209 protein-coding genes, 4 tRNA genes and 1 other RNA gene (1 of these 214 cut by a window edge) are annotated in these 230,686 nt (G+C 39.3%); 141 read left to right on the forward strand and 73 right to left on the reverse strand.

Annotation, left to right across the window (positions count from 1 at the left end; genetic code table 11):
* The first annotated feature begins 715 nt into the window (after positions 1-715).
* The 8 genes from ACYVHJ_RS18020 (at position 716) to ACYVHJ_RS18055 (ending at position 9,575) form a co-directional block, all read left to right on the forward strand.
* Positions 716-1,528, forward strand: a complete 813-nt coding sequence (locus ACYVHJ_RS18020; protein WP_460517581.1) for an alpha/beta hydrolase — start codon at positions 716-718, stop codon at positions 1,526-1,528.
* 40 nt (positions 1,529-1,568) lie between these two features.
* The gene (locus tag ACYVHJ_RS18025; RefSeq protein ID WP_460517584.1) at positions 1,569-3,461 is read left to right on the forward strand and encodes a heparinase II/III domain-containing protein; all 1,893 of its coding nucleotides are present in this window, start codon (positions 1,569-1,571) and stop codon (positions 3,459-3,461) included.
* 630 nt (positions 3,462-4,091) lie between these two features.
* A complete protein-coding gene (locus ACYVHJ_RS18030) occupies positions 4,092-5,048 on the forward strand; it encodes a hypothetical protein (RefSeq protein WP_460517587.1) in 957 nt (318 codons plus the stop codon).
* Positions 5,049-5,357: 309 nt separating this feature from the next.
* Positions 5,358-6,053, forward strand: coding sequence for a DUF4386 domain-containing protein (locus ACYVHJ_RS18035; RefSeq protein WP_460517590.1), 696 nt, complete (start codon positions 5,358-5,360; stop codon positions 6,051-6,053).
* The gene (locus tag ACYVHJ_RS18040) at positions 6,050-7,480 is read left to right on the forward strand and encodes an amidohydrolase family protein (protein WP_460517593.1); all 1,431 of its coding nucleotides are present in this window, start codon (positions 6,050-6,052) and stop codon (positions 7,478-7,480) included. The genes ACYVHJ_RS18035 and ACYVHJ_RS18040 overlap by 4 nt, the downstream gene beginning before the upstream one ends.
* 239 nt (positions 7,481-7,719) lie before the next feature.
* A complete protein-coding gene (locus tag ACYVHJ_RS18045) occupies positions 7,720-8,058 on the forward strand; it encodes a serine hydrolase domain-containing protein (RefSeq protein WP_460518118.1) in 339 nt (112 codons plus the stop codon).
* Positions 8,019-8,588: a serine hydrolase domain-containing protein gene (locus ACYVHJ_RS18050; RefSeq protein ID WP_460517596.1), complete on the forward strand. Its 570-nt coding sequence runs from the start codon at positions 8,019-8,021 to the stop codon at positions 8,586-8,588. The genes ACYVHJ_RS18045 and ACYVHJ_RS18050 overlap by 40 nt, the downstream gene beginning before the upstream one ends.
* 552 nt (positions 8,589-9,140) lie before the next feature.
* Entirely contained in the window at positions 9,141-9,575 is a 435-nt protein-coding gene (locus tag ACYVHJ_RS18055) for a universal stress protein (RefSeq protein WP_460517599.1), read from the forward strand.
* 74 nt (positions 9,576-9,649) lie between these two features.
* Here ACYVHJ_RS18055 and lpdA read toward each other — a convergent pair whose 3' ends face one another.
* From lpdA to ACYVHJ_RS18090, 7 genes are all read right to left on the reverse strand, one after another.
* On the reverse strand, positions 9,650-11,047 hold the full coding sequence (gene lpdA, locus ACYVHJ_RS18060; protein WP_460517602.1) for a dihydrolipoyl dehydrogenase family protein: 1,398 nt from the start codon (positions 11,045-11,047) through the stop codon (positions 9,650-9,652).
* A gap of 63 nt (positions 11,048-11,110) precedes the next feature.
* Entirely contained in the window at positions 11,111-12,676 is a 1,566-nt protein-coding gene (odhB, locus tag ACYVHJ_RS18065) for a 2-oxoglutarate dehydrogenase complex dihydrolipoyllysine-residue succinyltransferase (protein WP_339902709.1), read from the reverse strand.
* An 87-nt stretch (positions 12,677-12,763) separates the two neighbouring features.
* On the reverse strand, positions 12,764-15,556 hold the full coding sequence (locus tag ACYVHJ_RS18070; RefSeq protein WP_460517605.1) for a 2-oxoglutarate dehydrogenase family protein: 2,793 nt from the start codon (positions 15,554-15,556) through the stop codon (positions 12,764-12,766).
* A 322-nt stretch (positions 15,557-15,878) separates the two neighbouring features.
* The gene (locus tag ACYVHJ_RS18075) at positions 15,879-16,697 is read right to left on the reverse strand and encodes a Rossmann-fold NAD(P)-binding domain-containing protein (protein ID WP_460517608.1); all 819 of its coding nucleotides are present in this window, start codon (positions 16,695-16,697) and stop codon (positions 15,879-15,881) included.
* Between the two features lie 309 nt (positions 16,698-17,006).
* Entirely contained in the window at positions 17,007-17,630 is a 624-nt protein-coding gene (locus ACYVHJ_RS18080; protein WP_460517612.1) for a sterol desaturase family protein, read from the reverse strand.
* A gap of 148 nt (positions 17,631-17,778) precedes the next feature.
* On the reverse strand, positions 17,779-18,921 hold the full coding sequence (gene bshA, locus ACYVHJ_RS18085) for an N-acetyl-alpha-D-glucosaminyl L-malate synthase BshA (RefSeq protein WP_460517615.1): 1,143 nt from the start codon (positions 18,919-18,921) through the stop codon (positions 17,779-17,781).
* A gap of 63 nt (positions 18,922-18,984) precedes the next feature.
* Entirely contained in the window at positions 18,985-21,954 is a 2,970-nt protein-coding gene (locus ACYVHJ_RS18090) for a glycoside hydrolase family 3 N-terminal domain-containing protein (RefSeq protein ID WP_460517618.1), read from the reverse strand.
* A 247-nt stretch (positions 21,955-22,201) separates the two neighbouring features.
* On the opposite strand from ACYVHJ_RS18090, the gene ACYVHJ_RS18095 reads away from it, so the two are divergent.
* From ACYVHJ_RS18095 to ACYVHJ_RS18110, 4 genes are read left to right on the forward strand one after another with little or no spacing between them, the layout of a single operon-like run.
* Positions 22,202-22,618, forward strand: coding sequence for a hypothetical protein (locus ACYVHJ_RS18095; RefSeq protein WP_339905468.1), 417 nt, complete (start codon positions 22,202-22,204; stop codon positions 22,616-22,618).
* Positions 22,611-24,464 carry a DNA mismatch repair endonuclease MutL gene (mutL, locus tag ACYVHJ_RS18100; RefSeq protein WP_460517623.1) on the forward strand — a complete coding sequence of 618 codons (1,854 nt, stop codon included), beginning with the start codon at positions 22,611-22,613 and terminating at the stop codon, positions 24,462-24,464. The genes ACYVHJ_RS18095 and mutL overlap by 8 nt, the downstream gene beginning before the upstream one ends.
* A gap of 16 nt (positions 24,465-24,480) precedes the next feature.
* On the forward strand, positions 24,481-25,272 hold the full coding sequence (locus ACYVHJ_RS18105) for a rhomboid family intramembrane serine protease (RefSeq protein ID WP_460517626.1): 792 nt from the start codon (positions 24,481-24,483) through the stop codon (positions 25,270-25,272).
* A gap of 10 nt (positions 25,273-25,282) precedes the next feature.
* Positions 25,283-26,209, forward strand: a complete 927-nt coding sequence (locus ACYVHJ_RS18110) for a rhomboid family intramembrane serine protease (protein WP_460517629.1) — start codon at positions 25,283-25,285, stop codon at positions 26,207-26,209.
* A gap of 16 nt (positions 26,210-26,225) precedes the next feature.
* On the opposite strand, the gene ACYVHJ_RS18115 is transcribed toward ACYVHJ_RS18110, so the two are convergent.
* The 3 genes from ACYVHJ_RS18115 to ACYVHJ_RS18125 all read right to left on the reverse strand — a co-directional run bounded on the left by ACYVHJ_RS18115 (position 26,226) and on the right by ACYVHJ_RS18125 (position 29,623).
* On the reverse strand, positions 26,226-26,840 hold the full coding sequence (locus tag ACYVHJ_RS18115; protein WP_460517632.1) for a TetR/AcrR family transcriptional regulator: 615 nt from the start codon (positions 26,838-26,840) through the stop codon (positions 26,226-26,228).
* 152 nt (positions 26,841-26,992) lie between these two features.
* Entirely contained in the window at positions 26,993-28,042 is a 1,050-nt protein-coding gene (rlmN, locus tag ACYVHJ_RS18120; RefSeq protein ID WP_460517635.1) for a 23S rRNA (adenine(2503)-C(2))-methyltransferase RlmN, read from the reverse strand.
* Between the two features lie 138 nt (positions 28,043-28,180).
* Complete coding sequence (locus ACYVHJ_RS18125; protein WP_460517638.1) at positions 28,181-29,623, reverse strand: sulfatase; 1,443 nt, start codon at positions 29,621-29,623, stop codon at positions 28,181-28,183.
* A gap of 238 nt (positions 29,624-29,861) precedes the next feature.
* Here ACYVHJ_RS18125 and clpB point away from each other — a divergent pair, with 238 nt between their 5' ends.
* From clpB to ACYVHJ_RS18140, 3 genes are all read left to right on the forward strand, one after another.
* Entirely contained in the window at positions 29,862-32,477 is a 2,616-nt protein-coding gene (clpB, locus tag ACYVHJ_RS18130; RefSeq protein WP_339904572.1) for an ATP-dependent chaperone ClpB, read from the forward strand.
* A 326-nt stretch (positions 32,478-32,803) separates the two neighbouring features.
* Positions 32,804-33,025, forward strand: coding sequence for a hypothetical protein (locus ACYVHJ_RS18135; protein ID WP_460517642.1), 222 nt, complete (start codon positions 32,804-32,806; stop codon positions 33,023-33,025).
* A gap of 100 nt (positions 33,026-33,125) precedes the next feature.
* Positions 33,126-34,709 carry a ThuA domain-containing protein gene (locus ACYVHJ_RS18140; RefSeq protein WP_460517645.1) on the forward strand — a complete coding sequence of 528 codons (1,584 nt, stop codon included), beginning with the start codon at positions 33,126-33,128 and terminating at the stop codon, positions 34,707-34,709.
* Between the two features lie 247 nt (positions 34,710-34,956).
* On the opposite strand, the gene ACYVHJ_RS18145 is transcribed toward ACYVHJ_RS18140, so the two are convergent.
* The 6 genes from ACYVHJ_RS18145 to ACYVHJ_RS18170 form a co-directional block, all read right to left on the reverse strand.
* On the reverse strand, positions 34,957-36,411 hold the full coding sequence (locus tag ACYVHJ_RS18145; protein ID WP_460517648.1) for a sulfatase-like hydrolase/transferase: 1,455 nt from the start codon (positions 36,409-36,411) through the stop codon (positions 34,957-34,959).
* Between the two features lie 65 nt (positions 36,412-36,476).
* Positions 36,477-36,950, reverse strand: coding sequence for a nuclear transport factor 2 family protein (locus tag ACYVHJ_RS18150; RefSeq protein ID WP_460517651.1), 474 nt, complete (start codon positions 36,948-36,950; stop codon positions 36,477-36,479).
* 166 nt (positions 36,951-37,116) lie between these two features.
* A complete protein-coding gene (locus ACYVHJ_RS18155) occupies positions 37,117-39,699 on the reverse strand; it encodes a cation-translocating P-type ATPase (protein WP_460517655.1) in 2,583 nt (860 codons plus the stop codon).
* A gap of 406 nt (positions 39,700-40,105) precedes the next feature.
* Complete coding sequence (locus ACYVHJ_RS18160; RefSeq protein WP_460517658.1) at positions 40,106-40,756, reverse strand: DOMON domain-containing protein; 651 nt, start codon at positions 40,754-40,756, stop codon at positions 40,106-40,108.
* Positions 40,757-40,829: 73 nt separating this feature from the next.
* Complete coding sequence (locus ACYVHJ_RS18165; RefSeq protein WP_460517661.1) at positions 40,830-41,318, reverse strand: copper resistance protein NlpE N-terminal domain-containing protein; 489 nt, start codon at positions 41,316-41,318, stop codon at positions 40,830-40,832.
* A gap of 4 nt (positions 41,319-41,322) precedes the next feature.
* The gene (locus ACYVHJ_RS18170) at positions 41,323-42,276 is read right to left on the reverse strand and encodes a Rossmann-fold NAD(P)-binding domain-containing protein (protein ID WP_460517664.1); all 954 of its coding nucleotides are present in this window, start codon (positions 42,274-42,276) and stop codon (positions 41,323-41,325) included.
* 141 nt (positions 42,277-42,417) lie between these two features.
* Here ACYVHJ_RS18170 and kbl point away from each other — a divergent pair, with 141 nt between their 5' ends.
* Positions 42,418-43,614 carry a PLP-dependent aspartate aminotransferase family protein gene (gene kbl / locus ACYVHJ_RS18175; protein ID WP_460517667.1) on the forward strand — a complete coding sequence of 399 codons (1,197 nt, stop codon included), beginning with the start codon at positions 42,418-42,420 and terminating at the stop codon, positions 43,612-43,614.
* Positions 43,615-43,621: 7 nt separating this feature from the next.
* On the opposite strand, the gene cdaA is transcribed toward kbl, so the two are convergent.
* Together cdaA and folP are read right to left on the reverse strand one after the other, a co-directional pair.
* Entirely contained in the window at positions 43,622-44,488 is an 867-nt protein-coding gene (gene cdaA, locus ACYVHJ_RS18180; protein ID WP_460517670.1) for a diadenylate cyclase, read from the reverse strand.
* Positions 44,485-45,369 carry a dihydropteroate synthase gene (gene folP / locus ACYVHJ_RS18185; protein ID WP_339902653.1) on the reverse strand — a complete coding sequence of 295 codons (885 nt, stop codon included), beginning with the start codon at positions 45,367-45,369 and terminating at the stop codon, positions 44,485-44,487. The genes cdaA and folP overlap by 4 nt, the downstream gene beginning before the upstream one ends.
* A gap of 14 nt (positions 45,370-45,383) precedes the next feature.
* On the opposite strand from folP, the gene ACYVHJ_RS18190 reads away from it, so the two are divergent.
* From ACYVHJ_RS18190 to ACYVHJ_RS18200, 3 genes are read left to right on the forward strand one after another with little or no spacing between them, the layout of a single operon-like run.
* A complete protein-coding gene (locus tag ACYVHJ_RS18190) occupies positions 45,384-45,932 on the forward strand; it encodes a DUF1599 domain-containing protein (protein ID WP_339902654.1) in 549 nt (182 codons plus the stop codon).
* Positions 45,922-47,028, forward strand: coding sequence for a DoxX family protein (locus tag ACYVHJ_RS18195; RefSeq protein WP_460517674.1), 1,107 nt, complete (start codon positions 45,922-45,924; stop codon positions 47,026-47,028). Before ACYVHJ_RS18190 ends, ACYVHJ_RS18195 begins: the two co-directional genes overlap by 11 nt.
* Positions 47,028-47,561, forward strand: coding sequence for a shikimate kinase (locus ACYVHJ_RS18200; protein ID WP_460517677.1), 534 nt, complete (start codon positions 47,028-47,030; stop codon positions 47,559-47,561). Before ACYVHJ_RS18195 ends, ACYVHJ_RS18200 begins: the two co-directional genes overlap by 1 nt.
* On the opposite strand, the gene ACYVHJ_RS18205 is transcribed toward ACYVHJ_RS18200, so the two are convergent.
* Together ACYVHJ_RS18205 and ACYVHJ_RS18210 are read right to left on the reverse strand one after the other, a co-directional pair.
* Complete coding sequence (locus ACYVHJ_RS18205; protein WP_460517680.1) at positions 47,544-49,013, reverse strand: OmpP1/FadL family transporter; 1,470 nt, start codon at positions 49,011-49,013, stop codon at positions 47,544-47,546. The two genes, ACYVHJ_RS18200 and ACYVHJ_RS18205, sit on opposite strands and share 18 nt — an antisense overlap.
* A 273-nt stretch (positions 49,014-49,286) precedes the next feature.
* Positions 49,287-50,639, reverse strand: a complete 1,353-nt coding sequence (locus ACYVHJ_RS18210) for a hypothetical protein (RefSeq protein ID WP_460517683.1) — start codon at positions 50,637-50,639, stop codon at positions 49,287-49,289.
* A gap of 132 nt (positions 50,640-50,771) precedes the next feature.
* Between ACYVHJ_RS18210 and proS the strand changes: the two genes are divergently transcribed.
* From proS to floA, 3 genes are all read left to right on the forward strand, one after another.
* Complete coding sequence (gene proS, locus ACYVHJ_RS18215; RefSeq protein ID WP_339906042.1) at positions 50,772-52,253, forward strand: proline--tRNA ligase; 1,482 nt, start codon at positions 50,772-50,774, stop codon at positions 52,251-52,253.
* Positions 52,254-52,651: 398 nt separating this feature from the next.
* On the forward strand, positions 52,652-53,113 hold the full coding sequence (locus tag ACYVHJ_RS18220) for an NfeD family protein (RefSeq protein ID WP_339906242.1): 462 nt from the start codon (positions 52,652-52,654) through the stop codon (positions 53,111-53,113).
* A 3-nt stretch (positions 53,114-53,116) separates the two neighbouring features.
* Positions 53,117-54,130 (forward strand): flotillin-like FloA family protein, encoded by a 1,014-nt coding sequence (gene floA, locus ACYVHJ_RS18225; protein WP_460517686.1) that lies wholly within the window; start codon positions 53,117-53,119, stop codon positions 54,128-54,130.
* 12 nt (positions 54,131-54,142) lie between these two features.
* Here floA and ACYVHJ_RS18230 read toward each other — a convergent pair whose 3' ends face one another.
* Together ACYVHJ_RS18230 and hemA are read right to left on the reverse strand one after the other, a co-directional pair.
* Positions 54,143-55,729, reverse strand: coding sequence for a WG repeat-containing protein (locus tag ACYVHJ_RS18230; protein WP_460517689.1), 1,587 nt, complete (start codon positions 55,727-55,729; stop codon positions 54,143-54,145).
* A gap of 114 nt (positions 55,730-55,843) precedes the next feature.
* Positions 55,844-57,127 carry a glutamyl-tRNA reductase gene (gene hemA, locus ACYVHJ_RS18235; RefSeq protein WP_339904520.1) on the reverse strand — a complete coding sequence of 428 codons (1,284 nt, stop codon included), beginning with the start codon at positions 57,125-57,127 and terminating at the stop codon, positions 55,844-55,846.
* Between the two features lie 183 nt (positions 57,128-57,310).
* Between hemA and ACYVHJ_RS18240 the strand changes: the two genes are divergently transcribed.
* From ACYVHJ_RS18240 to ACYVHJ_RS18250, 3 genes are all read left to right on the forward strand, one after another.
* Positions 57,311-58,021, forward strand: coding sequence for a ComEA family DNA-binding protein (locus ACYVHJ_RS18240; RefSeq protein WP_460517692.1), 711 nt, complete (start codon positions 57,311-57,313; stop codon positions 58,019-58,021).
* A gap of 54 nt (positions 58,022-58,075) precedes the next feature.
* Positions 58,076-58,564, forward strand: coding sequence for a type I restriction enzyme HsdR N-terminal domain-containing protein (locus ACYVHJ_RS18245; protein ID WP_339904516.1), 489 nt, complete (start codon positions 58,076-58,078; stop codon positions 58,562-58,564).
* Between the two features lie 89 nt (positions 58,565-58,653).
* Positions 58,654-59,364, forward strand: coding sequence for a Crp/Fnr family transcriptional regulator (locus ACYVHJ_RS18250; RefSeq protein WP_460517696.1), 711 nt, complete (start codon positions 58,654-58,656; stop codon positions 59,362-59,364).
* A 48-nt stretch (positions 59,365-59,412) separates the two neighbouring features.
* Here ACYVHJ_RS18250 and ACYVHJ_RS18255 read toward each other — a convergent pair whose 3' ends face one another.
* The 4 genes from ACYVHJ_RS18255 to ACYVHJ_RS18270 form a co-directional block, all read right to left on the reverse strand.
* Positions 59,413-60,102 carry a 3-keto-disaccharide hydrolase gene (locus ACYVHJ_RS18255; RefSeq protein WP_339904512.1) on the reverse strand — a complete coding sequence of 230 codons (690 nt, stop codon included), beginning with the start codon at positions 60,100-60,102 and terminating at the stop codon, positions 59,413-59,415.
* Positions 60,103-60,194: 92 nt separating this feature from the next.
* Entirely contained in the window at positions 60,195-60,911 is a 717-nt protein-coding gene (locus tag ACYVHJ_RS18260; RefSeq protein ID WP_460517700.1) for a gluconate 2-dehydrogenase subunit 3 family protein, read from the reverse strand.
* Positions 60,912-60,915: 4 nt separating this feature from the next.
* The gene (locus ACYVHJ_RS18265; protein ID WP_460517703.1) at positions 60,916-62,655 is read right to left on the reverse strand and encodes a GMC family oxidoreductase; all 1,740 of its coding nucleotides are present in this window, start codon (positions 62,653-62,655) and stop codon (positions 60,916-60,918) included.
* Between the two features lie 105 nt (positions 62,656-62,760).
* Positions 62,761-63,450: an arylesterase gene (locus tag ACYVHJ_RS18270; RefSeq protein WP_339905634.1), complete on the reverse strand. Its 690-nt coding sequence runs from the start codon at positions 63,448-63,450 to the stop codon at positions 62,761-62,763.
* 92 nt (positions 63,451-63,542) lie between these two features.
* Here ACYVHJ_RS18270 and ACYVHJ_RS18275 point away from each other — a divergent pair, with 92 nt between their 5' ends.
* The 4 genes from ACYVHJ_RS18275 (at position 63,543) to ACYVHJ_RS18290 (ending at position 68,209) form a co-directional block, all read left to right on the forward strand.
* Complete coding sequence (locus ACYVHJ_RS18275; RefSeq protein ID WP_339905636.1) at positions 63,543-64,220, forward strand: ABC transporter ATP-binding protein; 678 nt, start codon at positions 63,543-63,545, stop codon at positions 64,218-64,220.
* On the forward strand, positions 64,213-66,732 hold the full coding sequence (locus ACYVHJ_RS18280; RefSeq protein WP_460517706.1) for an ABC transporter permease: 2,520 nt from the start codon (positions 64,213-64,215) through the stop codon (positions 66,730-66,732). The genes ACYVHJ_RS18275 and ACYVHJ_RS18280 overlap by 8 nt, the downstream gene beginning before the upstream one ends.
* A gap of 84 nt (positions 66,733-66,816) precedes the next feature.
* Positions 66,817-67,266 carry a MarR family winged helix-turn-helix transcriptional regulator gene (locus tag ACYVHJ_RS18285; protein ID WP_460517709.1) on the forward strand — a complete coding sequence of 150 codons (450 nt, stop codon included), beginning with the start codon at positions 66,817-66,819 and terminating at the stop codon, positions 67,264-67,266.
* 232 nt (positions 67,267-67,498) lie between these two features.
* Complete coding sequence (locus ACYVHJ_RS18290; protein ID WP_460517712.1) at positions 67,499-68,209, forward strand: SIMPL domain-containing protein; 711 nt, start codon at positions 67,499-67,501, stop codon at positions 68,207-68,209.
* Positions 68,210-68,212: 3 nt separating this feature from the next.
* Here the strand turns inward: ACYVHJ_RS18290 and ACYVHJ_RS18295 are convergent, their stop codons facing one another.
* A complete protein-coding gene (locus tag ACYVHJ_RS18295; RefSeq protein ID WP_460517715.1) occupies positions 68,213-68,584 on the reverse strand; it encodes a DUF7009 family protein in 372 nt (123 codons plus the stop codon).
* A 397-nt stretch (positions 68,585-68,981) separates the two neighbouring features.
* On the opposite strand from ACYVHJ_RS18295, the gene ACYVHJ_RS18300 reads away from it, so the two are divergent.
* Complete coding sequence (locus ACYVHJ_RS18300; RefSeq protein ID WP_460517718.1) at positions 68,982-69,665, forward strand: DUF2461 domain-containing protein; 684 nt, start codon at positions 68,982-68,984, stop codon at positions 69,663-69,665.
* Here ACYVHJ_RS18300 and ACYVHJ_RS18305 read toward each other — a convergent pair.
* The 3 genes from ACYVHJ_RS18305 to ald all read right to left on the reverse strand — a co-directional run bounded on the left by ACYVHJ_RS18305 (position 69,662) and on the right by ald (position 73,083).
* Positions 69,662-70,477 (reverse strand): Cof-type HAD-IIB family hydrolase, encoded by an 816-nt coding sequence (locus ACYVHJ_RS18305; RefSeq protein ID WP_339905733.1) that lies wholly within the window; start codon positions 70,475-70,477, stop codon positions 69,662-69,664. The two genes, ACYVHJ_RS18300 and ACYVHJ_RS18305, sit on opposite strands and share 4 nt — an antisense overlap.
* Positions 70,478-70,507: 30 nt before the next feature.
* Positions 70,508-71,845 carry an oxygen-independent coproporphyrinogen III oxidase gene (gene hemN, locus ACYVHJ_RS18310; protein ID WP_460517722.1) on the reverse strand — a complete coding sequence of 446 codons (1,338 nt, stop codon included), beginning with the start codon at positions 71,843-71,845 and terminating at the stop codon, positions 70,508-70,510.
* 116 nt (positions 71,846-71,961) lie between these two features.
* Positions 71,962-73,083: an alanine dehydrogenase gene (ald, locus tag ACYVHJ_RS18315; RefSeq protein ID WP_339905444.1), complete on the reverse strand. Its 1,122-nt coding sequence runs from the start codon at positions 73,081-73,083 to the stop codon at positions 71,962-71,964.
* A gap of 348 nt (positions 73,084-73,431) precedes the next feature.
* On the opposite strand from ald, the gene ACYVHJ_RS18320 reads away from it, so the two are divergent.
* Positions 73,432-75,852, forward strand: a complete 2,421-nt coding sequence (locus tag ACYVHJ_RS18320; protein WP_460517727.1) for an alpha-ketoacid dehydrogenase subunit alpha/beta — start codon at positions 73,432-73,434, stop codon at positions 75,850-75,852.
* A gap of 118 nt (positions 75,853-75,970) precedes the next feature.
* On the opposite strand, the gene ACYVHJ_RS18325 is transcribed toward ACYVHJ_RS18320, so the two are convergent.
* Positions 75,971-76,642, reverse strand: coding sequence for a hypothetical protein (locus ACYVHJ_RS18325; RefSeq protein WP_460517730.1), 672 nt, complete (start codon positions 76,640-76,642; stop codon positions 75,971-75,973).
* 77 nt (positions 76,643-76,719) lie between these two features.
* On the opposite strand from ACYVHJ_RS18325, the gene ACYVHJ_RS18330 reads away from it, so the two are divergent.
* Complete coding sequence (locus ACYVHJ_RS18330; RefSeq protein ID WP_460517733.1) at positions 76,720-77,715, forward strand: acyl transferase; 996 nt, start codon at positions 76,720-76,722, stop codon at positions 77,713-77,715.
* A 184-nt stretch (positions 77,716-77,899) separates the two neighbouring features.
* Here ACYVHJ_RS18330 and ACYVHJ_RS18335 read toward each other — a convergent pair whose 3' ends face one another.
* Together ACYVHJ_RS18335 and rnpB are read right to left on the reverse strand one after the other, a co-directional pair.
* Complete coding sequence (locus tag ACYVHJ_RS18335) at positions 77,900-79,057, reverse strand: sigma-54-dependent transcriptional regulator (protein ID WP_460517736.1); 1,158 nt, start codon at positions 79,055-79,057, stop codon at positions 77,900-77,902.
* Positions 79,058-79,087: 30 nt separating this feature from the next.
* An RNA gene (gene rnpB / locus ACYVHJ_RS18340) (RNase P RNA component class A) lies at positions 79,088-79,488 on the reverse strand.
* A 378-nt stretch (positions 79,489-79,866) separates the two neighbouring features.
* On the opposite strand from rnpB, the gene ACYVHJ_RS18345 reads away from it, so the two are divergent.
* A complete protein-coding gene (locus tag ACYVHJ_RS18345) occupies positions 79,867-80,436 on the forward strand; it encodes a DUF3109 family protein (protein ID WP_460517739.1) in 570 nt (189 codons plus the stop codon).
* Positions 80,437-80,614: 178 nt separating this feature from the next.
* Here ACYVHJ_RS18345 and murA read toward each other — a convergent pair whose 3' ends face one another.
* The 4 genes from murA to ACYVHJ_RS18365 form a co-directional block, all read right to left on the reverse strand.
* Positions 80,615-81,922 (reverse strand): UDP-N-acetylglucosamine 1-carboxyvinyltransferase, encoded by a 1,308-nt coding sequence (gene murA, locus ACYVHJ_RS18350; protein ID WP_460517742.1) that lies wholly within the window; start codon positions 81,920-81,922, stop codon positions 80,615-80,617.
* A complete protein-coding gene (locus ACYVHJ_RS18355) occupies positions 81,922-82,599 on the reverse strand; it encodes a DUF4290 domain-containing protein (protein ID WP_339901770.1) in 678 nt (225 codons plus the stop codon). The genes murA and ACYVHJ_RS18355 overlap by 1 nt, the downstream gene beginning before the upstream one ends.
* A 95-nt stretch (positions 82,600-82,694) precedes the next feature.
* Positions 82,695-84,941 (reverse strand): ATP-dependent helicase, encoded by a 2,247-nt coding sequence (locus tag ACYVHJ_RS18360; RefSeq protein ID WP_460517746.1) that lies wholly within the window; start codon positions 84,939-84,941, stop codon positions 82,695-82,697.
* 233 nt (positions 84,942-85,174) lie between these two features.
* Positions 85,175-86,020, reverse strand: coding sequence for a lysophospholipid acyltransferase family protein (locus ACYVHJ_RS18365; protein ID WP_339901772.1), 846 nt, complete (start codon positions 86,018-86,020; stop codon positions 85,175-85,177).
* Between the two features lie 114 nt (positions 86,021-86,134).
* Here ACYVHJ_RS18365 and ACYVHJ_RS18370 point away from each other — a divergent pair, with 114 nt between their 5' ends.
* The 4 genes from ACYVHJ_RS18370 to nadD are packed head-to-tail and all read left to right on the forward strand — an operon-like array spanning position 86,135 to position 88,171.
* Positions 86,135-86,725 (forward strand): sigma-70 family RNA polymerase sigma factor, encoded by a 591-nt coding sequence (locus ACYVHJ_RS18370; RefSeq protein WP_339901773.1) that lies wholly within the window; start codon positions 86,135-86,137, stop codon positions 86,723-86,725.
* A 23-nt stretch (positions 86,726-86,748) separates the two neighbouring features.
* Positions 86,749-87,021, forward strand: coding sequence for an anti-sigma factor (locus tag ACYVHJ_RS18375; RefSeq protein WP_014020596.1), 273 nt, complete (start codon positions 86,749-86,751; stop codon positions 87,019-87,021).
* 5 nt (positions 87,022-87,026) lie between these two features.
* A complete protein-coding gene (gene gmk / locus ACYVHJ_RS18380; protein WP_339901109.1) occupies positions 87,027-87,599 on the forward strand; it encodes a guanylate kinase in 573 nt (190 codons plus the stop codon).
* 5 nt (positions 87,600-87,604) lie between these two features.
* A complete protein-coding gene (gene nadD / locus ACYVHJ_RS18385; protein WP_339901110.1) occupies positions 87,605-88,171 on the forward strand; it encodes a nicotinate (nicotinamide) nucleotide adenylyltransferase in 567 nt (188 codons plus the stop codon).
* Between the two features lie 221 nt (positions 88,172-88,392).
* On the opposite strand, the gene ACYVHJ_RS18390 is transcribed toward nadD, so the two are convergent.
* The 7 genes from ACYVHJ_RS18390 to pyrH form a co-directional block, all read right to left on the reverse strand.
* Entirely contained in the window at positions 88,393-89,748 is a 1,356-nt protein-coding gene (locus ACYVHJ_RS18390; protein ID WP_339901112.1) for a vanadium-dependent haloperoxidase, read from the reverse strand.
* Positions 89,749-89,782: 34 nt separating this feature from the next.
* A complete protein-coding gene (locus ACYVHJ_RS18395) occupies positions 89,783-91,078 on the reverse strand; it encodes a vanadium-dependent haloperoxidase (protein ID WP_460517753.1) in 1,296 nt (431 codons plus the stop codon).
* 8 nt (positions 91,079-91,086) lie between these two features.
* Positions 91,087-94,416 (reverse strand): VCBS repeat-containing protein, encoded by a 3,330-nt coding sequence (locus ACYVHJ_RS18400; RefSeq protein WP_460517756.1) that lies wholly within the window; start codon positions 94,414-94,416, stop codon positions 91,087-91,089.
* A gap of 244 nt (positions 94,417-94,660) precedes the next feature.
* Positions 94,661-96,520, reverse strand: a complete 1,860-nt coding sequence (locus tag ACYVHJ_RS18405) for a RagB/SusD family nutrient uptake outer membrane protein (RefSeq protein WP_460518121.1) — start codon at positions 96,518-96,520, stop codon at positions 94,661-94,663.
* A gap of 20 nt (positions 96,521-96,540) precedes the next feature.
* On the reverse strand, positions 96,541-99,717 hold the full coding sequence (locus tag ACYVHJ_RS18410) for a SusC/RagA family TonB-linked outer membrane protein (RefSeq protein WP_460517759.1): 3,177 nt from the start codon (positions 99,715-99,717) through the stop codon (positions 96,541-96,543).
* 860 nt (positions 99,718-100,577) lie between these two features.
* Positions 100,578-101,138: a ribosome recycling factor gene (frr, locus tag ACYVHJ_RS18415; RefSeq protein ID WP_339901119.1), complete on the reverse strand. Its 561-nt coding sequence runs from the start codon at positions 101,136-101,138 to the stop codon at positions 100,578-100,580.
* An 8-nt stretch (positions 101,139-101,146) separates the two neighbouring features.
* Positions 101,147-101,857: a UMP kinase gene (gene pyrH / locus ACYVHJ_RS18420; protein ID WP_014020605.1), complete on the reverse strand. Its 711-nt coding sequence runs from the start codon at positions 101,855-101,857 to the stop codon at positions 101,147-101,149.
* Positions 101,858-102,499: 642 nt separating this feature from the next.
* Here pyrH and ACYVHJ_RS18425 point away from each other — a divergent pair.
* From ACYVHJ_RS18425 to ACYVHJ_RS18695, 55 genes are all read left to right on the forward strand, one after another.
* Positions 102,500-105,109: a M1 family aminopeptidase gene (locus tag ACYVHJ_RS18425; protein WP_460517763.1), complete on the forward strand. Its 2,610-nt coding sequence runs from the start codon at positions 102,500-102,502 to the stop codon at positions 105,107-105,109.
* A 158-nt stretch (positions 105,110-105,267) separates the two neighbouring features.
* Positions 105,268-105,350 (forward strand) — tRNA-Tyr (locus ACYVHJ_RS18430).
* Between the two features lie 150 nt (positions 105,351-105,500).
* Positions 105,501-105,573 (forward strand) — tRNA-Gly (locus ACYVHJ_RS18435).
* Positions 105,574-105,606: 33 nt separating this feature from the next.
* Positions 105,607-105,678 (forward strand) — tRNA-Thr (locus tag ACYVHJ_RS18440).
* A gap of 59 nt (positions 105,679-105,737) precedes the next feature.
* Positions 105,738-106,925, forward strand: a complete 1,188-nt coding sequence (gene tuf / locus ACYVHJ_RS18445) for an elongation factor Tu (RefSeq protein WP_303613621.1) — start codon at positions 105,738-105,740, stop codon at positions 106,923-106,925.
* A gap of 116 nt (positions 106,926-107,041) precedes the next feature.
* Positions 107,042-107,112 (forward strand) — tRNA-Trp (locus ACYVHJ_RS18450).
* A gap of 124 nt (positions 107,113-107,236) precedes the next feature.
* Positions 107,237-107,425 (forward strand): preprotein translocase subunit SecE, encoded by a 189-nt coding sequence (gene secE / locus ACYVHJ_RS18455; protein WP_014020608.1) that lies wholly within the window; start codon positions 107,237-107,239, stop codon positions 107,423-107,425.
* A gap of 17 nt (positions 107,426-107,442) precedes the next feature.
* Positions 107,443-108,000: a transcription termination/antitermination protein NusG gene (nusG, locus tag ACYVHJ_RS18460; protein WP_014020609.1), complete on the forward strand. Its 558-nt coding sequence runs from the start codon at positions 107,443-107,445 to the stop codon at positions 107,998-108,000.
* 3 nt (positions 108,001-108,003) lie between these two features.
* Complete coding sequence (gene rplK / locus ACYVHJ_RS18465; protein WP_014020610.1) at positions 108,004-108,447, forward strand: 50S ribosomal protein L11; 444 nt, start codon at positions 108,004-108,006, stop codon at positions 108,445-108,447.
* Between the two features lie 10 nt (positions 108,448-108,457).
* On the forward strand, positions 108,458-109,156 hold the full coding sequence (gene rplA, locus ACYVHJ_RS18470; protein ID WP_460517768.1) for a 50S ribosomal protein L1: 699 nt from the start codon (positions 108,458-108,460) through the stop codon (positions 109,154-109,156).
* Between the two features lie 3 nt (positions 109,157-109,159).
* The gene (gene rplJ / locus ACYVHJ_RS18475; RefSeq protein WP_460517771.1) at positions 109,160-109,702 is read left to right on the forward strand and encodes a 50S ribosomal protein L10; all 543 of its coding nucleotides are present in this window, start codon (positions 109,160-109,162) and stop codon (positions 109,700-109,702) included.
* Positions 109,703-109,751: 49 nt separating this feature from the next.
* A complete protein-coding gene (gene rplL / locus ACYVHJ_RS18480) occupies positions 109,752-110,132 on the forward strand; it encodes a 50S ribosomal protein L7/L12 (RefSeq protein WP_014020613.1) in 381 nt (126 codons plus the stop codon).
* Positions 110,133-110,289: 157 nt separating this feature from the next.
* Positions 110,290-114,165 (forward strand): DNA-directed RNA polymerase subunit beta, encoded by a 3,876-nt coding sequence (gene rpoB / locus ACYVHJ_RS18485; RefSeq protein ID WP_460517774.1) that lies wholly within the window; start codon positions 110,290-110,292, stop codon positions 114,163-114,165.
* Between the two features lie 47 nt (positions 114,166-114,212).
* Positions 114,213-118,523 carry a DNA-directed RNA polymerase subunit beta' gene (rpoC, locus tag ACYVHJ_RS18490; RefSeq protein WP_460517777.1) on the forward strand — a complete coding sequence of 1,437 codons (4,311 nt, stop codon included), beginning with the start codon at positions 114,213-114,215 and terminating at the stop codon, positions 118,521-118,523.
* 71 nt (positions 118,524-118,594) lie between these two features.
* On the forward strand, positions 118,595-118,924 hold the full coding sequence (locus tag ACYVHJ_RS18495) for a DUF3467 domain-containing protein (RefSeq protein ID WP_460517780.1): 330 nt from the start codon (positions 118,595-118,597) through the stop codon (positions 118,922-118,924).
* A 151-nt stretch (positions 118,925-119,075) separates the two neighbouring features.
* Complete coding sequence (gene rpsL, locus ACYVHJ_RS18500; protein ID WP_014020617.1) at positions 119,076-119,459, forward strand: 30S ribosomal protein S12; 384 nt, start codon at positions 119,076-119,078, stop codon at positions 119,457-119,459.
* Between the two features lie 22 nt (positions 119,460-119,481).
* Positions 119,482-119,949, forward strand: coding sequence for a 30S ribosomal protein S7 (gene rpsG, locus ACYVHJ_RS18505; protein WP_014020618.1), 468 nt, complete (start codon positions 119,482-119,484; stop codon positions 119,947-119,949).
* 6 nt (positions 119,950-119,955) lie between these two features.
* Positions 119,956-122,103 (forward strand): elongation factor G, encoded by a 2,148-nt coding sequence (gene fusA, locus ACYVHJ_RS18510; RefSeq protein ID WP_460517785.1) that lies wholly within the window; start codon positions 119,956-119,958, stop codon positions 122,101-122,103.
* A gap of 11 nt (positions 122,104-122,114) precedes the next feature.
* Positions 122,115-122,420 carry a 30S ribosomal protein S10 gene (gene rpsJ / locus ACYVHJ_RS18515; RefSeq protein ID WP_014020620.1) on the forward strand — a complete coding sequence of 102 codons (306 nt, stop codon included), beginning with the start codon at positions 122,115-122,117 and terminating at the stop codon, positions 122,418-122,420.
* Positions 122,421-122,666: 246 nt separating this feature from the next.
* On the forward strand, positions 122,667-123,299 hold the full coding sequence (gene rplC, locus ACYVHJ_RS18520; RefSeq protein ID WP_041934668.1) for a 50S ribosomal protein L3: 633 nt from the start codon (positions 122,667-122,669) through the stop codon (positions 123,297-123,299).
* 4 nt (positions 123,300-123,303) lie between these two features.
* On the forward strand, positions 123,304-123,933 hold the full coding sequence (gene rplD, locus ACYVHJ_RS18525; protein WP_339901537.1) for a 50S ribosomal protein L4: 630 nt from the start codon (positions 123,304-123,306) through the stop codon (positions 123,931-123,933).
* A gap of 4 nt (positions 123,934-123,937) precedes the next feature.
* Positions 123,938-124,225 (forward strand): 50S ribosomal protein L23, encoded by a 288-nt coding sequence (rplW, locus tag ACYVHJ_RS18530; RefSeq protein WP_339901539.1) that lies wholly within the window; start codon positions 123,938-123,940, stop codon positions 124,223-124,225.
* Positions 124,226-124,238: 13 nt separating this feature from the next.
* Positions 124,239-125,063: a large ribosomal subunit protein uL2 gene (gene rplB, locus ACYVHJ_RS18535; RefSeq protein WP_460517791.1), complete on the forward strand. Its 825-nt coding sequence runs from the start codon at positions 124,239-124,241 to the stop codon at positions 125,061-125,063.
* 2 nt (positions 125,064-125,065) lie between these two features.
* On the forward strand, positions 125,066-125,344 hold the full coding sequence (rpsS, locus tag ACYVHJ_RS18540; protein WP_460517794.1) for a 30S ribosomal protein S19: 279 nt from the start codon (positions 125,066-125,068) through the stop codon (positions 125,342-125,344).
* A gap of 2 nt (positions 125,345-125,346) precedes the next feature.
* Complete coding sequence (rplV, locus tag ACYVHJ_RS18545; protein ID WP_014020626.1) at positions 125,347-125,736, forward strand: 50S ribosomal protein L22; 390 nt, start codon at positions 125,347-125,349, stop codon at positions 125,734-125,736.
* A 3-nt stretch (positions 125,737-125,739) separates the two neighbouring features.
* Complete coding sequence (gene rpsC / locus ACYVHJ_RS18550) at positions 125,740-126,477, forward strand: 30S ribosomal protein S3 (RefSeq protein WP_014020627.1); 738 nt, start codon at positions 125,740-125,742, stop codon at positions 126,475-126,477.
* A gap of 20 nt (positions 126,478-126,497) precedes the next feature.
* Complete coding sequence (gene rplP / locus ACYVHJ_RS18555) at positions 126,498-126,920, forward strand: 50S ribosomal protein L16 (protein WP_014020628.1); 423 nt, start codon at positions 126,498-126,500, stop codon at positions 126,918-126,920.
* A 4-nt stretch (positions 126,921-126,924) separates the two neighbouring features.
* The gene (rpmC, locus tag ACYVHJ_RS18560; protein WP_339903623.1) at positions 126,925-127,119 is read left to right on the forward strand and encodes a 50S ribosomal protein L29; all 195 of its coding nucleotides are present in this window, start codon (positions 126,925-126,927) and stop codon (positions 127,117-127,119) included.
* 8 nt (positions 127,120-127,127) lie between these two features.
* Positions 127,128-127,391 carry a 30S ribosomal protein S17 gene (gene rpsQ, locus ACYVHJ_RS18565; protein ID WP_303613613.1) on the forward strand — a complete coding sequence of 88 codons (264 nt, stop codon included), beginning with the start codon at positions 127,128-127,130 and terminating at the stop codon, positions 127,389-127,391.
* A gap of 3 nt (positions 127,392-127,394) precedes the next feature.
* Positions 127,395-127,763, forward strand: a complete 369-nt coding sequence (rplN, locus tag ACYVHJ_RS18570) for a 50S ribosomal protein L14 (RefSeq protein WP_014020631.1) — start codon at positions 127,395-127,397, stop codon at positions 127,761-127,763.
* 2 nt (positions 127,764-127,765) lie between these two features.
* Positions 127,766-128,110 carry a 50S ribosomal protein L24 gene (gene rplX, locus ACYVHJ_RS18575; protein ID WP_014020632.1) on the forward strand — a complete coding sequence of 115 codons (345 nt, stop codon included), beginning with the start codon at positions 127,766-127,768 and terminating at the stop codon, positions 128,108-128,110.
* Positions 128,103-128,663 carry a 50S ribosomal protein L5 gene (rplE, locus tag ACYVHJ_RS18580; protein ID WP_303613612.1) on the forward strand — a complete coding sequence of 187 codons (561 nt, stop codon included), beginning with the start codon at positions 128,103-128,105 and terminating at the stop codon, positions 128,661-128,663. The genes rplX and rplE overlap by 8 nt, the downstream gene beginning before the upstream one ends.
* 2 nt (positions 128,664-128,665) lie before the next feature.
* On the forward strand, positions 128,666-128,935 hold the full coding sequence (rpsN, locus tag ACYVHJ_RS18585; protein WP_303613611.1) for a 30S ribosomal protein S14: 270 nt from the start codon (positions 128,666-128,668) through the stop codon (positions 128,933-128,935).
* 83 nt (positions 128,936-129,018) lie between these two features.
* Positions 129,019-129,414, forward strand: a complete 396-nt coding sequence (gene rpsH, locus ACYVHJ_RS18590) for a 30S ribosomal protein S8 (protein ID WP_303613610.1) — start codon at positions 129,019-129,021, stop codon at positions 129,412-129,414.
* Positions 129,415-129,423: 9 nt separating this feature from the next.
* On the forward strand, positions 129,424-129,981 hold the full coding sequence (gene rplF / locus ACYVHJ_RS18595) for a 50S ribosomal protein L6 (RefSeq protein ID WP_339903622.1): 558 nt from the start codon (positions 129,424-129,426) through the stop codon (positions 129,979-129,981).
* A 7-nt stretch (positions 129,982-129,988) separates the two neighbouring features.
* A complete protein-coding gene (gene rplR / locus ACYVHJ_RS18600; protein ID WP_014020637.1) occupies positions 129,989-130,339 on the forward strand; it encodes a 50S ribosomal protein L18 in 351 nt (116 codons plus the stop codon).
* Positions 130,340-130,344: 5 nt separating this feature from the next.
* On the forward strand, positions 130,345-130,863 hold the full coding sequence (gene rpsE, locus ACYVHJ_RS18605; protein ID WP_014020638.1) for a 30S ribosomal protein S5: 519 nt from the start codon (positions 130,345-130,347) through the stop codon (positions 130,861-130,863).
* Between the two features lie 4 nt (positions 130,864-130,867).
* Complete coding sequence (gene rpmD, locus ACYVHJ_RS18610; protein WP_014020639.1) at positions 130,868-131,047, forward strand: 50S ribosomal protein L30; 180 nt, start codon at positions 130,868-130,870, stop codon at positions 131,045-131,047.
* Between the two features lie 55 nt (positions 131,048-131,102).
* Positions 131,103-131,549, forward strand: a complete 447-nt coding sequence (gene rplO / locus ACYVHJ_RS18615) for a 50S ribosomal protein L15 (RefSeq protein WP_339903620.1) — start codon at positions 131,103-131,105, stop codon at positions 131,547-131,549.
* A gap of 3 nt (positions 131,550-131,552) precedes the next feature.
* Positions 131,553-132,869, forward strand: coding sequence for a preprotein translocase subunit SecY (gene secY, locus ACYVHJ_RS18620; RefSeq protein ID WP_339903619.1), 1,317 nt, complete (start codon positions 131,553-131,555; stop codon positions 132,867-132,869).
* A 2-nt stretch (positions 132,870-132,871) separates the two neighbouring features.
* On the forward strand, positions 132,872-133,645 hold the full coding sequence (gene map / locus ACYVHJ_RS18625; protein ID WP_460517809.1) for a type I methionyl aminopeptidase: 774 nt from the start codon (positions 132,872-132,874) through the stop codon (positions 133,643-133,645).
* A gap of 2 nt (positions 133,646-133,647) precedes the next feature.
* Positions 133,648-133,866 carry a translation initiation factor IF-1 gene (infA, locus tag ACYVHJ_RS18630; RefSeq protein ID WP_014020643.1) on the forward strand — a complete coding sequence of 73 codons (219 nt, stop codon included), beginning with the start codon at positions 133,648-133,650 and terminating at the stop codon, positions 133,864-133,866.
* Between the two features lie 49 nt (positions 133,867-133,915).
* Complete coding sequence (gene ykgO, locus ACYVHJ_RS18635; protein WP_009053196.1) at positions 133,916-134,032, forward strand: type B 50S ribosomal protein L36; 117 nt, start codon at positions 133,916-133,918, stop codon at positions 134,030-134,032.
* A gap of 5 nt (positions 134,033-134,037) precedes the next feature.
* On the forward strand, positions 134,038-134,415 hold the full coding sequence (gene rpsM, locus ACYVHJ_RS18640; protein WP_014020644.1) for a 30S ribosomal protein S13: 378 nt from the start codon (positions 134,038-134,040) through the stop codon (positions 134,413-134,415).
* A 15-nt stretch (positions 134,416-134,430) separates the two neighbouring features.
* Positions 134,431-134,829, forward strand: coding sequence for a 30S ribosomal protein S11 (rpsK, locus tag ACYVHJ_RS18645; protein ID WP_014020645.1), 399 nt, complete (start codon positions 134,431-134,433; stop codon positions 134,827-134,829).
* A gap of 17 nt (positions 134,830-134,846) precedes the next feature.
* Positions 134,847-135,452, forward strand: coding sequence for a 30S ribosomal protein S4 (rpsD, locus tag ACYVHJ_RS18650; protein ID WP_339901322.1), 606 nt, complete (start codon positions 134,847-134,849; stop codon positions 135,450-135,452).
* 32 nt (positions 135,453-135,484) lie between these two features.
* Positions 135,485-136,474 carry a DNA-directed RNA polymerase subunit alpha gene (locus ACYVHJ_RS18655; protein WP_303613604.1) on the forward strand — a complete coding sequence of 330 codons (990 nt, stop codon included), beginning with the start codon at positions 135,485-135,487 and terminating at the stop codon, positions 136,472-136,474.
* Positions 136,475-136,480: 6 nt separating this feature from the next.
* Positions 136,481-137,041, forward strand: coding sequence for a 50S ribosomal protein L17 (gene rplQ, locus ACYVHJ_RS18660; RefSeq protein ID WP_339901318.1), 561 nt, complete (start codon positions 136,481-136,483; stop codon positions 137,039-137,041).
* A 133-nt stretch (positions 137,042-137,174) separates the two neighbouring features.
* Positions 137,175-138,266, forward strand: a complete 1,092-nt coding sequence (gene carA / locus ACYVHJ_RS18665) for a carbamoyl-phosphate synthase small subunit (RefSeq protein ID WP_460517818.1) — start codon at positions 137,175-137,177, stop codon at positions 138,264-138,266.
* A gap of 21 nt (positions 138,267-138,287) precedes the next feature.
* On the forward strand, positions 138,288-139,565 hold the full coding sequence (gene eno, locus ACYVHJ_RS18670) for a phosphopyruvate hydratase (protein ID WP_460517821.1): 1,278 nt from the start codon (positions 138,288-138,290) through the stop codon (positions 139,563-139,565).
* A gap of 254 nt (positions 139,566-139,819) precedes the next feature.
* Positions 139,820-140,107, forward strand: coding sequence for an FtsB family cell division protein (locus ACYVHJ_RS18675; protein WP_339901313.1), 288 nt, complete (start codon positions 139,820-139,822; stop codon positions 140,105-140,107).
* Positions 140,088-140,657: a hypothetical protein gene (locus ACYVHJ_RS18680; RefSeq protein ID WP_460517825.1), complete on the forward strand. Its 570-nt coding sequence runs from the start codon at positions 140,088-140,090 to the stop codon at positions 140,655-140,657. The genes ACYVHJ_RS18675 and ACYVHJ_RS18680 overlap by 20 nt, the downstream gene beginning before the upstream one ends.
* A 14-nt stretch (positions 140,658-140,671) precedes the next feature.
* Positions 140,672-141,508 (forward strand): serine O-acetyltransferase, encoded by an 837-nt coding sequence (locus ACYVHJ_RS18685; RefSeq protein ID WP_339901311.1) that lies wholly within the window; start codon positions 140,672-140,674, stop codon positions 141,506-141,508.
* An 11-nt stretch (positions 141,509-141,519) separates the two neighbouring features.
* Positions 141,520-142,398 (forward strand): cysteine synthase CysM, encoded by an 879-nt coding sequence (gene cysM / locus ACYVHJ_RS18690; RefSeq protein ID WP_339901310.1) that lies wholly within the window; start codon positions 141,520-141,522, stop codon positions 142,396-142,398.
* 195 nt (positions 142,399-142,593) lie between these two features.
* Positions 142,594-143,811, forward strand: coding sequence for a hypothetical protein (locus ACYVHJ_RS18695; RefSeq protein ID WP_460517829.1), 1,218 nt, complete (start codon positions 142,594-142,596; stop codon positions 143,809-143,811).
* A 66-nt stretch (positions 143,812-143,877) separates the two neighbouring features.
* Here ACYVHJ_RS18695 and ACYVHJ_RS18700 read toward each other — a convergent pair whose 3' ends face one another.
* Positions 143,878-145,212: a purple acid phosphatase family protein gene (locus ACYVHJ_RS18700; protein ID WP_460517832.1), complete on the reverse strand. Its 1,335-nt coding sequence runs from the start codon at positions 145,210-145,212 to the stop codon at positions 143,878-143,880.
* Between the two features lie 301 nt (positions 145,213-145,513).
* On the opposite strand from ACYVHJ_RS18700, the gene ACYVHJ_RS18705 reads away from it, so the two are divergent.
* Entirely contained in the window at positions 145,514-146,545 is a 1,032-nt protein-coding gene (locus ACYVHJ_RS18705; protein WP_460517835.1) for a sugar phosphate isomerase/epimerase family protein, read from the forward strand.
* Positions 146,546-146,661: 116 nt separating this feature from the next.
* Positions 146,662-147,036 (forward strand): VOC family protein, encoded by a 375-nt coding sequence (locus tag ACYVHJ_RS18710; protein WP_460517838.1) that lies wholly within the window; start codon positions 146,662-146,664, stop codon positions 147,034-147,036.
* A gap of 33 nt (positions 147,037-147,069) precedes the next feature.
* On the opposite strand, the gene ACYVHJ_RS18715 is transcribed toward ACYVHJ_RS18710, so the two are convergent.
* A complete protein-coding gene (locus ACYVHJ_RS18715; protein WP_460517841.1) occupies positions 147,070-148,029 on the reverse strand; it encodes a helix-turn-helix transcriptional regulator in 960 nt (319 codons plus the stop codon).
* Positions 148,030-148,182: 153 nt separating this feature from the next.
* Here ACYVHJ_RS18715 and ACYVHJ_RS18720 point away from each other — a divergent pair, with 153 nt between their 5' ends.
* Positions 148,183-148,665 (forward strand): DinB family protein, encoded by a 483-nt coding sequence (locus ACYVHJ_RS18720; protein ID WP_460517844.1) that lies wholly within the window; start codon positions 148,183-148,185, stop codon positions 148,663-148,665.
* A 109-nt stretch (positions 148,666-148,774) separates the two neighbouring features.
* Here ACYVHJ_RS18720 and lysS read toward each other — a convergent pair whose 3' ends face one another.
* Together lysS and ACYVHJ_RS18730 are read right to left on the reverse strand one after the other, a co-directional pair.
* The gene (gene lysS, locus ACYVHJ_RS18725; RefSeq protein WP_460517847.1) at positions 148,775-150,496 is read right to left on the reverse strand and encodes a lysine--tRNA ligase; all 1,722 of its coding nucleotides are present in this window, start codon (positions 150,494-150,496) and stop codon (positions 148,775-148,777) included.
* Between the two features lie 13 nt (positions 150,497-150,509).
* Positions 150,510-151,700, reverse strand: coding sequence for a proline dehydrogenase family protein (locus ACYVHJ_RS18730; protein WP_460517850.1), 1,191 nt, complete (start codon positions 151,698-151,700; stop codon positions 150,510-150,512).
* Positions 151,701-151,917: 217 nt separating this feature from the next.
* Here ACYVHJ_RS18730 and ACYVHJ_RS18735 point away from each other — a divergent pair, with 217 nt between their 5' ends.
* The 9 genes from ACYVHJ_RS18735 to ACYVHJ_RS18775 all read left to right on the forward strand — a co-directional run bounded on the left by ACYVHJ_RS18735 (position 151,918) and on the right by ACYVHJ_RS18775 (position 162,605).
* The gene (locus ACYVHJ_RS18735) at positions 151,918-152,982 is read left to right on the forward strand and encodes a nucleoside hydrolase (RefSeq protein WP_460517853.1); all 1,065 of its coding nucleotides are present in this window, start codon (positions 151,918-151,920) and stop codon (positions 152,980-152,982) included.
* A complete protein-coding gene (locus tag ACYVHJ_RS18740; protein ID WP_460517856.1) occupies positions 152,979-154,322 on the forward strand; it encodes a glucosidase family protein in 1,344 nt (447 codons plus the stop codon). The genes ACYVHJ_RS18735 and ACYVHJ_RS18740 overlap by 4 nt, the downstream gene beginning before the upstream one ends.
* A gap of 417 nt (positions 154,323-154,739) precedes the next feature.
* Complete coding sequence (locus tag ACYVHJ_RS18745) at positions 154,740-155,846, forward strand: chorismate mutase (protein WP_339901295.1); 1,107 nt, start codon at positions 154,740-154,742, stop codon at positions 155,844-155,846.
* A gap of 234 nt (positions 155,847-156,080) precedes the next feature.
* Entirely contained in the window at positions 156,081-157,118 is a 1,038-nt protein-coding gene (aroB, locus tag ACYVHJ_RS18750) for a 3-dehydroquinate synthase (RefSeq protein WP_339903943.1), read from the forward strand.
* A gap of 59 nt (positions 157,119-157,177) precedes the next feature.
* Complete coding sequence (locus ACYVHJ_RS18755) at positions 157,178-158,407, forward strand: 3-phosphoshikimate 1-carboxyvinyltransferase (protein WP_460517861.1); 1,230 nt, start codon at positions 157,178-157,180, stop codon at positions 158,405-158,407.
* A 105-nt stretch (positions 158,408-158,512) separates the two neighbouring features.
* A complete protein-coding gene (locus tag ACYVHJ_RS18760; RefSeq protein ID WP_460517864.1) occupies positions 158,513-159,328 on the forward strand; it encodes a prephenate dehydratase in 816 nt (271 codons plus the stop codon).
* The gene (locus ACYVHJ_RS18765) at positions 159,328-160,488 is read left to right on the forward strand and encodes a pyridoxal phosphate-dependent aminotransferase (RefSeq protein ID WP_460517866.1); all 1,161 of its coding nucleotides are present in this window, start codon (positions 159,328-159,330) and stop codon (positions 160,486-160,488) included. The genes ACYVHJ_RS18760 and ACYVHJ_RS18765 overlap by 1 nt, the downstream gene beginning before the upstream one ends.
* Positions 160,485-161,333, forward strand: coding sequence for a Rossmann-fold NAD(P)-binding domain-containing protein (locus ACYVHJ_RS18770; protein WP_460517869.1), 849 nt, complete (start codon positions 160,485-160,487; stop codon positions 161,331-161,333). Before ACYVHJ_RS18765 ends, ACYVHJ_RS18770 begins: the two co-directional genes overlap by 4 nt.
* Positions 161,334-161,390: 57 nt before the next feature.
* Entirely contained in the window at positions 161,391-162,605 is a 1,215-nt protein-coding gene (locus tag ACYVHJ_RS18775; RefSeq protein WP_460517872.1) for an arginine deiminase, read from the forward strand.
* Positions 162,606-162,631: 26 nt separating this feature from the next.
* Here ACYVHJ_RS18775 and ACYVHJ_RS18780 read toward each other — a convergent pair whose 3' ends face one another.
* On the reverse strand, positions 162,632-165,364 hold the full coding sequence (locus tag ACYVHJ_RS18780; RefSeq protein ID WP_460518124.1) for an LPS-assembly protein LptD: 2,733 nt from the start codon (positions 165,362-165,364) through the stop codon (positions 162,632-162,634).
* Between the two features lie 99 nt (positions 165,365-165,463).
* On the opposite strand from ACYVHJ_RS18780, the gene ACYVHJ_RS18785 reads away from it, so the two are divergent.
* Both ACYVHJ_RS18785 and ACYVHJ_RS18790 read left to right on the forward strand, forming a co-directional pair.
* Positions 165,464-166,264 (forward strand): N-acetylmuramoyl-L-alanine amidase family protein, encoded by an 801-nt coding sequence (locus ACYVHJ_RS18785; protein ID WP_460517875.1) that lies wholly within the window; start codon positions 165,464-165,466, stop codon positions 166,262-166,264.
* Between the two features lie 124 nt (positions 166,265-166,388).
* Positions 166,389-167,225, forward strand: a complete 837-nt coding sequence (locus ACYVHJ_RS18790; protein WP_339901716.1) for a transglutaminase-like domain-containing protein — start codon at positions 166,389-166,391, stop codon at positions 167,223-167,225.
* A gap of 5 nt (positions 167,226-167,230) precedes the next feature.
* On the opposite strand, the gene ACYVHJ_RS18795 is transcribed toward ACYVHJ_RS18790, so the two are convergent.
* Together ACYVHJ_RS18795 and ACYVHJ_RS18800 are read right to left on the reverse strand one after the other, a co-directional pair.
* Positions 167,231-167,806, reverse strand: coding sequence for a thioredoxin-like domain-containing protein (locus ACYVHJ_RS18795; protein WP_460517879.1), 576 nt, complete (start codon positions 167,804-167,806; stop codon positions 167,231-167,233).
* A 32-nt stretch (positions 167,807-167,838) separates the two neighbouring features.
* Positions 167,839-168,468 carry a 4'-phosphopantetheinyl transferase family protein gene (locus ACYVHJ_RS18800; RefSeq protein ID WP_460517882.1) on the reverse strand — a complete coding sequence of 210 codons (630 nt, stop codon included), beginning with the start codon at positions 168,466-168,468 and terminating at the stop codon, positions 167,839-167,841.
* Positions 168,469-168,511: 43 nt separating this feature from the next.
* Between ACYVHJ_RS18800 and ACYVHJ_RS18805 the strand changes: the two genes are divergently transcribed.
* Genes ACYVHJ_RS18805 through ACYVHJ_RS18820 form a run of 4 tightly spaced genes read left to right on the forward strand, consistent with a single transcriptional unit; the run spans position 168,512 to position 171,142 of the window.
* Positions 168,512-169,426: a WD40 repeat domain-containing protein gene (locus tag ACYVHJ_RS18805; protein WP_460517885.1), complete on the forward strand. Its 915-nt coding sequence runs from the start codon at positions 168,512-168,514 to the stop codon at positions 169,424-169,426.
* 33 nt (positions 169,427-169,459) lie between these two features.
* The gene (locus tag ACYVHJ_RS18810; RefSeq protein ID WP_460517888.1) at positions 169,460-170,302 is read left to right on the forward strand and encodes a DivIVA domain-containing protein; all 843 of its coding nucleotides are present in this window, start codon (positions 169,460-169,462) and stop codon (positions 170,300-170,302) included.
* Positions 170,302-170,667, forward strand: a complete 366-nt coding sequence (gene folB, locus ACYVHJ_RS18815) for a dihydroneopterin aldolase (protein WP_339901711.1) — start codon at positions 170,302-170,304, stop codon at positions 170,665-170,667. The genes ACYVHJ_RS18810 and folB overlap by 1 nt, the downstream gene beginning before the upstream one ends.
* Positions 170,668-170,680: 13 nt before the next feature.
* Positions 170,681-171,142 (forward strand): DUF4268 domain-containing protein, encoded by a 462-nt coding sequence (locus ACYVHJ_RS18820; protein ID WP_460517892.1) that lies wholly within the window; start codon positions 170,681-170,683, stop codon positions 171,140-171,142.
* A gap of 23 nt (positions 171,143-171,165) precedes the next feature.
* Here the strand turns inward: ACYVHJ_RS18820 and ACYVHJ_RS18825 are convergent, their stop codons facing one another.
* Positions 171,166-171,483, reverse strand: a complete 318-nt coding sequence (locus ACYVHJ_RS18825) for a HesB/IscA family protein (RefSeq protein ID WP_339901709.1) — start codon at positions 171,481-171,483, stop codon at positions 171,166-171,168.
* 112 nt (positions 171,484-171,595) lie between these two features.
* Between ACYVHJ_RS18825 and ACYVHJ_RS18830 the strand changes: the two genes are divergently transcribed.
* From ACYVHJ_RS18830 to ACYVHJ_RS18855, 6 genes are all read left to right on the forward strand, one after another.
* Positions 171,596-172,117, forward strand: a complete 522-nt coding sequence (locus tag ACYVHJ_RS18830; protein WP_339901708.1) for a DUF7935 family protein — start codon at positions 171,596-171,598, stop codon at positions 172,115-172,117.
* Between the two features lie 27 nt (positions 172,118-172,144).
* Positions 172,145-172,561 carry a YkvA family protein gene (locus tag ACYVHJ_RS18835; RefSeq protein WP_460517896.1) on the forward strand — a complete coding sequence of 139 codons (417 nt, stop codon included), beginning with the start codon at positions 172,145-172,147 and terminating at the stop codon, positions 172,559-172,561.
* Entirely contained in the window at positions 172,558-173,280 is a 723-nt protein-coding gene (locus ACYVHJ_RS18840; RefSeq protein WP_339901706.1) for a Rossmann-fold NAD(P)-binding domain-containing protein, read from the forward strand. The genes ACYVHJ_RS18835 and ACYVHJ_RS18840 overlap by 4 nt, the downstream gene beginning before the upstream one ends.
* Positions 173,277-173,729: a D-aminoacyl-tRNA deacylase gene (gene dtd / locus ACYVHJ_RS18845; RefSeq protein ID WP_339901705.1), complete on the forward strand. Its 453-nt coding sequence runs from the start codon at positions 173,277-173,279 to the stop codon at positions 173,727-173,729. The genes ACYVHJ_RS18840 and dtd overlap by 4 nt, the downstream gene beginning before the upstream one ends.
* 87 nt (positions 173,730-173,816) lie before the next feature.
* Positions 173,817-175,322, forward strand: coding sequence for an ATP-binding cassette domain-containing protein (locus ACYVHJ_RS18850; RefSeq protein WP_460517901.1), 1,506 nt, complete (start codon positions 173,817-173,819; stop codon positions 175,320-175,322).
* 5 nt (positions 175,323-175,327) lie between these two features.
* Positions 175,328-175,654 (forward strand): nucleotide pyrophosphohydrolase, encoded by a 327-nt coding sequence (locus tag ACYVHJ_RS18855; protein ID WP_460517904.1) that lies wholly within the window; start codon positions 175,328-175,330, stop codon positions 175,652-175,654.
* Between the two features lie 33 nt (positions 175,655-175,687).
* Here the strand turns inward: ACYVHJ_RS18855 and ACYVHJ_RS18860 are convergent, their stop codons facing one another.
* A complete protein-coding gene (locus tag ACYVHJ_RS18860) occupies positions 175,688-176,482 on the reverse strand; it encodes an MOSC domain-containing protein (RefSeq protein ID WP_460517907.1) in 795 nt (264 codons plus the stop codon).
* 195 nt (positions 176,483-176,677) lie between these two features.
* On the opposite strand from ACYVHJ_RS18860, the gene dnaK reads away from it, so the two are divergent.
* From dnaK to ACYVHJ_RS18875, 3 genes are all read left to right on the forward strand, one after another.
* Positions 176,678-178,600, forward strand: a complete 1,923-nt coding sequence (dnaK, locus tag ACYVHJ_RS18865) for an Hsp70 family protein (RefSeq protein WP_460517910.1) — start codon at positions 176,678-176,680, stop codon at positions 178,598-178,600.
* 270 nt (positions 178,601-178,870) lie between these two features.
* Positions 178,871-179,245 (forward strand): co-chaperone GroES, encoded by a 375-nt coding sequence (locus ACYVHJ_RS18870; RefSeq protein WP_339901700.1) that lies wholly within the window; start codon positions 178,871-178,873, stop codon positions 179,243-179,245.
* Positions 179,246-179,595: 350 nt separating this feature from the next.
* Positions 179,596-182,199 (forward strand): PAS domain S-box protein, encoded by a 2,604-nt coding sequence (locus ACYVHJ_RS18875; RefSeq protein WP_460517914.1) that lies wholly within the window; start codon positions 179,596-179,598, stop codon positions 182,197-182,199.
* Between the two features lie 81 nt (positions 182,200-182,280).
* Here the strand turns inward: ACYVHJ_RS18875 and ACYVHJ_RS18880 are convergent, their stop codons facing one another.
* The 5 genes from ACYVHJ_RS18880 to rocD all read right to left on the reverse strand — a co-directional run bounded on the left by ACYVHJ_RS18880 (position 182,281) and on the right by rocD (position 188,334).
* Complete coding sequence (locus ACYVHJ_RS18880) at positions 182,281-183,450, reverse strand: porin (protein ID WP_339905194.1); 1,170 nt, start codon at positions 183,448-183,450, stop codon at positions 182,281-182,283.
* Positions 183,451-183,552: 102 nt separating this feature from the next.
* Positions 183,553-184,851 (reverse strand): ammonium transporter, encoded by a 1,299-nt coding sequence (locus tag ACYVHJ_RS18885; protein WP_460517917.1) that lies wholly within the window; start codon positions 184,849-184,851, stop codon positions 183,553-183,555.
* Between the two features lie 498 nt (positions 184,852-185,349).
* A complete protein-coding gene (gene hemB, locus ACYVHJ_RS18890; protein ID WP_460517920.1) occupies positions 185,350-186,318 on the reverse strand; it encodes a porphobilinogen synthase in 969 nt (322 codons plus the stop codon).
* A gap of 73 nt (positions 186,319-186,391) precedes the next feature.
* On the reverse strand, positions 186,392-187,048 hold the full coding sequence (locus tag ACYVHJ_RS18895) for an HAD family hydrolase (RefSeq protein WP_460517923.1): 657 nt from the start codon (positions 187,046-187,048) through the stop codon (positions 186,392-186,394).
* A 2-nt stretch (positions 187,049-187,050) separates the two neighbouring features.
* Positions 187,051-188,334: an ornithine--oxo-acid transaminase gene (gene rocD / locus ACYVHJ_RS18900; protein ID WP_339906108.1), complete on the reverse strand. Its 1,284-nt coding sequence runs from the start codon at positions 188,332-188,334 to the stop codon at positions 187,051-187,053.
* 220 nt (positions 188,335-188,554) lie between these two features.
* Between rocD and rpmB the strand changes: the two genes are divergently transcribed.
* The 8 genes from rpmB (at position 188,555) to ACYVHJ_RS18940 (ending at position 197,833) form a co-directional block, all read left to right on the forward strand.
* Entirely contained in the window at positions 188,555-188,797 is a 243-nt protein-coding gene (rpmB, locus tag ACYVHJ_RS18905; RefSeq protein WP_339906106.1) for a 50S ribosomal protein L28, read from the forward strand.
* A 34-nt stretch (positions 188,798-188,831) separates the two neighbouring features.
* Positions 188,832-189,014 carry a 50S ribosomal protein L33 gene (gene rpmG, locus ACYVHJ_RS18910; RefSeq protein ID WP_014020702.1) on the forward strand — a complete coding sequence of 61 codons (183 nt, stop codon included), beginning with the start codon at positions 188,832-188,834 and terminating at the stop codon, positions 189,012-189,014.
* Between the two features lie 31 nt (positions 189,015-189,045).
* Positions 189,046-189,198 (forward strand): DUF4295 domain-containing protein, encoded by a 153-nt coding sequence (locus ACYVHJ_RS18915; RefSeq protein WP_339902119.1) that lies wholly within the window; start codon positions 189,046-189,048, stop codon positions 189,196-189,198.
* A 91-nt stretch (positions 189,199-189,289) separates the two neighbouring features.
* Positions 189,290-190,246: a signal recognition particle-docking protein FtsY gene (ftsY, locus tag ACYVHJ_RS18920; RefSeq protein WP_339902118.1), complete on the forward strand. Its 957-nt coding sequence runs from the start codon at positions 189,290-189,292 to the stop codon at positions 190,244-190,246.
* A gap of 259 nt (positions 190,247-190,505) precedes the next feature.
* Positions 190,506-194,006: a sulfatase-like hydrolase/transferase gene (locus tag ACYVHJ_RS18925; protein ID WP_460517930.1), complete on the forward strand. Its 3,501-nt coding sequence runs from the start codon at positions 190,506-190,508 to the stop codon at positions 194,004-194,006.
* A 158-nt stretch (positions 194,007-194,164) separates the two neighbouring features.
* Positions 194,165-195,055 carry a cation diffusion facilitator family transporter gene (locus tag ACYVHJ_RS18930; RefSeq protein ID WP_460517933.1) on the forward strand — a complete coding sequence of 297 codons (891 nt, stop codon included), beginning with the start codon at positions 194,165-194,167 and terminating at the stop codon, positions 195,053-195,055.
* Between the two features lie 419 nt (positions 195,056-195,474).
* Positions 195,475-196,362, forward strand: a complete 888-nt coding sequence (locus ACYVHJ_RS18935) for a dienelactone hydrolase family protein (protein WP_460517936.1) — start codon at positions 195,475-195,477, stop codon at positions 196,360-196,362.
* Between the two features lie 121 nt (positions 196,363-196,483).
* Complete coding sequence (locus ACYVHJ_RS18940; protein WP_460517939.1) at positions 196,484-197,833, forward strand: M28 family metallopeptidase; 1,350 nt, start codon at positions 196,484-196,486, stop codon at positions 197,831-197,833.
* Between the two features lie 34 nt (positions 197,834-197,867).
* On the opposite strand, the gene ACYVHJ_RS18945 is transcribed toward ACYVHJ_RS18940, so the two are convergent.
* Both ACYVHJ_RS18945 and ACYVHJ_RS18950 read right to left on the reverse strand, forming a co-directional pair.
* Positions 197,868-199,424: a S1 family peptidase gene (locus ACYVHJ_RS18945; protein WP_460517942.1), complete on the reverse strand. Its 1,557-nt coding sequence runs from the start codon at positions 199,422-199,424 to the stop codon at positions 197,868-197,870.
* A complete protein-coding gene (locus tag ACYVHJ_RS18950; protein ID WP_460517945.1) occupies positions 199,417-200,286 on the reverse strand; it encodes a hypothetical protein in 870 nt (289 codons plus the stop codon). Before ACYVHJ_RS18950 ends, ACYVHJ_RS18945 begins: the two co-directional genes overlap by 8 nt.
* A 333-nt stretch (positions 200,287-200,619) precedes the next feature.
* Between ACYVHJ_RS18950 and ACYVHJ_RS18955 the strand changes: the two genes are divergently transcribed.
* From ACYVHJ_RS18955 to ACYVHJ_RS18985, 7 genes are all read left to right on the forward strand, one after another.
* Positions 200,620-200,901, forward strand: a complete 282-nt coding sequence (locus tag ACYVHJ_RS18955) for a YciI-like protein (protein ID WP_339902111.1) — start codon at positions 200,620-200,622, stop codon at positions 200,899-200,901.
* 206 nt (positions 200,902-201,107) lie between these two features.
* Positions 201,108-202,016 (forward strand): hypothetical protein, encoded by a 909-nt coding sequence (locus ACYVHJ_RS18960; protein WP_460517948.1) that lies wholly within the window; start codon positions 201,108-201,110, stop codon positions 202,014-202,016.
* A gap of 390 nt (positions 202,017-202,406) precedes the next feature.
* The gene (locus ACYVHJ_RS18965) at positions 202,407-203,375 is read left to right on the forward strand and encodes a ThuA domain-containing protein (RefSeq protein ID WP_460517951.1); all 969 of its coding nucleotides are present in this window, start codon (positions 202,407-202,409) and stop codon (positions 203,373-203,375) included.
* A 178-nt stretch (positions 203,376-203,553) separates the two neighbouring features.
* Entirely contained in the window at positions 203,554-205,068 is a 1,515-nt protein-coding gene (locus tag ACYVHJ_RS18970; protein WP_460517954.1) for a sulfatase-like hydrolase/transferase, read from the forward strand.
* Entirely contained in the window at positions 205,058-206,764 is a 1,707-nt protein-coding gene (locus ACYVHJ_RS18975) for a sulfatase family protein (protein WP_460517957.1), read from the forward strand. The genes ACYVHJ_RS18970 and ACYVHJ_RS18975 overlap by 11 nt, the downstream gene beginning before the upstream one ends.
* A gap of 65 nt (positions 206,765-206,829) precedes the next feature.
* Positions 206,830-207,843, forward strand: coding sequence for a zinc-binding alcohol dehydrogenase family protein (locus ACYVHJ_RS18980; protein ID WP_460517960.1), 1,014 nt, complete (start codon positions 206,830-206,832; stop codon positions 207,841-207,843).
* Between the two features lie 67 nt (positions 207,844-207,910).
* Positions 207,911-208,900: a bile acid:sodium symporter family protein gene (locus ACYVHJ_RS18985; RefSeq protein WP_460517964.1), complete on the forward strand. Its 990-nt coding sequence runs from the start codon at positions 207,911-207,913 to the stop codon at positions 208,898-208,900.
* Positions 208,901-209,039: 139 nt separating this feature from the next.
* On the opposite strand, the gene ACYVHJ_RS18990 is transcribed toward ACYVHJ_RS18985, so the two are convergent.
* The 9 genes from ACYVHJ_RS18990 to ACYVHJ_RS19030 form a co-directional block, all read right to left on the reverse strand.
* The gene (locus ACYVHJ_RS18990; RefSeq protein ID WP_339902069.1) at positions 209,040-209,840 is read right to left on the reverse strand and encodes a queuosine precursor transporter; all 801 of its coding nucleotides are present in this window, start codon (positions 209,838-209,840) and stop codon (positions 209,040-209,042) included.
* A 2-nt stretch (positions 209,841-209,842) separates the two neighbouring features.
* Complete coding sequence (locus ACYVHJ_RS18995) at positions 209,843-210,757, reverse strand: ribonuclease Z (protein ID WP_460517967.1); 915 nt, start codon at positions 210,755-210,757, stop codon at positions 209,843-209,845.
* A 12-nt stretch (positions 210,758-210,769) separates the two neighbouring features.
* Positions 210,770-211,150 (reverse strand): STAS domain-containing protein, encoded by a 381-nt coding sequence (locus ACYVHJ_RS19000; RefSeq protein ID WP_339902067.1) that lies wholly within the window; start codon positions 211,148-211,150, stop codon positions 210,770-210,772.
* A gap of 123 nt (positions 211,151-211,273) precedes the next feature.
* On the reverse strand, positions 211,274-212,209 hold the full coding sequence (locus ACYVHJ_RS19005; protein ID WP_460517972.1) for a phosphoribosylaminoimidazolesuccinocarboxamide synthase: 936 nt from the start codon (positions 212,207-212,209) through the stop codon (positions 211,274-211,276).
* Between the two features lie 133 nt (positions 212,210-212,342).
* Positions 212,343-213,143 carry a toxin-antitoxin system YwqK family antitoxin gene (locus ACYVHJ_RS19010; protein ID WP_460517975.1) on the reverse strand — a complete coding sequence of 267 codons (801 nt, stop codon included), beginning with the start codon at positions 213,141-213,143 and terminating at the stop codon, positions 212,343-212,345.
* Positions 213,144-213,165: 22 nt separating this feature from the next.
* Positions 213,166-214,365, reverse strand: a complete 1,200-nt coding sequence (locus tag ACYVHJ_RS19015; RefSeq protein WP_460517978.1) for an acetyl-CoA C-acyltransferase — start codon at positions 214,363-214,365, stop codon at positions 213,166-213,168.
* Positions 214,366-214,380: 15 nt separating this feature from the next.
* Complete coding sequence (locus ACYVHJ_RS19020; protein ID WP_339902063.1) at positions 214,381-215,019, reverse strand: hypothetical protein; 639 nt, start codon at positions 215,017-215,019, stop codon at positions 214,381-214,383.
* Positions 215,003-215,656 carry a hypothetical protein gene (locus ACYVHJ_RS19025; RefSeq protein WP_460517981.1) on the reverse strand — a complete coding sequence of 218 codons (654 nt, stop codon included), beginning with the start codon at positions 215,654-215,656 and terminating at the stop codon, positions 215,003-215,005. The genes ACYVHJ_RS19020 and ACYVHJ_RS19025 overlap by 17 nt, the downstream gene beginning before the upstream one ends.
* 23 nt (positions 215,657-215,679) lie before the next feature.
* A complete protein-coding gene (locus tag ACYVHJ_RS19030) occupies positions 215,680-216,645 on the reverse strand; it encodes a vWA domain-containing protein (RefSeq protein WP_339902061.1) in 966 nt (321 codons plus the stop codon).
* Positions 216,646-217,086: 441 nt separating this feature from the next.
* Between ACYVHJ_RS19030 and ACYVHJ_RS19035 the strand changes: the two genes are divergently transcribed.
* Both ACYVHJ_RS19035 and ACYVHJ_RS19040 read left to right on the forward strand, forming a co-directional pair.
* A complete protein-coding gene (locus ACYVHJ_RS19035; RefSeq protein ID WP_460517984.1) occupies positions 217,087-219,501 on the forward strand; it encodes a TonB-dependent receptor in 2,415 nt (804 codons plus the stop codon).
* Between the two features lie 4 nt (positions 219,502-219,505).
* Positions 219,506-220,336 (forward strand): DUF4249 domain-containing protein, encoded by an 831-nt coding sequence (locus ACYVHJ_RS19040; protein ID WP_460517987.1) that lies wholly within the window; start codon positions 219,506-219,508, stop codon positions 220,334-220,336.
* Between the two features lie 71 nt (positions 220,337-220,407).
* Here the strand turns inward: ACYVHJ_RS19040 and ACYVHJ_RS19045 are convergent, their stop codons facing one another.
* The gene (locus tag ACYVHJ_RS19045) at positions 220,408-221,244 is read right to left on the reverse strand and encodes a Rossmann-fold NAD(P)-binding domain-containing protein (protein ID WP_460517990.1); all 837 of its coding nucleotides are present in this window, start codon (positions 221,242-221,244) and stop codon (positions 220,408-220,410) included.
* A 284-nt stretch (positions 221,245-221,528) separates the two neighbouring features.
* Here ACYVHJ_RS19045 and ACYVHJ_RS19050 point away from each other — a divergent pair, with 284 nt between their 5' ends.
* Genes ACYVHJ_RS19050 through fucP form a run of 4 tightly spaced genes read left to right on the forward strand, consistent with a single transcriptional unit; the run spans position 221,529 to position 225,700 of the window.
* Complete coding sequence (locus ACYVHJ_RS19050; protein WP_460517993.1) at positions 221,529-222,350, forward strand: 1-acyl-sn-glycerol-3-phosphate acyltransferase; 822 nt, start codon at positions 221,529-221,531, stop codon at positions 222,348-222,350.
* Between the two features lie 5 nt (positions 222,351-222,355).
* The gene (locus ACYVHJ_RS19055; RefSeq protein ID WP_460517996.1) at positions 222,356-223,315 is read left to right on the forward strand and encodes a GNAT family N-acetyltransferase; all 960 of its coding nucleotides are present in this window, start codon (positions 222,356-222,358) and stop codon (positions 223,313-223,315) included.
* A gap of 27 nt (positions 223,316-223,342) precedes the next feature.
* Positions 223,343-224,377, forward strand: coding sequence for an aldo/keto reductase (locus ACYVHJ_RS19060; protein WP_339902766.1), 1,035 nt, complete (start codon positions 223,343-223,345; stop codon positions 224,375-224,377).
* A 24-nt stretch (positions 224,378-224,401) separates the two neighbouring features.
* Complete coding sequence (fucP, locus tag ACYVHJ_RS19065) at positions 224,402-225,700, forward strand: sugar MFS transporter (protein WP_460518000.1); 1,299 nt, start codon at positions 224,402-224,404, stop codon at positions 225,698-225,700.
* Between the two features lie 205 nt (positions 225,701-225,905).
* On the opposite strand, the gene uxaC is transcribed toward fucP, so the two are convergent.
* On the reverse strand, positions 225,906-227,333 hold the full coding sequence (gene uxaC / locus ACYVHJ_RS19070; protein ID WP_460518003.1) for a glucuronate isomerase: 1,428 nt from the start codon (positions 227,331-227,333) through the stop codon (positions 225,906-225,908).
* A gap of 240 nt (positions 227,334-227,573) precedes the next feature.
* Here uxaC and ACYVHJ_RS19075 point away from each other — a divergent pair, with 240 nt between their 5' ends.
* The gene (locus ACYVHJ_RS19075) at positions 227,574-228,470 is read left to right on the forward strand and encodes a sugar phosphate isomerase/epimerase family protein (protein ID WP_460518006.1); all 897 of its coding nucleotides are present in this window, start codon (positions 227,574-227,576) and stop codon (positions 228,468-228,470) included.
* 125 nt (positions 228,471-228,595) lie between these two features.
* Here ACYVHJ_RS19075 and ACYVHJ_RS19080 read toward each other — a convergent pair whose 3' ends face one another.
* Both ACYVHJ_RS19080 and ACYVHJ_RS19085 read right to left on the reverse strand, forming a co-directional pair.
* Positions 228,596-229,981: a 3-keto-disaccharide hydrolase gene (locus ACYVHJ_RS19080; protein WP_339902762.1), complete on the reverse strand. Its 1,386-nt coding sequence runs from the start codon at positions 229,979-229,981 to the stop codon at positions 228,596-228,598.
* Positions 229,982-230,362: 381 nt separating this feature from the next.
* Positions 230,363-230,686 carry the final stretch of a universal stress protein gene (locus tag ACYVHJ_RS19085; RefSeq protein ID WP_460518010.1) on the reverse strand. 504 nt of this gene lie beyond the right edge of the window, so 324 of the gene's 828 nt are visible here — the last part of the coding sequence; its start codon lies off the right edge, out of view — the gene reads right to left on this strand; it ends in the stop codon at positions 230,363-230,365.

Genomic DNA, 230,686 nt, shown 5'->3' on the forward strand with positions numbered 1-230,686 from the left:
CATATGGTTAACTTTGCTTAATTAGGCTGCATTTAACTGACAATTAAACGTTCATTTCTTTTCCATTGATGAAAAGAAACGAACCAAAGAAAAATCTAGCCAAAAGAAATCTTCTAAAACAAGGCCCAACGCCGCCTCGTAGTTTTGGCATGACCACCGCGCCCCAATATTAACAATTCCGTTAAAAATTACTATCTCGTCACTACCTATTTGTGGGTCTCTGTTGGGGAAGGGTGCGGCAGTTCAATATTTATTGAGATTCCTTCAAATTCCTCTACGAAAAGCCTCGGTAAAGTCTACCGATGACATGTTTATTTAAGAAATTGATGTTCAGTAATTTGAAAACACACATCGTCATTTCAATTTTTGCATTTCGAAAATGTTAGGTCTCGGAATGACGATTTTCTCAAGATTATGGGGCGAATTCAGGTTGTTGGGTCAATTGAGTCTTGTGGGCAACGCTTGCTTTATGGTGCTCAAATAAAAGGTCCAAAACTTGATCAAAGCTAAGCTATGAATAGCCGATCTGATCTTTGTTAAGCATTGCTCTTCAATTTTTGAAAACCTTACTTCAAGTTTTTAGCTACCCTTAGGTTGAATGGCCTAGATTTATTTTGAGCGACAGATCCTTTGTTTTTTTATTGTTACTTTTAAAAGTAGTTTTAGATGGTAAACCAAAAGGAATTACCCTATTGATAGCTTTTAAATGAAAACCATGAAATTAAAATTAATCCTACTTTTATTCTGCTTCCAAAGTATAATCGTTAAAGCCTCACAGATAGATACTGTGATGGTAAACAGTGCATCCATGAATAAATCAATTGCTAACATTGTCATTGTTCCGGACAATTATTCTAGCCAAAAGGAAAGTTTTCCTGTCTTGTATTTGCTTCATGGGGCAGGAGGAGATCATACGAACTGGCTGTCCAAAGTGCCGGCCATACAAGAATATGCGGACCAGTACGATATGATCATTGTCTGTCCTGATGGTGAGGTTACCAGTTGGTATTTTGACAGTCCCATTGATAAAAACATGAGGTATGAAACCTACCTTTCTGAGGAATTAATAACTAGCATAGACAAAACCTACAATACCATTGCAGAAAAATCAGGCAGAGCCATTACCGGCCTCAGCATGGGTGGTCATGGTGCCTTTTACCTTGCTTTTAGACACCAAGATACTTGGGGAGCAGCCGGAAGTATGAGTGGAGGTGTGGACATACGTCCCTTTCCAAAAAACTGGGATTTAAGCAAGCGATTAGGAGATTATGCAACGAATAAGGAAAACTGGGAGAATAATACAGTGATCAATCTGGTCCACCTTCTAAAGGGAGGAGAGCTAAAGCTTATTTTCGACTGTGGAGTAGATGATTTCTTTTTCGATGCCAATAAGCGATTGCATAAGAAATTGTTGGAAAGGAATATTCCCCATGACTATACCGAACGCCCGGGAGGGCACAGTTGGGATTATTGGGCCAACTCCATCAAATACCAGCTACTGTTTTTCAACGATTACTTTGCCCAATGAAATGCTGACAATAAACCCAATAACCAATCTTTTTTTGAAAATGTATGATTACAAAAAACATTGCTACATAGCATGGGCTTGGCTTCTAATGCTTGCAGGCTTAAGTTTAAATGCCCAGCAGTTACCTTCAAAATTGGATAACCCTATCTCCAAGACTTATCTCAGAAATAATTTAAGAAAGGCCTCGCCAAGGTTAGTGCTAAACAAGGAGATAGAGGAAAATTTAAAGCAAAAACTTAAATCCGACCCTGTAGTACAGAATGTTTATAAAAGTTTGAAAAATGGTGCAGCAGCTGTTTTTGAGAAACCGATAATTAATCTGGATATTCCTCTAGAGGAGCGGTCACAGAACAACCAGCTTGATATTTCCAGAGACCTTTTACATAGAATAGGCATGCTGGCAATGGTTTATCGGATAGAGAAAGAGGCTAAGGTCTTAAACAGGATCAATGAAGAGCTTATCGCAGCTTGCAATTTCCCTACCTGGAACCCCAAACATTTTCTTGATGTAGGAGAGATGTCCCTTGGCATTGCCTTAGCTGTTGATTGGGTAGGGGAGTATTTGCCGGCTTCTACAGTGAAATTGGCAAAAAATGCCTTGATTGAAAAAGGTATCAAACCTAGCTGGCCGGAAAATGGCAAAGCGCCTAAATGGGCCTATGGAAACAACAATTGGAATCAGGTGTGCAATGGAGGATTGGTTGCAGCTGCAATAGTAATAGCTGAGGACGAGCCTGAGTTGGCCTCCAAAACCATCTACAGAGCCATTGATGGCATGCAGAATGCCTTGGACCAATATGGTCCGGATGGAGTGTACCCTGAAGGAGCTACCTATTGGCGGTATGGTACCTCCTTTACTGTAGTCACCGCAGCCATGTTTGAGAGTGCCTTTGGAAGTGATTTTGGAATATTGGAATATCCCGGATTTAAAGAGAGTGCCCTATTTAGGGTGCTGTCGGATAGTCCCATAGGTTTGTTTTATAATTTTGGAGACTGTGGAGAAAGTAGTGGGAGTAATGGTGATGCCACCCTGGCATGGTTTGCTTCTAAAACAGGGAATAAAACCTTTTTTGAAAAGGAAAAATTTTTGAAGCCCTATGATAAAGAGAAAAATTTCTCCCGCTTGTTAGCGCCTGCCTTGGTATGGATAGCCCAGTACGAAGAGAAAAGTGAGACGACCGTGCCTGCTGCATGGGCAGGCAATGGACCAAATCCTGTAGTGTTTTTTACCGGAGGAGAAGATGATCCCAATAAATTTTATTTTGGAGGTAAAGGAGGTCGTGGCAATATTAGCCACGGAAATATGGATGCCGGTTCATTTGTTTTTGAATTGGATGGGGTACGTTGGAGCATGGACTTGGGGAAAAACAAGCATTATGGAGTTATAGAAAGAACAGGTTTTAACCTTTGGGAGAGGTGTCAGGATTGTGAGCGATGGAAACTAATCAATAAAAATAATTTTGGACACAGCACCCTTACTGTAAATGACCAACTTCATATAGTGGATGGAAAAGCAAGTATTGTGGATTTCAAAGACGGAGCTTTTCCGGAAGCCATCCTTGATATGTCTCCGGTTTTTGAAGGTCAACTGAAAAGTGTGACACGAAGGTTTAAAAAAAGTGGTCCCAGGTCTCTGTTGATTGAAGATGATATTGTATTGTCAGAAAATACGGATAGGCTAACATGGCAGTTTATTACGCAGGCCGATGTGGAAATTGTTGATGGAGGGGCGATCTTGACTCAAGATGGCAAGCGATTAAAAGTTCAAAATCTTTCCCATCCGGAGTACAGTCTATCCGTAATTTCACTGAGCCCTCCTCCATTTTACTTGGATCTCAAAAAAGACAATCTAAAACGGCTTGAGCTTCGAATCCCGGCCTGGAAAGTACAAGGACAGACTGCAAAAATAGCTGTACTGCTTTCAGGGGAATAGTTTAAAATTAATATTGATGGATCCCAATTCTATAATTACATATTTTTAAAGGGAGAATTTGGTTAGCTGAATTGCGGTTTTGGTAGCTCTTATTGTAAGAGTTGGATGGCGCCATTTAAAATAATTTGTAAGGAAAAAAAACCTTGGTTTGCGAGGGATGTTTTTGTTTTTATCGACTAAATAAACTGAAAGAAACCAAAAATAAAATGGCAACAATTAAATACTTCTTACTTGCAATATCGTCTGTAAGCTTATTTGTTCTGCTGGTATAAAAGTTTATTTTAGGATAGCCATTAAAAAAGTTTAATAAATTGAATTCTATAATCGAATTGTTTTGCTCTCATTTTCTATTAATAGCACAAAAAAATAAAAGGTCATTGGTTTAAAATCGAAGGGATGGGATAGATTAAATTTAACTTTGAAATTGGATTGAAAAATTGATACAGTTGATATATTTGGTATAGAACAATTTAACAAAATTTTAATGCAAGAGGTTTAGTTGTGTCGCATTTTTTTCTTTATTTTTATATATTGACCAATACCACAGTCAAATTGTTTTTTAAATGAGTAATTAAAAATGAGATGATGCACTTTTTCTTCCAAAGAAACTGGATTCTAAATTGTAATTTATTGTTACCAATTATTATTTTCCTTGCTTCGTTTGGCGCCTTAAAAGCGCAAAAATATCCTGCTGTAGAAGGCTTTGATAGCACGAAAATGCCAAGTTACTTTAAAGATGTTGTGGGGAATGAAAAACCTAATATTTTAATTTTCACGAATGATTCCTATTGTTCACCATGCAGGGCATTTGTAAAGAAAATTTCAGAAAGTCAGGTAGCAAGAAACCATTTTGAAACTATTTACATTTCGACATGGTGGAAACCCACTATTGATTTAAAATTTGATCCTATATTTTTAGCTTATAATAAATACTTCAAGTCACATGATGCTTCACTTTTTGTTGACAAAGAATCGAGACTGCTTAAATATTATCACGGAAATTCAGTTGGAACAACAACAATTCCTTTAATACTTATTTTGACACCTTCTGGTGTTGAAACCTATCGAAACATTGGGCTTTACCATGGTGATTTTGATGAGTTACTTTTAAAAGAATTGGATAGAATCAATAAGGTGGAAAAGTTCAATACCTTACTAAACCCTCTCATTGATGACACTCTTGGCGATAACAAAAAATCGATTGTTTTTATTGATAAAGAAGCAAACTCATTGATTGATCCTTACTTACACTTTTTTGGAAACAAGGGGATTTTGAAAGATTTCTCAGTAACAAGGTTTCCTACCGGTTACAAACAGTCGGTAAAAGTTAAGGATACGGTATTTAAATTCAATGATGACAAGAATGCCCATGAATTGACCAAAGCCCTATTGAAGGAAAATACCAGTGTCGCTTCCATGGTGTTTTTAAACGAAAAAAACGAAATAATCACGGTATTTCAAGAGGGTTTAAATACTGACTATTTCGAAAAAATATTGAATTATATTGGAAAGGATTATTACCTAGAGTTACAATGGGCTGATTTTATAGTGAAATACCCAACCCTTCCGAATAAATATAGCAATTAATTATCTAGCGTATCTATCGTTTAAGATCAATACCTTCTAAATTTTTATTTGAATCTAACTTTAAATAAAAGACTAATTTCGATTTTAATTTTTGATGGATTACCTATTGATTTAAGCCCCCCCGAATTTTCATGGTGAGGAGAGGATGAAGTTTTTTACGATTTTTCTGGACAAAATGGGAAGAATAAGTTCTGAATTATAAATCAGAATATACCATAAGTTTTTCAGGACTTTTAAAACATGGTTTGAACTTATTATTGTATGAGTAAATAAAACATTTAGTTATTCATTCATTAAAAAGAGATTGTTATGTATTGGAGTAAAAGGACTTATGGCTTGATTGCAGGAGCATCGATCTTGGCCATGGCTATAATTGCCATGTTTAGTTATGGTTATGTTTTTGAAAAGTTAATTGTGAAAGGGGATCCAATTGAAACTTTCAGCAATCTAAAATCTTCCTATACTATTTTTGTAGCAGCAATTATTGGTTGGGCTGCTATACTTTTATTAGATGTCTTGGTGGCTTGGGCCCTACATCATTTTTTTAAGGAATTAAACCCCAGACTTTCTCTTTTAACCGCGGTGTTGAGAATTGTTTACTCTGTGGGATTGGCATATGCCATACTTCAATTGGTACCTATTGTCTCGCTTTTAGGCAGTTCTACTGAAAGATATGGGTTAGTACTGATGAAAATAAAGTCCTTTGAATTAATATGGTTAAAATCTTTAATTATATTTGGTTTTCACCTCATTGGTTTGGGGTTTGTTGTGGCTAATATTAATAATAATTTTAATAAATTTGGTTATTTGATAGTCTTTGCCGGATTATGTTATGTATTGCTCAACCTGGTGAAGGTAACATTCCCATCCCTAGCTGAGGAGATCATAATGGTAGAGTTGATATTGAGTTTACCTATGGCAATGGCTGAGATTGGCTTAGGGTTTTGGCTACTTTTAAAAGGAGCCAAAGCTTCTTATCAGAAAGGAAAAGAGCTATTGATATGAATTTTATTAAAAGGTTTCTCCAAGTTCTAGGGGTAGCGGTGATGCTTCTGCTTGCCATTTTGATTTTCTCCTTATTGCAGGAAAGGCACAATCTTGCTTTTCTTAGCATTGAACAAAATGACTCCTTTCAGCAAAACAGCTATTTAATAAAGAATGTGAATATAATCCCTATGTCGGAAGATACACTGCTTAGGAATCAAATGATTTTAATTAAGGAAGGGGTTATTGCAGAGATTTCACAAAATATTCCTGCAGGAGATTGGACCATTATTGAAGGCAAAGGAGCTTATATGTTACCGGGATTAATCGATATGCATGTGCATGTTTGGGATGAATATGAATTGGGCTTGTACTTGGCCAATGGGGTTACGGCAGTCAGAAACCTTTGGGGCCAGCCCATGCATCTAAGGATGAAAGAAGCCATTCATGAAGAAAAGATAATAGGCCCTTTATTTTTTACCTCCAGTCCTAAATTGACAGGACCTGTTTTTATTGGGGACGACAACCTCCAAATGAGAAGTCCCCAACAGGCAGCTGATAAGGTTAAGGAGTACAAGTTGAGAGGGTATGATTTTATTAAAACCTACAATGGATTGACGAGGGATATTTATGATGCCATAGTCAAAGAAGGTAGGGTACAAGGGCTTGACATAGTGGCCCATCCCAGTTCGGAATTGCCCTATGAATATCATTTGGAAACTGAGGCTGTTACGGTAGAGCATGCCGAAGATATTGTCCAACAGCCATTGGCTTATCGGCTTGATACCAATAAGCTAAATGAGGTGGTAGCCATGTTTGAAGATCATCCTGAGGTCTCATTTTGTCCTACTCTGGTGGTTTTTCACAATATATATCGCATGTTGATGGACGATTCGATTTTAAGTTCCAAGCAGCTGATTTTTATGAACCCCCTGATAAGAAAGGTAGACAGTAAAGCACAATTTGATCGTTGGAGCCAAACCAAATCTACAGAAGCTACTGTTGTCAATAGAATAAAGGCACAACATGATTTTCACTTATTGGCGATTAATAAACTTCATAAGGCCGGGGTAAATATTGTGGCCGGGACGGATGCCGGCATAGGTATTACCCCTGCCGGTTTTTCTATTCATGAGGAACTTGATTTTTACAAACAAGCCGGAATGTCAAACTTTGAAGTCCTAAAAACAGCCACAATCAATGCATCAAAAACCCATGATTTTTTAAGTGAAATGGGAGCTGTTGAAGTGGGGAAGATCGCTAATTTGGTATTGGTAGATAATAACCCTCTGGAAGAGCTGAATGAATTAAGAAAGCCAAGCAGTGTTTTTATCCAAGGAAGGCACCTATCCCAAGAAGTCCTTGAAAGCTTTGAAAACAAAGCCTTAGAGCGGAACAACTTGATAGTTTCAGGTCTCAAATATTTAGAATATTTATTGGTTGAATAATTTCATCTATTGCCGTGATTTTTCGATGAGCTTTATTCAAACCAATCTAAACTTATCTTTAACCTAATGTCATGAAAAATAAAAGAACTCAATTAATCGTCAGAATTGGATTAGCTCTAGGCACCGTAATTTCCTTATAGTTTGTTCCTTGAGTTTTATTTCTTGCTTGGTTAACGCCTATATCGGATACTATTCAGGAAGAGTTAAACAATGCGCTTTCCCATGATTTTGAAGGAATCATTGTTTATGTCGATAAAGCCGGTCAAGCACCGGGATTTTATGCCGCAGGTTGGCATGACAGAGACAAAAAAATTCCTGCTGATCCAAAGGCATTGTTCAAAATTGCTAGCATCGGCAAATTGTATGAAGCAGTCACCATTGCTAAGCTGGTAAATGACAATCGCCTCTCACTGGATGAATCGTTGGGTAATTATTTACCCGAGCTAGTAGGAAGAATTGAAAATGCGGAAAAAATCACCTTACGCATGCTGGTGCAGCACAGGAGTGGCATACCTATACCAACAGTCCAAATTTTTGGATGGATCCGCCAACAAATGGTCAGGAGACTTTGGATTTGATCCTTGACCAAGCTGCGAATTTTGAGCCGGGTGAAGATTATGAATACTCAAATACCAATTATTTACTCCTCTCCCAAATTAAGGAACGGGTTCTCGGAATCAGTAATTTTCAGTGCATTCGTGAAGAGATTCTTAACCCTTTGGGTCTTAACAATACCTTTGCCTCGATTCAGGACGTGAATATAGAAAAATTAATGAGTGGCTATTATAAAGGTGTACCGGAAGATATAAAAGAAGTGAATTACGGTTCCATGGTGGCTACCGCTGAGGATGTGGCCGTGTTTTTACGAGCCTTGAATGATGGATCCCTTTTTGAACCCGGAGGTCAGGAGGTTTATTCTTCTATTTATAAGTATGAGCATACTGGGCTGATTCCCGGCTACCAAAGCATAGCCAAATATCATCCCAATATAGATGCGGTTGTGGTGCAATTTATAAATACTACTGATTTTGAGGGCTATCATTGGAGTCTGTCTGAGATTGTTTACAACCGGATCATAAAAATCATTACCCATAATGAAGAAGATTAATAGGAGCATTTACTTTTAAGAATGGATGGTTTTGAATCAATGATTTTTTCATCAATTCTTTTGAAAGGTGTATGAATTAACTGAAGCTTGGAACTTTTGACCTTAACCAATTAACTGTTACCTTTCAACCTCTTGTCATTGGTGGATGGTTTTAGGTAGGGGGCAACGCAAAAGGCTGTTATTAATGCGAATGAGTCATTTTATAAATTGGAAGTGACCTCCATTCATACCGCACCATGGCAAGGCCAGAGTATAATTAAAGAGGTCGTTAGATACTCCCTAAAAGGTTTCATCGAGGCTAGGTACAGCTTCTTATAATTTTTGTAGGGACTTTTTATTACCGATCTAATTTGATTTGGACTTATGGTTAATGGCAAGTCAATTTCACAAGTACCTGATTTATTTGTGCTTTTCGTAAATTTTGCTTAATATTTTAAGGATTGAGATTGGCAATGCGCTCTGAATACTGAGATAACAATCGTTTCAGCACCACTGTATTTTGCGGTTTTTGCCTAACTAACTGGTATTTTATAAGCATTAAAATCATTTAAAATGAAAAATATTTTAGTCACAGTAGATTTTGACAAAGGGGAAGCATTATTAATTGAAAAGGCATTTCAAATGGCAAATGCTTTTGGTTCCAAATTGTGGTTAATGCATATAGCGGCCCCTGATCCGGATTTTGTTGGGTATGATGTAGGTCCGGAATACATAAGAGACAGCAGGGCCTCGGAGCTAAGAAAGGAACATCGGCAGATTCAAGCCTACAGTGAGACACTCAAGAAAAGAGGTGTCGCGTCGGAAGGCTTATTGGTTCAGGGAGCTACCATTGAAATGATAATAAAAGAATCGAAAAAACTGAACGTTGATTTGATCATGGCTGGTCATCATGAACATGGATTTTTTTATAAGGCCTTTGTGGGGAGTGTGTCTGCTGAGATTATTAAAAAATCAAAAATACCTGTCCTTATCGTTCCATTAGACTAGCTTAGGGCCAATCTCCAATAAAAAAAGCCCCTTGAAATCAATCAAAGGGCTTTAAAATACGTGGATCCGTGCAATTATAAATGCAAGGCTCTATTGTCTGTGGCTCCCAAACATGCTTCTTTAAAAGCTTCTGTATAGGTAGGGTGTGCATGTGACATTCTTGCGATATCTTCAGCAGAAGCCCGGTATTCCATGGCCACCACTGCCTCAGCAATCATGTCTGCTGCGCGAGGCCCAATCATATGAACACCAAGGATTTCATCCGTTTCAGCATCAGCTAAAACCTTTACCAGGCCATCAATATCCCCGCTGGCTCTTGCTCTTCCTGAGGCCATAAATGGGAATTTTCCCGTTTTTACTTTAATTCCTTTTTCCTTGAGTTGTTCTTCTGTATAGCCTACGCTAGCTACTTCAGGCCAGGTATAAACTACTCCGGGGATTAATAAATAGTTGACATGCGGTTTTTGACCAGCTAAGGTTTCGGCTACAAATACGCCTTCTTCTTCAGCTTTATGTGCCAACATTGCTCCTTTCACTACATCTCCAATGGCGTAGATATTGTCCGCAGAAGTTTTAAGGTTTTCATCCACTTCTATCTGGCCTTTGTCATTGACTTTTACACCGGCTGCAGCCGCATTTAACCCGTCAGTATATGGCTTTCTACCAATGGAAACCAATACATAATCGCCTTTAATGCTGATGGTTTCATTTTTGCTGTTTTCAGCAGAAACGGTAACTTCTTTCCCTTTTCTTTCTACTGCAGTTACTTTGTGTTTCAAATAGAACTCAAACCCCAGTTTCTTAAGGGACTTCTGAAGCTCTTTGCCCATGGTCTTATCCATGGTTGGAATAATTCCATTCATGTACTCCACTACAGAAACTTTCGCTCCCAATCTTGCATATACAGAACCCAGCTCAAGACCGATGACCCCACCACCGATAATTACCAGGTGTTTGGGAATTTCTTTCAACTCCAGGGCTTCAGTAGAAGTGATGACTCTATCTTTGTCTAGCTTGATAAACGGTAAGTTTGCCGGTTTAGAACCAGTGGCAATAATGGTCTTTTTGGTGGTTAATTCCTCCGTTTTTCCGTCCTCTTTGGTGACGATTATTGTGGTTTTGTCCTTGAAAGAACCAATTCCCTGATGAACATCAATTTTATTTTTTTTCATCAGGTATTGGATGCCTTCCACGTTTTGTTTTACAACGTCTCGCTTTCTGCTAACCATTTGCTTGAAATTGACTTTCAAAGAACTCAGGTTTATCCCGTGGTTTTCAAAAGTATGGGCAGCATTGTGGTAATGTTCAGAAGAATCCAAGAGTGCCTTGGAAGGTATACAACCAACATTTAGGCAAGTGCCACCAAGCGTAGCATATTTTTCAATAATAGCGGTTTTCATTCCCAGTTGAGCTGCTCTAATAGCTGCAACATAGCCACCTGGTCCGGATCCGATTACAATTAGATCATACATTGTTTGTCATATTTTAGAACCTTTCCTGTTTCAAGTTGTAGGAAGGAATTATTTCAAATAAGTTTAAATTCCCAGCATTAACCTTGCTGGATCTTCAAGAAGTTCTTTCATGCGAACGAGGAAGCTTACAGATTCTCTTCCATCAATGATCCTATGATCATAAGACAATGCCAAATACATCATGGGAAGAATTTTAACTTCACCGTTTACAGCCATTGGCCTTTGTACAATATTGTGCATGCCCAGGATTGCTGCCTGTGGAGCATTGATAATAGGTGTAGACATCATGGAACCAAAGATCCCTCCATTGGTAAGGGTAAAGGTACCTCCTGTCATTTCATCAATGGTTAACTTGCCATCACGGGCTTTTACTGCAAGGCGCACCACCTCTTTCTCAATGCCTGAGAAGGAAAGGTTTTCTGCATTCCTTATAACAGGCACTACCAACCCTTTGGGAGAAGAAACCGCTATGGAAATGTCACAATAGTCATGGAAAATGATTTCATTTCCGTCGATCTGAGCATTTACTGCTGGCCATTCTTGCAATGCTATACAAGCCGCCTTCGTAAAGAAGGACATGAATCCAAGGTTGACTTCATATCGCTCCTTAAACTTGTCTTTGTATTGTTTTCTAAGGTCCATGATTGGCTTCATATTGACTTCATTGAAGGTAGTCAACATGGCTGTTTCATTTTTCACAGCCACCAATCTGCGGGAAATGGTTCTCCTTAGAGATGTCATTTTCTCTCGGCGTTCAGAACGATCACCCTTCGCAGGGCTGTCTTTTACGTTTTCGGCGCTAGTTTTAGCAGCTGGTTTAGCCGGTGCAGTCGTCGTCGGCTTGGTTTTTTCTGCTTTCTCAGCATCCTCTTTTGTGATTCTACCGTCTTTTCCTGTCCCTTTTACTGTAGCCGGGTCGATGCCTTTTTCTGACAATATTTTACTTGCAGCAGGAGAAGCATGGCCTGTGGCGTAAGTTTCGTTGGAAGAAGTAGTTGATTTGCTTCCTTCGGCTGAAGCAGCGCTTCCGGTTGCTTCAGCAGCTTCTGGAGCCCCACCTTCCATTACTTCGATTTTGCAAATCAAACCACCGATTTCGAGAGTGTCTCCTTCGCCTGCGACATGTCTGAGGATTCCGGCTGCCTCGGCAGGTAACTCAAAAGTTGCTTTGTCGGAATCAACTTCAGCAATTATTTCATCCAATTCTACATAGTCTCCATCATCTTTTATCCAAGAAGCCAAAGTTACTTCAGTGATGGATTCTCCCACAGTAGGGACATGCATTTCTTTTGTTTCCCCGGTACTTTTGGCTTCAGCAGTACTTCCTGCTTCTGCTTCGGGAGCCTTTTCAGTTTCTTTTGCTGCTGCAGGCTGTGGACTGTCATCCTCTTTCCCATCGGGATCTATTTCACAAATTACTGCGCCAATTTCCAGGGTATCGCCTTCTTCTGCCTTGGTGTGAAGCACTCCTGAAGATTCTGCTGTAAGTTCAAAAGTAGCCTTGTCGGATTCCAGTTCGCAAATGACTTCATCCATTTCAACAAATTCACCATCATTTTTAAACCATTGGCCAATGGTTACTTCGGTGATGGACTCTCCTACTGCTGGGACTTTGATTACTATACTCATCGGTTATTTGATTTTTTCCCGGTTGTTTAAATGCTTCCAGGTCAGAATTTCAATATTTTATGTGTAAATGATAAAAGATATGGGAAATTAAGAATTTATTTTTAAAGCTTTTTCCAAAATTTGCTTTTGTTCTTCCAGATGTACTTTATGGTAACCTGTAGCAGGCGAAGCACTAGGTTTTCTTGCAATAACATTCATCACCAAATCTTTGTAAAGATTCCTGACAATGAAAGCCCAGTAACCCATGTTCTCAGGCTCTTCTTGAACCCATATTGTTTCTACACCTTTCTTGTAGGTTTGTATGGCTTTAAGGATTTGGTTTTTAGGAAGCGGATGAAGCTGCTCAACACGAATGATGGCCACATCTTCTACCTTTTCTTTCTCCCTCATCTCTATCAATTCATAGTAGACCTTCCCTGAACAAAGCACTACTCGGTTGGCTTTTTTAGGGCTGATGGTTTCATCCAACAGCACTTCTCTGAAGTTACCACTGGTAAATTCTTCCAAAGGTGAGAATACTTTAGGGTGTCGAAGCAATGATTTGGGTGACATGACGATACAAGGCTTCCTAAAATTCCAAGCCAGTTGCCTGCGCAAAAGGTGGAAGAAATTGGAAGGTTCTGTGATATTTGCCACAATTACATTGTATTCAGCTGCCAGTTGTAAGAACCTCTCTGGTCTGGCATTGGAGTGTTCCGGGCCTTGGCCTTCATAACCATGCGGTAAAAGCATTACCAAACCATTCATCTTTTGCCATTTCGATTCCCCGGAGGTAATGAACTGGTCAATCATGGTTTGGGCACCATTGGCAAAATCACCAAATTGAGCTTCCCAAATATTAAGCGCATTAGGATTGGCCATGGAATAACCATATTCAAAGCCCAGTACTGCATATTCTGACAAAAGGGAATTGTAAATATAAAATTGACCTTTGCTGTCTTTTAACTCTTTCAAGGAGTTATAAGGTTTGTTTGTACTCGCATCATGCACAACCGCATGCCGGTGTGAGAAAGTACCTCTCTCACAATCCTGCCCGGTCATTCTTACCGTTTTGCCATCCAGCAATAAAGAACCATAAGCCAATAGTTCAGCAGCTGCCCAGTTGAGTGATTTGTTCTGGAAGAACATCTCTTTCCTTTGTCTGAGTTGTGCTTCTATTTGTTTGATAGGCTTGAAACCTTTAGGCAGAACAGTTAGTGCCTCCGCCACTTTTTCTATGGCTTCCTCACTGATGGATGTATTGGGTGATTTTTCAAAATCTTCAGGTTTTGACCAATCCAAAGCTTTCCATGCTTTTTCAAATGGAGAGATGGTGTATGGTAGGGGTTTAACCTTAACCATGGCTAGCCTGTCTTGCAAAAGCTGACGAAACTCTTTATCCATTTGTTTGGCAAGTTTGGCATCCACTTGCCCTCTTTCTAATAAGGCTTTGTTGTAGATCTCCCTCGGGTTGGGGTGTTTCGAGATCACATTATAAAGTTCAGGCTGGGTAAACTTAGGTTCGTCAGACTCGTTGTGGCCATGCCTCCTATAACAGACCATGTCTATGAAAATATCCCTATTGAATTTTTGACGGAATTCAACAGCAATTTTTGCGGCAAAAACTACAGCTTCAGGATCATCTCCGTTTACGTGAATGACAGGGGCATCTATTATTTTTGCGACATCCGTGCTATAAATAGAACTTCTGGCATCATCAAAATCTGTGGTAAAACCTACCTGATTATTGATTACAAAATGGATGGTTCCTCCGGTATTGTATCCTTTAAGGTTGGCCATCTGGGTTACTTCATACACGATTCCCTGACCGGCAACAGCGGCGTCTCCATGGATTAGAACAGGAATGGCTTTGTCTTCATCGCCTTTGTAATGATCATCTATTTTAGCCCTTACAAACCCTTCTACCACAGGATTAACAGCCTCCAAATGGGAAGGGTTAGGTGCTAGTTTTAAGATCATTAATTTCCCATTGGTGGTTGGTACTTCTGAAGAAAAGCCCATATGGTATTTTACATCCCCATCACCCATGGTGAGGTCAGGTTTTGCTGTACCTTCAAATTCGGAGAAAATCTGCTCATAGGTTTTGCCCATGACATTAGCCAAGACATTTAACCTTCCCCTATGGGCCATACCGATCATCATTTCTTCTACACCTAAATCGGAGGCTTTATTGATCAAGGCATCTAAAAATGGGATGGTGCTTTCTCCACCTTCCAATGAAAACCTTTTTTGTCCCAGATACTTGGTGTGTAAAAAGTTTTCAAATACTACTGCTTCATTTAATTTAAAAAGAATTCTTTTTTTCTCTTCTAGCGGAGGGTTGAATTCTAAAGACTCCTTTTCTATAATTAGTCTGAACCAATCCAACATCTCCGGGTCTCGGATATACATGTATTCAAAACCCATTGACCCCTCGTATATGATTTTCAGAGACTCAATTATTTTTGAGAGTTTAGCATTTCCTATACCAATCTCACTACCTGCCTGAAAAACGGTGTCTAAATCAGCTTTCTCTAAACCAAAATCTTCAAGGTCCAATAAGGCTTTGCGATCCCTTCTTTCTCTAACCGGATTGGTCTTGGACCTGAGATGGCCACGTGATCTGTAAGCATGAATCAATGCCCTTACCTTAATCTCCTTTGGCAATCGCTCCATATCCATGATGGTGCCTTTGGTTGCCAAATTACCGTTTGCCGGAGTTTGGGCCACAGCTGAGGCTCCTCCGTTTTCTTCTTCGCCAAATTTATTAATGGCAAAATCGAATCCATCAAAAAAAGCTTTCCAGCTGCTATCTATAGCTTCCGGGTCTTTTTTATAATCCTCATACAACTCATCTATATAAGCTACATGGGCATTGGAAATATAAGAGTATTTATCCATGGGGTTATTTTTCTATTGGGGGGCAAAATTAGGTGATTAAGTTATTTAATAAAAACCGCATATGCGGATAAGCGAATGAAACTGATTATCAGTGCTTATAATATTTGGTAGCCATATAATGAATGGAATTATTTTGCTTAATAAAATATTATTTTTATCCATAAAGATTTATGAAAGTTGCTTCGGGTTAATTGGCTCTTATTTTCAGGATATTGGGCAAATACAACCAAATTTTTTATTTTTTTATTCCTAAAATTAATTTTATCGGTCATAATTCGCTTTAAAAGACCATTGAAAGCTCACTAAAGGCTTATTTTATCTGTCAATTCGTTGTGTAGGTGAAATCAAGCGGGTTGTCATAGACAAATTGAAATTTTGTTTGGCACCATTTATCTGCTGCAATTTCTTTCCATTCTTGCTTTTCCGGATTTTCGTAATTGACAGGTGGAGCAAAGCCCATGTCTAAAGCATTTTTTTCAATAACCGCCTTTTTTGCCGGATGATTAGGACAAACAATATTATAGGTTTCATTCCATAAACCCTTTTCTATAATCCAAAGCACCGCCCTCACGGCATCCTTTTTGTGAATATAGTTGACAGGAGGATGTCCCGGAACATCCTTTTTACCACTAAAATATTTCCCCGGAATTCTGTCATCACCCAATAACCCTCCAAATCGAATAACTGTCAAGTCATAGGTATTGTTTTTCCGTAATAAATTTTCTGCAGTCAACAGGGCAGGATTTCCTGTGTTGGTAAGATTAAGTGGGTCTGCTTCGGTTGCCACTTTGTTGTTGTTGGGATAAACAGAAGTGGCACTGACGTATATAACCCTTTTTATGCCATGTTTCTGAGTTAATCCCTTGATTATCTCAATTTGTCTTGGGTGATAAGAGCTTGGTTTACTCCGAGTGGAAGGAGGGATGTTTATAAATAGAATGTCTGTATCAAAAATACTTTTAGGAACAGTACCCTCCAATTCCGGGTTTAATAGCAGTTGCTCGCATTCAAATCCTTGCTTTCTTAAGGATTGTTCTTTTTCCGGATTGGTGGTTGTTCCCTTTACGGTAATGCCCTTTTCTTTTAGGGCTTTAGCCAAGGGGATTCCAAGCCAACCCATTCCAATTATACTAACAGTCATTTGATCTTTTTTCTATGGTCTACAAAAACGTATGCTTATTAAACCTTGGGTTATCAATAAGGATAACACAACCTTATCATTATTTGAAAGCTATTCATGGCTCCTTTACTTTAACCATTAAAGCACCAGAGAGTTGCCCATTGTTCCAAATAGCTTGATTTTATTTTGATCCAAACACTCCCTGAGGAAGTTCAGGGCCTGGTTTACGGATATCTGGGTTTAATATGCAAAAACCACCAATAATATGGTGGTTTTTATGTTTTGATAGGGAATCAAATAATCCGCATGTAAAATTAATTTATTTTTGACTTAATTTTTTGGTGCTGTTCCAAAAACATAATCCCAAATAGGTGTGCTTACACCAAAGGCAACATCGGGATCTTTATAATGATGAATGGCGTGGTTTACCCACAATACTTTTAAGAAATTTTTGGGAGGCTGAAAGGCGTGAACAATATAATGAACCCCTAAATAGGATGCATAACCCACCAAGAAACCGGGGAGAAAGTACCAAGATAAATCGCCCATTAAAAAATGAAATAGAAAGTGTAAAATCACTGCATACAAACCGGAAATAAATGGCGGCATGGCCAATCTGTCTTTGTCTTTGGGGTAATCATGGTGAACGCCATGCACATTGTATTGCAATTTGTCCTTAAATTTGGTATCTGGAATCATATGGTAAAAGTATCTATGGAGAAGGTATTCTACCAATGTGAAGACAAAATAACCACCTAAAAACAAACCAAGGGCTTCAATAAAAGGAATATTCGTTGAGGAAATCCCAACATAGAAAGAGTAAATACCTACACCTAAAAACAAAGCAATAGGGATACTGATATGGGTCCTACTCAAACGTTCCAAAACTGGGTTGGCGAACATTTTAGCTGTTCCGCTATTATCGGGCCGGTCCAATCTTCCAATTTTTTTCATTACTTGATTGTGGTTTTATCCAAAGATCTTTTTCAATTATGATGCCTAATTTAAAGAAAAGAAAGGCTACATGTAATAATTTATTCTTTTAACATTACTCCTACGCCAAGTAGTTTCATTTTATCATCAAAATTATCACTGATTTTTATCAGTTTTTTAATGATGAATAAGTTTTATCTATTGTCTTTTGGTAGAATTCTTCATATAAGGGAAGGATGGCGGTAACGTCAAATGATTTTGCACGCGCCAAAGCATTATTTTTAAAATTTGCTAAATTTTCATCAGCCAAAATGAATTTAGCCTTTTCTGTCATGGTGTCAATGTCTCCCACCTCACATAAAAACCCTGTGACTCCATCAATATTTAACTCGGGTATTCCACCTACATTACTGGTCAAAATAGGGACTTGACAGGCCATGGCTTCCAGGGCTGCCAATCCAAAACTTTCTTTCTCTGATGGCATGATAAATAAGTCTGCCACAGAAAGCACTTCCTCAACAGCCTCTAATTTACCTAAAAATCTAACATCTTCACATGTTCCCAACTCTCGGCATAGCCTTTCCATTTTGTCTCTTTCGGGGCCATCCCCAACGAGTAATAGTTTTGAAGGAATTGATTTTCTTACTTCGTAAAACACCCTTATAACATCTTGTACACGTTTTACCTTTCGGAAATTAGAGGTGTGTACCATCAGTTTTTCATCATTGGGGCAGATGGCTTTTTTGAAGTGTTCCTTTTTTTGCCGCTTGAATCGGTTTAAGTCTATAAAATTCGGAATGACCTCAATATGTGTATTTACATCAAAATGAAGCAATGTGCTTTTTTTCAAGTCGTCAGAAACGGCTGTTACTCCATCGGATTCATTGATGCTAAAGGTTACCACCGGCTCATAACTGGGGTCTTTGCCGACCAAAGTGATGTCCGTACCGTGAAGGGTGGTGACTACAGGGATGATAACGCCTTGTTTTTTCAGTATCTGTTTGGCCATATAGGCTGCCGAAGCATGAGGTATGGCATAGTGAACATGTAGCAAGTCCAATTCTTCGTATTTGACAACATTTACCATTTTGCTGGCAAGCGCTAGCTCATAGGGTGCATGATCAAAAAGAGGATAACTTTTGATGTCTACTTCATGGTAGTAAAGGTTTTCACTGAAAAAATCAAGTCGAGTGGGCTGTTTATAAGTGATAAAATGAATTTGATGACCTTTAGCAGCAAGGGCCTTGCCCAATTCGGTAGCAACTACTCCACTGCCACCAAAGGTGGGGTAACAAACGATCCCAATTTTCATTTTAATTTTATTTGATGTGGGTTAAATATTTCAACCTTAAACACGGTATCTATCCTTTTTTGTTCATTTATTGGCTAAAAGAAATCTATTTTCTATTGCCTCATAGATGATATCTTGAATATCAGAACGAACATTGTCCCTCAAAAGTTTGTTGTTTCCGGCATTGGGGTAGACCCTGTTGGAAAGGAAAATATAAATTAACTGGTGTTCCGGATCAGCCCATGCAGCGGTTCCAGTGAAGCCTGTATGTCCAAATGTTCCGGGAGAGGCAAGATTGCCTGTTGGCCCTTTGTCTTTTTTTGGGTCCGGCTTGTCCCAGCCCAAACCTCTTCTGCTCCGAAATGATTGCTTGTTGGTGAATTTCTCTATTGTTGCCTGATCCAGTAATTCCTCGGTTCCATATTTTCCATTTTGAAGCATCATTTGCATCATTTTAGCCAAATCATTGGCATTACCAAAGAGGCCTGCATGACCTGCAACGCCTCCATACAATGCCGCACCCGGGTCATGTACATATCCTTGGACCAAGGTCTTTCTAAAGAGGTTGTCCTGCTCCGTTGGGGCAATTTGGTCGGGACTCACTTTTTTTAATGGCAGGTATCCAAACCGATTCATCCCTAAAGGAGCATAAAACTGCTGCTCCAAAAAATCCTCCATCGGTTGATTGACCATTTTTTCGATCAATCGGTGCAAAAGATACATTCCAACATCTGAATAACGATAACTGTATTTGGTACTTTTGGTGCCACTGTATCTTAAGTTAGATGCAACAGTCCATTTCCATACACTGTCTGGAAGGGCTTTGTTTCCATATATTCCATGGGCGATTTCAATGGGGTAGTTGTCGGATTTTTGGGGACTATAGTATTCCTCTTTCCATTGATTGCCTTCCAGTGTTTTGGTGAAATGGGGGATATAGGGTATCAGCCCTGCTTCATGAGTTAATATATTGCGGATAGTAATGCCTCCCTTATTGCTTCCTTCCAGTTCTGGTAAGTGTTTTTCTAATGGGTCATCCAGATTTATTAATCCCCTACTATTTAAAAACATGACAGCTTGGGTGGTGGCCATTACCTTGGTAAGCGAAGCAAGGTCATACAGCGTCTTCTCATCTACCGCTTGTTTTTTGCCATAATCAAAATAGCCGTAATTTTTTTCAAAGACTACTTGTCCATTTTTTGCTATTAGGATGGAGCCGCCTGGAGTAGCTTTACCTGAAATGGCCCGCTCCATGATGGTGTCAATTCTCATTAATTCCCTGCTGTTCATGCCTTGGGCTTCGGGAGTAGAATAAGCGAGCCTGTGCAGGCTGTTTGTTTCTATGCCATGACCTTTAGGCCAGACACCCTTTAGACTGATGGGAAGTCTGCCTGACCCTTCTCTACCACCAAAAATTACTTGAGGGGCAATGCTTTCAGTGAAATCATTTTCTTCATAGGCAAAGATCAGGTTTTTTTGGTCCTTGAAATTTTTAGAGGAATAGGCATTTCCAAATACCACTGTTATTACTTTATGCGTTTCCTGCAATCGATTGATAAAAGCTATTTCATCAGCTTTTAACCCGAAATTTCGTCGGGAATTATTGCTCATACCCATGACGCCCACCACTATGGTGCTGAACTCTTCCAGGTTTTTTTCCATGGCAGCAAAATTGTTCTGATTGCTATTCGGGCGTAATGTAAAATGTTTGAATTGGGTATATTTGCTTAGGAATTTTTTAAAGGTTTCCCCCTTTCTGCCTATGGTGAGGGAGGCCATGTTTTCCAAATCCAAATGCTTAACAGGGATTACTTGATCTTCATTGCTGACCACTGTAAGGGAGGAAGCATACAATTGTTCAATAAGGGCCTTGGTTCCAAAATTCGAAAGTCGCTCTACTAGTTTATGGGTATTTACCTCCTGCTTTTTGTTGAGTCCGGCCCAGTATTTGGCGTTGAGTATCTTTTTAATTCTTTGGTCTATTTCCTCCTGGCTTATCCTACCGTCTTTTACGGCTTGCAAAATCAAGGCCTTGGATTTAGGAACATCCTCTGCATAAAGCAAGACGTCATTTCCGGCAAGTAAAGCCATTAGTTCCACCTCTCCCGGCTTGTAAAGACTACTTACCCCTTTCATATTGAGGGCATCTGTAAAAATGAGCCCTTTAAACTTCATTTCTTCTTTGAGTAAATTGGTTACTACCTTGGGGGATAAGGTGGTGGGTAGTTTTGGTTCACTGCCTAAACTTGGAATATGAAGGTGAGCCACCATAATGCTCATCAGGCCTTGATCGATCATTTCTCTGTAAGGATGCAAGTCTATATCTACTATTCTGGCCTTGCTGTTATTGATCACAGGTGTGGTGTAGTGGGAGTCTGAATTGGTGTCGCCATGACCGGGGAAGTGTTTGGCATTGGCAAGTATACCGTTGTCTTGCATGCCTCGCATATAGGCAAGGGATTTATTGCTTACCAATTGTTTATCCTCTCCAAAGGAGCGATAGCCTATCACAGGATTTAGAGGGTTGGAATTTACATCCACCACAGGAGCAAAATTAATATGCATGCCAATTTCCTTAAACTGCCGGGCAATTTCTTTCCCCATTTGATAAACCAAGGCGTCATTTTTAGCCGCACCAAGGGTCATCTGCTTAGGGAAATTCAGGACGCTATCCAGTCGCATACCTATTCCCCATTCGGCATCCATCGCTATGAACAATGGGGTCTTGGCTATGGATTGGTAATGGTTGGTCAGGTTTGCCTGGCGGACAGGCCCTCCTTGAAAAAAGATGATCCCACCTAGATTTTCTTCTTTAATTAATTTGGAAATACTGTTTACATGAGCTGCTCCTTTGTTGGAATAGGCCGCAACCATGAAAAGTTGTCCCAACCGCTCTTCAAAACTAAGGCTGTTAAAAACACTGTCTACCCAGTGTTGCTGCGCACCAGTATTTTCACTTATCAATGGATCCCTAGGTTCAGTACCATCGTGTCCGGACACCAAACCTATCAATAGGAGGCAGCAGAAAAACATTACGTAAACTTTTTGCCACATGGGGGTGTTAAAATTTTATTGGTAATAATTTAAGAATAACTTTGCGTTAACACACAACGTTTAATTCAAACTTACATAAATATCCTACTTCTACCTATGTAAAAGTGATGAACAGGTGATATTTTGTTTAAAACAATAGTTAGATAAGGAAGGTTTCAGTTGTTTTTTTGACTTTTGTTGAAACCAATTGGAAGCCCACTTAATATGTGTTACGCCCTTAGGCAGTTGACAATTAAAATTTAATACTATGAATTTCCCATCCATATTCAGAATAAATCGGCCAAGTAGGTTTAATATCAGTCCTAGACATTACGATCCGGTAAAGGAAGAAATTAAAAACAGGACGGAAATGATCAAGAAGGATTTGGAAATAGAAGGGGTGCTAAATCCGGAGGAGCAACAAATACTGGAAAGAAAAGTTTCAGGAGGATCTTCTAGAATCAGGGGAGCCTTTACCGGTGGAAGCCCGATTAAAAAACAACCTTCCAATATCATGGACAATACAGGATTGATCCGGATGATCATCATAGTATTGTTAGTGGGAGGCTTTGGCGGATACATCTATTTAGGTCCGGTAATTCTGTATTACCTGCTTTATTTTACAGCCGGTGGAGCTTTATTGTTTGGCCTTTTTAAGCTAAAAGGGAGAAAGAAAGATGAGTGATATGATTCAGTTGTTGCCGGATGCCATTGCTAACCAGATCGCTGCTGGAGAAGTGGTGCAAAGACCGGCATCAGCCTTGAAAGAGCTTTTGGAAAATGCCATTGATGCGCAAGCCCAATCCATTCAGGTGGTGATAAAAGATGCAGGAAAATCTTTGATTCAGGTGATCGATGATGGACTTGGCATGTCCCTTACCGATGCCCGTATGTGTTTTGAAAGGCATGCTACTTCTAAAATCAAAAAATCTGACGACCTTTTCAATATACGGACACATGGTTTTAGGGGAGAAGCGATGGCCTCTATTGCTGCCGTAGCACAAGTGGAACTAAAGACCAAACGCGATGGCGATGAGTTGGGGACGCTTATTCAGGTGGAAAGCTCAACCGTTAAAAAACAAGAACCCATCGTTTTCCAAAGAGGAACTTCCGTTTCAGTTAAAAATTTGTTTTGCAATGTTCCGGCCCGGAGGAATTTTCTCAAATCCAATGCCGTAGAGACCAAGCATTTGGTGGAAGAATTTCAGCGGGTAGCATTGGCATACCCCAAGATTTCCTTTTCATTTTACCAAAATGATATGGAGCTCTTTAAATTGGCCGGAGGGAAATTGAGTAAAAGAATAGTAGGGATTTTTGGCAAACAATATCGTGACAAGTTGATCGTTTGTCAGGAAGAATCCCCTCACATTAATATCCAAGGGTATATTGGCAAACCTGAACAAGCCAAAAAATCTCGGGGAGAGCAGTATTTCTTTGTAAACAATCGCTTTATCAAAAGCAATTACCTGGGGCATGCAGTCAGTACCGCTTTCGAATCTTTAATAGGTCAGGATCAACATCCTTTCTATGTTTTGTTTTTAGACATTGATCCAAAACACATAGACATTAATGTACATCCCACAAAGACTGAGATCAAATTTGATGACGAGAGAACCATTTATGGAGTGGTAAGGGCTGCTGTCAAGCAAGCTTTAGGTGCGCACCATGTAGTGCCCACCATCGATTTTAGCTTGGATGTAAACTTTACGGACTCCTGGAGCAAGGATACAGCAAAAAGAAAAGAGGTAGGCCTGGAAAATAATTACAGGACTTATAGAGGGCCAGGAATGGCCAATAAAGATCCCAAAGGCTGGGAGCAGCTGTTTCATAAGGACCATGAGGAACGGGCCATAAATTTCGACCCAGAAAGGGGCAACACCGGGCAGCAAGAACTTAAAACTTTTCCTAGTAAAGTTAATAGCAAGGATGAGTCGCCTGTAACTGAAATAAATAAACCGGCCTTGGGTAGTGGAAATACCTTTCAGGTGGAACAGACTTATATTGTTACGCAAACTTCTTCCGGTTTATTGATCTTTGATCAGCAGGCCACACATCAGCGAATTCTATACGAACGGTATGCCGGTCAATTGGAACAGTCCAAGGGAGCCTCCCAACAATGTCTCTTTCCGCAGAATATTAGGCTTAGCCCGGCAGATTTTGCCTTGGTAATGGATTTGAAAGAGGAACTTAGCGACTTGGGTTTCCAGTTGTCAGAATTTGGTCAACATGCCATTTTGATCAATGGGGTGCCTGCTGATATTCATATTACAAGCGAAAAGGTATTGTTTGAAGAACTATTGGAGCAATTCAAGCATTTTAAGAATGAACTCTCATTAAATAAAAAAGAAAATCTTGCCAGATCTTTGGCAAAAAAGACCTCAATTAAAAGAGGTGATAAGCTTCAAAGTCAAGAGATGGAAAATCTCGCAGGGCAATTGTTTGCCTGTCAAAACCCAAATTATAGCCCTGAGGGGAGCAAAACCTTCATTAAGTTGGATTTAAATAAAATTGATCGCTTTTTTTATTCCTGAATTAAAATAAGAATTTATGTTTAGAGCCCTTACACCCATTGTGAAAAACCTATTGTTAATTACGGTGGGTATGCATGTAATAGCTTCTTTTTTTCTTCCGCAACTGAGTGGGCTTTTTGCCTTGTATTATATAGAGAGCAAAAACTTCATGCCTTTCCAGTTTGTGACCTATATGTTTATGCATGCAGATTTCTGGCATTTGTTCAGCAATATGTTTGGCCTATTTATTTTTGGACCCTTACTGGAGCAATTTCTGGGTCCCAAAAAACTGTTAATTTTATGGATGGTATGTGGCGTAGGGTCAGGAGTGCTGTATTCGGGATATGTGGCTTATAATATGGGACAATTGAATGATAAAATTGAAGCCTTTAGCGAGGATCCGGATCCCGAGGAGTTCAATCGATTTGTCTCAGCCTATAGCCATTATTTCAATCCTGTAATTTATGATTTTATCGATGATTATAGTCGGGATGCTGATAATCCGGAGTTTGTGGATAGAGCAAAAAGAAGTATGTTGGGAGTAAGAAATGTACAGGCCAATATCCCTATGGTGGGTGCTTCAGGGGCATTATTCGGTATTCTGATCGCATTTGGAATGCTCTTCCCCAATACCCAGTTGTTTTTGCTTTTTCCACCAATGCCGATAAGGGCAAAATACCTTGTATTGTTCTATGGACTATACACAGTTTATAATATATTTGTATCAAATCCCACTGACAATGTAGCCCATTTTGCCCACCTATCAGGATTATTGATAGGAGCTATTTTGGTTACTTTTTGGAAAAAGGATAGGCAAAGTTTTTATTAAAAGAGAAAAAATGTACGGAGGGTTTTGGTACCATATAAGACATGCATTTGACCATAAAAACAATGGTCTATACAAGATTATTGCCATAAATTTATTGGCTTTCTTGGTATTGATGGTGCTCAGGGTTTTTCTAACTATAGGGGGGGGCGAAACTACCTATCGCTCAATCATATCTTTTTTTATGATGCCGGCAGCGATTCCTCAATTTCTTATGCAGCCCTGGACCATCATAAGCTATATGTTTTTGCATGAAGGCTTTTTGCATATAATTTTTAATATGCTATTTCTTTATTGGTTTGGATTGTTGGTTCAGGAGTATTTAGGAAGTAGAAAGCTAGTCAATTTGTATATTCTAGGTGGAATAGCCGGAGGTTTACTTTATATGATTCTTTACAATATTGCGCCTTATTTTAGTGACCGAGTGGATGGAGCCTTAATGCTTGGAGCAAGTGCTGGGGTTTATGCTATTGTTGTGGCTGCGGCTACCTTACGTCCTGATACTGAATTTCATTTGCTCTTAATAGGGCCTGTTAAAATCAAGTACATAGCGATTTTCTATGTGTTAATAGCCTTTGCAAATTCAGCAGGTGCTAATGCAGGAGGAGAATTGGCACATTTAGGAGGAGCAGCCTTGGGATTTGTATATATACTGCAATTGAACAAGGGAATAGATATTGGAAAACCTGTTCAGACGGTGGGAACGTTTTTCGAGAAGTTATTTTCGCAAAAGCCCAAAGTTAAGGTGACCTATAGGCGCGATACAGACTCCACTAAGAAAAAAGCCGGCAGAGGTAGCTCTGCCTCTGCTGCCCCGTCTAGTAGAAGTACGCAAGAGGAAATTGATAGGATTTTAGATAAAATTGCTGACAAAGGCTATGACAACCTCACCAAGGAGGAGAAACGAAAGCTTTTCGATTTTAGTAATAAAGACAGCTAAGTTCCATTTTCTTTAACTAATTATAGCCCAAGGTGTTTTTAAATGCATCCAAACCTTTGTCGGTCAGATAAGGAAGAACAGTGGAGAATATTAATTTACTGTAATAGGAAAATTGAATATCATTGGCTCCAAAAACTGCTAAATTATGGCTCAGCCAATAATCCGATAACATCATTATTTGAACGGAAAGATTTTCAAAATTACCCGGAAATTTCTCCTTGTAGAAATAGCCTTCCTTTTCCAGGGTGCTAAATAAATGAATAAACTGAGCTTTCCTTAAAGCAGTTAACTCCAAATACTTGTCTTTAATGGTTTCGTTGCTTTGGATAAGGTTGGTTAAATTCACCATGAGATAGCGGTACCTGAACTGTAATTTGAAAATTCTGACAATAACCCTAAAAAGCTTTTCTAAGGAAAAAGAGGGCTGGTCTATTTCTTCAGCCAAAGCATTGGCACCTTCACAAAGCTGGGAGAAGGCTTCGGATAAAAGGTCATCTACACCGGCAAAATATTGGAAAAATACATCGGATGAAATATCGGCCTTTTCTAATAAATATTCCAATTGCAACGGTCTACAGTCATGCTCGTTTATTATAGGTAGCGTTTTTTTAATAATTTCATCAGGCTTCATCTCTATAAATCAAATTAAGGAAGTTGATTTTTTTCTATTAATTACAACTGTTTTTCTCGGCAATAATTATGCCTTTTTTATTGATTTTCAGTAAACTAAAGTAGAAAAAGAATAGATATAATCAAAAGCCTTATTGATGAGAGTTCTTTGCTTTACAATTCATTTTTGTTGGCTAGCTGACCGCAGGCTGCGTCAATATCTTGTCCCCTAGATTTTCTGACGTTTGCGATAATGCCGGACCCTTCCAAAATGGAAAGGTATAAGTCAATTTTATCTTGGGAAGCTTGTCTGAATTCTCCTTCATCAATGGGGTTATATTGAATAATATTTACCTTGGAAGGGATGTGTTTACAGAATTTAGCCAATGCTCGGGCATGTTTTTCGTCATCGTTGATGCCATCCCAAATGACATATTCATACGTAACCTTCCTTTTGGTTTTGCTATACCAGTATTTTAATGCCTGAGCCAAATCTTCCACAGTGTTGGTTTCATTGATAGGCATTAGCCTTGTCCTGGTTTCGTTGATGGCAGAATGTAATGAAAGAGCCAAATTGAACTTGACTTCGTCATCTGCCAGTTTGCGAATCATTTTTCCAATACCGACAGTGGATAAAGTTATTCGCCTGGGTGAGATGCCTAAGCCTTCCGGCGAACATATTTTATCAATAGCAGAAAGCACGTTCTGGTAATTGAGCAAAGGCTCACCCATCCCCATGAACACAATATTGGTAAGTGGGCGATCAAAATACAAACTGGCTTCTTCCTGAATGGCTACTACCTGATCATATATTTCATCCGGATTAAGGTTGCGCATTCTTTTCAATCGAGCGGTAGCGCAAAAATTACAATCCAAACTACAACCTACCTGAGAAGATACGCAGGCAGTAATTCTTTTAGATGTAGGAATGAGTACGGATTCAACAATATTGTTATCATATAACTTGACCGCATTCTTAATGGTACCATCAGTGCTCCGCTGAAACTGGTCTACCAGAATATGGTTAATTGTGAAATTTTCTTTCAATATTTCCCTGGTGGATTTGGAAATATTGCTCATTTCATCAAAGTTTTTCAAAGACTTGTTCCACAGCCACTCATAAACTTGTTTCGCCCTGAATTTTTTTTCTCCTACAGAAAGAAAATAGGCTTCAAGTTCTTCAAGTGTTAGTTTTCTAATGTCTTGTTTTTTTTCTGCCTGCATGATATTAATTTACTTGGAATCTGTCATTAACAGCCCTTTAATCAATAAAGGTTCAATTGATACGATTTTGTTTGCCTGAGTGACTCAAAAAAAGAGCCAAGATATGAGCGGCGATTTTGGTTTCATCTTCAATGGTCCTTATTTAAAAGTAGGGAATTTAGCACCTGTTTTATTCAACTCCTCCATTAATCTTCCTTCAAGTTCAATAGTTTTTTCAGGAAATTCACTGCTGATGTCTTGCGTCTCTCCCGGATCCGTTTCCAAGTTAAATAATTGGTTGTTGTCACTTTCATAATCATGAATTAACTTCCAATTTCCTTGCCTGATTGCAGACCCGGGTTTCCATGCACTTCCGTGATATTGAGGGTAATGCCAGAAGAGCAGCTCCCTTTCAGGTGCTTCCCCTCTCAATAGGTAAGGGGAAAGATCCTTTCCATCCTTTTCCTCAAATTCTGCCCCTGCCATACTGAGTAAAGTAGGGAAAATATCCATGCTAATGACAGGGAGGTCTGTAGCCGTTCCCGGATTTTTGATACCCGGGCCTTTTATAAGCATTGGAACCCTAATCCCACCTTCATAGCACCAGCCTTTACCGGCTCTTAATGGGCCGTTTGCTGTGGGGGCCCCTTTACCATATAAGGTGGACAGCCCCCCATTGTCACTGGTCAATATTACCCAGGTGTTGTCATCCAAACCTTGCGCCTTAAGTTCCTTTAGTATTCTGCCCACATTTTCGTCCATAGCCGCTACCATAGATGCATAAGCGGCATTGTCTTGAATTAACTTTGTTTGCCCGTCTCCTTCTTGTCTGTATTTGGGCTGCTCTTCGGGTACAGTCCTGTTTTCTTTTTTGTCTAGGAAATAGTCATGCCTTTTGGGAGCAGCTTGGATAGGGGTGTGAACGCTATAAAAGGAAAGGTACAACAAGAATGGTTCTTTATTTTTTTCACGAATCAGCTGTAAACTTTCGTTGGTCAATCTATCGGTAAGGTATTCCCCTTCCGGTCCATCAGTAAGTTTAGGGTTACCATAGGGAGAATAATAGCCATTGCTTTTACCCTTTTTTAGCTGTGGAGCTCCCACGCGCCATCCTCCGATGTTCACATCAAAACCCTGGTTTTCGGGCCAATACTTCTCCTCTTCTCCCAGATGCCATTTTCCAATAAAAAAGGTTTGATACCCATTGTCCTTAAACTTTTCAGCAAGCGTTGTTTCTTCCAAAGCGAGTTCGTTATTAATCGAAGGGGTAATGATGGGCCGGCTTTCTTCGAATTTATCATAGCCTGGAATCCAATCAGTAATACCTAGCCTATTGGGGTGCATGCCTGTCATTAAAGCAGCGCGGGTGGGGCTGCATACCGGATGCGCAGCATAGGCTTGAGTAAAACGCAAGCCTTCCTTTGCCATTTGATCCAGGTTAGGAGTTTCATAAAAACCCTCAGGATAATTGGCTTTTACATCGGCCCAACCCAAGTCATCTACAAGGATAAAGACAAAATTAGGCTTTTGCTTAACTTCTTCTTCTACTTGGCAAGCACTAATTAGTAAGGCCAAAAGGAGAAAATAGTAGGTGTTTTTCATGTAGCTACAAACTGTTTGTTTACAAAGGTAGATAATACAATGAAATTTTAAGGGGGAGAAATTAAATATAAGTGCAATAGCGGAATTTAAGGTAGTACTAACTGCCAAAAGGTCTGGTTTTTATGGGGTCTATGTTCGAAATCGGACATAATTGCAGGCTATTTGCTTAATTCCGGTTTGGTTTCATATTTGTGTAAGGTATGGAAAGCAATTAGTATTAAAATAAACCGGAGCAATAATGGATTTCAAGCAATTTACTATTAAATCACAAGAAGTGATTCAGAAAGCCTTGGAGCTATGTACTGCTGAGCAACAGCAGCTTATAGAGCCTGCTCATATGCTGAAGGGTATTGTTCAAGTTGATGCCAATGTTACGGATTTTATATTCCAGAAATTAGGGGTCAATTCAGGATTGATCTTACAGAAGTTAGATGAAATCATCAGTCAATATCCAAAAGTAAGTGGGCAACAACCCTATTTATCCAATGCGACGAATGAGGTGATAACAAAAGCAAAAAGTTACCTCAAGACTTTTGGGGATGAATTTGTAGCAGTGGAGCATTTGTTACTAGGAATTTTGGCCGGTTCTGAGAAAGTAGCGCAGCTATTAAAAGGGCAAGGCTTAAGTGAAAAAAAATTAATAGAAGTTATCAAAGAACTTAGAAAAGGAAATAAAGTGACCGATCAAAATGCAGAATCTAAATACAGGTCTTTAGAAAAATATTCTAAAAATTTAAATGACCTGGCCAAAAAAGGAAAGATTGATCCTGTCATCGGTAGAGATGAAGAAATCAGGAGGGTCTTGCAAATCTTGGCAAGAAGGACCAAAAATAACCCGATACTATTGGGCGAGCCCGGGGTAGGTAAAACTGCTATCGTAGAAGGTTTGGCCCAAAGGATTGTAAGTGGAGATGTGCCTGAAAATCTTAAGAGTAAAACCCTTATATCATTGGATATGGGGCTCCTGGTGGCAGGGGCTAAATACAAAGGGGAATTTGAGGAGCGCCTAAAAGCAGTCATCAAAGAAGTGACCGACTCTGACGGTGAAATAATCTTATTTATAGATGAGATTCATACCTTAATTGGTGCCGGAGGTGGAGGTGAAGGTGCAATGGATGCAGCCAATTTATTAAAACCGGCCTTGGCAAGGGGAGAGCTGCATGCCATTGGTGCGACTACCTTGAAAGAATACCAGAAGTACATTGAAAAGGATAAAGCACTCGAACGACGATTCCAGCAAGTGGTGGTGGATGAGCCGGATGCAGCAGATGCCATTTCTATTTTACGGGGTATTAAAGACAAGTATGAATTGCACCATGGGGTGAGGATCAAAGATGATGCGGTTATTGGCGCGGTAGAGCTTTCTCAACGCTATATATCAGACCGCTATTTGCCGGATAAAGCCATCGATTTGATGGATGAAGCAGCGGCCAAATTAAGGATGGAGATTGATTCCCTTCCTCAGGAATTGGATGAGCTAAATAGGCGCATCATGCAATTGGAAATAGAAAGGGAGGCCATTAGGCGAGAAAAAAATAAGGACAAAGAAAGTGTACTTAGCAAAGAATTGGCAGACCTTACAGAAAAGAGGCAAGAACTAAAAGCCAAATGGGAAGGTGAGAAGGCCGTTATTCAAGGCATTCAAAGAGAGAAGGAGAATATTGACAAATTCAAAATTGAAGCAGAACAGGCGGAGAGAAGCGGTGACTTCGGCAAGGTTGCTGAAATTCGTTACGGCAAAATTGTTGATAGCGAGCAAAAGCTGGAATCATTCAAAGCACAACTGAAGGAGATGCAAGAAAATTCCACCTTGCTAAAAGAGGAGGTGGATAGTGAAGACATTGCAGCGGTGGTCAGCAAGTGGACGGGCATACCATTGTCTAAAATGATCCAAAGTGAAAGGGAGAAATTACTTCACTTGGAAGACGAATTGGGCAAAAGGATTGCAGGTCAGAAGGACGCCATCACCGCGCTTTCGGATGCAGTGAGAAGAAGCAGGGCAGGTCTGCAAGATCCAAAACGCCCTATTGGTTCGTTTATATTCTTAGGTACTACAGGAGTTGGTAAAACAGAATTGGCCAAAGCACTGGCGGAATATTTATTCAGTGATGAGAATGCCATGGTTAGAATCGACATGTCGGAGTATCAGGAAAGGCATGCTGTTAGCAGGCTGGTTGGAGCGCCTCCGGGATATGTAGGCTATGATGAAGGTGGTCAACTTACAGAAGCTGTGAGAAGAAAGCCTTATTCCGTGGTATTGTTGGATGAAATTGAAAAGGCACACCCGGATGTGTTCAATATCCTCCTTCAAGTATTAGATGATGGTAGGCTTACCGACAATAAAGGAAGGATAGCCAATTTCAAAAATACCATTATTATCATGACCACTAATATTGGGTCTCATTTAATTCAAGAGCGTTTTGAGAGTTTGAATGAGAGCAATAAAGAAGAAGTACTGGAAAGCACAAAAGAAGAGGTTTTCAATTTATTGAAAAAATCAGTGCGACCTGAGTTCTTGAATAGAATTGATGAAACCATCATGTTCGAGCCGCTCAACAGGAAGATCCTTCGGAAAATTGTGGATATCCAATGGAGAGAAATTCAGCAACGCTTGGCAGAATCCGGTATAGAAATTGACGCTACCCAAGAGGTGTTGGATTATTTAGGAGAAGTTGGGTTTGATCCTCAGTATGGAGCCAGACCACTAAAAAGAACCATGCAACGCTTGGTGTTAAATGAGTTGTCCAAACAAATTTTGAGTGGATACATCAAGAATGATAGCGCTGTATTGGTGGATTTAGATGCAGAAAAACAAGTCTATTTCAAGAATGTAGACCATGTTGAGATAAGTTAAAATTCGGTTTATTGGGTTTATTAGTTGGACAGCCAACCTGTTTTCAGGTTGGCTGTTTTTTTGCGTCAGTCCCAAGCTGTAAATCCCAGTGATTGACCTACATCCTAGGTAGTCAAATTGGGAAAGTAAATGTACCGAATCAATATAAAATGGCTGCTAACTTTTGAGATGCATTGAGCTTAAGGTGAAACAAGAGATATTATGCTCTGTGCTTTTAAGTAAAATTTTACGGGTTGAGCAATGTGTCTATTTAAAATATTGTAAATTTAATTTTTTACTGGTTTATTACTTGTAAATTACCCATTTAGCCAATAGTCATTTTATATATGAATAGTGAAAAAGTTTTGATTTTACTTCAGTTGTTTTTAAGCGGAGCAGAATACTTTTTCAGCCGGTTAAGTTTTTTAAAACTTCAGAATCTTTGGGGGCAGGCAAGGTCAAGCTCTTATGCGGTATATCTTAAACGGTATGTGGTGATACCGGTCATAGGTGAAGGTAAATCAAGAGGCTATACCGGGGATGCGTACATCAGGTTTAAAATATCATAATTCTACTAACTTCTACAAAGAATGTCCTTCAAGCATATTATAGTTGGCTACCAAATACCAAGAGTCAATTCCAATAAAAAGTGAAAAATCAAATAACGCTATGAATAAATTAATTCTATTGCAGCTTTTATTTTTATTATTTCTCAACTGTTTTATTTTACAGGTCAAGGGGATGAATTCCGGCTTCAAAGAACAGCCGAAAAAAATTGTGTTGATAGCAGGTCCGAAAAGCCATGGCCCTCATGCTCACGAATACATTAAATCAGTGAGGCTTATAAAAACCATGTTGGACAAGTCCAATGTGAGAGGGTTAACCTCGGAAATCCACCTAAATGGCTGGCCGGAAGCAACTTCAACTTTAGATGATGCCGACCTGATACTTTTTATCACCGATGGGAGGGATGGCCACTTGTTTTCAGATGTGCCATTTATGACAAGCGATCGGATGAAGGTTATGCAAAAACAAATGGATAGGGGCTGTGGTATATCCTTGATTCATTTTTCAACTTTTGCATCAGATCATTTTGGTAAAAAAATATTGGAATGGGGAGGAGGCTATTTTGATTGGCAAGATGATTTGGGAGAAAGAAACTGGTACTCTGCCATCAAAACTATGGAAAGTAAACTTGTTTTTCAAAATCCCAAACACCCTATAGTGTCCGGGCTAGAACCTTTTGTATTGAAAGATGAGTTTTATTACAATATCAGGTTTCAGGAAGGTGATGACCGTGTTCAATCAATTGCTGGAGTGCCTGGGTTGGAAGGTAGAAAAGGAAGTGGTAATACTGTAGCTTGGGCCCTCGAAAGGAAAGACGGTGGGAGAGGATTTAGTACAACAATGGGTCATTTTTTCTCAAATTGGAAAAATGATAATTTCAGAAAAATGTTGCTCAATGGTATTGTTTGGGCATCAGGGGCAGAAGTACCCCAAGAGGGAGTGGAGGCTGAATTTTTCAATGATCAAGAAGTAACCCTGCACCTCTTCCATAAGACCCGAAAAGCATTGGTGCTCACAGGGAATCACCACCCTGCCCATCCATGGCAACAAACTTCATTACAAGTCAAGTCAATCATTGAAGAAAATACAGCGTTTTTTGTGGATATTTCCACGAATATTGAAGATCTCTCTCAATATGATCTTGAAGATTATGATGCATTAATCCTGAACTATGCCAATTGGGAAGACCCAAATATATTATCAGATGGATCAAAAAAAACCTTTGTTAACTACTTGAAAGAGGGTGGGGGCTTAATTGTGTTGCATTTTGCCAATGGTGCTTTTCACTTCTCTCTCCCCAATGCCGGAGCTTCTGACTGGCCCGAATACAGGAATATCGTCAGTAGAGTATGGGATCACCACTCAGACAGCGGCCATGAAAAATATGGTGAATTTATGGTTAAGGTGTCAAACCCCAAGCATCCGATCACCTCAGGGGTTGAGGATTTTTTAACTTTTGACGAATTGTATTTTAACCAGAAAGGAGAACGGTCCATTGAACCTTTATTAACGGCCAAATCCAATATTACAGGAAAGAAAGAACCATTGGCATGGGTATACAACTATGGCAAAGGGAAGGTTTTTCAAACCCTGTTGGGGCATGATGCCAAGTCTTTTAGCGCTAAGCAGTTTCAAATGGTACTTTCCAATGCAATCAATTGGGTGGCAAAGGAAAATGAGGATTAAACCCGAAATATGCAATAGACATTCTATTACGTGCTGAAATCGCTTTAAAATCAGCCACTTCGTTGCTGTTTTCAATTTCACCATAGCGGTGCTATGCTAAAATCTCCAAACAGTCTGATTTTCTTGCGATTGCAACACTCCCTGAGAAAGTTCAGGACAGGCATTACGAATCCTATTACATAATCCGAGTTAAAGGATAGGAAGATATTTAATGGTTTAATTGTGGGCCGTTTGTTCCAGCTTTGTTCTATTTTTTCCATTTTTGACTTTCCTCAGTCACGGCAACATCCCAGGCTTGAGCGGGATTCGCTTGATACATCGGGTCATTGTCTATTAGGGGAAATGATTCCAATACTTTATAAAGCTGCTGGAAGTTGTTTTTTCTTTCTTCAGAATTTAAGCTGTCTATGAGGTTAACCTTCTCTTCAGGGTCTAGCTGCAAATCATAAAAGGATTCAGCCTCCCTTTTTGAGTTGATATAGAGTTTATATTTTTTGTTTCGCAAAACCCTGTCTCGGAAAATGTATTGGTTTTCAACGCCATTCTTGGTAAGTGCAGCATGATTTCCTCCACCCATTCCCAATATCCATTCTCGGCCGGATGCTTCCTCCCCCTCTAATAAAGCATTTTTAAAGGACTGACCATCGATTTTAAAAGTTTTGCTGTTTCCTGACGATTGCTTTTGCAGGTCTACACCTGCCAGATCCAGAAATGTGGGATAAAAATCAGAAAAGTCAATGAGCGCATCAGACACTTGGTTTGGTTTTATTTTGCTTGGCCAGCTGGCAATAAAAGGGGCATTGATGCCGGATTCAATTGTTTTTGCTTTTCCGCCTTTTACCATCCGGCCATTTATTTTTCCTGTTATAGCTCCTGTAGTACCATTGTCTGTGGTCCAAATGACTAGGGTATTTTCCCTGATGCCTGCATCATCCAGGGCCTGAATTATTTCTCCCGTAATTTTGTCTGTGTATTTCACCATGGCTTTATGCTTCCCTAAATTGTCCGTCGCAGAATCCAATGGTGTATTTACAAATGGGGTGTGGGTGAGGACCATGGGATAATAAATAAACATGGGCTTGTTTTTATTATTGGCAATAAAATCAATAATGAAATTTTTAAATACATCCGGCCCAAATTCTCCCTTGTAAGAATTACTCCCTTGTTTGGTAAAAATATAGGGATCTTGATACCGATTGATACTGGCTTCAATTCCTGTTTCATAACCGGTCCACATGCAATATTCGTCGAAGCCGTTTTTGGTCAAAGCATCCGGTTCCACCCTGAAATCATCGATTTGCCATTTGCCTGCGATACAAGTGGTGTACCCGGATTTTTGCATTTCTCGGCCTATAGAAGGGTTCATTTCCTCATCGAAATGCGCACCATCTCCCCATCGCGGAACATCCCAATGATTCACCCAGCCATGTCTGAAAGGATATTGACCGGTAAGTAAGGTAACCCTGGTGGGGGTGCATTGAGGCATGGAATAGACATTATGGAAGGTCATGCCACTAGCTGCGAGTGCATCAATATTGGGTGTAGAAATATTTTCAGCTCCATAATGACTGACCCATTCTTTACCCAAATCGTCCACCATAATAAAAATGATATTGGGTTGAGAGGGGGTAACAGTAGTAGTGCGGTTGTTGTTACAACCCATCAGGGAAAGAAGTAGTCCAAATAGAATTAGATTTTTCATAGGGGCGTATTTCCGGGCCTATTGGCCTATTAATGAAGATGCCAGGTGGGTAAATATCAATAAGCTTAGCCCTTTTTACCTGCGATAAAATAATCCAGTTTTTTATTGGTGGATTTTTGAATTTTATTTTTCATAAATGGTGTCCATCCAATCAAGTAACCTATAGTGCCCATGGCTTGTTTGCTCCATTCCCACAGGTTAAAAGTGTCAATATGTTCGACGATTTTTTCCTCCTTAAACTTAAATTCTGCACTGACATTATTGATTACTTTTCGATTGTTTTTACCAAACTGATATTCGGCTATCCAGTTTACTTTTCCTTTTTTATCAGAGACTCGCGCAATGGTATAACTGATTGTAAGGTCTTCCTTTTTTGAGGATAGTAACATCTCCCACATCTTACATGCTCGGTCTCCCTTCAAAGTGCCGAAGACAGGGTCTTTGAACACGATGTCCTTATGGTAACATTCCCCCATTGCTTTACTGTCTCCTTTTATAAAAGAAGTGTAAAATTTATTCATTAGTGCTTTGTTGTCCATGCTTGTTTGTTACCCTAAAATAGATTGGTGGAAACTGAATTTTTGAATATTTGCTAAGGAATATGGATATACTTCTGAATCGAATTTATCAATTTGTTTTTTTATCTCTTTACCAAACAGTAACAATCTTTCGAGAAAAAATAGAAAAAGAGTTTTAGGTTGATCGCTAATTGTCCATTGCGCTATTCTTTCTCCTTCTTTTAGTCCATTTTTCCAATTCTACAAACCAAAAAACGATACTTGAAAGCACCAGACAAATGGCTAATTCAGAGAATGTAAGTGCCTGAGTGTTGAAAATATTTTGTAAGAAAGGCAAATAAACTACTGCCAGCTGTAACCCAATTGTAATCAAAACGGCCATGATTAAGTGCATATTGCCAAAAATGCCTATGGTGAAGAGGGACTTAATATCACTCCGAATTGCCAAGGCATGTCCCATTTGTGAAATGCTAAGTACAGTAAAAACCATGGTTGCCCATTTTGAATTTTCATTGTGAATGGCCCAAGCTTGAACACCTAGACATACAGCCCCCACTAGCAGCCCAACCCAAAGAACATGGATCCCTATTCCTCCTGAAAAGATGCTTTCATCCGTCTTTCTGGGAGGTCTTTTTAGAATGTCATCTTCTGCCGGTTCGGAGGCAAAAGCCAATGCAGGAAGTCCATCAGAGACTAAATTAACCCATAAAATCTGAATGGGGATCAATGGGATGGGTAAACCAAAAAGAGGAGCTAAGAATATCGTCCAGATCTCTCCGCTATTGCCTGTCAGGATGTACTTTACAAACTTCCGGATGTTGTCAAAAATACGACGACCTTCACGGACGGCATGGATGATGGTGGCAAAATTATCATCCAAGAGAATCATGTCTGCAGCTTCTTTTGAGACATCTGTGCCGGTGATACCCATGGCGATACCTATGTCTGCACGTTTTAGGGCAGGGGCATCATTTACCCCGTCCCCGGTTACAGCCACGAAATGATCTCTGCTTTGCAAGGCTTTTACGATTTTTAGTTTTTGTTCAGGAGATACCCGGGCAAAAACTTTGATGGATTCAAGGTTGTCTTCAAATTCTTGTTCTGAAAGCGCTGAAAGCTCGCTGCCGGTGATAATTTTGTCGGATGGGTCCTGTAAAATGCCAGTAGTTTTGGCTATGGCCTTGGCCGTGACCGGATGATCACCTGTAAGCATAACAAGCCTAATTCCTGCAGCCTGACAGTTGGCGATGGCTTCAATGGCTTCTGCTCGAGGTGGGTCAATCATGGCTGCCAAGCCAATAAATTGCAAATTGCTTTCAAATTTATCTACTGATTTTTCTTCCGGTAATTTCTCTATTACCTTGACAGCATAGGCCAAAACCCGTTTGCCCTGCTCCGCAAAATTTTTGGTAACAGTATTGATTTCATTTCTGTTTTCAGCTTTGCATATCTCTAGAAGTTTCTCTACAGCTCCTTTAGTAACCACGATCCATTTTCCATTTATAGGGTAAACGGTAGTCATTTTTTTTCTTACGGAATCGAATGGAAATTCATGAGCCCGTTCAAATTCATTTTGCCAGGATGGGTTGTAGCCCTTGTTGTTTCGGGTATACTCCACCAAGGCTATTTCTGTGGGATCTCCCTTGAGTTGGTTTTGCTCTGCGGTGATCACATCGTGATTAAGCTCCATCGCTAACAACATTGTTTGGTCAGCCTCCAGGTTTTCGATGCCCTTGATCTCCGGGGAAATCCAACAATCGGATACCCTCATTTTATTTTGAGTAATGGTCCCTGTTTTGTCCGTACAGATATAACTAACCGAACCCAAGGTTTCTGCTGCAGGCAGCTTTCTGATCAAGGCATTTTTTTGTACCATGCGCTTTGCTCCTAAAGCCAAAGCAATGGTAATAACTGCCGGTAAAGCTTCAGGAATGGCTGCTACGGCTACTGAAATAGCAGTGAGTAACATTTGCACAGGCTCCTCTCCACGTAACCAACCGGCAATAAATAGGGCAACGCAGATACCAATAACGGCGAAAGATAACTTTTTGGCAAAATTGGCCAACCGCTTTTGCAAGGGTGTCCGGACTTTCTCTTCTTGTAAGAGTTGAGCAATTCTGCCTATCTCGGTATTCATTCCGGTGGCCACCACCACACCTTCTCCTCTGCCGGTGGTAATGACGGTGCTTTTATAGGCCATATTTACCCTGTCCCCTAAAGAGGGGTTTTCTAGGGTGATTTTTTTCGGGGATTTGTTGACAGCATGAGATTCTCCTGTGAGAGAAGCCTCCTCCACCTTCAAAGCATTTGATGCTGTGAGTCTTAGGTCTGCTGGTACGAGCATCCCTGCCTCAAGGATTATAATGTCCCCTGGAATTACTTCTGTTGCGGCCACCTGAGTAATGTGTCCTGCTCTTCGGATAGTGGCATGCAAGGAGGACATTTTATTCAATGCCTCCATGGCTTTTTCTGCTCGATATTCCTGCACAAAGCCGATAAGGGCATTCAGTAAAACGATGATTAAGATTACAATGGTGTCCTTGCTGTCTCCTACAAAATAGGAAATGGCTGCGGCCAAAAATAAAATAAAGATCATTACATCTTTAAATTGATGCAATATCACGCCAAAAACAGAAATCTTCTTTTTTTGAACCAGTTCGTTTTTTCCATATTTTAACTGCCTCTTTTCTACTTCTGTACGATCCAAACCATCCTTGGAAGTATTCAATTTTTTGTAGACTTCTGAAGTTGACAAATTGTGATAATTCATCTTCGAGTTTTTCATTAAGAGATCAGGTAGTAGTGCTGGTTTATAACGGGTTTATTTACGCAGGAATAAAATTAGAAGTTGTCAGTCGCCCAATAGGGCCGTTGCCATGATTAGCATGCTAAACGCCCTTATGTTTGGAATGATCTTCCCTTTAGCTTTCAATATAATTTAAAAAAACAACCGTTGCAAAGGTATGGTGAGCTGAATGCCTCTTCGATGCCAACCATTATTTATTAATTGTAAATCAAGGGGTAAAGATTGTTTTTGGTCAATCCTTAAACTGATTTTGCTCATTGAAAATTCTTTTTGATAAAAAGTTTTTATGGAGCTAAGATTAATAAAAACCTTAGATAGAGAAGTGAAGGTCAAAGGTCAAAAAATAGCACAATAGTAGGTGTTTACCGGTTTATTTCACAAAACTTGCTTTTCCAAAAGCGGAAGGAATATGAAAGTCAGGGCTGGATTTACGGGGTTTTATCCATGAATACCAGCTGACTTCTTTGGTTTTACTGCTTTTAAAATCTGCTCGGAAAACGCCAAGGTAAAAAGACTTGCTAATTTCTAAGCTCTCTAGTTCACGTAAAGAAATTCTGCCTTCCACCACATAACCTTTATCTGTCGTTGTTGTGGTCACTTCAATGCTATCAAAATCCCATTGATCATTGAATTTACGATAATGCTCTGCTGAATAATCGAGGATATTACCCTGGGGATCCATCTCTACGCAGTAATACTTGGTCAAGCTGCTATCGCTTGCAAAAAACAGTTCTACCCGATCACCACCGGCAACAGACAATTCCTTTTCAAAAGGTAATGTGACCAACGAATGGTCTTCCACCTGAAAAATAAAGTTAAAATAGTCTTGGGAAACAAATGCCTTAAACTTTGTCTGATCAGGGCTATCATTTTCCCAGGGGGCAATCAGATTATTTAAGTATATGGCTTGCATCCATTCTTCTTCCTCAGAAATGGCGTCCATATTGATCTCCTTCGCAGAAAATGGGATGGATAGACTTGTATGCGCAGATTTGGCACAGGAGGCCAAAATTAATGCCATTGAAAACGAAATAATAAACCGACAGAACATATGGATGAAATTTTAATCTGAATGTATTGGATTAATTAAAGGCCTATTTGGATTTTGGATCGACCATTTCTAATGAGTAATTGAGCTTGGATCGAATGGGCTTTTCTTCCTGATCGAGTAAGGTTAGTTTACCGTTTTTTTCTTGCTGAAAGCTTTTAAAAGGCAAGTTATTGTCATCCAAAAGTCTAATTGCCATGGCACCCGGGTTGTCCTCCAGACCATAGATTACCTCATATAGACCTGTGGTTTTGTAGTTTCTGTCACCATCTTTGGTCTCTAGGTAGGTTTCTGATAGTTCAAAAGATCGTTCTATTTTTTCCGGACTGTTTTCAAGTTTCAAATCCGTCTTAATGCCGGAGCAATCTGCACAGGGGAGTACTCCTGAGTAATTCATCCAGGTGGACCCGGTGCTTTCAAGTACAATTTCTTTGGTATTGTTATCGGTTGGTTCTCCGTCATATTTTTTCTCTTCGGAAGGGCTGTCGCAGGCAAAGGCAAATAGGGCGAGAATAAAAATAACTTGGTTTTTCATGAGGCTATATTTTGTCTATCCAGTAAGGTAAATTTTTAATGATGTCTTTAGTCATTTTAGGTAGGTCATATTCCTGTTGCCAGTTCCAATCATTTCTGGCATATTGATCGTCAATGGTTTGTGGCCAATTGGAAGCTATTTCTTGCCGGTAATCCGGCTGATATTTTATTTTAAAGTCCGGGAAATACATTTTCAATTCCTGGTATATTTCTTCCGGAGTAAAGCTCATCGCTGTCAGATTATAGCTAGACCGAACTGTGATGTGATCACTGGGGGCTTGCATCAGATCTATGGCGGCCTTTATGGCATCCGGCATATACATCATTGGTAATCGCGTGTCTTTTTCTAAAAAAGACCGAAAAACTTGTCCGGACAAGGCTTTATGAAAGATGTCTACGGCATAATCCGTGGTGCCTCCTCCGGGTTTTGCTTTGTACCCGATAAGCCCTGGAAACCTTAGGCTTCGCACATCCACATTGTGGTGGCTGTAATAATAATCGCACCACCTTTCACCAGCCATTTTTGAAATTCCATAAACGGTATTGGCTGTTTGGACGGCATCTTGAGCTGTATTTATTTTGGGGCTTTCTTTACCAAATACGGCAATAGATGAAGGCCAAAAAACCCTATCTAATTTTAGCTCTTTGGCCAAGTCCAATAATATCAATAAGCTGTCAATGTTCAATTTCCAGGCCAAAAGTGGTTTTTGTTCGGCGGTAGCGGATAAAATAGCGGCAAGGTGATAGACCTGAGTTATTTTTTCATTGATGATGGCATTTCTTAGACTGTTTTTGTCCATAACATCCAGCACCATGAATTGGCAAAATGAAAATTTTGCGGATGAATTTTGATTAATATCGGAAGCAATGATGGCCTCAGACCCATGGATTTCACAAAGTTTCTGTGTCAATTCAGTTCCCAGTTGGCCTGCAGCCCCTGTTACCAGTATTTTATTCATAGGGTTTATTTTGATTTGCTATGTCTCAATTGCCAATTTCAGAATTTTATTACAATAATGACACATTATTAGCTAAAAATCGTAAGTTTAAGTATAATTTAAACCCACTACCTAATTGCCTCATTAAACCCATTTTGGCGTATGTTTGACACTTTAAGAGATAAACTTCAAAAAGACCTGAATAACCTAAAAAATGAAGGGTTATACAAAAGTGAAAGGATCATTAAGTCTCCACAAGGGGCAAAGATTACCTTAGAAGACGGGAGTGAAGTATTGAATTTTTGTGCCAATAATTACCTTGGACTTTCTAGTCATCCCAAGGTGATCGAAGCAGCCAAGGCTGCCATTGATAGTCATGGTTATGGAATGTCTTCTGTCCGATTCATTTGTGGCACGCAGGATATCCATAAAATGTTGGAAGATAAGATCTCAAAATTTTTAGGCACAGAAGATACCATTCTGTATGCTGCTGCTTTTGATGCGAATGGGGGAGTGTTTGAACCAATTTTGGGAGCTGAAGATGCGATTATTTCAGATGCTTTAAATCATGCATCCATTATAGATGGGGTGAGATTGTGTAAAGCCATGCGCTTTAGGTACAAACACAACGATATGGAGGATCTGGAAGAGCAACTCAAATCGGCTGATCTTAAAGGAGCCAAGCATAAAATAATCGTAACAGATGGCGCTTTTTCAATGGATGGGACAATCGCTCAGCTGGATGAAATTGTTGAACTTGCAGAGAAATACAAAGCCTTGGTAATGTCTGATGAGTGTCATTCAACTGGTTTTATTGGGCAATCTGGTAGAGGGGTACATGAACTTAAGGGAGTAATGGGCAAGGTAGACATCATTACAGGAACCTTGGGTAAGGCTTTGGGCGGAGCCTCGGGAGGTTTTACCTCAGGTAGAAAAGAAATAATTGCAACCCTACGTCAAAAATCCAGACCTTATTTATTTTCCAATACCTTGGCACCTGCCATTACTGGTGCTTCTATAGCTATTTTTGATTTATTATCAGAAACCACCGCTTTAAGGGATAAGCTGGAAGAAAATACGATGTATTTTAGGGAGGGAATTCAAAAGGTTGGGTTTGCTATCAAAGAAGGGACACATCCGATTGTCCCCATTATGCTATACGATGCGCCAATGGCTCAGAAAATGGCCAGTGAATTGCTGGATAAGGGTATTTATGTCATTGGTTTTTATTATCCTGTAGTGCCAAAGGGACAAGCAAGAATCAGGGTGCAGTTGTCAGCCGCTCATGAGATAGCGGATCTTGACCGGGCTATTGAAGCATTTAGTGAGGTAGGGAAATCTCTGGGAGTTATTGAATAAAAAAAGTTTAAAGTTCAGAGATGCGTTTCAATTCAGCCATTTTTTCCGATTTTGTCAAGGGTTCAAACTTATCGTCAATTTCCTCTCCGGTTAAGTAATTGTTGATCATTTCCCTAACTTCCTGGAAAGAGAGGTTGTGCAAGATTTTTCCGTTTTTTGCCAATGAGACTTGTCCGGTTTCTTCGGAGACGATAAGGATCAATGAATCTGTGGCTTCGGACATACCTATAGCTGCCCTATGGCGAAGTCCAAATTGTGCAGGTACTTCTCTTTCTGTAACCGGGAGAATACACCTCGCCGCTTTTACCCTACCGTTAAAAATTATTACACCACCATCGTGAAGGGGGCTGTATTTGTTGAAAATAGAGACCAATAAGCGCTTTGAAACTACTGCATCAATTAAATCGCCGCTTTCTGCATAAAATTTCATTTCAGAATTTTTTGAAAGCACAATTAAGGCTCCGGTACTACTTCCAGATAAAGTTTTGGAAGCTTCAATAATTGGAGTAACATTGAATGCCTGGCTTTCTCTTTTCCGCCAGAATAATAATTCTTGCCATAAATTTTCATTAGAAAATATGGAAGATTTACCCACAATGAGGAGAAATTTCCTGATTTCCTGCTGGAACAAAATGATTGCGGCCAATACACCGACTCCCATAAATTGGCCTAAAATAATGGTAAGTAGCTCCATTTGAGCGGCACTTACAACCAAATAAATCAGATAAATGGAAAGAAAGCCTAAAAAAATCTTAATGGCCACACTTCCCCTCATCAATTTATAAACCTGATAAATCAGTATACTTACCAGTGTGATGTCTATAAGATTGACCAGAGAAATGTCTAGAAAACCTATTTTAAATAGTAAATTCAAGTATAGATTTGTTTATATATTTTTAAAGTTTCGTTTGCTTCTTTTACATCATGTACCCTTAAAATTTTGGCTCCGTTCATGAGGGCAGCCATATGTACGGCTGTAGTCCCATTTAACGCCTCTTCAGGGCTGGTTTTCAATAATTTATATATCATCGATTTTCTCGATGCTCCGATCAATAGTGGTAGCTTCAATGATTTAAAATAAGAAAAATTTTGAACAAGCCTGTAGTTTTGTTCCAATGTCTTAGAAAAACCAAGTCCAATATCAAGTATTACATCTTTTATGCCAGCTTTATGGCACTTTTCAATTTTTTTTGAAAAAAAATACCCAATATCTCTTTCTATGTCAGCATATTTGGAAAAGTTTTGCATCGTTTGAGGATCTCCTTTCATATGCATGCAAATGTAAGGAACTCCTAAACCACCTACTGTATCAAACATCTCCGAATCTAATCCACCTCCAGAGATGTCATTCACCATGTCAGCCCCTGCATTGACAGCTTCCTTGGCTACTTTGGCTCTAAAAGTATCAATAGAAATCAAAATGCCCGGAAACCTACCTTTTATATTTCTAATAACGTGAATTACTCTATTAAGTTCCTCTTTCTCTGAAACAGCAGCTGCCCCGGGTCTGGAACTATAGCCTCCGATGTCTAAAATAGCTGCGCCTTCCTCAATCATTCTGGCTGCCTTTTTTAAAACTTCCTGCGATTGCCCTGTCGTTCTGCTTTTGCCATAAAAAGAATCAGGAGTACTGTTGATAATCCCCATAATCCACGGCTTGTCCAAAGTATAAAGCTTTCCTTTGATTTGAAGTGTTATTTTTGGGGGAAATAAAGTATCTTCGAATTTATATATTGAATGTGAATTTTCTAACATAAAACACCGGTGCTTTGGAAACGCAAACCGCAAGCGAATATAATGAAGTTATTGGCCTTTGTAAAGAACTTTTTAAGAAGAAAACTCAGGATTATGGTACGGCATGGAGGATTTTGAGACTACCTTCCCTGACAGATCAAATTTTTATTAAAGCACAACGGATAAGATCCATTCAGGAGAAGGGTACACAGAAGGTAATGGACCCAATAAAGGATGAATTTATTGGGATTATTAACTATTGTCTCATAGCGCTTTTGCAAAATGATTTGCTTACTGATCCAAGGATGGAATTGTCCTTTGATGAACTAGAGCCAATTTATGATAAATGGGTAAAGGAAACCAAAGATCTTTTGGCCAATAAAAACCACGATTACGGAGAAGCTTGGAGAAGTATGCGGGTTTCGTCAATTACAGATATCATCTTAATGAAGCTGTACAGGGTAAAACAGATTGAGGACAATCAGGGACAAACAATTGTTTCTGAAGGAGTAGTGGCCAATTATCAAGACATGCTAAATTATGCTGTTTTCTGTATGATAAAATTAAATCAAAATGATAATTAAAACATTAGTCTTAATCTCTAGAATAATTGTTGGTGGGCTTTTTATTTTTTCAGGTCTTATCAAAGTAAATGATCCCGTGGGGACTTCCATTAAGATGGAGGAATATTTTGATGTATTCGCCACGGATATAGCTCCAATTTTTGAACACCTGAAAGCAATTTCTTTACCAATATCCGTTTTTTTGGTTGTGGTGGAAGTGGCTTTAGGCGTAATGCTTTTGGTTGGATGGAGATTAAAACGTGCCATTTTTCTTTTACTGGTAATGATTCTTTTCTTTACTTTTCTCACTTTTTATTCTGCTTATTTCAATAAAGTAACAGATTGTGGCTGCTTTGGTGATGCGATCAAACTTACTCCTTGGGAATCCTTTTATAAGGACATTGTATTGCTAGTGATGATTGTGTTTATGCTGGTCTTTAGAAAGCATTTGCCCATGGAATACAATGTATTTGGAAAATGGCTTACTATAGGTGCTTTTGTGCTGTCTTTGGTATTGGCTATTTATGCCATAAGAAATCTTCCCTTTATTGATTTCAGGGCCTTTAAAGAAGGCGTAAATATCTCCAAAGCCATGCAACCTTCAGCAGCTTTGGAATATTCTTACTTAATGGAAAAAGATGGGGAGCAGCTTGTATTTGATGAATATCCCAGTGATGAAAGTTTTACTTTCGTCGAAATGACTTTGAAGAACCCCGAAGTTTTACCAAAGATATCAGATTTTGCCATATGGAATGAGGCTGGTGATCATACAGAAGAAATACTTCAAGGAAAACAACTGTTGATTTTGTCTAGTAATATTGATAAAATGGCATTAACAGTAAGTGAACTGGATAGAATTAGTGCCTTGATTAATTCTTTTCAGGGAACAGACGTGAATGTACATTGGATAGCCGCATCTTCTGAAGAAAAGATGAATGAATATTTGCAGGAAAAAGGCCTTAGGGTAAGCTCCTATATGGCTGATGCTACGGTAGTCAAAACCATTATTAGGTCCAATCCCGGCTTGGTTTTTCTCCAGGAAGGAACTGTTCTTAAAAAGTTTCATTACCGAAATGCTCCAACACCTGAAATAGCTAAAACTATATTTTCCAAATAATGGATGCAAAGAAAATTGTATTGGTAGGAATGCCCGGGAGTGGGAAGTCTACTTTGGGAAATTCCCTCGCGCTAAAGTTAAATTGGCCTTTTTATGATTTGGATGATTTAATTGAAGCCAAGGCAGGGAAAGCAATTTCTGAAATCTTTTCCTCTAAAGGGGAAGGGTACTTTAGGAAATTGGAGACTGCAGTTTTGGAAGAAGTTCTTGATAAAAAGGAGACATTTGTTTTGGCAACAGGAGGCGGGGCACCTTGTTATAATGAAAACATGGCCCTGATCAATAAAAAAGGAGTTTCTGTGTATTTGGATGTTCCTTTAAATACTATTTTAGAACGGTTAACCAACACTCAAGTAGCCATAAGACCTTTGTTTGCCAGTCTGGATACTCCCCAGATTATACTCAAACTCAAAGACATGCATTCTCAGAGAAATGCCTATTATGAAAAGGCAAAAATAAAACTCAGGGGAGAAGACAGTTCCCCTGAGTTGTTGATAGCAAATTGGTTACCCTTGTTAGAAACTAAATCCTAGAGTAAGCATACCTGTAGTTCTATTGTTGTCAATGACCGCAAGATCAGCCCCCGGATAAGAGGAATAATAGCCATTAAACTTACTGTTAACCAATCCGAAATCTATGCTGAAACCGGACAATTTTACACCCACTCCTCCAGAAATTTGGCTGGTGCTTCGGTCAGTGTTACCCGGGTTAGCTAATGGGTCGCCATAATAAGCATAGCCTGCTCTTAGCCTGAATATGTCAAACCTAAACTCTCCTCCCAAGCTATAGTTGATCGTTTGACCGTATAAATCATTGATATCCTGGTTGTCCATTTCCGGGTTAAATACATTGGACCGGATGTTAGCGGAGCTATAGTCCAAGTAATTTACATCGGCGGTTATAAAACCATTTTTACCAAAGAAGTAGGTGAGACCACCACCCAATCGCATTGGGCTTCTTAAGTTATAGCTACTTACAAAAAGATCAGTTTGCGCATCAGATTCAGAAATGCTTCCAAATTCCGGATCCTGATAAGCGGGGTAAAAATTCGCAAAAATATCGGCATCGTATTCTTCATTGATTTGATACCAAGTTGGTGACTTGAAATTCAGTCCTACATTTAGCTGGTCCACGGGCTTGTAGATTACGCCCAGCCCAACATTAACACCTGTTCCACTCAAGTATAAGTTTTCTTGTAAAGAACTGAAAAGAGAAGTCTGGTTATTATCGTCAAAAAATTCCTCATTGTAGGTCTTGGTGGACCTGAAGGTTACGGAGTTGATTCCAAGTGAAGCTCCGACAAACAATTTGTTCTTATAATTACCACCGTAGGAAAAATTAATCTCGGACATGGATCCTTCATTTTCTACCTTTTCCATTTTCTCTAAAGCCAGGGTAGCGTTGGGCACATAATCATAACCGTCATCTACCGGGTTGATAAGAAAGGCTTCAAAAAACAAACCGTCTGTTCCACCCGGAACGCCAAAATTATTGTAGTCCTCTACGTAATAATCAAGGATAGAGCCTTGATCCAGTTGATTTGAGAAATAACCAAAATCATTATTATAAGTAGCTTGTCTATTGATGCTGATACCAAAAGAACCTCCTCTCCAGTCCCCTACTTCAAGGGGGGCTTTAGCCTTGCTGATGACTACCCCAAGATTTGGTATGGAAAAATTGGTTGCATTAAAGTTTTCTGACTGGTTCAGTAATGATGTGGCTGCATTCCAATCACTATAAGCAGCGGTGAAACTGAACTCTGAATTTTGGTAAAATCCTAATCCTGCAGGATTGTTATGTATATTGCTTATATCACCACCAAGGGAATTACTTGTTCCTCCGAGCGCACTAATTCTTGCCGTTCCGGTGGACCCGAATTGGCTAAATCGCAAAGCGTCTTCAGCATATCCGCTTTGGGCCTTTGTCTCACTAATATGTAAGGCAAGCAAAGCAGATAAAGATAAAATCAATTTAAATCCTTTCATGTCAATTCTATTAAATGCTTGTTTTTGTTTTAATCCTAATTAGATCTAGTAGCATGTCATGAGGCTACCAAATCTCCAAGTAGGTATTGAATTATGTAGCGATACTATCCAAACGGAAATTGCCACAATTAGGTTAGGTAAAACGTTATTTCAAGTGCAAGTATTTAGGTGATTGGGTATAGATGAAAATGACTTTGAATCATAAGGTGGAATTCAAAGAATAAAAAATAATTGAATGAAAATGGGGAATTGCAAATGTAAAAAAAGAGGGAATTAATTCCCTCTTCTGCTACTGCTACTACTACCAACACTTCTAGATGATCCTCCTGAGCTTCTTGGAGCGCTATAGGAAGATGAAGAACGTGATGGTGAAGAATAGGTGCTTGATCTGCTAGGACTGGTAGACCTTCGATAGGTTGAAGAATTAGTCCTCGTACTTCTGGTTCTGTTATAAGAAGGCGAAGAACTTCTTGAATTAGACCTTGAAGTTCCGTACTGAGACCTGCTACTACTAGACGAGCCACTGTAAGTTCTTGATCTGCTGTTAGAAGGTGCTGTAGACCTATAAGTGCTGTTTGTATTTCTGCTTGTACCGTAGCTGCTTCTAGAAGAAGTGTTTCCTGACCTGTTCATGGCAGGGCTATTGATATTTCTCCTTGAAGGAGCTGCAGATGCTGCGTTATAATAGTCGTTCTGAGACCTGCTAAAAGCGTTCCTAGTAGCATTTGATCTGTTTCTAGAAATAGCGCTTGAGCTATTTGACATGGCATCTCTTCTTGCAGAGGCTCTGGAAGCACTTGGGTTAGCAATGCTCCTACTTCTACTAGAGGTTGTAGCATTGGAAAGTGAAGAAGATCTATAAGGTCTTGCTCCCTGTACAATATTTCTCCTATTGCCTTCAGCTCCTCCAGGTAAAACGACTACTGTTGGGTAATAACCCAAACCACGTCCATAATAGCCAAATCCAGAACGTAGTCCGTAAGCCATGTAAGGATCATAAAAGCCAAAACCATTGCCATAGAAGGGCCTTCCGAAACCAAATCCCAAAGACATACCAAACCTTGGCATCAAACCAAAGCCTGAGTTGAAACCAAATCCAGGACCAAAGAAAGGATCATACATACCTAACCCTCCAAAACCGTAATAGGGGTTGTACATGCTTCTCATCATCATGGAAGAAATTCCAAATCCCATCATTGGGTTCATAAAATAATTATTGGTAACAGACCCACTTCCATTGAAGTTGGAATAATTGTCGTATGCATTTATATTGGGATCATCCGTACCAAATTCAGATTGTCCTTCCGAATCATCAAAATATACAGTTGATTCCTCTGCAGCTGGTACAGCTGAACTTTGATATTTAGCTATGTATTCCGGGTTTACATTTTTGGCGGAAAAATTTTGCACTTCACCGTCAATATCACGGATTTGTTCAATTTCCTTAAAGTTTTCCGGATTATTATTACTTACAGCATATTCAGTTGCAATTCTTGCATCTGATGCCATAAAGTACAAGTTGTCGACTTCCCCACCCATATTGCTGGCTTGGTAGCTGGTGCTACAGGCTGCTAGGCCTAAAATCGCAAATGCACCCACTGTCCGAATTGGATTAAAATTAATCATATTGATATTTAGTTTATTCCTCACCTACTATATACGGGGATATTGCAAGAGGGTTATCATTTTTTAATTTATATTTGTCACAAATCACGATTCTAAGATAAAGAGTTTTTTTATTACAACAAAGAAATAATAATGAGTAAAGGTTTACCGAAACGTAGTGAGGATTATTCCCTGTGGTACAATGAATTGGTTAAAAGAGCAGACTTGGCTGAAAATAGTGCCGTCAGGGGCTGTATGGTGATTAAACCATACGGGTTTAGCATATGGGAAAAAATGCAGGCAGAGTTGGATCGAATGTTTAAAAAAACCGGACACACCAATGCTTATTTTCCATTGTTTATACCCAAATCGTATCTATCCAAGGAGGCGAGTCATGTAGAGGGTTTTGCCAAGGAGTGCGCAGTGGTCACTCATTATCGCTTGAAAACAGATGAGTCAGGCAAAGGGGTTATTGTAGATCCAGAGGCCAAACTTGAGGAAGAATTAATCGTGAGGCCTACCTCCGAGACGGTAATTTGGAGTACTTATAAAAACTGGATTCAATCGTACAGAGATCTGCCTTTACTTATAAATCAGTGGGCCAATGTGGTTCGGTGGGAAATGAGAACACGACTGTTTCTTAGGACTGCAGAGTTTTTGTGGCAAGAAGGACATACAGCCCATGCTACCAAGAAAGAAGCCGAGCAGGAGACATTGCAGATGATGAACGTGTATGCAGATTTTGCAGAGCGGTTCATGGCCATGCCTGTAATCAAAGGAGTGAAAAGTGAAAGCGAAAAATTTGCAGGTGCTGAATCGACTTATTGTATTGAGGCCATGATGCAGGATGGAAAAGCCCTTCAGGCAGGTACATCCCATTTTCTTGGACAAAATTTCGCGAAGGCTTTTGATGTAAAGTTTGCTACTAAAGAAGGTGGCCTGGATCATGTTTGGGGTACAAGTTGGGGGGTGAGTACCCGATTGATGGGAGCCTTAATCATGGCTCACTCCGATGACAGGGGTTTGGTATTGCCTCCAAAGTTGGCGCCTATCCAAGTAGTAATCGTTCCTATTTTTAAGAGTGAGGAAGAACTTGCCGAGATTAGGGCAAAAGCACTGGAAATAGTGGATCAACTGGATGAAATTGGAATTTCAGTGAAGTTTGACGATAGGGATACTTACAAGCCCGGGTGGAAGTTTGCGGAATACGAGCTTAAAGGAGTGCCTTTGAGGCTGGGTATTGGTCCAAGGGATCTCAAAAATAAAACAGTAGAAATGGCCCGTAGGGACGATTTTTCTAAAACCTTGGTGAATTTTGAGAAAGAGGATTTGATTGGTAAAATCAAAGAAACACTCGATGAAATTCAATCCGGTATTTATCAAAAAGCCAAAACTTTCACAGAGGAAAAAACAACGGAAGTAGACAGTTGGGATGATTTTGTTGAAACCTTGAACAATAAAGGAGGGTTTGTTTCTGCTCACTGGGATGGTACAGCTGAAACTGAAGAAAAAATTAAAGAAAAGACAAAAGCTACCATTCGATGCATACCTCTAGACCAGGTGGCAGAAGATGGGGAGTGTATACTCACGGGAAAACCTTCTAAAGGCCGGGTGTTATTCGCCAAAGCTTATTGAGGTATTAAATAAAGATAAGATTTTAGTTGATCTTTAAAGATTGGCTTTATTTTACAGGGTTTTGACAAAAGTGCAACCATCAGCTATTTTGTCAAAACCCATTATTTTATCCCCTGCGCTACATTAAACTTCCTCAATAAATTATTAATTAACCATTTATAATTATCAATTAACAATTATTAATTAACAATTATTAATTATCAATTCGAAATTAACAATTAACCATTAATAATTAACCATTAATAATTACTCATCTACAATTAACCATGAACTTTTTTGGTTAAAACTACGGAAAGGCAAATGATTCATTTCATAAGGCTTTCTATTGTTGTGAAATCTTGTAATTTTACAGAAAGCTTACCGAAACAAGTAGGGTTTGGCTTGTTAAAATGTAATTCATGGATTGGTTGATACTAATAAGTTTAATTGTTTTCGGCGCACTTTTGATAATGCTGGAAGTTATTTTTGTTCCCGGAACAACAATCGTTGGCATATTAGGCTTGGTCTTTACTGCACTTGGCATTTATCACGCATTCAGTAATTTTTCGGTCACCATTGCTTACGGCGTACTTTTTGCCTCAGGGATCATAAATACCGGTTTCATTATATACGGGTTTAAATCCGGTGTTTGGGATCGGTTTGCCTTGAAGAATACGGTTGAAGGAAGAACATATGATGACCGTTTACTTGGTCTTGAAGTTGGTCAACAAGGAGAAACGATTTCAGACTGTAAACCTTATGGAAAAATAATGATTGGGGATAAAATATATGAGGCCAAATCTCAAGGAGGCTTTATTTCCTCTAAGACAAACATTACCATTACTAAAATTGAAAACAATAAAATCATCATAAAACCTTAAATCATGGATATTTCAAATTCAGTATTAATATTGGTTGCAGCTTTTGGCGGGCTAATAATATTCTTTATTTTCCTCTATTTTGTTCCTGTAAATCTTTGGATTACAGCCATCTTTTCAAATGTGAAGGTTGGCCTTTTGGAATTAGTAGGCATGCGCATTAGGAAAGTGCCACCGGGTGTGATTGTCAATTCTTTGATTACAGCTACCAAAGCTGGCTTAAACCTTACCACCAATGATCTGGAAACACACTTTCTTGCCGGAGGTAATGTACCCAATGTGATAAGGGCTTTGATCTCTGCAGACAAAGCCAATATCAGTCTTTCATTTAAACAAGCTACGGCCATAGACCTGGCAGGTAGAGATGTTTTTGAGGCGGTACAAATTTCTGTTAACCCGAAAGTGATTAATACCCCCAATGTAGCGGCTGTTGCTGCTGATGGAATCCAGCTTATCGCCAAAGCACGAGTTACGGTGCGGGCAAATATCGCGCAGCTTGTAGGTGGAGCAGGAGAGGAAACCATCTTGGCAAGGGTAGGTGAGGGAATAGTTACCTCTATCGGTTCTGCTCAGAACCATAAAAGTGTATTGGAAAATCCTGATAAGATCTCAAAACTTGTATTGGAGAGAGGTCTGGATGCAGGGACGGCTTTTGAAATTTTATCGATCGATATTGCTGATATAGATGTGGGTTCAAATATTGGAGCGAAACTTCAAATTGACCAGGCCACTGCAGATCTTAAAGTTGCCGAAGCACGGGCCGAAGAAAGAAGAGCAATGGCCGTGGCTTTGGAGCAGGAGATGAAAGCCAAAAATGTGGAAATGAGAGCCAAAGTTACTGAAGCTGAATCTGAAGTTCCAAAAGCGATTGCCGATGCCTTCAGAACAGGTAATCTAGGTGTAATGGATTATTATAAAATGGAAAATGTGAAGTCGGATACCAGTATGAGGGATTCAATAGCCAAATCCGATGAAAACAAATCCTCGGATAGATCCCGGGGTAATGATAAAAACAAATAAAAAAAGGGGGCATCATGCCCCTTTTTTTTGTTTTCTTCTTTTTTTCAATTCTTTTTTACTCAATATTTCAGGTACCTTCTCTGTCTTACTTTTTGCCAAAACCTTGTTGTTTTTCTCATCAAAGAGAATTGTGTTATAAAAGAGGGGCAGCTCAAAATCACCATTTTCTTTTATCACTCCGTATTTATCTCCTTTTCGAACAAGTATTTTGTCTTTTGCTTCTCTTCTAATTTCCTCATAAATAGGATTGCTAATGATGGTTCCGTCAGGTTTAGCTAGCCCAAAGAGACCATTGTTCTCCAGAAGGTAATAGCCATTCGTAGTTCTGCTAATTCTTTGACAAGGACCTTCTTCAAGCATTGAAGTTCCATTTACATTGATCAGGTCATATTTACCCTCCGCCTGGACAATTGCTACCCCGTCTTTGAAGGCTCCTGCGGAGTTATAAGCATATGGAATGACCAATGCTTGATGATGATCGATATACCCCCATTTGGTGCCCATTTTTACACTGGCCATGCCCTCAGAGAAAACTGAAACTTGGTCAAACTTTGGGGCCACTAGTGTGTCACCACTGGCATTGATAAAACCAAATCCATCTCCGATTTTGGCACCATAGGCACCTTCATTTCCCGGGAATATCCCCGTGGCGGTTTTATTGGGTTTTACTTCCCATTGTCCTTCTTTATTCAATAGACCGGTAGTTCCATCCCTAAAATGCACATTGAAGTAACTTCCCGATTTCCTTACGGAATCCATCCCTACAATATCCAGCAGGATACCGTCATTTTTCATTATCCGCCTTAACTTACCATGAATGTATTCTACCATCACCTCGTTTTCTATGCTGATTCGGTGAAAGCTATTGTAACGAATGTCAGCACTTGTAGACAAGGCGTTGATCAGTAAGTATTCATTGCTGTTTTTGGCGTAGAAATAGTTTTCTTCTAGATGGGTCAATTCATCTATTACCGGCTTTAGGATGTACTTTCCTTCCGTGTTTATTAAGCCAAACCCGGATGCTTCCTTAGCTACAATTACATCCGTGGAAGGATCTGTAAGAGAGATAAACCTGTGGTCAGGATTCTCTGAAAGGGGTAAGCTATATGTCCCGTCACTATTTTTTGCGATTACTTGTCCGTTTTTTGCAATCCTGGCTGAGCTGAATTTTCCAATAGAATTGGTAGCTCTTTTGCCTCTGTTATAAACAAAAAACTCCTCCCCTTTCCTTCCGAGTAATAATGTATAATAAGATTGGATTTCATCGTAGACAGCTGGTAAAACCTGTTCGCCATATTCGTGTAAAGCTCCATATTTTTCATTATTTTCAATGATAATCCATGGTTCTAGAAATTGGTAAAGCGAAGCACCTTCAATATTTGTAAAGGGTTCATAATTTGCATCTAAAAAAGCCAAGTTGTTTTCGGAAACATTGATTCTAAGGCTGTTACCAAGTAGGAATATTTCACCTTCAGCAAGTTTTTTTTCCAAATGAAAGTTGTTGTCAAAAACTTCCCAGGTTTGGGAATAAGCCCAGCTTAAATTTAATAAGGTAAACAGGAAAGGAATAAAAAATTTCAATAGGTGTAATTTGCGCATTTTAACTCAATTTATGGGTGAAAGTAAAAAGAAATTGCAGCTTTCACAATAAAAGGAATAAGGCATTTAGTCTGCCTTTTAAAAAAGTAAATATTCTATTGAGAAGGGATGTATTTAATGATTGGCTTTTTTAGCTTCTTCTTTTTCTAAGTCAAAAAGATCATTGATGATATCAATCATTTCCTCCGCTTGATCGCGTTTGCAGGCGGCTCTCAGTTGTACCACAGGTACTTTTAGGATTTTCTGCATCATGCTTTTGGTAATCTTATCAATAATCTCAAATTGTTGACCATCAGCATCAACCTTTTTAAGGTATCTTTCTAGCTCTTCTTTTCGGATTTGCTCCAAGCTATTCTTAAGCTTATTGATGGTAGGTGAAACCATCATTTCTTTTTTCCAATCGTAAAATTCTTTGATGCTTTCTACGATGATGTTTTCCACCTGAGGAATGGCGGCTTTTCTTTTGCTTAAAGTTTCTGTGGCCTTGCTTCGAATATTGTCCACATTGTATAACAAGACTCCGGGAAGATCTTCTACAGCTGTTTCTATACTTCTTGGAACAGAAAGATCCACAAGTAATTTATAACTTTTTATATTGAATTGGCTGATTAAGGCTTTGCTTATTAATGGTTCCGGCATAGCTACTGAAGAAATAATTACATCAGCATCTTCCATAGCTTCAAAGCATTTTTCGAAGGGAATGGCTTCAAAATTATACTCAGTAGCCAGTTCCTTGGCTTTAGAGAAAGTACGATTGGCGATTTTAATCTGAGCATCTCCTAAGTAAACCAGGTTCTTGGCAACATCCTCTCCAATTTCTCCCAAACCAACCAAAAGTACTCTGGGTTGGTGGGTATTGGAAGTGAGTTCTTCGATTAATTCCACTGCTGCATAGGAAACAGAGGCAGCCCCATCCCTAAAAGCCGTTTCTTGAACGACTTTTTTGTTGGTAAAGAAAATGGTGTGCATCAATCGGTGAAGGAAAGGTCCGGCCATGTCCATGTCTACCGCTGTCTGGTAGGAACGTTTTACCTGATTTGATATTTGCATATCACCGATTACCTGGGCTTCTAATCCCATGGCCACCCTGAATAAATGGGAAATAGCGGATTTGTCATCTTGGTAGATGTCAAAATACTCCAGATAAGAGATGGTGTCTACCAAGCCTTTTTCAAGGCCTACCAGTTTAATGATTTCTGTGGATAGGTCTAGCTCGTGACTGTAATAGATCTCGGTTCGATTACAGGTAGATAAAATTAAGGTGTCTGTCAAACTGAAAAACTCTCTCAATTTACCCAAAAGCGAGCGTACTGCTCCTTCATCCAAAGAAACTAATTCCCGGATTGCTACAGGGGCATTTTTAAATGAGAGACTTAAAGCTTTAAACTTTGACTGCATAGCAACAACTTTCAGCTACAAATTTATTATAGAATTGGGACGAAATGAATTAATTCATCAAAGGGAATTTAATTTATAATGCTTCTAAATAAAATGCGCCATTTTTTCACTCCTCATACAACAATGCATTTTTTTGGAATAACATTCCATAATTGTTAATTTATGTTGACAAAGACATAGAAGATGCTAGAAAAATGGTTTTATCGGCTTAAATCTTATTTGGGATTCACGCGAAGGGAAATGCGGGGCTTCGTTTTTGTAATACCTACTCTCGGCTTACTGTATGCGGTACCTTATTTTATTGAAAGGTATAATCGTTCAGTTTCACGAGCGATGTACATGAAATACATCGCTGAGAATAAGGCCTTTTTTTCTTCGAAATCCACTTTTTCTCAAGTTTCACAGGAAGAAAAGTCAAAACAACCCCAAAAAGAGGAGAGGAAAGAAGGCGCCAATGTTGCTGGCCCTAGGCTTACAAAGCCTTCCCAACCAGTATTTAATCAATTAAGCTTTCCTGAAGTTTCGGCCATAGAATTACAAATGGTGCAGGGCGTAGGGCCGGTGTTGTCAGCGAGAATCAGTGAGTACCGAGCGAATTTAGGCGGATTTCATAGGCCTGAGCAACTTTTAGAAGTGTATGGAGTTGATGAAGCACTGGCTGAAAAAATTTATTCAACTTTCGTTTTTGAGCCAAGAATAACCAGCAAAATTAATATCAATCAAGCTGATTTTAAACAGTTGATTCAGCATCCATACATAGATTATGGGGCTACCAAAGTCATTTTGGCCTATCGAAATCAGCATGGAGCATTTGGGTCGGCAGAGGATTTATTAAAGATCAAGATTTTTAATCGGCCTTGGGTGGATAGGGTAGCTCCCTATCTTAGTTTCTGATTTTATTATTGTCTTTGTGTTTTGCCTTCTGATTTTTTGTGGGAAATTTGTGTCATGAAAGATTTGGTTGCCCAATTGGCTGAAGTTTCGTTGAATTTACCCACTTACACCATGGATATAGAAAAAGGTGATCAGGGTAGATACTTTGTTTTTGACCCCATTAGGAAGAAGAAATTACTATTAACTCCTGAAGAATGGGTAAGGCAACACATTACTCATTATTTGGTTGAGCACATGAATTATCCCGGTAGTTTGATTGCTTTAGAAAAAGGCTTAAAATACAATGCTTTACAAAAGCGCTTTGATATATTGGTATTGGACAGGTCTGGAGCATCTTTTTTTTTAATTGAATGCAAAGCACCGGAAGTAAAATTGAGCCAGAAAACCGTTGAGCAAGTTTGTGTCTACAACAATAAATTCAACGCCCCATATATTTGTATAAGCAATGGACGGATGCATTATTGCTTAAAAAAAGACTTAAAAACGGGAAGGTATTCCCAAATTAATCATTTCCCGAAATTTGACGAAAATCCAGCGATTTAAACAATTGATTTATAAAAATTAATGTGACCTTAGTCATGTTATTTGCTAAATTTGTCCAGTATCTTTCAAAAAAATAAAGGCTGAATAAGATGAATAAAGTTAAAAGTACGCCTTGTGAACTGTGTTTGAGTAGAAAACTATCCTTATTTGCAGGACTAGGAGAAGAGCATTTATGCAATGTTTCTGAAGGGAAAAATTTTATTTCTCACAAGAAGGGACAAATCCTTTATTATGAAAGCACCAAGCCTTTAGGGGTATTCTGTGTCAATAGTGGGGTGGTTAAAATTTTTAAAACCGCTTCCAATGGAAAGGATCAGATCATACGATTGGCTCAGAAGGGAGATCTGGTGGGGTACGCTTCATTGATTGGAGAAGAGGCTTATACCACTACCGCCACAATCGTGGAGGATGCAGGCATTTGCTTTGTACCTAAAGAGGTTTTTCTAAAAGTGATGAAAGAGGATGATAATTTTCATCAACGCCTGACACAGGCACTTTGTCATGATATGGGTTTAATGGAGAGCCAGTTAACAGATGCTACTCAGAAATCTATCAGGGAGCGGTTGGCCTTGACATTACTACAGCTGGGAGACAGTTATGGTGTGGATGGTGGCGATAGGCAGCGGCTTGATATAACCCTCACCAGGGAGGAAATCGCAGGTCTTGTTGGTACGGCTACGGAGACAGTGATTAGGCTTCTTTCTGAGTTTAAGAAGGATAAACTTATAGATTTACAGGGAAAGAAAATAATATTACTAAATCGAAAAGGCTTGGCGAGACTTTCAGATTTTTATGGTTGATATACCTAAGCAAAAAAAGCCCATCATCGGGCTTTTTTTGCTTTAAATTTATTTTGAAAGTTCGGTGATCGGTTCAAGCTCGAGTTTTCTAAACTCTACTTTGGCGCCCTCTGCCTGAACGGCGACTTGCCCTTTGGTGGCGGTAGCATTGTATCCTTCGTTGACCAAGTCACCATTAACCCAAACCTTTACTTTATCCCCCAAGCACTCGATTACCATCCTGTTCCAAAGACCGGGAGTATTTTCTGAGCCATCGGTAAGGTTGAGAATTCTTCTTTTTTTACCTTCAGTCACTCCCCATTCTTCTTTAGGTCCCCTTCTTTCCACCATATTGTCTACTTCTATATTTTCTACTATGCACCAGAAATCCCCTGCATTTTCGTGGTACATTTGAACCTCAATTGATTTGGGGAACATTTTGTACAAAGATCTGGGGGTAGAGGCATGTATCAATATTCCACAATTGCCGGTGGCTTCAGGAAAGCGGTATTCTGCAGTAATCCTGTAGTTTTCGTATTCTTCATTGGAGATCAGGTGACCTTGAGGAGTGCCCATGCTTATCAATAGCCCATCTTTCACTACGAACGAAGGGCTAATATTGGGGTTTTCATCTTGATCCGGTACATCCACATGCCAGCCGGACAAATCCTTTCCGTTAAATAAAGGTGTTTTCTGTGCCATCAAAGGACTTAGCAGCATCAAAGATAGCAAGGAGAGTAGCAAAGCTTTTGGCTTCATGGTATAGGGTTTTATTGGTTAAGGTTATAAACAAACAGGGGAACACCTGCGTAGACGTTCCCCTGTAAGGATGATGGGTCGATGGAATAAGCTTATCCGATCAAATTGCCATTGTCATCCCATTGGGCAATGGTTCCCCTTGTACTGATGTCAAGATATACGTCTTTGTATTTGGGATCGTTTTCAAGACCATGTTTGGCCAACACTTCGTCAGGCACGCCGTCCCAAGCGTTAGGGCGGTTACCTACATATCCCAAGTCTTTGAAACCTTCTTCGCTTGTAAAGAATCCTGTAGCAGTTAAGTTTCTGAGGTTGTTGAAAAACTTAACACCGCTAAGGTTTTCAGGTTTTGCTGTATCTGGATAAGCGATCAAATCAATTACTTGCGTGCGTTGGTCTTCAGAGATTTCTAAGAATTTGCTTCCAAATAGTTCATCTGATTTGTGATCAAGCCATAACAAGCCTCCCCTCAATGGAGTTTGATAACTAGGGATATCCTTCACCATAAATTCAATAAAGTCCGGCACCCCTGCATCCGTGGCACTCCCTGAAGTTTCATCTGCAGGAATAATCATGTCTACAAGTAGGTCTAGCTTTTGGCGCTCTTCCTCTGTGAAGAAGGTGGCAGATTTTAGGTTTTCGTTATGGATAATCTCTTCCGGAGTTCTACCATAACTACCAAATTCTCCTATTTTAGGATTGTGAGGAATTTCCACCGTTTCCGGTGATTCTGGCCCGCATCCTGTAAACAGCATACCTGAAGCCAGGGAACCGGTAAATAAAAGTTTTAGGTTTTCTCTTCTGTTCATTGCTTTAGATATTTTTCTTGTTCAGTTGATCGATAATGTATTCGGAAGTTCTCCAAGAGTTGGCCAGGATGGTCCAAGTTGGGTTTTTATCCGCTTGAGAAACAAAAGCTCCACCATCTACTACAAACAAATTTTTGCAATCATGTGCCTGCGAATATTTGTTCAATACAGATGTTTTTGGATCATTTCCCATACGTGTAGTCCCAACTTCATGTATAATTCTTCCAGGTTTATGCAACCCAAACTCTCTGTCCCTTCCAGGTTTTTCTCCCAAGATAACTGCTCCCATGCTGGTCAAAATTTCTTCAAACGTATCATGCATGTGCTTGGCTTGGTTCAGTTCTTGATCACTCCATTTGTAATGGAATTTCAATACCGGTATACCATATTTATCCACCACCTGATCATCTATTTCACAGTAGTTTTCATAACGTGGAATACTTTCCCCTCTACCTGACATACCTACAGTACTACCGAAAAATCTTCTAATATCTTTTTTCAAGCCGGCACCATAGCCTCCGTTTACTCCTGGATTACCAAATTCATCTTTGACATATTGTCTCATGGTGTCCATTCCGCCACCAAAACCATAGGAAGGCATTCCCATACCACCCCAATATTCTATATGGTAACCTCTGGCAAAATCCAGGTTTTTTTCATTAAGCCACCAAGGCGTATAAACGTGCATTCCACCTACGCCATCTTCATTGTATCTTTCTCTGTCCATCAGGTCAGGGAGAATTCCCATCCTATCTGCTCCTGTGGAGTCATGCAGGTAATGGCCTACATGCCCGGAACTATTTCCTAACCCATCAGGGTGTTGTGCAGACTTGGAGTTCAACATGATCCTTGCCGATTCACAAGCAGAAGCTCCCAGTACAACCACCCTTGCAGAAAGTTTGTATTCTTGCATGTCAAGCTTACTTATGTAAGTAACCCCGGTAGCTTCACCTTTATCATTGGTAATTACTTTTCTGACCATGGCCATGGTGAAAAGGTCTACTTGTCCTTTTTTCATTGCCGGTTTTACCAAGCAAGTTCCTGCAGAAAAATCTGCATAAACTTGACAAGCCCTGTTGCATTGGCTACAGAAGAAACAGGTTCCCCTGTCATTGTTTACCGGTCTTGTAAGGATGGAAAGGCGAGAGGGTATAACAGGAACATTGACCTTGTCCGCACCTTTTTTGATGAACAATTCATGCAAACGAGGTTTGGGAGGAGGAAGGAAATTGCCATCCGGCTCATTGTTGATTCCCTCTTTGGAACCAAACACACCGATCAGTTTGTCCACCTTGTCATAATAAGGAGCTATGTCATCATAACTGATGGGCCAGTTTTCGCCCAAGCCATCAAAATCCTTTCGCTTAAAATCTAAAGGACCAAATCTCAAAGAAATTCTTCCCCAGTGATTGGTTCTCCCACCCAGCATTCTGGATCTAAACCAATCAAATTCACTTCCTTCACCTCGGGTATAAGGCTCTCCGTCAATTTCCCAACCACCTATGGCAGCATCAAAATCTCCGAATGGACGCACAGTACCGGCGCCTCTTCTGGGGGATTCCCATGGTGGCCTTAATTGGGTTCTGTGCTCCTCTATGGCCGGGTCAAAATCAGCCCCAGCTTCTACTACTGCTACCTTCAATCCGGCTTCCGCCAAGATTTTGGAAGACATTCCACCACCTGCTCCAGATCCTACGATGATTACGTCGTAAGCATCTCCGGCGGTCTGTATTTGAATACTCATTCTTTGTTTTTTATTAATTACTTTGAAAAATTAAGATAATTTTCTGATAATAAAAAGAAACATTTTTAAAGAAGGATACCACTATTACCAAAAATAGGCTATTTTTTATAGTAGCGGTCGTAAATGTTTCCAAACTGTTTGTGCGACAATCCTTTGCCCTTCACTTGTCGGGTGAATGCCATCCGGTAGGTTTAAATCAGGATTTCCCGCAACTCCCTCCAGCAAAAACGGGATCATTTCTACCTCTTGCTTAGTAGCAATCTCTGCGTACATTTCCCTAAACTCTTCCGAATATTCCTGTCCCATATTGGGTGGGATTTGCATTCCTGCCAACAGAATCTTGGTATCCGGAAACCTACTTGATACGGAAGAAATGATCGCATTGAGGTTTTTTCTGGTTTCCGCTAAAGGGATTCCTCTCAATCCGTCGTTTCCTCCCAGTTCAAGAATGAACACTTCAGGTCGGTCTTCCAAAAACCAATCGAGCCTACTCAAGCCACTGGCAGTTGTTTCGCCACTTAAACCACCATTGATCACACGATAGTTTAAGTTTAGGCTATCTATTTTATTTTGGATTAAAGAAGGGAATGATTCGTCTTCATCCAAGCCATAGCCCGCTGTCAGACTATTGCCATAGAATAAAATATTTTTTTTCTTTTGCTTCTCAGGCTTTTTATCTGCTGTTGGTGTAACCTTTTTCTCTGTTTCCTGTTTTTGATTACAGGAGACAGTAAAAAAGGTAGTTGCTACAAAGAGCAGCATTACAGGAGCTATTGTTTTTATCAATTTTAACATTTGAAATATTTTTACAATCAATTATCAAAATTACTAAACTTAATCCACTATTGGTTTTGTTCAAAAGGGATAAGTTTTTTTCTTTGAAAGATATGAACATACTAAGCGTTGAAAATCTGAGTAAAACCTACCGTAGTGGAAACAGGAAACTCACTGTATTAGATCAAGTAAGTTTTGAAGTGGAACAAGGGAAAACCTTGTCCATCGTCGGTCCCTCCGGGAGCGGAAAAACCACCCTTTTGGGCCTTTGTGCCGGTTTGGATGTGGCAAGTGCCGGCAGCGTTCGCATGGATGGTAAAGCACTTGAAAACATGAGTGAAGACCAACGGGCCGGCATTAGAAATCAATTGGTGGGTTTTATATTCCAAAATTTTCAACTTTTACAAACTTTAACAGCATTGGAAAATGTAATGGTTCCTTTGGAGCTAAAGAAACGAAAAGATGCCAAAGAAAAAGCCAAAGAGCTTTTGGTAAAAGTTGGGCTGGGTGACAGGTTGACCCATTACCCCAATCAATTATCTGGAGGGGAACAACAAAGGGTTTCAATTGCCAGAGCATTTGCAAATGAGCCTAAAATATTGTTTGCAGATGAACCTACAGGCAACTTAGATACCGAAACCGGAGAGTTGGTAGAAAACCTTATTTTTAAGTTGAACGAAGAGCAAGGGACCACTTTAATTTTGGTTACCCACGATCTGGAATTGGCAGCAAAAACACATCAATCTTTACATATCAAAGGGGGTAAAATACAGGAGGCTATACATGATTGATTGGGCTTGGTCTATTAAAATGGCCAGAAGAGAATTTAGAAAAACAGGGGTCAAATTAATTCTGTTTGTTTCAGCAATCGTTACTGGAATCGCAGCCTTGGTTGCAGTCACTTCTTTTGGAGATAACTTAAGTAAAGACATAGATGAGCAAGCCAAGGAATTGTTGGGGGCAGATTTGCTGCTTAAGAAAAATCAACCGATAGAATTTCCGGAAATAGAGGAGATGGCTAGCAAGCATGCCTTAGAAATAAACTTTGCTTCCATGGTGTATTTTCCTAAAGCCGGAGACAGCAGATTGACTCAAGTTAGGGCTTTGGAAGGAGATTACCCTTTTTATGGTACATTGGAGACCATCCCGGTAAACGCCGAAAGTGATTTTAGATCCGGAGGTAAAAAAGCTCTGGTTGAAAAAACCTTAATGGCTCAATTTGATGCTGCGGTTGGAGATTTTATCAAGGTGGGGAATGTCAGTCTGGAAATTATCGGTGCCTTACAAAAGGTGCCGGGGCAAACCGGTATCACGGCAACAGTGGCTCCGGCGGTCTATATTCCCATGGATCAGCTTGAGGCTTCAGGATTGGTGCAATATGGAAGCCGGGTAAATTACAATCATTATTTCTTGTTTCCTGAATCCTTTGAGTTACAAACTTTAATTGACGAGAATAAAGAGCTTTGGGGTGAAGATCGCGTCAATTTTGATACCGTCCAATCACAAAAAGAGTCCACAGGGAGGTCTTTCGAAAACCTTTCCAACTTCCTTACCTTGGTTGCATTTATTGCTGTATTGTTGGGTTGCGTGGGCGTGGGGAGTGCTGTCAATGTCTTTGTAAAAGAAAAACTTCCTTCAGTGGCCGTGCTAAGGTGCTTGGGGGTAAAAGCACTGGATATTATAATCGTGTATTTGGTACAGATTTTCTTTATGGGTTTGATAGGTTCCATTATTGGGGCCACAGCCGGAGCCTTGCTCCAATTTCTGTTACCTATTGTTTTTAGTGATTTCCTTCCGGTAGAAGTTACGGTGCAATTGGCATGGGGAGCCATTGGTATGGGAATAGTCACAGGGGTGATGATATCCATCCTGTTTGCTTTAATACCATTGCTTAAGATCCGTAAAGTTTCTCCAATGATGACTTTAAGACCGGATGATCAATCAACCAATATAGGAAAGGACCCTATAAGGTTATTTGTGTTGGCAGCTATTGTGGTATTTATACTTTTGTTCAGTTTCTTTTTGTTGGGTGAATGGGATCAAACCTTATGGTTTACCGGTTTTGTGGTATTGTCTTTTGGTGCACTGTGGCTTTTGGCAATGGGCGTAATGAAAGCCATCCGGACCTTTTTGCCCATTTCCCTAAACTATCCTGTAAGGCAAGCCCTGTCAAATTTATACCGGCCTAACAACCAAACGGTTTCTCTTTTGGCGACCATTGGCTTAGGGACAGCCATGATTGGCACCTTGTTTTTTATTCAGGATCAACTGCTGGATGAGGTAAGGTTTGCCGACAAGGAAGACCAGCCCAATATGTTGTTTTTTGATATTCAATCCAGTCAGGTAGATAGTATGAAAGCCGTGCTTGAGGCCGAAGACTTACCCATCTTGCAACATGTACCCATCATCACGATGGGAGTATCGGAGGTAAATGGGCTCACCAAAAAGGAAAATGAAGAGCTAGAGGATGAAGAAAGAAGGTCAAGATCCTTTTATAACAGAGAGTTTAGGGTTACTTACAGAGATAGCCTTATAAGCACCGAAGAACTGGTGGAGGGAGAACTTATACCATACGCTGCTTCAGCAGATAGTATCTTTGTATCCATGGAAGAAGGCTATGCAGAGCGGAATCACATGAAGATAGGAGATGAGATTGTCTTTAATGTGCAAGGAAGACCTTTGACTACGTATGTCGGTAGCATAAGGAAGGTCAACTTTAGAAGAGTGTCCACCAACTTTCTGGTTGTTTTCCCGGATAAAGTGCTAGACAATGCACCGAAATTTCATGTCTTGATCACAAAGACAAAAGACGATAAAGCTTCTGCTGATATCCAAAATACGATTGTGAGACAGTTCCCCAATGTGTCGGTGGTGAATTTGAGCATGATTGTGGAAACCCTTGAGGATCTTTTGGGAAAAATTGGGTTTGTTATTCAATTTATGGCATTCTTCAGTATTTTGACTGGGATTCTGGTGCTGATCAGCTCTTTGCTCATTAGTAAATTCCAGCGGGTTAGGGAGAATATTTTATTAAGAACCATAGGTGCTGAAAGGAAAGTATTGATAAAGATCAATATTCTGGAATACCTATTCCTAGGCAGTTTGGCTGCAGGAGGTGGATTGATTTTATCCATTCTTGCTTCCTTTTTGCTGAGTTATTTTGTCTTTGAAATTGCTTTTTCCTTGGCTTGGCAGCCCTTGGTAATCGTGTTTGGATTGATTACCGCCCTTACCGTCTTCCTAGGTTATGTAAATAGTTTGACTATCTTAAAAGCAAAGACAATGGATATTTTAAGGACTTAATACGGAGTGGTTTAAGTCATCAAAAATAATAAAGGAACCTTTTGACTTAATTATGTGTCTCTACATTAGATACATGTAAAGGAAATGAAAATTGAAGAGGAAATAAAGCAAAGTCCATTCAAAGACGAGTACACCAAAGCAGTTGTAAATTTATTGTTTACACAGAGTTATTTGGTTAGTCGTCAAAGCAGGATTTTTAAGCCTCACGACATCTCTGCAGAGCAGTACAATGTGCTTAGAATTTTGAGAGGTAGGTCTCCTAAACCAATTACTGTATCCTCCATTCAGGAGAGAATGCTCAATAAAATGAGTAATGCCTCCAGACTTGTGGAAAAACTCAAGCAGAAAGAAATGGTGAGGCGTACTGAATGTCCCAAAGATCGGCGACAAGTGGATGTGGTAATCACTGAAAAGGGACTGGACCTACTAGAGTTGCTTGACAAAGAGGTGAAGCAATTGAATATGGATACAATTCATCTTGATGAAGTTGAGGTGGAACAATTAAATCACCTATTGGATAAACTAAGAGGCTGAATTAAATAGCTGCTTTTCCTTAAGCTTTCGTCAAATTTTAAAACAAAGTTTAGGATGCATTTTTTTCCTGCCAATCACAATAATATCCGGTTTTCTATCAAATTTATTTTTAAGTTAACGTTAAGCTTTTATGTCGAATGATTTAAAATAGGCATTTAAATTTTTGGCCTGTGTTTTGTGTAGGGAAGTGAACAGATAGTAGTTTAAATTATTAACAAAAGGACTTAGGGGTATGAAAAGTATATTGGCGATTGTGTGCTTAGTGGTTGGTATTCAAATGTTTTCTGTGGCACAGGAAACCACGAAAATAAGCGTCGAAGGGAATAGTGAGATTAAAATTTTGCCCGATGAGGCCCTGATCAATGTGTCACTTAAAGAGAAGGCATTAAAAACGGCTTCGGCTACTGAAGGACTGAACCAAAAAGCTGCTGAAGTGACCAAGGCGCTGGAGAAAAGTGGGGTAAAAAACTATGAACTAAAAGCGGATAATTATTTTGTCAATATTAACAGGGTCTATACGAAAGGAACCTCTAAAGACAGTGGTTATGTGGCCAGCCAAAATTTGAGGATATTGGTCAAAGATACAGCACAGGAATTGGTCAAAATCATGCAAGCGTTGCATGACACTATAGATATGGGCTTCCAATTGAGTTTCCAGCTTTCAGATAGCAAAAGGAAAGAATATCAAGAAGAATTACTGCGTATGGCTTTGCAGGACGCCAAAAGTAAAGCCATGTTGATAGCCAACACGCTTGAACTAGGAGATATAGCAGTTCATCAGGTGATCTACGGCTCCGGAGGGAATTCTTTTCAACCAAAGGGGTATAGAAACGAGGCCATGATGTTAAGTGCTGACAACCAAAGAACAGCGCCAACAATTCAGCCTGACGAACAAACTTTAAGTGATCAGGTGAAAGTAATATTTACTTTTACAAAAGAATAAGTCTTAAGCTTGCGGATTAGGAAAGTTATCCGTTTCGTTTTCTCCAGGCCTTTTGTGTAAACATTGGAAATCTTTTTCAATCAACAATTGAAGGTCGGTACCCTCAGCCAAAGCTTGTTTTTTGGCTATTCCAACTTGTGCAGTATTTGCCCACGCCTTTATCTCTGCGGAGGGTAAGCTTATGCTAATCTGTCCCTTCTCAAAAATAATGTTAAAGGAATTTCCATCTTCTGAGGCTTTTAAAATATAAATGAATGAAGGATAAGGGTTAGGAAATTTCAATTCCTCTTTGATCTCATTTGTCTCAGACAATTTTTTAACTTCAGACATCGAAAGCCGGAGACGAATGGAATTGTTGTGGATGCGGATTTTCATAAAATGCTGATTAAAGTATATGCGGGGAAAAACAATTATTTAGTAAATTGGTTTATTTGGAAATAATAATTTTTGTATTCCCGATGTTTAACCCTTTTCTTGGTTGATCTCTTTAATGATTCCGGTAAGGAGAGATTTATCCCTACCTTAAACCGGTGTATTTAGTAAGGGGTGAAGGACTAAAAAGGCATTTTAAAATTAGCTATTAATTCCTTTGCAAGCTAAAAACCGGGGTTACATTTGATTATAATTTTATAATTATAGTTTAATATGGAACGGTTTTCTTTAATGCTTAAATTTTGAAAATTAACAATATATTATCTGCGGACTTTTGATTTTGACTAAAGTATAGGCAATTTACCAAAACGAAATCATCTATTCACTTACCTTTAATCTCATGTCAAATAAAGAACTTCTGACTTTTCTTACGGAGCTGTCTGCCAACAATAGCAAAGAGTGGATGGACGAAAATCGAAAATGGTATGAGCAGGAGAGGACATCTTTTCTTGAAATAGTTGCTGAAATTTTGGCTGCTTTAAGTAAGATTGAGCCCGGGTTTTCAGAGTTGCGGCCAAAAGATTGTATGTTTAGACAAAACAGAGACATAAGGTTTAGCGCTAATAAAGCGCCTTACAAAACCAATATGGCTGCTTATTTTTCGATTGGAGGAAAAAAAGCGGAAGGTCCCGGATATTATCTGCACGTACAGCCCGGAGCTTCTATGGTTGGAGGAGGGGTTTGGATGCCGCAGGCTCCCGTACTTAAGAAAATCAGACAAGAAATTGACTATTCAGGTCAAGAGCTAAATCAAATACTATCAGCCCCTGAGATAAAAGGTACATTTGGAGCAATGCAAGGGGAAAAGCTCAAAACCTCTCCCAAAGGTTTTGAAAAAGATCATCCTTATATTGAATATTTGAGGTACAAAAGTTTTGTTCTTTCCCGGCCTGTTTCAGATAAGGATATTCACTCAGGTGCCTATGTGGGGTTGGCCTTAGAGGCCTATGAAAAGATGAGGCCTTTTCAGACTTTTCTTGCACGAGCAATTTATACCACAGATGAGGAAGATTTATTGCTTTAAAGAAGAAGCTTCTCAATGCTTTTGGCTACACCATCCGTGATATTTGAGCTGGTAACTTCATTTGCTACTGCTTTTACTTCCTCACGAGCATTGGCAACAGCCACCCCATAACCTGCTTCATCCAATAAAGGGATGTCATTGTAATTGTCGCCAAAGGCCAGGACTTCACTCATAGGGATATTGTAATCAGCCAAGATTCGTCGCAGGCCTGATGCCTTGGAGATAGCCTTGGGTGCAATCTCAATATAAGTGTCTTTGGACCTGTAAAGGTGTAAAGAGGAATCATGGCTATTGAACAATTGATCGTATAGCCATTGAATTTCATCAACCTGTCCCATGCACATTACCTTATGTGCCCCCATTTTAGCGCTTTCCCAATTTTCTATTACTCCATGTTGTTTACCTAATTTGGCTTTTACTTTGGTAACCATCTCTTCCTTTTCAGTCCATTTATCCATGGTTGGTGCATACCAATCGTCTGCGGAATATAGGCTTATATGCACCTCAGTCTTCGCTGCCACTTCAATTATTTTGCGGCATGTGGCCGGCTTGATATAGGTAGAATCCACCATTTCTGAACCCTTGTGCGGGGAGCGGATGACATAGCCTCCATTATAGCAAATCAAAGGGTTGTCCGTCCTTTTAAATTCTTCCAGCAAATGAGTCATTGCACCGGGCATTCTAGAGGAGGCCAAGATTACAGGGAAATCTGCAGGTAAAGCTGCAAAGGCTGTTAAGGTTCTCTCTGAAAGTTGTCGGCGTTTATCCAAAAGTGTGCCGTCTATGTCGGTGCAAATAGCGCTTATTTTCATTGATTGAATTTTTGATGCGAAGATAAACAATCAAATGGCTTTACTAAAAACAGGGCTGGATTTTTCTGTATTTTGACTGTAAGGATCCAATGCCATGCAGATGTTCCTTACAAATGGTTTTCCTTCTTCGGTGATGTTAATTTTTCCTTTGTCAAAAGAGATCAAACCTTCATTAAGAAAGGTTAGTAAGTGATCAGGGATCTCGCTCCCTTGCTTCCAAGGTGCCGTATGGTTGCAAATCAAGCTCATTATAAAGGATTTAGAACGCAGATCGCTTTCTTTCTGAATATGGCCTTTTATGATAGGGAATTCATTTTCCCATATTGTTTTGGTGTAAGCTTCTATCTTTTTTTCATTCTGTCCATAGGCATAATTGATGTCAGAGATGGCGCTACAGCCCAAACCTAATAGAATCTTTGATGGTGAAGTGGTATAGCCCATAAAATTTCTGTGCAATGTCCGGTTTGATTTGGCTTCAAGAAGTGGATCTCCTATTAAAGCAAAATGGTCCATGCCGATTTCTTCATAGCCCATATCTTTGAGCCAAATTTTACCTTGCTCATATAACTTTCTTTTTTCTTCTTCGTTTGGGAGGTGCTCTTCAAATGATTTTTGGGCTGGAAAAACTGTTGGTAAATGTGCGTAACTATAAAAAGCAATTCGATCCGGCATGAGTGCTTTCGTTTTTTCGAAAGTGTCTTTTAATGTTTCCAAAGTTTGATGAGGGAGACCATAAATAAGGTCAAAATTAATGGATTTATAACCGGATTTCCTGCTTGCTTCGGTTACTTGTTTTACCTTTTCATAGGGTTGAAATCTATGAATGGCTCTTTGAACTTTACAATCGAAGTCCTGAATACCAAAACTTACCCTGTCGAAACCAAGGCCTGCCAAGGTCTCTAAATGTTCCTTACTTGTATTGTTGGGATGTCCTTCAAAGCTGAATTCATAATTACCCATTTGGCTGGAATTTTTGGTAATATGGTCGATTAAAATCCATAGAGAAGAAGGAGAAAAGAATGTAGGAGTCCCACCTCCCAAGTGAATGCCGGCGAGCTTTGGCTTTTCATCTAGTAGGTCAACATACATGTCCCACTCTTTCATTACTGCGGTTATATAAGGGAGTTCTACATTATGGTTTTTTGTAATTCTTTTATTGCAGCCACAATAGGTACATAGGCTTTCACAATAGGGCAGGTGGATATATAGGCTTATGCCTTCATCAGGTCCGAAATTCTTATAAGCCTTGGTAAATAATGCTGCCCAGTTTGAGGAGTGAACATCGTTTTCCCAATGTGGAACGGTTGGGTAGGAAGTGTACCTTGGAGCAGGGACATTGTACTTTTGAATAAGAGAGGGATTTGTCATTGCCACATAAAGTTGATTGATGGCACAAAATTCCTCATACTTCGGCCAAGATAAAATGATGACAAAAAGCAAGGATACTGATTAAAGTCATGTTTTTTTTAAAACCGTTGTTTCTGCTAATGGTGATTTAGGTAGTAGCTTACCGGAACATAAGGAAGGTTAAAAGTTTCTGCAACGGCTTCATAGACAATATCTCCTTTTATAATATTGAAACCATGGTGGAGTTCAGGGTATTTATCACAGGCTTCTTGCCAACCTTTTTGTGCCAATTCCATGGCATAAGGTAAAGTGGCATTGGTCAGTGCCAGGGTGGAGGTGTAGGGGACAGCTCCCGGCATATTGGCCACGCAATAATGCAGCACCCCATCGATGGTATAGGTGGGTTCTTCATGGGTAGTGGGTTTGCAGGTTTCAATACAACCGCCTTGGTCCACAGCCACGTCTACGAGAACCGTTCCGGGAAGCATTTCCTTAAGCATGTCTCTTGTGATCAGGTGTGGTGCTTTTGCTCCGGGGATCAATACTGCACCAATAATGAGGTCTGCATTTTTGATCAAATGTCTAATGTTAAATTCATTGGACATCATTGTCTTTACATTTTTAGGCATTACTGTGGAAAGGTAACGCATTCTTGGTAGGGATACGTCTAAAATGACAACATCTGCTCCAAGCCCCGAAGCCATCCAAGCGGCTTGAGTGCCCACAATTCCCCCTCCTAATATCAATACTTTGGCAGGTAAAGTTCCGGGAACACCTCCCAATAGTATTCCCCTACCTCCTAGCGGTTTTTCCAAATAATTGGCACCTTTTTGGACGGACATCCTTCCTGCGACTTCTGACATTGGAATAAGTAAGGGAAGTGTTTTGTCTTCCTTTTCTACGGTTTCGTAAGCCAAACAGATGGCTTTACTTTTGATCATTGCTTCGGTGAGGGGTTTATTTGAAGCAAAATGGAAGTAGGTGAAGAGCAACTGGTTTTCCTTGATAAGGGAGTATTCAGGTTCAATGGGTTCTTTGACTTTCATGATCATTTCCCCTTTGCTATAAGTTTCTTCAATGGTAGGAATAATTTTTGCACCGGCATTTTGGTAGGCCTGATCCGGAAACCCACTTCCAAGCCCTGCTGATTCCTGAATAAATACTTGATGCCCATTTTTAGTAAATTCTTGAGCACCTGCAGGGGTTAGTGCCACTCTGTTTTCATTGTTTTTTATCTCTTTAGGAACAGCGATGCGCATAATAGTAGCTTTAAAGTGAACGAACTAATCAAATATAATCAGGGATTGCTTGCAAGGGAAATGATTGAAGAAATAAATTAAATATTGTTTTCATCCTATTTTGATAATTGAATGCTTTATAGTCTTTGTTTGGGTATTAGGTAATTAAAATTTAGTCGACAAGCTATTAAATGAAGATATTTTCATTACTATATCAAAATAAAATTCGTTTTCATGCATTAAAGATTATATTATTCAGAATAATATTGTTTTTAATTGATTTTGGCTCCTCTTATAAATTGGGATAACACCAAAAAATGTGTATTTTTGAAATCCTTGGATTTTCATATGAAGAAAATGGCGTAATTAATGAACACTGTATATCTACCTTCTCTTACAAAAGAAAATGCATCTACTTTGGATGTGCAAAGCGTCTTGAATGACTACAGCATGGTCATGATCAGTAGGCATGCTTCCTTGACAGTAAGAAAAGAGGTGTTTATGGGAAAGGCCAAATTTGGCGTCTATGGGGACGGCAAAGAATTGGCACAGGTAGCTATGGCTAAGTTTTTTAAGATGGGAGATTTTAGGTCAGGTTATTATAGAGACCAAACCCTGTTATTTGCCATGGAAGAATTGAGTATACAGGAGTATTTTGCTCAACTATATGCGCATACGGACATTCATGCTGAACCTGCGAGTGGAGGCCGTTTAATGAACGCCCATTTTGCTACAAGGTCATTGAATGAAGATGGGTCGTGGAAGAACCTGATGAAAATGAAAAATTCCACAGCCGATATATCCCCAACAGCGGCCCAAATGCCTAAATTGTTGGGGCTTGCCTATGCTTCCAAACTTTATAGGGAAAACCCAGCCCTTCATGGCATGAGTACTTTTTCTGATAAGGGAAACGAAGTGGCATGGGGCACTATAGGGAATGCATCTACTGCTGAAGGAATGTTTTTTGAAACCTTTAATGCAGGGGGGGTATTACAAGTCCCCATGGTAATTTCTGTATGGGATGATGATTATGGTATTTCTGTAACAAATGATTTGCAGGTAACAAAGGCGAGCATTTCCGCTGCATTAGAAGGATTTAAAAGAGATAACAAAGAAAAAGGCTACGAGATTTTGGTCGTGAATGGCTGGGATTATGTAGGGTTGGTAAATGCTTATGGTAAGGCCAATAAATTGGCGCGAGAAGAGCATATTCCCGTACTGGTACATGTTAAAGAAATGACCCAGCCTCAAGGGCACTCTACCTCTGGTTCGCATGAGCGGTACAAAAGCAAAGAGAGGCTCGCTTGGGAAGCAGGACATGACTGCGTTGTAAAGTTCAAAGAATATATATTAGAAAATAAGATTGCTTCTGTAGAGGAGCTGGATCAAATAGAAAATGAGGCCAAGCAACTGGTCAAAGAGAGTAAAGATAAAGCATGGAAGGCCTTTACTGCAAGCATTCGAACGGAATTAGAAGAAGCTGTTGGCTTGCTAACCGATTTGGCGAAAAAAATAAAGGAAAGTAGCCAACTTATCCAAATGACTGGGGACCTTAAACGTACTTTAAATCCAGTGAGAATGGATGTGATAAGTACAGTTCGAAAAGCCTTGTTATTGGTGAGGGATGAACCTTTGGAGGTTAAAGTAAGGCTTCAGGCCTGGTATAAAAAACAGCAGGAACTAAATGAAGACAGGTACTCTAGTCATCAGTATAGTGAGTCAGCTTTCAGAGTAGAGGCTGTTACTACTGAGGAGCTAAGTTATCCGAATAAACCCGAACTTTTGGATGGGCGCGAGGTATTGAAAGCATGCTTTGATGCCATACTCAGCAGAGACCCCAGGGTTTTTGTTATCGGAGAAGATGTTGGAAAGATTGGAGATGTGAACCAGGCCTTTGCCGGTTTGCAGGCCAAACATGGATCGCTACGGGTGACCGATACAGGTATTCGGGAAGTAAGCATTATAGGTCAGGGGATTGGTGCCGCCTTGAGGGGATTAAGACCAATCACGGAAATTCAGTACTTGGATTATCTTGTTTATGCCCTAATGACCCTTTCTGATGATTTGGCTTGTTTACACTACAGAACCAAAGGAGGGCAAAAAGCTCCGCTAATAATACGGACCAGAGGACACAGACTTGAAGGGGTATGGCATTCCGGGTCTCCCATAAGTATGATTTTAGGAAGCCTTAGAGGTATATTGTTGTGTGTACCAAGAAATATGACGCAAGCAGCGGGAATGTACAATACCTTGCTAGAGGCAGATCAACCTGCAATAGTCATCGAATCCCTGAATGGATACCGGTTAAAAGAAAAGATGCCTTCCAATATCGGGACATTTAAAGTGGCCTTGGGTAAGGCGGAAATTTTACAAGAAGGGAAGGATATTACTGTGGTAACCTATGGGTCCATGTGTAGGATTGTGATGGATGCGGCAAAGCAACTTTTCAAGATAGGGATACAGGTGGAAGTGATTGATGCTCAAACCTTGGTGCCATTTGATTTGGATGAGGTGGTTTTAAATTCTATTAAGAAAACCAATCGGGTTGTTTTCGCAGATGAAGATGTTCCCGGAGGAGCTTCTGCATACATGATGCAGCAGGTTTTGGAAAAACAAAATGCGTATTATTATCTCGATTCTCAACCCATCACCATCTCAGCAAAAGAGCATCGACCTGCCTATTCATCTGATGGGGATTATTTTTCTAAACCAAGCGTTGATGATGTAGTCGAAAAGGTTTATTCTGTCATGAGTGAATCAGACCCCAAAAAATTCCCGGAGATCTATTGATCAATCTTTTATAATTATAAATTAACACTAAGTGAGTTCAGGTTTTTCTGTGGAGATGGCCTTGCATTATTAACTCAGTCCTTCCAGAAAATCCACTACAATAAGAGTGAAATGGTAATTAGCGTTCTATCTGTGAAAGGGTAAAGTCAGGGGTGGAAACCACGTTACTTTCATTCAATGCCCTGTCTTTTACTTTTATTTCCAGTTTTAAAGTGTCGTTTCTAAAAACACTATTCCAACCTAAAGACAACATAGAATACCTAATTTCTCCTTCAATGGCACGTTGTTGTTCTTCTTCAAGCAAGCGAGGAAAGCGCCCGTTGAAAGTGGTAAAATAAGGAGGGTCTGACCAATTGAATTCAGTATAATTGCCTCCTCTTTTTATAAAAAATTTAACTAATATATTGTAATAGTCCTCGTTTTCAGCGACCCATAAGGTGTCTTTGATTTCTTGGTTGTTAATTAAAGGGAAAATTACCCAATCTCTATTGTTGAAATCCGGTGCATCTTCCGGGCGTTCACTATAAGTAATGAATTGCCCGGCATCATCTGTAATGTAGTTGAGTTCGTTAAAAGGAGGGAAAATATCTGTGGCATTGAGCCCCAAATCCCCTTCCGCATCTCGGAAATCCAGTGTAATAATCAAAGAATCGGACCCTGAGGTTTGGATAAATTCCAGATTATTAAAATCAATCTGTGGCACCGTAGGAAAATCTTCCGGTGGGGAAATGCATCCAACCCAAACTGAAAGTAGGAGTAGGGTAATGATGGTGTGATTTTTTAACTTCATAGGTAATCCGTAATTTTACACTTCCGCCTCTTTGAATGTAAAAATGATCAAAATTTGGGTTTTACCATAAAATAACGATGAATTCTTTTAAAAGTTTTAGTGAAAAAATTAAAACAGGGAAAATTGATGATTTTGAGGCCCTGGCGATGGATTCATTTTTGTTTCAGTCGACCCATAATAAAGTTTACCAAAGGTACCTGGAAGCTAGGGGGGTTAGGCCTCAAGAAATTACGGAAGTCAATGCTATCCCCTTTCTCCCAATAGGAATGTTCAAGACAGCTAAAGTGATTTCAGGACCTGAAGGGTTATTTAACGGATGTTATTCGAGTAGCGGTACGTCGGGTCAGGAAAACAGTCGCCATTATATATATTCTAAAGACTTTTATTTGGAACACTGTGTTAATAATTTTGAATCAGCCTATGGTTCATTAGAAAACTTTCATGTTTTGGCTTTGCTCCCTTCTTATTTGGAGAGAGAGGGCAGTTCCTTGGTGGATATGGCAGCGCATTTTATTCAAAAAAGCAAATCCATTCATTCAGGTTTTTACTTGTACGAACATGAGGCTTTGTTGAACAAAATGGATGAGTTAAAAAAAGATGGAAGACAAACCTTGTTACTTGGTGTGACTTTTGCTCTCTTGGATTTGGCCGAAAAGATAAATGATCATGCAGATTTTGGCAACTTGATCGTTATGGAGACTGGAGGGATGAAAGGCAGGAGAAAGGAAATGATTAGAGAGGAAGTGCACGAGGTTCTTAAAAGGACATTAAATGTAAAGCATATCCATTCGGAATATGGAATGACGGAGCTTATGTCTCAGGCTTATTCTCCCGGGGAAGGTAAATTTTGGTGTTCTCCATTTATGAGGGTTTTGATACGGGATGTTTACGATCCTTTTGCATATACCTCAGGAACTTCAGGAGCCATTAATGTTATAGATTTGGCCAATTTCCACTCTTGTTCCTTTATTGAAACCGAAGACCTGGGTGTCAAAAACAAAGATGGCAGCTTCACAGTTTTAGGTAGGATGGACAATAGTGAAACCAGAGGCTGTAATTTAATGATCAATTAATTTTGTATTTATTTAGTATTTGTACATATTTGACTTTAATCTCTTAAAAATTATGAAAACTTTAATGACAATTTTGGTGGCTTGTGCGATTTTGGTATTGTCTTCATGCGCCTCAAGCAAACCCTGTCCTGCATATGCAAAGACAGGGAGTGTAGAAGCAAATGGTTAAGAGCTAAGCGGTTGTTTAATAATCTGCATACTTTTTAATATCATCTGCAGAGATACTCTTGCCGCCGAGAATTACCAATCTTTCAATTACATTTCTAAGCTCCCGGATATTTCCTGTCCAAGGGAATTCCTGTAGCTTTTGAATGGCTTCTTTATCTATCTCTTTTTTAGTGGTACCATATTCTGCGGCAATATCTCCCAAGAATTTGTCTACTAGCATTGGTATGTCTTCACTTCTGTCCTTCAGTGGAGGGACTTGGATGAGTATGACGCTAATTCTATGGTAAAGGTCTTCTCTGAAATTGCCATCAGAAATTTCTTGCTTTAGGTTTTTATTGGTAGCTGCCAATACCCGGACATTCACTTTAATGTCTTTGTCACCACCTACACGAGTGATTTTGTGTTCTTGTAAAGCCCTGAGTACTTTTGCTTGGGCAGAAAGACTCATGTCACCAATTTCATCCAGGAAGAGCGTCCCTCCATTGGCTTGTTCAAATTTCCCTTGGCGCTGTTTATTGGCGGAGGTAAAGGCACCTTTCTCATGGCCAAACAATTCACTTTCAATTAATTCGGCAGGTATTGCGGCACAGTTGACAGCAATGAAGGGTGCTTTTTCTCGGTTGCTTTTTTGATGAATCCAGTGGGACACCAATTCCTTACCTGTGCCATTGGGTCCGGTAATCAAAACTCTGGCATCTGTTGGAGCTACCTTTTCTATGGTTTCTTTTACAATAGAAATAGCTTTGGATTCACCCACCATGTCTAGCTTCTTAGAAAGCTTTTTCTTAAGCACTTTGGTTTCTTGTACCAATTCTTTTTTGTCCAAAGCATTCCTCACTGTAAGCAACAGTCGGTTTAAATCCGGAGGTTTGGGGATAAAGTCGAAAGCACCTTTCTTGGTAGCTTCCACGGCAGTTTCTATTGATCCATGGGCTGAAATCATGATAAACTGAGGTTGCTTGCTTAGCTCGGCTGCTTTGGAAAGGACTTCCATGCCATCCATTTTGGGCATTTTGATATCGCAAAGAACCAAATCAAAATCCTCGTTATTTAGCATTTCGAGACCTTTTACGCCATCTTCGGCTTCATATATTTCGTACTTTTCGTACTCAAGAATTTCTTTCAGTGTGGACCTGATGACTTTTTCATCATCAATTATCAAGATTTTCGGCATGTTTACAGCTATCCGTTTTTTTAGTAAAATTAAAAGTGCAGGCTTATAAGCCGGGTTCTGTTTCTCTTTTCAAAGTGTTTGCCATTTATCTAGCCTTTTCTTCACAGAAAAGGTCCAACGACCTACCCACTCCGGTTATCTAAGTAGATTTGGACGAGTAGCCCAATGACCGGAGCCTATTTGGTCTTTCAACCCATAAGGTTTGCCTTGCGATATCGGTCACCCGGTACCCGGTAGGCTCTTACCCTACCTTTTCACCCTTACCCCTTTAGGTAATACTGCCAGGGCGGTTTTTTTTCTGTGGCACTTTCTGTTGTTTTGGCATTCCTGCCTAAACACCTTCCCGTTAGGAAGTATGGTACTCTATGTTGCCCGGACTTTCCTCTCTTCTCAATGTGAACATTAAGAACAGCGACAAACCAGCCTGCACACCACAAAAATAAATCAAATAAACCCATAATTCACAATGATATTGGTTTTTAATTGATTGTTTACAAGGATCATATCCAATGATTCTGTTTCCCTATTCAAATTTATTGGTTATATTTCTAATAGGGATACAATTATTTAGTTGACTACGAGGATTATGAGAAGTTTATTTAAAGGATTAATTGCCGGATATGGCGCCTATAAATTGGGCGGGGGCTGTTTTAGCACCGTCTTGATTTTTATTTTGCTTTGGTTTTTATTGGGGCAATGTACCTGAATTATGAATCCAATGAAAAGGGTTCAATTTCAAAAAAACATAGGTTAAAATTTATTTTTAACCTATTTAAGAAAACGATACCTTTGTAAAAAAATAGGAGCATATGATATTAGTTGAGAATGCGGTTATCAGCGATGATATTAAGGAGCAATTTTTTGTTTGTGACTTGGGGAAATGCAAAGGAGCATGTTGCGTAGAAGGAGATGCCGGAGCACCACTGCTGGACGATGAAATTGAAGTCCTCGAAAAAGATTACCCTTCCATCGCTCCTTTTCTTACAGATGAGGGTAGGGAAGCCATTTCCGAAAAAGGAACCTGGGTGATCGATCAGGAAAATGAAAAAGGAACCACCACAATTGGTGAAAATGGAGCTTGTGCTTTTGCCATTACCGATGAGAGAGGGATATTAAAATGTGGTATTGAAGAAGCTTATAATCAAGGGAAAACTTCCTTTAAAAAACCCATTAGCTGTCATTTGTATCCGATCCGAATCACCAAATATGATGAGTATGAAGCATTGAACTACGACCGCTGGGAAATATGTGACCCTGCTTGTTCATTGGGTAATTCCTTAGGCGTTCCATTATATAGATTTTTGAAAGGGGCTCTTGTAAGGAAATATGGAGAAGAATGGTATGCAGCCCTCCTTGAAGAAATAGGTGTGGAAGAGTAAAATTGTTCAGTGTTTAAGTGTACATTCCATCGTATATAGCTTTATGCTTTTCTGACATAATATTCATTTTATACTACCTAGGCATTAATAATCGCAAGCATTATTTAATAAATTAAAAAGCCCTTGCCCAATTCATACTGTTGAATTTGACAAGGGCTTTTCTATTTTTATTTCGGCCTTAATTAAATCTTACAATGTCTGCTCCCAATGCATTGAGCCGTTGATCAATGTACTGATAACCCCTATCGATTTGTTCCACATTGTCAATAATGGATACGCCCTCAGCAGACAGGGCTGCTATCAAGAGAGAGACCCCTGCCCTTATGTCGGGAGAAGTCATTCGAATACCCTTCAGCGGATACTTTCGGTCCAAACCGATAACCGTAGCCCTATGAGGATCACAGAGGATGATTTGAGCCCCCATGTCGATCAACTTGTCCACAAAAAACAACCTGCTTTCAAACATCTTCTGATGAACCAGTACGGTTCCTTTCGCTTGTGTTGCCACCACCAAGACTATGCTCAGCAAATCCGGGGTAAAACCCGGCCATATGGCATCCGAAACCGTTAAAATAGACCCATCTATAAAAGTTTCGATTTCAAAATGCTTTCTTGCAGGGATGTATATATCGTCCCCTTTAATTTCAAGCTTAATGCCTAATCTCCTAAAGGTGTCGGGTATTATCCCGAGTTTGTCTACTTTGGCATCTTTGATTGTAATCTCTGATTGGGTCATGGCTGCCAGCCCTATAAAAGATCCAATCTCAATCATGTCAGGCAATAGGGTATGTTCTGTACCTTGAAGGCTTTTTACACCTGTGATTTCCAAAAGGTTTGAGCCTACCCCGGTTATTTTACCACCCATGCTGTTTATCATCAGGCATAGCTGCTGAATATAGGGTTCACAGGCTGCATTATAAATGGTAGTTTTTCCTTCAGCCATGGCTGCTGCCATGATGATATTGGCAGTTCCGGTTACGGAAGCCTCATCAAGTAACATATAGGTGCCTTTCAGTTGGCTTCCATCTATCTTATATAGTTCCTTTTTGGCATCATAATGGAATTTTGCCCCAAGTTTTTGGAAACCCGTAAAATGAGTGTCCATTCTTCGTCTGCCAATTTTGTCCCCTCCCGGTTTAGAAATTTTTCCGCTCCCGAATCTGGAAAGCAAGGGACCAAGAAGCATAACTGATCCTCTAAGGCTTGAGGCTTTTTCAAGATATGTTTCTGTTTCTAAGTAATCAAGCTTGATGTTTTTGGCTGTAAAGGAGTAGCTTTCCGGTCCTTGTTTTTTGACGACCACTCCCATGTCTGAGAGCAGTTCAATTAGTTTATTTACATCCCTGATGTTAGGGATTTTATTGATGATAACCTCCTCAGATGTAAGCAATACGGCACAGAGGATTTGCAAGGCTTCGTTTTTAGCGCCTTGGGGAGTGATTTCACCTTTAAGTTTCGTCCCTCCATTTACCCGAAATGATGCCATTAATTTCTTCTTTTTTTGCTATTAGAACCGTTATTTCTTCTTTTTCCTCCGGAATAATTCCTTCTTCCACCACTGTTGGAGTTGTTTCCCGAATTATTTGGAACATTGCTTTTGAAATCCCTACGCATGCTGGTTTCAAAAAGTCCGTTTTCTTTGACTTTTTCGAGGTCAATGTGGAGTTTACCTTTGGAGAGGGATTTGATGTCATCAATAATGATGGCATCATCAAAGTTTTCACGATTCCAGGTAGAGTGAAAGCTTCGCATCAATTGTCCGATATAAATCAAAGCGGTTTCTTGCTCCTGATCATCTTCTATTTCAATAGCTTTTGCTATTAACTTTTCAATATTTCTTCCATAGTGCTTGTATCGAACTTCTCCTTTAGGATAACCAATCGGAAGCGGTTTTTTACCCAGCAGTTCTTTTTCCGGCATTGGGAAAGGAGAATCCACTTCGAGTGAGAAATCTGACATAATGTACATATCGTCCCAAAGCTTTTGATCACTTTCGGTTTTTAATAATGGATTGAGTTGTTTCATCAACTCCACCAATGCGTATGCGTATTCTGTCCGTTTCTCTTGATCGGGAACAGTTTTTACATAATCCACTAATTTCTGGATGTTTTTTCCGTATTCTTTCAAAATAACTTTGTTTTTAGGCTTTTCATTATTTACCATGATACCTGCTTTTAAGTTTCCTGAACTTTTCTCAATATACTAAAAAAAAATGCATTAGTTAAGTCTCAGGTGCTTCCGGTATCTATGATCATTTGCTATTCTACTATGCGAAGCTTTGCAAAGCTAAGTAATAATGTTTTATCTCCAAAATGCTCGAAATGAATATGTGCTTTTCTATTGGTACCCTCGGTTTCAATGCCATGTACTTTTCCAAAGCCAAACTTAGGGTGCTCCACCTTCATTCCTTCTTTCAAATTATTGGTGTTGGAGGGTTTAAAGTTAGGTCCGGGGTCATGTAATTTGCTCGTTGTATTTCTAATGGCCGGCTTTTTCTTAAGCCCAACAAAGCCTTGTTTTCCCTCACTTTCCCTAAAACTACTGGAAAGTTTACTGCTTAGTTTTTTATTGACCTTGATAAATGTTGGGTCAATTTCTTCCAAAAACCTACTGGGCTCACAATTAAGCAATCTTCCATAACGGTACCTCGTCAGGGCATAACTGAAGTACAACTTCTCCATGGCCCTGGTTGTAGCTACATAAAACAATCGCCTTTCTTCTTCCAGGTCTTCTCTGCTTTGCATCATCATCTGGGAAGGAAAAAGATCTTCTTCCATTCCTACCACAAACACATACTTAAATTCGAGACCCTTGGAGGAGTGAATGGTCATCATGGTAACGGTATCCTGATTGTTTTTGTTTTGGTCTTCATCTGTCAGTAGGGCAATTTCCTGAAGAAAAGCACCTAATGATTTGTCTTCATTTTCCGGATTGTCTACATACTCCTTGATGGCGTTGAGCAATTCCTGAACGTTCTCATACCTGTTGAGTCCTTCAATGGTTTTGTCTTCATACAAATCTCGCAAAAGCCCCGATTGCTTGGCGATAGATGTGGCCGCTTCAAATGCATCTTTTCTTTCCACTTCCATTTTGAAGCTTTTGATCATGGTGCAAAAATCTGTGACTGCATTTGCACCTCTGCCCGATAAGAAACTCTGGCTATTGTTAAGCACTTTCCACAATGAAATATCATGTTCATAGGCGCCCACCATAAGTTTTTCAACACTGGTGTTTCCTATACCTCTTTTGGGGTAATTAATGATTCTTTTAAAAGCTTCTTCATCTTCATGGTTGACCACAAACCTAAAGTAGCCCATGAGGTCTTTGATCTCTTTCCTCTGGTAAAATGAAAGTCCGCCAATAATTCTATAAGCGATTCCTGACTTTCTCAGGGCTTCCTCCATAGACCTGGACTGGGAGTTTGTCCGGTACAAAATGGCAAAATCACTATTGCTTAATTGCTTGTTATTTTTTTCTTCAAAAATAGTCGCTGCCACCATTCTGCCTTCTTCATTGTCTGAAGAGGCTTTCATCAATTCAATTAAATCTCCGGAATCATTTTGAGTCCAAACATTTTTTTTGAGTTGTGATTTGTTTTTGGCAATGATAGAGTTGGCGGTTTCTACAATGTTCTTGGTTGACCTGTAGTTTTGCTCCAGCTTAACGACCAAAAGGTCTGGATAATCTTTTTCAAAATTCAGAATGTTCTGAATGTCAGCCCCCCTAAAGGCATAAATACTTTGCGCATCATCTCCCACCACGCATATGTTCTGATGAACGGCAGCAAGTTTTTTAGTGATCAGGTATTGGGAAAGGTTGGTGTCTTGAAACTCATCCACCATCACATATCGAAACCTTTGCTGGTATTTGTTCAATACATCAGGATGGTCCCGAAACAAGATGTTGGTATTGAAAAGCAAGTCGTCAAAATCCATGGCTGAGGACCTAAATAGCCTGTTTTGGTAGGCCTTATAGATTTCTCCCATTTTTGGTTTCATGGCAGCTTCATCATCAGCGATAATATAAGGGTCGTTAAGGTATGCCTGCCAGCCGATCAGCCTATTCTTAGCCCCGGAAATTCTGGAAAGTACCGTATTGGCCTTGTAAACCTTATCGTCCAATTTCATCTCTTTAACAATGGATCTGATAAGTGATTTGCTGTCGTCACTGTCATATATCGTGAAATTGCTCGGATAACCTAATTTTTGAGCTTCCACACGTAGGATTTTAGCAAAGACAGAGTGAAATGTTCCCATCCAGGTGTTTCTCGCCTCCAAGCCTATCAGCTTCTCAATACGCTGCTTCATTTCACTGGCAGCCTTATTGGTAAAGGTTAAGGAGAGGATCTGAAAAGCATCTACCTTTTTTTCGTGAATTAAATGGGCAATTCTGTAAGTTAGCACTCTGGTTTTTCCTGAACCTGCGCCTGCAATAATCATTACCGGGCCTTCAGTTTTTTTTACAGCTTCAAGTTGAGGAGGATTAAGGGTGGCTAAATATTCCATATTCTATTCAATTTACTTTTTTCCAGCTAAGTGATTGTAGCCGGTTCAAAGTTATCAATTCTTTTTCAGCTTACGTTCAGATACAATTTAATTGTCAATGATTATAAAACTGAAAAGGATGTTTAATTGGTTCTGTTTTCTTTATGAATGCTTTTATACAGTCAACTACTACCTTAAAAAAAACTACCTTAGATAAGGTTGTTTGAAAGGTAATAGGTCAAGGTAGTTATTAATTATGGTTTTTTTTGCTTCCACCTATTGTGTGACCATAAATAAAGAGAGGGTTCATCTCGTATATTTTTTTCTAATAGGTTGATAAATTTATCAGTAATGGAATGCTGCTCATGATCCAGGTAAGGAGGTTGGCTTAAAACCTGATATTCAAAAATATAATGTCCTCTTTTGGGTTTGCTTGTATGTGCATAAATAACTTTAGTGTTGAATTTTTTGGCCAGTTTTTCTCCTCCTTCAAAAAAAGCAGTTTCCCGATTCATAAATGGAGTCCAATACCTGATGTCAGATAAATTGGGGCGCTGATCGGCAGCCAAAACGATGAGCCTAGGCTTATTTCGATTTCTCAAAAAAGTACGTTGAAAGGATTTTCTTTCAGTAAGAATTGCTCCAAAACGGCAGCGCATGGACTTCATTAGTTTTTCAAAAAATGGAGCACTCAACTTTGTGTAAACTGTTTCGCACTTTTCACCCATATTGGAAGAAGCCGTTAAAAGGTGTCCTTCCCAGTTAAAAAAATGCCCACACATCCCTATCACAATTTCTCCATTGTCTACATTGTCAGTCACCAAGTTTGAATTTTTGGTAACAAACCTTCGATGGAGTTCTTTTTTACCCATGGTCAGCAGTTTGATCGTTTCTGCCATGGAGTCAGTAAAGTTTCTATAAAATTTCCTAGCTATAGCTTTTACTTCCGCATCACTTTTTTCGGGGAAACCATTTTTGATATTGTTCAGGACTACTTTTTTTCTATACCCAATTACATAATAGGCTAAAAGGTAAAAGAGGTCCGAAAAAATAAACAGGACTATCAGTGGTAGTTTGGAAAACAGCCGAAATAAGAGCATATTACTTTTTGCGAGGTTTAATGAGAAATCATCCCGGGTCAAAATAATGAAATATTAGTGACTTTCTTGAGGAAAATTAGTTATAAATAAACCCAATTAGTAATTTTATGGTCTATGTCCGAAGCTCAAAGAAAAAAATATTCAGATAAAGATAAAAACAACATTTTTGATCATGAATTCATGCCTCATATAGATTCCATGTACAATTTCGCGTACAGGTTGACTTTCGATGAGGATGATGCCAAAGACTTGGTGCAGGATACTTATCTCAAGGCTTACCGATTTATCAACTCTTTTGAGAAAGGCACCAATGCCAAAGCTTGGTTATTCAGGATATTAAAAAACAGTTTTATCAATGAATACCGCAAGAAAAGCAAGCAACCCGCAAAGGTAGATTATCAAGAGGTTGAAACTTATTATAACTCAGAGAATGTTGATTATAATATGACCTCTGATTTGAGGGTGGATGCGGTTAAAGATATGCTAGGTGATGAGATTTCAAATGCATTGAATAGCCTTGCTGTCGACTTCAGGACCGTGATTATTCTTTGTGACTTGGAAGGTTTTACTTATGAGGAAATGGCAAAGATTTTGGATATCCCTATAGGCACGGTCAGGTCAAGACTTCATCGCGCAAGGAACCTTTTAAAGGATAAACTTCGTTCCTATGCTGGAAACATGGGGTATGATACTGAAGAAGAATAAAAATAGCATCGAAAACACTTAAAATGGACAAGAATCAAAATACATCCAACAAAAGAAAGGAAAACTGTAGTGATGAAAACAAGTGCTTTGAACTTTTGGAAAGCATTTTGGATGGGGAAGGCACGGCTGATTCAAAAGAAATCCTAAATGAGAAAATCGCTAAATGTCAGCCATGTTTTGAGCATTATCATTTGGAAAAAGTGATCAAAGAGATTTTGCAAAATAAATGCACCAAACACATGGTGCCCTCCGAATTAGCTGCTACCATTAGGCAAAAAATCCAAGATTTAAAGTAAGGATTATGTCTCAAGGAAAAGTAATTATTTTTTCAGCTCCTTCCGGATCTGGTAAAACCACTATTGTCAAACACCTATTAGCACATGAGCCTTTATTGGGCTTTTCAATATCTGCTTGTACCAGAGACAAGAGGGGCAGAGAAGAAGAAAATGGGAAAGATTATTATTTTTTGACTCCAGAGGAGTTTCGCGAAAAAATAAATCAAGATGCTTTTATTGAATGGGAAGAAGTTTATGCCGGCAACTTTTACGGCACCCTCAAGGAAGAGATCAAAAGAATTTGGGACCAAGGTAGACATGTAATATTTGACGTAGATGTAAAAGGGGGGATAAACCTAAAAGAATATTTTGGTGACAAGGCCCTTTCCATTTTTGTTAAAGTACCCTCAATGGAAGATTTAGCCCAAAGGCTCCGAGACAGAGGAACAGAATCTGAAGAGAGCCTGTCCAGGAGAATCTACAAGGCTAAGTTTGAGTTGGGGTTTGAGAAAAAGTTTGACGTCGTCCTTGTCAATGAAGACTTGGATCGCTCCTTCAAGGAAGCAGAGAAATTGGTTGCTGATTTTATTAAAAAATAATTGATTTGAAAGTAGGGCTTTATTTTGGATCATTCAACCCTATTCATGTGGGGCACTTGATTATTGCCGATACCATGCAAGATCAGACGGAGTTGGACGAGGTCTGGTTTATTGTTTCTCCACAAAACCCAATGAAGTCAAGTAAGTCCTTGTTGCATGAGTTTGATAGACTCAAAATGGTGGAATTGGCCACAGCAGACCATTTTAGGTTTAAAGTAAAGGATGTTGAGTTTCATATGCCAAGGCCCAGTTACACCATAGATACCCTTACCTACCTTACTGAGCAATATCCGACCCACGAGTTTTCCTTGATCCTAGGAAGTGATAACCTCAATCATTTTCATAAATGGAAAAATAGTGAGGAATTATTAAAACAATACAAGTTATTTGTGTATCCTCGTCCGGGGAAAAATAAAAAGGTAACCCACGAAAATATTTACTTTGTAGATGCCCCGCTTCTTGATATTTCGGCGACTTTTATTCGCAAAATGATTCATAAAGGAGGCTCGGTAAGGTACTTATTGCATCCCCATGTGATGGATTATATTCGGGACAAAAAATTCTTTATTTAGAAGTTTAGGTTTAAGGCTTTTGCCATATTTTTCAGCCATTTAAACGCTCTATTCCTCGCTCAAATTTACACCTTTAACGGTTACAAAGTTGCGCTGGTATTTTGATTTACCTTCAAGTAAAAGTTTACTGATAGCTAGTGCCTCTTATGTGAAGAAAAGGTAAATTTCTGTTACAGGTTAGGCCTGCAACAGAAATTTACCATTGTATCTTTTTTCAGGATTTAATCTATCCTTGTTTTTATTTTCTGATTGATAAGGTTTGCGATTCCTTTTCCTTGTTCTACGCCGTTATCAATGGCAGGGAGGTAATGAATGCCTCCAAAAAAGCGACTAATGGCAGCCTCAGTAGATGCCATACGGAAAGAATCAAATTCCCTAACCCCTAAACCAAATTGTACTTCAGTTGAATCTACAAAATGAAAAGGTTCCCCCAATAGCTTTGTCAATGCTTCTGCTGCAGCTGTAGAGACTACACTGTGACCACTGGTATACTCGGGAAAAGGAGGTGTTTGTAACAAGGGCAACCAGTTTTTGTCCATGTATATATTGATGTATGTTTCGGGCCTAATCAATACACTTCGGTATTTCTCATCCCAACAGGAAATGAAACCATCAAATAAATAAATAGCGGTAGTGGCCATTGTTTCTGCAGTGGCTTTCCAATCAAGTTTTTTGGTTTTTGCTGCAATGCCTGCAATACCCATCCAGTGACCTCCGGGGGTTATTTTTTTTTCAGCAAACATGACATGGCCTTTTACATTCATTTTATAAGGGTTACAATCCCAGAAAAAGGCAATTTCTTCTTGTTCATCCTCAATGTTATTTCCTGCATCCATCACAGCCTTTGCATCTTGGTAGAAAGTGCTTTCAGGAATGGTATCAAATGCAGGGGGAGGCTCAGGAGCAAATTGACTGGCAGAATCTAAAAAGAATGGTCTGATCTTATTCCAATGAGGTTCAATGGCCTCTATATAAGCAGGTGGAGTGGGCGTCCAAGAACCGAAGTCTTCCGTTGGGGTGTATTTGCCAAAAGATCTGCTCTGATGGTAATTGTCCTCTGAAGCATAGGCAAGGATCTCCTCAGCCACAGCTTCTCCTAAGGCGATTGAGGCATCAAATTCTTCGTCCGGCATACCGGCACTTTTTATAGCTTCAAATAAATTATCTCTGTTTTCAGTTAGAAATTGCTCGGTAAATATCAGTTGAAGAGCTACTTTATAATACGCAGCAAGGCTGGCCAATTGAAAATTAGCCTGTGCATAGGAAGAGGGATCTACCGAAAGCGCTTGGGATTTGTTCAATTGTCCCATCAATGAGACATATTTATCCGGAGCGGTCAGGGCGACTATTTCGTAGGCTGCAATGGAAGGGTAAGCATAAATCCTACTTGCTACAGGAGGAGAAAAAATGTCATGTACAAGTGTTTCTGTTAAGCTCTCATTGGCTTCTATCAGGTAATAATTGTCTGTTAAAAGTTGCTTGTATTGATCATTTTTACCACAAGAGCCTAAGAAGAGAAGCAGTCCCAAACCTAGGAAATAGGGCGTGAAAAGAAGCTTTAATTGATTTGATAACATGATTTGAAAAGATAAAGGTGATGAATAGTAGTTATTAGTGAAGTTTGGTTTGATTAAGGTGTTTTTGATAAGATTCGAGTATCCAGTTTCCCACTTTTTTGCCTTGGTCTTGCCCTCTGGTAATGGCGTCCATATAATGAATACCTCCATATAATCTTGAGATGCTAGCTTCTTCGGAAGCGTGCATAAACGAACTATATGCCCTACTACCCAGCCCATATTGTTCTTCTACGGTATCTGTATATTTATAATCATCTCCAAAAAAATGGGTAAGCATTACAGCTGCAGTGGTGGAAATGGTGGAGTGCCCACTAAGGTATTCCGGAAAAGGAGGCGTTTGTAACATGGGCTTGTAGGTGGGATCAATTATTTTGCGAATGGCCGTTTCTGGACGAATTCTGTCACTCCTGAATTTTTCATCCCAGCAACTAATAAATCCATCCATAAGCCCAATACTTACCAAGCTATTAATTTTTATGGTTTCTTCGAAACTTAAATTGGATTGCTCACAAGCAATTGCGGTGATTCCCATCCAATGGCCGCCCGGAGAAATTTGCTTGATTCCTACCATCAGATGGCCGGTCTCTTCTAAAGCAAATGGATTGCAGTCCCAAAATGCCGCAATTTCACGTTGTTCTTTATTCATTTCAAGGCTGTAAACTTCTTCCATTAAAGCATAAAACTCCGATTCGGGGTCGGTAGAAAAAGCTATCGGAGGAAGTGGTTTGAATTGATCAGCAGCCTTCAAAGTAAAAGGGCGAACGGTATTAAAATAAGGTTCTACCGGTGCAAAATAACCGGGTGGAGTAGGGTACCATTTTCCGGCACCTTCAGAGGGCTGATACCTTGGATAGTTGCTAATCTCCCTGTATTGGTCATTTTGGGCGTAATTTAAGATCTGTTCGCTTATCTCCTTTGCATACCGGCTCGCTTCCGAAATTTCCTGTTCAGTATATCCCCAAGATTTACATGAATCGGCCAAGCTTAATCTGTATGCATCTAATTCTGCACCGGATGGCTGCATGGCAGCGGCAGTATGTAGCATGGCAAAAAGAGCACTTATTTCAGGTGACGGACTCTCTAAGCTTGGTTCTGTAATAGAGGGGAACTTGTTTAAGAAGCCGGTAAAAGACGGATATTCCTCATTGGAAATGGCAATGGTTTCATAAGCCGAAAGGCATGCATAGGCATAAAATCTGGCAGCTAAAGGTGGGTTGGTAATGTCGTGAACCATCAGCTCTGTCATTTTTTCAGTTGCTAGACCAATGCTGGCAGCCGGAATCGGACGCTTTTCCACTGGGGGGNGGCTATTTTCTTTTAAAATTGTCATTTTATTAATTATTCACTTTTTGGCAACTTGTATGTTTTCAAAGTACCTTGATTGATGCCAAATAAAAGTTGGTCCTCAATTTGCAAAATACTTCTTACATCTCCTTTTACATTTAGACCGGATTTTATTTGAGGCAAATAATTAAAATTTCCCTGCCCGTCACCCAATAATACAAGACCGTGATTGGCATCATATTTACCAAAACGAAGTCTGGCTTGGTGAATGTTCCCCGTCAATATTAAATCTTGGTAATCATCTTGATTAATATCTAAACTTTTAATGGCGAAAACAGGCGAAATTTGAGTTTCAAGAGGTAAAGGGACGTATTTCATACCTTCTTTTCCATTGATAAATAGGCTTGTCTCCAAGTGGTTGGCCTTGAGATGAGCGGCACTTGCGATATCCTCTTTAGAAAAAATATTCTCCAGACCTGCTTCGGCAAAAGTTTCATAGTCAGTAAATCTTGTACGCATACCTGCCATTTGATGCAATAGTTCGTCACGAGTAAGGTAAGGGTAACTTTTGCCTTGAATGTAAAAACTTAAAATTGGATCCACCGCCCCATTGTTGTCAAAGTCTTTGTAGTGCATCTCTGCAGGTTGTTCAGGGCTTACTTTAACCTGGCTATTTAACCCTAGATTGCCAACAACCAAGTCCGGTCTTCCATCAGCATTTAAATCGGAAATATGAAGAGAATTCCACCAGCCACTTAATTCTTCAGCGAAAAACGCTTGACTCACATTTTGTAATTTTTGCCCCTCAATTTTATAAACACTAATGGGTAGCCATTCTCCAATGACGATCAATTCGGCTATACCATCCAAGTCAAGGTCTGCCCATTGGGCATCGGTAATTAGACCTAAATTAGAAAGCTCAGGGAACCATTCTGCGGTTTTATCCAGAAATCCACCCTTGCCATCATTGATAAGGAGCAGGCTACCGGGTGTTTCGGGATATCTTCCGGGTATTACGCGAGCTCCAATAAAAATATCGGGGAAACCATCCTTATTGACATCATGTACGGCTATGGCCCCCGTACTGATAAGCATTTCAGGTATGGAATGGATGGATCGGGTTAAATTTCCCTTGCCATCATTGAAGTAAACCCTGTCTTGTAATCTTTTATCTTTGGGCATGAATTCACCATAGCCCCCGCTAGCCACATAGAGATCCAATGAGCCGTCTCCATTAAAGTCAGCCCAAGATGCATTGGTGTCCTGGTAGTCTTTATCCACTTCAAAGGCAGGAGTATTCTTTTTAGAAAAAGCACCAGCTTTGTTTTGAAGCCATAATGCCGCAGCTTGCCCTGCTTCTCCACCTATAAATATATCTTCCAGTCCATCTCCATTGACATCCGCTTTAGTTAGAACAGGCCCGGAAAAGGACAGTGGATTGACCAAAAGTGGCTGCCTTTTGAAGTCATTGATCGATTTTTTAAAAGGCTTATAGGCAATAGGGGATGGGATTTCGCTTAATAAAGGTTTTGTTACCTCTTGGTTACGGACGGCGTCCACTGCTTCAGCTTGAGAAAATACAATGGTTTGATTGCTTTTGATCTTGTATCGGCGCTCTACTTTACCACCCGACCATAACACTTCCAATGAATCAATGGTGGTATGCTTGCCCAACCCCAAATGTAATACAGGAGACACACTGGACTGATAACCTCTGATAGGCATTTGCTCGATTTGCTGTAATTCCCCACCTGCATAGCTTTTTATTTTGGCACCTATACCAAAATGGTTTAGGCCACTTCCTTGCAGCTGAATTTTTAAGAAATTATTGTTTGGTGAAAGACTGTCAGTATTGTTTCTGTATATAGAAGCGACATGGTTTACATTATTGGTAACCAAATCTAAATCCCCATCATTGTCTAAATCTGCATAGGCCGCACCGTTTGAGTTGACCTTTTGCTCCAAACCCCAGTCTTTTATTTTTTCTTCAAAAATCCAACCATTGGTGTTTTTGTAGATGTAATTGTTCAGGTCTGAAGAGGGCATTTGGTGAACCAAATCCAAAATATTATCTCTTCTGAGGCCGTTCTTATTGTTTTTAAGATAATCAGCCATGTATTTTAGAAAATCCTGATTGGTATAGTCCCTGGCATACCCGTTGGTAATAAACAGATCTTTTAACCCATCATTGTCAAAATCGGCTAATAAAGCTGCCCAGCTCCAATCTGTATTGGAAACCCCGGACATTTGACCTGTTTCACTAAAGCTTCCATTGCCATGGTTGAGGTGAAGCATGTTCCGCATGTATTGATGGTGGAATCCCATTTTTAGCCCAAACTCAAACTTTTCATAATTATCGGGAGCCATTAGTAATTTTTGCCTTTTATTGTCTTCCGGCAGCATGTCTAAGGTAAAAATGTCCATCAGGCCATCATTGTTGACGTCTGCAATATCATTTCCCATGGAGAAATGGGAGGTATGATCCAACATTTCGTTGATGCGATTTGTAAAAGTCCCATCCCCATTGTTCAAGTAAAGGTAATCAGGCGCAGTGTAGTCATTGCTTATGTAGATGTCTTGCGAGCCGTCATTGTTAATGTCTGCAATGCCTGCACCCAAACCATAGGATAAGGCAACTTTCAAAATTCCGGCCTCTTGGGTGATTTCGGTAAAAGTTTCCCCATCATTTCTATAAAGCTGTGGACCTGCGGGGTCTGTTTCATTTAATAGGGCTAGTGTACTGGATTCATCCAGTACCGGAATGGATTTTGGATTATGGTTGAGTAGAAAGAGGTCCAGGTCACCATCATTGTCAAAATCAAAAAAACTTGCTTGGGTGCTGGTTGTCTCACTGTCAATCCCATATTCCGCAGCCATTTCTTTAAATTGAGGGATATTTTTCTCACTGTTACCTTGGTTGATGAAGAGTTGATTTTTCCTTTTATCCGGGGGAAGACTTCCCGAGAAGCAAACATAAATATCCAACAGTCCGTCCCCATTGACATCAGCCATGGCAGTACCCGTTTTCCAAGGCGCCGCTCTGGTTGCTACACCCGCTTGCTGGGTGATGTCTTCAAATTTAAAATCACCTTTGTTGAGATACAGCCGGTTTTCAACCATGTTTCCGGTAAAATACAGATCATCTAGGCCATCACCATTGAGGTCACCAATGGCTACTCCGCCACCATTGTAAAAATATTCATACATCAGTATGTTTGTGTTCAATCCCTCTGTAAGGGTATTTTCAAACATAATCCCTGTTTCTTCGGGTGTAAGAAGGGTAAATTGCTTTAATTCGTCCCTTTTGACCGACTCTTTCTGGCAACCAAACAAGACCAATAGGGAGAGAACGAACTGGATTTTATTGAGTAAATTATTGGACATAGAGAGGAAAATATGAAAGTGTAAATATAGTGAGTTTTAACAGTTTCTCCTTGTATTCCTAGGGCTTATCTTGAATTGAGCTGATACTCATTGGAATGCTTACCTTTTCTTTTATTAATCTTAATATGTTTAAGACGTTGTTTGCTTTCTACCAAGTAATTTATTGGTTGGGTTTTTTAACCCTTTCTACAAAAAAAAGAGCGACCATTTGATCGCTCTTTTTTAATGTTTGTATAGATATTAATTAATCTTCATATCCCGGGTTCTGAATAAGCTCTCGGTTTCGTTGCATCTCATCAAAATTAATTGGCATGAAATACATTTTATCTAACCAGAGTCGGTTTTCTTTACCGGGATCTATGTCGATTACCTCATAGGAATAGTCGTAGTTTTCAGTATTATAACTGTATATAGTCACGTCTTTTCCTGCTTTAAGGGTCCCCACGATATTGATCCCATTGGGTTGTCTACCCAAGGTTTCTGGGGCAATCATCCAGCGTCTGGCATCGTAAAAGCGTTGTTCTTCATGGACCATCTCCTTGCGTTTTTCATTGATCAAGGCTTCCATTAGCTCTTCTCCGGAAGCAGTAAGCGCTGGCAATCCGGCTCTATATCTGATTTTATTTAACCAGGTTCTTGCTTCTTCATCATTACCCAGGGCAATATTTGCTTCAGCATAATTAAAGACGGCTTCAGTAAACCTTAAGTGTGGCCAAGGAATTTCTTGCCAGGTGTTTTGATCCACAAAATTAGGATCCGGTTCAATGAATTTCCGAATATAATAGCCGGTATAGCTACCATTCCAGTCCTCAATGGGGCTGTTTCTTGTATCCAATCCAAAATGGGTTACTTTTTGGCCTTCACCATTGATTACCTCATAAGTACCTGTTTGAATTTGACCAAGTGGGTCTCTAGCTTGATTGGCAGAAGACCTTGGTTTCCACGGTGCTCCTTCATATAGGAAAGTTGCATAGAATCTTGGTTCACGGCCTTCGTAAGGGGCACTTGCGTGATCTTCTTCCTCCCAATCAAAATCAGAACCATCCATCATTTGATAATCATCAATTAGAAGCTGTACAGGCGTGTTTCCTGCCCAGTTGTTGTAACCATTGGGTCCATTGTGAAGTCCATGACGTCCACCTGTTTCTGGCTTTTGAGACAAGAAATACCTTCCGAAAATCATTTCGCTCTCTCCACCATTTCTTGAAAGCGAGTTATTTATATAGGTCTGAATCGCTTCTTCCTGTGAAAGAGGCTCAGATAGATCCAGCATGTTTCCACTGGCTTTATCAAGAACAGCCTTGGCAGCAGCAGCGGCTTGTTGGTAGCGGTCAGCTTGGCTGCCGCTGGTATAGCCGATCAGTTCCTTATTTTGGTAACCTGATATTACAGAAGATTTTGCAGAAGCCGTTGGCATATCATGCAAATCAGATGCTGCATAGATCAATACTCTTGACTTCAAGGCCAAAGCGGCAAGCTCACTTGCCCTACCGCCGGTAAGGTCTTTGCCTGCCAATAAGGTAGCTGCTTTGTCTAAGTCTGCGATGATAAAATCTACTACTTCTTCATAGGTATTCCTTGGAAGTTCATAGGTTTCTTCATCTAAAGTAAAGGTTTTATTCGCAATAGGTATCCCTCCAAAATTTCTTAACAATTGATGGTGGAAGTAAGCTCTCATGAAAGTAGCCTCACCAAGCAATCTGTCTGCTATTCCTCCTTCATTGGAAAAAGAAGGATCTGTCAGGTTATCTATGGCGATATTGGTTGCCCTCAAATTACTATAAAGGGAAGGCCAGTTTCTTGTGTAATCCATCCATCCCGGTTCTTGAGGGTTGGATCTTGCTTCTGTTACGGTAGTAATATTTCTACCGGGGTGAGTGAAAATGGCCTCATCCGTCAAAGATGCCAAAGCCTGCTCACTAAATCCGCCTTGTCCCAAACCTTTGTATAAGTCGGTCACAAAAGCTTCTGCAAGTCCCGGATCTGTCCATACTGCAGATTCCGATACTTCTCCTTGGGGTGGTGCATTCAAAAACTCTTCATCACAAGAAAAATTGAGAAAAGAGATCGTCAATGCCAACCCTAGATATTTTATATTTTTCATCATATTCAATGTTTTAGGATTTAGAATGTTACGGATAGACCAGCATTGATTACCCTAGCTTGTGGATAGTATTGTCCTGTTGCATTGTCTGATTCAGGATCATATACTTTTAATTTATCCCAAGTAAGGAGATTCAAACCATTGGCATAAAACCTCAAGTTGCTAATGCCAAACCTTTCGCCAAACTGCTGTGGTACGGTATAACCGACCTCAAAGTTTTTCAATCGAATGTAATCTGAACTTCTGTACCAGAAGTCATTTCCATTGGAATAGTATTGGTCACTTCTGTTGGCAATTCTAGGATAAACTGAGCTTTCGTTGTCTACAGTCCACCTGTTTTCGTAAAATTCTAATAGGTAATTACCGATGTTACCGGACTCTCCAAGACTAACTTGAGCGATAGCTCCTGCAGCACCTTGGAATAAGATGGCTAAATCCCAGTTTCTAAAAGAAGCATTAAGATTGACACCCCCTTGAAATCTTGGGATACTGTTTCTGTCCAGTCTCACTCTATCGAGTGGTGTAATGGCTCCATCGCCGTCATAATCTTTAAACTTCATGTCACCGGGACGTAAGTTATTGGTGATGTCAGAATAATCCAGTGTTTCCGCATCAATTGCTGCTTGATTTGGGAAGACACCATCATATAAATATACAGGATTAGGAGTATTCATGGGGCTGCCTGTAGACAGTTGCCAAGAAGGGGCTCCCGGTGGTTCATCCCAAAATAGAATCTTGTTTTTGGCATAACCGCCATTGGCACTTACACTATAAGAGATGTCTCCTGATTGTCCCCTGTAGCCAATATTGATATCAAAACCCTTGTTTTCTACTTCTCCGATATTCTCCGCAGGAAGCAAGGATGCCAAGCCACTTGATTGTGGTACGGAAGCATTTTTCCTCCATAGGATATTGGTACGTTTATTATAGAAGTAATCAAATTCAAAAAAGATTTTCCCTTGAAGCAATTGTCCTTCTATACCAATGTTGGAATTGTTTGCAACTTCCCAAGTAATGGCATTGTTCGGTACCCTGGTTTCATACAAGGTCTTGGCTTCAGTGTTTTGCAAGATTTGGCTACTGAAACCATAGGTGGCTAGGAATTGATATTCTTGTAAAGATCCATCATAATAAATCTGATCATTCCCCATTTGTCCCCAAGACCCTCTAATTTTGAAGAAGTCCATGGCAGTTATATTGTTTTTCCAGAAGTTCTCTTCCGAAATCACCCAACCGGCCATTACGCCCGGGAAGAAACCAAACCTGGAAGCTTCAGGGAAAATATAGGATCCATCATATCTCCATAGGAATTCGAACAAATATTTTTCCTGATAATTATAGGCAACCCTTCCGAAGTAGTTTAGCCTACCTCTAGTGAAAGCTCCACCGCCATTGTTTTTTTCTGCATCTCCACCGGCAAACATTTGATCAATGGCAGGAGAAATGAAATACCTTCTGTAAGCAAAAAAGTCATTGCCTTCTACCGTTTCCTTATTTACACCGGCCAAGGCATTGAAACCATGATCACCAAATTGCCTTTCATAGGTAAATACACCTCCCAATAAGATATTTAACTGGTTGATATTTGTTTGTCTTAACCTAGGTTCAGCAGGACCTCTTTGACTTGGGACTAAGATAGGAGTTACGCCATCTGCCTCAAAACCATTACCTCTTTGGTATAGAATCCATGGGGTTTCCCATCTTTTTTGTAACCTGCTTAAGTTATCAATGGCAGCAGTACCTTGGAATTTCAAGCCTTCCACTCCTGGGATTTTGATATTTAAAGCACCATTGGTTTGGAAATAATTTCTAGTATCTCTGTCGTACCCGGTTGCATTCGTGGTGATCACTACCGGATTTTCTCCATTTTCAATATCCGGACCGGGTCTACCGTCAGGCCAATAAGCCGGCTCATGTGGTTTTCCTCTCATCTGCATCCTAAAAATTGCTCCGGCACCTCTGGTCGGGAAAAAACGATATTCCTGACGGGCCAAAACACCCAGCTGTAGATCAATGTACTCATTGATCTTGGCATCAAGGTTGATTCGCATATCGTATTGTTTGAATCCGGTAGCAGAGTTTTTATAATAGGCATCTTGGTTTTGGTACCCTATTGATGCCATGTACCTCAAACTTTCAGAACCTCCATTCAGTTGTAAGTTGTGCCTAGACTGTGGAGACCAGGTTTTTAAGGTTTCCCCATACCAATCGGTATTTGGGTAATTCCAAGGATCTGTTCCTGCGCGGTGCAAAGCCAAAGCTTCAGGGCTAAATGGAGCTGTTCTCTCCTGACCTGCCTGAGTGATGTAGGTACCAGTAGATCGATAAGCATCGGTGGCAGCTCTCCACTCATTGGTAGGGAGCTCATAGACATTTAAGTCATTCAACATTTCTCCGTACTGTGCTGCATCAGCCAGCTTAGGGATGGTTGTGGGTTGGGCAAAGCCTTGGTTAAATTGATAGGTAAGTTCAGGCTTTCCTTCTTTCCCTCTTTTTGTGGTAACCAAAATCACACCATTGGCAGCTCTTGCTCCATAAATGGCAGCAGATGCATCCTTTAGGACGGATATGTTTTCAATGTCGTTAGGGTTTAATCGGTCAATTCCTCCTGCTCTGGCAGGGATACCGTCAATTACAATCAGGGCATCATTGTTTCCAAGGGTGTTGGAACCACGAATCCTAATGCCTGCACCGTCATAACCGGGCTCACCGCTTCTGTTAACAGCGATCACACCTGACATCCTACCTGCGATGGAATTGGATAAATTCATCGCCGGAGATTTTACCAAATCGCCACCTTTTACTGTAGCAACGGAACCTGTAATGGTTTCCTTCTTTTGTTCACCATATCCTACGACTACAACCTCTCCAAGGGATTGCATGTCAGGGTTTAAGGTGATGTCGATAGTGCTTTGGTTGTCTACCGTAACTTCTTGACTTACAAAACCTACGAATGAGAAAACGATGGTTTGATCGGATTCCTGTAGGTTGATGGAATAGTTACCATCAATATCAGTAACTGCACCTCGGGTGGTGCCCTTAACCAATACCGATACACCCGGTAAAGGCAAATCATCCTCCCCGGATATGACTGTCCCGGTTACTTCCCTGGACTGGGCATGTAATGTTAGACTGCTTGACAAAAGCAAGGCCAGACCCAACAAAAACAATTTTGTTCTGGGTAAATAGTTTTGCATTCTTTATTGAATTAGGTTAATAATTATTTAGGTGTTATTGTTGAAATAACACTTAAAGTTGCTGGTAATTTTTATAATAAACAATAAGGTAATTGTAACATAAAACTACCTAATTATTTTACAGCTTAAATATGTTTAGTTAATCAATTAAAGTGTTAAAAAAACAATTGAAAATTTTATGTTTTTGTAAAAAAACTAGTGTTTTATTATTAAAATAAAAAGTCGGAAAAAAATGAGATTTTAATAAAAAATAGAATCAATTAAGGATTTCTTTAGCTTGGGCTTGTTCCATTTAATTTTTTATATTGAAATTTGATTTTTGTAATTAAAGTGTTGGGGATAATAATAGGTTTTAGTTTGTCCAAGGGCCTTAAGAATAGAAGGATGGATTTGGTGTTGAACCATGTAGTTAAAGTGTTTTCCTAGATATAAGAAATTTTTTATCTATTTGTATTTACCTATATTTGTAGGATAAGGTTTAATACAGAAAAGAATGGTCAGCTTATGGCTGTCTGTTCTTTATTTTTTTTGTAGAGGAAGAACACCTTTCAGGGCGATTTAATTGTATTTGTGAGGAACCCTATGAATTCACCTCTCCTGATTTCTTTAAAATGTAAACAATCAACTAATTTGGTGGTGGAATCGCTTCAAAATCTTCCAATTGCTGTTTTTAGGAATTTTACTTTTGCCATATTGTACTAAAATCCAAAAATACTAATTTTCATTTGATTACATCGCTACCTCAAAGGCATTACGATTCTTTTTATATTGAGAGGTTGAACCAGGTTTTTTAACCTTCTGGATAAAAAAAGCCCTGACATTAAAAATGCAGGGCTTGGTGTTCAATGGGATATATTGGCTTATATCGTCATTATTTCAGCTTCTTTCTTAGCGTATAGCTCATCTATTTTAGCAGAATGCTGATCAGTCATTTTCTGAACAGTATCTTCGGCTCTTTTAACATCATCTTCGGCTACTCCTTCTTTTTGAAGCTTTCGCAGGCCATCGTTGGTGTCTTTTCTAACGTTTCGTATACTTATTTTTCCGTTCTCACACTCATTTTTCACCTGTTTCACCAAGTTCTTTCTACGCTCTTCAGTTAATGGTGGTACGGTCAACAATACCATTTCTCCATTGTTCTGAGGATTTAAACCTAGGTCGGAGTTGATGATTGCTTTTTCTACTTCCGGAATTAACTTTTGCTCCCAAGGTTTGATGGCCAAGGTCCTGGCATCGGGAGTAGTAATAGAGGCTACTTGCTGTAATGGAGTTGGGTTACCATAATAGACCACCATTATTCCATCCAAGAAATTAGGCATGGCCTTGCCTGCTCTTATTTTTATTAATTCGGCAATAGTATGCTGGACAGCTTTGTCCATCAAAGACTTTGCCTCTTCTAAGTATAGCTGAATCTCTTCCATGAGTTAATTTATTTAGATGTTATCAACGTACCAACTTCCTTGCCATTGATAAGGTCCAAAAGGTTATCCGTTTTGTTCATATCAAAAACAATGATTGGGAGATTGTTTTCTTGACATAATGTAAAAGCTGTCATGTCCATTACATTAAGGTTTTTCTCATAAACCTCTTGAAATGTAATGTTAGAATACCTTGTGGCAGTAGGGTTTTTTTCTGGGTCTGCTGTATATACCCCATCCACTCTTGTACCTTTAAGTACCACCTCAGCTTCAATTTCTATGGCTCTTAAGCTGGCTGTAGAGTCGGTAGTGAAATATGGATTGCCAATTCCGGCACCAAAAATTACAATTCTCCCTTTTTCTAAATGACGAATGGCTCTCCTTCTAATAAAAGGTTCGCAAACACTTTCCACTTTAATACCGGACATAAGGCGTGTATACATGCCGTTTTGCTCAAGTGAACTCTGAAGTGCCATCGCATTAATTAAGGTAGCTAACATTCCCATGTAATCTCCTTGAACCCGATCTATTCCAACTTTTCCTGCCTGTACACCTCTAAAGATATTGCCTCCCCCTATGACAATGGCAATTTCCACGCCAAGATCATGAACATTTTTAATCTGAGTGGCATATTCTTGAAGTCTTTTGGAATCAATGCCATAGCTATTGTCTCCCATCAGGGCTTCTCCGCTAAGCTTAAGGAGTATTCGTTTGTATTTCATCTTCCGAATTGTTTTCAGTTTTACTAGTGAAAGGCCTTGATTAGGACTATTAAAAATTTCTTGATCTCAATAAGCCCGACAAATATAAATCCTTGTTTTTAGAAAACTAAATCTTAAAGCTAAAAATGGTAGAATACTTGTGAATTTTATGTTTAAATTTTGGTAGCCCACCAGATTTTATGACCTGATCATTGTTAATTCAAAATTTATAAAAGTACCCTATTAAAGATATATATGGATTATCATGGTTTTGTCAAGCTTAAACATTGACAAGGTAAGGTATTGTTTGGAAATATTCCAAAAAGCTAGTTGCTAGATTTGTTTGGCTAATTGGATGGTATTTTTAATTCTTACTATTGAGTCTTGAAGGAGGGATAGACGGTTTTGTCTTGAAGCGTTCTTTTGGCTAGGTAGCGGTAGGCTTTTGGTTGGCCTGGAAACAATTGTAAACTACTTGACCTGGACAAACGTTTGCCTTAAATAAAATGGGTATTAGAATAGATAATAAAACGAATTGTTTGGTTTAGCTTTACGGGTTTACTTATTTTTGAAAACCAGATGGCTACTTCCATGTTTCACACTGTTTGCTTCTGTTAAAATTGATATTGTTTAAAAATTGAATATATAATTCCTATGCTAAATATGCGGCCTACCCATAGCACTTCAATTTACTATTTTATGGTACTTCTTTTGGCTTTTTCCTGCAAGAGTGCATCCACTGTTAACCCGGTGTCAATTGTTACAGAGGAAGCAGCCAATGATTCATTGGTGGCACCAAGGCCTGTAGATAACCGTGAGCACATCCTAGCCCATGAACTAGCAATGAAGGAATACAGAGCTAGTCGACCCAGGGCTTTTGACTTGCTGCATACCAACTTGGAGCTTGCCTTCGATTATAAGAATCGGGCGGTAGAAGGAAAGGCAATTTTAACATTAAAACCTTATGCCTATCCTCAAAAGGAATTGGTTTTGGATGCCAAAGATTTTGACATACATAGGACTAGCCTATTAGAAAATGGAATAGACCAGCCATTAAGCTTTGACTATGACCAAGAGAAATTAACCTTGAAATTACCGGAGAAATTGGGGAAAGGAGATACCTTGCAAATAGCCATAACCTATACGGCCTTTCCGGAGAAAGGAGACAAGGAAGGAAGCACTGCAATTACAGATACCAAAGGGCTGTATTATATTAACCCTGATGAGAATGACAAGGATAAGCCCGTTCAAATTTGGACCCAGGGAGAGACTGTATTTAGTTCAAAATGGTTTCCCACCATTGATAGTCCCAATGAAAGGCAAACCCACGATTTTTATTTAATTGTACCTGCGCAATACCTAAGTCTTAGCAATGGTGAAATGCTTGGAAGTAAGGAGAATGCTGATGGTACCAGGACAGATCATTGGCAGATGGGCATTCCCCATGCGCCTTATTTGTCAGCCATTGTGGTGGGTGAATTTTCCACCATTGAAGAAAATGTCAATGGATTGAAATTGCGGTATTTTGTGGAACCAAAGTACGAAGCGGGGGCAAAAGGGGTGTTTGGTAATACACCTGAGATGGTAAGATTTTTCTCGGATTTGCTTGACATGCCCTTTCCATGGCAAAAGTATGACCAAGTGGTTGTAAGAGACTTTGTCTCCGGAGCGATGGAAAATACCACTCTTTCCATTTTTATGGATGCATTAAATTTAAATGAAAGAGAGGCATTGGATAGTGAATGGGATTATATCATTGCTCATGAACTCTTCCATCAGTGGTTTGGAAATTATGTGACCACTGAGTCCTGGGCCAATTTAGCCTTGAACGAAGCTTTTGCCGATTATTCAGAATACCTGTGGTTTGAATACAAGGAGGGAAGAGATCAGGCAGATATGCATCATTTCAATGCCATAGAACAATACCTGGCAGAGTCAGAAGAGAAGCAATTGGACTTGATCCGCTTTTATTATGAGGACAGTGAGGACATGTTTGATAACCACACCTATGCCAAAGGAGGAAGGATTTTGCATATGCTCAGGAAGCTATTGGGAGATGAGGTGTTTTTTGATGGGCTGAGGTCATATCTCAAGCAAAATGCCTTAAGCAGTGTAGAAGTGCATGATTTAAGGCTGGCCTTAGAAAAAGCCTCAGGCTTGGATTTGAATTGGTTTTTCAATCAATGGTTTCTTTCTTCCGGTCATCCGCAGCTTAAAATAAGTTGGGATGATACAGATCCTGAGAATATAGTGCTTAAGCTGGAGCAACAGCAAGACTTAACTCAATTTCCCCTTTTTAAGATCCCATTTAAGGTGAGTATTTACAAGGAAGGTCAGCGGATAGAGAAATCTTTTGTTTTGGATCAGGCGGTGCAGGAATTTCCTTTACAAAATGGTGCAGGCACTCAACTTGCCCTATTCGATGAATACAGTGAGTTATTGAGCTTGGACTTTGAATCCAGGGGATTTGAGAATTTAGAAAAGCAGTTCCTTTTGTCTACTTCAGGTTTGGCAAGAGTAGAGGCCTTGGATAGTTTGACGAGTAATTATAGCGAACAGTTGAATTATTTGCCCACCATTGAGCGGGCTTTGGAGGATTCATTCCATGTAGTTCGTGAGTTGGCTTTGCACCGCATGAATCGATTGGATGCTTCTGAAGCTGACAAAAGCAGTTTGGAGAATAAGGTTCTGAAATTGGTAGAAGAAGACCCTGACAATGCAGTAAGGGCAGCAGCCTTGGAAGCATTGGCCGGAATAGGGGGCAGCAAGTATCAGCAGTTGTTTTATAGGCTTATCAATGCGCCTTCTTATCAGGTATCAGGGGCTGCTTTGACTGCCTATTTGGATATAGAAGGGAATCTAGCCAATAAAGAGGAATTGTTTGGACGGTTAAAAGAAGCTGAGAATATTCGTATCATCGCTCCCCTTGCAGATTATTTGACCCAAGAGAAAAAAGTAGCAGGGGCAAAGTGGATGCATGAGAAGTTAGTGTCCCTAAGTGGAGAATCCTTGTATTATTTCCTAGGGTACTACGGAGACTTTTTTGCGAGTGTGGAGGGAGTAGCTACCGAGGAAGCGGTTTCCAGTTTAGGTGAGATTGCTTCCACGCACAAGTTAAACTATGTAAGGTTGGCGGCTTACCAATCTCTGTTTGGATTTATAGACGATCCGGGTGTGCTTGAATTAGCCATGGCCATTCAGGAGAAAGAAACGGATGAAATGGTTCGCGAGTATGAGGAGTATTATCTTTCTCCCTATTTAGAAGGGAATTAAAATGCTGATGATTAGTGAGATACTTTTTATTATAAAAAAAACTCAAGATTTTTTTTTATAATATTTTGAATCTTTGACAAAAGGGTATAATTTTGCCATCCGTTACGACAACAAAGAAACTTAAAAGAGGGTTTCGGGAGTAACAAATGTAGAGTTTTGGGGGAATACCAAAGCGGCCAACTGGGACGGACTGTAAATCCGTTGACTTATGTCTTCACAGGTTCGAATCCTGTTTCCCCCACAAAATCTTTAGTTGAGTAATTAACGTTAATTAGAGACTAAGATATTCTAGTATTGAACAATTTTTTTGTTATAAAGCTGGAATTTTTTGGATTCTAAAAATTAATTAAAGAATTTGGGGGCCAATTAGAAAATTGGCAAATATTTATAAGCGGGAGTAGCTCAGTTGGTAGAGCGGCAGCCTTCCAAGCTGCAGGTCGCGGGTTCGAGCCTCGTCTCCCGCTCTATGCTTTTAGGAGCATAACTGGATGTAAAAAGCCGACGTAGCTCAGGGGTAGAGTGCTTCCTTGGTAAGGAAGAGGTCACGGGTTCAAATCCCGTCGTTGGCTCTGAACATTTATCAATTTAAACGAAATTTAATCTTTAACTAAACAGAGGATTTTCACGCATGGCAAAAGCAACCTTTGACCGTTCCAAACCACACGTAAACATAGGTACGATTGGTCACGTCGATCATGGTAAGACTACTTTGACTGCTGCCATTACTACTGTGTTGGCCAGAAAGGGTCTTTCTGAATTAAGAGACTTTGCTTCCATCGATAACGCACCGGAAGAAAAGGAGAGGGGTATCACAATTAATACCTCACACGTAGAGTATCAAACGGAGGCTAGACACTATGCCCACGTTGATTGCCCAGGTCACGCTGACTACGTAAAAAACATGGTAACTGGTGCTGCTCAGATGGACGGTGCAATTCTTGTAGTTGCGGCCACTGATGGTCCAATGCCACAAACTAGAGAGCACATCCTTCTTGCACGTCAGGTAGGTGTACCAGCTTTGGTAGTATTCATGAACAAAGTAGATTTGGTGGATGACCCCGAATTACTTGAGTTGGTAGAAATGGAAGTAAGAGAACTTCTTTCATTCTATGAGTTTGATGGAGATAATATTCCTGTAATTTCAGGTTCTGCTCTTGGTGCACTTAACGGTGAAGCCAAATGGGAAGACACTGTAATGGAACTTATGGCAGCTGTGGATTCTTATATCCCACTTCCAGAAAGAGCTATCGACAAGGATTTCTTGATGCCGGTTGAAGACGTATTCTCTATTACTGGTAGAGGTACTGTAGCAACAGGTAGAATTGAAAGAGGAGTTGTAAACTCTGGAGAAGCAGTAGACATCATTGGTATGGGAGCTGAAGGACTTAAATCTACCGTTACTGGTGTAGAGATGTTCCGTAAGATTCTAGACAGAGGTGAAGCTGGTGACAACGTAGGTTTGTTGCTAAGAGGTATTGAAAAGGCTCAGATCAAACGTGGAATGATCATTTGTAAGCCTGGATCTGTAACTCCTCACGCTCACTTCAAAGCTGAAGTTTACGTACTAAGCAAAGAAGAAGGTGGAAGACACACTCCATTCTTCAACAGATACAGACCTCAGTTCTACTTAAGAACAACTGATGTAACTGGAGAAATCACTCTTCCTGAAAATGTTGAGATGGTAATGCCAGGTGATAACATCACTATTGAGGTGAATTTGATCAACCCTGTCGCTTTGGAAAAAGGACTTAGATTTGCTATCAGAGAAGGTGGTAGAACTGTGGGTGCTGGTCAGGTTACTGAAATCTTGGACTAATAATCTATATAATAGACTATATTACAAATGCGATCTTGAATTTTTCGGGATCGCATTTGTTTCTTAGGCATAGATTCACTAATTTTGCGTTCCCTAATCGGTAGCACAAATAATTTACGGGCGTAGTTCAATGGCAGAATAGCGGTCTCCAAAACCGTTGATGGGAGTTCGAATCTCTCCGCCCGTGCAATCTAAGGAAGATAAAACCATGAAGAGTAAGGCGTAAATGCCCAATCTTTCCATGTTATAGTCAGAGGTTTTGGTAAGCCTTTATAGGCAAAAGAAACTTTTGAAAAACTAATTGTACAAGGATGAATGTTAAAAATTTTGTAATTGAGTCCATTGATGAGATGAAGAATAAGGTCACATGGCCTAAATATTCTACACTTCAAAATAGTGCCGTATTGGTGCTAGTGGCTTCATTAATTTTCGCTTTGGTTATCGGTTTCATCGATTTAACCTTCGAAAATATCATGACATGGTTTTATGATTTATTCTAAGAATATTAAATAACGGGATGGCAGATCACAATTGGTACGTACTCAGAGTAGTAGCAGGTCAGGAAAAGAAAGCAAAGACTTATTTGGACAATGAAATTGCCCGACAAAAGCTTGAAGACTATATTCCTGAAGTTTTGATACCTTCTGAGAAAGTATATGAAATGCGTAATGGCAAAAAGCGTGTTCGGGAGAGAAACTTCTTTCCTGGATATGTATTGGTCAATGCGGATCTCAGTCATGGAGAAGCCAATCACGTCATAACAAGTATACCGGGAGTAATCGGTTTTTTAGGGTCAAACCAAGGGGGGGCTTCCAAAACCCCCGAGCCATTACGTCAGTCAGAAATCAATAGGATTTTAGGTCGTGTTGAAGAGATTGATGAGTTTGCAGAAAAACTGGATACACCATTTATAGTTGGAGAGACCGTGAAGGTAATGGACGGTCCCTTTAGTGGATTCTCGGGTATGATTGAAGAGGTATTTGATGACAAGAAGAAGCTTAATGTTATGGTTAAGATATTCGGTCGGAATACCCCTGTTGAATTAAACTTTATTCAAGTAGAAAAACTAGATTAGGAAATGGCTAAAGAAATCTCTGGTTATCTGAAACTACAGGTAAAGGGTGGCCAGGCTAACCCATCTCCTCCAGTTGGTCCGGCTCTTGGTTCAAAAGGGCTGAACATTATGGAGTTCTGTAAGCAGTTTAATGCCAGAACTCAGGACAAAATGGGCCAAGTTCTTCCAGTTCTTGTTACGATTTATTCGGACAAGTCTTTTGATTTTGTAGTAAAAACGCCTCCGGCAGCAGTAATGCTTTTGGAAGCAGCAAAATTAAAAAGTGGTTCATCAGAACCAAACAGGAAAAAGGTAGGCTCTGTATCTTGGGATCAGGTAAAAGAAATTGCAGAAGTGAAAATGCCCGATTTGAATGCATTTGAAGTTCCATCTGCCATGAGAATGGTAGCCGGTACGGCAAGAAGTATGGGAATCACTGTTTCAGGAAAAGCTCCTTGGGAGGAATAATACGTAAAAAATGGCTAAGTTAACAAAAAAGAAAAAAGAAGCTCTTTCTAAATACGACCCTAGCCAACAATATTCCTTGGCGGAGGCTTCTAGCATTGTTAAGGACATAACAACAACTAAATTTGACGCTTCTATAGACCTGGATATTCGTTTAGGTGTGGATCCACGCAAAGCTGACCAAATGGTTAGAGGTGTGGTGGCCTTGCCTCATGGAATAGGTAAAGAAGTGAAAGTATTAGTACTTTGTAGTCCTGATAAGGAAGAAGAAGCCAAAGAAGCGGGAGCTGATTTTGTTGGTTTGGATGAGTACATTGCAAAGATTGAGGGTGGTTGGACAGATATTGATGTAATAATCACTACTCCTAATGTGATGGCAAAAGTAGGTAGACTAGGTAGAGTATTGGGTCCTCGTGGTCTGATGCCAAATCCGAAGTCTGGAACTGTAACCCTGGATGTTGGGAAAGCAGTAAATGAAGTAAAGGCTGGTAAAATCGATTTTAAGGTAGATAAGTTTGGAATTATCCATGCTAGTGTGGGTAAGGCTTCTTTCTCTGCCGAAAAAATCAAGGAAAATGCGGAGGAATTAATTCAAACGATTTCCAAGTTGAAACCAACCGCTGCTAAAGGTACTTATTTCAAAAGTATTCATATGTCTAGCACTATGTCTTCAGGTATCGTAATTGATAAGAGTAGTATTCAAGGTTTATAAATTATGACTAGAGAAAATAAAAAAAGCATAATTGACGAACTTACCGAAAAGCTAAAATCTACTCCGCATTTTTATATTTCCGATGCATCAGGATTTAGTGTAGCTCAGGTAAATGGTTTCAGAAAATTATGTTTCGACAAAGGTTTGGAGTATAAGGTGTATAAAAATACCCTTATTAAAAAAGCCTTGGAAAATCTCGACGCAGATTATTCTGAATTCGCAGAGAATGCATTGAAAGGTTTCTCAGGAATCCTTTTCTCACCAGAAGTTGGAAACCTTCCTGCTAAAGTAATTTTAGATTACAGGAAAAAGGTTGCTACCCAAGATAAAAAGCCCTTGTTTAAAGGTGCTTCAATCGAAGGAGCACAATTTCTAGGAGAAAGTCATCTTGAATCACTTTCTAAACTGAAATCCAAAGAAGAATTGTTGGGAGAGGTTATTACTCTTCTTCAATCTCCTGCTACAAATGTGGTTTCAGCGCTTCAAAGCGGAAAAAATATTCTTGCAGGCTTGGTAAAAACCCTTGCCGAAAAAGAAGAAGCATAAATAATACATTCAAATTAGTAAATAATAATCAATTTAAATATTTAATACAATGGCAGATCTTAAAGCATTCGCTGAGCAGTTAGTTAACTTAACTGTAAAAGAGGTAAATGAGTTAGCCGAAATTTTGAAAGATGAATATGGTATCGAACCTGCTGCTGCTGCTGCTACTGTAGTAGCTGCTGGTGGAGCCGCTGGCGATGGTGCTGCTGAAGAAGAACAAACTTCTTTTGATGTTGTCTTGAAAGCTGCAGGTGGACAAAAATTGGCAGTAGTTAAACTTGTTAAAGAATTGACAGGTCTTGGACTAAAAGATGCCAAAGAAGTAGTAGACAGTGCTCCTAAAGCTGTTAAAGAAGGTGTAAGCAAGGAAGAAGCTGAAGCCCTTAAAAAACAACTTGAAGAAGCTGGAGCTGAAGTTGAGCTTAAATAGAATTGAATAGCCAACTCCACTTTGGATTGGTTAAGCAGAATTAGACCTGACTATACAGTCAGGTCTTTTCCTGTTTATGGACATCAAAACAATTGCACTTTTTTAAGTGGCGATTGAATAAAAACAATATAAATTTTCACTAAAACTATATACTGCCTTGGCTATCCAGAATCAAACCGGAAGGAAAAGTTTCTCATCCATTAAGGTAGTCAAAGACTATCCGGATTTCTTAGATATTCAACTGCAATCTTTTAAAGATTTCTTTCAGTTGGATACTCCTGCAGAGAAAAGAAGGCAGGATGGTCTTTTCAAGGTTTTCTCCGAAAATTTTCCCATCAGTGACTCCAGGGAAAATTTCACCCTTGAATTTATCGACTATACCGTAGATCCTCCAAAATACAATGTCTCACAAAGTATTGACCGTGGTCTTACTTATTCTGTCCCGCTGAAAGCAAAATTAAGGTTGCTTTGCTCTGATGAGGACAATGAAGACTTTGAAACCATTGAACAAGAAGTATTCTTAGGGAATCTTCCATATATGACCGAAAAAGGTTCCTTTGTAATCAATGGTGCCGAAAGGGTAATTGTTTCTCAATTGCACCGTTCACCAGGTGTATTCTTTGCACAAAGTAAGCATACCAATGGTACCAAGTTATATTCTGCCAGGATTATACCTTTCAAAGGTTCTTGGATAGAATTTGCTACCGATATCAATAATGTGATGTATGCCTACATCGACAGGAAAAAGAAATTTCCTGTAACTACTCTTTTGAGAGCCATAGGTTATGGATCTGATAAGCAAATTCTCGATCTTTTCGGGCTTTCTGAAGAGGTAGAATCCAATAAATCCAATTTAAAAAAGATAATCGGAAGAAAGTTGGCTGCCAGGGTGCTTCGTACTTGGGTAGAAGACTTTGTAGATGAGGATACCGGAGAGGTAGTTTCTATTGATAGAAACGAAGTTTTATTGGAAAGAGATAGCATTTTAACTGATGAGGATATTGAGTTAATCCAAGAATCCGGTGCAAAAAGTGTTATTCTTCATAGGGAAGATGTCAATATTGCAGACTATTCCATTATATATAATACCCTACAAAAGGATAATTCAAACTCTGAAAAAGAAGCTGTAGAGGTAATCTACAGACAGCTTAGAAATACAGAGGCTCCTGATGAGGCAACTGCCAGAGACGTTATTCATGGTTTGTTCTTCTCTGATAAGCGTTATGATCTGGGAGAAGTTGGAAGGTATAGAATCAATAAGAAATTAGGATTAGAAATAGATGCAGAGAAAATAGTTCTCACTACTCAAGACATTATCTCAATAGTTAAATACCTTATTGGATTAATTAACTCTAAAGCAGTAGTTGATGATATAGATCACCTGAGCAACAGAAGGGTGAGAACTGTAGGAGAGCAACTTTACAGTCAATTTGGGGTTGGTTTGGCAAGAATGGCCAGAACCATCCGTGAGCGAATGAATGTAAGGGATAATGAAGACTTTAAACCTGTTGATCTTATCAACGCCAGGACGCTTTCTTCTGTTATCAATTCCTTCTTTGGTACCAACCAACTAAGTCAATTTATGGATCAAACAAATCCATTAGCGGAATTGACTCATAAAAGAAAACTTTCAGCACTAGGTCCAGGTGGATTATCAAGGGAACGTGCAGGGTTTGAGGTACGTGATGTTCATTATACGCACTATGGTCGACTTTGTACCATTGAAACTCCCGAGGGACCAAATATTGGTTTGATTTCTTCTCTATGTGTGCATGCCAAGGTGAACGGCATGGGATTCTTGGAAACACCTTATCGAAAAGTTAATGAAGGTAAGGTTAGTATGAGTTCAGAAGATGTCGTTTTCCTTACTGCTGAAGAAGAAGATGACAATAATATAGCACAAGCAAATGCACCACTTGATGACAATGGTGTGTTTATAAACGATAAAGTAAAAGCCCGATTTGAAGGGGATTTTCCTGTTTTAGAACCAAAGGAAATTTCCTACATGGATGTAGCACCTAATCAAATTGTATCGGTAGCGGCTTCATTAATTCCATTCTTGGAGCATGATGATGCCAACCGTGCACTAATGGGATCTAACATGCAGCGTCAGGCAGTTCCTTTATTAAAAGCTGAGGCGCCAATTGTTGGTACCGGCCTTGAAGGAAAAGCAGCAATCGATTCAAGATCACTTATTTTAGCAGAAGCTGATGGTGTGATTGACTATGTAGATGCTGAAAAAATCACTGTCAAATATGAATTGTCCGACGATGAATTGTTGGTTAATTTTAGTGATGAATACAAAAGTTATGATCTAATTAAATTTAGAAGAACCAACCAGGACACTACTATTAACTTGACACCTATTGTCTTGCAAGGACAAAAAGTGGTTAAGGGGCAGGTTTTGGTAGAAGGATACTCCACCAACGATGGGGAATTAGCACTTGGTAAAAACTTACTTGTGGCTTATATGCCATGGCAAGGATACAATTTTGAGGATGCCATTGTGATTTCTGAAAGAGTGGTAAGAGAAGATATATTTACTTCCATTCACATTGAGGAATTTCAGCTGGAAGTTAGAGATACCAAACGTGGAGAAGAAGAACTTACTTCTGAGATTCCCAACGTATCTGAAGATGCAGTAAAAAATCTTGATGAAAATGGTATCATCAGAGTTGGCTCAGAGCTTAAGGAAGGAGATATTATTATTGGTAAAATTACACCCAAAGGTGAAACTGACCCCACTCCTGAAGAAAAGTTATTGCGGGCCATTTTTGGAGACAAAGCCGGAGATGTTAAAGATGCCTCTCTAAAAGCCTCTCCTTCGTTAAACGGGGTCGTAATAAACACCAAATTGTTCTCAAGGCCGAAAAAAGACAAGGATCTTCGTGCAAAAGCCAAAGCGGATGTAGACAAACTTAAGCAACAATACACAAAAGATTTGTTGGCCGTAAGGTCTAGAATGATCCAAAAACTGGTTACCATTCTTGAAGACAAAGTATCCAAAGGTGTTAAGCATAAATTTGGAGATGAGATCATCAGCAAAGGGGTTAAGTTCAATTATCAAAATATTGAAAATAATCTTTTCCCTGCCAAGAATCCATACAGAGACGAGAGCAATTATAATGTTCCTGAGGAAGTAAATCTCATATCTGACATTATTTTGGACGATTGGACAGATGATGAGCACGCCAATTATTTGGTTCAGCAATTGGTTAAAAACTATACCAATACCAGAAATGAAATTTCCGGTGTATTCAAAAGAGACAAGTTTACTTTAGAAGTAGGTGATGAGTTGCCTGCAGGTATTGTTCAAATGGCCAAAGTTTATGTTGCCAAGAAGCGAAAACTGAAAGTTGGAGATAAGATGGCAGGTAGACACGGGAATAAGGGTATCGTTGCAAGGATTGTAAGAGATGAAGATATGCCGTTCTTGGAAGATGGTTCACCTATGGACATTGTGTTGAATCCACTCGGTGTACCTTCAAGGATGAATATTGGACAAATTTATGAGACCGTATTAGCATGGGCAGGTAGAATCCTAGGTAAGAAATATGCAACGCCTATTTTTGACGGTGCTTCTACAGAGCAAGTTGCCGAAGAGCTAGGAAAAGCTGGTCTTCCTTCATTTGGTAGAACTTATCTATATGACGGACTGACGGGTAAGAAATTTGACCAGCCTGTAACGGTAGGTATTTCTTATATGCTTAAACTGGGGCACTTGGTAGATGATAAGATGCACGCCAGGTCAATCGGTCCATACTCCCTAATAACACAACAACCGTTGGGTGGTAAAGCCCAGTTTGGTGGACAGCGTTTTGGAGAGATGGAAGTTTGGGCATTGGAGGCATTTGGTGCTTCCCATGTACTTAGAGAAATTTTGACAGTTAAGTCTGATGATGTTATCGGAAGAGCCAAGGCATATGAATCCATTGTAAAAGGGGAGAATTTGCCAAAAGCTAACATTCCGGAGTCCTTTAACGTACTTGTACATGAGCTTAGAGGCCTTGCATTGGAAATTACGCTTGACTAACTTAGAAACCATTAGGCCTTAGAGGTCTTCAATTACATATAAAAACTATGGCGTTCAGAAAAAATAAAAAACTAAACAACGACTTTTCCAGAGTCACCATTAGTTTGGCTTCACCTGAGTCCATCTTGGACAGTTCTCATGGTGAGGTTACACAACCTGAAACGATCAATTACAGAACCTACAAGCCTGAAATGGGTGGATTGTTTTGTGAGCGAATTTTTGGGCCGGTAAAAGACTGGGAATGTCATTGTGGGAAATACAAGCGCATTAGGTATAAAGGAATTATCTGCGACCGGTGTGGAGTAGAAGTTACCGAAAAGAAAGTTCGTAGGGAGCGCATGGGCCATATTGAATTGGTTGTTCCTGTTGCCCATATATGGTATTTCAAGTCCCTTCCCAATAAGATTGGTTACCTATTGGGATTGCCTACTAAAAAACTGGATCAAATCGTTTATTATGAAAGGTATGTAGTCATCAATGCCGGTATCAAAGCCGATGATGGTTTACAATACTTGGATTTCCTTACAGAGGATGAATACCTCGATATTATGGACAAGCTTCCTAAGGAAAACCAAATGATGGATGATGAAGATCCTAATAAATTTATTGCCAAGATGGGGGCTGAAGCCCTTGAAATGCTTTTGGCAAGATTGGATTTAGATGACCTTTCATACAGTTTAAGGCACCAAGCTGCTACTGATACATCTCAGCAAAGGAAAGCTGAAGCATTGAAGCGATTGAAGGTTGTTGAAGCCTTTAGAGATGCCAGAACAAGAATTGAGAACAGGCCTGAATGGATGATTGTGCGCATGGTGCCTGTTATTCCACCTGAGCTTAGACCTTTGGTGCCTCTTGATGGTGGTAGGTTTGCAACTTCTGATTTGAATGACCTTTACAGAAGGGTTATTATCAGAAACAATAGACTTAAACGACTGATCGATATTAAAGCTCCGGAAGTAATTCTTAGGAACGAAAAAAGAATGCTTCAGGAAGCGGTTGATTCCTTGTTTGATAATTCTAGGAAAGTCAATGCGGTAAGATCAGATGGAAACAGGGCCTTGAAATCCCTTTCAGATATGTTGAAAGGTAAGCAAGGTAGGTTTCGCCAAAACCTTTTAGGGAAAAGGGTTGATTACTCCGGAAGATCAGTGATTGTGGTAGGGCCTGAGCTAAAACTACATGAATGTGGATTACCGAAAAATATGGCGGCCGAACTTTTCAAACCTTTTATTATCAGAAAACTGATAGAAAGAGGTATAGTTAAGACCGTAAAATCTGCGAAGAAAATTGTAGACAGAAAAGATCCGGTTGTTTGGGATATTTTGGAAAACGTGCTGAAAGGCCATCCTGTATTGCTAAACCGTGCCCCAACTCTGCACAGGTTAGGTATTCAGGCTTTCCAACCTAAATTGATTGAAGGTAAAGCTATTCAGCTGCATCCATTGGTATGTACAGCCTTTAATGCGGATTTTGATGGTGATCAGATGGCTGTTCACGTGCCTCTAGGGCATGAAGCCATTTTAGAAGCTTCTACATTGATGCTTTCCTCACATAATATCCTCAACCCGGCCAATGGTGCGCCAATTACCGTACCTTCTCAGGATATGGTTTTGGGATTGTACTATGTAACCAAAGGAATGAGGTCAACCGAAGAAAATAAGGTTGCAGGAGAAGGCATGACCTTTTATGGTCTGGAAGAAGTATTGATTGCCCTTAATGAACAAGCCATTTCTAAACATGCTTACATTAAATGTAAAGTCAAGGTAAGAAAAGAAGACGGTTCGCTTGTTGAAGAGTTAATCGAGACTGTTGCCGGTCGACTTATCTTCAACCAGTTTGTACCGGAAGAGGTTGGATTTGTAAATGAATTATTGACTAAGAAAAAACTTCAACAAATTATTGCTGAAGTGGTTAAAATATGTGGAATTGCTCGTTCAGCGCAATTCTTGGATGATATCAAACACTTAGGTTTCCAAACTGCCTTTAAAGGAGGCTTGTCCATGGGGCTTGATGATGTAATTATTCCTGATGATAAAGATCCATTGATTTCCAAGGCTACTTCTGAAGTAGATCAGGTTTGGAACAACTATTTGATGGGATTGATCACTGATAATGAGCGGTACAACCAGGTAATCGATATTTGGACAAGAACCAACTCTAATCTGACCAATATTTTAATGCGTCAGATGGAGGAAGACAACCAAGGTTTTAACGCTATCTATATGATGATGCACTCAGGGGCTCGTGGTTCCAGAGAGCAAATCAGGCAGCTTGGTGGTATGCGTGGTCTGATGGCCAAACCGCAGAAAAACCTTCAAGGATCAGTTGGTGAGATTATTGAAAACCCAATTCTTTCTAACTTTAAAGAAGGCTTGGATGTATTGGAATACTTTATCTCTACCCACGGTGCTCGTAAGGGTCTTGCTGATACCGCACTTAAAACAGCAGATGCCGGTTACTTAACCAGGAGGCTGGTAGATGTAGCCCAGGACATGATCGTATCTGAAGAGGATTGTGGTACTTTAAGGGGGCTTGTGGTACAAGCTTTGAAGGACAATGACGAAATCGTTGAGCCGTTATCAGAACGTATTGTTGGTAGAATTGCTGTTCACGATGTTATCGATCCATTGACAGATGAGATGATCATTGAATCCGGTGAGGAAATTACTGATGATATTGCCAAAAAAGTTGATGAGTCTGCAGTAGAGGAGGTAGAGATACGCTCTGTATTGACTTGTGAGACCAGAAGAGGGGTATGCTGTAAATGTTATGGCCGTAACCTTACCACCGGAAATATTGTTCAAGTAGGAGAATCTGTAGGTGTAATTGCCGCTCAATCAATTGGTGAGCCGGGTACTCAGTTGACCTTAAGAACCTTCCACGTAGGTGGTACGGCTTCCAATATTTCAGTAGAAGCAAATATCAACTCTAAATTTGAAGGGATTGTAGAGTTTGAAGAAGAGCTACGTTGGATCAAAACTACCAACAAAGATGGAGACGATGTTTCCATTGTAATGGGTAGATCCGGAGAAATAAAGATCAATGATGTGAAATCAGGAAAAACTTTGGTTTCAAATCATGTTCCATACGGAGCCATCCTTAATGTAAAAGATGGTCAGAAGATAGCCAAAGGTGATTCCCTATGTACTTGGGATCCCTACAATGCCGTTATTCTTTCTGAGTTTGACGGTAAGGTGGATTTTGAGGCAATCCTTGAAGGAATTACCTATAAGGAAGTAGCTGATGATCAAACGGGCTATAGAGAAAAAGTAATTATTGATACCAAGGACAAAACGAAAAACCCTGCTGTAGTGGTAGAACATGGGGATGAGTCCAAGGCTTACAATATTCCTGTTGGCGCTCACCTTTCTGTTGAAAAGGGTGAAGAGGTGAAAGCGGGCCAAATTCTTGTAAAAATTCCTAGATCTGTTGGTAAAACCAGAGATATTACCGGTGGTCTACCAAGAGTTACCGAGCTTTTTGAAGCAAGGAACCCTTCCAATCCTGCAGTAGTATCTGAGATTGATGGTGTTGTACAATACGGAGGGATCAAAAGAGGTAATCGAGAAATCTTTATTGAATCCAAAGATGGCGTTAAGAAAAGATACATGGTATCTCTATCCAAGCATATCTTGGTTCAAGAAAATGACTTTATCAGAGCCGGTGAGCCACTTTCTGATGGTGCTATTACTCCAAATGACATATTGTCCATCAAAGGGCCAACAGCTGTCCAAGAATATTTGGTGAATGAGATCCAGGAGGTTTATCGTTTACAAGGTGTAAAAATCAATGACAAACACATTGAGGTGATCGTTAGCCAAATGATGCAGAAAGTAGAAATCCTTGATGCAGGTGATACAGGATTCCTTCAAAACCAGATTGTTGACAAATGGGCTTTCCGTGAGGAAAACGACATGATTCTTGACAAGAAGGTGGTGGTTGAAATTGGAGATTCAAATACCTTAAAACCGGGAATGATCATTAACGCAAGAAGATTGAGAGATGAAAATTCCAGCCTTAAGAGAAAAGATCTTAAGTTGGTACAAGTGAGAGATGCCCAAACAGCAGTATCCAGACCTACTTTGCAAGGTATTACTGCTTCCTCTTTGGGAACAGAAAGCTTTATTTCTGCCGCCTCTTTCCAGGAGACCACTAAAGTACTTAGTGAAGCTGCCATAAGGGGTAAAAGAGATGAGTTGCTAGGACTTAAAGAGAATGTAATTGTTGGTCACCTAATTCCAGCAGGGACAGGACAGCGAAAATTCAACAATTTGATTGTAGGATCGAAGGAAGAATATGAAGTGTTGACTGCAGAGAAAGAGGTAGGTAACAAGAAAGTTCGTGAGACAATTAAATAAATAAATAATTCCTAAATACAAAAGGTCTGCTTAGTAGAGCAGACCTTTTTTTATCTTAATTGACATTTGAGATGGAAGATGATAAAAAAGCAGAGCAACAACAAAAGCAGCAAATCAATATAGAGCTTACTGATGAGATAGCTGAAGGTATATATTCCAATTTGGCGATGATTGCCCATTCAAACTCTGAGTTTGTAGTGGATTTTATTCGATTGATGCCCGGAATACCTAAGGCTAAGGTAAAATCTAGGATTATTATGACTCCCGATCATGCTTTACGTCTTTTGCAGGCACTGAAAGACAATATCGAGAAATATGAAAAAGCCTTTGGAAAGATTGAAGGAGGCAAAGATGCGCCTCAATTTCCAATGAACTTTGGAGGAACATTAGGAGAGGCTTAGAGAAAGAGATTCCATAATTCAATAAATCGAAAAGATAGTTGATTTGAGTCATAGAAATTATAACTCCTTAATTTTGTTTGTTTTATTGATTTGGTTACCTTTGCAATCCAAATTTTATAAGTTTAAAGCAGATTAATTAATTTATCTATTAATGCCTACTATACAACAGTTAGTTAGAAAAGGTAGAACCACTCTAGAGAGCACGTCCAAGTCAAGGGCTCTGGATGCATGTCCTCAAAGGAGAGGTGTGTGTACCCGTGTGTACACTACTACGCCAAAGAAGCCTAATTCTGCCATGAGAAAAGTGGCTAGGGTTAGATTGACCAATGGTAAAGAAGTCAACGCTTACATCCCAGGAGAAGGACACAACCTACAGGAACACTCAATTGTGTTGATCCGAGGTGGAAGGGTGAAAGATTTACCGGGAGTTCGATACCACATTATTCGAGGAGCATTGGATACTGCGGGTGTAAAAGACCGTAAGCAGGGACGCTCTAAATATGGGGCTAAGCGACCAAAGGCCGCTAAAAAATAACATAATTTAATAACAGAATAAAATGAGAAAAGCGAAACCAAAAAAGAGGTATATTCTTCCTGACCCCAAATTCAATGACACTTTGGTCACCAGGTTTGTCAATTGTCTAATGGTGGATGGTAAGAAAAGTATTGCTTACAGGATATTTTATGATGCCATAGGCAAAGTAGAAGAGAAAGTAGGTGAGAATGGTCTTGAGGTTTGGAAAAAAGCGCTTAACAATATTACTCCTGCTGTAGAGGTAAAGAGTCGTAGGGTTGGGGGTGCAACTTTCCAGGTACCTTTGGAAGTAAGGCCTGATCGAAAAATTTCCTTAGGTATAAAGTGGATGATCACTTTTGCTAGAAAAAGAGGTGAAAAAACCATGATGGATAGGTTAGCTGGAGAGATCATCTCGGCTTCCAAGGGTGAAGGAGCAGCTGTAAAGAAAAAAGACGACACGCATAGAATGGCGGAAGCCAATAAAGCATTCTCGCATTTTAGATTTTAATAGGCAATGGCTAAGAAAGACTTAAAATATTTAAGAAATATAGGTATAATGGCTCACATTGACGCCGGAAAAACAACTACTTCCGAGCGTATCTTGTATTATACCGGTTTGTCTCACAAAATTGGTGAAGTACACGATGGAGCTGCCACTATGGACTGGATGGAACAAGAGCAGGAAAGGGGGATTACTATTACTTCTGCTGCTACTACCACTACGTGGAAATATCCAACCCTTCAGGGCCAGGCATTACCTAACACCAAGGACTATCAGGTCAATTTGATTGATACTCCCGGTCACGTGGATTTTACCGTAGAGGTAGAAAGATCCCTTCGTGTTTTGGATGGTGCTGTCGCTTTATTTTGTGCAGTGTCAGGTGTTGAACCTCAGTCCGAAACAGTTTGGAGACAAGCTGACAAATACCACGTTCCAAGAATCTGCTTTGTAAACAAAATGGATCGTGCGGGAGCTGATTTTTTTAATGCCGTAAATGAAATTAAAGATAAATTAGGTGCTAAACCTGTTCCCCTTCAGATTCCTATTGGAGCTGAAGATACCTTCAAGGGTGTAGTTGATCTTATTACCAATCAGGCCATCGTGTGGAATGAGGAAGATCAGGGAATGACTTACAAAGTCATTGATATTCCTGAGGACCTTAAAGAAACCGTTTCTGAATACAGACAAAGCCTAATAGAGCAGGTAGCTTCTTATGATGATGAGTTGATGGAGAAATTCTTTGAGGATGAAGATTCCATCACCAAAGAAGAAATGATGGATGCCATTAGAAAGGCTGTGATCAATATGGATTTCTCTCCTGTTTTATGTGGTTCTGCCTTTAAAAATAAAGGAGTTCAGGCTTTATTGGATGCAGTGATGGCCTATTTACCTTCACCCTTGGATTTGCCTCCGGTGAAAGGTACTAATCCTGACTCTGAAGAGGCTGTATTGAGACACGCGGATAGTGATGAACCTTTTGCTGCTTTAGCATTTAAGATTGCTACTGACCCATTTGTAGGTCGTTTGGCATTTATGCGAGTGTATTCGGGTAAGCTGGACTCAGGTTCTTACGTTTACAACTCCAGAACAGGTAAAAAAGAAAGAATATCAAGATTGCTACAAATGCACTCTAACAAGCAAAACCCTATTGATAAGGTTGAAGCTGGAGACATTTGTGCTGGTGTTGGTTTTAAAGATATAAAAACAGGAGATACCCTTTGTGATGAAAAGAGCAAAGTTATTCTTGAGGAAATGACTTTCCCTGAGCCTGTAATTGGTTATGCAATTGAGCCAAAAACGCAAGCCGATGTTGATAAATTAGGTATGGCGATTGCCAAGCTTGTTGAGGAAGATCCTACCCTTCATGTAAATACGGACCATGAAACAGGTCAGGTTATTTTGAGAGGTATGGGTGAACTTCACTTAGAAATCATCATTGACAGACTTAAGCGTGAGTTTAAAGTTGAGATTAACCAAGGTGCTCCTCAGGTAGCATACAAAGAAGCGCTTTTTGCAAGTGTTGAGCACAAAGAAGTGTACAAAAAGCAGACAGGTGGTAAAGGTAAATTTGCAGACATTGTGTTCGAGATTGGACCAAAAGAAGCAGATGAAGAAACCGGAGAAGTCAAGCCTGGATTGGAGTTTGTGAATGGAATCGTTGGGGGGGTAATTCCTAGAGAATTTATTCCTTCAATTCAGAAGGGTTTTGCAGAGTCGATGAAAAATGGACCATTGGCCGGATATCCTGTTGAAGCGATGAAAGTAAGGTTGTTCCATGGTTCTTTCCATGATGTGGATTCAGATGCGGTGTCATTTGAAATGGCAGCAAGATTAGGTTTCAAAGAAGCAGCCAAAAAATGTAAGCCTCAATTGTTAGAGCCAATTATGGCAGTGGAAGTAGTTACTCCTGAAGAGTATACAGGACCTGTTACAGGTGACTTAAACCGACGAAGAGGTTTGATGAAAGGAATGGATACCAAAGGTGTTTCTTCTGTTATCAAGTCATCCGTTCCTTTGTCAGAACTGTTTGGCTATGTAACAGATTTGAGAACCATTTCATCCGGTAGGGCATCCGCCTCACTTACTTTCTCACATTATGACCCTGTTCCTAACAATATTGCCGAGGCTATTATTGCTAAAGTAAAAGGGGAGAAGGCTTAAAATAATCGAACATGAATCAAAAAATCAGAATAAAATTAAAGTCATACGATCATAGTCTGGTGGACAAGTCATCAGAGAAAATCGTTAAAGCTGTAAAATCTACAGGTGCAGTAGTTGTGGGTCCTATTCCACTTCCAACGAAGAAAGAAAAATTCACTGTTTTGAAATCTCCTCACGTAAACAAAAAAGCGAGAGAGCAATTTCAGTTGTGTACTTATAAGAGATTGGTAGATATCTACTCTAATAGTTCCAAAACAGTAGATGCCTTGATGAAAATCGAACTTCCAAGTGGAGTGGATGTAGAAATCAAGGTGTGATCTTCCTGCTTCGCACGAGTAAAAACCTATACCGTTACCGGTATAGGTTTTTTTTTGAGCAAATTTTTTGTTTTGTTTTTCTCAGGGCTTGAAATTTTCGACTGTTCATGGGGCTTTACTAAGCTAATTGTTTGAAAATATTCATGTTGCAATTTGTTACCTGAAATTAAATTGCTAACTTTGCAATCCTTTAAAGGGGACAGGTGTGTATACACTTGTGAATCATTGTATATCATATATCCAAAGATGTCTGGAATAATAGGTAAGAAAATCGGAATGACTAGTATTTTTAGTGCCGATGGACGAAATGTCGCATGCACGTTAATAGAAGCTGGTCCTTGCGTAGTTACGCAAGTAAAAAATGTAGAAACAGACGGGTACAACGCTGTACAGTTGTCTTATGGTGAGCGTAAAGAAAAAAATACGCCTAAGCCATTAATCGGCCATTTCAAGAAGGCCGGTACGACACCTAAGCAGAAAGTTGTTGAGTTTAGGGATTTCAGAGTGGAATTCGAAGGTCAGGTTGACATGGGTAAAACTGTGGTATCTGACAAGATCTTTGTTGAGGGCGATTTTATTGATGCTATAGGAACATCTAAAGGAAAAGGTTTCCAGGGTGTGGTTAAGCGTCATGGTTTTGCTGGTGTTGGTGGGGCAACTCACGGTCAGCACAACAGACAACGTCATCCAGGTTCTATCGGTGCTTGCTCTTGGCCCTCAAGGGTTTTTAAAGGCATGAGAATGGCAGGAAGAACCGGTGGTAACAGGGTCAAAGTACTTAACTTAAAAGTACTTAAAATATATCCTGAAAAGAACTTGCTATTAGTTAGTGGTTCTATACCGGGAGCCAAAAATTCTTTTGTGATTCTAGAGAAGTAATAAGATGGAATTAGCAATATTAAAACAAACCGGTGAAGATACCGGCAGGAAGATCACGCTCTCTGATGATATTTTCGCTGTAGAGCCGAATGATCATGCCATATACTTGGATGTAAAACAGTATTTGGCCAATAGAAGACAAGGAACGCATAAATCTAAGGAGAGAGCTGAAATTGCAGGTTCTACCAAAAAGATTAAAAAGCAAAAAGGTACGGGTAGTGCTCGAGCAGGGTCTATCAAATCTCCGATATTCAGAGGAGGAGGAAGAGTATTTGGGCCAAAGCCTAGAGACTATTCTTTTAAGTTAAATAAGAAAATGAAGCAGGTTGCCAGAAAATCTGCCTTGACTTACAAAGCCAAAGAAAACGGCTTGGTAGTTTTAGAAGATTTGGTTTTTGATGCACCTAAGACCAAAGATTATATCAATCTATTGTCTAAATTATCTTTATCTGATAAAAAGACATTATTAGTAGTTGGTGAAAATAATCCAAATGTTTATTTGTCTTCAAGGAATGTACAAAAAGCAAAAGTAAGGGTATTCAGTGAGTTAAACACTTACGAACTTCTTGATGCTGATAGTTTAGTTCTTTGCGAAGGTGCAGTAAGTAAGTTAGAAACCCTTTTATCGAAGTAAAATCATGGATATTTTAAAAAGACCTTTAATTACAGAAAAGATCTCAGCCATGAACGAACGTGGGGTATATGGATTTGTGGTTGAAAAAACTGCAAATAAGCCTCAAATAAAAGATGCTGTAGAGAAAATGTACGGTGTCAAGGTGGTTGAAGTACGCACCATGCGCTATGCTGCAAAGAAAAAGACGAGGTACACCAAAGCAAAGATTGTTTCTGGTTATACCAACACTTTCAAAAAGGCAATGGTACAGGTAGCAGAAGGAGAAATCATTGATTTTTACGGAGAAATTTAATTGAATCAGAGCAATGGCAGTTAAAAAATTAAAACCTGTAACTCCTGGTACCCGTTTTAGAGTGGCGCCTTCATTTGATGAAATCACCACATCTAAACCGGAGAAAAGCCTTTTGGCACCTTTGAAGAAAAGCGGTGGCAGGAATCATAGTGGTAAAATGACCTCCAGGTATCTGGGAGGCGGACATAAAAAGAGACTTAGGATTGTTGATTTCAAAAGAAATAAAGAAGGCATTCCTGCAGTAGTTAAAACTATAGAATACGATCCAAACAGAACGGCAAGGATAGCTTTGTTGTTTTACAAGGATGGTTCTAAAGCATATATGATTGCTCCTGAAGGACTTGAAGTTGGCCAGACAGTACTTACTGGCGAAGGCGCAAGTCCGGAAGTAGGCAATACCCTGTATTTGAGAGATATTCCTTTGGGTACTATCATTCATAACATTGAGCTTAAGCCTGGTAAAGGTGGAGCGATGGCTAGAAGTGCCGGCGGATATGCCCAACTTTTGGCTAGAGAAGGAAAATACGTTACCCTAAAATTACCTTCTGGCGAAATGAGAGTGGTTTTGGGTGCATGTAAAGCTACAATTGGTACTGTTTCTAATGGTGACCATATGAATGTAGTATTAGGAAAAGCCGGTCGTAAGAGATGGCTGGGAAGAAGACCTCGTACCAGAGGTGTGGCGATGAACCCTGTAGATCACCCAATGGGTGGTGGTGAAGGCCGTTCTTCAGGAGGTCACCCACGATCTAGAACAGGCTTGTTGTCTAAAGGCAAGAAGACTCGTTCGCCTAAAAAGTACTCCAATAAATTTATCATTAGCAGAAGAACTAAGTAAACATGGCACGTTCGTTAAAAAAAGGCCCATATATAGAGCACCATTTGTTAAAGAAAGTGGATGGCATGAACGAATCCGGGAAGAAATCTGTGATCAAAACCTGGTCCAGGAGGTCGATGATTTCTCCAGATTTTGTAGGACTAACCTTTGCAGTGCATAATGGAAACAAGTTTATCCCTGTATTTGTGACTGACAATATGGTCGGACATAAACTAGGTGAATTTGCACCTACTAGGAATTTCCGTGGACACATTGCCAAAAAAGATAAAGGAAAGAGATAATCATGGAAGCTATAGCAAAATTAAACAATGTTCCTACCTCTCCCAGAAAGATGCGTCTGGTTGCGGATCTAGTAAGGGGAAAAAAAGTTGGTCAGGCATTAAGCATCTTGAAATTTACGCCTAATCACGGATCTATCAGGCTCGAAAAATTATTGTTATCCGCTATTGCCAACTGGCAAGCGAAAAACCCTGATGAAAAGCTTGAAGATGCCGATTTGTATATAAAGACCATCTCTGTAGATGGAGGTAGGATGTTAAAAAGGCTTAGACCTGCACCTCAGGGTAGAGCTCATAGAATCCGTAAAAGATCAAATCATGTAACGCTAGTAGTAGACTCCGTTGAAGGAGATGTTACCGCTGATATTGTTGAATCAAATGAAAAAGTAAACTAAAATATGGGACAAAAAGTTAACCCAATTGGTTTAAGGCTTGGTATCATTAAGGGGTGGGACTCTAACTGGTATGGAGGACGCGATTTCGCTGATAAGCTTTATGAAGACCAGAATATCAGAAAGTACGTCTTTGCCAGAATACCCAAAGGAGGTATTTCCAAGGTAATTATTGAAAGGACTCTAAAGAGGATTACCCTAACCATCCAAACGGCCCGTCCGGGTGTAGTTATTGGTAAAGGTGGATCTGAGGTAGACAAGCTTAAGGAAGAACTTAAGAAAATTACAGATAAAGATATTCAAATCAACATATTTGAAATCAAACGTCCTGAATTAGATGCTAAGTTAGTTGGCGAGTCCATTGCACAGCAATTGGAAGCCAGGATTTCTTTTAGGAGAGCGATGAAGCAATCTATTGCTGCTACCATGAGAGTAGGCGCTGAAGGAATCAAAGTAAAACTTTCCGGAAGATTAGGTGGTGCTGAAATGGCCAGGTCTGAAATGTACAAAGAAGGTAGAATTCCTTTGCACACTATTCGTGCAGATGTGGATTATGCGCTTTCTGAAGCACAAACTGTCTATGGTAAAATAGGTATCAAAGTTTGGATTTTCAAAGGTGAAGTATACGGTAAAAGAGACTTGTCTCCAAACGCCGGGCTAAGCAATGATTCCAAAGGAAATGCTCCTTCAGGCAACAGAAGAAGAAGAGAAGGTGGGCCTAAGAGAAGAAAAAGAAACAACTAAAAATCCTTAACTGAGCAATCATGTTACAGCCAAGAAGAACGAAATTTAGAAAAATGCATAAAGGGAGGATCAAAGGAATTGCCCAAAGAGGTCATACTTTGGCCTTTGGTAATTTCGGCATCAAATCCCTTGAGCCTGGATGGATCACTTCGAGACAAATAGAAGCTGCCCGTATTGCAATGACAAGAGCAATGAAAAGGGAAGGACAAGTTTGGATCCGAATATTTCCAGATAAACCGATCACTAAAAAGCCTGCAGAGGTAAGGATGGGTAAAGGTAAAGGAGCTCCGGAGTACTGGGTAGCAGTTATCAAGCCGGGAACAATCCTTTTTGAAGCTACTGGTGTTTCTGTGGAAGTTGCACAGGAAGCCCTTAGATTAGCACAACAAAAGCTTCCTGTAAGCACAAAATTTATCGTACGTAGAGATTACGTTGGATCATAAGCTGATGAAAAATTCTGAAATCAACGCTCTTAATGAGAGCGAAATAAAGACCCGCATTGAAGCGGAGAGGGAGAACTTGACAAAATTACGTTTTGCTCATGCCATATCCCCTATAGAGAATCCAAATAGAATAAGAGAATCAAGGCGTTTGGTTGCTAGGTTGAATACATTTTTACGAGCCAAACAACTAGCTAAATAAGAAACAAAATGGCTACTACAGATAGAAACCTTCGTAAAGAAAGAATAGGAAAGGTAGTTAGCAACAAAATGGATAAGTCCATAACCGTAGCGGTAGAGCGTAGAGTAAAACACCCTATTTACGGTAAATTTGTTGGTAAAACTACCAAATTCATGGCTCATGACGAAAACAATGATTGTAAGCAAGGAGACTTGGTGAAAATCAGTGAGACTCGTCCGCTGAGTAAGAGCAAACGTTGGAGATTGGTTGAAATAATAGAAAGGGCATTATAAATCATGATACAGCAAGAATCCAGATTAAGTGTAGCGGATAATTCAGGTGCAAAAGAAGTACTTGTAATCCGTGTTTTGGGAGGTACCAAAAGAAGGTATGCCTCTATTGGAGACAAGGTTGTAGTCACTGTGAAATCAGCCCTATCATCCAGTAATATGAAAAAAGGTACCGTTTCTAAAGCGGTAATTGTAAGGACTAAAAAAGAAGTCCGCAGAAAAGATGGTTCGTATATTCGATTTGAAGACAATGCGGCTGTGCTTTTAAATAACAATGACGAACCTAGAGGAACCCGTATTTTCGGCCCAGTTGCCAGGGAACTTAGGGAAAAGCAGTTTATGAAAATTGTATCGTTAGCCCCTGAAGTATTGTAATCATGGAAAGAAAATTTAATAAACAACCCAAATTGCATATCAAAACCGGAGATACCGTATTGGTAATCGCAGGAGATGATAAAGGCAACAAAGGTAAGATCCTTTCTGTTGACCGAGCCAAAAGAAGAGCAATCGTAGAAGGTTTGAATATGGTAACCAAACATATCAAACCAACCACCAACTCTCCTCAAGGCGGTATAGAAAAGAAAGAGGCTCCCATCCATATCAGTAACCTTAAGTTAGTGGATCCTAAAAGTGGAGAAGCTACTAGAATAGGTAGAAAAAAGGATGAGGACGGAAAATTAGTAAGGTACTCTAAGAAAACCGGGGAGGTGATCAATGGCTAAACCTAGATTAAAAGAAAAATTCGATAGCGAAATCAAATCTGAATTGAAAGATAAATTTCAATTTCAGAGTGTGATGGAAGTTCCTAAGTTGACCAAAATTGTATTGAACAAAGGTATTGGTGCAGCTGTAGCAGACAAAAAACTCGTAGATCAAGGTGTTGAAGAACTTACTTTGATTACCGGTCAGAGAGCTGTTGCAACCAAAGCAAAAAATTCTATCTCTAACTTTAAGTTGAGAGATGGAATGCCTATCGGTGCAAAAGTGACACTTAGAGGATATAAAATGTATGAATTCCTTGATCGTTTGGTAAGTATCGCACTTCCAAGAGTAAGGGACTTTAAAGGCATTTCTGACAAAGGTTTTGATGGAAGAGGAAATTATACTTTGGGCGTAACAGAACAAATTATTTTCCCTGAAATCAGTATTGAGAAAGTCAACAGGATTTCTGGTATGGACATCACTTTGGTGACTACCGCAAAAACTGATGAAGAGGCACATGCATTGTTGAAGTCTCTGGGAATGCCATTCGTAAATAACAATAAAGAAGCATAATCATGGCAAGAGAATCGATAAAAGCCCGCGAAAGAAAAAGAGAACGCATGGTGGCCAAGTACGCCCAGAAGCGCGCGGAACTTAAAGCAGCAGGTGATTACGAAGCATTGGATAAACTTCCAAAAAATGCTTCACCAGTAAGACTTCACAATCGTTGCAAACTTACCGGCCGTCCGAAAGGATATATGAGAAAATTTGGAATCAATCGGGTTACTTTTAGAGAAATGGCTTCTGCTGGTAAAATTCCGGGTGTAACCAAGTCTAGCTGGTAAAAATTATATAATAGTTTTTATTCTTAATTTCATTGTGTAACTTTGCAGGCCCGTTAGGGTTTTGTAGTTAGACTAATACAAATATGACTGATCCAATAGCTGATTATCTAACCAGGTTGAGGAATGCCATTAAGGCAACTCACCGGATAGTAGAAATACCTGCTTCTAACATGAAAAAAGAACTTACTAAAGTTCTTCATGATAAAGGGTACATTCAGAATTATAAATTTGTTGAAGATGGACCACAGGGAACTATCAAAATAGCCCTAAAGTACAATCCTCAAACAAAAGTTAATTCCATTGTAAACCTTACAAGAGTAAGTAAGCCAGGTTTAAGAAAATATGTAGATAAAGAATCTCTTCCTAGAGTAATCAATGGTTTGGGAATTGCAATTCTTTCTACGTCAAAAGGAGTGATGACTGACAAAGAAGCCCGAGTTGAAGGAATTGGTGGCGAAGTGCTTTGTTACGTTTACTAATAAATTGATATGTCTAGAATAGGTAAAAAACCGATAAATCTACCTGCGGGTGTGACTGTAGACGTTGCTGATCATAATCAGATAACTGTTAAAGGTCCCAAAGGTACGCTGACTCAGGATGTACATCCTGATTTTGCAGTAGGAAATGAAGAAGGTAACTTGGTCATTAAAAGACCAACGGACTCTAAACGCCATAAATCATTGCATGGACTATATCGTTCATTGCTAAATAATATGGTAATAGGTGTAAGCGAAGGTTACAAAAAAGAATTGGAACTGGTAGGTGTGGGTTATAAAGCCACAAATCAAGGTCAAATTCTTGAGCTTTCTCTGGGATATTCACATAACATCTTTTTGATGGTCCCTGAAGAAGTTGCTGTCAAAACAGAAACCCCTAAAGGTAAAAACCCTTTGGTTACTTTAGAGAGTATCGACAAAGAATTAATAGGTCAGGTAGCTGCTAAAATAAGATCACTACGTAAAGTTGAACCTTTCAAAGGTAAAGGTGTAAGGTTTGTAGGTGAAAATATTAGACGTAAAGCTGGTAAAACTGCCGCTAAAAAATAATTAGAAGATGGCTTTCAAGAAAAAAACTAGAAGACTGAGAATTAAGAGAGGTATCCGAAGGAAAATTTCAGGTACTGATGCCAGGCCAAGACTTTCTGTGTTCAAAAGTAACACAGGAATATACGCACAATTGATTGACGATTTGAAAGGTCAAACTCTTGCAGCAGCTTCATCCAAAGAATTGGGTGCTAAAAAGAATGTAAATGTATCTGTTTCTAAAGAAGTTGGTAAAAAATTAGCTGAGAAAGCTGTTTCCAATGGGTTGAACGAAGTTGTTTTTGACAGAAGTGGATATCTTTATCATGGAAATGTAAAAGCTTTGGCAGAAGGTGCCAGAGAAGGAGGCCTTAAATTTTAATCATTATGTCCCAAGTAAGTAAAAGACCCATCAGGGCTACAGATACAGAATTAACCGAAAAAGTTGTTGCCATCAATCGTGTAGCAAAGGTTGTGAAAGGTGGACGTAGATTCTCCTTTTCTGCAATCGTTGTTGTTGGTGATGGTAATGGAGTCGTTGGTTATGGCTTAGGTAAAGCCAATGAGGTAACAGATGCCATAACCAAAGGTATAGAAGATGCTAAGAAGAATTTGATTAAAGTTCCATTGCTTAAAGGTACGATCCCTCACGAACAGTTGGGTAAGTATGGTGGCGGACTGGTTTTGATTAAACCTGCTGCCCCTGGTACTGGAGTATTGGCCGGTGGTTCTATGCGTGCCGTATTGGAAAGTGCTGGATATACAGACATTCTTGCCAAATCTAAAGGTTCTTCCAACCCACACAATGTGGTTAAAGCGACAATCGAAGCGCTTATGAAATTGAGAGATGCTATTGCTGTTTCTCAACAGAGAAGGGTTAAAATTTCTAAAGTTTTTAACGGTTAGGAAAATGGCAAAACTACAAATTACTCAAATACGGAGTACAATCAATAGACCAAAATCCCAAAAAGCTACCATTACTGCTTTAGGATTAGGCAAGATCAACAAAACTGTAGAAAAAGAAAATACTCCACAGTTACAAGGTATGATCCAAAAAATTAGCCATCTAGTTAAGGTACAAGAAGTTTAAAATTGACCGGCTTTGAAGTTGTTCAATTTTTAAACCAATCGAAAATCTAAGTAAAATGAAATTACATACATTAAAACCAGCGGAAGGCTCCACAAAAACCAGAAAAAGGATCGGTAGAGGTCAAGGATCTGGAAGAGGAGGTACATCCACTAAAGGTCATAAAGGTGCGAAATCCAGGTCTGGTTACAAAACCAAACTAGGTTTTGAAGGTGGGCAAATGCCTCTTCAACGTAGGGTACCAAAATTTGGATTTACTAATCACAATAGGGTTGCCTATCAAGCCGTAAATCTTGATACTATCCAAGAATTGGCTGAAAAGCTTAATATTGATAGTATAGATTTTGATGTTTTACATGAAAATGGCTTAGTTTCCAAAAAAGATCTTGTAAAAGTCCTAGGAAGAGGCGAACTTACTTCAAAATTAAATGTAAGTGCCCACAGTTTCTCTGCTAGTGCCATAGCGGCGATTGAAAAAGTTGGAGGATCTGTAAATAAGATTTAATACATGAAAAAGTTTATTACAACAGTAAAGAACATCTTTTCGATTGAGGATTTAAGAATCAGAATCTTAAATACAATTGGTTTGCTAATTGTTTTTAGAATAGGATCCTTTGTCGTCTTACCAGGTGTTGATCCAAGTCGCCTTGGAGAGGCTGCCTCTGGTATATTCGGATTGATTGATACCTTTTTAGGTGGTTCTTTCAGTAGGGCGTCCATCTTTGGCTTGGGTATCATGCCCTATATATCTGCTTCAATTGTATTGCAATTGCTGACTGTTGGCGTACCCTATTTTCAAAAATTACAAAAAGAAGGTGAGTCCGGTAGGAAGAGAATCAATCAGATTACCAGAGTGCTAACCATTCTAATAACCTTAGCTCAAGGTGTTGGCTATATTACTGCCACCATTCCTGATGAAGCCATCGTTATTAATAAAACCCTTTTCATGACCTCTGCTCTTGTCTTATTGACCGCCGGAACAATGTTCTGTATGTGGATAGGCGAGAAGATTACTGAAAAAGGAATAGGAAATGGTATTTCCATGTTGATCATGATTGGTATCATATCCGCCCTTCCCGGAGCGATTATCTCTGAGAGTTTATCCAAAGGTGGCGGAGGTATCTTGTTATTGCTTCTAGAAGCTGTCATTCTATTCTTCGTTGTAGTAGGAGTCGTAGCACTCACAGAAGCAGTCAGAAGAATTCCTGTGCAGTATGCCAAGCAAGTTGTTGGAGGCAAAGTATATGGCGGACAACGTCAGTACATTCCTATCAAAGTGAATGCTTCTGGTGTGATGCCCATTATCTTTGCCCAATCCTTGATGTTTTTGCCGGCTTTGATTGCTCAAATTTGGGCAGAAGACAGTGATATAGCCTCCTATATAGGAACTACCTTTAGTGATTTCACCTCTTGGCAATACAATCTTGTCTTTGCTGTAATGATTATTCTTTTCACCTTTTTCTATACTGCTATTACCGTTAACCCGGAACAAATTGCAGAAGATATGAAAAGAAATGGCGGTTTTGTTCCAGGAATTAAGCCTGGTGGACCAACAGCTGATTTCATTGACAATATAATTTCTAGAATTACTTTACCAGGATCTATCTTGCTAGCCCTTGTAGCGATTATGCCGGCATTCGCCATCATTGCAGGAGTTAGTAGTGAGTTTGCCCAATTTTATGGAGGTACCTCATTGTTGATTATGGTAGGAGTTATCTTGGATACACTTCGACAGATAGAAAGTTACTTGTTGATGAGACATTACGAAGGCATGATGAAAAGTGGAAACATGAAAAATGATCCTTCAAGTTATGCAGTGGCTTAAATATGATACAGTTTAAGTCTGAAGAAGAAATTGAAATAATTAAAGAAAGTGCGCTGATCTTAGGAAAAGCGCACGGTGAAGTAGCCAAAAACGTGAAAGAAGGGGTAAAGACCTCTTATTTAGATAAAATTGCTGAAGAATACATCCGGGATAACAAGGCCATTCCTTCCTTTAAAGGATACAATGGTTTCCCGGCTTCACTTTGTATTTCTGTGAACGAAGTTGTTGTTCACGGATTTCCAAGTCAATATCAATTGAAAGATGGCGATATAATCTCAATAGATTGTGGAGTCTTTCACCAAGGTTTTCATAGCGATTCCGCTTATACTTACCCTGTTGGTGAAGTTTCTCCCAAAACGATTGCACTTTTAAAAGCTACAAAGGAATCCCTTTATTTAGGGATAGAAAAAGCGGTTTTTGGTAACCGTGTTGGTGATATCGGTAATGCAATACAAAAATTTGTAGAAGCAAAAGGATATACTGTTGTTAGAGAATTAGTAGGTCATGGAGTTGGTAAGCAGCTGCACGAATCACCTGAAGTTCCCAATTGGGGAAAAAGAGGGAGTGGGGCCAAACTTAAAGGAGGGATGGTGATAGCAATAGAGCCAATGGTTAACCTGGGTACCCGTAATGTGGTTCAAGAACGAGATGGCTGGACGATCAGGACTGCTGACAGAAAGCCTTCTGCTCATTATGAACACACTGTAGCGATACTAGAGGATAGAACCGAAATCTTGACAACACATCGTTTTATAGAAGAGAATTATAAATTTTAATTATGGCTAAACAAGCATCTATTGAACAGGACGGTACCATCGTTGAAGCATTGTCTAATGCAATGTTTAAGGTGGAACTTGAGAATGGTCACCAATTGATTGCACATATTTCCGGAAAGATGCGGATGAACTACATCAAAATTTTGCCCGGAGATAAGGTTAAGTTAGAAATGTCCCCTTATGATCTTACCAAAGGTAGAATTGTCTATCGATACAAGTAAGGTGATAGGGAGCGATTAAGGAGTATCAAATAGGAAAATTAGTATTGATATGAAAGTTAAAGCATCTATTAAGAAAAGAAGTGCTGACTGCAAAGTGATCCGAAGAAAAGGAAAGCTTTATGTCATCAACAAAAAGAATCCGAAGTTTAAACAAAGACAAGGTTAAATACTATGGCTAGAATTGCAGGTGTCGATATACCGGACAATAAACGTGGTGTAATAGGCCTTACCTATATTTTTGGTATCGGCAGAAGTACGGCTAAAGCCATACTAGATAAAGCAGGTATTTCTTTAGACAAGAAAGCCGGAGAGTGGACAGATGATGAATCTACTGCTATCAGGAATATCATTTCTGAAGAATTCAAGACTGAAGGTGTACTTAAATCTGAAGTACAGTTGAGTATCAAGAGGTTGATGGATATTGGTTGTTATAGAGGTTTGAGACACAGAAAGGGACTTCCCGTTCGTGGCCAAAAAACTAAAAACAACGCCAGAACCAGAAAAGGTAAGAGAAAAACTGTTGCCAACAAGAAGAAAGCGACTAAATAAATCCTGACATAGATTATGGCTCAGAAAAGAAACGAAAAGACAAAGGCTAAGAAGCGGGTTGTTAAAGTTGAAGCTGTGGGACAGGCCCATATCAAAGCTTCTTTCAACAATATCATTATTTCCATTACCAACAATTCAGGACAAGTGATTTCTTGGGCTTCTGCTGGTAAGATGGGATTCAGGGGTTCTAAGAAGAATACTCCTTATGCTGCTCAAATGGCTGCTCAAAACTGTGGGCAGGTTGCGTATGACCTCGGTCTGAGAAAGATCGAAGTATTTGTGAAAGGTCCTGGAGCGGGTAGAGAATCTGCTATCAGAACCCTACAAAATGTAGGATTGGATGTAACTACTATAACTGATGTTACTCCACTACCTCACAACGGTTGTCGTCCTCCAAAACGCAGAAGAGTTTAATTTAAAGAAAATATAGCATGGCTAGATATAGAGGTCCAAAAGCAAAAATTGCCAGAAAATTTGGCGAGCCCATTGAAGGGCAAAGCAAAGTGCTTCAAAAGAAAAATTATCCTCCGGGAATGCATGGCAGAGGAAGACGTAAAAAACAGTCTGAATTCGCCATTCAATTGATGGAGAAACAAAAGGCCAAATACATCTATGGTGTATTGGAAAGACAATTTGCTAAAATGTTTGATACCGCTTCCAGGAAAAAAGGAGTTACCGGTGAAAACTTGTTGCAGTTGTTGGAAGGTCGTTTGGATAACTCGGTTTATAGACTTGGAATTGCTCCAACCAGAAGAGGAGCTCGTCAATTGGTATCCCATAAGCATATTCTTGTAAATGGTACTGTTGTTAACATTCCTTCATTCCAATTGAAGCCAGGTGATGTTGTTGCTGTTAGAGAGAAATCTAAATCTTTGGAAGCAATAACCGAAAGTTTAAGAGGCAAAGGAACAACCAGATACAGTTGGTTGGAATGGGACAATGGGTCCCTAAGTGGTAAGTTTGTAAGTGTTCCCTTAAGAGAAGATATTCCTGAGAACATTAAAGAACAACTTATCGTTGAATTGTACTCTAAGTAATCATTTACATTCCTATAAAAAGAATAAAAGATATGTCCATATTAGCATTTCAAATGCCAGAGAAAGTGGTAATGGAAAAAGCAGACGATTTTCACGGACTGTTTACCTTTAAGCCACTTGAAAAAGGGTACGGGGTTACCATCGGAAATGCCCTCAGAAGGATTCTTTTGTCTTCACTGGAAGGATATGCTATTACAGCCGTTAAATTACCCGGTGTAGTACATGAATTCTCCAGTATTGAGGGAGTGGTTGAAGACGTTACAGATATTATCCTTAACCTTAAGCAGGTTAGATTTAAAAAGATCCATGATGCCATTGATAATAAAATTACAGTGGAAGTAAAAAATCAGGATGTTTTTACAGCAGGTGATATTGCCAAATACACAACCTCTTTTGAAGTTTTGAATCCTGATTTGGTCATATGTCACTTGGATAAATCAAAAAACCTTGAAATAGAACTTACCATTGATAAAGGTAGAGGATACCTTCCAGCAGAAGAATCCAAGCCTAAAGAACAGATTTATGGTACTATTTCTGTAGATGCTGTTTTTACACCTATTAAGAATGTAAAATACAGGATCGAAAATACCAGGGTGGAGCAAAAGACTGACTATGAGCAATTGATCATGGAAGTTAGCACTGACGGATCTATACATCCTGAAAAAGCCCTACAAGAATCTGCCAAGATATTGATTCAACACTTCATGTTGTTTTCTGATCAAACAATGGTTATCGATGCTCCCGGAAGTGGTGCCATCGAACCAATTGATGAAGAATACCTTCACATGAGGAAACTGCTTAAAACTTCTTTGAGCGATTTGGATCTTTCTGTCAGAGCTTACAACTGTTTGAAAGCTGCTGATGTAAAGAGTCTTGGAGATCTGGCCAAACTTGAAATTTCTGACATGATGAAATTCAGGAACTTTGGTAAGAAATCTTTGGCAGAATTGGAACAACTAATCCAGGAAAAAGGCTTGACCTTCGGTATGGATCTGTCTAAGTATAAACTTGATGAAGAATAATTAAAAATGAGACACGGTAAGAAATTTAACCATTTGGGTAGAACCGCCTCACATAGAAAGGCCATGCTTTCGAATATGGCCAAGTCTCTTTTGGAACACAAGCGTATCAGTACCACCCTTGCCAAAGCCAAAGAGTTGAGGAAATATATCGAACCTTTGATCACTAAGGCCAAAGAAGATACTACTCACAATAGAAGGATAACATTTAGCTACCTTAGAAACAAGGAAGCCATCAAACTTCTTTTCGGAGAAGTAGTAGAGAAAGTTGGTAACCGTCCAGGTGGATATACAAGGATTATCAAAACTGGTTTTAGATTGGGTGATAACGCTGAAATGTGTATCATTGAATTGGTGGATTTCAACGAATTAATGTTGAAAGAGGACAAACCTGTTAAGAAAGCAAGTAGAAGAAGTAGAAGAGGTTCTGGAAAAGGAACAGCTGAAGCTGCTACTACTACTGAAGCTAAAGAAAGTCCTGAAGCTGAAAAAACACCTGAAGCAGACGCTTCTGCAGATGTTTCGGATGAAACGACTGAAAATAAGGATGAAGATAAAAAAGCAGAGTAATTTAATCTATGCGATTCTTTCTTTAATATTTAATAGGGATTGGACTTTTTGTTCAGTCCCTTTTTTTATATCCTTTTGGCCGAAAGCTTTCTACAAATTAGAAAATTCTTAAATTTGCATAGCAAAATTTGATATGAAAAAGAAAAAAGCAATACTTCTTTTAGCTGATGGTACTGTGTTTACCGGAAGCCTTGTTGGTAGCCATGGCACCAATGGAGGTGAAATCTGTTTCAATACAGGGATGACCGGCTATCAAGAGATTTATACAGACCCATCCTATACTGGGCAAATTATTGTCAATACCACACCTCACATAGGAAATTACGGTGTGATTGATGAAGAATCAGAGTCTGAAGCGCCTTTGATTGCAGGAATTGTGGTCAATGACTTCTCCAATATTTACAGTAGAGTAGATGCTAAATCCTCTCTTCAAGAATATCTAGAACATCATAATATTACCGGTATTGCTGATGTAGATACACGGAAATTGGTAAGGCATATTCGGTCTAAAGGAGCAATGAATGCCATCATTAGTTCAGAATATGAAGATGTAGAAAGCCTAAAGGCCGAATTGGCCAAGGTGCCGGATATGAATGGGCTTGAACTTTCTTCAACCGTCTCTACCAAAAGCCCTTACTTTATAGGGGAACCTGATGCGCCCCTTAAAGTCGCTTGTGTAGATTATGGGATCAAACGTAATATTTTACGTTGCCTTGTAGACAGAGGTGTCTATTGTCAGGTTTATCCTGCCAAAACCAGTCTGCAGGAAATGGAAAAATGGAATCCGGATGCTTACTTCCTTTCCAATGGGCCTGGGGATCCTGCAGTAATGGAATATGCTGTAGATACCACCAAAGAAATTTTAACTTTGGGTAAACCACTCTTTGGCATTTGTCTTGGCCACCAGATTCTGGCTAGAGCTTGTGGTGTAGGAACTTACAAAATGCATCATGGTCATCGAGGCCTCAACCACCCAATCAAAAATATTTTGACAGGTAAAAGCGAAATTACCTCTCAGAATCATGGTTTTGTGGTGAATAAAGATGATATTGATAACAATAAAGAATTGGAAATAACTCATTACCACTTAAATGATGGTACGGTTGCAGGTATTAAACTTACCAATAAACCGGCATTTTCTGTTCAGTATCACCCGGAGAGTTCTCCCGGGCCACAAGATTCAAGGTATTTATTTGATCAATTTATTTCACAAATTCAGAAATAATTCATTAACCTTTATATTGATATGACATTAATTCAATCGATCCACGCAAGACAAATTTTAGACTCCCGTGGTAATCCTACTGTAGAAGTAGATGTTTTTACTGAAACCGGTGCTTTTGGAAGAGCAGCTGTACCTAGTGGCGCTTCAACAGGCGTTCACGAAGCTGTAGAACTTAGAGACAATGACAAGGATATTTATATGGGCAAAGGTGTGCTAAAAGCCGTTGCTAATGTAAATGATGTTATTGCTCCAGAACTTATCGGATTTGATATTTTTGAGCAAAATCAAATTGACGACATCATGTTGAGCCTGGATGGGACCAACAACAAGTCAAAGCTTGGCGCTAACGCTATCTTGGGTGTTTCCCTAGCCGTTGCTAAGGCTGCAGCCATGGAGTCCGGACAGCCGCTTTACAGATACATTGGAGGAGTGAATGCCAATACACTTCCTGTGCCAATGATGAACATTCTAAATGGAGGTTCTCATGCGGATAATGCCATCGATTTTCAAGAATTTATGGTAATGCCTGCTGGTGCTTCTTCTTTCTCTGAATCTTTGAGAATGGGAACCCAGATTTTCCATAACCTTAAAGCCGTATTGAAAGCCAAAGGTTTAAGTACAAACGTTGGAGATGAGGGTGGATTTGCTCCTAACTTACGCTCCAATGTGGAAGCTGTAGAAGTGGTACTTCAAGCCATTGAAAAAGCAGGTTTTAGACCAGGTGAAGATGTTTTTATCGCCATGGACGCGGCTTCTTCTGAATTTTACGATGAAGAAAAAGGACTTTATGTATTCAAAAAATCTACCGGTGATGAATTGACCTCTGCTCAAATGGCGGATTACTGGAAGGATTGGGTAAGCAAATACCCTATCAAGTCCATTGAAGATGGAATGCAAGAAGATGATTGGGAAGGTTGGAAATTAATGACTGAATATGTCGGTGACAAAATTCAGATCGTTGGTGATGACTTGTTTGTAACCAATGTGGATAGATTGCAAAAAGGAATTGATGAAAACATTGCCAATGCACTTTTGGTGAAAGTAAATCAAATCGGTTCTTTGACAGAAACCATCAATGCAGTGGATCTTTGCCATAGAAACAAATACAAATCTGTGATGTCTCACCGTTCCGGTGAAACTGAAGATTCTACCATTGCTGACCTTGCTGTAGCATTGAATACCGGACAAATCAAAACCGGTTCTGCTTCCAGGTCTGATAGAATGGCCAAGTACAATCAATTGTTAAGAATTGAGGAGCAATTAGGGGATTCAGCTTACTTCCCAGGGTTAAAATTTTAATCCCTTGCCAAAAATAAATAAAAAACCTTTTCGGGAATTTCCTGAAAAGGTTTTTTTTTGCTTTGATTTTTATTCCAATGATTGAGCCAAATAAACATTAATCAATAAAACGGTAGTGTCCCGTTGTATTCAAGGGGAATGGAATTAGCGAGGGTATTGGCAAACCTAAAAAATGGATTCTCCTTTATTTTCGAGTACCTTGAAGACAGGATTGTATTTCTTTTGATATATTTGTACAAACATTGAAGCAGATTATGGCCAAATATTTAAAGTATACCAAAAACTTCTACTTCGTTTTTACCGTTTTATTCATTACTTGGATGGTTTTTATTGATAGCAATGATATCATCAGCCATTTCAAACTTCGTTCAAAGTTAAATGAACTTGAGAAGCAAAAGGAATTTTATCAAGAACGAAAGGAGAAAATCCAAATTGAACGAGAGGAATTGCTAAGCAATTTTGAGTTGCTTGAGAAATTTGCTCGTGAACGCTATTTGATGAAAAGAAAAACGGAAGACTTGTATGTCATTAAGGAAGAATAAATTTGTGCTATCCGCTTTGTTAGCGGTATTTTTTGCTTGTTGCCTTAATAACGAGGTTCGTGCGCAGCGTGTTATCTACGAGGAGGAAAACCCACCTTTGTCAGAAAGACTGTATTTTGGAGGAAACTTTAGCCTGCAGCTTGGAAGGATTACTTATATAGACATTTCCCCTTTGGTCGGAGCCATGATTACTGAAAAGTATTCTGCAGGCATAGGTGCCACCTATCAGTATTACAACAATAAAAACTATATAGATGGTGTTTCTCATGTTTATGGGGGCAGGGTGTTTAACCGTTACAATATCTTTCGACAGATATTTCTACATGCTGAATACGAATCTTTGAATTTGGAAGTACCCTATCTAGGCGAAAACAACGAAGTGACTTATTATAGAGAGTGGGTACCTGGATTATTTGGAGGGGCAGGTTATTTTGTTCCTTTCGGAGATAGAGGTGGAATGAATATCATGGCCTTGTATAATTTCAGTTATGACAACAAAAGGTCAAATTATAATGAACCATATGTTTTCCGTGTCGGTTTTGTATTCTAAAGTAGAAATGTAGTATGGACCCATTCTTAAGCCGATTACAAAAGGCCCACAGCCTATGCCCGGGCTGTCCTTCTCCCAAGGTCATCAATCGTTTTTTTGGTGAAGTTTTAGGACTCATGTTTCCTGAACATGCAAATGAAGTATTGAAAGATAAGGCTAGCTTGCAGGCAAAATTCTCCGAATTAAACTTGCAACTTGGTGCAATTTTAAGAAAGAACGTTGCACTTCATCAGTCTGATGGAGAGGCATTGGCTAGCCAATTTTTCGATGAACTTGAGAATGAGGTTTATGATAAATTACACGAAGACCTGGATGCCATGTTTAAAGGTGACCCGGCAGCTAAGTCAAAAACTGAAATTATTCGTTGTTACCCAGGGTTTTATGCGATTTCGGCCTATAGAGTAGCGCATTTGTTACATCGCTTGGGGGTTGCCTTAATTCCTCGAATGATCACGGAACACGCGCATAGCAAGACCGGTGTGGATATTCATCCCGGTGCAAGTATAGGAAGGTTTTTCTGCATTGATCATGCTACAGGAATAGTGATAGGTGAAACAACTATTGTAGGGGACAGGGTTAAAATTTATCAAGGCGTAACACTTGGAGCCTTAAGTGTGAAGAAAGAAGATGCGGATAAGAAAAGACATCCAACCATTGAGGATGATGTGGTGATCTATGCCGGAGCTACCATTTTGGGAGGCGATACGGTAATTGGTAAAGGCAGTGTGGTTGGTGGAAATGTTTGGCTGACGAAAAGCATCCCTGCAAAAAGTAAAATTTATTATCAAACCAAATTACTTGATGACGCCTCCAATCTCACAGATTTTTATGTGTTGAAAAGTGAAGCCTGATAATCACAACTATGAAGCTATTTGAATTAATAGGGAATACCCCTTTAATTGAACTTGAAAATATCCCCGTAAACCCTAAGGTTAAAATTTATTGCAAGCTGGAAGGGCAAAATCCCGGAGGTTCAGTAAAAGACCGTGCAGCCTATCATATGATTCAGTCTGCACTAGACCGAGGTGAGATTGCAAAAGGAGACAAATTGGTTGAGGCCACCTCAGGGAATACCGGAATTGCCTTGGCCATGGTTGCCAATCTATTGGGTGTTGAAATGACATTGATAATGCCTGACAATGCTACAAGAGAAAGGGTGTTGGCCATGGAAGCTTATGGGGCGAAAGTTATTTTAACCCCTGCAGAAAAGTCCATTGAATACTCCAGAACCTTGGCTGAAGAAATGGCTAAGGACCAAGGCTATTTTATGCTCAATCAATTCGCTAACCCTGATAATTATTTGGCGCATTACCATACTACCGGGCCGGAGATTTATGAGGCAACTAATGGAGAAATAACTCATTTTGTTTCAGCAATGGGAACCACAGGTACCATTATGGGAGTGTCCAGGTATTTGAAAGAGCAAAATTCAGCCATACAAATAGTGGGTACCCAGCCTACTGAAGGTTCTAGTATTCCCGGAATTAGAAGGTGGTCTCCTGAGTTTTTACCTAAAATATTTGAACCCGAAAGGGTAGATCAAGTCATTGACGTGAGCCAAGAACAAGCCACGCAGATGACAAGAAGAATGGCCAAAGAAGAAGGTATCTTAGGTGGTATGAGTAGTGGGGGGGCTTTACATGCCGCTATTGAGCTTGCCAAGACTTTAACCTCCGGAACTATAGTTTGCATAACCTGCGACCGTGGTGATAGGTATTTAAGTACTGACTTGTTTGGGTAGGGTAGCCTTATTTATCGGTTAGGCCAATCAATCTTTCATCCCGTAAACTTATGTTTCCGGGATTTTTTTTTTTAGTAAGCTGAAAGAACAGATAAAGTCCGGTCTTATTGGAAGGAATGCCTTTGATAAGCAGATTCTTTGTCTGCCGGAATAAAATCATTTGATGAAAAGTTAATTTCCTCTTATCTTTTAGCCATGGAAGATTTTCTTAAGATAAAGCAGGCTTGTGAACAAAATACAGCCTTAAGCGTAGCCATTTTGGACAGATTTCTTTTGTCTTATGCTACAGAAAAAGATAAGCTAGGAAAAGAGGCAGATCAAAAGCTACAAGCCTATCGGCACATCACGGATAAGTTTGGTAGACAATGGTATGATATGCTTAAGTCCCAATACATTATCCATCGGTTGATGAAAAACGGAGGACTCATTACCAAATACCTGAAACATTCTGCCATTAGTAATCTTGAGAAAGAACAGTTTGATTGGATGGTTTTTCAATCTGCCAATCCTTGGCGATTTAGCTTTGCTGAAATTAAAGAACAGACTGAAAAACATTTTTACCGAATGGAAGATGTTTTTACAGGTGAAAATTATTTATTGTATTCACCTTCTATAAAAGATATTATAGATCGGGACGGAGAAAAAGAATTATGGTTTAACCTGATAGGCTTCAATGGTTCTTGCTGGCAAACTTATGGTCCCCTATCAGGCTATGCAAGCTTTAGTCCTGATGATATTTATTTTTACGCAACCGAGGTCAATCCAATGATTGAGGATGAAGGCGCCCTTATGGAGGATGTACAAAAGAATCCGGTGCCATATATGATGTTGTTTGCAGGTTCTACCCAACCGACTGTGGTGCATGAAGGCGAGTCCTTGGTGATGGTGATTACCGAAGAAAAGGCTTCCATCCCACAGGTACAAGAAATGGAAGGGGACTTCAATATTTCCTATACCGGCGGTGTTTATAGACTTGGCTTGCAGGATTGGGAAATGTCACCCCATTTTGCAGTTGCTTATTATAATGAGAAAGAAGAGAATATACAGGCGACGGCTTTAACTGAGAAAGGATTTGAGGCAATCATTGACGCCTTGAATAAATTTGGATTAGGAATGGATAAAATAGCAGATATTTATTTGCGACCCTCCATGCAAAATACAGCCCAAGAAATTTTAAGGAAGGAAATAGAATTAATGCCCCTTGAACTTCTATTTGAACCGGAAGCTGAGGAAGAATCCAATCAAGAACTGAAAAAACTGGATGAGTTGGCAAGATTGGCTGTTACAGCCATAACTTCTGAAAGGGAACCTGATTTGGAGGCTTTGGCTGAAGAAGTGGGCATAGATCTCGAAAGCAATCGTTTTGTAATAGAAAAAATAATCAACGACTTAAAAGAAAAGGTGAAAAAATAACAGGTTGAAAATCAGGTCAGAAGCAGGGTAGTTTAATTTTGTTCCTCCAGCTTCTGACCTGGCTTTTTATTTTGAGCGCAGGGTTGAACCATTTGGAAAACTGTTTTCCGGATATTTTGGTGTGGAGATATGCTCAGTAAATAAATTATAGTTGTTTTTCTGCTTTTGTAAGTCAAAAGCGTCATATAGCTCATCCAAAACTGTATAGGCTCGATATTGAAGTAAATCCCCATCAATGGTAATCACCTGGTACAATTGGGTGTTCACACCTGCTCTGTCCATCCAGCGTTTTTCAGGAACAATACCATACATTTTAGGGCCGGCCACTGAGACAACATATACAGGCCCCACTTGTCCTTTCGGCACTTCGATGGTTTTGGTTTGATGAGCTCCTCTGGCATATACATGGTCATGACCTTTAAGTACAAGATCCACCTTATGTCTTTCTAAGATAGGCTGCCAAGCTTCACGGAGTTCCGGATAATTACCGTGCCTGCCATCTCTGGCAGTAAAAAAAGGATGATGGAATGAAACTACAGTCCATTTTTGGGGGTTATCTGTCAAAACTTTTTCGAGATAATCACTTTGAATTTGTAGATTTTCAGGTGATTTTAATGCGGCTAAACTGTTCAACACAACCAGTCTCATGTTCTTATAGTCCATATAATAAACACTTTCTTCCAGGCCCTCCGGACCATTTAGCGGAAGTTCAAACTGAGGCCGCCAATACATGGATATTTTCTCTTCATCCGGATTGTTAGGATAAGTATCGTATTCATGATTTCCTATGACAGGAACTATGGATTTCATCGTTCGAATATGGCCTAAAGATTCAAACCATTCTATCCATTGACTATCTTGATGCCCATCATTAATTAAATCTCCAGCAAATAACATAAACCCTGCCTTGGGTGCTTTGGCATAGGCGGCCCTTACAGTTCTGCTTCCCCAAGCCAATATCTCATTTTGGATGTCCCCTAAATAAATAAAGGAGTAGGAATCCTCTGTTTTATCAGCTGTAGTAAACTGATTCCATTCGCTCATTTCATTGCCAGCTTCTCCAACCCTATACCGGTAAATACCACCTGGTTTGCGCCCCTCGAAGGTAACAGAATAATAGAAATAGGTGTTGCCCTCAAGGCTTTCGATCTCTTGCATTTCGGCTTGGTAGCTTTGGTCACGGTCCGTTATTTTACCTGCAGCACTTGCTAAGGATAACTGGGCAATTGGGTGCGCAAGCCTTGAACTCGTTCTCCAGGTTACACTTTGTGACTGAGAAGGATCGTTCTTCCAAGTTAACACAATATGTTCAGGTTTAGCAGTCTGTGCAGGAGCTAGGTAAAGGGTTGAAAAAAAGAAACTTAAAGCTAAAAGGGGGGCAAGTAAAAAAGGGGTTTTCATTTTTTTAAAATTGTATCTACTTTATCTGGTCATAGATTAAGCAGGAGGCAAATTAAAACATTGGTTCTTAGAGATACTTTTTAAAGCTCAATTTATACTACGTGTTTAGTAAAATAATGGATTGTTCATTACCATTGGGTTAATTATATAAGCGCATACCCAAGGCCATGTTTTGAGTTTTTTGCTTGATTACCCATCTTTTTCAGAGAATCTGTTAGTTATTTGGCCTTTTTGACTTAAAAAGAATAATATTTATTCAGTCAATTCTTATATTACAACTTAAACCTAAATTTCCATTCCAATGAATAATAGAAGAGCGTTTTTAATTAAATCCCTTTTTGGTACTGCAGGCATTGCTTTGGCATCAACATCCTTGATCAAAGGTGCTCCTGCAATAATTAAAAACTATAATAAACCTGATTCGAAAATAAATGGTGTACAGATCGGATGTATCACTTATTCTTTCCGATCACTGCCGGACCAAAGTGCCGAAGCAACCCTCAAATATGTTACAGACAGCGGGATCAGTGCCATAGAGTTGATGGGTGGCCCTGCGGAATCCTTTGCAGGCATTCCTGAGTCTACTATGGATAGAGGCAGATTCAACAACTTGCGTCGAAAGAAAAGAGATGGAGGCCAGTTGTCTGCAGATGAAACCAAGGAGTTTATGGAGCTGCAAAAAGAGGCGGAAGACCATGCTGCAAGTGTGGCCGCTTGGCGTGCGAAAACTGATTTCAAAAAATTCGAGAAATTCAGAAAAATGTATAAGGATGCAGGTGTCAGTATTTATGCGTTTAAACCAGGAGCTTTTGGGATGAACAATACAGATGCTGAAATTGCTTACGGGATGAAAGCAGCAAGGGCTTTGGGTGCCAGCCATGTTACATTAGAACATCCTGCAAATGATGCGCGGACATTAAAGTTGGGAAAAATGGGAGAAAAGAATAAAATGTCAGTGGGTTACCATGGGCATACCCAACAAACCCCAACCTTTTGGGACACTGCCTTGGAGCAAAGTCCCCGAAATGCACTGAATCTCGATGCCGGCCACTATATTGCTGCCGGTTACAAGGATATTTTTGAACTACTTCAGAAAAAGCACAAGCGCATTTTAAGCATGCATACCAAGGACCGACAAACCCCGGCAAACGGAAAAGGTAATCTACCTTGGGGAGAGGGTGATACGCCTATTGTGGAGTTGCTAAGTGAAATACAAAGTAAAAAATACAAATTCCCGGCTACCATTGAACTTGAATATAAAATTCCGGAAGGTTCGGATGCTGTTAAAGAAGTTCAGAACTGTCTTGAATATTGTAGAAGGTCTCTGGCCTAAGTAGAAAAAATGATAGGGAGGGTTTACAAATTTTAAGTAAATCCTCTCCTAATCTTATTTCATTCGATTTAGAATAAATCGGAGCTTTGATTGAGTGTAATTTAAACCCCTTAATTATGAAACTTGGTGCGTTCTCAGTAAGTCTAGCTGTAAAAAACTTAAAAGCTTCCAAAGAATTTTATGAGAAGCTGGGCTTCAGCCCCTTTGCAGGTTCCTTAGAACATCATTACTTGATCATGAAAAATGGTGACACCTTAATTGGTCTATTTGAAGGAATGTTTGAAGAAAATATTTTGACCTTTAACCCCGGCTGGGATGCCGATGCCAATGTGATTGAAGATTACCAAGATGTTAGAGAAATTCAACAAGATTTAAAAACTCAAGGCCTAAAATTTGAAAGGGAAGCCGATGAAAATGGTAAAGGCCCTGATAATTTTGTTATTAAAGATCCGGATGGAAATATTATCCTTGTTGACCAACATATAGGTTAACTGGCCAAAGCTCGGAATATATCCTTAGGCTTTTTACCGCGAATTTGATTCTTGTAGTTTGCTCGTCATGGTATTCAGCAATGCTGACATTCTTTCTGAAAGGGCCTTAGGAGAGATAACCGTGACAATATCCCCTATAGAAATAATCCATCGGACAAAAAACTCGATAGAATCAACCATAAAAGTGAGTTGGACTTTATTGTCTATCTTTTCTTGCAAGACGAAACCTTGATTGTATTTGTGGTTGTCAATATACTTGACATGAGAGGGATCCATCTGAATGATTACTTTTTTTAATTGATTGCCCTCCTCCATCTTTTTTAGGTAGGACTTTAAAGAGGGGTGGTTGGTGGTGAAATGTTCCTCGGTAATATTTATTTTTTGTATGCGATCAATCCGAAAAGTTCTATAGTCATTTCTTAGTTTACAAAAGGCAATAAGGTAACAGTTTCCCAATGAAAAGTACATGCCTATAGGTTCAACTGATCGGCTCGTATTTTCTTCTTTTATAAAGGAGGTGTAATTAAATTGCAGAACCTTATTCGTTGCTAGGGCAGACATGATGCGCTGAATGGCTTTTTCATTTTTTGAAGGGCTATCCAATTCACGTTTATAATAGATTACTTGTTCATCCAATTGATCAATGGCTGATTTTTGCTGGTCTTTCAGTACAGATTTAATTTTGATCAGAGCAGATTGGAAGTGTTGGCCAATTTCCCGATCACTGAATTTTTCGATTATTTTTTCTGCCAATAATAAAGAAAAGGCCTCTTTTTCATCAAACATAACCGGTGGTAACCGATAGCCTTCTACCAAAGTGTACCCTTTCCCTGCTTCACCTGTTATTGGGACACCGGCTTCCTCAAGTGCCCGCATATCTCGGTATACGGTACGTAGACTTATTTCAAACCTATTGGCGATTTCTTCCGCAGAGATATGTCTTTTGCTCTGCAGTTGGGTCAAAATGGCGGTAAGTCGATTTAATCTGTTCATGGGAGGCTATATCGAATAAAACTAATGATATTTTCTTTGATAAAAAATATTTCTTCAAGGCCTTAATTTTCATAAAACTACTGACATAGGGTTGTCACTTGCTGTAGGTAAGTTTGTTTCAAAATTAAATATTCACTTAAAATAAACATCAAGATGGAAACGAAAGCACAGCAAATGATCATTTCACAAGAGCAATTATTGAAACACTGGCAGGGGCATCGTGGGCTCACCCGCAGGGTGATTGAAACTTTTCCCGAAGAGCAACTTTTTAATTTTACAGTTGGGGAAATGAGGCCGTTTGGAGAAATGGTCCAAGAGCTGTTAGGTATTGCAGGCCCCGGTATCAAGGGCTTGGTGACGCGTGAATGGGAGCCTCTTAAAGAAGCGTTTGCGGTGGAAAATAGTAAAGAAAGATTGTTGGAGCTTTGGGACCAAGCTACTGTTGAAATAGACGAATGGTTTCCAAAGCTTACAACGGATGATTTTCAAGAGACTGTAGTGGCTTTTGGACAGTATGAAAATAAAATTTATTGCACTTTGATGTATTTTATTGACAATGAGATCCATCACAGGGGGCAAGGCTATGTTTACCTTCGGGCCTTGGGCTTGGAGCCTCCCTATTTTTGGGAGCACTAATACTGGTGAATTGAATAAAAAATCAGGTGATAGCAAAGGCTAGCTTTTAAATAAAAACCCCCTAAGTATAGTTTACATAGGGGGTTTTTGATACGATTTTGTTACGTTTTTACGCGTTAATCCAGTTTGCTACCTCTTCCTTGCTGGGGTTGGGTACATCTAGTTTTAGTTTTTTCTTTTTCCCGCATACATCATTGAATAGCTTGTTAGGGTTTAACCCTTTCAATTGCTCAATGGTATGGATGTTTAATTCTCTGATAGCCGGAATAAGACCTGGGTTTATTCCCAATTCAATAAAGTCTTCATCGGATGCTATTTTTACTTTTTTCTCCGGCTTCATTTGAGGGAAAAATAGAACTTCCTGAATGGTGCTTTGATCTGTAAGCATCATGCAAAGTCGGTCTATTCCGATACCCAGGCCGGATGTTGGGGGCATGCCGTATTCTAGGGCGCGAAGAAAATCTTCGTCCATGGCCATGGCCTCATCATCTCCTCTTTGTGCCAATTTGAGTTGGTCTTCAAATCGCTCTCTTTGGTCTATGGGGTCATTCAATTCAGTATAAGCATTGGCTATCTCCTTACCATTGACAAATAATTCGAACCTTTCCACAAGCCCCGGTTTGCTTCTATGTTTTTTGGCAAGCGGTGTCATTTCAATTGGGTAGTCGGTAATATAGGTAGGCTGGATAAGGTGCTCCTCTACCTTCTCTCCGAAGATTTCATCGATCAACTTGCCTTTCCCCATGCTGTCATCTACCTCTATACCCATTTCGCCACACAGCGCTCTGAGTTCGTTCTCGTCCATTTGGCTTACATCTATTCCGGTATATTCCTGAATAGATTCAAACATAGACAATCTTTTATAAGGCCCTTCAAAGTCTATCACATTGTCCCCAACCTTTGCTTTTGAAGTGCCTAATACACGGTTTGCAATTTTAGCAATTAAGTCTTCGACCATTTCCATCATCCAGATGTAGTCCTTATAAGCCACATAAATTTCCATGGATGTAAATTCCGGATTGTGGGTTCTGTCCATGCCCTCATTTCGGAACATTTTGCCGATTTCATAAACACCTTCAAAACCGCCTACTATTAGTCGCTTCAGGTACAATTCATTGGCTATTCTAAGGAATAGAGGAGTGTCAAGCGCATTGTGATGAGTTTCAAAAGGTTTGGCAGCAGCTCCTCCATGTACCTGTTGTAAAATAGGAGTCTCAACTTCCATCCAGCCATGATCGTCAAAATAATTTCTCATGGTGGAAATGATTTTGGACCTGGTGACGAAAGTTTCTTTTACCTCAGGATTAACAATAAGGTCTACATAACGTTGCCTGTACCTAAGTTCAGGGTCTGTAAAGCCATCAAATACATTGCCTTCCTCGTCCCGCTTTACCACAGGGAGAGGTTTTACTGATTTCGATAGCAAGGTAAATTCCTGAACATGTAATGAAATTTCACCGGTCTGAGTAGTGAAAATAAAGCCTTTAAGGCCTATAAAATCTCCTATTCCCAAAAGTTTCTTAAACACTTTATTGTAAAGTGTTTTGTCTTCATCCGGGCATAGGTCATCTCTTCTAACGTAAATTTGAAGCCGGCCTGTACTGTCTTGAATTTCAGCAAAACTGGCAGAACCCATGATTCTCCTGGTCATTAGTCTTCCGGCAATAGTAATTCCCTTATAATCGTTTTTACGATTGTTGTAATTTTGATGGATGTCTGCTGCCGTGGCATTGATCGGAAAGGAGAGTGCCGGATAGGGGTCAATGCCCAAATTCAGTAATGCCTCCCGGTCTTTTCTTCTTTCTATCTCCTGTTCGTTCAGTAATTGCATGGGTAAATATTTGTTATGCTATTTTTAGATTTTTTCTTCTCAAGATTTCATTTTCGACCATCGTCTGTTCTTTAAGGACTTGGTCGGAAATTCCTGAATTTTCTTTTATCCTTCTACCAAGGTAGGGGAGTACCTCCTTTACCGGCCCATAGGGTACATACTTGACCACGTTAAAACCAGCATTGGCCAAGTTGAAACTTATGTGATCGCTCATTCCATATAGCTGGGAGAAGTAAAACCTCCTGTCTTCCCTTTTCAAACCGTGCAGCTCCATTAGCTCTGTCAGTATGATATTGCTCAGTTCATTGTGGGAACCATTGACTAGGTATATTCTCTGTTTATTATTGATGCAAAATTGCAAGGCTTTGTTAAAAGCATCATCTGTTGCCTCTTTTGTCGCATGGATGGGGTCAGGATAGCCTTCTTTTTTTGCAATCTCCCTCTCCTTTTCCATATATGCTCCCCTTACAAGTTTTACCCCAAGGTAAAAACTGTTGGCAACTGCTTCATGGTGTGCATCTTTTAACCTTCTGCTCATGGCTTTTCTATACATTTGGAAGGTGTTGTAAATGATCGCCTCTTCCTTATTGTAAAGTTTCATGGCCTCGAGTATCCAGTTGTCGGTAACTGCTTGAAACCAGCTTTCTTCACCATCCACCATTAACTTTACACCGGAATTGGCAGCTGTTTCACAGAGTTTAAATACCCTTTGCTTGGCCAATTCAAATCTTTTTTTCTCTCGCGGTAAAAGCACTTCCTTGCTTTGAACCTTCGTCAAAATTGAAGTAGGAGCTATGCCCGAAACTTTGAACACGGCAAAAGGTATCAAAACATTGCCTTTGGCCTTATGGATTGAATTTAGAATTTCTTCCATCGTTGCTTCCAGAATGTGCTCCTCCTCTTTCCCCTCAACTGAATAATCCAACACAGAACTTACCCTGTAGTTGCCTAGTTTTTTCACAGTTTTTTGTGAAGTTTCAAAACTCTCTCCTCCACAAAACTGCTCAAAAATGGTTCGTTTTAGTGGTGCTTTTATAGGTAATCCAAGGTTGAAAGAGATTTTGGTAAAGAAAATCCCTAGCCTTACTATAAAAGGGTATCTCATCAATCTGTAGAGCATTCGCATTCTCTTCAGATCCTTGATGCTGAGGTGAGCAAAAGCTACTTTTAGATTGTCAAAAGAAAATCCAAGTTTTATTCCCATTTTCAGTGCGCAAAGATATTAAAAAAACAACTAATGACAGGGTTTAAAGTTTGATTTATCGACAAACTAAAGCTTTTCCCTCCTAGATTTTTATTTCAGAATGCCTAATTTTAAAAATATTCCAAGTATTTGATGTACACTCAAATATACAATTTAAACATGCTTTTCCGAAAGCCACTTGTGGGAATGTTTCAATCATTCTTTAAAATTGACCTTTATGTATAAAATAAATTTGAGAAATTCTTCATCAGGCAGGTTTGTTTTTGGGCTTCTTTTTCTTGCTTTTTATTTCGCGGTGGAAATTGCAATGGCCCAAACTGAGAAAGTTATTCTGGATACAGATATGGGATCCGATTGTGATGATGTTGGGGCCATGGCACTGTTGCATCATTTTGCTGATCAGGATAAAGTGGAAATCCTTGGGGTTATTTATAGCTCTGGTAAAATACCTTATGGAGTGGGGATAATTGATGCGATCAATGTCTATTACGGGAGAAGCCGTATACCTGTAGGAGCCAGCCATGATTTGAGTTTTGGAGATCCAAAGGATAAAATGCAGGCTGAAAAGCTAGCCAAAGATACTATAGCTTATAAAAATACATTGATTCATAATCATGATGCTTACGAACAAACCATATTGAACAGGAGATTGCTTGCTAAAGCTCCCGATAATTCCGTCACCTATATTACCATTGGACATACCAAGGCTTTGTATGAATTGTTAAGGTCTATTCCGGATAATATATCCCCTTTGAATGGTTTTGATCTGGTAAGTAAGAAAATTAAACGTTGGGTAGCATTAGGGGCATTGGGTGCCTCCAATAAGAAGGTAGGAGGAGTGAAAGATTGGAATTTTTACAAGAATAATACTGCCGTCTACACAGATTATTTAATAGACCAATTTCCAAAACCAGCTTACTTTGTGGATGCAGGGGCAAAGGTTTTTACAGGGGGATCTTTGGAAACATTGAATGCCGGTAATATCGTAAGAACTGCCTATAGGGATTGGCTCTGGAATATGGAGAAGAAAACATTAATAGATCAAAGACCCAGCTGGGGCCTTGCTACAGTGTATTATGCAGTCATGGGGCCGGATCAGTATTTTGAAGAATTAGCTCCCGGGGCGCTTACATTTGAATTGGGGCAGGGGAGTCGCTGGGTGACCACCGAAGTTAACCCGCTCCACCATTTTATAATACAAAAGCAAGGGAGTGATAAGTCCCTTGCTAAAACCTTAAATACCTTCATTGCTAACCAACCGCTAAATAATAAACTCAAATGAATCCAAGGTTTAACTTATTAATAGGTCTTTTGTTCTGGTTTTTTCCTTCTTTTGTTTTTGGGCAAAATGCTACAGTCCTGACTGAGGATCAATTTCAGTTTTTGGAAGAACTTACTGCTTCAGTGCTGGAAGCCTCTCGCATTTACCCCAAGCAATTCATTTCTGAAAAATTTGGTGCAAATAATACCGGAGGAGTATTGATCAGGCCCGGAGGAAGAAATGCCTACCCCAGCTTCTGGATCAGAGATTATGCCATGGCCTTAGAAACAGGAATGATTCCAGCTGCAGAACAAAAGCACATGTTGATACTCACTGCATCAACTCAAGCCGGCAATACATGGATCACCAAAGGTGGGAGTATGGTGCCGGTGGGAGCGGTTGCAGATCATATCAGAATAGATGATAGTCAGCCAATTTATTTTCCGGGAACCTACAGTTTTAATGATCAGGGAACAGAAAAATGGGGGACATTGCCTCCCTATGGAGATCAGTTTTTGTTTGTACATATGGCATACACCTATATTAAAGAGGTTGGGGACCTGTCTATCCTTAACGAAAAAATCAATGGGCTTTCTTTGATGGACAGATTGGCCTTGTCTTTTCAGGTTCCTCCTGCAGAACCGATAGACCATTTGGTTTTTGCTTCCGAGAAATTTAGAGGAGTGGATTTTGGTTTTAGGGATGCAATTCAAATGACTGGAAAATTATTGTTTCCCTCCTTGCTTAAGTACAGGGCAGCCAAAGAGCTTGCTGAGCTTTATTCGTTGATAGAAGATCCAAAAGAACGTTTCAGGTACCAACAAATGGCAGAAAGGATAAAGGAGGCAATCCCAAAAGTATTTAATGATGATAGCGGTTTTTTAAAAGCTTCTACCCGGCAAAGTTCTCAACCCGATGTTTGGGGGACTTCTTTGGCTGTTTATTTGGGTGTATTAGATGGTGAAAGTCTTGCTCATGTAAGCGAGGTCTTGGCTACTGCCTATGAAAAAGGTACCATTAGCCATCGGGGCAATATTAGACATGTACCCTTGGACCATGATTTTGATGAAACCCATGTATGGGAAAAGTCCCTTGCGGCAAAAAACACCTATCAAAATGGAGCATATTGGGGGACGCCTACCGGTTGGGTGGCATTCGCTATACATTTTAGTAATCCTCAATTGGCACAGAAATTAGCAATGGAATACCTGGCTGAGCTTAAAGCAAATGATTTCCGAAAAGGAGAATCTTTTGGTGCTCCATATGAATGTTTTGATAAGAGTGGAGGAACTCAAAATCCGGTTTACCTTACTTCTGTTGCATGCCCACTTGCAGCATTCAGAAGGATGGCAGGAAAGTGACCCTGTAAAATTGTTTTTATTAAATGCGTTATCGATAATTATAAAGGCTTGACTGTAAGGCTCAATAGATTTTTTAGGCTGTCTTAGTATACCCTAGCTTACGTGGTAAGTAATTGTAATACAATTGTTTGAGGTTTTATATGCGTTACTCAAGGGGCATCCATTTCTAATGAATAGCAGAATAAAAATTAAAAAAGTCATTAACTATTTGATTTTTAAAGGTGGAAGGGTTACATTTGACGCATGAAAAATTTCGCAGCTACGTATTTTAGCTTCTTTTACTTTTACTTTCGTCCCCAAGGTCGAATCGGAGCTGCGTATTGTCTTGAAAAAAAATAGAAAAAGATAAAAAACATAGAAGCCCGATTCGAGAGAGTCGGGCTTTTTTATTTTAATATTAAACCGAAGAATAAGGAAATGGAAAATCACTTACAAACAAAAGACTGGGGTTTAGGCCTTGACAATGAGCACCTGATTATTGCAGGACCATGTAGTGCCGAGACTCCTGAGCAGATCGAAAAGGTTTGCCAAGACATGATCACCGCCAAAGTTATTCCTGATGTATTCAGGGCTGGTATTTGGAAGCCAAGAACTAGGCCGGGAAGTTTTGAAGGTATCGGAGAAGATGGGTTGAAATGGATGGAAATCGTACGTGAAAAACTCAATATACCCATCACTACAGAGGTAGGAAATGCAGCGCACGTAGAATTGGCCTTAAAGCATGAGGTAGATATCTTATGGATAGGAGCAAGGACAACTGTAAACCCATTTGCTGTTCAGGAGATTGCCGATGCCCTAAAAGGTGTGGATATTCCAGTGATGGTGAAAAATCCAATGAATCCTGACCTTGAACTATGGAGAGGTGCATTGGAAAGACTTCAAGCAGTAGGTGTAAATAAGCTTGCTGCAATTCACAGAGGTTTCAGTGATGCCTATGACAAGAAATTCCGTAATAAGCCAAATTGGTCGATGCCAATTCACTTGAAAAGGTTATGGAAAGGTATGCAGGTAATCAATGATCCTAGTCACATTGTAGGTAACAGAAAAGGGATCCTTGAAACATCTCAGCGTGCGATTAATTTCGGCTTAGACGGTTTAATGATTGAAACACACCATGATCCTGATAATGCATGGAGTGATGCCAAACAACAAGTTACTCCTCAACAACTTAGGGATATTTTAGATCAAATTAATTTCAAAAATCCTGTAGAAAATGAGCACCCGTCAGAAAAACTACAAGACTTAAGAAACGCCGTTGACCACCTGGATGATCAATTGCTAGATCTATTGGCTGAGAGATTTGCCATTATTGATCAAATTGGTTCACACAAGCGTGAAAATAATCTAACTGTTTTTCAGGCAGATCGCTGGAAGCAAGTGATGGAATCCAGAACCAAGAATGGTGTGGATAAAAATCTAAGCGAAAAATTCATGAAAGAATTACTTTATTGCATTCATGAAGAGTCTGTAAAGCGTCAAGAAAAAAAATTGAGAGAAGACGTTTCTGAGAAGAAATCAGTTTGATGCTTAAGCCCGTTTTTATTCTTAAATAAAATCTGATAAAATTTCCAAAAGATTCCATTCTTAAACTTTAGGAAAAGGAAAGTGATTTATATCTAAATAGGAGTATTGTACTATTGGAGGTTTTGGGATTCGTTATCAGAGATTGGATGTCAAGCGTTAAATATCCTTGTTCATTCGGTTTGTTTTTAAGGGATAAAAACGGGTTTAATTTTTACCTTTACAAAAAAACAGATTTTGGAAACAATAATATTTTCTTCCCGAATAGCGCAGGATTTGATCCGATTCCTTGAATCGAAAAAGTACTCCAAGCTTGGGGTCATCATGGACAGCAATACGGTCAAACACTGCTACCCTTTGGTCTCTAGCCATCTTCCGGAGCACACAAGCTTTACTTTTGAAGCAGGGGAGGTGCACAAAACCCTAGATACTTGTGTAAAGATTTGGGATTGGATGACTGAAAATAGCTTTGATCGTAAAACCTTGATTCTGAATATTGGAGGTGGAGTGACAGGAGATATGGGAGGCTTTTGTGCCAGTACCTATAAAAGGGGGATACGCTTTATTAACCTGCCAACTACCCTATTGTCTCAGGTGGATGCCAGTGTTGGAGGGAAATTAGGCGTTGACTTCAAGGGTTTCAAAAACCATATAGGTGTATTCAATCAGCCAGAAGGGGTTTTGATAGGTGAAGAGTTTTTGGATACCCTTCCTGAACCTGAGTTGCGGTCCGGATATGCTGAGGTGATCAAGCATGGCCTGATCAGAAATGAAAACTATTTCAATAGCCTAAAAACCGAAAATTGGCAGGCACAAGCCTGGAAAGACATCATATCAGTATCTGTAGGGATCAAAAGAGATGTTGTAGAGAAGGATCCAAAAGAAGATGGTTTAAGAAAAATATTAAATTTTGGACATACCATTGGGCATGCTGTAGAATCCTACTATCTGGACACGCCATTTCATTTATTGCATGGGGAGGCCATAGCCATCGGCATGATCGCAGAAGCTTACCTTTCCCACAAATTTTTACGATTGCCTAAAGAAGAACTTGCGATCATACAAGAGAATCTCTTGTCAGTGTTTGGGAAAATACAAATTGATAAACAAGGTTTTGATACCATCATTGACCTGTGTTTTCAAGACAAGAAAAACGAGGGAAATGTGTTGAATTTTTCTTTGCTCAAAAGAATTGGAGAATGTGATTTCAATATAGTAGTAGGGAGAGAGGCAGTTGCAGAAGCCTTGGATTATTACAATCAATTATCCAATTGATTGGGGGACTTTTTCCCACCGTTGTGCTAAACCTTTAAATTTCAAGCTTTATAAAGTTCATGAATACTATTGTACTGCCTAAAAAAGAAGCATTTGGTCAAATCCAAATACCATTACCATCCTCAAAAAGTGAAAGCAACAGGGTATTAATCATTGATGCCCTTACCCAAGGAGAAAATAAGCTTTCAAACCTTGCAGAGGCCAGAGATACGCAAACCATGATCCGACTGCTTCAAGATGATCCGGAAACACTGGATGTCTTGGATGCAGGGACTACTATGCGTTTTTTGACAGCATATGCAGCCTTAAATAACAAGAAGAAGATCATGACGGGTACTCCGCGTATGTGTGAGCGGCCCATAGGTATTTTGGTTGATGCTCTGAGAGAACTCGGTGCCAATATAAAATACCTCAAAAAAGAGGGGTATCCCCCATTGTCAATAGAAGGCTTTTCAGGCCAGAAAACCAATCAAATAGAAATTAGAGGGGATGTTAGTAGTCAATATATTTCTGCTTTGTTGATGAATGCGCCCTTATTACCTCAGGGCTTGATTTTAAACCTTACAGGTAAAATTGGTTCAAGAACTTATATCACCATGACCTTATCCCTTATGAAGGCTTTTGGTGTTGATTATAAATTTGAAGGAAGCCGCATTGAAATAAAGCCTGCTGCTTATGTTCCTACCACCTTTGCTGTTGAAAGCGATTGGTCAGGTGCTAGCTATTGGTTTAGCCTATTGGCCTGTGCTGAGGAAGGTGAGCTTTTTCTTAAGGGACTTAAGGCCGAAAGTTTGCAGGGTGATGCCATGATTGTGGAAATAATGGACAAGTTGGGCGTACAAAGTGAATTTCAAGAAACAGGCATATCGCTTAAGAAAAAAGAAGTTCTTGGATTGCCAAGCTTTGATTTCACCCACTGCCCGGACTTGGCGCAGACAGTAGCTGTCACATGTGCACTTATAGGACAGACATCTGAGTTTTCGGGTCTGGAAAGCTTAAGGATTAAAGAAACAGATCGAATTGATGCTTTGCAAAAAGAATTATCCAAAATCGGAGCTTTGTTGGAAGAACGAAAAGCAGGGGTTTTTACTCTTGTTCCCGCCTCAGAAATACCGGATAAGGTAAAGGTGGCTACCTATGATGACCATCGGATGGCCATGGCATTTATGCCCCTAATGACGAGAACTGAACTGGAAATTGAGGATCCTGAAGTGGTCAATAAATCTTATCCAAGTTTCTGGAAACATTGTGGTTTATTGGGGATTCAGCCAAGGTTCAGCAATGAATAACACATGGTAAGTGTTGCTGTTGACAATACGGGTTATGTTGGCTGGTCTCCATATGGCCTAGTGTTTTTGATCAGTCCATTTTATATCTAAATTTTGAGAACGAAAATGAAAATAGCAATACAGGGCGTTTTAGGCTCTTTTCACCACCAGGTTGCCCAGCAATATTTTGGGAAAGATATCGAAGTATTTGGTTTCAATACGTTTGAGGAGGTAGCCAAAAGTGTGGAGTCTGATGCTGTAGATGTGGCCGTGATGGCAATAGAGAATTCAATTGCAGGTGCCATATTGCCCAACTATGACATCATTGACCGGCATGAGCTATATGTGGTCGATGAATATTATTTACCCATCTCTCATAATTTAATGGCCCTTCCGGGGCAGCAACTTGCTGATATTACGGAGGCCAGGTCCCATCCAATGGCTCTGCTACAGTGTAAGAATTTTTTCGCTAAACACCCTGGCATTAAACCTATCGATGATGTAGATACCGCCTATATTGCAAAGGTCATTTCTGAACAGAAAATAAAAGGATTGGCTGCAGTAGCCAGCGTAAAAGCGGCAGAGTTTTATGGCTTGGAATTGTTGGCTGAAGATATTCAAACCATAAAAAATAATTTTACAAGGTTTATTATCTTGCAAAAGGACAAGCCCCAATCTGTAACTACACCTACCAAAGCAAGCTTAAAAATTACCATAAAAAACCAAAAAGGAGGACTTGCCAAATTGCTTACCGTATTGAGTGACAATGACCTTGATTTGACAAAAATACAATCCATACCGGTGATGAGTAAGCCATGGGAATATTCCTTTTTTATCGATACACTTATTGCTGATGAAGCTAAGTTTAATAAGGCCATGGAATCAATTGCCGCTAACTATGGGGCAGTGAAAATTTTCGGAACTTATCAAAGTAGAAAATAATGAAAGGATTTTCGGACAGACTCGGAGAGGTTCAGGAATACTATTTCTCCAAGAAACTTAAAGAAGTTCACCAACTCAGGCAAAGTGGGAAGCCCATTATTAATATGGGAATAGGTAGTCCTGACCTTCCTCCGGATAAAAGTGTCATTGATGCATTAAAGCAGACCGCTGATACTTCTTCCGGGCATGGGTATCAGTCTTACCAAGGAACACCGGAATTGAGGAATGCGATTGCTGCCTTTTATAACCGAAATTATCAAGTGTCACTAGATCCTGATTCTGAAGTTTTGCCTTTAATGGGATCAAAAGAAGGGATTATGCATATTTCAATGGCTTTCTTAAATGAAGGCGATGAGGTGCTCGTTCCCAATCCGGGATACCCGACTTACACTTCAGTGACCAAATTACTCAATGCCATTCCGGTTTTTTATTCTCTGAATGAGACAGAAAATTGGGCACCTGACTGGAAAGCATTGGAGAAAATGGACCTTTCAAAAGTGAAGTTGATGTGGGTGAATTACCCCCATATGCCTTCAGGTGCCAATGGCAATGAAGCTTTGTTTGGGGAGTTGATTGATTTTGCTAAAAGGCATGATATACTTTTGGTACAAGACAACCCCTATAGCTTTATTTTAAATGATACCCCACAGAGTTTATTGGCAATTCCAGAGGCAAAGGATCATGCTTTGGAGTTAAACTCCTTGAGCAAAACCTTTAATATACCCGGATGGAGAGTAGGCATGCTAGTGGGTAGAAAAGATTACTTGGAAGCGGTTTTAAGAGTGAAGAGCAATATGGATTCAGGAATGTTCTTGGGCTTACAGGCCGGGGCTGTTGCTGCCCTTAACCTTGATCAATCTTGGATCAACGGAATGAATGCCATATATGCCCGCAGGAAAGCATTGGTATTAGAAATGGCAGCTTTATTGCATCTTCAAGTTGATGAAGAAGCTGTAGGTATGTTTGTATGGGGTAAAGTGCCTGATGGTAAAAAAGCAACAGAAATAGTGGATCAATTGCTTTATGATTATGATATTTTTATTACCCCGGGTTTAATATTTGGAAGCAATGGGGCTTCCTATGTGCGATTTTCTTTGTGCATAGATGAAGATAAAATTAAAGAAGCCATTGCTAGGTTAAAAAAACACAAAACGCTATGAAAAAAATACATATCATAGGATTGGGATTGTTGGGAGGTTCTTTTGCCTTGGCAACAAAAAAAGCAAAACCTGAACTGGAGATCACAGGTTTTGATAGGGATGAGCGAAATATAGCTATTGCCTTGGAAATGGGCCTTATTTCTAAATCTCTTCCTGTTCCCGATCAGGATACAGATTTGGTGATTTTGGCAACACCGGTAGATACTTTATTTGACCTATTGGACAAAACCTTAGGTCAGGTTGCTACGCATACCCTTGTGATGGATTTTGGATCTACAAAAGACCAACTGTGCCAACAAATGAGTGCGCACCCCAAAAGAGCTCAATACCTGGCAGTGCATCCAATTGCAGGGACCGAAAATTCCGGACCCAAAGCTGCAAAGGAAGACCTTTTTGATGGGAATGTGATGATCATTTGTGAGATGGAAAAGACAGATGTACACCTAAAGGGAATGGCCTATGATATTTTTGACGCCCTAAACCTCAGGTTGCGCTTTATGGATCCGAAAGACCATGATCTTCATCTGGCCTTTGTTTCCCACCTATCTCACGCAACTTCTTTCGTTTTGGGAAAAACCGTGATTGATAAAACCGCTGATGAAAGAAATATTCTGGACATGGGCGGGAGTGGTTTTACCTCCACTGTTAGGCTGGCCAAAAGCTCCCCCGAAATGTGGGGCCCTATTTTTTTAGAAAACAAAACCAATGTGCTAGAAGCCCTCAATAGTTATATAGATCACCTGGTAGCATTCAGAGACAAGATAGCAGCAGATGATATTCAGGGTTTAAAAGAAGAGATGTTAGCTGCTAATAAAATAAGAAATATTCTGAATTTCACAGAATAAGCTGAAAGAATTGGATTAATTGTTTATTAATTGTGGTTTTGTTGTAAATTGGTGCATATGCATTTGACCATAAATTCTGAATTCGCGACCTTAAAAGAAGTAATTGTCCATAGACCGGGGCGAGAAATTGATCGATTGACACCCTATAACAAACACTTGTTATTATTTGAAGATGTTCCCTACCTGGAAGAAATGCAAAGGGAGCATGATGTCTTTACCAAGCTGATCCGTGAAAAATGCGGGGCAGAAGTTTATTATTTCGATACATTATTAGGGGATATCCTTTCCGATGACAAGTTAAGAAATGAACTGATAAGGGAGGCTTTGGCAGTTTCAAGACTTGATCACCTTACGGATGAATTATTGGGTGTGCTCACCAAAGTACAGTGTGTGCAAGCTTTAATTGCCGGTATTAAAGTTCATGAGGTAAGGGGCAGTGTAAGTTCCAATGCTTTGGCAGATTTATTGGACCTGGCTTTTTTAATCCCACCTTGTCCCAATTTGTATTTTCAACGTGATACAGCTGCCATATTGCCCGGAGGGATTGTTTTTTCAAGTATGCGTTTGGCTGAGCGTCAAAGGGAAGCCAATATGGTGCGTAAAATTTTCGAAAATCATTCTCTTTTTAAAAGCAAAATTCATCAAATTTATCCTGGATCTTCTAATAACCACAACCATTCGATAGAGGGAGGGGATGTAATCATTCTTTCAGACAAAGCAGCAGCCATAGGCTGCTCAGAAAGGACGGATGAAAAAGCGGTATATCATGTGGCCAAAAGCCTGATTGCTGATGGGCCGATTGAAAGAGTTTATGAGGTTCATCTCCCTAAAAAGAGAAATTTCATGCATTTGGATACCGTTTTCACCATTTTAGATAAAAACAGGGTGCTAACCTACCCGGATGCACTGCAGGCAGTTCAACATATTTCTGTTTATACCAGAAAAGAGGATAAAAGTGAAGTTGTAAACATAAAACGGAAGGTTTTAAAAAGTACCTTACGGGAAGTGCTCAAAAAGGAAATCGACAATTTGGAAATAATAGGTACCGATAAGGTAAATCAAGAATATGCATTAAGAGAACAGTGGTTTGATGGGGCCAATGTATTTACCATTGGGCCGGGTCAGGTCATTTCTTACAACCGAAACAAGCACACCAATCAGGCGCTGAGAGATTATGGCATTGAGGTGTTTGAAATGCCATCTTCGGAGCTTTCCAGAGGTCTTGGAGGACCTAGGTGTATGAGTTTGCCTATCGCAAGGTCTGAGGATTGATAAAGACTTTGAAGGCCTAGTGATTCCTAAAAACTGTCAAAGAAAGACCGTCTTCTGGAAACTTTTAAGTCCCGTAAAATATTTGATTTCACTCGAATGTCTATATTATAAGAAGTAAACCTGCCAAAAGGCACCCAGTTGACATTCATTTGCCAGCAATGCAAATCTCTGGCCATGCCAATCATGGTTTGGGTGATTTCTGCTGTAGAAAGATCGTAGCCACTGCTAAAGTTTATTTTCCATTTATCCGATAGACTGATATCTCCGGAAATATTTATGGCTTGTGTAACATTTTTAGTACCAGAGGTTGCTTTGCTGTAACTCAAGTTATAACTATAAGTCATATTCCAGGGGATGGACCAATCGATATACTGACTAGGGTCATTCGCTATTCGATTAATTTCATTTTCTACAAAATCATTCATTTGCCCACCCTGGTTTAAGAAATCATTGGTGAGTTCATCCCTAACTTCTCCGGGTGATTTCTCGGTTTTACTTGGGTTGAAACTTCCATTGATATTTAGGGATGCCCTTCTAATCGTCCCTAAACCCTGTCCATTTTTCCATGCAAATTCGTTTATTTTTGCTGTGGTCACTTCCTCCCCATTGGTGTAAGTTCTTGTGGCATAAGGATCGAGAGTTGTGCTAAAGTTTACCGAGAGTTTCTTGTCAAATAATGAGGTTCTGGTGTTAAAACTAATAGGAGCCAGATTAAATGAATCCGCAGCAAAGTTGTAATTGGTAGAAATATTTAAAGATTGCAGTAAAGGTACTTTTTTAGTAGTAGCTTCTGCGGTGTCGCTCTCAGTTTTAATTTTTGCTTCCAGGACATTTCTGATGTTTACATTTAGCGATTTTGACTCCCCCAAAGGAGCGCCTCCGTAAATAAATCCTGAATACCTGGATAGGCGGCGTAAGGTTCCGCTGGCATCTGTTTGAACTTCTTGGTAATACCCGTATTTAGGGTCTGAAAAATCAGGCGTACTAGAAAATCCAAACGAAGGTTGCATATGGTGTCGGATGGCTTCAATTTTAGACCCATTTTTAAAAGTATAGAAACCATAAATATTCGTTGAGAGATTAAAGGAACTGTTGTAATAATTCACTCGGTTAAAACCATTTTCCAGAATTTGATCCAACCGGTCTTCTTGGGGGTTATAGTAATAATTTATTCTCTCCAAGTACCAAAGTTCTGTGAAGTTCATTGAGGCGGTACCTGTAAAGAACCGAAAAAGGCTAAAATTGGAAGAAATAGGCACCGTGTTCCTGAAGCCATTGTCAGCGTTTCTCAGCAGTTCAGGTAAATTGGCAAATGAAAATGGGATCACATCCGGAGTGGAGATTTCTCCCAATTCTTCTATTTCCTGTTGAAGACCCGGATCTACGCCGAGTTCTGTGGTGATTTCATTATTAATTGAATTTTGGGCATTGAAATTCCAAGAAACATTTAAGGTTTTGAGGGGTTCAAATTTGATGTTTTTAAATGGATTTTGTCGATTCATATTAATAGCGATGTCCGGAAGGAGTAGTTTCACTTCGTCAGTTACCTGATTTTGTGAATGCCTTAAGTTTGCAGACATGCTAAAGGGTGTACCAGTAAAGGTTTTGCTGTAAGAGATATTGGAAGAAAAATCAGACTGTTGATTTTGTACGAAGTTACCTTGATTTAGGATATTGTCATTGTATGATTTTGTACCAAAATTTGCCGAAGCAGAAAATCTGGAATTTCCTCTGGTTTCAGGAGTATGGTTCCATCTAAACCAAAAAGCATTGTACTCTAAGGGTACCTCTGCAGTTTCGGGGCTTTTAAACTTTTGATAGTCAATATTTAATCCTCCTTTAAATCGGTATCTTTTATTGTAAACTGATGCCGTTTTTAAGCCATAGCCTCCTTTGGAATAGACCTCGCCTGTTACCCTGGTATGGACATAATCATTAAAAGCGAAATAATATCCAAAATCCCTTAAAAAGAAACCCCTCAATTGCTCCTCACCATAGGAAGGAAAGATAATTCCTGATGTTTTTTCTTCTGGAGTATCAGGGATTACACCAAAAGGGAGTCCTAATGGAGTTGGTATATTGTTAAAATATAAATTAAACGGACCGGAAATAATGTGTTTTCCACGCACCGATTTTATTTTGGATGAAGAGATATGCCAATGAGGCTCCACCAAGTCGCAAGTGGTATAAAAGCCTTGACTAAGGTATACAGAGCCTTCGTTGTCTTTCTTTACAATGGCACCCCTGAGAAGTCCTTCATCTTGTTGGGTCACTACATCGGAAATTATGGCTTTCTGACTTTTGAAGTTATAGCGCATCTCTTTGCGGATTTCGTATACACTATTGCCTTCTTTAAACATGGGCGTACCTTGAATTACCCCCACACTATCTTTAAGCCCGGAAGCGTAGAGCTCATTCTTTTTCCAATCTATGGCGATATAATCAGCGTCTAAACGAATATTTCCATACTCAAACCATGCACCTTTATACAGAAACACTTTATTTTGTGAAAAGTCTGAGACAATACTGTCTTCGGCGTAGTAATTGATAGTGGTTTGAATGTCACCTTTTGGTTGATTTAGCGTAGAGTCTAAATCAGATGGGCTGATAGTAAGAATGCTATCTGGAAGAACAGGTAGAAGGGTGTCAAGCCTGACTTCAGGGTTTCCTAATGTATCAGGAGTCGAGAGTTCTAGTTCAGAAGTTCTTTCCTTGCCGATGCCTTGGGCCCATATAGTATGCCCAAAGAAGCTGAGCATACAGAGAGAAAGAAAAGCGTTCTTAATTATCTGCACCAATAATTTCTGTTTGCTATAAAAATCATTAAATTTTCGGTAAAGTTAAGGTTATTAACGTTTATGAAACGAACCAAAGTGAAAAATATTCTTTTAATTTCATCGCTCTTAATGGCTGTTGTTTTAGTAGGGTTTATTCCTTCTAATGAAAAGGAATCAGAGTTTAAGTTAAGAAGAATTGTAATAGATGCCGGTCATGGAGGCAAAGACCCAGGGACACTCGGGAGAATGTCTCAGGAAAAAGATGTAGCACTTTCAATCGCGCTAAAGGTTGGAGGTTATATTAATGAGTTACTTCCGGAGGTGGAAGTGATCTATACACGTAAAACGGATGTTTTTATTGAGCTTAAGGAGCGGGCTAATATTGCCAATAGAAATAGGGCTGATTTGTTTGTGTCTATTCATTGCAATGCCATCAATTCGACAAGGGCTTTTGGTACAGAAACCTATGTGATGGGGAATAAAAATTTTAATGCAAATTTTGAAATTGTTAAAAGAGAAAATGCTGTGATTTTACTTGAGGACGATTATCAAGAAAATTATGAAGGTTTTGACCCCAAATCGCCTGAATCCTATATGATGTTCAATTTAATGCAAAAAGCCTTTTTCGCGAATAGTCTTTCGTTGGCGGGGAAAATTGAAAATGATTTTTCCACTCGAGTTAACAGGCATTCCCGGGGGGTCAAACAAGCGCCATTCTACGTGTTATGGACCACAAGTATGCCTAGCGTCTTGATTGAAACAGGTTTTTTGTCTAACCCATCAGAAGAAAAATACCTAAATAGTAAGAGTGGACAGACTTTTTTGGCCTCCGGAATATTTAGGGCAATAAAAGCCTATAAAGAGGAATTGGAGGCCATTTGATTGGCGTTAATTTTTATAATCACAGAATATACTCCTATAATTGAAGGTCACATGTATTTTATTGCCAAAATTTGGTAAATTTGGTTAATTGAAATTGTGAGTGATAGCTGAGATGAATATTCAAATGACTGATAAAGAATTAAATGCTCTTGTATCTTTATTGGATGACGGTGATCAGGAAATAAAGGAACATGTTAGAGATAAAATACTCTCTCTGGGTAATCAAATCATCCCTTTTCTTGAGAATAAATGGGAAGGTTCATTCAATCCGGAACTTCAAAAAGAGATAGAGGAAATTGTTCATGACATGCAGTTGAACCTACTGAAAGATAGGTTGAGCAATTGGAAAAATTCTCAAGAAAGAGAATTGCTCGAAGGGCTGTGGATTGTCAATACTTACTTGTATCCTGATTTGGAGTTTGACCAGTTGAATGCTTTGATGCAGCAAATTTATTTTGATGTGTGGACTAACTTCAAAAATGAATTGTCCGTTTACGATAAAATAAAATTGATCAACAATGTCATGTTCAATGATTTGAAGTTTTCTGCCAATACCAAAAATTTTCATAGCCCGGCCAATAGCATGCTTAAAACAGTGTTGGAAACCAAAAAAGGCAATCCCATTAGCCTTTGCTCTGTTTACTTATTGGTGGCCAAAAAACTTGGACTCCCGGTTTATGGAGTTAATCTACCCAATCTCTTTGTATTGACTTACCAGTCCGGTAAGTTCAACTTTTATATCAATGCATTCAATAAAGGCCTAATATTCACCAAACAGGATATCAATAATTATCTTGACCACCTAAAGCTGGATCCCAAACCTGAATATTATGAGCCTTGCGAAAATATTGAAATTATCAGGAGAGTAATCCGAAACCTTATCTTCTCTTTTGAAAAAATTGGGGATTTAGATAAATCTAAAGAAGTCAATCAACTGCTGAAAATTGTGAATCAACCATAAGGTTGTTAATATTTTATATTGCAACCAACAGCTCTGGTTACCGTGGGGCTCGGGCGGTCCTTATTAATGAGATCATCCAGAGCAGCAGAAAGGTGATGTACAGTCGCACTCTGCATTGCCTGAGCATTGTTGTCAATCGCCCCTCTGTATGCAATACTATAACCTGTAGGCCCCGAGGTGATAATTACTACCTCAGGTATTTTCTTTACCTCAGTCATTTTAGTAAATACTTGTTGGTCGTCCATTAAGTAGGGAAGCTTATTGTCCTTGGCAAAGGAAAGGTTGCTTAGTTTTTCCTGTGTTTCGCTCTCTTGACCTGCATGAGGATTAACTAAAGCGAAGGTGATGTTTGCAGCAGTATATTTCTCTTTTAATGCCTTTATCCTAGAATTGTATAGTTTAGAATAAGGACATTTAAGGGTGTAAAAAATAAAAACCTGCGCTTTAGCTGATTTGTTTTTTTCAAGGGTATATTCTTGATTGGTAACCGCGTCTACCATCTTAATATTGGAAATCTTCTGGCCAAATACGGCCGAGGTCCAAAATATACTCAATACAAAACACCCCAAAAAAACCTTCATCGCTAGTTGTTTTATAACAAATATAGGAAAAATCACCAAACCGTATAAGTAAGAATCATGTCGTTTTCAGAGTAAGACATGACTTGGTAATGATGATCCGAAAAATCAGATCCATAAATTTTACCTTTTATTATTTTGTCATTGGCTGTAAAAGGTTCTAAAATAATATTTTGCCGCAGGCTAATTCCTTTTTTACCCTGACATTTATAGATGCTTTCTTTTACAGACCAAGCCATAGTGTACAAGAAAGGGTCAGCACCTAAAAACTCCATTTCAGATGGATCCAGGTATTTTGGTCCCAGAGGAACCGTTTTGTCTCTAACCCGTTCCAAATCTATGCCTACAGACATTTCCCTGTGAAAAATAGCGGCAGCGTAATCTCCATGGTGTGTGAGGGATACATGACCTGACTCATCCATGGTGTGGGATTTTCCATGATTGTCTTTATAGAATCCAGGATAGGGTAAAGATAAACTGTCTAAGGTGTTTTTGATGGCCAGTCTGGCTGCTTTCCATTCTTCTCTTTTTTGTGGATGCCCTATATTTGCAAGTGAAAGCTTTTCTCTAAAACTTAAAAAGTCCATGGACGTATTTTCAGAGGATTTAATATTGTTGATGGCAAAAGCAGATAAAGGACTAATTTTTTCTATTTTTGTTAACATAGTAACTTTAAGGCAACTGTATAGTAATTAGGTTCTGCAATATATGTCAAATATTCAAGTAAGTAAACTTAACACATTACGAGGGCACAATCATTCTGTATTTGCCCTTGCCGGTGGTTGCCTGCCAAGCCTAATATATACCGGTTCAGGTGATGGGATGGTTGTTGAATGGAACCTTTCCGAATTGGGAGACGGCCTTTTATTGGCCAAACTGCCTAGCTCTGTGTATGCCTTAGAAGTTGACAAGCAAAGAAATATCTTGTTTATTGGCCAAAATAATGAGGGAATTCATGCCATTGATTTGGAGAGTAAAAAGGAGATTTGGTCATTAAAGATCACCTCCCAAGCCATTTTTGATATCAAAGTGCTTGGCCATTTACTATTGGTGGCCACAGGAGATGGAGTATTGGTCGTGATTGATATTGAAGAACGTTCTCCCGTGCGGCACATTAAGATTAGCGATCAATCTTTGCGGGTTTTGGCAGTTTCTCCGGACAAAAGTCAAATTGGTATTGGGGCCAGTGATCACCTGGTAAAAGTTTTTGATACCAAAGATTGGTCACCCCTAGCAAGGATGCAAGGGCATTTGAATTCCGTATTTGCACTGGCCTATAGCCCGGACGGTAAAACTATTGTAAGTGGAGGTAGGGATGCCACACTTAAGTTTTGGGATACTGAAAGATTTGAAATGCAACAAAATATTGCTGCACATATGTATGCAATCAATTATCTTTCATTTCGGGAAGATGGCAAGTATTTTGTGACTTGCAGCATGGATAAGTCCATTAAGGTCTGGGATCCGGAGGAGTTCAAGCTATTGAAAGTGATAGATAAAGCCAGGTATGTTGGGCATGGGACTTCTATTAACAAAGTTTTGTGGACCAAGAATGAAGATCAAGTAGTGGCGATCAGTGATGATCATACTGTTTCTGTTTGGGAAATAACTATTGGTCAATAACTTCCGGTCAAAGATCGGCTAAATGACGAAAAAATGAAAATTACACCATTGGATATCCGTCAGAAGACCTTCGAAAAAAATTTCAGGGGCTATGATAAAGATGAAGTTTCAACCTTTTTGAGTTATTTGTCTCAAGAATGGGAAAAGCTTGTAGAAGAGAAAAATGCACTAGAGATTAAATACGAGCATGCCGAAAAAGAAGCGGCCAAGCTTAGAGAGGTGGAGCAGTCACTTTTTAAAACATTGAAAACAGCAGAGGATACAGGAGCGAGCATTATAGAGCAAGCCAACAAAACAGCAGAATTAATCCTTAAGGAGGCTCAAATGAATGCGGATGCCCTACATGCTGAATCAAGAGGCAAGGCACGCAATATGATCGATCAGGCAGAGTCACAATCTAAAAACATCATCGAAGACCTTAGAGAAGATGTGAATGTTTTGGTAGAAAATTATGAAAAATTACTGGATCAGAGAGATTACCTACTTAAAAACCTGAAAAGGACCGCTGCAGAAACCTTGGAGAATGTAAAAGCAGCCCAAGATGGGTTTACGGAAATAGATACCGGGATTCATACCCGCTTGGTCAAGGAACTTCAAAGAAAAGAAAAGAGCTATGATGCCCCGGAAAAGGAAGAATCCAAGCCTGGTCTTTCTGCCAACACTTACACATGGGAACAGCCGGAAAATCAAGATGCAGTAGAACAAAATAGCATCACTGAAGCCAAGGAAGAAAAGCAGCAAGAGGCTTCTGAAATCAATGCCGTTCCGGAGCAGGTGAAAGAACAAGAAAGTAAGGAAGCGGACAAGAAAAAAACGCCTGAAGACAAAGGGGATAAACAAGACCAGAACGGTTCATTTTTTGATCAATTTGAATAATGGGAAAGGTATCACTTGAAGGAATAGAGTTTCATGCTTTCCATGGCGTTTTTTCAGAAGAAAAAAAATTAGGAAATCGATTTACAGTGGACTTGCATGTGCATACTGATTTTCAGCAAGCCATGTATTCAGATGATCTCAATTATACGGTAGATTATTTCAAGCTTTACCAAATCGCCAAAGCCCATATGCAGGTGCCGGTAAAATTGCTTGAGCACCTCGGTCATTTAATGATCAAAGACATCCTCAAAGCGTATCCGGATAGTAAGGAGGTTCAAGTAATTATCAAGAAGCACAACCCTGCCCTTGGAGGAGTGGTAAATTTTTCGGTGGTAGAAGTAGCTTACCCCAGAGATTATAAGTAAACGGTCGATACTGATGTATACCAAGCATGAATTAAGTACAACCAGACAGGAGTTTTGGACCACTTTTGGACAGTATATGAAACCTGTTCCCAATGCAGAGGGGAGAAAAATAAACTGGAAAAATTATAAAACAGGGGTGAAGCACATGTATTTCAGGATGAAAGCAGAGCGAGATTTTGCTTCTATTTCCATTGAAGTGCAGCATCCCGACAGTGAAATTCGAGGTTTATTGTTTGATCAATTGTTGGCTTTCAAAGGCATTTTCCAGCAGGAAGTAAATGAGGAATGGGAATGGACGGCGAATCTCCCCAACGATTGGGAGGGAAATTTAAGTAAAGTAGAAAAGAAACTTGGAGGTGTCAATGTGATGGAAAAGGATGATTGGCCAAAAATCATTTCCTTCCTAAAACCAAGAATTATTGCCATAGATGCCTTTTGGGCCAATATGAAGTACGGCTTTGAGGGTTTGACTTAAACCAACTAGCAAAGCGTAATGGCTTAGTCTGCATCGTGCCTTTTGGGTAGCTCAGGATTGGTGAATACAAAACCTCTGGCTTCATTGCTTTCATGGAAATCCACCTGCATACCCATCAAAAACATCACATGCTTTTTTTCAATCAAGACAGTTAAACCTTCAATGTCATAGCTTTGGTCTTCGTCCTTTTTTAAGTCAAAGCCCAATGCATAAGATACTCCACCACAGCCACCACCTTTCACGCCTACTCTTAAAGCATATTCCAGCGGGATATTCTTTGTGGATATTATGGTTTTTATCTCTTCAAGAGCCTTTGGTGTTATATTTATCGGTGTCAACATGTGAACTTAAGGGCAGAGAATGATAATTGGTTCCAAAATTAAAACAGAAAAACATTTGGTGCATAGTAAAACATGACATTATTTTAGATATTGCTAATTAAAACCTTTGACTATGGATTACCTCTTTGAACTCTTAAAAATAATTGTTCCTGCCGGCCTGGCAATATATGGCATGTTTATTATTACGGTATCATTTTTGAAGAAGGAAAGGGAGATAAAATGGTTGGATATAAAATCCAAAAATTCAGAGCAAATTATCCCTTTGCGTATTCAGGCTGCTGAACGCCTTTGCCTTCTATTGGAGCGAATTTCACCCAATAATCTGGTGAGGCGGGTAAATGGACCGGAGATGCTTTCGGGGGAATTGCATGGTCTTTTGATTCAGGAAATCAGGAGTGAATTCAATCATAATTTATCCCAACAGGTGTATTTCACTGATGATAGCTGGGAAACCTTAAGGTCTGCAGTAGAACAAACCATTTCCCTTATAAACAATGCTTACCAACAAGTAGGTGGAGAAGAAAGGAGTATTGAATTGTCGAAAAAAATATTTCAGCTCGCAATGGAAGTGGAGCAGGATAGTATTGGGGTTGCTTTAAGGAAAATCAAAGATGAAATACGGGTTTACTATTGATTCAAAAATTTAACTTTACGAATACTTATGAATAGTTATTCTTCAGGTCAGAACCTCTTTGAAAAGGTCAAAGCCATCTACCTCAACAGGGCAGAGCATATAGCCGGTACAGAGAAAAAATTAAAAGCTTTACTTATAAAAGTTAACCAGAAATGGCAGGAGCTTTCTCAAAACCCAACCTTTGCTCAAGTCAAATTTCAGATTGAGATTTTTATTAGAATGATAAAGGCTCATTTAAGTAAAAAATATGCAGGTTTATCCAACAGGTCTTTGGGACTTATAGTCTTAGGTCTGTTTTATTTCGCCCTGCCCACTGACTTGGTGCCGGATTTTATCCCATTTGTGGGCTACGTAGATGACATCACTGTTTTATTAGCTGTTTTTAAAAGCATTCAATCTGATATTGAGAAGTTTTTAGATTGGGAAAAGAATCAGGATCTATGAGCCAAATAGCATTTGTATCCGGAGCCTCAGGGCTGATAGGCATTCAGTTATTGCATCAACTTTTTAAAAATGAGTCTTTTGACTGGGTGGTATCCTTTGGGAGGAGGGAGCTTGCGTTGAAACACCAAAAGCTGGTTCAGCTGAAGGTTGATTTTGCTCAATTGGATAAGGTAGACCTGCTAGAGGAGATAAGAAGTCAAAATATGGGAGGGGAAAAACAGTCCCTAATCAAAGGATTGTCAGAAAATTCAGCGACCATTTGCGCTTTTAGTGCCTTAGGCACGACCATCAAAAAAGCAGGTTCCAAAGAAAGCTTTTACCGTATTGATCATGATTTTGTGGTAGAATTTGCCAGATTTTCTTTAAGGAATGGCGCCAAAAGGTTTTTTTATGTCAGTGCTTTGGGGGCTGATGCCCAGTCATCCATTTTCTATAATAAGGTAAAAGGAGAAGTGGAAAATGACCTTAAGAGAATGGACTTTGATTATGTCGGGATATTCCAGCCCTCTTTATTATTGGGGGAGAGGAAAGAAAGCAGACCGGGGGAAGAAATAGGAAAAGTACTGATGAAATTTGTAGCTTTTTTGGGACTATTTAAGAAATACAAGCCTATTTATGATCATCAGGTTGCTAAAGCCATGGTGCAAAAGGCTTTGAATTTAAAGATCACCGGGAATGAGACCATCCCCTCTTCCGAAATGCATAAAATGACACAATGATTGTAGTTTTACAAAGAGTAAAAGAAGCTTCAGTAAGTATATCAGAAAAAGAAAAAGCTACTATTGGTGCAGGGATACTGGTTCTACTTGGGATCGAATCTGCAGACAATGATGAAGACATTTCTTGGATAGGCAGAAAGATAATAAATATGAGGATATTTGCCGACGATGAAGGAGTGATGAATAAAAGTGTACTAGAAACCGGAGGAGAGGTATTGGTGGTAAGTCAATTTACACTTCATGCAAGTACAAAAAAAGGAAACCGACCGTCTTATATAAAGGCTGCCAGGCCCGAAATAGCCATTCCTCTTTATGAAAAATTTGTAAAGGAAATTTCCAGTCTGTTGCGAAAGCCTGTACCTACGGGTGAGTTTGGTGCAGATATGCAGGTTTCATTAGTAAATGATGGCCCGGTTACCATTATTTTAGATTCAAAAAATAAAGTTTGATTCACAACGCCTGATTTTCAGAAAGAGTTTACCTACAAGTAAATCCATTCTGACCAATGTGCCCATATCAAGTATAATGGCTATTCTATGAAAAAGGAAGAGGTTTTCTTTACAATAAATAATGCTACAGTTCAGTCGTTTGGTAAAACGGTGTTTAAATGGCTTAACTTTACGGTTCAAAATGGCGAGTCATGGGCCATAATAGGGCAGTCCGGAAAAGAGCGCACCTTGTTTTTGGAGACCATTTTAGGAAGAACAAGTTTGGTCGATGGCAGTATATCCTGGCCTTTTGCCAGGGAATACCAAGAGAAACAGCGCAAGCTTGGCTTGATCAATAGTTATAGAGATTTGATAGCCCTGGTTTCTCAGAAATACACCTTTCGCAATAAATCCAGCCAGCAAAATTTTTATTACCAGCAACGGTTCAATAGTGCAGAATCAGAAGATACGGCCACTGTAGATGCGTTTTTTGGTGGCATTGAAAGTAAGAAAGAAGGAGTTTGGGATATTGCTAAGGTTGTCCAACTATTTGGGCTAGAAAAATTGAGGAACAAATCATTAATCAAACTGTCCAATGGTGAAACCAGAAAGTTGGCCATGGCAGAAGCATTAATGAAAAACCCAAAACTTTTGTTAATTGACATGCCCTTGGTAGGATTGGATGTGCAAACCAGGGATAGTTTTGAGGGTATACTCAAAGCCATTCAAGAATCCGGAATTCAGCTCATCATGACTTCATCTGCCAATGAAGTCCCTTTATCCGTTGATAAAATAGCTTGGATAGGCGGAGGAAGATTATCAGTTGTAGATGACAGGGATAGTCTCATTCCCTTAGAAAATGAGACCAATGCTTTATTTAACCTTAAACCTGAAGTTTTTGAAGGTTTATTGGAGAAGAATGTCTCTGCCAATGCAGCCCGTGTGATCATAGCTATGAATAATGTCACCATCAAGTATGGAGATAAAATATTGCTTGACAATGTGTCTTGGAAAGTTTTGCCCGGAGAGAAATGGCTTATCAAAGGACATAATGGCGCAGGAAAATCAACCCTTATCAGTTTGGTGTTAGGAGAAAACCCTCAGGCCTATGCCAATGATATTGTGCTTTTTGATAAAAAAAGAGGGACCGGTGAAAGCATTTGGGACATCAAGGGTCCCATAGGTTTTGTGTCGGCGGAGTTGGCCAGGTACTTTCCTGTAAACCAAACCTGTAAAAAAGTGGTGGCATCCGGTTTATTTGATACCATGGGTTTGTTTAGAAAACTTAATGAGGAACAGGAGGCATTGGTAGATCGGTGGATGGATGCCTTGCAGCTATCCCATTTAGGTGAACTGAGGTTGACGCAAATAAGCCTGGAAGAACAACGTTTCTGTCTTTTGGCCAGGGCGATGATCAAGTCGCCCACCTTACTCGTATTAGATGAAGCTTCTCAGGGAATGGATGAAGAACAAAGAAATAGGTTCAAGGCTATCATAGAATATTTTTGTGATGAAACAGACCTGACCATGTTGTTTATTAGTCATTATGAGGAGGATATCCCTAAAAATATAGAAAAAACCATTGAGTTAGTATCAGGAAAAGCAATACAATAAACATCATGACCATAGAAGAGGCACAAAAGAAAATAGATGATTGGATAAAGACTACTGGAGTTCGGTATTTCAGTGAGTTAACAAATATGGCCATTCTAACCGAGGAGGTTGGTGAGGTGGCACGGGTTATTTCCCGTAAATATGGTGATCAATCATTTAAGGAAAGTGATAAGGAGGTGGATTTGGGAGATGAAATGGCGGATGTATTATGGGTCTTGCTTTGTTTAGCCAACCAAACCGGTGTAGATCTTACCCAAGCTTTTGAGAAAAATTTTGAGAAAAAGAATCTACGGGACAAGGATAGGCATAAAAACAACGAAAAGCTAAAATAGCAAAGGTCAAGAAATAAGCTTTATTGAACCGAATTATAGTACTTTAACCTCATCTCCTACAGCAATTTCCCCCTCGTTTAATGCAATAAGGTTTTGTCCAAATAGAATTTTCCCATTGACATTCCTATATTTAGCCAAGGTCTTTAAGGGTTCTTTACCTTTGGTAGCGGTGTACTGATCGATCGTTGTCATCACACATCTGGCGCAGGGCTTGGTGACCTGAAATACAACTTTACCAATTTGAATTTTATCCCAGGAGTCTTCCTCAAAAGGATTTGTTCCCGTAAATACAATATTGGGTCGGAACCTACTCATAGGTACAGGGCTATCAAGGCGTTCATTCAAATCCTCCAAAGAGGCCTGGCCGATAATTAGGAACGGCATACTGTCTGCAAAGCTTACGTATTCATTGTTTACCTTGTACTCACTTTCAATATACCTTTTGTTATCCAAATCCATTTTTAAAAGCTGGCAACTCATTTTTAGTTGCCTTGAAAACCAGGTGTCGACTGTAGATGATACATGTAAGGCCTCCACAGGGTCATCCCATATTTGGCTTTTAATTTTTTTGCCGGAATTTTGGTTTATAGGTATTTCTATTCCGTTTTGCGGATTAGACTGATGGTAAATATACAGGATATTTTCTCGAATTTCTGTCTGGAACAAGGCCATTTCCGGTTTGGTTCGTTGGGTAAGGAATTTTCCATTTTCATCCACCAGCATCCAATTTCTGTCATATTGAAAACCTGATGTTTCCACCTTGCCATCAGTTAAGTTTATTCCTCCTAAGGATTTGATGGGGAAGATATTGATTTGAGAAACTTTCATTCTAAATAATCGATTGACCTATCATGTAAATATCGGCTTCTTTTGCGGTAAAACGATGAGAAATATTGACATTTTTATAGTTAACCTGTCACGATTTATGACAATGTGGCATTAATTTTTTGAATATTTCACTTGGCACATTGGTTGTTAGAATAGTTTTGTATTTAAAACGAAAACGACAAAATATATATAATTATGGGAAAAATTATCGGTATTGATTTGGGGACCACCAACTCATGTGTCGCTGTAATGGAAGGGAATGAGCCTGTTGTCATTCAGAACAGTGAAGGAAGAAGGACCACACCTTCAATAGTGGCATTTTTGGATAATGGAAATGGAGAGAGAAAGGTTGGTGATCCGGCTAAACGTCAAGCGATTACCAATCCTGCAAATACAATTTCTTCTGTTAAGAGGTTTATGGGAAAGAAATTTTCTGAAATTTCAGAAGACAAAAAGCATGCTTCTTATAAAGTAGAAAAAGGACCTAATGACACTGTAGCAGTTAAAATTGGCGACAGGTCGTATACTGCTCAGGAGTTATCAGCTATGATTTTACAAAAAATGAAATCAACAGCTGAAGATTTCTTGGGTCAGGAAGTGTCAGAAGCGGTTATTACCGTACCTGCTTATTTTAATGATTCTGAAAGGCAAGCCACCAAAGAGGCAGGTCAAATTGCCGGGCTTGATGTAAAACGTATCATTAATGAGCCTACTGCAGCGGCACTAGCTTATGGTCTTGACAAGAAAAATGCAGACATGAAAATCGCTGTATTCGATCTTGGTGGAGGTACTTTTGATATTTCTGTATTAGAGCTAGGGGATGGTGTATTTGAAGTAAAATCAACGAATGGTGATGTTCACCTTGGAGGAGATGACTTTGATCAAGTAATCATTGACTGGCTTGCAGAAGAGTTTAAAGCAGAAGAAGACATTGATCTTAAAAATGATCCAATGGCGCTTCAGCGATTAAAAGAAGCGGCTGAAAAGGCTAAAATAGAACTTTCTAGTTCTTCAGCTACAGAAATTAATTTGCCATATATTACTGCTACTCAGACAGGGCCTAAGCACTTGGTTAGAAGTCTTTCCAGAGCGAAGTTCGAGCAACTTTCAGATAGTCTGGTAAAAAGATCTATGGAGCCTGTTCGTAAAGCAATGGCAGATGCTTCAATATCTCCATCTGATATAGACGAAGTCATCCTTGTGGGTGGATCCACTCGAATCCCTAAGATCCAAGAGGAAGTAGAAAAGTTCTTTGGTAAAAAACCTTCTAAAGGTGTAAACCCTGATGAGGTTGTGGCCATAGGTGCTGCCATCCAAGGTGGGGTACTTACAGGTGAAGTAAAAGATGTGTTATTACTTGACGTAACACCTCTATCTTTGGGTATTGAAACAATGGGAGGAGTGTTTACCAAGTTAATCGAGTCTAACTCCACCATTCCAACGAAGAAGTCTGAGGTATTCTCAACAGCAGCTGACAATCAGCCGGCAGTAGATATTCATGTGCTTCAAGGTGAAAGATCCATGGCTAAAGATAACAGAACCATTGGTAGGTTCCAGTTGTCAGATATCCCACCATCTCCAAGAGGAGTTCCTCAAATTGAGGTTACTTTTGATATCGATGCCAATGGTATTCTTAATGTGTCTGCCAAAGACAAAGGCACTGGTAAAGAGCAAAAGATTAAAATTGAAGCTTCTTCCGGCTTGACTGAAGAGGAAATCGAAAGAATGAAGAAGGAAGCTGAAGCAAATGCTGCTACAGATAAGGAAGAGAAAGAAAAAATCGATAAAATCAATCAAGCGGACAGCTTAATTTTTCAGACAGAGAAACAACTCAAAGAATTTGGAGATAAATTGTCTGAAGGAAACAAAACAGCTGTAAACGGAGCATTGGAACAACTTAAAGCTGCTCACCAAAGTCAGGATTTAGCAGCCATTGATTCTGGAATGGAAGCCTTGAATACTGCTTGGAGTGCCGCTTCTCAGGAGATGTACAGTCAAACGCAAGGAGCTGAAGGTGCTGCCGGTCAGCCGGGACCTGATGCTGCTGCAGCAGATGATGCCGGAGATGGCGTTTCAGATGTAGATTATGAAGAAGTAAACGAAGAAGATAAGAAATAGTAAATCACCATTTCTTTTATAAACTATTAATAATGGTGTCCCTGAAATTCAGGGATGCCATTATTTTTAAAAGGAGAATGATTCAATACTTTTAAAATTGCATAAGTTTAAACTAGTTGATCAAGCCATAGGGTTTTCACTGGCAGCTAACATTATAGCCTAACCAAAAGGTCGGGTTTGTGATTTTATGATAAGGAGTCATTTTGTCGCCCTTTATTTGCATAAAATAGCAATTAGTAAGAGGTTTTTTCCATTTTAATTTATTAGGGTATGCAGTTAACATCTGAGAATAAACTTAAAAATCTGATTATAGTTGGTGATCGGCTACTTATTAAATTGAAGAAGCCCAATCAAAAAACTTCCAGCGGACTTTACCTGCCTCCCGGTGTTCAGGAAAAAGAGAAAGTTCAGCAAGGTTATATTATTAAAGCCGGTCCTGGGTATCCGATTCCGCTACCGGTCGAAAACGATGAGCCATGGAAAGACCCTAGTGAGGATGTTAAATATATCCCCTTACAGGCCAAAGAAGGGGATTTAGCTGTTTTTTTACTGAATGGAGCATATGAGGTAATTTATGAAGGAGAAAAGTATTATATCGTTCCTCAAAGCGCTATTTTGATGTTAGAGCGAGAAGAAGAACTTTGATTTCAGGTTTTAAAAATTAAAAAAAAAGTGAACTTACTTACAGTAGGTTCACTTTTTTTTTAACAATTATGTATTATTATAAGTTGATGCTTATAATGACCTTTCTTGTGGGAGAAATCTTCAGGTGTCATCATTGATTTTATTAATAAATTTATGCATTTTGTGTTTTTATTTTGAGTTTTGTGTGTAAATAATTAGCTTTATTGTGTTTTAAACTAAATTAATTGTAGTTTGATTAGTTGATTGTCAGAGATTGACAATTTAGTTACGTTGTTTCTTGATCACCAGAAAGTTCGGAAGGGTATTGTTTATATAGCCCTTAAGAATGTTTTTTAATTTAATAAAAGGAAATGATTACTTCATCTTTTTTAGATAGTATTAAAAATAGCGAGTTGTTTAAATTTTTGCAAGACCATTTTCATGATGGGATGCTCGTTTTTGAAAAGATAGGGCAGTGGTATTGCGAGTGTGATGAATCTTTCACTAAAACCCTAGGGTTTTCAAGTAATGGTAAGCCCTTTCCCGGTCTATTTCAATTGGTAGGTGAGAGCGAAAAAGCAATTCTTTTAAAATTTCTGGAAAGCGGAAATCAGTCTAAGCATGGAACAAGGCTTAGTAGAAATATAAAAATTCAGTCAGCACAAGGTAGGCGGCTAACTTTAAAACTAACTGGTTTTGTAGCAAAAACAGCTGTAGATGAAGGTTCTACGCGTTTGGTGTTCTTTATCGAAGACTTGACAGAAAGGATAGATAAAGAGAATTTTCAATATCAATGTAACCTTGCTGCAGGAATTGGTTATTGGAGCATAAATTTTGAAAAGAACAAGCCGGAGTGGAGCGAAGTTACCCGGCTGATTCATGAAGTCCCCCAAGACTATGAGCCAACAATGGATGAAGCGCTACAATTTTATAAGGAAGGGTGGAGTAGAGAATCTATCAAAAAAGCTTTTAATAAAACGATTGAGACAGGAGAATCTTTTGAGCTTGATTTAATAATTACCACCTATACTCAAAAAGATAAATGGGTGAGGTCTGTAGGGCAGGCAGAGTTTGTGGATGGAAAGCTTGTCAGAGTATATGGTACTTTCCAAGATATCCATAGTAGAAAAATTGCCCAATTGAAATGGGAAGAAGAGCATAATAAATTGAAATATGCGATTCAAGGTACAAATCTTGGGACATGGGAATGGGATATTCAATCAGGTGCTACAGTTTTTAGTGAGAGATGGGCTGAAATCCTCGGTTACAAGTTAAGCGAATTGAAACCAATAAATTTTCAAACTTGGGTAGACCTCATGGATCCTGAGGATTTAAAGGTGGCCAATTCCAAATTGAAAAGTTGCTTTGAAGGAGATGCAGATTTTTATGATTGTGAGTTCAGGATGAAACATAAAGATGGATCCAAAAAGTGGATTCATGCCAGGGGGAAAGTTGTTGCTTGGACAGAAAATGGAGCACCTAAATTAATGTTTGGAACCCATGAAGATATCAATCAATCCAAAGCTAAAGTTCAAAAGCAGGCTATTTTTATCTCTGAGGCTCCCTTGGCTATCGCCATGTTTGATAGGGAATTGAGATACCTTGCAGCATCTTCCAAGTGGCTGCTAGATTATGATATAGAAAATCGATCAATTATAGGTAAATATCATTATGAGGTATTTCCTGAAATAGGTGAATTTTGGAAAGAAATTCATAAAGAATGTTTGGAAGGGGCTGTTAGGTCTAGTAATGAGGATCGGTTTGTAAGAAAGGATGGTTCAGTTCAATGGCTCAGGTGGGAAGTGAAACCCTGGTATGAGGAAGCAGGTACCATTGGAGGAATCATTATGTATACTGAGGACTTAACCGAACATAAGCTGGTAGCGGAAAAATTAAATATCTCAATTGATGCATTTCAAAGAAACTTTGAAAATGCGGGTATTGGTATGGCCATAGTTTCTCAGGAGGGTAAATGGCTCAATGTCAATGATAAAATTTGTGAAATGTTGGGCTATGAAAAAGATGAGTTTAATGAATTAACTTTTCAAGACCTTACCCATCCTGATGATCTGGCCATAGATCTTGGGTATTTGAAGGAGATCATAGCAGGTAGACGCCAAACTTACCAAATTGAAAAAAGGTATATCCATAAAAATGGACATGAGGTGTCTGCAATTTTGGCAGTATCTGTTGTAAAGGATTCCAAAAACACGATTTTATATTTTATTTCTCAACTTATTGATATTACGGCTGTCAAACAAGCAAAGAATCAAGTGTCTAAGTTGTTAAAAACAACTCAAAAACAGAATGAGCGATTAAAAAATTTCGCACATATAGTGTCTCATAATTTAAGGTCACATTCTTCTGGGATGAATATGTTATTAGAGTTGCTCGAGTTTGAACATCCTGATTTGTTTAAAATGGAAATCATGACCTTGCTAAAAAAGGGTGGGTTAAACCTTTCCGGAACGATTGAACATTTGACCGAAATTGTCAATATAAATTTAAATGAATCTGCAGACAAAGAGCGTGTAGACCTAAGTAGCGTTATAAGCAAAACTATAGAAAGTGTTTACCCGATTGCCAAGAAGGAAGGGGTTGAGTTGATCCAAGAGGTTGTTTCAGAAGTTTATGTAAGTGGTGTTTCTGCTTACGTTGAAAGCATTGTCCTAAATTTTATAACCAACGGTATTAAATATAGGTCGACTGAGAGGGATAGTTATCTGAAGGTTCAAGTAGTGTTACATGATGATACTGTCGAGGTTCGGTTTGAAGACAATGGGTTGGGTATTGATCTTGAAAAAAATGGAGAGGCCTTGTTTGGGATGTATAAAACCTTTCATAGACATGAAGATTCAAGGGGTATAGGTTTGTTTATCACTAAAAGCCAAATTGAAAGTATCGGTGGATCTGTGGAGGTAGAAAGTGAAGAAAATGTAGGTACTACATTTAGTGTGTTTTTACAGAAGGATTAGTTACTTCTTAGTTTTGCTGCTAAAAAAAGCCATAGTGAAATTTTTCACTATGGCTTTTTAATTTTTGATTATGGTAAATTTTTAGAACGAAAAGACACCAGCTACCAAGAATGAAGCTAAATTTTTAGAGCTTTGATAATCATTGTTGATAAAGAAATCATCAGACATCATATCTAGCCTAGTTTCTGGAATAATAGTGAAGTTGTCGGTAATCTTGATGTTACCTGAAAGGGTGCCAGCTACTACTCTGCCATCACCCACGCCGTTTAAACCAACTACGCCATCCAGTCCATCATTGAATACTTTGAAATATTCCCCTCTTGCTCCAATGGAAAATTTATCAGAAGTGGCGAATTGTAGGTAACCGGCAACACCGTAGAAACCATAACCATCTCCTGAGGCATCCTGAATTGAAGAGCCGTTATACATTTGTCCGGCGGCGGTAGTGTTATAAGTGGTGTTTAGTCCTATATACATTGATTCTGTAACATCATAACCAGCGGTAAGGTCTATTTGGAAGGTGTTTCCCATTGAACTATTGCCAAAAGCTGATAAAGTGTTCATGTCAAGTTTGCCATCCTGATCTCCATACAATACATTTAGATAGGTGCCTCCGGCGTCAGTAGCATAAGCCAATTGCCCACCCAATGTATATGATCCGTTAAAGTTAAATTCGGTCATGTCAGTAGGGTTCATTATAGCAGCCATAAAAGACCAGTTGTCAGATAGTTGAAAATCTGCTTTTAGACCTGTATGAGAGAATGGTCCATATGAAAACATATAAGATGTGGAATAATTGAAGTTTCCTGTTGGAGAAATTACCTCGTAACCCAAATAGGTGTTAAAGTTTCCCATGGTAAGCGTTACTGCATCACTCACATTGTAATACATGTAGAGTTGATTGACGATCTGAGAACTTCCTGCCATTCCTCCTGTGTACATTGGAGAACCAAAAACGGCATCTTCGCCTCTTGGCCCAAATACCAAGTCGGCTACAAATCCTACCTTTTCACCTTCATAAGTGGCAATTATATTGGCCATTCCTAGGGAAAAGCCAGGAAGGTTTGCAAATGAGGTGGCTGGTGCTTGGGCAGCATCTCCCTTGTTGGGTGCGTTAAGATTGCTTCTGAAATAAGCGTCAACTGATCCTGAAAGAGAAAATTTTGATGGCATTTCTTGTTCCTCTTGAGCAAGAATGAATGTTACAGGAATTAAAAAAAGTACAGTTAAGATAGTAAATAATTTTTTCATTTTGTTTTTGATTAAATTTGGGAAATGGGATAGTTTGAAGGGCCCTGCAATTTTTTAGAAACGGCAGGACCCTTAATTAATATAGTCTAGTCCTAATTTGATTTATTCGTCGTAGATGATGGTGTAACCTCTGATACCATGCTCGTGACTGTCCAGTCCAGATATTTCATGTTCTTCAGATACTCTTACTCCAATGGTTTTCTTCAATACGAAGAAGATGGCAAGGGCAGAAAAGAAGGCGACTACACCGCATATAGCGATTCCTGCCAATTGTGTTAGTATGGAGTGCTCTGGGTTGGTGGAAAAGATACCTACGGCTAAGGTTCCCCAAACCCCACAGGTTAGGTGAACAGATACAGCACCTACTACATCATCAAGTTTTAATTTATCCAAAAGTATGGCAGACAATACCACCAATATACCGGCAATAAAACCTACTAAAAGTGCAAATATTGGGTTGATCACGTCTGCTCCGGCCGTGATACCAACCAATCCGGCCAAGATTCCATTCAATACCATTCCTAGGTCAAGTCGCTTAAAGGCAATATAAGCAGCGAAGAAACCACCAAGTCCGCCTGCACAAGCTGCAAGCGATGTAGTAACAAGTACAAATGATACCAATCCCGGGTCAGCAGAAAGTACAGATCCACCATTAAAACCAAACCAACCTAACCAAAGCAAGAATACACCGATTACTGCCAAAGGAACACTAGATCCAGGCTTTTCAATAGTTTTACCGTTTACATATTTACCGATACGAGGTCCTACCATAATCACACCTGCCAAAGCACCCCATCCACCTACTGAGTGAACCAGTGTGGAGCCTGCGAAATCGTAAAAGCCCATGGCATCTAAGGCGCCTCCGCCCCATTTCCAGCTTCCGATGATTGGGTATACTATACCTACAAAAATTACCGTGAAGATTAAATAAGACCAAAGTTTAACCCTCTCAGCAATAGCTCCCGATACGATAGTAGCGGCAGTAGCTGCAAACATGGCTTGGAAAAGGAAATCCGTCCAGTAAGTGTAGCCGGCATCCGCATAGTCAGCACTTACATCTACACTTCCGGGGTTAAACCAGAACATGCTCCAACCGGCCCCATCAAATCCAAACCAACCTGGTACGTCAAATCCGGGATACATTAGAAAAAATCCGAGTAAGCCATAAGACAATACACCTATTATAGGAGTAACAGTGTTTTTGAAAAGAATATTCACTGTGTTTTTAGCTTGACCAAAGCCAGCTTCTACACCAGCAAAACCGAGGTGCATAATGAATACAAGTGCCGTGGCTAGCATCATCCATACGTTGTTTGCTGTAAGGAGATTCTGAGTGATTGCATCGGCATAGTCAATTCCACTAGAACTGACTTGTAATAAAGGAGGTAAAATGTTTTTCATAAGAAACCTAGAATTAAAGGGTTACAGGTTAAACTTTCACTTATAATTTTATTTGAGACAAATTTAGGCAATTAATAGTCAAAAAAACAACTATAAAAACGAAGATAAGTGTAAAAAACACAAAAATCAGGTGTAATAAACACTTAAAAACAGGATTATTGTATTTAAAAATGTATAAAAGGGTTAAAAATACATCCTTTTAAAATAAGTAATAAAAATTTGCATTAATCGATTTAAGTAAATTTATATTCTGTAATTATCCCTAAACATCAGGTATAAATTCAATATAAATAAAAAAAAGCCATCACTTATTTTAAATTAGTGATGGCTTGAATAATTTTTGGAGGAAGAAAAATAATTGTATTATTTCAACAATTAATTTATTTTCATTTTTTTTATAAAAAAGATATGAAAATTAACTTTTAAATATCAAAAACAATGAATTTTGATTTGTTTTGCAATAAAGATTGATAGTTGTTAAGGATTTTGTAGTGACGTTCATTCTTGTAAAAGAGCGAATTCTTTTGCGAAGTAAGTTAGTATAACTTTAGCACCGGCTCTTTTTATACTAAGTAATGATTCAGTCATGGCTCTTTCTCCGTTTAGCCAACCATTGGCAGCAGATGCTTTGATCATTGCATATTCTCCACTCACATTATAAGCAGCTATCGGTAAAGGGAAATTGTCATGAAGGAGCTTGATTATGTCCAAATAAGCCAAAGCAGGCTTGACCATTAAGAAATCTGCCCCTTCTTCAAAATCCAATTGGCCCTCTATTAATGCTTCTTGGCTATTGGATGGATCCATTTGGTAGGTTTTTTTATCACCGGCTTTTGGGGCAGAGTCTAATGCATCTCTAAACGGGTTATAAAAAGCACTTGCATATTTTGCTGTATAAGACATAAGGGAGACATCTTGAAAGCCATTCTCATCAAGTAATCTTCTTAAATACCCGATTCGTCCATCCATCATGTCTGATGGGCCAATAATATCGGCTCCTGCTCTGGCTTGTGCCAAGCTCATTTTTCCTAGAACTTCAAGGGTTTCGTCATTGAGTATTTTTCCATCTTCAACCAGTCCGTCGTGCCCATCAATACTGTAGGGGTCCATGGCTACGTCTGTCATTACACATGCCTCAGGGAAGGTTTGCTTGATGGTGAAAAGGGCTTTAAGGTAAAAGGTATCTTCATTATAGCTTTCGGTTGCCCAACGATCCTTTTTTTCTTCCGAATAAGCAGGGAATATATCAAAGGTAGTGATGCCTAATCTCAGGCAACTTTCAATTTCTAGAAGCATTTGATCCAAAGAGTACCTGAAAATTCCCGGCATGGATTTTACAGGTACCTTTTGGTTGATTCCGTCAATTAAAAATAGTGGAAGAATTAAATCTTTGACAGATAGTCTTGTTTCTTCCACCAAAGCACGTATAGCAGGAGACTTCCTATTTCTTCTTGGTCTTCTTAACATGGCTTTATATAATTAGTGGTGCTGTTTTTTTAAATAATATTAATATTAAATGTGCTAAGCTTAATAGCAATTTTTAATTCATGAGTTCCCACACAGTCTCAAGGTTGATTTCAGAATAATCGTTGATGTACAATTGGCATGGAGGTAATTCTTCTTGCTTATGTGAAGAAAGTACCCCTATCACTTTCATTCCGGCATTTATTGCGGCAGTAACTCCTGAAAAAGAATCCTCAAAGACCAAACAGTTTTCGGGATTCACATTCAGTAATTTTGCCGACGTAAGGTAAACTTCTGGGTCTGGCTTATGGTTTTGAACATTTTCACTAGCGAGTATCGATTCCATTTTGGGGGCAAATTTGAGGGTGCCCATTATTAAGTCTAGATTGGCCCTTGGGGCAGAAGTAGCAACTCCTGTTCTGAAACCGTCATCTTTTAAAGCATCCAAAAATGGAAGGAAATCGGGAAGTGTAATGACTTTGTCTGCATAAATCTCCCTGAAAAGCCCCTCTTTTTCGTTTTCCAGACTGATGAATTCTTCGCCGACTATTTCTCTCCCCAAGAAATGTTTGAAAATGTATTTGTTGCTTTTGCCATACATGTGTTTTTCGAATTCCTCTTCGGTAGGGGTGAGGCCTCTTTTACCAAAAAACACTTTAAAAGCTTCAGAGTGAAAAGGGTTGGTGTGGCAGATTACCCCATCCATATCGAAGATTACTGCTTGGTTTTTCATTTTTATTTGGCAGGTTTTTCAAAATTTAAGATAGTATGTTCAATGATGTCACAGCAATCATATAGTTCTTCTTCAGTCATCACTAGTGGAGGAGCAAAGCGGATAATATTTCCATGTGTGGGTTTCGCGAGCAAGCCATTTTCCTTAAGTCCTACGCAAATATCCCAGGCAGTAGTGCTTTCCGGTTGGTCATTGATGACTATTGCATTCAATAATCCTCGTCCCCTAACCAGGCTTACCAGATCCGTTTTTGAGATTAGCTTCTCCATTCTTTCTCTGAAAAGCACACCTAGACGTCTTGCATTTTGTGCTAACTTTTCCTCTTTCACCACTTCCAATGCAGCAATAGCTACTCTTGCACCCAATGGGTTGCCTCCGAAGGTAGAACCATGCTGTCCGGGATGGATGACCTCCATAATAGGGTCGTTAGCAAGCACGGCTGAAACCGGGAAAAATCCTCCTGAAAGTGCTTTGCCTAAAATAAGTATATCAGGAGCTACGTAACTTTCTTGCTTTTCGCAATGCTCTTTGCATGTGCAATCACCACATACAGCTAATAAAGACCCTGTTCTCGCAATACCTGTTTGTATTTCGTCTGCCATTAATAAAACATTGTGAGTTTCACAAAGTTTTTTTGCTTCTCTTATATAGTTATGTTCCGGAGTAATTACTCCGGCTTCTCCTTGAATGGGCTCAATTAAGAAACCAACCACATCAGGATTGTTGACCAATGCAGCATTTAGCGCAGTAAGATCATCGTAAGGAATTTGTATAAAGCCGGGGGTGTAAGGTCCGAAATTATTGCGGGCATCATCATCTGTAGAAAAAGAGACAATGGTTGTAGTTCTTCCATGGAAGTTTTCACTGGCCACTATGATCTTTGCCTGATGAGGTGCTACTTCCTTTTTATCATATCCCCATTTTCGAGCGATCTTAATAGCTGTTTCCACAGCTTCAGCTCCGGTATTCATTGGGAGAACCTTGTCGAAGCCAAAATAGGAGGTAATGTATTCTTCGTAGGGACCTAAAATATCGTTAAAAAAAGCCCTGGATGTTAGGGTTAAGCTGTTGGCTTGTTCCACTAGTGCATCCTTTATTTTAGGATGGCAATGACCTTGGTTAACTGCCGAGTAGGCAGAAAGAAAGTCATAATACCGTTTCCCTTCTACATCCCAGAGGTAAACCCCTTCACCTTTGCTTAGTACTACCGGTAGTGGGTGATAATTGTGAGCTCCAAATTTATTTTCTAATTGAATTGCTTCTTGACTTGTCTTGATATCCTTCATTCTGGATCTCTTTTTTTGCTTTTTAAATAGGTGTTGGCTGCGTAATTGCCGTAATTTGACAAATATAGCAAAAGGGTTTTGGAATCATGAATCAAAACCAAAAACTTGGAGTGCAGGGATTTATTAAATAATTATGGGGTACACTTTTGTTATTTAATATAATCTTCCGATATTTGCAAACCCAATTGAAAAAAGTCAATCATTACTGGATACATATATCATGGCAAAAATTTGTGACATTACTGGAAAAAGGCCTCAGGTAGGAAATAACGTATCACACGCCAATAATAAAACGAAGCGTAGATTTTACCCTAACCTGCATAAGAAGAGCTTTTATATCCCTGAAGAAGACGCATGGATCACTTTAAAGGTGTCGTCTTCCGCTTTGAGGACGATAAATAAAAAAGGAATCAGCACTGTGTTGAAAGAAGCGCAGAAAAAAGGAGAGATTATTATTAAATAAGACTTGCCTCATACCAATATTAAATTAACAGGAAATGGCTAAGAAAGGTAATAGAGTTCAGGTGATTTTAGAGTGCACTGAACATAAAACAAGTGGAATGCCCGGGACATCTCGGTACATCACCACCAAGAACAGGAAAAACACTACTGAGAGGTTGGAACTTAAAAAATTCAACCCTATCTTGAAGAAGGTGACCGTTCATAAAGAAATAAAATAATCACACACCCTAGGGGTAAAACGATAATATTATGGCTAAGAAAGTAGTAGCAACACTGAAAAAAGAAGGTGGCGTCACTTATGCCAAAGTGATAAAGGCCGTTAGATCTGAGAAAACCGGAGCTTATACCTTCAAGGAGGAAATGGTGCCAAGCCAGACCGTTAAGGAAGTGCTTAAAAAATAAGGCTTCAGGGCTTACTAAGATTTTTACTATCCCTTTCGATTCCAATCGAAAGGGATTTTTGTGTATATTCGGCTCAGATATAAAAATAATTATGGGAATATTTGATTTTTTTTCTAAAGAGAAAAAAGAAAGTTTAGACAAAGGACTTGAAAAGTCAAGTGAAAATCTATTTTCTAAACTTGGAAAGGCCATTGTAGGCAAATCTAAGGTAGATGATGAAATTTTAGATGAGTTGGAAGAAATACTCATTACATCGGATGTAGGTGTAGATACAACGATTAAGATTATCCAGCGAATTGAAGAAAGAGTTAGCAGAGACAAGTACATAAATACTGCTGACCTAGACGTTTTACTAAGAGAGGAAATCGCAGGCCTCTTGGAAGAGAATAATACTCTGGATATTGGAAGCTTTGATCTACCTGCAGATAAAAAGCCCTATGTTATTATGGTAGTGGGTGTCAATGGTGTAGGTAAAACTACCACAATTGGTAAATTGGCTCATCAGTTCAAGTTGGCTGGAAAGTCGGTAGTTCTGGGTGCGGCTGATACCTTTAGGGCCGCTGCAGTAGATCAACTCATTCTTTGGGGTGAACGTGTGGATGTTCCTGTGATTTCGCATGGTATGAATACAGATCCGGCATCTGTAGCCTTTGATACCGTAAAAAAAGCAGTGGACATGAATGCTGATGTGGTAATCGTAGACACTGCAGGAAGGTTACATACCAAGGTAAACCTAATGAATGAATTGACGAAGATTAAAAGGGTGATGCAGAAATTTATCCCTGATGCGCCTCATGAAATCTTATTGGTTCTTGATGGATCCACAGGACAAAATGCTTTTATCCAAGCCAAAGAATTTACCAGAGCCACTGAAATTAGTGCATTGGCCATCACCAAGCTGGATGGTACTGCCAAAGGAGGTGTGGTGATAGGAATTTCAGACCAGTTTAAAATCCCGGTAAAATACATAGGTGTGGGTGAGAAAATGACAGATTTACAAGTTTTTAACCGCAAAGAGTTTGTTGACTCCCTATTCCGAAAAAAATAATTTTTAAGAGGAACTGTTTTTTTGTGAGTTCTGCTGTATGTCAAAGGAAAAACTCTTTGTTTGAAAGCAAGGGATTGTATTGTTAGTGATGATTGGACTTACTTCTTATATAGTGCCTTAAACAAACTAGAGCCTATGAGATGGGGTTCAGAACAAATACTCCGCACAGGGAATAGGTAAACTTGCTTTCAGGCAGGTAAGTGCAGTACGGTCAATTGATCGAATAATAGTACATTTATATTTCATTAATTATAATCCCATGTATTCCATTTCAATAAGATTGGTGCTACTGCTGTTAGCCCTCAATGTTTTCAATTCCATTCAAAGTAAAGCGCAAGATCAGCGACCTAATATTATTTTTATTCTTACTGATGACCAAAGATATGATGCCCTTGGTTATGCAGGCAATGATTTGATCCATACTCCGGAGATGGACAAACTTGCCGAGGAGGGAAGCTATTTTAAAAATGCATTGGTGACCACCCCTATTTGTGCAGCCAGTAGGGCTACGATTTTTACAGGACTTTATGAGCGTAGTCATGCTTATACTTTTCAAACAGGTCCGATTAAGTCAGCCTATATGGAGAAATCCTACCCTAAATTGCTAAAAGAGGCAGGCTATAAGACCGGATTTTTTGGGAAATTTGGCGTCAACTATAGCAATTTGGAAGGTCTTTTTGATTCTTTTGAATCCTATGATAGAAAGGGAAGCTTCCCGGATAGACGTGGCTATTTTTACAAAACCCTTGGAGCCGATACGGTGCATTTGACTCGTTATACAGGACAGCAGGCATTGGATTTCATAGAAGAAGCAGATGCTGATCAGCCCTTTTGCCTTTCACTCTCTTTCAGTGCACCACATGCACATGATAACGCAGAGAAACAATATTTTTGGCAGGATGAAACCGCTCCCTTGCTGGAAGGAGTAACAGTTCCTGATGCCAAAATTTCTGAGGACAAGTATTTTGAAGCACAACCCGAAATTGTAAAAAGTGGATTTAACCGACTTCGATGGACCTGGAGGTACGATACACCTGAAAAATACCAACACAGTGTAAAAGGCTATTACCGGATGATTTCTGGAATTGACTTGGAAATCGCAAAGATCAGGCAGCAATTGAAAGCCAAGGGGATGGATAAGAATACGGTCATTATCCTGATGGGAGACAATGGCTATTTTCTTGGTGAAAGACAAATGGCAGGGAAATGGTTGTTGTATGACAATTCCATTCGGGTTCCCTTGATTGTAATGGATCCTAGGCAAAAGAAACAAGTTGATGCTGAAGAGATGGCAGCAAATGTAGATGTTCCCTCTACCATATTGGATTTGGCGGGTGTAGAAATTCCATCTGATTACCAAGGGAAAAGTTTGCTTCCTGTAATCAAAGGAGCGCCATTAAAAAGAGATACGGTATTGGTAGAACACTTATGGGATTTTGAGAACATTCCTCCTAGTGAAGGATTGAGAACTAAAGGATGGAAGTATTTTCGCTATATCAATGACCAGTCCATTGCAGAGTTGTATGACTTGACTAAGGATCCAATGGAGATTAATAATTTGGCAAAGGATCCCAAATATGCTTCCAAGGTTGCTGCATTTGACAAAAAATTGGATGCCATGGGCTCCAGAATGTCCAATAACAGTACCGCAGCACCTATTAACCACCATGTAGAAATGATAAGGCGATCTTCTGAAAAGAAAATTATTGATAAAAGTCCTGAATTTGGTTGGCAAGTCCCGGAAGGAATCAATTTTCAATCGGCCTATCAATTATTGGTTAGTAGCACCCCTGAAATGAGCAAAAAGAACATTGGAGATGTATGGAATAGTGGGAAAGTGATGGATGGAAATGTGGCCAATATACAGTACAAGGGCCCTGAGTTAAATGAAGGTAAAACCTATTACTGGAAGGTCAGGATTTGGGATGAAGACAATAGAACCGGCCGATATTCAGCCAGTCAAAGCTTTACTATTGGGACAGCAGAAGAATTTATTACCACAGGTAATATTTTTGAAGTGGAAGAAATCCCCCCTACTTCTATTGAGGAAGTAGCAAAGCAAACCTGGCTTGTAGATTTTGGTAAAGCTGCCTTTGCCAATATGTCCTTTGAATATAAAACTACAAAGAATGAAACAATCACAGTAAGGATAGGTGAGCAATTAAAAGAAGGAAGGCTTAATGCTGACCCCCAAGGTAATATTCGATTTGAGGAAGTAGCCGTTGAGGTTAGTCCGGGTAAAATAAAATACACATTGGATTTGCCAAAAGATGAGCGAAATACTGGTCCTGCTGCTGTAGCACTTCCGGATAGTTTCCCCGTACTGCTTCCTTTTAGGTATGCTGAAATTATAGCAGAAAAAAAACCTGAAAAGTTAGCTCAGCAGGCCTATTTCGGCTTTTTTGATGAAGATGAGAGTAAGTTTTCAAGCTCAGATACCATATTGAATCAGGTATGGGATCTTTGCAAATATTCAATGAAAGCTACTTCCTTTGCCGGAATCTATGTCGATGGTGATAGAGAAAGGATCCCCTATGAGGCAGATGCATACATCAATCAACTGAGCCACTATGCGGTCGATTGGGAGTACCCGATTGCGAGAAAGACCATTGAGTATTTCATGGAAAACCCAACTTGGCCCACTGAATGGCAGCTGCATGTGGCCTTGATGTTTTATGAGGACTATATGTATACCGGGAATCTAGAGCTTGTAGAAAAATATTATGATGAACTAAAGCACAAAACGCTAATGGAATTGGCGCGTGAGGATGGGTTGATAAGCTCTGAAAAGGCTAGTCCCGAGTTCATGAAAAAATTGGGGTTTAAAGACCCCAAAGTCAAATTGAAGGACATTGTCGACTGGCCACCGGCTCAAAAAGATACCGGTTGGAAACTGGCCACTCCGGAAGGAGAGCGAGATGGTTTTGTGTTTACCCCTATTAATACTGTGATCAATGCCTTATACTTCCGTAATTTGGAGATTATGGGTGAATTTGCACGCCTTTTGAATAGGAATGATGAGGCCAGAGAATATGAATTGATGGCAGTTAAAGTAAAAAAGGCGGTTAATGAAAAATTAATGGATCCTGATAAAGGAGTTTATCTCGATGGTGAAGGTGCAGGACATTCCTCTCTTCATGCCAATATGATGCCTTTGGCTTTTAATATGGTGCCGGAAGAAAAGGTAGCTTCTGTAGTGGATTTTATTAAATCCAGAGGGATGGCTTGTAGTGTTTATGGTTCTCAGTACCTGATGGATGGGCTGTATAATGCAGGAGAAGCAGATTATGCACTGGAACTAATGACTGCTACCCATGACCGTAGTTGGTGGAACATGATTGCCATTGGGTCTACCGTCACCTTGGAAGCATGGGACATGAAGTACAAGCCCAATGCAGATTGGAACCATGCCTGGGGAGCTGTTCCCGGCAATATTGTTGCCCGCAAAATGTGGGGGATTGTACCTAAAACACCAGGAGCAGGCTTGTTGGAAATCAAGCCCCAATTGGGTAGTTTGACGGCTACAGAGATAACGGTTCCATTTATTACCGGAAAGGTGAATGCTTCCTACAAAAAAGTTAACAACCGTTTGCAACGCTATGTTTTTGACTTGCCTGCAAATGTTTCAGCGGAATTGCTATTGGAATACAATACAGGTGATGCCATTTCCCTCAATGGAGAAAAGGTAAATACAAGTTTTGGCTCCATAAGGCTTTCCCCGGGGAAAAATGAAATTTTGCTCAAGGTCAATTCATTTTAATAAGTATCTTGTAAACCATTGTTTTGTAAAAATAGGCAGATAGCTTTCAAAGTATGCCTTTTTGAGATTTTAATCCGGAGTATGTAATAGAAGTCCTATAGCATATTTCGGATTTAACAGTAATTGCATCATTGTTTTAGACTGGCTGAAACTATATTATGGGAGCGCACCATCATCACCACCATCAATCAGGGAAAAATCTGAAAATCGCATTTTTTTTAAATCTGGGATTTACCCTTTTGGAAATTGTAGGTGGTTTGTATGTAAATAGTATTGCAATCATTTCAGATGCAGTACATGACTTGGGAGATAGCCTTGCCTTAGGGTCTGCTTGGTATTTGGATAAAAAGTCCGAGCAAAGATCAGATGCAAAATTTTCATTTGGCTACTCTCGATTTTCGCTATTGGGTGCACTTATTAATAGTCTGGTGTTGATTGGAGGTTCTGTGTATGTGATAAGTGAGGCTGTTGGTCGCTTGCTAAACCCGGAGCAATCAGATGCTGAAGGAATGTTTTATTTTGCCATATTAGGTATACTTGTCAATGGTTATGCTGCATGGAAAATGAGTGGAGGAAAAACCCTAAATGAGAAAGTGGTTTCTTGGCATTTACTTGAAGATGTTTTAGGGTGGGTAGCAGTTATGATTGTAGCGATTGTTTTGTACTTCAAGGATATACCCTATTTAGATCCTGCTCTTTCTTTGTTTATAACGGCATACATTCTATGGGGAGTGGTAGGGAGGTTGAAGGAAACTTTGTATGTGTTTCTTCAAGGGGTACCCAAAGAAATTGATTTAGTAAAAATTGAAAAAGAATTACTTTCTATAGATCATGTACAATCCCTACATCACACCCATATTTGGTCTTTAGAGGGGGAGCATCATGTTTTCTCTACCCATTTGAAACTGGAGAGAATTGACTCTTTCGATATTATAGTAGGTGTGAAAAATGAAGCTAAAGCCCTTTTGAAAAAATACCATTTCAAACATTTTACTATTGAAACAGAATTGGATACTGAGAATTGTACTTTAGTTTCCGAGGACAGTTAGTCCATTTTTTTTTAGGGAACCCTAACCTAGCTGGGATTGAACTTTGGTAATTGAATGCTCTGCGCATTTTATTACCCATTAAAAAATAAACGTTAGGTATAATTATCGATAGGTTTCTCTTTCATAGCAACAGCTAAATGAAAATTAAGCGATGGATTTTTTCATGTTTTATTTTCAAGTCTTTAAGGTAATCTCACTTGGTTTCAAACGCTGGAATGGACAGTTTCACCTTATAAAAGGAATGAAATGCGTGGAAAAGAGATAGATATCTATTATATTTTTTTATATTGAATAACATTATCGAGAGTTGGTTTCTAGCAGCTTGTTGGGCAGCAACATCAATTCAGCTTACCTATAGTATCTTATATAATAAACAACTTTTAACGATGATTCCATTTTAAACCTATAAAAACCAAACCATGAAAGACTTAAAAAAGGAAGACCTTGACCAAGAAGTTTTTGATCTATATGACGATTATGCACACAGTAGGATAGAGCGAAGAGAGTTTGTAAATAAGCTATCCAAATTTGCGGTTGGGGGACTAACAGTGTCTGCAATAATGGGGTTTTTAATGCCAAATTATGCCAAAACAAGTCGGTTTTCTGCTGCGGATCCTCGCCTCGTGGAAGAAATCATCACCTATGATTCTCCAAAAGGCGCCGGAAAAATGAAAGCCCTTTTGGTCCGTCCAAAGGAAGTAAAAGGTAAAATGCCGGGGATAGTGGTGGTGCACGAAAACAGAGGGCTTAACCCCTATATTGAAGATACCGCAAGACAAGCTGCCTTGGATGGCTTCATTGCTCTAGCACCCGATGCCTTGTCACCAATGGGAGGTTACCCCGGGACGGATGATGAGGGCAGGACAATGCAGAGAAAAAGGGACAGAGAAGATATGTTACAGGATTTTATTGCGGGTTTTGAAACCCTGAAAGCCCATGAAAATTGCACAGGTAAAGTAGGGGTAGTAGGATTTTGCTTTGGAGGATGGGTTTCCAATATGATGGCAGTGAGAGTGCCTGATCTGTCTGCTGCTGTGCCATTTTATGGAGGCCAACCCTCAGCTGAAGAAACTGCAAAAATTCAAGCTCCTTTAATGTTGCATTTTGCGGAATTGGATAAACGAGTTAATGAAGGGTGGCCTGATTATGAGGAAGCATTAAAGGCGAATAATAAAACGTATACTGCTTATATGTATCCAGAGGTTAACCATGGTTTTCACAACCATTCTACTCCCCGATATGATGAAGCTGCAGCAAAACTTGCCTGGGGAAGAACCATTGATTTTTTTAAGGAAAAATTGAGTTAAAGACCTATATCTTTGAGCCGATTCGCTAGTGAGACTTCTCACAGAGAAGGTTCATTTTGAGTCTTAGTGAAATTAAAGCTATATCGGGTTTATTGGCCTGATCCATTTAAACTTTATTAAAATGAAGGTTATATTTTTGGGATTTCTTTTTCTCTGGTTTTTGCCTGGTTTTTCTCAGGTGACGACTATCACACGAAACCCTGAAATTCAAGAAATGACAGGGCTGGTTTCTTCTGATAGCTTGGCTCTTTATTTGGAGGGATTGGTTGCATTTGGTACCCGTCACTCTTTAAGTGAAGAGGCTGAAAATAGAGGGATAGAGGCAGCCAGAAATTATGTTTTGTCAAAGTTCAAGTCATTTGAAAGTCAATCCAAAGGCAGGCTCAGTTCCAAAATCGATTATTTCACTGTTTATCCCGATGGAAAGCGGGTAAACCGGGAAGTGAAAATGGGAAATGTAATGGCCACGCTCAAAGGAAGTGATCCGGATGATGACAGGGTTTTTGTGGTGAGTGGACATATTGATAGCAGGGTTTCAGATATCATGAATCAAGAGAGTGATGCACCCGGTGCGAATGATGATGGATCTGGCGTGGTGGCTTTAATAGAGATGGTTAGGATTATGTCAGAAGGAAATTTCCCTGCCACCATAGTTTTTGTGGCTGTATCCGGAGAAGAACAAGGTTTGATAGGAGCCAGCCATTTGGCAAAAAAAGCCAAAGAAGAACATTGGAATTTGGTAGCAATGATCAATAATGACATGATCGGTAACAGCCAATCAAGTGGTACTGGAATCAGGGACAATACAAAGTTAAGGGTCTTTAGTGAAGGAGTGCCCCTTTATGAAACAAAAGAAATGGCTCTCTTAAGACGGCGGACCAATGCAGAGAATGACAGCAAGTCAAGGCAACTTGCCAGGTATATCAAAGAGGTGGCAGAAAGATATATTGCTCATTTGGAAATAAAATTGATTTACAGAAATGATCGTTTTTTAAGGGGAGGAGACCACACTCCATTTTCCAGAGAAGGGTTTACCGCTGTACGGCTTTGCGAGATGAATGAAAATTATACCCAGCAGCATCAGGACCAAAGAGTAGCGGATGGAATTGCCTATGGGGACAAAGTGGAGCATATTGACTTTGAATACCTGCGAAAAAATACTGCTGCCAACCTAGCGGTTTTGGCCAATCTGGCAGGAGGGCCATCTGTACCTCAAAATGTGGGGATACGCATAAGCGAGCTTACAAACAGCACTCAATTGGTTTGGGGAGAACCAAAACATGGCCAGGTAGCCGGATACAATGTTTTACTTCGGGAAACAAGTTCCTCAATGTGGGAAAAGAAATTTTATACCAATGAAACAGCTATCGATTTGCCTTATTCTAAAGACAATTATTTTTTTGCTGTTCAAGCCGTTGGTAAAGGTGGACAAGAAAGCCTTGCTGTATTTCCTAAGCCCGTTCGGGATTAGGAAGATAAAGTGCTGCTTAGATGGCTAGATTAGCCTAATATGCGAAATTTAGCAAATGAGCTGCCGAAAAGGTTTTAAATACCTTATTGAAGTAATCACAATATTCAGCAAACATCCCCGGATTATTGCAGTCCATACCGGATGATATCGCAAATGCAACTACCTCTGCCGGAATAGGTATGGTGGCAATTGACATAAAAGTCTTTTCTTCTGTCATCAGTAGGGTCATGTATACATAAAGTCCGTATTGAAGTCCATCTTGCCCCATAAGGTATTCGTTACCTAAGGATAATATCCACGCTATTTTCCTTCCTCCATCAAATTCATTCCAAAGAGAGTAGTCCGTATCAATGGTGAAACCACTTACTCCGAAGCGCATCGCAAAGTTTTGATTGATTATTTCACCAACAGCTACCAAAAGGTCTTCAAAGTTGGTTTGTGAAAAATCATTTTGCACACCATAAAAGTAAAGCTGCATGTCATTATTATCCGGATTAATGGCTTGAAATGCTTCTTCGGTAGGGTTGTACATAAGTGAGATCCCTTCGGGTACAGCAATGACCACTCCGGTATTGATGTCTTCATAAATATCAAAACGCATGGCGTCATAATCCAATTGAATATTCATATCGAGCTCAAATTCATCTGAAAGCATGAGTAGGTTTTCAGGGTCATCAGAAGACTCAATCATATCGGTCAGGGATCTGTTCTTTGTAGGATGAAATTCAAAACCAATGGCTTTGACTGGAGAGATATTTGTTGTTGCGGAACCCGATCCGGACAAAATCATTTTATTCGATTCAATTGATGATGGGTTAGTGCTAGGGGACTGAATAATGGCTGCAGCAGAAAAAAGCTGGGTTAGGTTTTCAAAACCACTTGGCAAATCATTATTAGAGGAGTTCTCTAATTCGGTCAAATAGCTGGCGGGAATTATCCAACTCACATTGCTGGCGCCTTTTTCAAGTCCACCATCTCCTATACCTATGAGCTTGCTCTGCTGGTCAAATACCGGGGCCCCAGAAAACCCGGGTAAGAGGCTTCCCTCAAGGTAAAGGATATTGAGGTCAAGGGCTGGGAATCCGATTTTTGCCAAAGCTTCTTTGTCCTTTTTAGGTATCAGGTGGCTGAGGGTTTCAGGGTTTACAAATCCTTTTTTCATTTGTCTAGAAGAACTTCCTGTCGCCCCCCCATTGTACCCAATCGCAAACACATCAGTTCCAAATTTCACCTTTGAAGTATTAAATTGGCTAATGGGTACCACTGTTGAAGGGGGAGGGGCTTGTCCTTCAATTAATTCCAAAAGAACCAAATCGGCCTTTTGAAGTACTTTTTTAATTTTGGCCTTTCTCCAGGCTTGCCCTTGATACAGGATTCGTATGTCTCCTGTCCGGCTCATTCCATGAAGAGAAGTGACAATCTGGTTTGGGCTTTTCCATACAAAACCTGTAAGGGCAATTGATGAATTATTGTTTACAGCTACAACCACCTTTACCAAAGCATTTTTTACATTGTCAGGATCAAATTGTCTGGCAGAAATTTTATAGGAGAGTAGCAATGACAGGACGAGGCACCAAATTATCTTATTCATGGTTGAAAATTTTAATCAGTGAATGAAGGATCAATTCCCTTTCAGCTTGGCTAAATTGATTTTTTAGCTTGAATATTATCTCAGGCCAAGGCGTACCGGAGTTTTCAAAGGCAAGGCTCATTTCATTAAGGGTACTGTTTTGATCGAGTTGAGTAATTTCCTGACTCGCAACTATGGTGGCTTCGGCACTTGAATTATCTCCGCAAAAACTATCTCTTAAAATCAATAGGGTTGTCATGCTCTGAATTTCATTAAGGTCCTTTTTGAGTTGGGTAACAAGTTTTTCCCATATTCCACCTGCGGTATTGAAAGTATTGAAGAGTTCAGTAGCCGGCGTTTCGGAATTGGCATAAACCAAAAAATCGCAGGCTTCAATTTTAAACTCAGTGGAGTAAAGTACATTGGCCTCTCTTTTGGCGATAGTGGAGTCTGCTCGGATAAATCCGGTAACAAATTTTCTGGCTTCAATATCTGAATAACCAATTTCAAGATAGTCATTCATTTTATCCGCCAGACTAGGTGCAAAGGGATTGTTAGCGCGAATATAGAGACCTAATAAAATGCCCACTACGGAAAATAGCCCGAATGATCCTATTCTCAAACTTTTGATTGGATCCAAGAATTTTTCGTTCAATCCCACCAAAATAGCCAATAAAGAAGAAATGGTACCTATTACGCCGCTCACTACTGGGGAGACTGATAATCCCAATAGCAAGCCTAAAAAAGCGCCAATCCCTAATCCATTGAAAATAGCAGCAAAAGCCTGAAACTTTCCAGGCTTATGGTTCCCTTGTCCATCGGGGATTAAATCTTTTAATGGTTTATCAGAAGAATTGCTTTTGGTGGAGTTCTGTTCTTCCATTACGTGAAGGTTTGGGTTAAAGTAAGGTAATGGTAGAAAATGTGGTTGTCTTTACTCTAATTTAGTAAAAAATACGGGTTAGAAAGAAATATAATGATTTATTTCGCTTAAACATGATGTTTAAGTTTTTCATTTTGTGGACAATTATTTGATTTGTGATCAGAATTAAAGCGAGAAGCGGCCTGAACTGTCAAAAATACCTGGTGTATGTATTTAGGTACGATTACTGCTTCGATTATTATATAAACTAATGCGTAGATTAATATTCAAGAAAGTTTTACGTTGATAAAGTTTATTTTGAAGATGTTCTTTCAATAAATTATTTAATTAGATATGAAATATTATATGTTAACTTATTTGTTATCTGAAGGCTATATGGAAAACAGAGGTGAGTTTAGAGAAGATCACTTGGCACTAGCAGATGAGTTTTATAAAAAAGGAGTGTTATTAATGGGAGGAGCACTTTCTAGACCTGCAGATAAAGCTGTTTTGATTTTCCGATCTGAAGGCGAAGATGATGCCAAGGATTTTATAAAAGCGGACCCTTACGTGAAAAATGGACTTGTGGAAAGCTGGGAGCTGAGGGAGTGGAAAGTGGTTGTAGGTGTTGTTTGATTGATTATAGAGCCTTTGTTATAATTATTATTTATATATGACTTATGATTTGATCAAGGGGTAATCTTGCTTTTTTTTAATTAATTTTTTATATTCATGATATATTAATTTTTTAATGGGGTAATTATATAGTTAAGATATGGTTTGTTTTAATTAAACTTTTATTGATAGTAAAATATTTTGTAGCACTCTAATTTTATTCTAGGATGAGATATTCTATGGTTTTTGCATTTTTATTGATCTGTGAAAGTGTTATTGGTCAATCGACAGATAATAAAATTCAATCAAAAGGAAATATAGGTCTAGGCACCCTCAATCCTAAGGATAAATTAGAAGTAGTTGGGCGAACGGTATTGCGTGGAGATCTATATATAATGGGAGATGAATTTGTTCAATTTGTACAAGGGAAGGATAGTGATAAAAGAGGTGTATCATTAGGAGTAAATGATTTTGGGCTCAAGACCAGGTATAGAAGGTGGAGTGGTGGATCGAGGGCTTATAATCAGATTTGGTATGATCAGGGCGGTAGTGATTTCTTTTTTGGAGGGTCTACTCTTCCAATTTTTTCTATCTCAAATAAGGGGGTAGGTGTAGGAACAAAAGAGATCACTCATAATCTCACCATAAATGGTTCAGGTAAATTTTTGGGAGGGGAGTCGAGTTACACCGAAATCAATTCAAACAATAGTGGTGCTTATATGCGTCAATATGGTAAAGGAGGAGCAAATTTGAGTTGGATCATTCGAGGTTATTCTAACAATAATTTGCAAGCGGAATTCAATATGGGCGGAGTATTGGTTAAAGGAAAAGTTCAGGCTGAAGAAGTAAATATTTCCTTAGATGGATGGGCGGATTATGTTTTTAAAGAGGGCTATAAGCTTAGGAGCTTGGGTGAACTTAAATCATTCATTAATGAAAATGGACATTTGCCTGGAATACCGAAAGCTGCTATAGTGGAAAAGAATGGGCTCAACTTAGGTGAAATGAACACCAAATTACTGGAGAAAATAGAGGAGCTTACCCTTTATATCATTTATCAGGAAGAGCAGATTCAAGAGCTTTTGAAATTACAAAATGAAGTGGAAAAATTAAAGCAAGCTATGCCCATCGATTAGCTTATCCTTTAATTTCCAATATATTAACCAAGATATCCAAACAAGAATAATTGCCATGACAGGGCATGCTTATTTTCGAGTATTTGATTAATAATTTTTCATCAATTATTAAAAAAGGAAATTGAACATAGCTTTTTTCATTATAGGTAATGCCAAGCCTTTTTTCCAAAGTGGAGGTTATTTATAATTTATTTTTTTAGATTAGTACATTGGAGTCCTACGCTATAAAAAATGATGATTCGGATGAGTTTAGGTCTCTAGTTTTTGTGATAAGTAGGAATTTGATTAGGGTATATTCCATTTTACTTAATAAACGTTTTATCATTGTGTCAATTTAAGTTGTTTTGGACGGACAATGACAGCTTTATATCTAAAAAATAAGTCATAATTATGTATTTAAAATCTATATTTTTAATAGTGTTGAGCCTTTTGGTTCAATTATCCTATGCCAACCCAGAAAACGATAAAATCAAGGTATTAATCGTGGATGGGCAAAACAATCATTCAGCTTGGCCTAAAACAAGTTTGATGATGAAAAGTCAGTTAGAGGAAATCGGTCTATTCGAAGTGACCATTGAGCGAACCAAATTTACCTGGAATGGTGCTGAAAACAGTGCTTATTTAACTAAGGCCGAGGCTGGTAAAACGGAAGATTTAAAGGAGCCAAAATCAGATCCTGAATTTAGCCCAGACTTTATGTCTTATGATGTGGTAGTTTCCAATTTTGGTTGGAATGCGGCTCCATGGCCTGCTGAAACCATGAAGAAATTTGAGCAGTTTGTCCATTCAGGTGGAGGTTTTGTGAGTGTGCATGCGGCAGACAATTCATTTCCGGAATGGGAGGCATACAATGAAATGATAGGCATAGGGGGCTGGGGAGACCGAAATGAAAAAGATGGGCCTTATGTATATTATGATTCCGATGGGAAATTGGTCAGGGACAATACTCCGGGGCCTGCCGGAGCACATGGAGCCAAAAACAACTTCACCATACATTTGACGGATGAAAGCCATCCAATTACCGCAGGTATGCCTAAAAGTTGGATTTCAGCTAAAGACGAATGCTATGCACGACTTAGAGGCCCTGCCAAGAACATGACAATTCTGGCAACAGGCGAAGACCTCACCAATAAAAATAGAGGTGGCCGATATGAACCGGTCTTTATGGTGATAAATTATGGGAAAGGAAAAGTATTCCATACCACCCTTGGTCATGACCAAGGTTCTCTTGAAGGAGTAGGGTTTATTACCTCATTTACAAGGGGCGTGGAATGGGCTGCTACGGGGAAAGTTACCATTCCTATTCCAAATGATTTCCCAACAAAAGAGGCCTCCAAATCTAGATCTTTTACATTTTGAGAAAAGATTTGCTTTCAAATTGATAGCACGAATGACAAGGACCATTATTTTAATTTGTGTTTTTTATTGAATTGGTAGAGCAAATGTTGAGTGATTTTAATCAAGAATAATATAGCAAATAACCATTAATTTATTTCCTCTTTGCCTTTTAACAGGCATTTACTAAATCGATTTATTGATGAAAATAATTAAACCCAGTCTTTTTTTATTGAGCATATTTCTTCTCAGCTGTGGAACAAACGAGGTACAACAGGAAAGCCAAGAAAAGAAACCAAACATACTATTTGTTTTTGCTGATGACATGACTTTTGAAGTCTTAGACCAGTTGGAACAAAATGAAATATACACGCCAAACCTCGATAAATTAATGTCGGAGGGCACATCATTTACAAAAGCCTATAATATGGGCAGTTGGTCCGGTGCCGTATGTACAGCCTCCAGGAGCATGATGATTTCCGGTAGGAGCGTGTGGAATGCATTTAATATTAAAGAGGAGTGGAAGAAAGGAGATAAAACAGATTTGACTTTGCCCAAGTTGCTAGAAAACTCCGGCTATGAAACTTACATGACAGGTAAATGGCATGTGGATGTTCCTGCATCAGATATATTTAATCATGCTGTCAACATTCGACCGGGAATGCCTAAGGATGCCTGGTCAGGAAATAATATGGGAGCGAAGTTTGATTCCATTAGCAAAATTGGAGCTGAACCACATACTATCATGCCAATAGGCTATAATAGACCCCTCAGTGAAGACCAAGATAATTGGTCGCCTTCCGATCCGGCTTTTGGTGGGTTTTGGGAAGGAGGAACGCACTGGAGCGAGGTACTAAGAAATGATGCTTACACTTTTTTAGACAGTGCCTCTCAATCGAGTAATCCATTTTTTATGTATTTGGCTTTTAATGCTGTTCACGACCCGAGACAATCCCCAGGGAGCTTTTTAGATCTTTATGCTGTGGATGATATACAAATTCCTAAAAACTTTATGCCTGTATATCCTTTTAAAGATGAGATAGGAAATGGTCCTGCATTAAGGGATGAAGCATTGGCACCTTATCCCCGAACGCCTTATTCCGTTAAAAAGCACCTTCAGGAATATTATGCCATCATTTCTCATATGGATCATCAGATAGGAGAAATATTAAATGAGCTGGAAAGAAAAGGCCTTCGGGAAAATACCTATATAATTTTCACAGCTGATCATGGTTTAGCCATGGGGAGCCATGGCTTAATGGGGAAACAAACCATGTTTGACCACAGCATGGCTGCACCCTTTATTATTTCTGGACCTAATCTACCAAAAGGACAAAGGTTAGAACAAGACATCTACATTCAAGATGCTATGGCCACAATATTAGATATTGCGGGGGTAGAAAAACCGGATTATGTGGAGTTTAATAGTCTTTTGGGTCTAATTCAAGGAAATGAGGAGCAGATTTATGAAGACATTTATGGGGCTTATTTGAAAAATCAACGGATGATAAAAAAAGATGGTTATAAGCTCACTGTCTATCCGAAGGCAAAAAAAATACTTTTATTCGATATGAAAAAAGACCCTTTTGAAATGAATGATTTAGCAGATCAGCCAGAATATCAAGAAAGAATTAAATCCTTATTTGCAGAACTTCAGCAAAAACAAATTCTATTAAATGATGCATTGGTTTTAAACGCAACGGATTATGATATTTAATAGGTCAGTCACTTCTACTTTCAAGCAATTCGCCTTTATTAATTCTTTATGGGCAGTGATGTTCTTGATTTCATGCGGAAAAGAAAACAATAACCAATCTCAAGAGAGGCCCAGACCAAATATTATATACATAATGGCTGATGATCATACCAGTCAGGCATTTGGCGTGTATGGCAGTAGGCTGGCAGGCTTAAACCCCAGCCCTACTTTGGATAGCTTGGCCAAATCGGGTATGATATTTGAAAATTGTTTTGTCAATAATTCCATTTGTGTACCCAGTAGGGCTGCCGTCTTAACTGGTCAGCGTGCCCAAACAAATGGAGTGATTGACCTGGAGGGAAGTCTTGCCCCTGAAAAACAATATTTACCTTTGGAGTTAAAAAAACTTGGCTATCAAACAGCCATTATAGGAAAGTGGCACTTGAAAGAAGAACCGGCATCATTTGACTATTATAAAGTTCTTGAACAGCAGGGGACTTATTTTGATCCTACTTTTAGGGTGCAAGGGGAGAAGCCTTGGCCTTCAAATGAAGTGCAATATGAAGGACATTCTTCCGATGTTATCACTGACCAAGTAATAGATTGGTTTGAAAAAGAGAAAGAAGTGGATAAGCCATTCTTCCTCATGTACCATTTCAAAGCGCCTCATGATGATTTTGAAAATGCCCCAAGGTATGAGGATTATTTGGAAGAGGTTTTTATTCCTGAACCGGAAAGTTTATATGACAATGCAAACAATGGTTCGGTGGCGACAAGGGGTGAAGGTGATAGTTTGACCAGATACATAGGCTCTTCTGTTTCACATAGGAATTTGATAAGAAATCAGGCCATGAATATTTGGCAGGGGCCTAATCATAAAAACTATAGAAATGCAGCGGATATTTTACCAGGTGAATTGGTGAAATGGGAAATGGATGAGGATGAGAAGGCTTATACTTCAAAAGTTTACCAAAGCTATTTGAAAAAATACCTTCGCTGTGTCAAGGGAATAGATGACAATATGAAGCGCTTTCTGGCTTATTTAAAAGAAAATGGATTGTTAGAAAATACGATTATTGTTTACACCAGTGATCAAGGTTTTATGCTTGGGGAGCATGATTATATAGACAAACGCTGGATGTATGAAGAATCTTTAAGAATGCCATTTTTTATTCGTTACCCTGAGAAAATTCAAGCAAATACCAGAACAGATGCAATTATAAACAATACGGATTTTGCTCCAACGCTAATAGCAATGGCAGGTGGTGAAAAGCCTGAATATATGCAAGGCAATAGTTTTAAGGAAATACTGGAAACAAATGAAGAACCTGAAGATTGGCAAAAATCCACTTATTACAGGTATTGGATGCATTTGGCTCATCGGCATGGAAACCCTGCACATTTTGGGGTGAGAACCAAACGCTATAAATTGATTTTTTATTATGGGAAATATTGGGTAGATACAGGAGATCCCAATGCGAGTTGGAATAAAGCCAGCTGGGGGAATGATTTTACTACCCATACCCCGGTCGCCTGGGAGTTTTATGATTTAGAAAAAGACCCTAAAGAAATGAATAATCTGTATGGCGATCCCGCATATTCCGATACCATAGCTGAATTGAAACAAGAGTTGAAAAAATTAAGGAAGGAATTAAACGAGACGGATAAAGATTACCCTCATATCCAAAAGGTAATCGACACGCATTGGAATGATTAGCTTTATGAAAAGCTGATTATCCACAAAAGAATAGTGAACGGTTAAATATAAAAAGAGGAATGAAGATGAAGGCCATAGGATTTAGAAGATCGCTTCCAATTACTGAAGAAGAAAGTTTTATTGCGTTTGACACTGACAAACCCAGCCCGTCGGGATTTGATATACTAGTAGAAGTTGCTGCAGTAGCTGTGAATCCGGTAGACTTTAAAGTCAGACAAAATGCGGCAAAAGATATAGTCCTAGACAGTCCAAAGATCCTAGGTTATGATGGACTGGGAACCGTTGTGGAGGTAGGAGATAAGGTAAGCCATTTTGAAGTTGGGGATGAGGTGTATTATGCGGGTGATATCAGTAGGAGTGGGAGCAATGCAATGTACCAATTGATGGATGAGCGAATTGTAGGGGAAAAGCCGAAGACCTTGTCAGCAGCAGAGGCGGTGGCATTACCATTGACAGGCCTAACTGCCTGGGAGGCTATATTTGACCGCATGAAGGTGGATCCTAAGGCAGACAAGGGAAAGTCCATCCTTATCCTTGCTGGTGCCGGAGGTGTAGGCTCAATTGCCATACAAATTGCAAAACAAATAGCGGGGCTTACAGTGATCGCCACGGCTTCTCGTGATGAAACTGAACGTTGGTGCAAGTCCATGGGAGCTGACCATGTGGTAAATCACCATGAGTTAAAAACCAGTTTAAAGCAAGTTGGCTTCAAGGAAGTGGATTATGTGCTCGACTGTGTGGATATCAATGGATATTGGGAAACGCTTGTTGATATCGTCAAGCCGCAAGGGCATATTGTTACCATTACAGGTAGTGAAAAACCACTAAACTTGATGTTGCTGAAAGAAAAAAGTGTGACCTTCTCTTGGGAATATATGTTTACTCGTTCACTGTATACCACCTCAGATATTTTAAAGCAACAGCAAATCCTTAATGAGTTGGCCGGTTTAATTGATCAAGGCCTGATAAAAACTACGCTAAATACTATTTTCAATGGGTTTAGTGTGGACAATTTTAAAAAGGCACACAGGCTTCAAGAATCAGGGAAATCCATTGGAAAAACTGTAATCGTATTTTAATGGTGGGTTTAAACTTGTTACATTTTGCTTAATTTGTGGAGACTTAAATTTACATTATTGTATAGGCATGGCTTCACTTAAAACCCAACTGGCTAAAGCCGGGATTAATAATTTTTTCTTTTTGTTGCTGGGCACCATATTATTGGCTTACTTATTTCCCCACTGGGGAGAAGCTAGGGGAGACCTAAGTATAGATAGGTTGACCTATTATGGGGTCTCTCTGATTTTTTTCTTTTATGGTGTAAAGATTAGCCCATCCACCTTAAAATTGGGTTTGTCTAATTGGAAGTTACATCTGCTTATTCAAGGGACCACTTTTCTGGTTTTCCCTTTATTGATATTATTGCTTTATGGCCTTTTTGGGATTGAAGGCAATTTGTTTTGGCTAGGAACCTTTTATTTGGCGGCCTTACCCTCCACTGTTTCCTCCTCTGTTGTAATGGTGTCAATTGCAGGAGGGAATCTTCCAGCCGCAATATTTAATGCCAGTATATCCAGTATTGTAGGCATATTGATTACTCCCTTATGGATGGGGGTTTTCCTTAGTGCCGAAAATGCCGATTTTGAAATTTTCAATACTGTTTGGGCACTGGTACAGCAAATTTTTATTCCTGTGGTGATAGGTTTTATGCTTCATAAAAGGCTTTATTTCTGGGTGCAGACCTACGGTAAACTACTCAAAAATTTTGATCAACTTGTAATCCTATTGATTGTATTTTCTGCTTTTTCTCATTCATTTGGCGGCAATATGTTTGAAGGCCAAAATATTTTAAGCTTGGGTCTTTGGATGCTGCTCTTTTTTATTTTTATGGCTTTAGGAATGTTTCTATTGGGGAGGTTGCTTTCATTCAATAGGGCTGACAAAATTACCGTTTTATTTTGCGGGTCTAAAAAATCCTTGGTGCAAGGAGCAGTCATGGGTAAGATTTTATTTCCTGATCCCACCATTTTTGGGGTGGTATTGCTGCCCTTGATGTTGTACCATACCTTACAGCTAATTCTAGGCAGTGCGTTGGCAGAAAGGCTGGCACATCAGCAAACCAGTGAGCAGGTTTAAGCGGAAAGCTTTCTATTGACTATTAATGGTGAGAAAGGGTGAAACCTAGAGGCTCGTATCACTACCCATTGAATAGGAAATAATCAATCGCCAGATCCCGAAGTAGATTACCACAAAGCGAGATAAAAAATCTTTTTGCTTAGGTAAACGATTGGTCTCCTGAAGCTTCAGCGGTTAATCTTTCAGCAATTTCTTTACCCAGGTACCGATCGATTAAGCCATGTCCTGCATACAATACAGGGGTTAGCACCACGGCCACAGAAAACTTATAAATGTAATTGATTATTCCTACGGCTATGATCTGCTGTAGGGACCAATTTCCGAACACATAAAATGCAATACCCAGCACTACAAAGGAGTCGATAAACTGAGAAACCAGCGTGGAACCCGTAGCCCTTAGCCAAATCATTTTTGCACCGGTTATGCGTCTTAATTTCTGGAAAATATAGACATCAAGTAGCTGGCCAATTAAAAAGGCGACAAGGGAACCTATAATAATCCCTAAGCCTTGCCTAAAGATGGTGTTAAAGGCATAGTCAATATTAAAAGGATTTCCTTGATTGTCCACTTGATTTACCTCTAGCCAGAAATTTGCCGGAGGAAGTTTGGTGACAAGGGAGATGACTATAAAAACATAGGCAATAAGTGCAGCAGTGATAAAGCTGATTTTACGTACTCCTTTTTTTCCGAAGTATTCATTGATAATATCAGTGGTGATAAAAACCACCGGCCAAATTACCGCTCCTGCGGTCAAGTTAAAATCCAAAATGTACGCATCAAAAAAGGCCCAATTGACGGGATTTAAGCCCAAAGTTTGCTCCCCTGAAAAAATTTTAACCCCAATAATTTCTGCTAAAATGGCATTGGTGAGAAAGACTCCTCCTAGAATTATAAATAAATTCGTTTTTTTGGATTGATAAACCTTCTCGTCGATGTTCATATTTATTTGATAGAATAAGTATTGCCTTCTACACTTAATGTACTTTCTTCAAATATTTCTTTGGCTTCTTTCAGTAGCAAGTCTAATTTGGAATACCTACTTGAATAATGACCCAATAGCAATTGCTTTACCTTTGCTTCTTTGGCTATCAAAGCGGCTTCTTTGGCGGTACTATGCTTGGTGACTTTTGCTCGTTTTTTTTCATCTTCCATAAAGGTAGATTCATGATAAAGTAAATCTGATCCTTTGATGTGAGGAACCAAGTCTATATTAAAAGCAGTGTCGGAACAGTAACTGTACTTTCTTGGAGAAGATACCTCACAGAATTCATCAGCTTTATACACCACATTGCCAGCTTTGTCAAGAACATCTTTTCCGGTTTGCAGGGTGTGTATGGCTGCTACCTCAGGCTTATATTTTGCCATCATCTCCTTATTCAGGTGTACCCTTTCTTTCTTTTCTTCAAAACTAAATCCTGTGCAGGGTATTCTGTGCTCCAAAGGATAAGAGTAAATTGTAAGGTCTCTGATTTCCGCTAATTTTATCTTTCCCTGCGGAACAGTAGGGTGGAAAATTAATGGAAAGTTTAGCGTACTTGCGGAGTACTTGAGTTGAATGGTAATAATTTCATCCAGTCCTTTAGGACCATATAAGTGTAAAGGCAACTTTCTGTTGTTGAGACTGTAGGTATTGATCAATCCCATTAATCCCAAATAATGGTCACCATGAAGATGGGAAATAAAGATGTGATTGATTTTGGAGTATTTAATTTTAAAACTTCTGAGTTGTAGTTGTGTTGATTCTCCACAATCAATCAAAAAAGATTCACCATCCCAGGAAATCAATTGAGATGTTTGGTTGCGTCCATGCGCAGGAATAGCTGAATTGGAACCTAGAATGGTGATATTAAAATCCAAAGGCGTATAGGGTTATTCTTCTTCGTCTTTCTCGCTACCACTTTCTATTTCATGAATGAAAATAGCTTCTGCAGCTGCTTCATTGTCATCCACTACTTTAAAAACTTTATCAAGCATAGAAATTTTCAATAATTTAATTACATGCTCTTGGAGTGAGGACAATACAAAAACTCCACCTACTTCATTGAAAGCTCTATTTCCAACCAATAATGCACTTAACCCACTAGAGTCTGCATATTTTACACTTTCCATATTCAAAATTAAGTTTTTGTACCCTTCAGCATGAACGGTAAGCAATTCAGATTTTAATTGTGGAGAAAGTGTGCTGTCAAGCTTTTCTTCCAATAAGGTGAAAACAACAAATTGTTCTTTTTTATCTACAGCGTATTTCATTATTCTTTATGTATTTACCTATTTTGAACATGAGTGAAAGAAAAATGTTCCATTCATGCATATATTTTAGATATGGATTTAAAATTAATTCAAAAACTGATGGGGCCAAAGGGATCCATTCAATTAAATATTTGCCAATATAGCTTCTTTTATTCTTTTTGAGGTGTCATTACTGTTCGCCGGCTGAAATTTCTTGCCGGTGATATGTTCATATAATTCAATATACCGATTGGAAATGGACTCAATTATATCAGGAGTCATTTCAGGGATGGCCTGTCCATCCTTGCCCTGAAAGCCATTTTCAATCAGCCACTGCCTTACAAATTCCTTTGACAATTGTTTTTGTTCCAATCCTTCTTGCTGACGTTTTTCATAGCCTTCCAGATAAAAGTACCTTGAAGAGTCAGGTGTATGTATCTCATCTATAAGAAGAATTTGATCTCCAAATTTACCAAATTCATATTTGGTGTCCACCAGGATCAAACCTTTGCTCCGAGCCATTTTACTTCCCGACTGAAACAAGTCTCTTGTATACTGTTCCAGTTGCAAATAATCTTTTTCACTGACGATGCCTTCACGCAGGATGTTTTCTCTTGAAATGTCCTCGTCATGACCTTGATCAGCTTTGGTGGTTGGGGTAATGATAGGGGTGGGAAGTTGATCGTTTTCTTTTAAACCATCAGGAAGGGCTACACCGCAAATACTGCGTTTTCCTGCTCTATACTCTCTCCATGCATGACCTGCCAAGTATCCCCTAATCACCATTTCAACTTTAAAGGGAACACATTTTTTACCTATGGTGACATTTGGGTCGGGTGTAGAAGTGACCCAGTTGGGAACAATCTCTGCCGTAGATGCTAGAAAATAGGAAGCAATTTGGTTAAGAACTTGCCCTTTATAGGGTATAGGCTTGGGTAAAACTACATCAAAGGCTGATATCCTGTCAGTAGCAACAACCGCAATTACTTGATCAAATATATAGACATCCCTTACTTTGCCTTTATAAAAGTCAAGCTGTCCCGGGAATTCGAATTGTGTATTTTTTATGCCTTGGTTCATTGTGCCTTTGATTTTAAACACAAAAATAGAAAATAATCTGATCCTTGTTCTAAATTTTCAATGTTCCTGAAAATCTCTGTATTAAATCCTACATGATAGTCTAAATTAACTCAGTAAATTTGAAGCAAGAGGCTTACTTGATTTCTTCCTTACCAACCTTATAAGTTTTTTCTTTGGTGATAATGCCGGACTCGTCTTTCCAAATGAATTTCCCATTTCTCAAACCACGTTTATAACGGCCTTCTAAAGAAATTTGACCATTTGAATGATAGCTTACAAAGCTCCCATGTTTGATGCCATTTTGATAATTTATTTCTGTAGCCTTGATACCATCGGGGAAATAGGTGATAGAAAGTCCTTGTAAACTTCCATTTTGGTAATTTTTTTCATGTGTCAATTGACCTGTGGAATTGAATCCGGATTGAATTCCATCTAAAACCCCATTCCTAAAGGATTGCTTCTCATGAATAGCTCCATTTTCAAAATAAGTAGTGTGAGGCCCATGTGGTTTTCCTTTTTCAAATAAGGTCTTGCTTTTTAATTTTCCTGATGGAAAATAACTAATGATCTCCCCCTCAATTCGCCCCTCATGGTAAGAAGCCATTTGCGAAACCTTGCCATTTGGATAGTAAGATCTTGCACTGCCGTGTGGTTGGTTGTTTTTATAGGGGGTGGTTTTTAGCGTATCTTGACTAATTGGATGTAAATCATAAAATATTCCTGAGAGATTACCATTTTCATACTGTCCTACTTGGATTAGATGGCCTTGCGGGTCATATAACATGTAGGAGCCATTGGGCACCCCCTCTGTAGTTTCAAACTTTTCCTTTAGGATGGTTTCTCCTGCATCATAATAGGTAGTGTGAACTTGGGCGAATGATTTACCAGCGAAACAAGTAATTTGGAGCAGGGCGTAAAAAGTAAGTAGTTTCATATCTCCAATTTTCTTTGTGAGTCTACCGAATATTTATTGCCTGTGTTTTTTCTATCACAATGGCAGAAGCCCCACCACCGCCGTTGCAAATCCCTGCCACGCCTAAATTACCCTCTTCTTGGTGCAAAATAGATACTAAAGTAATGATGATTCGGCTTCCTGAACAGCCCAATGGATGTCCCAGTGCCACAGCTCCCCCATAAATATTCAATTTATTTTCAGGGATTTGGAGCAATTGTCGATTGGCCAGTGCGACTGCAGAAAAAGCTTCATTGATTTCAAAATAGTCAATGTCTTTTAATTGGAGTTCAGCGATTTTCAAAGCTTTAGGAATGGCCAAGGAAGGAGCTGTGGTAAACCACAAGGGCTCTCTTGCTGCATCGGCAAAAGCTAGGATTTTACCAACAACAGGTAGGTTTAAAGTTAAGGCAGTTTTCTTTTCGACCAGTAATACGGCAGAAGCACCATCGCTTATATTAGAAGCATTGGCAGCAGTAACAGTTCCCTCAGGCATAAAAACCGGTTTTAATTGAGGGATTTTCTCATAATTTACCTTGCTGAAATCTTCGTCTTCAGATAGGGTATTTGAACTATTCCCTCTGCCAGGTAATGTAATGGGGGTTACCTCATTTCCGAACAAGCCTTTTTCCCAAGCCCGGGCTGCCAATTGATAGCTTTTAATAGCATAATTATCCTGAGCTTCACGGCTTATTTTCATTTTGCTGGCGGTGTTTTCAGCACAATTTCCCATTGGAAAGTTGTGATAAACCTCCTGTAGACCATCTTTATGCAGGCCGTCCACCAAATTGCCATCCCCATATTTATACCCAAAGCGAGCCTTGGGTAGGTAATAGGGGACATTGCTCATGCTCTCCATTCCTCCGGCCACTACCAGGTTTGCTTGGCCGCACATTATGGCTTGAGCACCCAGCATTACTGCCTTCATGCCTGAAGCGCAAACTTTATTAATTGTGGTGCATGGGATGGAACTGGGGAGTCCGGCTTTTATTGCCGCTTGTCTTGCCGGAGCTTGACCTAGGTTTGCAGAAAGTACATTTCCCATCAATACCTCGTCTATGGCTTCGAGGTTTTGTAAACCACTCTTCTCCAAGACCGATTTGATTGCAATACCGCCCAACTCACTTGCTGAAAGTGAAGATAACTTCCCTCCAAATCCACCGATGGGAGTTCTTGTAGCTGCTACGATATATACCTCTTTCATTTTGGTTAAGCGATTTTAATAATCAGGAAGGCCTCTTTTCGGTTGTTGAGTAGGTTTCTTTCTGTTTTGTTGTATATACCGGAGTTCATTGCTGTTCATGGCGTCCAATATCTGAGCTGCTTGTTCAGGGGTAATATTCATTTGCTCCAGTCTTTGCTTCAGTTCTTCCATGGCTTTTTCTCGCTCACTTAGATCACTTTCCATGTCACTTTGCTCCTCAGAATTTTCATTTTCTTCCGTTTGTTCTCCGCGCTGTTCTTCCATCTCATCTGACTCATCAGCACCATCTTCCTCTGTTTGTTCTTCGCCTTCACCACTTTCTTGCTCCTGGCTTTCTTGGTCCTGTTGCTCTTGCTGATCTTGTTCCTGTTGTTCTTGCTGCTCTTGGTTTTGCTCGTCTTGATTTTCTTGATCTTGTTTCTCCTGATCCTCTTGGTCATTTTTGAGCTTTTCCCAAAGCGCATTTAGCTTGGCATCCTCCGGGTATTTTTCAAGTCCCTCAGCCAGTAATTGACTGGTGCCCTGGATGTCATCATTTACATATTGCTTCGCTGCTTTATTAAAGTAATCATCTTGAGATTGAGCCTTTCCGATGAAAGGAATCATTACGATTACAAAAAGTGCGATTAGTTGATATTTATTGATTGATTTCATTGATATCCTTTAAGTGATCCATAAACTTTTGGTAGGAAGCTACTGTTTCGTCGATCTCCAAGGCGCTTTCCATCGTTTTCATAGCCTCTTCAAACTCAAATCTATTTACTAGATCATCAGCTTGTGCCTTCATCCTTTTTGCATAATTGGATGGTTCCGGTTTGTCTTCTTGCTCTTGATCTTCTTCGTTTTCCTGATTTTCTTCATTTCCATCCAACCATCTACTCAATAACTCATAATTATAACGGGCTTTTTCATTTCCAGGGTCATTCAGTAAAGCTTTTTTGAAGAGCGCCAAGGCCTCTTTGTATTTTTTTTCATTTCCAAGCATTACCCCTTGCTGGTTAGAAGCAAAAGATGAGATTTCACCAATAGTATTATTGGACAACTCCTCATAGGTTTTCTTTGCATCTTCATCCTGCCCATTGTTTTGGTAGCTTAAAGCCAGGTTGAATTTAATTTCCGGTTCGTTCATCCCATGCTCATCAATTAAAGCAAGGTGCTGCCTCACTGAGTTTTCATAGTCAGCCTCTTTAAACGCAGTTGCCGCCGAGGTAATAGCCTCATTCGTAATCGCTATGTTTTTCCAGTCACTCGGCAATAAAAGTAAAATCCATAGTATATATCTGGAAACCATTGTGTTGATTTTTTTCTGTTAAATTAAAATGATAAGGTTCTGACAGGCAGTATAGCATCTATAATGGCAAGAAATAATGCTGCCAAAAGAAAGTAGAAATATTTATTTGAGGAAGCCTCAACAGTTCTACTGGCCATAACGGTGCCTTCCAGTTTGGAGATTGCATCGATCAACTGGGGGATGTCATTTTGGTCGCTGCTTAACTCAAAGTAACCCCCGCCGGTATCGCTGGCGATCTTTTTTAAATTGTCTGAAGTTAATCTTGAAATAGCAGGCCTATTGGTTGATTGGTCTATTACCACACCGCTGCCACGAGGAATTGTACTGCCATTGGCTGTACCTATTCCCATGCTGAAAACTTTGATTCCGTCCGCATTTAGGTCATTTAGTGTTTGTTCCAGACCGTCTCCAAAATCTTCTCCATCACTTATTAATATTATGGCTTTCGATTTTGGTTCTTGACTCTCGTCCGATTGAAACTTGCTAAAAGCGAGTTTTAGTGGAGCAGCTATATCCGTCCCTGAATTTGGAACCAATCCGCTATTCAAGCCGTCTAAGTGCAGTTGTATTACATTTTGATCAAAAGTTAAAGGGCATTGAATAAAAGCCTCTGAGGAAAAAATAATGATTCCCAACCTGTCAGAGCTGAAGTTTTTCACCAAATTTTTCAATTCAAATTTAACTCTTTGAAGCCTGCTGGGATTAATGTCTTCCGCATTCATAGACCTAGATAGGTCTATGGCAAGGAAGATATCTTTGCCTTCCTGTTTAATCTCTTTCATTGCACTACCAATGGAGGGCCCTGCTAAAGCGATAAGGAATAAGGAAAAATACAAACTTCGTAAAATCATTTTCCATATCAATCGCCGCTTCTTAACAGTGATTTTCTGATTGATTTTCCAAAATCGGTAAAGATAGAACCCATATAGCAAAATGAATATTGCTACCAGTGTTACCATTAAACTATTGTCAGGATATGCCCAAATCATAAGTTGAAATTAATCATTATAACTTAAAACGGAATGAATGAAGATGAATTATTGATTTTTGGCAAAATTTTCATGCCATTGTCTTTTCGCAGGGGTTGAAACGATAGGCCTTACTTGCTGGTTTTAAGGTTGAAATGTTATCTAGTAGTTAATATTTCATGTAATACATTAATTTATCGATCACAAACTTAACAATTTTGTGGAGATACCGTTAATTCAATGATTCTTAATCCCATATTTTAATTGCATTAGAATTTCCAATAGCTTTGAGCTTTAATTAATCATGTAACAAAACCTGGTTATTAGGATGTTTAATCTAACCTGCTTAAGCAATAATAAAAACATAAAGTTTTTATCGTTTTAATATGGTGAAATATCAATAGTACAATTCCATAAGGTGTTCAATTTCCAGACTATTTTCTTTTAATCTCACAGTACATAATGAACCTTTTCTACCCGCTACCTTTAAGGCTAATAATCGTTATTTTTATTGCTGTAAATTTATTCACTGGCTTTGAATCTTTGGCCCAAAGCCCAGGTAACTTAAACGGGCAAGTTTTTGACAATGGTTCAGGAGAGCCTTTGCTTGGCGCAACTGTGTTCTGGACAAGCCAGCCTAGCAGGGGAACGATTACAGATGAAAATGGTTTCTTTTCTATAGAAATTGACTCGCTTCCCAATGTGCTTAATATAAGATTTTTAGGTTATGAATCAGTAAGTAGGCCTGTCAATGAGAAAGCTGAGTTGAAATCTATGAAATTTTTTCTCAGTCCTGAAGAGATGAATTTGTCTGAAGTAGTGGTGTCTGAGCGTAGACAAGATTACAATGTGAAAAGTACTGCCATTGGAAAAAATGAAATTTCAGGTGCTGAACTAAAAAGAATTCCGGCACTTTTTGGTGAAGTGGATTTGTTAAGAAGTATTCAGCTTCTTCCGGGGGTTAATACTGCGGGAGAAGGAACTACCGGTTTATTCGTCAGGGGAGGTTCTTCCGATCAAAATTTAATTCAAATTGATGGCGCACCAATTTACAATCCTTCTCATTTTTTTGGCTTCTTCTCTGTTTTTAATCCTGATGCCATCAGTGATGTGACATTGTATAAAGGAAATATTCCTGCCAATTTTGGGGGAAGAGCCTCTTCTTTAGTAGATATCTCTTTGAAAGAAGGAAACACCCAAAAATTAAGAGGTGAAGGAGGAATAGGGAGTATCAGTTCCAGGATAACTTTGGATGGTCCTTTGTTTTCTGAAGACGCCTCATTTTTGGTGTCAGCCAGAAGAACTTATGCAGACGTTTTTTTGGGTTTTTCATCTAATGAGTCCATCAGAGAAAATCAATTGTACTTTTATGATCTAAGCGGCAAGTTAATGTGGCGCAATGGAGAGAAGAATAAATTTACTTTCTCAACTTACTACGGCAGTGATTTTCTCGGTTTATCGAAACAGTTTGGTCTGGGATGGAACAATTGGATTAATTTATTCAAGTGGGATAGACAAATCAATGACCGGCTGTTTTTGGATGTAACGGCATATTATAGCTTTTATAAATATAAAATTAATGTCAGCGACGAAGACAATGGGTTTGATTGGTCTAACTATTTTTCAGAAAGTGGAGGGAAGGCTACTTTTAACTATGTCCCCAATGAAAACATTGATCTAAAGTTCGGGCTGCACAGCCAGCTATATTATTTTGCTCCTGTAGATCTGGAATTTACCGATTCAGAAAGCTTAGAACCTTTTGAATCAAGTACGAGGGTTGGGTTCCAAAACAGTTTTTTTATCGCCGGTAATGCTGAACTAACAGATAAACTTAGTGTGGAGGCAGGCCTTAGGTGGTCTGCTTATCAACAAATCGGTGATGGTGTAAATTACCTTTATGAAAATGATGATCCAACCATAGATGGAGTGGTGTCCGACACTTTGAATTACAGTTTTGGAGAAAGGATGAAGTTTTATGAAGGCCTTGAGCCAAGGGTAGCCTTAAGGTACCTTGTCTCTGATGATTTGGCACTAAAAGGAAGTTTTAATCGTAATCTACAATACATCCAGGTAGCTTCCAATTCTTCTGCAGGGCTTCCCATAGATCGGTGGATTCCTGCCGGTAAGTATATTGAACCTATAAGGAGCGATCAGGTTTCGATAGGTGTTTTTAAAAACCTAAATAACGACCAGTGGGAGCTATCTTTAGAAGGTTATTATCGTGATTTTAGAAATGTTATTGATCTCAGACAAGATGCCAATGTGTTGTTTAAAGACAATGTGGAGACAGAGATATTGACCGGCGATGGTTGGGCATATGGATTGGAGTTTTTATTAAGGAAAAACATTGGGAAAACCACCGGTTGGCTGAGTTATACCTGGTCAAGGGTTTACAGACAAATAGAAGGGATCAATCAAGGTCTTCCATATAACCCTCGTTTTGATAGGCCTCATGATGTGAGTTTGGTGCTTACTCATGAACTTTCAGATCGCCTTTCCTTGTCCGGAACTTTCCTTTATACTACGGGAGTTGCTGTTACCTTTCCAGTGGGGTCCTATGTTGTCGACAATCAAAGGATTCCGCTGTATGATGCTTATAGAAACAACAGTCGTTTTCCGGATTATCACAGAATGGACTTGTCATTGACGCTTAAGAATAAAGATAAAGGACGATGGTGGAAAGGAAGTTGGAATTTTAGCGTATACAATCTATACGGCAGGAAAAACCCATTTTCTTACGAGTTTAGGGATATAGAAAACAACGATATTAATTTTGATTCCAGTGAGGGAATGCCAGTCACTTCTCAGAGACCTGGAGTTGTGATGACCTATTTATTTGGAATATTACCTTCAGTAACGTATAACTTTACCTTTTAAAAAAATGAAAAATATTGGAATGATAATAGGCCTAATTTTTCTTTTATCCTGTCAGGAGGAAGTGCAACTTGATTTAGGAAATGTCACAAAGGTGCCGGTAATCGAGGCTGTCTGGACAGATGATGGGGCGGAGAACTATGTGAAAATTTCTTATTCAAGAGATTATTTCGACACCTTGGCCAATGAAGTTGTGGGTAGCGCTTCAGTCAGTATCATAGACAATGCTTCCGGAACATTGGTTGATTTTAAGTTCGAAGATGAATTGGGTTACTATACTCCACTAAGTGGGCAATCAGCCATTCCCGGGCACAATTATACCCTGAAAGTAATAATTGATGAAAATGAATACATTAGTGAAGGATTGACCCAAGAGCCCCCCGTTTTAGATAGCATTACCTATGTGTATGAGGAAGAAAGTTTTTTCTCCGAAGAGGGGTATTATTTGACAGTTTATGGTAAAATTCCTTTTGAAGACGGTAATTATTACCGCTTGCTCCTTACAAAAAATGATTCATTATTGAATGATAGAGGGGATTATTTTCTGTTTGATGACACCTTTGGGACTAATGTATTGAACAATGGATTTGAATTGAACGGTTTTGCTTTTGAGGAAAATGATAAAGTCAAACTTCAATTGATTCGGTTGAATGAGAATGCCTATAACTATTTGAATCAATTTGTTTCATTACTCTTTAATGATGGTGGACTTTTTAGCCCTCCTCCTGAGAATCCTGAATCGAACATTCAGACAGTCAATGGAGAAGGGCAGGTTTTGGGGTACTTTATGACAGGGTCAATTATTTCAAAAACAATAAGCATTGAGGCTCCGGAATAATTATTACCGGAATAGCCTACAAAAGGAAGACTAGGTGTTAATCCTGTTAATGGGAGAAAGTCTTTTTATGGCTATTTAATTTCCAAAAATGGCTGTATTTGGGCTATACTGTATTGCCAAAGGAGGTCTCTTAGCTTTTTAGAGGAGGCATCCTTTTTGGCTTTAGCCAATTTTCTTTTTTTATAATACCCTCCATTGCTCAAGGAATCCATTTGGGCAGAAGCCAGGTATATTCCGGTTTGAGCTCCTTTTTTAGGACCAATCATAAAAGGTTTTGCCAAGAATAGGAGGAATTTAAATATCCCTTTGCTTTGGGTACCGAAGTTGGTGTTGACCACCCCGGGGTGTAAGGCATAGGCCTCTATTTTTTTGTCACTGAATTTCTCTGCTAGGGATTTTGTGAAGAGTAGGTTGTATAGCTTTACATTGGCGTAAGCCTTAAAAGATGAAAAGTCGTTTTTTAATTCTAGATCATTCTGATTGATGTTGGCCGCTTTATGGGCCTCAGAGCTAACATTGATAATTTTTGCGCCATTGCCGGAAATTAAAAGAGGTAAGGTTAGGTAGGTGAGGAGGAAGTGGCCCAGATGATTGACACAGAAAGTGAGTTCGTGTCCATCTGTCGTGATCGATTTTTCAGGAAAGATACCCCCGGCATTATTGATTAAAACGTTCAATTGGTCTGTTTTATGAGATAAAGTTGAGGCGGCATTTGCCACAGAGCTTAAGTCAGAAAGATCGCAATAAATCACGCTGATTTTTTCCTGGTGGGAGGGCAGGGATTGGATAAGGTCTTTTGCTTTACCTTCGTCTCTTACCAAAAGAAACATTTGTTCACATAGTGGGGCTAGGGCTTTAACTTTTTCTTTCCCTATGCCTGAGGTGGCTCCTGTTATTGCGATTTTCATTGGCTTGTGATGGGCTAAGTTGGGTTGTTTTAAATATTGAAAAGTTAAAGGTTTAATTAAGGATAATTTAATGGCAATTAAAAGTGCCGAATGGAAAAATCAAGGATTAGATTGATAAATCAATTGAAACTGATAAATTAATTTCTGTATTTTTGTTGTACCTTATATTCAAAAAAGCACTGATTCAAAAAATCTTTCACCAATTTTAAGTTTACTGGTCTGTACATCAGTTGAATATCAGTAGGGATGGGTATTGGTCAATTAATCATTAAAAATATTTTCAAGTGACAAAGAAAAAATTCATTGAGATAGAGAAAGTAATTGGGAATAAAAATCCAGGTTTATTAAAGTGGATTCCCGGCTTTTTACTCTCCTATATCAAAAGAATTGCTCATGAAACAGAAGTTAATGAGATTATGGAAAAGCATGCCGGATTGAGGGAATTGGCTTTTGTAAATGCCTTAATAGACGAGTTCGGTATGGAAATAGAAGTAAAGAATGAATCCAATATACCAATAACCGGAAATGTTATCTTTGCTTCCAATCATCCATTAGGAGGTTTGGATGGTATTGTCCTGATGCATGTGCTTGGTAAATTCAGAAAGGATCTGAGGTTTTTGGTTAATGATGTTTTGATGAACATCCCTAATTTCGGTAAATTATTTGTGCCAGTAAATAAGCATGGAGGGCATGGAAAAAGAGGTGTTGAGGTTATAGAAGCTACTTATGCCTCCGAAAATGGCGTCATTATCTTTCCTGCAGGGTTGGTTTCCCGAAAGCAGGAGGACGGCATCAAGGACTTGGAATGGAAAAAAAGCTTTGTCAACAAAGCGAAGAAGTATAAAAAAGATGTTGTTCCTATCTATATAGAAGGTAGAAATTCATCATTTTTTTATAATTTGGCCAATCTTAGGAAAAGGTTGGGAGTAAAGGCCAATGTTGAAATGTTTTATTTGGCGGACGAAATGTTTGGTCAAAAAAACAAAAAAATTGTTGTCCATATAGGAAAACCGATTTCTTACAAGTATTTTGATGCTTCTAAAACGGATAGATATTGGGCAGAGGAAGTTAAAAAAATAGTATACAATATTGTCCAGAACAAGTAGGATTTATGCAAGACATTATCAACCCGATTGAAAGGGATGCCATAAAAAAGGAATTGACACCCGATCGATTTTTAAGATATGTGAACAATGGGGAAAATGAAATATATTTGGTTAATCAACATAATGCGCCTAATGTATTGAAAGAGATTGGGCGATTACGTGAGGTGTCATTTCGAGCTGCCGGAGGTGGTACGGGATTACCCTTGGATATAGATGAAAATGATACTTGCGAAAAATGCTACGATCAATTGATCGCATGGAACCCCTTAGATGAAGAGATTATTGCAGGGTACAGGTTGATTAAATGTTCTGATGCGGGGTATACTGAAGAAGGTTCAGTGAATCTTTCCACAGCCCATCTTTTTAATTTTTCGGATTCCTTTATTAAGGATTATCTTCCTTATACCATTGAACTGGGCCGGTCTTTCGTTCAGCCTAAATACCAGCCAAGCGTTGACAACAGGAGAGGGATTTTTTCTTTGGACAATTTGTGGGATGGTTTGGGAGCGGTTGTAATGATCAATCCGGATGTTAAATATCTTTTCGGTAAAGTAACCATGTATCCCCATTATAACGCAGAGGCTAGGGATTTATTAATTTATTTTATGAATCATTATTTCCCGGACAATAACAAGTTAATAGTACCAATTACTTCATTGGATTATAAAACTGACGAAAGCAATTTTAGAGGGACCTTTGATGGATTGTCCTACAAGGAGGGGTATAAGGTACTTAACTCCAAGGTACGAAGTTTAGGAGAAAATATTCCTCCACTGATCAATACATACATGAACCTCTCTTCCACAATGAAAACTTTTGGGACTGCAATGAATTATGAGTTTGGAGCTGTGGAAGAAACGGGAATACTCATTACCATATCTGATATATACGAGTCAAAAAAACACAGGCATCTAGAGACTTTTGCCAGAGATCGTTTTTATGGGATGAAAAAAAACGAAAAATAAAATGCTAGTCCTAGAATCTCGTTTGAAATGAATACAAGGCCATTTGGTAAAACAGGCTTAGAATTTCCATCAATCATTTTTGGAAGTAGTGCTCTAGGGAACCTCTTTAAATCCTATACAAAAGCAGAAAAGAAGCAAATATTAAAAGAGGCATTTGAACAAACGCACCCTTTTACAGTATTTGATACTGCCGGGAAATATGGAGCCGGCTTGGCTTTGGAAGTGCTGGGAGAATTTTTAGTAGAAGAAGCTATACCCAAGAAAAATGTCATTATCACCAATAAACTTGGCTGGAAGAGAGTTCCTCTTACCACACCGGAACCTCTTTTTGAGCCTAACATTTGGAAGGGGATAAAAAATGATGCCGTTCAGAAAATAAGTTACGATGGAATTCTTGAGTGTTTCGAGAAAGACAATGCTCTCTTACAGGGCTATGTACCACAGCTGATTTCCCTTCACGACCCCGATGAGTTTTTGGATAAAGCCAGTTCTGAAGAAGAAAAGGAGGCCTTATGGGAAGATGTCTTGGGAGCGATTAGAGCAATGAAGGAGTTGAAAGAACAAGGCAAAGTTAAGGGGATTGGGGTTGGCGCTAAAGATTGGAAAATCATCAAAGAGGTTTATCAGCGTGTTCCACTGGACTATGTAATGATTGCCAATAGTCTTTCTTTGATCAATCATCCTCCTGAATTGATGGATTTTGTAGGCTTGTTGAGGAATGAGGGGGTTGGAATAATTCTAGCAGCCATTTTTCAATCCGGGTTTTTAACAGGAGAAGATTTTTTTGATTACAAAAGGCTAGACCCTGATGATGTTGAAGACCAAAAAAAGATACAATGGAGGAACAAGTTTTTTGAAGTCTGTGAAGCGTATAAGGTGGACCCATTTCATGCTTGCATTCAATTTTCTTTATCTATCCCGGGGGTGACAAGTATTGCGCTTAGTGTAAACAAACCAGAATTGGTAAAGAAAAATTTGATTGCCTCCGAAACTTCATTGCCTTTAGCATTTTGGAAGGAATTAAAAGATAAATCCTTAATTTCATGTTTCCCTAATATTTAAAAATCTAAATAACCTAAATCACCAATGAGTCAAACAATAAACCCAGCCAAGGCAGAATTAATTTCAAAGAAGAATTTTTGGCCATTCCTATTGCTTACAGGATTGTTTATGTTGTGGGGTGTAGCCCACAATATGACTGATACATTACTTGCCGCTTTTAAGAGGATCATGAGCATGACTGATTTCCAGACCTCATGGATTCAGTTGGCTTTCTATGGATCTTATTTTTGCTTGGCCTTGCCCGCAGCTATATTTATTAGAAAGTACTCTTATAAATCAGGTATTCTTTTAGGCTTAGGACTTTTTGCTTTAGGGTCACTGTTATTTTATCCTGCTGGAATGATGATGTCTTATGGGTTCTTCTTGCTTGCCTTATATGTACTAGCCGGGGGACTTTCTATTTTGGAAACAGCAGCTAATCCCTATATTTTAGTGATTGGACCTCCTGAAACAGCCACTCAAAGGCTTAATTTGGCACAGTCATTTAACCCCATTGGTTCTGTTATTGGAGTTTTTCTAAGTAAAGTATTTATTCTCTCTAAACTCAATACTGCCGAGGCCACAGACCGGACCAATATGGCACCTGAAGAACTAGAAGCCATCCAGGCAGATGAGCTTGCAGGCGTGGTAAGCACCTACGTTGGAGTGGCTTTGTTTCTAATTGTCGTTTGGTTTATTATCAGGGCTGTAAAGATGCCTGTTGCTTCTGAAGAAACAGAAAAAGATGGGGTAATTGGGGGATTTAGAAGGCTCTTGAAAAATAAGAATTACGTTAGAGGCGTAATGGCACAATTCTTTTATGTAGGGGCTCAAATAGGAGTTTGGTCTTTTACCATCAGGTATGTAATGGCTGAACTTAATGTGATGGAAAGTGGGGCTTCGGATTATTATTTAATTTCTTTGGTGCTTTTTGCCGGTAGTCGTTTTCTATTCACCTTTTTGATGAAGTTTTTTAAACCTTCAATTTTATTGGCACTCTCTTCGCTTTTAGCCATACTTTTGAGTTTCGTGGTAATTTATGGAACTGGAATGATGGCTGTAATTGCACTGGTTCTAATATCTGTATGCATGTCACTTATGTTTCCAACCATATATGGTTTGGCTGCTGAAGGTTTGGGTAATGATACCAAACTAGGTGGTTCAGGACTGATTATGGCCATATTAGGAGGTGCATTAATCACTGCTGTACAAGGTCAGGTTTCTGATATCAGCGGCAGCATTGGCCTTTCTTATTATGTACCCATGTTTTGTTTTGGGGTAGTAATGTATTTTGGGCTTTCGCATTATTTCCAAGATCCCAGTAAAAATACAGAAGCGTCTTAATGCTTAATGGTGTTTTAGCTGCATGTTGTACCGCTAAATATTTATAAAAAAAGCTGATCAAATAAAAAGCTCCATGCTAAGTGAATAGCATGGAGCTTTTTTATGGGATGAATAAAATTGTACTGGAAGATTTATTCAATTCCTCCTTGATTTTGGATAGAGAATCTATTGTATAAATTGGACTGAATAAACCTCTTGATGGCTATTAATAGAAACCAAAATAATTTCTGGCATTTCGGTAACAAATATCCTCAACCATTTTTCCCAACCACTCTTCATCGGCAGGTAGCTCGCCATTGCTTACATCTTGGCCAATTAGGTTACAAAGGATTCTTCTGAAGTACTCATGTCGTGGGAAGGATAAGAAGCTTCTGCTATCTGTAAGCATGCCTACAAAGCAACTGAGGATTCCCATATTTGATAGGGTGTTGATTTGTTTTTCCATGCCATCTTTTTGGTCCAGGTACCACCATCCGGAGCCAAACTGAACTTTGCCTTTGATAGAGCCATCATTAAAATTCCCAACCATGGTGGCCATTACTTCATTGTCTGCCGGATTAAGGTTGTATAAAATGGTTTTTGACAATTGATCTGTACTATCCAGGTTATTAAGAAATTTGGCCAAAGCTACACTTTGTGAAAAATCTCCAATGGAATCAAATCCGGTGTCAGGGCCTAGTATTCTGAGCATTCTTTCGTTGGTGTTCCGGAGAGCGCCAAGGTGATATTGTTGGGTCCAGCTTTTGGCATGGTACATCTTGCTAAGCGCTGTGAGGGTTTTAAATTTGAAATACCTTATTTCGTCAGGTTGGAGATTTTCACCTTTCTTGATGGTGGCAAATAAGGTGTCTATCGAATATTTTTCATTGTCAAAAAAATACAATTGCTCAAGTCCATGGTCTGATAGTCTACCTCCATTTTCATGGAAATATGCGACGCGATTTTCTAAAGCAGCCAAAAGATCTTCATAGGTTTCGATGGTCAGGCTGCTAGCATTTGCTAACTTTTCCAGGTAGGCAATGTATGCGCTGGGGTTTTCTACCGCATAAGCTTTATCCGGTCTGAATGTAGGAAGTAATTTTATTGAGATATTTTCAGCTTTGGCCATTTGATGGTATTCAAGGCTGTCAATTGGGTCATCCGTTGTACATACTACTTCCACCTTCATTTTTGATAATAAGCCTCTGGTGCTGAATTCTTTTTGTTGCAGAAGATCGGTAGTAGTGTTATAGATTTCTGAGGCAGAACTTTCATTTAGCAGTTTCTCTACACCAAAATAGCCTTTCAATTCAAGATGAGTCCAGTGATACAAAGGGTTTCTCATTGTCTGAGGAACAATTTTTGCCCAATTTTCAAATTTTTCCTGGTCACTGGAGTCTCCTGTGATGTATTTTTCATCGACACCTAATGTTCTCATGGCGCGCCATTTATAATGGTCTCCCTCTAACCAGATCGTAGACATATTGTTGAACTGTCGATCCAAAGCGATGTCTTTGGGAGAAAGGTGACAATGGTAATCAATGATTGGCATTTTCTTCGCATAATCATGATATAACCTTTTGGAAAAATCATTTTTTAGAAGAAAATCATCAGTTAGGAAAGTGTTATTAGAAGGTTTTACTGTGTCTTGCATTATCTATTCTTTTAATCTAATAGTAATATTAAAAATTTATTTTTGCTTATTCCAGACTTTTGAGTGATTTAGCCAATCGATTGCATAAATAAAAATTGCCTGTATATCCATGAGGTTCCTTTTTTGTTGGTTATCTTGAGGATTAAACGATTGTATAGTCTATTTTTGTTTTCATTAACGATAAAAAATAATGTTAAAATTAATTTTGTCAATAGTTTATAATTTAATCATTTAATAAATATGAGCCAAAAACCAAGAAGAAGTTTTTTGAAAAAAGGCTTAGGGTTGACAGCTTTACCTTTATTTGGTTTTGCACCAAAGGCTGTATCCCCTATGGTGGAAGATAAAAATATTAAGCTTAGTTTAAATGCCTATTCTTTCAATGCGTTTTTGAGAGACAAGACTCTTTCCCTTGATGGGTTGTTTAATTTCTGCGCAGAAAATGCCATTCCTGCCATTGATTTAACAGCCTACTATATTAAGGCTTATCCTGAGGTTCCTGAGGATAGGGAGCTTTATAATATCAAGAAAAAAGCACACTACAAAGGTTTGGATATAAGTGGTACAGGGGTTAGAAACGATTTCACTTTAGAAAATGTGGTGCAAAGGAAAAAAGAAATTCAACATGTAAAAGACTGGATTTTGGCGGCTTCAAAAATGGGAGCTCCGGTACTGCGTGTTTTTGCAGGGAAGGCGAAAGCTCAGGGGGGCGAATGGAAAAAGTTAGCTGATGGAGTGATTGAAGCAATGCAGGAATGTGCTGCGTTTGGAGCTGAGAATGGGGTGATAGTGGCCATGCAAAACCACAATGATTTCATACAGTCCGCTGATCAAGTGAATTATATCATGGAGAATGTGAATGAAGAGTGGTTTGGTTTGGTGCTGGATGTGGGGAGTTATTCTTTAAAAGACCCTTATGATGAAATAAGCGAAAATATTCACCATGCTGTCAATTGGCAGATCAAAGAAAATATTAATCATTTTGGAGAGCAAAAACCTGTGGATTTAAAACGGTTGATGAAAATTATCAAGAGGAGTGATTACAATGGTTACTTACCCATTGAAACTTTAGGGCCGGGGGATCCCTATAAAAAAGTGAAACATTTTCTTAAAGCAGTAAGGAAATCCATGGGGTGAAATTTATCTATAAAATGATACGTTTAGCAATACCCAAATAAAGAATCAGGCAATCAGGTTACAATCCGTAAGGATTGGATAAAAAAAAGGTAAGCCGATCGGCCTACCTTTTTTTAGGAATTATTTTACTTTAATTCCTTAAGTTTAATGTTTTTGTAGTGAACTTCATTACCATGATCTTGAAGGAGTATATGCCCTTGTTCAGCTTCTCCAAAATTATCCCATTTGGCATATTTACTTTCAGCAACCAAGGCCCTGAACTCATCAGATCCCCTGGTGTATTCAACCACTTTAAGTCCATTGATGTAATGCTCAACTTTGTTGTCAGGATATACAATCAGACGTCCTTTGTTCCATTCCCCAATTGGACGTACAAAGCGGGATTGTTTGTCAGCCTTAATTAAGTCATACAAGGAAGCCAATGTCCGGTTGCCATCCTTGCCTTTTTTGGCATCAGGGTGTCTCTCATCATCAAGTACTTGGTATTCTAAACCAATTGCAGATCCAGTATTGTTTTCATTTAGTGTTACAAAATATTTTACACCACTGTTGGCACCTTCAGTAATCTTGAAATCAAAAGCCAAATCAAATGCACTGTATTGGTCTTCGGTAACAATGTCGCCTGCATTGGCAGATTCTTCACCGTCAGAAGCTTCTATCGTAAGTACGCCATCATTGATTGTCCAACCTTTTTCAGGGAAATTCTCTGCTTTTGCACTTCTCCATCCATTGCTGGTTTTGCCGTCAAAAAGCAGTTTCCATCCATTCTCCTTCTCGTAAGAAGTTAAAGTGTTGTCAATGGTACTGACCACAAATATTTCATTTTCAAAAGGTGTGGGCGTTAGATTCTCAGTTTGTATACGGATATTTCTAAAGTAAGTCTTTTTACCTGCATTCTCCGGGTTTTTACCTATTCCGTGAACCTGTAAAGCAATGAAACCGGTGGCGTCCATATCATCTACCAAATAGGCAACTTCTTGTCCATTCACCCAGGTCTTAAGCGTATTTCCAATAAACTCAATTCTATAAGTATTGAACTCACCTAATTTAAAAGCACTTCTGGCTTCAGGGTTATAAGTCAATGGATATAACCAACCTCTTCTGGCTTCGTCATAAACACCGCCAGACCAAGCCCTTTCTTTTGGGTCACATTCTACTTGGTAACCAAAAACTCTACCTGCGCCATCGTTCGCATCCGGATTGTATTGACCTCTTGCCATTACTCCTGAGTTGCTTGATTCATCATCCACTCGGATGTCTAATTCTAATATAAAATCCCCGTAAGTCTTGTCAGTTACTAGAAAAGAATTCGGTGTGTTTGGGACAGAAGTACCGACGATTACTCCGTCTACTACTTCAAATTCGGCAACCCCATCCAGCTGGTGCCAGCCATTTAAGGTTTCTCCGTCAAATAAATTTGTCCATCCGTCTTCCGTTTCTGCCGTCTTTTGCCCACAAGAGGCCATGAAGAAAATAGACAAGACAAAGAAACTTAAAATTTGTTTGTTCATGATATAGGTTATTTTTATTGTGAATTCCAATTTTCCTTTAAGCTACTGAAGTATACAAGGGACGTAAAGATAAACATTATCTTATAAAAATATAATTTATAGGCAATCGATTGCAAGCCTAAAAATTAACGGTTAAAGTACATTTAACAAAATCTTGATAGGATAATTAAAAATGTACAGAAGGGTAGAGGGTTTGGAACCGGTGTTTTTTATTAAGAAGGCCGACAATGATGATTAAAACTTTGCCTTGCTACCTTATTATCTGATAAAGCATTGTTCAAATTAAGTTCTATAAGTTTAATAAAACGATGAAATTTTTTGTTTAACCAATTAAGTTGAAACTTAGTGAGAATAGATCGGATTGAGGTTTGGTGACTTTAACTACTCGAATTTTACGCTCAATACTGGGATCTCTGATTTATACAATACGGTATCAGTAACTCCAATTTGGTATGCTGAATTGGATTTTCGAAGGTTAGAAGCGATGGCGATAATCCCGGCTTTTTCTTTTTCTGCAAAGGCGATTATCCCTTTTTCAACTTCTTCATGGTTGTAGATATCACGATGGATTAATAGTTCTTCCTGACCATATGCGTATTCGCTCATACGTTTTTCTGCTTTGCCTGTGTCCAGAAAATTTTTCGGGGTATTGACAAAAAGAAAATAAACAACCGTTCGAATGCTTTTAATAAAAGGTTTTAACTT

It is taken from the genome of Cyclobacterium sediminis, assembly GCF_054781075.1.

Coding starts and splice junctions, on each gene's coding strand:
- ACYVHJ_RS18735 (WP_460517853.1), top strand. CDS start 151,918: ATGTATAAAATAAATTTGAGAAATTCTTCATCAGGCAGGTTTGTTTTT.
- ACYVHJ_RS18050 (WP_460517596.1), top strand. CDS start 8,019: ATGGATCCGCCAACAAATGGTCAGGAGACTTTGGATTTGATCCTTGAC.
- nusG (WP_014020609.1), top strand. CDS start 107,443: ATGGCAGATCACAATTGGTACGTACTCAGAGTAGTAGCAGGTCAGGAA.
- ACYVHJ_RS18155 (WP_460517655.1), bottom strand. CDS start 39,699: ATGAATTATCACAATTTGTCAACTTCAGAAGTCTACAAAAAATTGAAT.
- rpsG (WP_014020618.1), top strand. CDS start 119,482: ATGAGAAAAGCGAAACCAAAAAAGAGGTATATTCTTCCTGACCCCAAA.
- ACYVHJ_RS18675 (WP_339901313.1), top strand. CDS start 139,820: ATGGCCAAATATTTAAAGTATACCAAAAACTTCTACTTCGTTTTTACC.
- ACYVHJ_RS18870 (WP_339901700.1), top strand. CDS start 178,871: ATGCAGTTAACATCTGAGAATAAACTTAAAAATCTGATTATAGTTGGT.
- ACYVHJ_RS19055 (WP_460517996.1), top strand. CDS start 222,356: ATGCAAGACATTATCAACCCGATTGAAAGGGATGCCATAAAAAAGGAA.
- rplQ (WP_339901318.1), top strand. CDS start 136,481: ATGAGACACGGTAAGAAATTTAACCATTTGGGTAGAACCGCCTCACAT.
- ACYVHJ_RS18935 (WP_460517936.1), top strand. CDS start 195,475: ATGAAAGACTTAAAAAAGGAAGACCTTGACCAAGAAGTTTTTGATCTA.
- ACYVHJ_RS18210 (WP_460517683.1), bottom strand. CDS start 50,639: ATGATTAATTTTAATCCAATTCGGACAGTGGGTGCATTTGCGATTTTA.
- ACYVHJ_RS18250 (WP_460517696.1), top strand. CDS start 58,654: ATGAATAAAGTTAAAAGTACGCCTTGTGAACTGTGTTTGAGTAGAAAA.
- ACYVHJ_RS18275 (WP_339905636.1), top strand. CDS start 63,543: ATGAACATACTAAGCGTTGAAAATCTGAGTAAAACCTACCGTAGTGGA.
- infA (WP_014020643.1), top strand. CDS start 133,648: ATGGCTAAACAAGCATCTATTGAACAGGACGGTACCATCGTTGAAGCA.
- rlmN (WP_460517635.1), bottom strand. CDS start 28,042: ATGCAGGCAGAAAAAAAACAAGACATTAGAAAACTAACACTTGAAGAA.
- ACYVHJ_RS18165 (WP_460517661.1), bottom strand. CDS start 41,318: ATGAAAAACCAAGTTATTTTTATTCTCGCCCTATTTGCCTTTGCCTGC.
- rplW (WP_339901539.1), top strand. CDS start 123,938: ATGGATATTTTAAAAAGACCTTTAATTACAGAAAAGATCTCAGCCATG.
- ACYVHJ_RS18095 (WP_339905468.1), top strand. CDS start 22,202: ATGAATTTCCCATCCATATTCAGAATAAATCGGCCAAGTAGGTTTAAT.
- frr (WP_339901119.1), bottom strand. CDS start 101,138: ATGGAAGAGATTCAGCTATACTTAGAAGAGGCAAAGTCTTTGATGGAC.
- bshA (WP_460517615.1), bottom strand. CDS start 18,921: ATGAAAATTGGGATCGTTTGTTACCCCACCTTTGGTGGCAGTGGAGTA.
- rpsK (WP_014020645.1), top strand. CDS start 134,431: ATGGCTCAGAAAAGAAACGAAAAGACAAAGGCTAAGAAGCGGGTTGTT.
- cysM (WP_339901310.1), top strand. CDS start 141,520: ATGAAGCTATTTGAATTAATAGGGAATACCCCTTTAATTGAACTTGAA.
- ACYVHJ_RS18400 (WP_460517756.1), bottom strand. CDS start 94,416: ATGTCCAATAATTTACTCAATAAAATCCAGTTCGTTCTCTCCCTATTG.
- ACYVHJ_RS19060 (WP_339902766.1), top strand. CDS start 223,343: ATGAATACAAGGCCATTTGGTAAAACAGGCTTAGAATTTCCATCAATC.
- ACYVHJ_RS19015 (WP_460517978.1), bottom strand. CDS start 214,365: ATGAAAGAGGTATATATCGTAGCAGCTACAAGAACTCCCATCGGTGGA.
- ACYVHJ_RS18140 (WP_460517645.1), top strand. CDS start 33,126: ATGAATAAATTAATTCTATTGCAGCTTTTATTTTTATTATTTCTCAAC.
- ACYVHJ_RS18700 (WP_460517832.1), bottom strand. CDS start 145,212: ATGAAAACCCCTTTTTTACTTGCCCCCCTTTTAGCTTTAAGTTTCTTT.
- ACYVHJ_RS18800 (WP_460517882.1), bottom strand. CDS start 168,468: ATGTTAACAAAAATAGAAAAAATTAGTCCTTTATCTGCTTTTGCCATC.
- lpdA (WP_460517602.1), bottom strand. CDS start 11,047: ATGTATGATCTAATTGTAATCGGATCCGGACCAGGTGGCTATGTTGCA.
- rplV (WP_014020626.1), top strand. CDS start 125,347: ATGGAAGCTATAGCAAAATTAAACAATGTTCCTACCTCTCCCAGAAAG.
- ACYVHJ_RS18035 (WP_460517590.1), top strand. CDS start 5,358: ATGTATTGGAGTAAAAGGACTTATGGCTTGATTGCAGGAGCATCGATC.
- ACYVHJ_RS18715 (WP_460517841.1), bottom strand. CDS start 148,029: ATGAACAGATTAAATCGACTTACCGCCATTTTGACCCAACTGCAGAGC.
- rocD (WP_339906108.1), bottom strand. CDS start 188,334: ATGAAGGATATCAAGACAAGTCAAGAAGCAATTCAATTAGAAAATAAA.
- rplX (WP_014020632.1), top strand. CDS start 127,766: ATGGAAAGAAAATTTAATAAACAACCCAAATTGCATATCAAAACCGGA.
- ACYVHJ_RS18760 (WP_460517864.1), top strand. CDS start 158,513: ATGAAAATAGCAATACAGGGCGTTTTAGGCTCTTTTCACCACCAGGTT.
- ACYVHJ_RS18125 (WP_460517638.1), bottom strand. CDS start 29,623: ATGAAAAACACCTACTATTTTCTCCTTTTGGCCTTACTAATTAGTGCT.
- rplD (WP_339901537.1), top strand. CDS start 123,304: ATGGAATTAGCAATATTAAAACAAACCGGTGAAGATACCGGCAGGAAG.
- ftsY (WP_339902118.1), top strand. CDS start 189,290: ATGGGAATATTTGATTTTTTTTCTAAAGAGAAAAAAGAAAGTTTAGAC.
- ACYVHJ_RS18020 (WP_460517581.1), top strand. CDS start 716: ATGAAATTAAAATTAATCCTACTTTTATTCTGCTTCCAAAGTATAATC.
- hemA (WP_339904520.1), bottom strand. CDS start 57,127: ATGCAGTCAAAGTTTAAAGCTTTAAGTCTCTCATTTAAAAATGCCCCT.
- ACYVHJ_RS19025 (WP_460517981.1), bottom strand. CDS start 215,656: ATGGTTTCCAGATATATACTATGGATTTTACTTTTATTGCCGAGTGAC.
- ACYVHJ_RS18170 (WP_460517664.1), bottom strand. CDS start 42,276: ATGAATAAAATACTGGTAACAGGGGCTGCAGGCCAACTGGGAACTGAA.
- ACYVHJ_RS18930 (WP_460517933.1), top strand. CDS start 194,165: ATGGGAGCGCACCATCATCACCACCATCAATCAGGGAAAAATCTGAAA.
- ACYVHJ_RS18135 (WP_460517642.1), top strand. CDS start 32,804: ATGAATAGTGAAAAAGTTTTGATTTTACTTCAGTTGTTTTTAAGCGGA.
- ACYVHJ_RS18655 (WP_303613604.1), top strand. CDS start 135,485: ATGTCCATATTAGCATTTCAAATGCCAGAGAAAGTGGTAATGGAAAAA.
- ACYVHJ_RS18925 (WP_460517930.1), top strand. CDS start 190,506: ATGTATTCCATTTCAATAAGATTGGTGCTACTGCTGTTAGCCCTCAAT.
- rpsS (WP_460517794.1), top strand. CDS start 125,066: ATGGCACGTTCGTTAAAAAAAGGCCCATATATAGAGCACCATTTGTTA.
- ACYVHJ_RS18145 (WP_460517648.1), bottom strand. CDS start 36,411: ATGAAAAATCTAATTCTATTTGGACTACTTCTTTCCCTGATGGGTTGT.
- rpsD (WP_339901322.1), top strand. CDS start 134,847: ATGGCTAGATATAGAGGTCCAAAAGCAAAAATTGCCAGAAAATTTGGC.
- ACYVHJ_RS18070 (WP_460517605.1), bottom strand. CDS start 15,556: ATGGATAAATACTCTTATATTTCCAATGCCCATGTAGCTTATATAGAT.
- ACYVHJ_RS18790 (WP_339901716.1), top strand. CDS start 166,389: ATGACTGATAAAGAATTAAATGCTCTTGTATCTTTATTGGATGACGGT.
- rpmB (WP_339906106.1), top strand. CDS start 188,555: ATGGCAAAAATTTGTGACATTACTGGAAAAAGGCCTCAGGTAGGAAAT.
- ACYVHJ_RS18945 (WP_460517942.1), bottom strand. CDS start 199,424: ATGAATAAGATAATTTGGTGCCTCGTCCTGTCATTGCTACTCTCCTAT.
- ACYVHJ_RS18785 (WP_460517875.1), top strand. CDS start 165,464: ATGAAACGAACCAAAGTGAAAAATATTCTTTTAATTTCATCGCTCTTA.
- ACYVHJ_RS18885 (WP_460517917.1), bottom strand. CDS start 184,851: ATGAAAAACATTTTACCTCCTTTATTACAAGTCAGTTCTAGTGGAATT.
- pyrH (WP_014020605.1), bottom strand. CDS start 101,857: ATGAAATACAAACGAATACTCCTTAAGCTTAGCGGAGAAGCCCTGATG.
- tuf (WP_303613621.1), top strand. CDS start 105,738: ATGGCAAAAGCAACCTTTGACCGTTCCAAACCACACGTAAACATAGGT.
- dnaK (WP_460517910.1), top strand. CDS start 176,678: ATGGGAAAAATTATCGGTATTGATTTGGGGACCACCAACTCATGTGTC.
- rpmC (WP_339903623.1), top strand. CDS start 126,925: ATGAAAAATTCTGAAATCAACGCTCTTAATGAGAGCGAAATAAAGACC.
- ACYVHJ_RS18875 (WP_460517914.1), top strand. CDS start 179,596: ATGATTACTTCATCTTTTTTAGATAGTATTAAAAATAGCGAGTTGTTT.
- ACYVHJ_RS19045 (WP_460517990.1), bottom strand. CDS start 221,244: ATGAAAATCGCAATAACAGGAGCCACCTCAGGCATAGGGAAAGAAAAA.
- ACYVHJ_RS18720 (WP_460517844.1), top strand. CDS start 148,183: ATGGAAACGAAAGCACAGCAAATGATCATTTCACAAGAGCAATTATTG.
- carA (WP_460517818.1), top strand. CDS start 137,175: ATGAAAAAGAAAAAAGCAATACTTCTTTTAGCTGATGGTACTGTGTTT.
- fucP (WP_460518000.1), top strand. CDS start 224,402: ATGAGTCAAACAATAAACCCAGCCAAGGCAGAATTAATTTCAAAGAAG.
- ACYVHJ_RS18300 (WP_460517718.1), top strand. CDS start 68,982: ATGTCAAATAAAGAACTTCTGACTTTTCTTACGGAGCTGTCTGCCAAC.
- rplR (WP_014020637.1), top strand. CDS start 129,989: ATGGCTTTCAAGAAAAAAACTAGAAGACTGAGAATTAAGAGAGGTATC.
- proS (WP_339906042.1), top strand. CDS start 50,772: ATGAGTAAAGGTTTACCGAAACGTAGTGAGGATTATTCCCTGTGGTAC.
- rpsC (WP_014020627.1), top strand. CDS start 125,740: ATGGGACAAAAAGTTAACCCAATTGGTTTAAGGCTTGGTATCATTAAG.
- secY (WP_339903619.1), top strand. CDS start 131,553: ATGAAAAAGTTTATTACAACAGTAAAGAACATCTTTTCGATTGAGGAT.
- ACYVHJ_RS18975 (WP_460517957.1), top strand. CDS start 205,058: ATGATATTTAATAGGTCAGTCACTTCTACTTTCAAGCAATTCGCCTTT.
- rplK (WP_014020610.1), top strand. CDS start 108,004: ATGGCTAAAGAAATCTCTGGTTATCTGAAACTACAGGTAAAGGGTGGC.
- ACYVHJ_RS18195 (WP_460517674.1), top strand. CDS start 45,922: ATGATAATTAAAACATTAGTCTTAATCTCTAGAATAATTGTTGGTGGG.
- ald (WP_339905444.1), bottom strand. CDS start 73,083: ATGCGCATCGCTGTTCCTAAAGAGATAAAAAACAATGAAAACAGAGTG.
- ACYVHJ_RS18390 (WP_339901112.1), bottom strand. CDS start 89,748: ATGTTATCAAATCAATTAAAGCTTCTTTTCACGCCCTATTTCCTAGGT.
- ACYVHJ_RS18820 (WP_460517892.1), top strand. CDS start 170,681: ATGTATACCAAGCATGAATTAAGTACAACCAGACAGGAGTTTTGGACC.
- ACYVHJ_RS18345 (WP_460517739.1), top strand. CDS start 79,867: ATGATATTAGTTGAGAATGCGGTTATCAGCGATGATATTAAGGAGCAA.
- secE (WP_014020608.1), top strand. CDS start 107,237: ATGAATGTTAAAAATTTTGTAATTGAGTCCATTGATGAGATGAAGAAT.
- dtd (WP_339901705.1), top strand. CDS start 173,277: ATGATTGTAGTTTTACAAAGAGTAAAAGAAGCTTCAGTAAGTATATCA.
- ACYVHJ_RS18075 (WP_460517608.1), bottom strand. CDS start 16,697: ATGACTGTTAGTATAATTGGAATGGGTTGGCTTGGAATCCCCTTGGCT.
- ACYVHJ_RS18795 (WP_460517879.1), bottom strand. CDS start 167,806: ATGAAGGTTTTTTTGGGGTGTTTTGTATTGAGTATATTTTGGACCTCG.
- ACYVHJ_RS18255 (WP_339904512.1), bottom strand. CDS start 60,102: ATGAAGCCAAAAGCTTTGCTACTCTCCTTGCTATCTTTGATGCTGCTA.
- ACYVHJ_RS18320 (WP_460517727.1), top strand. CDS start 73,432: ATGAACACTGTATATCTACCTTCTCTTACAAAAGAAAATGCATCTACT.
- ACYVHJ_RS18360 (WP_460517746.1), bottom strand. CDS start 84,941: ATGGAATATTTAGCCACCCTTAATCCTCCTCAACTTGAAGCTGTAAAA.
- ACYVHJ_RS18990 (WP_339902069.1), bottom strand. CDS start 209,840: ATGAACATCGACGAGAAGGTTTATCAATCCAAAAAAACGAATTTATTT.
- ACYVHJ_RS18825 (WP_339901709.1), bottom strand. CDS start 171,483: ATGTTGACACCGATAAATATAACACCAAAGGCTCTTGAAGAGATAAAA.
- ACYVHJ_RS18270 (WP_339905634.1), bottom strand. CDS start 63,450: ATGTTAAAATTGATAAAAACAATAGCTCCTGTAATGCTGCTCTTTGTA.
- ACYVHJ_RS18960 (WP_460517948.1), top strand. CDS start 201,108: ATGAGATATTCTATGGTTTTTGCATTTTTATTGATCTGTGAAAGTGTT.
- ACYVHJ_RS19030 (WP_339902061.1), bottom strand. CDS start 216,645: ATGATTTGGGCATATCCTGACAATAGTTTAATGGTAACACTGGTAGCA.
- folB (WP_339901711.1), top strand. CDS start 170,302: ATGGGAAAGGTATCACTTGAAGGAATAGAGTTTCATGCTTTCCATGGC.
- ACYVHJ_RS19020 (WP_339902063.1), bottom strand. CDS start 215,019: ATGAAATCAATCAATAAATATCAACTAATCGCACTTTTTGTAATCGTA.
- ACYVHJ_RS18985 (WP_460517964.1), top strand. CDS start 207,911: ATGGCTTCACTTAAAACCCAACTGGCTAAAGCCGGGATTAATAATTTT.
- mutL (WP_460517623.1), top strand. CDS start 22,611: ATGAGTGATATGATTCAGTTGTTGCCGGATGCCATTGCTAACCAGATC.
- ACYVHJ_RS18040 (WP_460517593.1), top strand. CDS start 6,050: ATGAATTTTATTAAAAGGTTTCTCCAAGTTCTAGGGGTAGCGGTGATG.
- clpB (WP_339904572.1), top strand. CDS start 29,862: ATGGATTTCAAGCAATTTACTATTAAATCACAAGAAGTGATTCAGAAA.
- ACYVHJ_RS18940 (WP_460517939.1), top strand. CDS start 196,484: ATGAAGGTTATATTTTTGGGATTTCTTTTTCTCTGGTTTTTGCCTGGT.
- rplB (WP_460517791.1), top strand. CDS start 124,239: ATGGCAGTTAAAAAATTAAAACCTGTAACTCCTGGTACCCGTTTTAGA.
- ACYVHJ_RS18965 (WP_460517951.1), top strand. CDS start 202,407: ATGTATTTAAAATCTATATTTTTAATAGTGTTGAGCCTTTTGGTTCAA.
- ACYVHJ_RS18335 (WP_460517736.1), bottom strand. CDS start 79,057: ATGCCGAAAATCTTGATAATTGATGATGAAAAAGTCATCAGGTCCACA.
- ACYVHJ_RS19040 (WP_460517987.1), top strand. CDS start 219,506: ATGAAAAATATTGGAATGATAATAGGCCTAATTTTTCTTTTATCCTGT.
- ACYVHJ_RS18355 (WP_339901770.1), bottom strand. CDS start 82,599: ATGGTAAATAATGAAAAGCCTAAAAACAAAGTTATTTTGAAAGAATAC.
- ACYVHJ_RS18220 (WP_339906242.1), top strand. CDS start 52,652: ATGGATTGGTTGATACTAATAAGTTTAATTGTTTTCGGCGCACTTTTG.
- ACYVHJ_RS19035 (WP_460517984.1), top strand. CDS start 217,087: ATGAACCTTTTCTACCCGCTACCTTTAAGGCTAATAATCGTTATTTTT.
- ACYVHJ_RS18260 (WP_460517700.1), bottom strand. CDS start 60,911: ATGAACAGAAGAGAAAACCTAAAACTTTTATTTACCGGTTCCCTGGCT.
- ACYVHJ_RS18860 (WP_460517907.1), bottom strand. CDS start 176,482: ATGAAAGTTTCTCAAATCAATATCTTCCCCATCAAATCCTTAGGAGGA.
- ACYVHJ_RS18025 (WP_460517584.1), top strand. CDS start 1,569: ATGTATGATTACAAAAAACATTGCTACATAGCATGGGCTTGGCTTCTA.
- ACYVHJ_RS18765 (WP_460517866.1), top strand. CDS start 159,328: ATGAAAGGATTTTCGGACAGACTCGGAGAGGTTCAGGAATACTATTTC.
- lysS (WP_460517847.1), bottom strand. CDS start 150,496: ATGCAATTACTGAACGAACAGGAGATAGAAAGAAGAAAAGACCGGGAG.
- rpsM (WP_014020644.1), top strand. CDS start 134,038: ATGGCTAGAATTGCAGGTGTCGATATACCGGACAATAAACGTGGTGTA.
- ACYVHJ_RS18410 (WP_460517759.1), bottom strand. CDS start 99,717: ATGCAAAACTATTTACCCAGAACAAAATTGTTTTTGTTGGGTCTGGCC.
- ACYVHJ_RS18685 (WP_339901311.1), top strand. CDS start 140,672: ATGGACCCATTCTTAAGCCGATTACAAAAGGCCCACAGCCTATGCCCG.
- fusA (WP_460517785.1), top strand. CDS start 119,956: ATGGCTAAGAAAGACTTAAAATATTTAAGAAATATAGGTATAATGGCT.
- rpsQ (WP_303613613.1), top strand. CDS start 127,128: ATGGCTACTACAGATAGAAACCTTCGTAAAGAAAGAATAGGAAAGGTA.
- ACYVHJ_RS18955 (WP_339902111.1), top strand. CDS start 200,620: ATGAAATATTATATGTTAACTTATTTGTTATCTGAAGGCTATATGGAA.
- ACYVHJ_RS19075 (WP_460518006.1), top strand. CDS start 227,574: ATGAGCCAAAAACCAAGAAGAAGTTTTTTGAAAAAAGGCTTAGGGTTG.
- ACYVHJ_RS18150 (WP_460517651.1), bottom strand. CDS start 36,950: ATGGACAACAAAGCACTAATGAATAAATTTTACACTTCTTTTATAAAA.
- ACYVHJ_RS18325 (WP_460517730.1), bottom strand. CDS start 76,642: ATGAAGTTAAAAAATCACACCATCATTACCCTACTCCTACTTTCAGTT.
- ACYVHJ_RS18680 (WP_460517825.1), top strand. CDS start 140,088: ATGTCATTAAGGAAGAATAAATTTGTGCTATCCGCTTTGTTAGCGGTA.
- ACYVHJ_RS18285 (WP_460517709.1), top strand. CDS start 66,817: ATGAAAATTGAAGAGGAAATAAAGCAAAGTCCATTCAAAGACGAGTAC.
- ACYVHJ_RS18230 (WP_460517689.1), bottom strand. CDS start 55,729: ATGCGCAAATTACACCTATTGAAATTTTTTATTCCTTTCCTGTTTACC.
- rplJ (WP_460517771.1), top strand. CDS start 109,160: ATGACTAGAGAAAATAAAAAAAGCATAATTGACGAACTTACCGAAAAG.
- ACYVHJ_RS18265 (WP_460517703.1), bottom strand. CDS start 62,655: ATGAGTATTCAAATACAGACCGCCGGAGATGCTTACGACGTAATCATC.
- ACYVHJ_RS18880 (WP_339905194.1), bottom strand. CDS start 183,450: ATGAAAAAATTATTTACTATCTTAACTGTACTTTTTTTAATTCCTGTA.
- ACYVHJ_RS18840 (WP_339901706.1), top strand. CDS start 172,558: ATGAGCCAAATAGCATTTGTATCCGGAGCCTCAGGGCTGATAGGCATT.
- ACYVHJ_RS19005 (WP_460517972.1), bottom strand. CDS start 212,209: ATGAACCAAGGCATAAAAAATACACAATTCGAATTCCCGGGACAGCTT.
- rplO (WP_339903620.1), top strand. CDS start 131,103: ATGAAATTACATACATTAAAACCAGCGGAAGGCTCCACAAAAACCAGA.
- ACYVHJ_RS18495 (WP_460517780.1), top strand. CDS start 118,595: ATGGAAGATGATAAAAAAGCAGAGCAACAACAAAAGCAGCAAATCAAT.
- ACYVHJ_RS18895 (WP_460517923.1), bottom strand. CDS start 187,048: ATGAAAAACCAAGCAGTAATCTTCGATATGGATGGGGTAATCTGCCAC.
- ACYVHJ_RS18240 (WP_460517692.1), top strand. CDS start 57,311: ATGCTAGAAAAATGGTTTTATCGGCTTAAATCTTATTTGGGATTCACG.
- rpsL (WP_014020617.1), top strand. CDS start 119,076: ATGCCTACTATACAACAGTTAGTTAGAAAAGGTAGAACCACTCTAGAG.
- ykgO (WP_009053196.1), top strand. CDS start 133,916: ATGAAAGTTAAAGCATCTATTAAGAAAAGAAGTGCTGACTGCAAAGTG.
- ACYVHJ_RS18295 (WP_460517715.1), bottom strand. CDS start 68,584: ATGAAAATCCGCATCCACAACAATTCCATTCGTCTCCGGCTTTCGATG.
- ACYVHJ_RS18740 (WP_460517856.1), top strand. CDS start 152,979: ATGAATCCAAGGTTTAACTTATTAATAGGTCTTTTGTTCTGGTTTTTT.
- rpmG (WP_014020702.1), top strand. CDS start 188,832: ATGGCTAAGAAAGGTAATAGAGTTCAGGTGATTTTAGAGTGCACTGAA.
- ACYVHJ_RS18160 (WP_460517658.1), bottom strand. CDS start 40,756: ATGGCATTAATTTTGGCCTCCTGTGCCAAATCTGCGCATACAAGTCTA.
- ACYVHJ_RS18810 (WP_460517888.1), top strand. CDS start 169,460: ATGAAAATTACACCATTGGATATCCGTCAGAAGACCTTCGAAAAAAAT.
- ACYVHJ_RS18705 (WP_460517835.1), top strand. CDS start 145,514: ATGAATAATAGAAGAGCGTTTTTAATTAAATCCCTTTTTGGTACTGCA.
- ACYVHJ_RS18205 (WP_460517680.1), bottom strand. CDS start 49,013: ATGAAAGGATTTAAATTGATTTTATCTTTATCTGCTTTGCTTGCCTTA.
- map (WP_460517809.1), top strand. CDS start 132,872: ATGATACAGTTTAAGTCTGAAGAAGAAATTGAAATAATTAAAGAAAGT.
- ACYVHJ_RS18375 (WP_014020596.1), top strand. CDS start 86,749: ATGGACAAGAATCAAAATACATCCAACAAAAGAAAGGAAAACTGTAGT.
- ACYVHJ_RS18115 (WP_460517632.1), bottom strand. CDS start 26,840: ATGAAGCCTGATGAAATTATTAAAAAAACGCTACCTATAATAAACGAG.
- floA (WP_460517686.1), top strand. CDS start 53,117: ATGGATATTTCAAATTCAGTATTAATATTGGTTGCAGCTTTTGGCGGG.
- folP (WP_339902653.1), bottom strand. CDS start 45,369: ATGTTAGAAAATTCACATTCAATATATAAATTCGAAGATACTTTATTT.
- ACYVHJ_RS18775 (WP_460517872.1), top strand. CDS start 161,391: ATGCATTTGACCATAAATTCTGAATTCGCGACCTTAAAAGAAGTAATT.
- rpmD (WP_014020639.1), top strand. CDS start 130,868: ATGGCAAAACTACAAATTACTCAAATACGGAGTACAATCAATAGACCA.
- rplF (WP_339903622.1), top strand. CDS start 129,424: ATGTCTAGAATAGGTAAAAAACCGATAAATCTACCTGCGGGTGTGACT.
- ACYVHJ_RS18110 (WP_460517629.1), top strand. CDS start 25,283: ATGTACGGAGGGTTTTGGTACCATATAAGACATGCATTTGACCATAAA.
- hemN (WP_460517722.1), bottom strand. CDS start 71,845: ATGACAAATCCCTCTCTTATTCAAAAGTACAATGTCCCTGCTCCAAGG.
- rpsH (WP_303613610.1), top strand. CDS start 129,019: ATGACTGATCCAATAGCTGATTATCTAACCAGGTTGAGGAATGCCATT.
- ACYVHJ_RS19000 (WP_339902067.1), bottom strand. CDS start 211,150: ATGAAATACGCTGTAGATAAAAAAGAACAATTTGTTGTTTTCACCTTA.
- odhB (WP_339902709.1), bottom strand. CDS start 12,676: ATGAGTATAGTAATCAAAGTCCCAGCAGTAGGAGAGTCCATCACCGAA.
- ACYVHJ_RS18695 (WP_460517829.1), top strand. CDS start 142,594: ATGGAAGATTTTCTTAAGATAAAGCAGGCTTGTGAACAAAATACAGCC.
- rpsN (WP_303613611.1), top strand. CDS start 128,666: ATGGCAAGAGAATCGATAAAAGCCCGCGAAAGAAAAAGAGAACGCATG.
- rplN (WP_014020631.1), top strand. CDS start 127,395: ATGATACAGCAAGAATCCAGATTAAGTGTAGCGGATAATTCAGGTGCA.
- ACYVHJ_RS18055 (WP_460517599.1), top strand. CDS start 9,141: ATGAAAAATATTTTAGTCACAGTAGATTTTGACAAAGGGGAAGCATTA.
- ACYVHJ_RS18305 (WP_339905733.1), bottom strand. CDS start 70,477: ATGAAAATAAGCGCTATTTGCACCGACATAGACGGCACACTTTTGGAT.
- rplL (WP_014020613.1), top strand. CDS start 109,752: ATGGCAGATCTTAAAGCATTCGCTGAGCAGTTAGTTAACTTAACTGTA.
- ACYVHJ_RS18105 (WP_460517626.1), top strand. CDS start 24,481: ATGTTTAGAGCCCTTACACCCATTGTGAAAAACCTATTGTTAATTACG.
- ACYVHJ_RS18770 (WP_460517869.1), top strand. CDS start 160,485: ATGAAAAAAATACATATCATAGGATTGGGATTGTTGGGAGGTTCTTTT.
- ACYVHJ_RS18730 (WP_460517850.1), bottom strand. CDS start 151,700: ATGGGAATAAAACTTGGATTTTCTTTTGACAATCTAAAAGTAGCTTTT.
- ACYVHJ_RS18330 (WP_460517733.1), top strand. CDS start 76,720: ATGAATTCTTTTAAAAGTTTTAGTGAAAAAATTAAAACAGGGAAAATT.
- ACYVHJ_RS18915 (WP_339902119.1), top strand. CDS start 189,046: ATGGCTAAGAAAGTAGTAGCAACACTGAAAAAAGAAGGTGGCGTCACT.
- ACYVHJ_RS18245 (WP_339904516.1), top strand. CDS start 58,076: ATGAAAGATTTGGTTGCCCAATTGGCTGAAGTTTCGTTGAATTTACCC.
- ACYVHJ_RS18365 (WP_339901772.1), bottom strand. CDS start 86,020: ATGCTCTTATTTCGGCTGTTTTCCAAACTACCACTGATAGTCCTGTTT.
- rplC (WP_041934668.1), top strand. CDS start 122,667: ATGTCTGGAATAATAGGTAAGAAAATCGGAATGACTAGTATTTTTAGT.
- ACYVHJ_RS18970 (WP_460517954.1), top strand. CDS start 203,554: ATGAAAATAATTAAACCCAGTCTTTTTTTATTGAGCATATTTCTTCTC.
- ACYVHJ_RS18290 (WP_460517712.1), top strand. CDS start 67,499: ATGAAAAGTATATTGGCGATTGTGTGCTTAGTGGTTGGTATTCAAATG.
- ACYVHJ_RS18710 (WP_460517838.1), top strand. CDS start 146,662: ATGAAACTTGGTGCGTTCTCAGTAAGTCTAGCTGTAAAAAACTTAAAA.
- rpsE (WP_014020638.1), top strand. CDS start 130,345: ATGTCCCAAGTAAGTAAAAGACCCATCAGGGCTACAGATACAGAATTA.
- ACYVHJ_RS18425 (WP_460517763.1), top strand. CDS start 102,500: ATGCGGCCTACCCATAGCACTTCAATTTACTATTTTATGGTACTTCTT.
- rplA (WP_460517768.1), top strand. CDS start 108,458: ATGGCTAAGTTAACAAAAAAGAAAAAAGAAGCTCTTTCTAAATACGAC.
- ACYVHJ_RS18405 (WP_460518121.1), bottom strand. CDS start 96,520: ATGAAAAATATAAAATATCTAGGGTTGGCATTGACGATCTCTTTTCTC.
- ACYVHJ_RS18780 (WP_460518124.1), bottom strand. CDS start 165,364: ATGCTCAGCTTCTTTGGGCATACTATATGGGCCCAAGGCATCGGCAAG.
- ACYVHJ_RS18280 (WP_460517706.1), top strand. CDS start 64,213: ATGATTGATTGGGCTTGGTCTATTAAAATGGCCAGAAGAGAATTTAGA.
- eno (WP_460517821.1), top strand. CDS start 138,288: ATGACATTAATTCAATCGATCCACGCAAGACAAATTTTAGACTCCCGT.
- ACYVHJ_RS18805 (WP_460517885.1), top strand. CDS start 168,512: ATGTCAAATATTCAAGTAAGTAAACTTAACACATTACGAGGGCACAAT.
- ACYVHJ_RS19010 (WP_460517975.1), bottom strand. CDS start 213,143: ATGAAACTACTTACTTTTTACGCCCTGCTCCAAATTACTTGTTTCGCT.
- ACYVHJ_RS18855 (WP_460517904.1), top strand. CDS start 175,328: ATGACCATAGAAGAGGCACAAAAGAAAATAGATGATTGGATAAAGACT.
- rplP (WP_014020628.1), top strand. CDS start 126,498: ATGTTACAGCCAAGAAGAACGAAATTTAGAAAAATGCATAAAGGGAGG.
- ACYVHJ_RS18980 (WP_460517960.1), top strand. CDS start 206,830: ATGAAGGCCATAGGATTTAGAAGATCGCTTCCAATTACTGAAGAAGAA.
- ACYVHJ_RS18835 (WP_460517896.1), top strand. CDS start 172,145: ATGAATAGTTATTCTTCAGGTCAGAACCTCTTTGAAAAGGTCAAAGCC.
- ACYVHJ_RS18080 (WP_460517612.1), bottom strand. CDS start 17,630: ATGAAAAAAATTGGAAGATTGGACCGGCCCGATAATAGCGGAACAGCT.
- rplE (WP_303613612.1), top strand. CDS start 128,103: ATGGCTAAACCTAGATTAAAAGAAAAATTCGATAGCGAAATCAAATCT.
- uxaC (WP_460518003.1), bottom strand. CDS start 227,333: ATGCAAGACACAGTAAAACCTTCTAATAACACTTTCCTAACTGATGAT.
- ACYVHJ_RS18950 (WP_460517945.1), bottom strand. CDS start 200,286: ATGGAAGAACAGAACTCCACCAAAAGCAATTCTTCTGATAAACCATTA.
- ACYVHJ_RS18090 (WP_460517618.1), bottom strand. CDS start 21,954: ATGTGGCAAAAAGTTTACGTAATGTTTTTCTGCTGCCTCCTATTGATA.
- gmk (WP_339901109.1), top strand. CDS start 87,027: ATGTCTCAAGGAAAAGTAATTATTTTTTCAGCTCCTTCCGGATCTGGT.
- rpoC (WP_460517777.1), top strand. CDS start 114,213: ATGGCGTTCAGAAAAAATAAAAAACTAAACAACGACTTTTCCAGAGTC.
- ACYVHJ_RS18830 (WP_339901708.1), top strand. CDS start 171,596: ATGGATTACCTCTTTGAACTCTTAAAAATAATTGTTCCTGCCGGCCTG.
- hemB (WP_460517920.1), bottom strand. CDS start 186,318: ATGTTAAGAAGACCAAGAAGAAATAGGAAGTCTCCTGCTATACGTGCT.
- ACYVHJ_RS18755 (WP_460517861.1), top strand. CDS start 157,178: ATGAATACTATTGTACTGCCTAAAAAAGAAGCATTTGGTCAAATCCAA.
- ACYVHJ_RS19080 (WP_339902762.1), bottom strand. CDS start 229,981: ATGAACAAACAAATTTTAAGTTTCTTTGTCTTGTCTATTTTCTTCATG.
- murA (WP_460517742.1), bottom strand. CDS start 81,922: ATGGCATCATTTCGGGTAAATGGAGGGACGAAACTTAAAGGTGAAATC.
- ACYVHJ_RS18745 (WP_339901295.1), top strand. CDS start 154,740: ATGGAAAATCACTTACAAACAAAAGACTGGGGTTTAGGCCTTGACAAT.
- ACYVHJ_RS18200 (WP_460517677.1), top strand. CDS start 47,028: ATGGATGCAAAGAAAATTGTATTGGTAGGAATGCCCGGGAGTGGGAAG.
- ACYVHJ_RS18850 (WP_460517901.1), top strand. CDS start 173,817: ATGAAAAAGGAAGAGGTTTTCTTTACAATAAATAATGCTACAGTTCAG.
- ACYVHJ_RS18370 (WP_339901773.1), top strand. CDS start 86,135: ATGTCCGAAGCTCAAAGAAAAAAATATTCAGATAAAGATAAAAACAAC.
- kbl (WP_460517667.1), top strand. CDS start 42,418: ATGTTTGACACTTTAAGAGATAAACTTCAAAAAGACCTGAATAACCTA.
- rpsJ (WP_014020620.1), top strand. CDS start 122,115: ATGAATCAAAAAATCAGAATAAAATTAAAGTCATACGATCATAGTCTG.